The following is a 200,785-nucleotide window of genomic DNA, read 5'->3' as shown; positions in this document are numbered from 1 at the left end:
ACCTTAAAGCTTCAAAACCCTTTTAGCCTTCGGCGTGCTGTTCAGACGCTTTGCTCGCTGAGCTCTACGGCTCAAAACCTTAAAGCTTCAAAACCCTTTTAGCCTTCGGCGTGCTGTTCAGACGCTTTGCTCGCTGAGCTCTACGGCTCAAAACCTTAAAGCTTCAAAACCCTTTTAGCCTTCGGCGTGCTGTTCAGGCGCTTTGCTCCCTGAGCTCTACGGCTCAAAAACTCAAAGCTCCGAAACCTTTTTAGCCTTCGGCGTGCTGTTCAGGCGCTTTGCTCGCTGAACGTTGGGGAACCTTTAATTACCGGCGCTCTTCTGCTGTCCTAGGTCCGTTGTTAATTTTCCACTTGATTGTTAGCCTCTGCTTTTTGCACCGTTTCTCTTGGGGCTGCCTCTGTATCCAAGCGTTTCTCCAGTGCTGCCATATCTGGCGGCAGTGGGGCCCGGAACGTCATTCGTTCCCGAAGAATCGGATGTTCGAATATCAGTTCACACGCATGCAGCGCTTGGCGTTCAATCCACGTATCCCGTTCCTCTCGAATACCCATAGTCCGCTCCTCCACATGATGTACAGGCAACGTTTTGTACATTCGATCACCTATCAGCGGGCAACCAATGGACGTCATATGTACCCGGATCTGATGTGTTCGCCCACTTTCGAGTTTCAGGCTTACAGCACTGGCACTACCATCTGACCAACGTGAGAGCGTTGAGTAAAGCGTTCTGGCTGCATATCCGTCTGGTGTAACAATACGGCGATGCGGCTCTTCCGGGTCGCGGTCAATTGGGCCGTCGACTGCTCCATGTTCTGGAGCAGGGCTACCATGCACCAGCGCGATATATTTTTTATCCACAGTGCCCGCGATCATCTGCTCTGATACATGCTGATGCACATACGGATTTTTGGCGATTGCCAGCACACCGGATGTCTCCTGATCCAATCGGTGGATAGGCCGGAAACGGAATTTCTCGCCTTTTTGTTGCCAGTAATGCACCACACCATTAGCCAAAGTACCCGTGTAGTGCCCATGGGTCGGATGCACGATAATTCCGGCATCTTTGTTCACGATCAGCAGATGTTCATCTTCATATAGCACGGTAAACGGAATAGGCTCCGGCAGAATATCATCTGACTCCTCCTGCTCCATCCGAACCTCCACCAGATCACCCGCGCTCACCTTGACACTAATGTATACCCGTTCACCATTCAGCATAACACCTTGCTCGGTCAGCTTGATTTTGGATAAAAGCTTGCGTGAAACCTGCAGCCGCTTCTGAAGCACGGTCTTTAGCAGCCAGCCGTCCTCCACTTCGGTAACCCTGTAGGCAATCGGCGCATAATACAGGCTCATTCTTTGCGGCGGAATACTTTTTTGCTCCGCACATATTCAATATCCGCAACTTGTTGTCTTGCATTGGCTGTCCGTGCAACAACAAAGAAATAATCCGATAGACGGTTCAAATACCGGCGCACCGACGGATTAATATCCGTATGCTGTCCCAGCGTGACGGTACGGCGCTCTGCACGGCGGCATACCGTCCGGCATACATGCAGTGCAGATGAGAGTTGACTTCCACCAGGTATAATAAAACGTTCTACTTTAGGATTTTCGGCATCGTATTGATCGATCCACTGTTCCAGACGTGTAACCATTTCATCCCTTACCTTGTACTTTGTCTCACTTATACGCACAAAAGCCAAATCTGATCCACAGTCAAACAGCTCCTGCTGCACTTCGAGCAGATGTTCACGCAGATCCTCAAACTTCCCATTGGCAGAGTCAATCAGGCTAATCGCTTGACCCACAAAACAATTTAATTCATCAATCGTACCATAAGCTTCTACCCGGTCATCATCCTTGATAACTCGGCCTCCGATCACGGAAGTCTGGCCTTCGTCACCAGTTCGTGTATATATACCCATCATATTCCCTCCAATTGTGCATTTAAGCTATATAACAGATGTTGAAATATTTCACCCGATCATCTCATACTTGTCTTTTCTAATCTTCATAACGCAATTGTTGACCTTTCAGATCAATGGCGAGGCCGGATACCAGCATATAGATCTGCTCTGCATGGGTCTGTAGAATTCGGTTAACCGAAGCCATTCTCGCAGCAAAAATACGTTCCTCTTCCGACGGACGCAAGCTACCATGCATCTCGTTTGTAATGATGAGTATTTTGCCCTGATAGGACAGCAGTGCATCCAGTAATCGTTGTGTTTCCATCCGTTGTTGATGAAAATCAGTTGCTTCCCTGAAACTCGCCGCCATCCAGGATGTCAAACTGTCCACGATCAAAATGCGCTGATCGGCCAGAAACAGATTGGATTCCCGATTAATCTGGGTCACCACTTCTGCAAGTTTTAGGCCGTTTCCCACCTGAATGGCACGATAATGAGCGGATGGTAATTCGGGTATAACGGGATCATGATCACCAGTGGATAAATATACACCTTCCCGACTCATTTGAGCCGCATATTTCAACGCAAAGCGCGTTTTTCCGCTACCTATGCCACCTGTGACCGTAATCAGCAATCCGTTCCCTCCTTCCATACCTAATCTCTACAGCAATGTTTATTCTGTCAACGCTTTAAGTACTTTTTTTGACTCTTCTTTGTTAGCTGCTGATAATGGAATGGTGGCGAACATGTTGCTCGGTGCATAGTTTACATCCTTGAACATTTGCATATCCTCAAGCGGAATACCGTAAAGATGAGTTTCCTTTTTCATATCAGAACCATCGTCGCCCTTCCCTTTTTCGACCAATACGGATCCTTCAAATACGCCACGTTTATATTTTTTGGCATCAAAGGTATCGTCCAGCGGAACATTCGAGCCGTTCTGACCATACTGTTTCATATCATTTTCCGGCAGAATGAAGATGTCGTGGCTACCTGCAGCATATTCAACCAATACTTTTTGAACATCATACATCGCACTTGTAATAATTTCGACTTTCGGCTCTTCACCGAGCTTTTTCTGCAAATTCGTTTGCAACTGCTCTGAAATACCGGTTGGATTTCCTTGATTATCAATAATAAACACTGTAAACCCATCCTTGCCGCCACACCCAGCTAATACAAAGATTAATGAAATTATTGCGGCAAGTCCCCAAAATCTTTTCATTCCAGCTCCCCCTTTAGTCTCCTAAGTCCAATATATCACAATTGTTCCACGCAAAAAAATAACCTCTCTCATCTAAACGCAAATCGAGGCACACAGCAAAAAAGAGACCCTTTCGGATCTCCTTCTTCCCTATGTTAACCTATTTCTTTTCAAACGTATAATCGAAGTATATATCCTTCAAATCAATGGTTACTTCGGTTTGACCGGATTAGCCTTCATGTATTCGTTAATCTTCAAATCCAGCAGACTGCTGATCTCAATCACAACATCGGATGTAAATGATTTCTCTTCTAGGAAAATCTGTTCCATCTTACTCCGAAGCATACGGATCTCATCTTCCAAGGAAATGTTATGCAAGGATGCGTGATCAGGGTTCACCGACCATCGGTCGCCATGATCGCCTTCTGCCAGAACGTGTCCACGATTCGTCGGTAAATCATATTCAACACAAAACAAAGCTAACCCCTCCTCGGAAAATTATTTTCCAAATATATGAAATCTCATTTCAAATTGAAATTATATCATAATATTTTGTAAAAGAAAGTATTTTTTTGGAAAAGTTCCAAACACCTTGTTTATATTGTGTTTCTTTCGAACTATTAACCCTCTTTTTGAACTTTGTAAACAAAATTTCCGATACGTTCCAAAGCTTCATTCAACTGGGACACTGAAGTCGCATAAGAGCAACGTAAGAACCCTTCTCCTTGTGGGCCAAACACGTTACCTGGAACAGCAGCAACCTTATTCTCCGTCAACAATCGTTCAGCAAACAGATCAGAACTCAGACCTGTCTTTTGAATACTTGGAAAAGCATAGAATGCCCCTTGAGGTTCATGACATTCAAGTCCGATATCCCGGAATCCCTGTACAATCAAACGTCTACGCTGATTATAAGATTCTACCATTCGGTCTTTCTCACCGAGTCCATTCGTCAGTGCTTCGAGCGCAGCAACCTGCCCCATAGCCGGTGCACACATCACCGTGTACTGATGAATTTTGAGCATTGCTCCTATGAGTTCAGGATGTCCGCACATGTATCCGATTCGCCAGCCAGTCATCGCAAACGCCTTGGAAAAACCGCTCACCAGAATCGTGCGCTCTTTCATATCAGGAATCGCAGCAAAGCTGACATGTTTTTGATTATACGTCAATTCAGCGTAAATTTCGTCAGCAATCACGATCAGATCATGTTTTTTGATAACTTCCGCGATAGGAAGCCATTCTTCATAAGTCATGATAGCTCCTGTTGGATTACTTGGATAACATAGAATAACGACCTTTGATTTCGGTGTAATGCTAGCTTCCAGCGCTTCAGCGGTTACCTTGAACTGATCCTTCGCATACGTCTCCACACCAACAGGGATACCTCCGCCGATGGATGCAATGGGTGAGTAGGCTACATAGGAAGGCTCCGGGATCAGAATTTCATCTCCAGGTACAATTAATGCACGCAATGCAAGGTCAATCGCTTCACTTCCACCTACGGTGACAATAATCTCATCTTTTGGATCATACTTCGTGTCAAATTGTGTCTCCAAATAATCGCTAAGTGCTTCACGCAGCTTCGGCATACCTGCATTCGATGTATAACTAGTCATACCTCTTTCAAGTGAGTATACGCAAGCTTCACGCATATGCCATGGTGTTACGAAATCCGGCTCACCTACGCCTAATGTAATGATATCCTTGTTGTCACCCACCAGATCAAAAAACTTACGAATGCCGGATGGGGGAATTTGCTTAACCAGCGGAGCCAAATATGAGGACATCGTTTTGTTATTACCTGTTGTCTGTTCATTCACTATCATGACACATCTTCCTTTACGGCGAGATCATGAGACGGTTGTCTTCCTGATGGTCTTCAAAAATAATCCCGTCCTGCTTATATTTTTTAAGAATAAAATTCGTCTTGGTTGACAGTACTGAATCAATCGGAGACAACTTCTCCGATACAAAGTTAGCCACTTCACGCAGATTGCCGCCTTCTACTTCAACAAGTAGATCATAGGCTCCCGACATGAGGTAAACGGACTTCACTTGCGGATAAAGATAGATACGTTCAGCAATCCCTTCAAAGCCACGCCCACGCTCGGGTGTAATCTGAACTTCGATCAGGGCCGTCACTTTCTCATCATCAATTTTGCTCCAGTTCACTACCGTTGCATATTTAACGATGACGTGTTCTTCTTCAAGCTGAGCTACAGCAGCTTTGATTTTATCTTCCGACTCCCCCAGCAGCGTTGACAGCAGTGCGGGAGTCCTTCTCGCGTCTTCCTTCAACAGATCCAGAACTTTGAGTTGCAGATCGTTCAACTCTTTCATCGTTTTCCCTCCAGCGTCATCCAGGTTCCTAAAATGAATTAATACTTATATTACATGAATTTAACGTTGATGCATAGACAAAAGACCGCCTGCCTTCAATTCAGGCAAGCGGTGGTATGGTCTGTAGGGATATGCTTCAAACCCCTTATCTACAGGTTACATGTAATAAGGGTTGCCGTAATTCGGTTGACGCGGAGTTACATTGGGCACTTGACCATAAGGAGTGTTTTGCGCATTTTTCTCCTGCACAAATTGTTGACATTTCTGCTGTGCCTGGTGTGCAGATTGAATCTGCTTGTCCAGGTCCTGACGTGGTGCTTTGGCGGAAGCCGAATACATATTGTTCTGCTGCATCAGGTTAAACAGCTCGCCTTGCAGGCGAAGTGTATCATTCGTCAAATCATTGAACATACTTCGAACCATGGGACAGGAAGATTCTGTTGTGGCCGTCGTGTATTCGCGCGAAGTTCGTCTCAGGTCTGCAAGAATCGTTTTTAACAAATCTTGTTCTTGCATAAAAGTACCGGTTTGATTATACATGTATTTTCCTCCTATTTTGCTGATTTATTGTTGCAAACTACCTGTAAATGTGAAGTTATTGTGATTGGGAAGGTGCAAGAGATTGATGCTGATGCAAGGTTTGAATCAATGTGTTCATATGTTGCTCATGAGAGCGAACATATTGATTCAATGCCTGCTGAATCGCCGGATGTGTGGATATAGAAGCTGTGGCTGCACATTGCTTGATCAGCATCTCCTCGTTCGAGATGGAATCCGCGATGTAGTTCAATTCTTTTGGACTCAGGGCTTGCAATTGTGAATGCTGCATGTACGTCGTACCTCCTAGATCTAAAGTTTATGCGAATTTATTGTTACCTTGAATGACAAAACTATACCAATGTGAAGACAAAGGAGCTGGTTCTAATGGATCTCGTCTATGGTACGCCTTACTGGCCTTCTACCTATAAAACGCATATTGACTATCCCTCTTTAAATGATGACATCTCGTGTGACTGCCTGATTATAGGCGGCGGTATGGGAGGAGCACTTACTTCCAGATTGCTTGCACAGCGCGGCTTGGATACCGTTGTAATTGATAAGCGTAAAATTGCACATGGCAGCAGTTCTGCCAATACTGGACTGCTACAATATACCAATGACAAATCATTGACTTCGTGTATTAACACATTTGGAGAAGCGAAAGGTGTACGCTTTTATCAGCTATGCCGTGATGCGATGAAACAGCTTACCGAAATTGCTGGAAGTCTCAAGACCGATCCGTGGTTTATTCCGCGGAACAGCTTTTGCTTTGCTAGCTCTGAGGAAGATGTTGCAATGCTGGAGGAAGAGTATCAAACACTGCAAAAGTATGGATTTGATGCAGAGCTATGGAATACAGATCAGATCAAACATTATTTTCCATTTGAAAAACCGGCGGCTTTGTACACAAAAGGAGATGCGGAAGTAAATCCCTTTCGCTTTGTTCAAAGCTTGTTTGAATCAGCTGCCCAACATGGGGCACTAATTTACGAACAAACCGAAATGATTCACTGCGACTATGATGATGAAGGGGTATGGTGTCACACCTCACATGGCAAAATTCGAGCTAAACAGGTTGTGTATGCAGCTGGATATGAAACTCAGGAAATCAAAAAAGACAAGGGAGCCTATCTCAAAGCAACGTATGCAATTACGACCAAACCTCTGCCAGACCTGAGCCGTTGGCATGAGCAAGCCATGATTTGGGAAACAGCCCGCCCTTATCTTTATATGCGTACTACGCCAGACAATCGAATTATTGTGGGTGGGCTTGATGAGGAAATACCTGCGCAAGATCAGCGTGAGTTACGTGCGAGGAATCAAGGCGATGTGTTACTTGAAGAAGTCCAGTCCTATTTCCCGTCGGATGCGCTTGAAGTGGATTATGCCTGGGGCGCTGTGTTTGGTAATACGCATGATGGTCTCCCGCTTATCGGTACTCATCCGGATTATCCACATTCATATTTTGTTGAAGGATATGGGGGGAATGGAACGGTGTACAGTATGATCGCGGCATCCTTGATTGCAGATGCTATCATCGGTACTCCGAATGAAGATATGAAGTTATTCTCCCTGACAAGAACCAGCAAACCATCACCAATGTAAAAAAAAGGGTGAAAAACAAGAAAGAGAAATTCACTCATTAGTAACTCTTCGTGTCCAGATCCAAATTACAAAGGGTACAGCTAAGGGAAAATAACCCTTCCCTATGCTGTACCCTATTCATATGAATATCAAATCAAATTTACGAATCACGAGGAGCAGTCTCCACCAAAAGCCTACGCATAAACATCCAGCCAATAAGCGGAAAAGCACCCAAGATAATAATGAGCCAAACTAACATTGCAGTGGATGGCGAATTCACTACGGTGATCATAAATATAGTCAGCCCAAAAAGTCGACCAGTCATCAGGCACAGCTCTCTCAATACGACAAGTTCTACCCTTTTTTCCACATTTTCGCCGCTCGTGCCCATCATGTCGAAACCTGCGGAGATCATCGGCAAAATATATAGTGGCATTGCTATTGCGCTTCCGATCCCCATAAAAAGCAGCGTCCCGTAAGTTACTTTCCAGAGCAGAGGGAATAGCACCACAAGCAACAAAATAGAACCTGTCAGCATCCCTTTGGATCGATACTGCGGTTTAAACCATTTTCCTGCAGCCCAATAACTGGCTAGAGCTACGGCCGAAGTAATGAGTGAGAACTGCCCAAGTTTATACTCTTGTGTTGTCGCCAGATATACAAGTAAAGCAATCAGAAAAGCAAATACACCTTCCCGCGCTCCCTGGGCAATTAACCCCATAGCCAGTGGTCGCCATGGGCTTTTTGCTACCGATAGCTGACGGATTGGCTCTGACCAGCGGTATGTACCGCTGACTTTTCGTTTCTTTAGAAAAAAACTAAAGATCACGGCAATGATATAAATGACAAGGGATACGGTAAATATCAGCCGATAGCCAGTATTATCTACCATACGAGAAATGATAAGACCCGAAAACCATGGTCCTATAATGCCTGTCATGGAGCCCAACAGCCCAACCCAGCCATTAAACAAATCTCTATTTTTCCGATCCGTAATTTCAAAATACACCACATTAAAGGCAATCCAGAACAGCCCAAGTGCACAACCTAACAGCAACCCAAGCGGCCAGATCCAATCCACGGCACTTGCACCCGTCCATAGAACGAGCATATAGAAAATTCCGGATAACGCAATGCCCAGTCTGAGCGCACTCATTTTGTTATACTCTTTGACCCACTTTCCAGCTAGCCAAAACGTAATACCGATGGCGAGCTGCTGACTGATGGTAAACCAGCCGAGCATGGCGTAATCCGGGCGGCTTTTCCAGAGAAACACGTTCAAAAACGTACCGGACAACGCTCCGGCTAACGCAAACAATCCATTCACGCCCAAAAGCAGAATGGATTGTCTTCCCAAAGTAATCTTCATCTGCCCCTCCTTGATCACCTGAAGCAATAACATGAACAGGCTTTTCTTAGGCTTAACCTACCCCAAGCAGAAGGAAAACATGATGAAATTTTGGTTTATATAAAATTTAGCTTACTGATTGTATATGATTAATTACTGTGCACTCAAGTTCTGAATCAACCGTAGGCGGTCATCTTCAGACAAACTGTATTGAACCTGAAAACAACCGGAGCATACATAGGTCAGCACAGTAAATGGAGGTGACAATACGGAACCTTTGCCTGAAGCCGCATTAGTAATCGGTGTAAACGTATCTTGACTAGCTGCCTGTGTTCCAGCAAGGATCATAAATTCCCGGCAATTTGGACACTCAGGCACTTCCTCTTGCTGATCCAATTGCTTCTCCACACCTTGTTCATACTGAATCAGATCATTACCCTCGTCTGCATATTTGTTCAATGTTCTCAGTTCCGGCAATTTCAGCTCCACTTCATCTCCCCATAATGAAGTTAGATCCGACACTTGCTCTTTATCGTTTGTAATATCCTGAGCAGCAAAGTCTTCTTCGCTTTCTTCGACCTCTTCGTCACCGATGTTAATGTTCAGTGTACGATAACCCTTCAATTCATTGTGACAATACGGACATTCTTCTTCTGGCCCAAGTTCCTCATCCCACACAATTTCTGTTTGGCACCAAGGACATACTGTTGTTTCCATCATGTATCAACCTTTCTCTTTCAGATAATCACGTATTCAGCACATAGATTACACCGATGGCAAAAAATACAATCGATGCCGCAAACAAAATCCGTATCAATATTTTCATCATCGATCCCCCTAGATAATGCTTGCGCCAATAACAAAGGACAGTGAGACAGAAATGATCATCGATATCAATCCGACTGCACGATTATCCGCTTCAATCTCCCGGTCAATTGAAAACACTGGCGTCAGGAACTCAAACAAAAAGTATGCAATCAACAGCAAAACAAACCCGACAAAGGACCATGTCATCGCTTCATATACTGAAGATTTCGCCTGAATGCAAAAACGTAGCACATTGCAAATACCGAAGATTTTCCCCCCTGTAGCCATTGCAACAGCAACATTCCCTTTTTTGATTTCCGTCCAGCATTTATACTTGGTCACCAGTTCGAAGCACGCCAGAAAAACGAGCAACTCCATGATTGCAACCGAGAAGAAACCGAGGACCATCCCTAAGGGATGAGACAGTAGTCCGTCAATCGCTTCTTTCACTCCCCATTCTCCTTCCGAATCTACTGTCCAGTTTGTCTGAACAGCAGATATTTTTCATTCAAGTTCAGGCTATTCCAGTTCTGCGACGGTTACACCATTGCCGCCTTCTCCGTAATTGCCCAGACGATAGCTTTTAATATGTTTATGCTTCCGCAAGTAATCCTGAATACCCGTACGCAAAATTCCTGTACCTTTACCATGGATGATATACACTTGACCCAAGTTGGCAAGAAATGCTTCATCAATGAAACGATCCGCTTCCATCAGTGCCTCTTCCAAGTTAGCCCCCCGCAGATCCAGCTCGCTCTTCACATTATCATCCCGAGTACGTTTCACGCCTGTAACCGGTTTTTGTTTTGCCTGCTTCGTTGCTGGGGCTACCTGCTGCAGTTCCAAATCATCCAGCGATACCTTCATTTTCATAATACCGAGCTGCACAACAGCATCCTTACTGCCAGCCATCTCCACAACATGCCCCTTCTGATTGAGACTGTAGACAAGAACTTCATCCCCAGGGCCGATCGCGCGGGCTTTTGGTACCGCCGTTTTTTTGACGGTTTTTCTGCGTTTCTCCGGCTCTGCTTCATCCAACTGTTTCCGAGCAGCAATTAATTTATGCTCTTTGACAGATGCCCCCTCCTCCAAAGCGAGCTGGCGAAGATCAGCAATGATTTTCTCCGCTTCGGCACGAGCCTTGTCTACGATGCTGCGAGCATCATCCTCTGCTTTTTCGATTCGGCGGTCACGCTGTTGTTCCAGCTTTTCAAGTTCGGCTTGATGACGGCTGCGCAACTTCTCCATATCTTGGCGAAGAGCCTCTGCCTTTTCACGCTCTTGTTCAGCTGTAAGACGGTTCTCTTCGAGCGAAGCGATCATATGTTCAATCCGCTGATCTTCTTCCTTCACTTCACCGCGGGCGTAATCCAAAATGTAACCGGGAAGTCCTAGACGCTCTGCAATCGCAAATGCGTTACTGCGTCCTGGTACACCGACTAAGAGACGGTATGTCGGGCTCAGAGTATTGATATCAAATTCCATGCTGGCATTAATCACGCCTTTACGCTCATAGGCGTATGCTTTCAGCTCACTGTAGTGCGTCGTTGCCACCATCCGGCAGCCTGTCCGGTGCATATGCTCCAGCATGGAGATTGCAAGTGCTGAACCTTCCGCCGGGTCTGTCCCTGCTCCAAGCTCGTCCAGCAGCACAAGACTTTTTGGCGTCATATTTTTCAAAATACGAATGATATTGGTCATATGGCTAGAGAAAGTACTAAGACTCTGTTCGATACTCTGCTCGTCACCAATGTCGGCATAAATGGCATCAAATACACATAGCTGACTGCCGTCCTCTGCTGGAACAAACAACCCCGACATGGCCATCAAGCTCAATAGACCAATGGTTTTCAAGGTTACCGTTTTACCACCCGTGTTTGGTCCAGTCACGATAATAGAGGTATAATCGTTACCAAGCTCAATATCAATTGGAACAACATGATCAATCGAAATCAGCGGATGACGTCCTTTTTTCAGCTTGAGGAAACCCCTGTCGTTCATTCGAGGCAATGTTGCTTTCAGTTCACGGGCTAAACGTGCTTTGGCAAAAATAAAATCAAGCGATGCCAGCAAATCGACATCATATAACAACCACTCACCCTGCTCGCTGACAAAGGCCGTCAATTTCTGCAAAATAATTTCAATTTCGCGCTCTTCCCGAATCCGGGTTTCACGTAATTTATTGTTCATAGCCACGATGGATTCCGGCTCAATGAACAGTGTTGCCCCTGATCCTGACTGGTCATGGACAATGCCCCCGAAATAGGAGCGGTATTCCGCTTTGACAGGAATAACAAATCGATCTCCACGGATCGTAATGAGCTGATCTTGCAGCATTTTGGATACGGTGGACGAACGAATCATAGAATCCAGCTTTTCACGAATGCGAGCTTCTCCCCCGCGTAATTCACGGCGAATCTGTGCCAGCGTCACACTCGCACTATCAGAAACTTCCGCATTATCGTCGATACAGATACGAATCGCATCTTCAAGCTCCTTCTGCTCGGACAATTGGTCACTGATATAGAAGAGCGACTCAATCGGTTCATCCTCATGAAGGGCTGCAATCTGACGTTTCAAACGTCTGGCCGCATGTGTTGTATTGGAGATCCCCAGCAGTTCATGCGGATTAAGTGTACCTCCAATTTCAGCCCGTTTCACGGAAGCAGTAATGTCTACAATCCCGCCAAAAGACGGAGAACCTTTCAGACGCTCAAAGGTAAAAGCTTCATCCGTTTGTTGAAGTAAACGTTTTACTTCTTCCAGATCACTACTCGGCTCAAGTTGCTCCACTTTTTTCTTGCCCAATGATGTTTGAGCGAAGCTCATCAATGTATTTAGAATTTTGCGATATTCCAATGTGTGTAATATTTTCGTGTCCAAATGTACAACTCCTTCCAAACTATACCTGTTATTATAACGAAAGAAACTTTGTTGCGCTATTTAACGAATCCTTCCACACATAACTTGAGACATGTCGCCACAAACTACAGGTGTCAGGATTGTGCTATTCATTTTACTCACTTAGAGTTCCCATGTTTAAGCTCAATCCAATCTGAACAAAGGAGGTATCCCCATGAATTTTCTGGGCCATGTCGTACGTTTTATTATTGCAGCTATCGTCTTAATGGTTGTAAGCTGGATCGTTCCCGGTTTCGCCGTTGGTGGTTTCTGGAGCGCGTTGATGCTTGCCTTGGTCATTGCCTTGCTGGGCTGGATCGTTGAAGGCATCTTTGGCAAAAGAGTCAACCCTTTTGGTCGTGGAATCGTCGGCTTTATCGTGAGTGCACTGGTTATTTGGCTGGGTCAATATGTGGTTGATCACGTTGAGGTCAGCCTGCTCGGTGCCATTCTCGCCGCTCTGGTCATCGGGATTATCGATCTGTTTATTCCGGTATCCACACCGTTTGATGCCGGACGCAGCTCCAAAAGCTAATCAAAGTCTACTCGAACTGGCTACTTCTCACAAGAAATGAAACCTCGGATGGCCTTTGGCCTGAAGAGGTTTTTTCATATTTTACGTTTTTTACGTTGATGAGAATTCAAGCTTGATTAATTTTCAAAAAAACGTCATACCCGACATGGTCAGGCATCGTCAGATTGCGGTATGATGATTTGAGAAATCATTCAAATTTTATCCATCTCACATGTTGAAGGAGGCACTTAATGAAAAAAGGTATAACATGGCTTGCTGCCTGTATGTTCATCCTGATTCTTACTGCATGCGGAAGCGCCAAAGACTCTGAAGCATCCGAGCCAGAAATTACAGCCAGTGAACAACTCGTAATCAAAGCAAGCAACTACGAATTCGAGCAACCTGAATACCGACTTAAAAAAGACGTGCCTGTTAAAATTATTTATGAAAACGTCAACGGAAATCACGGTTTGCTTGTGCCTGAGTTCAAACTTCGGTTGGACACCCAAAAAAATTCCAAAGTCATTATCCCGGACAAAGTCGGAGAGTTCGAAATGTCATGTGCCATCGTTTGCGGTCCCGGTCACAGCAGTATGATCTCCAAAATTATTGTGGAAGAATAATTTATCAATACAAGAGCCCCCGCAGCGACGGGAGCTCTTTTTGTATTATAACAAATTATGCAAGAGTTCGCTTGTCAGCACATACACAGACGAAAGAGTCTATTCATTAGGTCTGATCCTGCTCAATCAATTCAATCCATTCGTTATATTCCGTCTGTAATTTCGTATATTCATCGTGCAGCTGACGATATTCCGTATTGAGCTGCTCCGCCTTTTCTTGTTCCATTTCCCGCTCGACCTGTAGTAACCGAAGTTGGTTGGCTGCCAGTTCATAACGTTCACCTATTTCACGGAGTTCATTCTCCAACATTTGTTTCTCTTCATCAGCCTCGGCTTGCTGTTGCTCCCGTTGCGATTGTTCCTTCAACAACTGATCTCGTTCCTGTGTTAATTCCTCCAGCTTCTCGGAACTTGCTGCACTCTCACGCTGCCATGCGGTCACTTCATCCTCCAGAGCTGTCCAGCGCTCCTGCCACGTTTGTTCCTGTGTCGCCCATTCGTCCGCACGAATCTGCCAAACCTGTTCGTTTTGTTCAATCGCCCGGGTTGCCTCTTCTAATTGCGAGCGAAGTTCTTCTTCGCGTGTCGTCAATTGCTGGATACGAGTAGACAACTCCGTTTGATGGGCAGACAGATCTTCATGTTTAATTTGCCATTCGAGTGCTTCCTCTTCTGTCTGCGCAAGCTGATTCGCCTGCTCCGTATAACGCTTGGCAAGCTGCTCAGCGGACTGCCTTGCTTCGTTTAGCGCAACCTCTAACTCTTGCTTCTCCGCTTCAAGTTCACTCATCCGGGAGCCAACATTCTCCTCCCGTTGAAGAGCATCACTATAATCGTTACGGATCTGCTTATATTGCTCTTGCAGACGGATTAATTCCTCTTGAGCACTATGCAATTCATCACGAGTATTATTTAAGTTCTGATGATTATCCTCTAATTCCTTACGATTATCCTCTAACTCCTTACGATTATCATTCAACTCATTACGAGTGTCATATAGTTCTTCATTTAATGATTTGAGTTTCGCTTGCAGAGTCTCGTTTTCTTTCTCATATCGAACGGCTTCTTCATTATAGAGCTTAGCCTCTTCCTTCACGACCGTGAGTTCATCATGCAAGGACTGGACACCAGACTCCAACGATTCGTTCTGCTCCGTTGCTTCTAAAATCTGATTCTCCAGATCGCCAATATCAGCCAGTCTCTGTTCGGCGAGATCTTTCCATGACCGTTCTTTCTCCGTAAGTGCAGTAATCTCATTTTGCAATGTACGCACAGCTGCATGTGCCTGCTCAAGCACCTTATGCAGTCTGCGTTGCTCCTCTTCAGACTTCGCTTCTGCTTCAAGCAGATGCTGCGCATCCTGTTCAAGCTGGGCATGCTGCTCCTGAAGCTTACGCAACTGAGCTGTAAGCGCCGATTCACGATCCACCGCTTCATTATATTGCTCTTGCCATTGTTGCTGAGACTCCTGTGTCTGTTTCAACGACTGCTCCGTCTCACGAAGTTTGTTTTGAAGATCAGTGCTATCACCTTTCAGCTGCTGCAATTGCTGCTGAAGCTCTGTAATTCGGCGTGCCTGAATCTCCTGCTCCTGCATGTAGATCTCATGTTCCTGACGCAGTGACTCCGTTTGGGTACGCTCCGCCTGAAGTAATTGTTCCTGCTCGGAAACCACTTCCTGTGCATGTTGAAGCTGACTCTGCACCTCTGCCAGCTGTTCCGTTATCTCAGTTATGCGAGCCTTGGCCTGCGTACGTTCTTCCTCAAGCTGACGTCCTAGCTTGGCCTGCTCTTGTTGAAGCAGTTCCTTAGATGCTGACTCCGCTTCCGCAGCACGGGTAGCCGCCGCTTCTTGCTCTTCTTTTAATTGCTCTTCATATACTGCCTCTTTCTCCATCCATTCCAGTTCGGACTGCTCGGAAAGAGCATTGAATTCAGCCTGCAATTGCTCAATGGCAACCTGACGTTTCTGCTCGGCATCAGCAAGCAGTGCTTCACGCTCCTGTTTTGCCTGCACTTCGAATGCATCTGCCTGCTTACGTGCATTCAGCTCAGCTTGCTCCAGACGCTGCTTCATTTGATTTTCAAGCTCGCCGTATTGAAGAGCTGACTCTTCCTGCACCTGCTTCAATTTCACCTCGGCCTGCTCCAACTCGGACAAAATAGCTGACTCGGCTTCTTCCTTGGCTGCTTGCACCTGCTGCGCCGCTTGAGCCTGCACTTTCTGGCGCTCTGCTAACGCACGGCTCTCCGCTTCCTTCAATTGTGCTGCAGTCCTGTCCTGTAGCTCTTTGTACTGAGTTGCCGCTTTGGCCTGCATCTGCTGCAGTTCGGCTACCGCACGGTTCTGCGCTTCTTTAAGCTGTGAGGCAAATTGTGCCTGCACTTGTTTGAGCTGATTAGCCGCTTTTTCCTCTGCCTCCTTCACACGTGAATTAGCTTTCGCTTCCGCCTCTTTGAGTTGCGCAGCGGCTTGTGCTTGCAGCTTCTGAATCTGATCCTTTGTCTGACTCCGCTCTTGTTCCAGCAAAGCATTCAGCTTGGATACCTCAGCCTGCTTATCTGCTGTCAATTTTTGCAAAGCCTGTTCAGCTTCAATCTTCTGTTGCTTCATTTCAGCAAGAGACTGATCTCGTAACTGCAGTTCTTTCTGGTGCTCACTCTGTATGGCGTTTAACCGATTCAATTCATTTCGAAGCTCTGTTCGTTCCCCTGTAAGCATTTTGAGCTCGTTTCGGATTTCTTGCGTCTGAAGAGACTGCTCAGCCATATGTACGGCCGCAAGTACAGCAATACGCGGCGTATCCAAACGGGAATGACTTTTGGAGATAGCGCTCATACGCTCATCTACCAGATTAGCTACTTGTTTCATATAGTCGGCACTGCTGCCAACCAGTTTATAGGAAGTCCCGTAGATCTCTACGGTGACGCGTGTACGATCAGGTGTTGTCACAGTTGTGCCCTCCTTCAAGTCTGTATGTTGATTCTAAGCTGTAATGACAAAAAAGTCACATCGATCCTCTAATGCTAAGGATTCGATGTGACTTCAAGCAATTCCTGCTAATCTTTGTTCAAAAAATTGACTTCTATCCTATTTGCGCAGTTCTGCGTCGAATTGCTCTTCCAGACGTGTTACCACACGCGCATGAACTTCGGTAACTTCCTCGTCTGTCAACGTGCGCTCACGATTCCGGTAGACCAGAGCCATGGCCACACTTTTCTTGTCTTCGCCAAGCTTGCTGCCTGTGAATACATCGAATACCTGTACCGTCTGCAACAATTCACCTGCAGATTCACGAATGGTACGAAGCATATCGCCAGCTTCAATATCCTTGCTTACGACCACCGCAATATCACGCTCAATTGCCGGGAAGCGCGGAAGCTCACGATAACGGATATCCGCATCTGCTTCCTTATAAATTGCTTCAAGGGCGATTTCAGCAACATAAACATCATTCAGATCATATTGTTGCTGCAGTTCTGGATGCAACTGACCGAGTGTACCAATCAATGTGCCTTCACTGCCATCTTTACCATCCAAATATACGGAAGCAGAACGTCCCGGGTGGAATCCTTCCGGACTGTTTGCCACCAGACGGATACGTTGCTCCAGTCCCATGTAAGCAAACAGGTTCTCAAGTGCACCTTTCAGGTCAAAGAAGTCCACCTTCTCTGCTCCAACATTCCATTGCTGAGCTGAACGGTTACCCGTAAGCAACATAGCCAAAACTGGAATTTCATGCGGTTGCTTGGTCAGCTTCTCTTCCTCCGTGAAGAAAACACTGCCTACTTCAAACACAGCGAGCGAATCCTGCTTCCGGTTCATGTTGTATACAGCAGCATCCAGCATCTGTGGCAAAATGCTCGTCCGCAGCACACTGCGATCCTCACTCATCGGCATAGCCAGCTTAACCGCTTTGCTTCCTTGAGTCAGTGCAGGGAACAGAACCGCTTTGTCCGGATGAACAAAGGAATAACTGATCATTTCCTGCCAGCCCGTTCCAGACATTACACCACGAATCGTACGACGAATGGCTTGAGGACGAGTGTAAGCCCCCGGTGTGGTTGGACCTTCGATCCATGTTGTTGGAATGTTGTCATATCCGTACAGGCGGGCAACCTCTTCAAACAGATCGACATCAAGCGTGATATCTCCTCTGCGTGTCGGCACTTCAACATCTAGAACGCCCTGCTCCGCATCTCCGCATGCAAAATGCAAACGAGCAAAGATCGTTTTCACCTCAAGCAGTGACAGATCTGTTCCCAGATAACGGTTGAGTCTGTCCAGGGACATTTGAATGACACGTTTCTCAGAAGCTTCAGCACCAGCTTGAACAATACCCTGATGTACTTGGCCTGATGCATAACGCTGAATGAGTTCAGCCGCACGGTCCAGAGCCGTAATGACAGCACCCGGGTCTACTTCTTTTTCAAAACGCAAGCTTGCTTCGGAACGCAGCCCCAGTTGGCGCGACGTCTTCCGAACCGTTCCGCCATCAAACTTGGCGGACTCCAGCAACAGATTAACGGTGCCCTCCGATACCTCGGAGTTTTCACCGCCCATTACCCCAGCGATAGCGACAGGTTTTACACCATCGGTAATGAGCAACATGTGCGGCTCCAGTTTGCGTTCCTGACCATCCAATGTCACAATCGTTTCGCCTTCATGTGCCATACGCACTTCAATGCGACCGTTATCCAGCTTATCCGCATCAAACGCGTGCAGTGGCTGACCGTATTCCAGCATGACATAATTCGTAATATCTACGATATTGTTGATCGGACGAACGCCCGCTGCCATGAGACGGTTTTGCATCCAAAGCGGGGAAGCTCCCAGCTTGATGCCAGTCACATAACGAGCTGCATAGTGACTGCATTGCTCCTGTGCTTTGATCTCTACAGAAATGTGATTAGCCGCTTCATCGCCAGCTTCAACCAACTGCTCTTTTGGATTCGGCAGTGTCACTTCACGTCCCAGAATGGCACCTACTTCATACGCTGCACCGCGCATACTCAAAGCGTCGGAACGGTTCGGCGTCAAGTCTAGTTCCAGCACATGATCGTCCAGACCGAGCACTTGGCTGATTGGCGTGCCAATCTCCGTGTTTTCCGGCAGCACAAGAATACCTTCCTGTTGATCCTTCGGCAGCAATTTGTCGTTCATGCCAAGCTCTTTCGCAGAACAGATCATACCGAGCGATACTACGCCGCGCAGCTTCGCTTTTTTGATATCCAGCCCGCCTGGAAGCTTTGCACCCACAAGGGCTACCGCTACCTTTTGACCCGCATCCACATTTTTTGCGCCACATACGATCTGCAACTCTTCCTCCTGGCCTGCATCAATGAGACATACATTCAGTTTGTCCGCATCCGGGTGTTTCTCTTTGCTCTTCACGTAACCGACAACAACCTTGTTTACGCCCTGGTTACGGTTTTCCACAACATCAATCTCAATCCCTGCACGGGTGATTTTCTCTGCCAGCTCCTGTGGCGTCACACCTTCAAGGGCAATATAATCAGACAGCCAATCTGTCGATACTCTCATGCACGTTCACTTCCTTAATCTATATATTAGTTTTGACGTTCATTGACGTTCAATAGGCTTACAGCCGTCCAAATTGTTTCAGGAAAGTCTGATCACTGTTATAGAAATGACGGATGTCATCAATGCCGTACTTCAGCATCGCAATCCGTTCTACACCCATACCAAAGGCGAAACCACTGTATTTCTCCGGGTCATATCCGCCCATCTCAAGCACTTTCGGATGAACCATGCCGCCCCCCAAGATTTCGAGCCAGCCTGTTTGTTTGCAAACCCGACAGCCGCTGCCAGCACATTGCACACAAGTTACATCCACTTCCGCACTTGGCTCGGTGAACGGGAAAAAGCTTGGACGCAGACGAATTTCGGTATGAGCCCCGAACATTTCGCGCACAAATTGCAGCAACGTTCCTTTCAGATCACTCATACGAATGTTTTCACTGATCACAAGGCCTTCGACCTGATGGAACTGGAAGGAGTGTGTCGCATCGTCATCATCACGGCGATATACTTTACCTGGGCAGATGACTTTGACAGGCACTTCACCTTTCATGCTCTGCATCGTACGAACCTGTACAGGAGATGTGTGCGTACGCATCAAAAGATCCTCTGTCACATAGAAGGAATCCTGCATATCACGCGCCGGGTGATTCTTAGGCAGGTTCAATGCTTCAAAGTTATAATAGTCCATCTCAACTTCCGGACCTTCTGCTACACGATATCCCATACCGATGAAAATATCTTCGATCTCCTGCACCACTTTCGTCAGCGGATGCAGTCCGCCTTGACGCCCGCGGCGCCCAGGCAAGGTCACATCAATCTTCTCGGATTGAAGACGCTTCGCAGTTTCTTCCTTCTGGAATTGTTCCTGTTTGCTGTCGATGACCTCTTCAATCGCTCCCCGAACCTCGTTACCTACTTGCCCAATGACTGGACGCTCTTCCGCACTAAGTGAACCCATGCCGCGCAGAATCTCAGTCAGTGCCCCTTTTTTGCCCAAATACTTTACACGCAGATCAGCCAGCGTCTGCGGATCGTTTACGCCAGACAACTGCTCCAGCGCTTCGATCTTTAATGCTTCTAAACGTTCTTTCATGTGTAATTGCCTCCTTTATATGCTGTAATTGCAACAAAAAAAGGCCTTTTCTCCCCAAAAGGGACGAAAAGACCGTGGTACCACCCTTGTTAGACTCCCGTTGTCACATCATATCGAGCTCTGCAACACGTTCTGTCTCACTTTGTACGGAATAACGACCGTTAACCGTTTACCCCTACTGTCGTCTCTGTGTTTGCACACATCATCAGGTTCAGGGAACCGCTCCGGAGTGAATTTCGGCAGCCTGGTTCTATAGAAACGCTCTCAATCTACGGCGCTTCCTCCCTGTCCAGAGGCACTGCTTACTTGTCTCCATCAATACGTTTGTTTAAATTAAACTAACCTTTATCGATACCAATGATCGATGATCGTTCATTATTATATGCAAAATACGGCGAAATAGCAAGCTTGCCCAGTTGCTAATTTGCAGAAACACCTCGATCTCTCAGCTCTTTCAATCGCTGCTGAATGGCACGAATCTCAGCCGCCTCCGCTTCCCTCTCGGCCTCATTCTCGGTTGCCGTCAATCGCTCTGCTCCAGCAGCGCTTACCGGAGAAAGTAATTCAGACAGCCGCATCTCCAGCCGCAGACGTTCGTCGTCTGAATCACGTGTGTCTAGTGCTGACTCACGTAGTTGCAACGTTTGTTCCCAATCGGCCACACCGCCTTCGAAGAGCGATGCTGTTCCATCCGGCTTTAAGTCGCACAGACGGTTCGCCAAAGATCGGGTTAACATCCGGTCATGAGATACGATAACCAGTGCGCCGGAGGCTTCTTTTAACACATTCTCCATCACTTCCTGGGTGTCAATGTCGAGATAATTCGTTGGCTCATCCAGTACAAGCAGATTAGCACCACCGAAATACAACCGTAGAAATGCTACACGGCATTTCTCTCCCATGCTTAAGTCCCCAATGCGTTTGAACACATCTTCTCTTGAAAATAAAAAACATCCCAGGATAGTTCTCGCAGCACTTTGCGTCATAGAAGGAAGAACCAGTAAGCTGTCCAGCAGTGTTGCCTTCTCAGGCAAACCCTCCAGCTCTTGTGAGAAATAACCGATGCTAAGCTGGGGATGACGGCTCACTTCACCCTCAGAAGGCTGTAGCTCTCCGACCATTAATTTCAGGAGTGTGCTCTTGCCCGTCCCGTTTGCTCCACGCACGGCAAGCCGATCCCCACGTTCCACTGCAATACGCAAATCATGAAGGAATGTCTTCTTGAGATCGTACGAAAAACTTACTCCCTCCAGTGCAAGAAGTTGACGTGCACCGAGTGAAGTCATCTGTAGCTCCATATTCAGTTTCGTCGCTTCCCGCGGTTTATCCACCCGCTCATTTTCGAGCCGTTCCAGCTGCTTCTGTTTGGCATGATAACGCGAAATATTTTTGTTGGCTCTGGCCTTGTAGAAGCTCTGGGTAATCTTCACCTCTTGGCCTCCTGCCGAGTTATGAGCTTTATGGAACCACAGCTGATAATTACGAATGGTCTCCTCCAGTGCTTTACGTTCCAACTGTTGCTTGCGATATATCGTCTCCTGTTCCTTCAGCTCTCGCTCTTTATGGCCTTTGTAATCGGTGTAACCACCTTTATATTTCGTCAGTTTTTCTGCACTAAATTCAATCACGCTGGTCGCTACCCGGTCAATAAATGTCCGGTCATGGGATACAAACAATACCGTCCCCTCGTAAGCGGATAACCACGTCTCCAGCCAGCGCATGCTCTCCTCATCCAGGTGGTTGGTCGGTTCATCCAGAATCAGAAACTTGGGATTGCTGACCAGCAGTCCTGCAAGCCGTGCCTTCGTTTTCTGACCACCGCTGAGCGAGTGATAGGGCCTGCTCCAGTGTTCTGTCGTCAAACCGAGACGGGTTAATACCTTTTCCACCTTTGTTTCCCACATGTACCCGTTCAATTGCTCATATTCCTCCATTGAACGAGCATATTCGTCAAGCAAGGAGGTATCTTCGGCAGCATCGGCAGCACTCAATCGACGCTCCAGTTCTTCCAGCTTCCGTTTAATCTCATCGATTCGTCCACTCTCCCGCCTTACTGCGTCCAATACATTTATTCCATTCGGTACCTCTGAACGCTGACGCATGAACCCCCACTCCGACAAAGGAAGTTGACGATCAATCCGTCCACCCCCCTCCTCTTCTCCGAGTATGATCCTTAAAAGTGTGGTTTTGCCGCATCCATTACGGCCCAGTATGGCAAGTCGTTCGCCTTCGTTAATTTCAAGATTTAATCCGGCAAACAATTCGTTTCCGTTCCATTCTTTTGATACTCCATGTAAGCGCACCAATGTCGTCATGAGTCCTCATCCTTTCCTGAACAAAAAAAATTAAAAAAACCGCTGGCATCAGCCGGCGGTTTAGCAATTTTTAATGGATTAACGCGTTTAGAATACAGATATGAGGACTGTCATAGCATGAACAAAGAAACCCTAATGAGGGTATACGTAAGCAGAAAAAGCTGCTTCTTCCATACTATTCCCTATAGCTGAATCTGGACACACGAATCCCGTCATTGCTCAGCCGCTCGGCTGACTGCGTCATAATCAATCTGCAGTTAACTGGGGTTCATTTCATGTGTCTTACTTCATGGGACGTATGGTTACCTCTCATTCATGTGTAGTATCAATACTCCGTTATTGTACCAGAACATAAAAAAAAAGAAAAGGTCAGGATATCGGGGCTCGTATTCAAAAAACCAAGAAAAAAAGAAAAACCCTTGATCATCAAGGGTTTTTCGGTACTACCTGTTAAGCGGGTGATGGGAATCGAACCCACGCTATTAGCTTGGAAGGCTAAAGTTCTACCATTGAACTACACCCGCATAATGAACAATCGGGACGACACGATTTGAACATGCGACCCCTGGTCCCAAACCAGGTGCTCTACCAAGCTGAGCTACGTCCCGTTAAATTCCGAAAGGAAGTTAACAGTAATTTTACAAAACTTAATATACCACGATCCTCACGAACGCGCAAGGTATATTCACGTTTTTTTCCATAAATCTGGATACCAGAAACGCAGGAACGCTCTCGCGGCCCTGCTGCTCCTTACCCCGCAGGTTTGTCTACATCTCTCAGAAACCTATTCTCAAAGTCTGCCGCTTCGATCGGTTTACCGAAAAAGTAGCCTTGTGCCTCATGACAATGCTGATTACGCAGAAACAACATCTGTTCCTCGTTTTCTACCCCTTCAGCCGTAACTTTTAATTGCAAATGGTGCGCCATTGAAGTAATAGTTGATACAATAGCAGCGTTATTGCTGTCTTCCATGATCTCATTGACAAATGAGCGGTCAATTTTGAGCCGGTCAATCGGCAAATCTTTGAGATAATGTAGCGAGCTATACCCCGTGCCAAAGTCATCAATACTGATATGTACACCAATCTCCTTGATTTTATGAAGCTGTTCAAAGGCTCGGTCCTTGTCAAATGTCATGCTCTCCGTAATCTCCAGTTCAAGCCATACCGGCTCGAGTCCCGTTTCTCTGAGAATACTGTTGATGCTATCGAGCAGGTGGGAATGTCTGAACTGTCTCATCGAAAGGTTAACGGACACACATAACTTGCGATAGCCAGCTTCCTGCCATAACTTATTCTGTGCACATGCCTCTCGCAGAACCCATTCTCCAAGCGGTACAATCAGGCCACTCTCCTCAGCCAGCGGGATAAACTCCGCTGGAGATACCGAACCCCGCTGCGGATGCTGCCAGCGCACAAGGGCTTCCATACCTACGATTAGCCCGCTTTGCAGGTTCACCTGAGGTTGATATACCAGATAAAACTGCCCCCGAGCCAGTGCTTTGCGCAGATCATTTTCAAGCTGCAAACGTTCCTGTGCTTTCATCTGCATGGCATGTGCATAACGGTTGAGCTCAATTCCCTGCTCCTTTGCACTATGTAGAGCTGTGTCAGCATTCTGAATAATCTCTTGTGGAGACTCTCCATCATAAGGATAAATCGCCATACCAATGCCCAGTGTAAGGTGATACTCACTCCCATCGACCATGACAGGTTTCTCAAAGAGTTGCAGAATGGATCGTGTTCGGCGTAAAGCTGTATCTGTACTGTAAAAATCCGTCATCGTCAGCGCAAATTCATCCCTACCCAGCCCAAACACCTCTTCTCCTGGGAGAGAGGAGTGATTCAGACGCTGTCCGACCTGTCGCAGAACCCGGTTAGCTGCTTGTTGTCCAAGGGAATCATTAATGGTTTTGAACCGATTAATATTGAGTACCAATACACTGACGAGTTTTCCCTCTACAACTGCATCGTCCAGCATAAGTTGAAGCCGCTGGCTTAGGCGACGACGATTCGGAAGGCCTGTAACGTCATCATGGTGCGCAATGTAGTTCATTTTGGCCTCGGCAGCCTGTTGTTGCAGGAATGGGGTGTCAACTACAGATGCATAGAGTCCTTTCTGAATGAAAAAGTATCCTAAACAATTGCTGAGCATACCAAACAGTAGATTAAGATCGTCCACTACACTTGCGGTGATAAAGTAACCCTGACCTAGCAAAAAACAGATTATACCGCATAGGATAGGAGGCAAATCGGCATTTTTTGTCTTTTTCCACTGTATATACAGAACGATAGCCCCGGTAAAATAGAGTAGCCCTGCAACCCAATGCATACGAGTGAACACTTTGCCCAGCAGAAGGCCATCAAGCATCTCAGACAGCAAACTCCACGGTTGAATAGAACAAATGTACAAAATCAGAAAGGCACCTAAGGTAGCGCCGAACAGAAGAAATTTGCGCGGTAATGCAACATGTTTCTCATGTATGGCGTATATAAAAAGTAGTCCTGCTGAACAAACCAGTGAGCCCATCGTTGATATCATTAATGAGAAATCAGATTCCATCATCGCTCTACCTGGAACTTCTTCTGCAAATGAAACGATGTGCACCAGTTCAAATAGACCTATCATTAAAAAGAGTGTTGTCAGCAACACTCTGCGCAGCGTCAATTTTTGGGTTTGAAATAGCCAGCTTTGATTATAAATCCCAATACAGGCGGCTGTTGCAGCGAATCCACCTAGAAGCGTTATCACCGGATAACCCGAAAAGACCAAATCAGAGCCTGAAGAAAAATGAAACCATTGACTTACGAGGAAAAACAATAAACCGCCGATGGCGACCCAACCTATTTGACTCTGACCTTGCATTTTAAACTTCATGCTATGTTTTCCTTCCCGGGATCTCTATCCTGAAATACGTGTAAAACTGAATTCTGTTGACCTGATTCACCAAGTATATTACACATTTCGACAAAAACATATATTGACCATTGTTTAATTTAATTTTTCTTATGTTCTATCTGGTACATAATAACATTTAAATCCGTATTCGTGAACTAAAAATTAGTTACAAGTAGGAATATCTATTCATAAAAATAAGTAAAAACAAGGCATAAAGAACTAAAAAAACATGGTTCTCCGGTTAGAGACCATGTTTTTCGAATTTACAACCGTATTTTAGACTATTTTTATTTATCGAAGTTCACTTCAGGTGTTGTCAACTTATCGTAGAAGTCAACGATCTGGTCTTTGTTCTCCGAGGATCGAAGCGCCATTGCTGAACGCGGATGTTCATCCAGTGTACCTGTAATCATGTAAGGCAGGATGTAACCCCACTCTTCTTTTTCTCTAAGTGGAACCATAAGCTGTTCCAATACTTCAAGCACTGGGCGCAGATTATACTTCGTTCCTTTTAAGTGAGCTACAAGTAGTTCTGTCGGGCAGTTTCCTGCTGCACGCCCCATGCCGTACACAGAAGCATCAAGCAATTCAACACCAAGTTCAGCGGCTACGAGCGTGTTGGAGAACGCGAGTTGCATATTGTTATGTGTGTGAACGCCAAGACGTTTGTTCGGGAGATGAGTCTTGAACTTCTCCACCAGATATTTCACATCGTTATGGTCCAAGCTGCCGTAGGAGTCTACGATGTATACCACATCAACCGAACTCTCTTTGATCAACTCAAAGGCTTCCAGCAATTCGTTTTCCATAACATTGGAGAGCGCCATAATATTTATTGTCGTTTCGTAACCACGATCATGGAACGTTTGCACCAGTGCAAGTGCCTTGTCCACATCTTTACTGTAACAAGCAACGCGAATCAGATCCAGCATGCTCTCGCTGCGCGGCAGAATATCATTCTCATCCACACGTCCTACATCAACAAGTGCAGACAGTTTGGTGTTACCTTTTTGCGGAATCACTTTGCGAAGAAAATCATCGTTCAGGAAACGCCATGGTCCGGCATCTTCAGAACCTTTAAGCAGCTTCGGCGAGTTTTTGTAGCCAATTTCCATATAATCAACGCCAGCTTCGTTCAGTCCTGCATACAGCTTTTGAACAAAGTCTACGCTAAAATCCCAATTATTTACCAATCCACCATCACGGATGGTACAATCTACAATTTTGCAATGATTTGTCTTCATTAATGTCTGCTCCTTTTCTGACCAACTTGTGTATTCCTCTCATGATACTTGAACGTGACAAGAAAAGTAAAGGGATTCCGTGCTTATTTACTGTAAGATTTCCAGATTCGGTCCATCTCAACCATATCAGGGTTATGTTCAGCTTTCTCACCGTAGCGCACAGCATTGTAGATCCCGGGAAGCTTATGTGCCATCTCTTCCTCCGTACCCTCTTTATGCTTCGAATGACTCTTCTTAATGCTTTCTGCCGCCTCAAGCGGCGTATGGGACTTTTCCACCTGGGCTCCACGTTCCATCGCATTCCCCACCCAAATTCGATAGTAATATCGAATACGGTCTACAGCGTGAACTGGAACAGGTTCCTTTTTACGGAACCATCGCTTACGGACTTTAGTGGGAACTTCTAGCGTCTCACTTATATCGACATACTCTGTTTTCGGTTCTTGCCTTTTCTGCACAGGCTGTAACATTCCATTGAAACGCTCCGCAAGTTTATTCATAAGCGTTCTGCCCAGCTTGACTAGGAGCCAAAGGATTACAGCCACTGCCACTCCAAAAACGATCCAGCCAAGTATTTCCCAGATTACAGAAGGTTCCGAAGGCGGGCCTCTTAATTCATCCGGCAGACTCATCGGCTCATTCGGCATCTCAGGTGTGAGTGGCGGTTCCTGTGAAGGAGAAGATCCCAATAAACCTCTGATCCATGCAAGCAAGCGATCCCTTAACGGCCCAAGCCATGCAGCAAGACTGGGAAAAGCACCGATACCCGCGATAACAATCAACATCCATGTGATCCGCAGGTGGTTTGCCCGTGTGAATTCCCGCAGTACTATTCTGCGCCTGCCATCGTTAAGTACCGCGCGATCCAGTTGTGCCCTGTATTGCCCCACAATCCAACATCCAAAGCTGATGACTCCAGCAGCATACATATGAAGCGTATACATCTGCATCGACAACAGGAATTCGATCTGAGTTGCTGCGATTGTAAGCACAACAGCACTGATTGTACCCATGACCTGCAGACGCCACAGACGGATGGAATGATAACCAGAATCGAAATCCAAGCTCGTGTAAGCCGCAATAAGTAACCCTGCTCCAAGTGTAATAACCTCTGGCAATGAAAGAGTCACAGCCATTCTCGTAACCATGGTGAGCAACGCGCCTGTTACAACGGCGGTTAGACCTCTAACAAATGTGCTTTTCTCCACAAAGTTTGTAAATCGATACCGAATCCATTGACCAAACCAACCTGTCATCACAAACAAACCGAATAACAGATATGGGAAATAAGTGTGGGTATACAGTGATGTAATTGTGAAAATTGGAAACAGGTAAATCCCTATTGAAAGAACTGCCATAATAGAAATGATGTGTGTTCGTTTCATTCCATCTTTTTCACTCATGCGCTCACCGCCCCTGCATCCCGCTTCAACTGCTCTACAGGCAGGATCGTTACCCGATGTCCCTGATCATGCAAACGTTCAATCTCATGTTGCATAGCTGCCGAGACATATGACGTAATCAACAAATAACTTCGAATTTGCTGCTCTTCTTCATTGAATCTTACCTCATCTTGCAAAAACTGCTCCATCGGCACCAAACACTTTAATTCTGTTTCAGCCATAGCTTCTAACAACAGTTCCAGATGAGGCGTACCGTAATCGGGTTCAATCCGAAGTACATCACGGCCTGCGCCTGCACGATAGCCATTATGAGCAAATCCAGCTGGCAGCCCTCTGCCAATCGCATCTACAGCTGCTGTGGCTGCGTAGCGAAGTGCTTTCTCAATCAATTCGGGCCGAGTCACGACACTCCACATCTCTGCTGAATCCTGAACATTCACGACAATCCATGACTGGGGATCTGCCGTCCAGCCTTGCTTGTACACCTGTAATTCTCCTGTTCGTGCACTCGCTTTCCAGTGAATACGATTCATCGGGTCCCCAGCACCATAAGGTCGTACTCCCAAGATTAGAAACGGGTCTTCCACAATCCATCTGGCAACCTCCACCTCTCCTTGCCACACCTGATAGATGGCCGGCATATCATCGATGCTAACGAGTGAAGGATACACAATCATTGACATCTGTACAGGAATGGGCTTCGTGGAGCGCCATACACCAAACAGGTCTCCCCCCGTCATGGTGGCTGTATCCATCGTATACACTCCACGCTTGGAGCAGACAAACGGATGTGTGCGCGTTATCCGATTATAAGGTTTTAATGTAAACACACTTTTATGGTTCTGATAAATATTACCTTGACTGATATCCATGCCCGAACCTGAACGAAAAATAAATGAAGCTGGCATTATTGCCTCAAGCCTCAGCCAGGGAACCGATATTCGTTTTTCATTGGATATTGTCTCAATCATCTCCAGTTCATCTCCAGCATAACAGCGTGTTCTACTGAACTGTCTGCTGTACCTAAGATTTCTTAACACCGGACGCCCAAACCATATGCCATGCAGCACTATGACCAAACTTCCAACGACAACGATCCATAGAAGTTCCATAAACTTAACGCCTTCCTGTAGTAAACGTCTCTGTTGGCACCTCGGTTTGGCTCAGAATCTGTTGAATGATTTGTTCCGCGAGTCCTTCCTGTTGTCTGATTCGATTGCGAAACACTAAACGATGAGCCAGCACGGGCTCTGCCAGCATTTTAATGTCATCCGGTACAACATAGTCTCTGCCGTGCAGTGCGGCCCAAGCCTGGCTGGCTTTTAGAAGCGCCTGTGCACCCCGTGGACTGACACCTAGTGACAATTCAGGATGTTGCCTGGTGGCTTCAGTAAGCTGCACAATATAACGCATGAGATCCTCGTTAACGGTAACCGTTTTATACGATTCCTGTGCTCTCAGGAGCTGCTCGCGAGAGATAATAGAAGACAAGTCATCTACCGAGCGGCTGGCTACGGTTCTTCTAAGGATCTCTACACTCTCTTCCCCGGTTGGATAACCCATACGAATCTTCATCATAAATCGATCCATCTGTGCTTCAGGTAACGGAAATGTCCCTTGATTGTCAATCGGGTTCTGAGTAGCGATGACGATAAAAGGACGTTCGAGCTGTCTCGTTGATCCATCGATACTGATCTGACGTTCTTCCATACATTCCAGCAAGCTGGACTGTGTACGCGGTGTTGCCCGATTAATCTCATCTGCCAGCACAAGGTTTGCAAACAACGGGCCAGGCCTGAATTCAAAATCTCCAGATTTTTGATTATAGAAATGAATACCTGTCAAATCGGATGGTAGCAAGTCAGGCGTAAACTGTATCCGTTGAAACGTGCAGTCAAGTGAAGACGCTATCGATTTGGCAAGCATTGTTTTGCCTGTGCCTGGAACATCCTCCAGAAGCACATGACCTGACGCAATGATCGCTGTCAGAATCAGTTTTGTCGTGTGCTCTTTACCTACGATCACTTTGCCAACATGTTCGATTAATTGAGCATTCATGTGCTCCATATCCTGAATATTCATAGCAATCCCTTCCTTCCGCGATGCATATGTATTCGCATTCATTTCTAACTATAACCCTAATTGCATAAACAAAAAACAAAGGAATCGGTGAGATACCGATCCCTTCTGATATCGCTCGTGTCAATTCACCAATGGAAGTTTGATCATAAAGCTAGTGCCTTCACCCTTTTGACTATCTACAGAGATGGTGCCTCCATGATTTTTAATGATACGGTAGCTCACGGAAAGTCCCAGACCGGTTCCGCTCTCTTTCGTTGTGAAGAAAGGATCGAACAGACGTACCAGCGTATTGTGATCCATACCACGACCATTATCAGCTATCGTGATTTGCACAAAGTTATTTTCCGTAGCTGTCGTAATCCGAATCATGCCCGTATACTCTTCCCCAACTTCTTCAATTGCGTCCATTGCATTTTTGACCATATTCAGAATGACTTGTTTGATCTGCTTTACATCGATGGATACATTAAGCGGAGTGTCTTCTACCTCCAGCAGAATCTCGCAGCCTTTCATCAGTCCTTCACTCTCGGTCAGCAGAACGACTTCTTTCAGCAAAGACTCTACGGTCATAACCGTCTTCTGCGGAGCCGAAGGTTTGGAGGAGTTCAGAAATTCATAAATGATATCGTTTGCTCTGTCGATCTCCGTTAATATAATTCGAGCATACTCGTCTTTACCTAGCTGCAGCAGATGGGGCCGAAGAAGTTGGATAAATCCGCGAATGGCTGTCAACGGATTACGAATCTCATGAGCAATCGATGCGGATATGCGCCCAAGCATCGCCAGTTTATCGTTTTGATATGCGGTCTGTTCAATCTGTTTGTAATCCGATACATCCTTGACACTAAACAGAAAATCGCCATCCATCTGATCACCATAAGTAACGGTAACCAGCCAGTGCCTCCCGTACTCATCCGTCAATTCATGATAGCGCTTACGATGAAAGATCGTCTCCCGATAAATCCGTAAAATTTTCTTTTTCTTGAAACGACTCATCTGTGGCAGTCGCAGCATCTGCATCAATGTGCAGCCATTTAACAGGTCTCTGGGCAGTTCCAGCAGTTTGGCCATCTGAACGTTAATAAACGTCAAGATACCTTGGTTGTCAAACAGCATGATGCCACTATCCATGTGTTCCAGCACGTTTTCATACTTATTGTAATCCAGATGCACTTGAGGAAGCACATCCGTTGGTTGAGGCACTGTATCCTGAAATTCACTGATCACTTCAGGTTCCTCCTTTTCACGTAAATGATAAACTTTGCCGTTCGGACATCATATCATCACAGAAACAGGAAGGGCCGATTTTGTTGTTGATTACCGGGTCCCTTTCATTAGGGGGGCTGAGCCGAAAATATGGATGGCATGTCCGGACGCAAGCTGGTCTAATCCGGTTAAATAACAGTAGTTCCGGAGAAATCATATACGTTTTGCTCCTTTCCAGCCTTCTCCAATTCACAAACGAAAACCTTTTATAACACTCCGCCTCTTTTGCAAGTCTGCTTTTATCATAGACAAGTTTAGGGAATAGAGTCAATCGGAGAAAGTGTCGAATGGGAAATTTTTTGCAAAAATTACAAAGGTTTATCTAAATAATACAAAAAACGAGGCCGCATCGCCCTTACGGGAAATCAGCCTCGTTTAATATCGTCTTTTAGAGCTATTCGTCTATCCATCTAACTACAATCTATAGCCCAGTCTTGTTATGCTGAATTTTAAGTTTACGTTGACTCATGACGGCGAGGCGACGTTTCAATTCGCTCTCCCATTTCTCATCTTTCATTTCCTTGGCGAGCCGCAGCAGATCCAGTGACATATCAATCTGACGCTGAACGATTACCATTGCATCTTCACTTTCACGGTTTACGCAGTTTTCGAAGATGGCATCCTCGTCTTCAGTCACGTAGTCTTGAAAATCAATTTCAGAAGCTCCATCGCCATGCGCATACTCAGCAAGAATCTCGTATTCGTTCTCGACTTTGTAATGAACCTCAACCCGGTGACATACCGGACAAAACAGCAGGGGAACATTATGAACCTGGGTGCGGTAATGCTTCAGCGTGCCCTTTGTTCCCACCATACTTGCCCCACAACAGTAACTCATTTTTGTTCACCCTCCTTATTAGGTGCCGGGATATTAGTAAATATACACCCGTACACTTCAAAAACTTCCGAAAGGGAATCGTTCAAACAGTGTATCACATTCATATACAAATTATAAATGCGGATTACCGGAATATTTACCGGGTTTCCATACCCTATTCGCCTTACAAGCCCTCAATTCCTCTTTCATATTAAAAAAAGAAGATATACTTCTATTACATTATTAACACGCCTGACAGCTTGTTCAAACACCTTAATTTAGTTAACGTTGTCCTGTGAAAAAAGGTTGCAAAAAGCCCTCAATCCCGAATGGGATGAGGGCTTGAACATTAACTGCTCAAGTGTATCTGGCTTACAGGTTGTTGTCGCCTGGTTTCCAGTTCATTGCACACAATCCACCGGATTGAAGTGCTTGCAGTACGCGAAGTGTTTCTTCAACACTACGGCCTACATCGTTGTGGTTAACTACTTGATATTTCAGTTCGCCTTCTGGATCGATGATGAACAGACCGCGCAATGCTACGCCTTCTTCTTCGATCAGAACGCCGTAATCTTTAGCTACTTGCTTCGTAATATCGGAAGCGAGCGGGAAGTTCAACTGACCAAGACCATTGCTGTCTTTAGGTGTGTTGATCCATGCTTTGTGGCTGTGTACGGAGTCTACGCTAACGCCAAGAATTTCTGTATCCAAAGCTTTGAATTGCTCGGAAGCATCGCTCAAAGCTGTAATTTCAGTTGGGCACACAAATGTGAAGTCCAAAGGATAAAAGAAGAATACGAGCCATTTGCCACGGTAATCGGACAGTTTAACGGAACCAAAATCTTGTCCGTCTCCTGATACTGTTTCCATTGCGAAATCTGGTGCTGGTCTACCTACCAAACGTTCTGCCATAACTAAAAATTCCTCCTTTGGGATTATGTAAGCATCCATATGGATTGCTCATCATCAGGATGCACGCAAGCGCTTGTCCTGTCATTAATCGATTTGATACTTGTTCTCAAGTACAAATAAAATGTTATCATCCGTACTTCTCAAAGTCAAGATTATAAACGTTATTTTTTTATAATAATTATAAATAAGGAATTTTCGTGCCGAATTTAAACCGAAAATGATAAAGAACAGCCCTCTGTATTTTCCATTATAGAAACCAATAGACCGGTCTACTCTGGGCAGCAAAGGGCTGTTTCTTATACATATCACAGGATTGATCCTGTGATATGTTCATGTGTGAACAGGCTAACAGGTTAAAACTTAAGCTTTTTTCTGAATAGCAGCTACAATCAGGTCGCCCATTTCGATTGTGCTGATCGCTTTGCTCTTATCAACAGCGATGTCACTTGTACGATGGCCCGCATTCAGCACGTTTGCTACCGCCTCTTCAATCGCATCTGCACCTTCTGCATAGCCAAACGTTGTACGGAACATCAACGCAAGAGACAAGATGGTAGCAATCGGGTTAGCCAAGCCTTGACCAGCAATATCCGGCGCGGAGCCGTGTACTGGTTCATATAGACCGAAACTTCCTTCACCCAGCGATGCCGAAGCGAGCATACCGATAGAGCCTGTGAGCATAGCTGCTTCATCACTCAGAATGTCACCAAACATGTTCTCTGTTACAATGACGTCAAAGCTTGATGGACGACGCAGCAACTGCATTGCGCAATTGTCTACAAGCACGTGCTCCAACTCAACATCCGGATAATCAGGAGCTACCCGGTTAACCACTTCACGCCACAGACGGGAAGTTTCGAGCACGTTAGCTTTATCAACGGAAGCAAGTTTTTTACGGCGTCCCTGAGCAATCTCAAACGCTTGACGCACGATACGCTCTACTTCCGAAACATTGTAAGCACAAGTATCCACTGCCTCTTCGCCATGTGCACTCTCACGTCTGAACTTTTCTCCAAAATAAATTCCACCCGTCAGTTCACGAACGACCATCAGGTCTGTACCCTCAAGCACTTCCGGTTTCAGCGTGGATGCGTCTTTCAGACAGTCAAACACGACAGCCGGACGCAAGTTGGAGAACAATCCAAGTGCTTTGCGAATGCCAAGCAGTCCTGTTTCAGGGCGCAATTCCTTGCTATTATTGTCCCATTTCGGACCACCTACTGCTCCAAGCAACACCGCATCTGCATTTTTACATACAGTCAATGTTTCTTCTGGAAGCGGGGTGCCTTTCTCATCAATCGCAATGCCACCAAAAAGCGCATGCTCTGTTTCAAAACGATAGCCGAAAACTTCCTCCGTACGTTTCAGAACTTTTTCTGCCTCGGCCACAACTTCAGGTCCAATTCCGTCACCAGCGATTACTGCAATTTTTTTCACGTCTGCCATAGGTTGTCCACTCCCTCATTTTCATTCAACATCGTCTCATTAATAACTCTCTTCTTTGTATCATATTCTGCGGTCATTTGACCAAGATATACAATCTATGACTTTAATAGCTTTTACCTATAAGAAGGAATTCATAGCATTAAAGCAAAGAGAAAGATCACAGGTGTCCAAGTTGTTCGGTAGATCAGGGTAAGGTAAAATATAACTGAAATCAAATTAGTTATGCTGGAGGGATGTTCACCATGCAATATTCGTATTTGGGTAAATCAGGTCTTAAAGTCAGCCGTATCTGTCTCGGTACAATGAATTTTGGACCGGCCACTGACGAAAAAGAAGCTTTCCGTATTATGGACGCAGCACTGGATGCCGGCGTAAACTTTTTTGATACCGCTAACATTTATGGCTGGGGTGAAAATTCCGGTCTGACCGAAGAGATCATTGGACGCTGGTTCAAGCAAGGCGGCGGCCGACGTGAAAAGGTTGTACTTGCCACGAAAGTCTACGGTTCCATGCATGATGAAACAGATGGACCCAATAACGAAGCCGGTCTCTCCGCATATAAAATCAGACGTCACCTTGAAGGATCGCTCCAACGACTGCAGACCAATCACATTGAACTTTACCAGATGCATCATGTCGACCCGGTCATCACGTGGGACGAGCTGTGGGGCGCATTTGAACATGCGGTATATCAAGGCAAAATCGGATATGTCGGCTCAAGCAATTTTGCCGCGTGGCAGATTGCCCTTGCCCAGAGCGAAGCGAAAAACCGTCACTTCCTCGGGCTTGTATCCGAACAGCATAAATACAGCCTGAATTGTCGTCTACCTGAGCTGGAAATATTACCAGCCGCTAAAGCACTCGGGCTTGGCGTCATTCCATGGAGCCCGCTGGATGGCGGTTTGCTTGGACGTAATGCATTACAAAAACTTGAAGGAACTCGTAGCGGCGGCATTGCAGAACGAATTGAGAAACACCAGACTCAGCTTGAAGATTTTGCTTCGCTTTGCCGTGATCTCGGTGAGCCGCAGGATACGGTTGCACTTGCCTGGGTAGCCGCCAATCCGGCTGTAACTGCACCAATCATCGGTCCGCGTACACTGGAGCAATTCGAAACCGCATTGAAATGTCTCGATCTGACACTCGACGAATCCACGCTCAAGCGTCTGGATGAGATCTTCCCCGGTCCTGGCGGACACGCTCCTAACGCATACGCTTGGTAAATGAATTAGAAAAAGTCTGACCCCTGCCGAACTATTCGTGAAGTATAGATCCGTTTAAGGGCCTATACTTCACGGGTATTTCGTTCCGTAGGATCAGACTTTTTTTAGATTGCACAACTTTTATAACTCCAGCCTTCTAGCTGTCTGTAGAATTGTGCACAATGAATGAAATCTCTTCTACAAATTGACATTAACACGGTTGGTGTACGTTTTGCGTTTCTCAATCAATTGGTTCAAGCCGTCAACATACGCACGAGCGCTAGCGCCGAGGATATCTGTGCTCACGCCGCGTCCTTGCACAGAAACCTGATTCTGGGTAAGGACAACATGTACTTCACCAAGCGCATCTTTACCGTGTGTTACCGATTTGATGGAATAGTCAGATAACGTCACTTCTTCTCCGCTCACCTGATCAATAGCGTTATAGATCGCATCCACCGAACCGTTACCTTCAGCCTGTTTCTCCACTGTTTCACCATTCAGCGTGGCAATACGAACCTTCGCCGTAGGCACGGATTCATCACCGTACGTAACAAAGATCGATTCCAGTTTGTACACCTCAGGTGCATCCTGTAATTTTTCTTCAATCACAGCAAGCAGGTCTTCATCGGTAACTTCTTTTTTCTTGTCTGCCAGATCCTTAAACTGTGCAAAAGCACGGTTCAACGCTTCATCGTCCAGCTCATACCCAAGGTCAATCAAGCGTTCACGGAACGCGTGACGTCCAGAGTGCTTGCCAAGAACCAGCTTGCTCTCTTTGAGACCAATCGTTTCTGGCGTCATGATCTCGTAGGTTGTTTTTTCCTTCAGCATGCCATCCTGGTGAATACCGGACTCATGAGCAAAAGCATTAGCACCAACGATTGCTTTGTTTCCAGGAACAACCATACCAGTCAAACGGCTGACTAAACGGCTAGTACGTGCGATTTCGGACAATTGCAGCGTTGTTTTCGCCTGGAAAAACTCATGACGCGTTTCCAGCGCCATTGCAATTTCTTCAATCGCCGTATTGCCTGCACGTTCTCCGATTCCGTTAATCGTACCTTCAATCTGATCGGCACCGTTCAAAATGGCGGCAAGTGTATTGGCAGTTGCCATACCCAGATCGTTGTGACAGTGGGCGCTCAGCTGAACTTTATCGATGTTATGAACATTTTCTTTCAGATGTTTGAAAATATTACCGTATTCGTATGGACTCAGGTAACCAACCGTATCCGGAATATTAACAACAGAAGCGCCCTCTTCCACTGCCATATTCACCATTTCCACGAGGAAATCATACTCGGTACGCCCTGCATCCTCCAGGGAAAATTCAATTTTCGAAAATGTCTTTTTCGCATAACGGATCGCAGAACGCGCTGTGTCAAGCACCTGCCCTTTGTCCATCCGCAGTTTGTGCTGGCGGTGGATTGGTGAGGTAGCCAGAAATACGTGAATGCAAGGGTCTTCTGCACCTTTAAGCGCTTCCTTGACCGCATCGATATCCTGCTCTCTGGAGCGGGACAAACCGATCACTGTAATATTTTTAACCGCTTTCGCTACGGCGTTAACTGCGGCCAAGTCACCCGGAGATGCTGCTGGGAAACCTGCTTCCATCCGGTCAATGCCAAGACGCTCCAGTTGATGGGCAATCTCCACCTTTTCGCGAGTGTTCAGATTGACTCCTGGAGATTGTTCTCCATCCCGCAGCGTTGTGTCAAATACATAGATTTTACGCACCTTCGCACCCCCTGCATATTATTAATTTCATAAACCAGAATAGCGGCTCACGCATAAGCACGGCCGCTATTTCCAGTTCACGCTGTAAGTTGCTTAAATCCCTTAAGATGCTTGTTCGAAAAGTGAACGAAATTGTTGCTTACTTTTTGATCCAGTGCATCATTTCACGCAATTGTCCGCCAACCACTTCGATTGGGTGTTCAGCTTCGTTACGACGTGTTGCTGTCAAGAATGCACGACCGGATTGGTTTTCCAAGATGAAGTCACGTGCGAATTTACCTTGTTGGATATCAGAAAGCACTTCTTTCATTGCTTTCTTCGTATCTTCAGTTACCACGCGAGGTCCAGTTACATAGTCACCGTACTCAGCTGTGTTACTGATGGAATCACGCATGCTTGCAAGTCCACCTTCATACATCATGTCAACGATCAGTTTCAATTCGTGCAGACACTCGAAGTATGCCATTTCTGGAGCATATCCAGCTTCTGTCAACGTTTCAAAACCAGCTTTAACGAGGGCACTTACACCGCCACACAGAACCGCTTGCTCACCGAACAAGTCTGTTTCTGTTTCTTCACGGAAGGAAGTTTCGATAACGCCAGCACGAGTACAACCGATACCTTTAGCGTAAGCCAAACCGATTTCTTTTGCTTTACCTGTTGCATCTTTTTCGATCGCAATCAGACCAGGAACACCGAAACCTTCTACATAGGTACGACGTACCATGTGACCAGGGGACTTAGGAGCTACCAGCAATACATCGCTGTCTTTTGGAGCAACGATTTGGCCGAAGTGAACGTTGAAACCGTGAGAGAAGAGCAATGCTGCGCCTTTTTTCAGGTTTGGTTCGATTTCGTTTTTGTATACAGAAGCTTGTGTTTCATCTGGCAGCAAGATTTGAACCACATCTGCACGGCTAGTTGCTTCAGCCGGAGACAACACTTCAAATCCATCATTTTTAGCAGCGTCGAAAGATTTACCTTCACGAAGTCCGATGACTACGTTCAATCCGCTGTCACGCAGGTTTTGTGCCTGAGCATGACCTTGGCTACCATATCCGATCACCGCGATCGTTTTTCCTTTCAATACACTAAGCTCTGCATCCTGTTCATAATAAGTAGTTACTGGCATGTTATAAGTCCTCCTTTGTTTTGTAAAGAACCCTTCATTAATGAGCGGGTGTCTCAATGGACCGGTAATTTTCATCTTGATAGAAAACTTTAGAAAACTGCCTGATCAATGCTGATCCCGTTGCTGCATATCATCCGATCCGTTCAGACACCCGCTCGTTAATGCGGGGGTGTGGCTATCTTTTCAAGCGTTACATCACTAAAATGTTACTTTACAGCAGTTACTGGACTGACACAACTGGATCAGATAGCATTTATTTTACGCTAACTGTGCATTTTCACAAGTAAATCATTGTGTTCGTGTATGGATCAGTCCATCTTGATTTCATTATACCTCTATACGTTACCTCGCACCAATGCTGTTACACCTGTACGAGACAATTCACGAATGCCATATGGCTTGAGCAATTCGATCATTGCATCAATTTTATCCGTATCACCAACGGCCTGTACCATCAGGCTTGCTGGACCTACATCAACAACCGATGCGCGGAATGTTTCCACCACTCCCAAAATTTCGGGACGTTCCGAAGGTTCTGCCTTCACTTTGATCAGCGCGAGTTCACGAGCAACCATCGGTTTCAAGCTAAAGTCAACGACTTTGATGACATCAATAATTTTATAAAGCTGTTTTTCAATCTGTTCAAGTGTTTTGTCGTCACCAATCGTAACAATGACCATCCGGGAAAGTCCAGGCTCTTCGGATTGACCCACTGTAATACTTTCGATGTTATACCCGCGTCGACCAAACAATCCGGATACACGCTGAAGGACGCCTGGCTGGTCATTAACCAATATCGAAATCGTATGTCTTATCATTCTTCAGCATCTCCCATCAGCATTTGATCGATTGTTGCTCCTTGCGGAACCATTGGATAAACATTCTCATCCTTGCGTACAACAAATTCTACAACGACTGGCCCTGGTGTATCCAAAGCTTCCTGCCATGCACGCTCGGCTTCTTCCTTGTTCGTCGCCCGCAGTCCCTTCACTCCGTAAGCTTCAGCCAACTTCACAAAATCGGGGCTTCCTGCCAGATCGATGTGACTGTAGCGATTTTCATAAATCAGTTCCTGCCACTGACGAACCATACCCAGTACTTGGTTGTTAATAATTACAATTTTAACTGGAATGTTATTGATCGCACAGATTGCAAGTTCCTGAGAACACATTTGCATCCCGCCATCTCCGTTAATGGAGATAACCAGGCGATCAGGATTAGCCATTTGTGCACCAATCGCAGATGGGAATCCAAAGCCCATTGTTCCAAGTCCGCCTGATGTAACCCAAGAGCGCGGTTGATTAAATTTGTAGTATTGAGCTGCCCACATCTGATGTTGTCCAACGTCCGTTGTAACGATTGCTTCACCTTTTGTGCTATCGTTCAACAATTCAACAACCCATTGTGGCTTTAACACTTCATCCGAATCCGTGTAGGTATACGGCTTTTCCTGTTTCCACTGTTTGATCTGATCTCTCCAGGCATCTGCACGTTCAGCACGTCCAACTTCCTTGTTTGCAATCTCCAGCACTGTTTTCACATCGCCTACAATCGGAATATCTGTCGCAATGTTTTTGCCGATCTCTGCAGGATCAATGTCGATATGAACAATTTTCGCGTGTGGTGCGAATCCATCCAGCTTACCCGTTACCCGGTCATCAAATCGTGCACCGATGTTGATGAGCAAGTCCGATTGCTGAATTGCCATGTTCGATGTGTAGGTTCCGTGCATTCCCGGCATTCCAGTCCAAAGCTCATGTCCGCTTGGAAAAGCACCAAGTCCGAGAAGTGTTGTTGTGATCGGGATACCCGTCTTCCCTACAAACTCGAAAAGCGCTTCGTGTCCACCAGAGTAAACTACACCGCCACCTGCAATGATCATTGGTCGCTCTGCTTCCTGAATGGCCTGCGCCAAGCGATCCACCTGCAGTTTATTCGGTACCGTGCGTGGATTGTACCCTCTCAATATAACAGGTTCAGTGCTCGGTTCAAACAACGTTTTGTTTGCCGATACATCTTTTGGAATATCGATCAGTACAGGTCCTTTACGTCCGGTATTAGCGATATGGAATGCTTCATGAATGATGCCCGCCAGGTCTTTTACATCTTTCACCAGATAACTGTGTTTGGTGATCGGCATTGTAATCCCGGTGATATCCGCTTCTTGGAAAGCATCCGAGCCGATTAAGCTGGAATTGACATTACCCGTAATGACAACCAATGGTACGGAATCCATATATGCCGTTGCAATTCCTGTAACGAGGTTCGTTGCACCTGGACCCGAGGTCGCAATACATACGCCTACTTTGCCACTAGCACGTGCATAACCGTCAGCTGCGTGAATGGCACCTTGCTCGTGACGAGTCAGAACGTGTTTGAAATCTTCAAAGCCATACATTGCATCGTAAATGTACAATACCGCACCGCCCGGATAACCGAAAACACAATCCACACCTTCAAGCAGCAAACTTCTTAGCAAAATCTCGGAACCGCTAATGACCTCCGGCTTCATCCATCTTTCACGTAATTCATCTGTTGATCGTACTTCTGGAATTTGAGCTCCCATCAGTCATCCTCCTCTCGAAATTTACACCATTCTGACATTAAAAGTGACAAAAAAAACCTTCCATCCCTGCAAACAAGTTCATGCTTGCGAGGGACGAAAGGTTATCGCTTCCGTGGTACCACCCAACTTTGTCCGAAATTTCGCAATAACGGACCTTACCAGGTATAACAAAACGATGTTCAAACGAACATAGTCGTCTCCCATACCTGTTGTCTGTAACGCAGACTTACGATTCTCCCTAATACGCATAGATTTGACGATCCAGTGCTTTTCAGGAAAACAGCTCCGAGGTGAGCTCGTATATAAGGGGTAATGGTGGTGGTTTCAGCAAATCCAGCCACTCTCTGAGCAAAAGAGCCCTTAAAACTTCGTCCTCTTCATAGCCGATGAAATATTCTCGTTAAATGTTAGGAACATTATATGATTCCTCCAACCGATAAGTCAATACCTGTTTTTGATAAAAATGTGTTAACCATATCCACATCTGCTCTCCACTCTATGTTTGCCGCAATGTTTGACCTTCATGCAGTCACCTTTTATCTCGCCCCAGGCATAAGATATACAGGCCGCACGACTGGCCTTGAAAGGAGGCTCCGCATGCTCATTCGTCAGCGTTCATCCAAACTGGATGACGGCGCAATTCTAAGGCTAATCGACACACAGCTTGTTCCGTTATCACATATGAGTGAGAAGGAAATCCATAAAATTCGTAAAGAAATACCCCTGCGAATGAACAGGGGCATGACCTTTGTAATCTCGCCGGAGCCGAATAAACCTGCTGTTGCATTCATTCATTTTCTCATGCATGGCGAACTGTTATACGTGGATATGATGGCCGTAAGTCCGAAAGAACAGCGTAAACGTTACGGACAGACGTTACTGCACAAAGCAGAGAGCTTCGCAGTATCACGCGGCTGCAGAAAATCCAAAGTCATGGTAGATGAAGGCAATACAAACGGAACTCATTTTTATCAAAAAAATGGATATCAGATGCTGAGATATATCATGATAAGCCGCTGTTACGAAATGGAAAAAAGACTCTAGTTTATACTAAAAAAATCCTGGCGGTCTCGGTCCAGGACCGTAAGGGCCATATCCTGGGCCAGGGCCGTACCCCGGACCAGGACCATAACCAGGTCCATATCCCGGGCAACAATCAGGTTTCGGACCTGGTCCCTGGCCATACCCGGGACCAAATCCAGGGCCAGAACCATAAGCGTAAGGTAACGTCGCAATGGCCAGAAGATCAAATAATACCAAAGGTAAAATAGCTTTGGTACGTACTTTTTTTCCACCTAAACGCTTGAGCACAAGTTTGTTCCCTGATACTTTTAACAGTTTACCCGTAACCCGAGTACCGTCTTTTTTGACCGCAACAATGTTTTTGCCTATAAGTTTCATCGCTTCAGTACGCGTGACATGTTTTCTCATACTTTCCCTCCTCCTCGGATCATTCAAAACAGTGTATTCGTCCAAGACCGGATTCGCCTGTTTCTTTGTCCCTACCGAGAAAGTTGGGTATTACAAATGGAGCAAGCAAAAAAAAGACCCGCTTAAAAGCGGATCTTTTCTTGAATAACGTTTTGGTTACCAAATGTTATCTCGTTTATGTTATTACCTTTTACCTGGGTCATATGGTTCTCCGAGTGCAGATGGCGCCGAAGAACGTCCTACAGCTGCTACAAGTACAATAAGCGTCAGCAAGTAAGGCAACATGTAGATAATTTCCTGGGGAATACTTTGAGTCCATTCAAAATTTTGCACATAGTTTCGAATAGCTTGAGAAAATCCGAAAAATGCCGCTGCTCCAAAAGCCCCAATCGGATTCCACTTACCGAAGATCATCGCTGCTATGGCAATAAAACCTTGTCCCGATACCGTGTTGTGCGAAAAAGTTCCTGTCGTCGTCAATGTAATGGCTGCGCCGCCAACGGCTGCAAGTGCTCCACTGATCATCACACCGATATAACGGTAACGACGCACTTTAATACCTACTGTATCAGCCGCACTTGGATGTTCACCCACTGCACGCAGACGAAGGCCAAAAGGCGTTTTGAACATAATGTAATAGGTCAAGAACACAAACAATATTGCCAAATACGTTGGTGGATAAACATTTTTGAAAAGCGCTTCTCCGAGCAAAGGAATATCCTCAAGAAAAGGCACATTGAATTTGTTAAAACCTTGAACCAGAGGTGAATCTCCAGAACCTTCAAACAGAAGTTTTACCATATACAGAGTACTTCCTGCTGCCAAAAAGTTAATTACGATACCACTGATAATTTGGTCAGCTTTAAATGTGATCGAGGCCACTGCATGAATAAGTGACACGAGTACACCAATGACTATAGCGAGCAGGACTCCCATCCATGCTGCTGTCGTTCCTCCCATACCCGCTTCCTGAGCATAGTGAGCCCCAATACCGGCCGCAAAAGCACCGAACACCATAAAACCTTCAAGCCCGAGGTTTGTTACTCCGGATTTTTCCGAGAAAATCCCGCCGAGGGAAGCAAAAATCAATGCCGTAGCAAAGACAAGCGTCGTATTAATAATTTGCCCGATTGTCAACAAGTCCATCTACAACACCTTCTCTTTCTTGCGCTTGGAATAGAACGGTTTAAGAATCCAGCGCACGATGCCTTGTGCTGCAATGAAAAAGATAATCGAACCGATGACAATCCGAATAATCTCCGGCGGTACATCCGCAGCAAAGCTCATTCCTGCTGAACCGTATGTGAGAGTTCCAAATAGAACCGCCCCCAGCAATACACCAAATGGATGATTCAAACCAATCAATGCTACGGCTATACCATCAAATCCTGTTCCAGGTGAACCGGTCATTAAGGATTGATAGTGGAATACACCCAAAATTTGAAAAGCGCCGCCCAAACCTGCAAGCATACCACTAATAAACATCGCTTTTACAATATTTCGGTTAACACTCATCCCTGCATATTCTGCTGCATTCGAGTTGAGACCTACAGCGCGAATTTCAAAACCCTGCTTCGTTTTCCACATATAAATATAGAAGACTACAGCCATCACAATCGCAATCAACGTTCCCATATGAACACGTGAGTCCCCCATTAATTCAGAAAGCCAAGTCAAACTAATGGATGCTGTGTCGCTGATATCTGCTGAACGATTATCGCCTGGAAGCAGTAAGAACTGCCTTACGATAAGGTTGGCCAGATACAATCCGATCCAGTTGAGCATAATACTGCTGATAACTTCATTAACCCCGCGAGCAGCCTTCAAATAACCTGCAATGGCAGCCCAAAGTCCACCAAACACCGCACCAGCAATCAACGCCAGAGGCGCGTGAATATAAATAGGCAGGCCTGCGAATTTCACACCTACGAAGGTAGCAGCAGTCATACCTACGAGAAACTGTCCTTCGCCCCCAATATTAAACAGTCCGGCGCGAGCGGCAAAAGCAAACGCAAGTCCCGTCATAATGAGTGGTGTCATCTCACGAACAGCTTCACCGAAGTTGTACATATCGCCAAACACCTTTTTAAACAATGCACCATACGCTTCAAATGGGTTATATCCACCAATCATCATAACAATTCCCCCGAGAATGAGTCCCATCAGAATCGCCACAACTGGCATAATAAATGAATCTCGGGTAAACCATTTTAATACTTTATTCATGCGCAGTACCTCTCTTTTGGGTGCTGCCCGCCATCATCAAGCCGAGCTCCCTGTCATTGGTTTCTTCCGGCAGCACCTCACCTACGATCTGTCCTTCGTAGATCACCGCAATGCGGTCCGAAACGTTCATGATCTCATCCAACTCGAACGAAATAAGCAGCACGGCCTTCCCCTGATCTCGTTGTGCGATCAATTGCTTCTGTACAAACTCGATAGCTCCTACGTCCAGTCCACGAGTTGGCTGAGCTGCAATCAGCAATTCGGGGTTTTTATCGACCTCACGGGCGATAATTGCCTTCTGCTGGTTTCCTCCGGACAGCGAACGCGCCTTTGTTTCGATGCTCGGTGTACGCACGTCAAATGCTTCAACAAGCCGCTTGGCCTGCTTTTTGATTGCCTCAAAGTTAAGGAAACCTTTGCGCGTATACGGTTCCTTGTAATATGACTCCAGAACGATATTTTCGCTCACCGAAAAATCCAGAACAAGCCCGTGCTTATGTCTGTCCTCTGGAATGTGTGCAACACCCGCCTCCGATATATGACGTGGAGAGTGGTTGGACAGTTCTTTCCCCTGCAGGCGGATTGATCCGCTGTCGACTTTACGCAGGCCAGTAAGAGCTTCAATTAATTCACTCTGGCCATTGCCGTCAACGCCGGCAATCCCGACAATTTCTCCGGCACGCACATTCAGATTGAATTCGTTCAGGACTGCGATTCCTTCTTTGTTTTTGGACATCAATTTGCTGACCTCAAGCACATTGGCTCCAGGCGTGGCAGGCTTCTTGTCCACTTTGAACGTAACGTTGCGGCCAACCATTTTCTCTGCCAGTTCATTCGGATTCGTTTCCGATGTTTTGACGGAATCAATGACCTTGCCGCGACGAATAATGGTTACTGTATCCGAAATCTCCATGATTTCTTTCAGCTTATGGGTAATGAGAATAATCGACTTGCCTTCTGCAACAAGTTTTTTCATGATAACCATCAGCTCTTTGATTTCCTGCGGTGTTAGTACCGCTGTAGGTTCATCGAAGATCAGAATGTCTGCACCGCGGTACAATGTTTTAACAATCTCAACACGCTGCTGCATACCGACAGAGATATCATGAATTTTGGCATGAGGATTAACCTTAAGCCCATACTGCTCAGACAAGCGCTGTACTTCTGCAGCAGCCTTTTTATAGTTAATATTGAGACCCTTCTTAGGCTCGGATCCCAAAATAATGTTCTCTGTTACCGTGAACGGCTGTACAAGCTTAAAATGCTGATGCACCATACCGATGCCAAGATCGATTGCCCGGTTGGGACTATCGATGATGACAGGTTTGCCATTCACTTCAATGGAACCTTCATCTGGCTGATAGAGACCAAAAACAATATTCATTAATGTTGACTTACCAGCGCCATTTTCGCCCAGTAGAGCATGAATCTCGCCTTTCTGAAGCTGAAGGCTGATGGCGTCGTTGGCAACAATGCCTGGGAAACGCTTCGTTATCTGTTTCAACTCAACGACGGGGGTTGCTGCACCCATGTAATCACCCTTATAACTGATATAGTGTGGTTCCGCAAACGTAAAAAAAACGTCTATCGACGTACTTTATGGAAGAAAGATCGCACTTTACTGAAATTTTTCTTGCGATAATACAGTTGTTCAGCTCCGCTGAAAATATCCTAAAAACTCTATTATCTTAAGAAAAGCTCCGATCCGGAGCAGTGTTACAAATGTCACCTTGTACAAATGTTATAATGGCTTGATCAAATGTTCCTGTCTTTACAATCACAAGGCCGGTCAAGACCGGCCCTGATAATTATATTACAGCAATATCAAACACCTGCATGATTACTCTTTAGGTACTTTGATTTCGCCGCTGATGATTTTTTCTTTGTATTCGTCAACTTTGGCCAAAACGTCAGGCTTCACATTTTTACTGGAAGTATCTGCAATGCCTACGCCGTTATCTTTCAAAGTCAACGTTTCTGCTCCACCTTTGAACGTTCCATCAATCACTTCTTTATTTACACGTTTAACTGCTTCATCCACTTTTTTAATCATGGAAGTCAGCGTTACTTCATCGCCGAACTCCAAGGATTGGTCCTTATCCACACCGATTACCCATACATCCTGACCTTGTTTCTTACGAGCATCTGCTTCTTTAAACACACCGTTACCAGTTGCACCGGAAGCGTGGAAAATGATATCTACGCCTTGGTTGTACAATGTAGCAGCTGCAGCTTTACCCAAGTCAGGCTTGTCAAAAGCACCTGTGTAGTTTGGAATAAATTGAGCGTCAGGGTTAACTGCTTTAACCCCTTCTCTGAAACCTACTTCAAACTTTTTAATCAGTGTGCTCTCTGCTCCACCTACAAAACCAATTTTATTTGTTTTTGTTGTCAAACCAGCAACAACACCTACCAGGAAAGAACCTTCTTCTTCAGCGAATGTTACGGATTTCACGTTAGGTGCATCCACTACGCTGTCGATGATTGCAAGTTTGGAATCCGGATTTTGATCAGCTACTGCTTTGATCGCTTTTTCCAACTGATAACCGATACCCCAAGTCAGATCATATTTGTTTTTAACAAATTCGTTCAAGTTAGGAATATATTCTTCATCGGATTTACTTTGCAGGTATTTTACTTTTGCACCTGTTTCAGTTTCGGTTGCTTGCAGTGCTTCCCAAGCGGATTGGTTAAAAGATTTGTCATTAACGCCACCTACGTCAGTAACCATACCGATTTGAACATCGGACTTAGCTTCAGTCGCAGCACCACCGTTGTTTTCTCCGGCATTTGACTCTTCTTTCGGTTTGCTTCCGCATCCTGCGAGCATAACCGATACTGCCAGCAACATCACCAGAGACAAGCTGAGCATTTTTTTCATTTCTCTTTTTCCCCCTTAATAATATGTCCCTTTCAAATCTTGTCTGCAATTGCACGGATCAACAGCTATGAAGAGCAGGTTAGAAGCGAGATGTTTCGTTAATGGCTCTTTAAAAGCGCATTCTTATGCATGCAACATCTGCTCATCTGTCGAAAAACCGAACATTATGACCCGAAAAGAAAAAATTAGGACTGACCTACTAGAGGTGATTATACAATCAACCAGTGTTAAAATCCAGATGTATAATCACCAAAGTTCACTTATTTTTGTACTTTTTTTATTGAAAGCGCTTAATAATTTAACGTTTTAACACACTAACGTTACAGCGATGTGATGTTACATAACAAAAATATTACACCACATTCCAGTTCCAAGCGAAGAATGTCTAATTCGTTTGCATTATTGCACCGTTCGTATTTTATGTAATGTCATGTTGCGTTATCCACCAACGGCGCTCGCGATCTGGATTTGCTTCCAGTTGTACGATAGGTTTAGGTTGTTCTTCCTAGGCCGTTTTTATTCTCTAGTCCGTAAAAAAAGCCGCCATACTACGGCGGCTTACTTCATACAAATTTAAGCGTTGATTTTACCTTTAGCTACAGTAGCCAAAGAGTTGAACGCATTTATGTCATTAACGGCCAGATCAGCCAACATTTTGCGGTTCATATCTACTCCAGCAAGTTTCAATCCGTGGATCAGTTTGTTGTAAGACAAACCATTCATACGTGCTGCAGCATTGATACGAACGATCCACAGTCTGCGGAAGTTACGTTTCGTGTTGCGACGGTCACGGTATGCGTATACCAGGGATTTCATTACTTGCTCATTAGCTGTTTTAAAGATACGGTGTTTGGAACCGAAATAACCTCTTGCCAGTTTCAAAACCTTTTTATGACGACGACGTACTACAAAACCGCCTTTTACTCTTGCCATATTAAAGAACCTCCCAAATAAATATAAATGTATCCGTGGTATGTGTATGGCCGAAGCCAATCCCCCGTACGGAATCTACTATTTTGAATTAACCTTTCAGGTTAGCCAAACCTTGTTTCAAACGTCTCACGTCACCAGCAGCCATTACAGGGTTGCCGTTCAGAACGCGCTTCGCACGTTTGGATTTGTGAGAAAGCAAGTGGTTTTTGTGAGCTTTGTAACGAAGGACTTTACCAGAACCGGTAATTTTGAAGCGTCCTTTCAAACTGCTGTGTGTTTTCATTTTAGGCATGTTGTGTTTCCTCCTCCAATGTTATCAGGCTTTAGGAGCCAAGATCATAATCATACTGCGGCCTTCCAGTTTCGGTTGACGTTCAACGGTACAAAGTTCTGCAACTTCCACCTTAACGCGTTCCAAAATCTTTTGACCAATAGACGCATGTGCAATCTCACGTCCGCGATAACGAACGGAGCATTTCACTTTGTCGCCTTCTTTCAAAAACTTAACTACATTACGAAGCTTCGTTTGATAATCGTGCTCCTCAATATTGGAACGGAACCATACTTCTTTAATGTCAACGATTTTCTGGTTCTTACGGGCTTCTTTTTCTTTCTTTTGTTGCTCATAGCGGAATTTGCCATAGTCCATGATGCGGCACACCGGCGGTTTAGCCTGCGGGGCCACATTAACCAGGTCCAAGTTCAGGTCAATTGCCATTTGAAGTGCTTCACGAATGGGAGTGATCCCGATTTGTTCTCCTTCAGCTCCGACAAGGCGTACTTCCTTCGCCCGAATCTCATCATTAATCATGTGATCTTTACTAATAACCGTCCACCTCCAGGTCATTTTGAATATCCAGTTACACAAAAATAAAAGGGATGCCGGTCAAGCTACCGACATCCCTGTAATCAACACAATTCTTCATGAGTATACACTTCATAAATTATTGGGATCGTTGACCAGCCAACGTATGTTGGTCAGGTGAGAAGTCGGACTTCTGCTTGTGATTCCATTTTGCTATTTGTTTAACGCACTTGAATACTATACCATCAGTCATACAGCATTGTCAACACACTCAGGTACATTTTTTCAGAACAGTGTGACCGTGCGCATAGCAACGTATCGTTTATCGGATTAATCTATCCAAAAGTTAGCCTTGTTTGCTCTGTACTTCATCCAGACGCACAACCCGAGTATGCTGCGTGTGGCTCCACTGTTTGTTGTTTTGTGTGAAGAACGCATAAAACGTAATTGGGTACCAGGACAACAGATAGATCGGGAACAGAATCAGATACAGATACACTTTAGCAAACTTAACTTTTTCGAGCGCCATGGACAACAGGAACGTTAACACGTTCATGCCGATCGCTATAAACCCAACCCACAATGGGAAATACCCATAAATATTAGCAATATGTGGGCCGTCCAATACGTAAATATCGACTGACATTACAGCCGTCAACAGGAAAGTGAGTAACACCACATACACATTGGCACCGTAAACAGCGAGGTCGAACTTCACTAGACTTCTTTCCTTGATTGACTGCCATAGCAAAGGGAAGAAATATCTTCTTGCTACCGTAAAGTGACCCTGCATCCAGCGAAGACGCTGTCTAGCAGAGGCTTTGAATGTTAATGGTTTCTCATCAAATACTTTGGCATCATAGTTAAACACCGGATACACATTGCGCTGTACACTACGCATTGTGAACTCCAGGTCTTCTACAAGGCTGGTAGCTCCCCAGCCAATTTCTTTCAGCAAATTGGTCTCGAAGCACATCCCCGTACCCCCGAGGAAATTAGCCATGTTCAGGTTGTGACGGGACAGTTGCCACAGACGGTTGATATACCAGTACGATACACCATAAGCTGCAGTAATCCATGAATCCTCAGGATTCTTCGTATCAATGTATCCCTGTATAACACGTGCTCCATTGCACAAGTCATTATTCATTTCGAGTAAGAAGTTTTTCTCCACCAGATTGTCAGCATCAAGCATAACTACCGCATCATACTGACGTGGTAAATCCCACAGGTACTTAAGCATCCACTCGATGGCATGCCCTTTACCTCTCAAGTCTGGATTCGTACGTACACATGCATTCCAGCCATGCTGACGAACGATTTCTGCCGTGCTATCTGAACAGTTGTCACATATGACAAATACGTCGTACAGATCTCTCGGATAATCCAGTTCCTTCAGGTTTTCCATTAATGCCCCGATAACTTGTTCCTCATTGTGCGCCGCAACAAGCACGGCAAATGATTTTGTTGCAGGATAATTTTTCTTTTTCTTTTTCTTATACAGACCGAACAGCGAAAACGTGAATTGGTACACGGCAAGCAGTGCCAAAATGACCTGCAGCGTGACAAATATAGCGTCCAACATCGTTCTCTGTTACCCCCTTTTATTAAAACCAAATTACTTAAGCATTTTCTCTTCCTGATTCTGCATTATATTTTTTTTGTAATTGCAGAATATGACCCTGTGCTTTTGAGTACTACGTCAATCATCCAGGCAATGTTTCAAAGCAATGGCTGCGGCCAGTTGGCTGCTTTATCGATTCTGTATTCTTTTCAGCAATTTGTCAAAACCCCAATTCTACTTTTTGAAGCAGAAATGTGAACTTTAAACGCTGAATAGCCACTCCGTGATGCCACAACCTCGCATTCATGCCTGTTATATCTTATTTTCAGCCGTTTTCTCGTTTTTTATTTCTAAAGTCCCTTCTTTTTTCTGTGGCCTACTGCAACTCAACCGTACCTCTACTACAAATAACGTAAATGGCCACCAAAAAGTTTAATCTAAAACTCACATTTTTTTACCTCATTTCAGCCATGTTGAATCATTGTATCTTCTTTTATGGAATGAAGTCAAAAAAATCCACTGGTTTTTCATCCACTCTTTTACATGAATTTTACGTTCTTTACATGTGTTCTTCTTGAAAAGGACAACATTTAAAAATATGATAAACGTATGCCTTAAATAACCTCAAGAACTTCAAAAACGGTTATATACTAAACAGGTGCATACCGACACGGGTAACATCCCGGAAATACTGCCGCCCTCGGGGCGGCCTGACTGGCAGGAGGCCAATATGAGCCGTTTTTTCTTAAAGTTTCAAAAGTATGACCGTAATGTGTTTATGTGGATTAACGGCCGTCTTCATAATCGATTTATGAATTTCTGGCTGTATTATTTCACTCACCTTGGTGGAGCGACTTCTTCAATCGCTGTATCTTTGTTGATCTGGCTTCTTGCCCCAGCACCATGGAGCACGACTGGATTTCAGGCATGCATCGCTTTAGCAGTCAGTCACATCCCTGTAGCGATAGCCAAAAAATTGTATCCTCGCATACGGCCCTATCTGGCCTTGCCTGATACAATAACGTTCCGCAACCCTTTGACGGATCATTCGTTCCCGTCAGGGCACACAACCGCTATTTTTTCGGTAACGGTACCCTTTATGGCTGCTGAGCCGTTTCTATTGCTAACCTTGCTGCCTGTCGCTCTTATTGTCGGATTCTCTCGAATCTATCTGGGGCTTCACTATCCGTCCGATGTTTTGGCAGGTGCCACAATCGGTACTTTAGTCGCACTTGCTACAGTTGCATTCTGGCCTTAAAGTCGATATGTTAGACTCAGGAAAACCTAGCAGGAACAGGTGAGGCAAGCGTGGAGAAAAAAAGAATTTTACTATTATCTGAAGGATTTGGTGCAGGGCATACTCAGGCTGCTTATGCTTTATCCAGCCACTTACGAAAGCTGTCGCCAAATATTCAGACTAAGGTGCTGGAACTCGGGAGCTTTCTTAACCCTAAAGTAGCACCACTTATTATTAATGCGTACAAAAGAACGGTGACCACTCAACCGAAACTCGTTGGATACGTATACAAGCAGCAATATAAGAAACCATTAAATCGACTGACTACCCTTGCATTGCACAAATTGTTCTACACCCATACCCGCAGTGTGGTTCGTCAGTTGCATCCGGATGCCATAGTCTGCACACATCCGATTCCAAGCGCCGTTATATCCAGGTTAAAGCGGTTAGGCACAAAGGTCCCCTTATGTAACGTTTTGACAGATTATGATGCACATGGTACATGGGTTAGTCCTGAGGTGGATTTGTATCTTGTCTCCTCAGACGAAGTTAAGTCCAAATTGATGCGCCGTGGCGTATCCGTAGACAAAATCAAAGTAACCGGCATCCCGGTGCACCCTAACTTCTGGGAGCATCCTGGACATGACGAGATACGTGCCAGATTCAATCTGAAGCATATGCCAACCGTGCTTGTGATGGGCGGCGGATGGGGTATGCTAAGTGATAAGGTTGTTCATCAGCTTTTGGCTCGCTGGCATGAGGATATCCAGATTATTTTCTGTCTTGGACGTAATGACAAAATACGCATCAGCATGGAACAGGATCCTCTGTTCCAGCAAGAAAATATCCATATCATTGGATATACAACGGAGATTGATAAATTAATGGAAGTCTCCGATCTGCTGATTACCAAGCCAGGCGGAATGACATGCAGTGAAGGCTTGGCCAAAGGCATTCCGATGTTGTTTCATAATCCGATCCCGGGTCAGGAAGAAGAGAATGTACATTATTTTACAAGCAGAGGATTGGGGGAACGAATTACATCCCTTGATGTGGTTATTAGCTGGATGAATAAACTACTTAAGCATTATCCGGACGTAGTGCAGAAGCGAAAACAGCATTTAGCTGAAATTGCCAAGGTACACCCAATGGAAAGCGCTCAGTCTATCATGAATCTTTTGCAGGATATGCAGCCCTTATCATCAGAGGAAACACATGTCTAACTTGAATAACTTAACATGAGCAATATCGTCTTCATAACCTCTTTTCACGAATGAAAAGGTGCCTTCGAAACCGAAGGCACCTTTTTTTATTTCTTGGATCTGCATTTTAATCCATTTACTTCACTTATTGAATACCCGCAGATTTCAGATACTCCTGCCATTGCTTGGTATACTCAGACTGAATTTTTTCCAGACCTGCTTGTTTTGCCTTTTCCATAAAGGTGTTCAGACCGCCTTCCACATCGGCAACAAGACCTACGTTAAGCGGATACAAGTATTGTTTTTCAACTTGCTCCAACGCTGCTTTTTCTGCTTGATAAGGAGTCCAATCCTCGGCAAAACCGGTGAAAATATCTGGTTTCTTAATTTTATCGAGGTCTTTAAACATAGCCAGAACATCATCAAAGCTCTTGTCATACAACATAAACTCCGGATTACGCCATGCCCAGCCATTCATACCTTCACGAGGGAAGCCATTGCTTTGCGCATCCCCGATCATATGGTAATACCCATCTTTCACTTCAAAGTTTTTGCCTTCCACACCATACTCGGTCAGCCAGTTATAGCGTTTGTCAGTCACAAGCTTCTCGTAGAATGCCAGCGCTCTTTCTGGATTTTTGCTGCTGCGGGGAATAGCAAAACCGTTATGGATGGGATGAACCGGTTGTGCAAACCCTTTCGCATTCGGATACGGGAAATATCCCAGCTTCCAGTCCGGGTGGGTGGACTGAACTTTGATGACATCGGAATTAAATTTGTTCGGATTCTCCCCGGCAAGAATGACAGCTGCTTTACCATTTTGCAGTAAGGAATTGGAAGTATCCTTCACGTTTAGTACGTTTTTCGGGAAAAAGCCTTTATCCATCCAGCGTTTGTATGTTTTCAGATCTTGCAGATGCTGTGGTGAACCCCAGTAAGACGTCACTGTGGATGGTGTGTCATACATGATATCCAGTCCATACGGAAGCTGGCCTGCAGTATTCACCAACTTTGAAGTCAACTGACGAACCCCATGTGTGTGGTTTGCATTGCTGTCTGCAATCGGAATCATGTTGGGCTCATTTGCTTTAATCCCTTCCAGGTAGGCTTCCAGCGTTTCCATTGATTCCGGCTTCGGCAGATTATACTTCTCGCGCAAGTCTTCGCGGTAAGCAATACCTTCCGTTACGTATTCAATCCACGTGGATGGAACCGTGTAGATTTTGTCATTGATTTTAACTGCATTCCACATATCATCCGGAACATGAGATTTAAGCTTTGGTGTCTTCGCCAAAAGCTCATCCAGTGGCAGGAAAGCACCTTTCTTCGCATAGGACTGGTAATTCGTCCAGTCAGCAGTAAAGATCAGGTCGATCGGCTGTCCAGAAGACAGCAACAGTTTATATTTTTGATCCCAGTCCGTCCAGGAAGTGAAGTTAAATTTTACAGTAGCGTTCAAATCCGCCTCGGCCAGCTTGTTAATTTCTGCTTCAATGACAGGCAGATCTTTGGGAGCATCTCCAAGCATGTAAAATTGCAAGGTTACTTTCTCGCCTTTATTATCAGATGAGCCTCCCTGATTACTGCCTTGCGCATTTCCTCCTGAACCGCCATTACAGGCAGCAAGTACTCCAGCAAACAACATCAGGGCCAGTACCATAGACAGATGACGAATCCTTTTATTACGCATATGCATCCTCCCTTTTTGTGTTAAACCTTATATATGTTAGCGCAGCCCCGCTATGCATCAGACCCTCGGGTAATTCATGACTGCCTGACGTCCCCAGCGTGTATACGTTCTAACCTTTCACCGCACCAATCGTGAGCCCTTTAACAAAATAACGCTGTACAAACGGATACAGGAACAAGATCGGGCCAGTAACGATAATGGCCATGGCCATCTTAGTTGACTCTGTTGGAACGTCCTGGCTGAGCGTAACGCCCGTACCAATCGCCATCTGGTCAATAAAAGTGATCGTATTCATCGTGTTGTACAGATAAAACTGCAGCTGGTACATATCCGGGTTATTGATAAACAAAGAGGATGTGAACCAGTCATTCCAGTACCCAAGAGCAAGAAACAGTCCAACGGTTGCAATGCCTGGCATCGCCAGTTTTAACACAATGCTGAAATAGATCCGGAAATCGTGGGCACCATCAATCTTCGCCGATTCAATTAATTCGTCCGGCACAGCCGAGCGAATAAAGTTTTTCATCAGAATGATCAGAAAAGGTGTCATAAGCCCCGGAAAGATCAGTACGGTGTACGTGTCCGTCAGGTTGAAATAGTTCGCCAGCATAATGTACCAAGGCACAAGTCCCCCGCCAAACAGCGTTGTGAAGTAGATAAAAAAGGAGAACGTGTTCCGGTATTTAAAATCTTTGCGCTGAAGTACAAATCCGGCCATCGTGATAAAAAACAAACCTAGTGTCGTGCCGACAACGGTTGTAAACACGGTTACCCCATATGCTTTAAGTACCTGGGTTGGGAATTTGAAAACCATTTTGTAGCCTTCCAGAGAGAAATGCGTTGGAAAGAGATGATAACCGTCCCGAACGATCGATTCATTACTGCTGAATGACCCAGACAGTATGAGCAGGAACGGCAACAGGCACATTAATGACAAAATAATGATGACACTATAGGCAATCAACTGAAACGCGAGATTAAATTCCGAATCTTTGGCACGAGTCTGGGTTCGTATCCGTCTTTGGGTATGCGTTTGTGTGCTCATGGTTATTCTCCCTTCTGCCTATGGGCGTGCATATTCTAGAACAAGGCGTAATCTTCGTTAATTTTGCGGATGATATAGTTAACCGTCATGATGAGGATGAAACCGAATAACGATTGGTACAAGCCAGCTGCTGTTGCCATACCGATATCGAAGGTCACCTTCAAGGAGCGGTAAACATACGTATCAATGATATCTGTAGCGTTGTAAAGAACACCGTTATTCCCGATTAATTGATAGAACAAATCGAATTGTCCTTTCATAATGCTACCAAGTGAAAATAACAGGAGAATCACAAATGTCGGTTTCAACATCGGCACTGTAATGTACCAGATTCGCTGGAAGATATTCGCCCCGTCAATGCGAGCCGCTTCATAATACTCGTCACTTATTCCCGTTATTGCAGCCAGATAGATGACCATGCTATAACCGAGGTTTTTCCATAAGTAAAAAATAATGATCAGAAACACCCAGATCCATGGTGTGTTGTAGATATCCACCGGCCCTGCCTCAAAACGTTTGAGCACGGTATTCACAAACCCAGACTCATAGTTAAACATGTTGTAAGCGATTACACTTAATAGAACAAAAGAAATGAAGTACGGCAGGAACATGACGGACTGGGTTATTTTTTTGAACAACTTGCCCCGGATTTCACTTAACATGATCGCACAAAAGATCGCGAGACCGTTCCCCAGTATAATGAAAGCCAGGTTATACCCTACGGTATTTGTTGTAAGTTTCAACAGCATTCCCGATTGCCAGAGAAACTTAAAGTTATCTAATCCGACAAACGGGCTTCCGAATAACCCTCCTGCAAAATCATAGCTGGTGAATGCATAGTAAATACCGACCATCGGAAAATACGAGTTAATGAGAAAAAAAATCAGCGTGGGCAGCAGCATCAGAAACATGATTTTGTTTTTGTTCAATTCTTTGAGCATGGCTCGATCCCTCCCGAATTGTCGCGGCGATACATAATAGAATGTTGCTGGTAAATGTTGATCATAAAGGCTTTTGGTGTTGGTGTTGCTGATGTTTGGTGATTAGTATTGAGGCTGCATGGTGATGATGCACCGGTGTAGCTCTGAATTTATTGTAGACTGTCCTATTGGTTTCTGGATACTGAAGCTTCCTGCCGATTCATGAACGATACTGCGAAATGAACTGTGAACAATCTGTAACAATCATGAAATGATCGCATGTATGGTCACAAAAGTAGATATCGTGCATAGCTTCAGTCAGGTGAACAATGCCGCGAAAATTGAACTTTATCTAGGGAAAACGAACTAAAATGGTTGTGTAGCATTGATGTAAACGCATACATAATATATAATTCAAGTTACCTTGCTCTCCTTGTTCTGCTTCATATGAAGTCCGGTTATGTCTTATGAAAAATACATAAGTTCACTCATATCAGGAGGTTCGAGGGGGAAAAAGAATGCGCAAACGTTCAGAAGACAGTCAAAAAGTATTCGCGCGAATTCTGATAGGCATTATTATCAGCACAGCAGCCACGCTACTCGTAGCATCGGCCATATTATACGTTAACTATAACCGGATTGCGCTGCGCCAAGTTTATCGTACAGATATGAACAGCCTCACCCAGACCAGCCGCGAAGTGGCCAAGATGACCGAAAGCGCCAAGTCACTCTCCTATCAGATTTATCAGGACTACACCATTTCTTCTCTGATGCTTTATTCTAAACCGAGTATCTATCAGATCACCTCCGCCATGGAGCAACTCGACAATTACCGCATGTCCCTTCCTTTCATTGAATCAATCTATGTATACAACTCCAAAAGCAATGAATTTTTCATCAGCTCCGACGGGGTCCGCAATGGACAACAGTCTGTCTCTGAGATTGATGACCAAGGGATCAAGCATATTCTCGATCGTTTCCATGACTATAAACCTTTTGTTCCTATCCCACGTACGTATAAGGTTGGATCGACCAAGGCCAGCGAAGTGAACAGTTACACGTACCTGTGCTATGACACCATTAATGACAACGCCAAACTGAATTATGCGGTTATCGTAAACATCAAGGATGACTGGCTTAGTCCCAACATGAACGCGGCGGATCAGCCAGGCAAAACGTTTATTGTGAATGAAGAAGGAGACTTGTTATCCGACCTAGGGGATCGACCGCTGCTTAACAATCTCTCTAACGAAACATTCATGCGTCCAATTATGCAAGATACAGACCATTCTGCTTATTTTACCGAGGAAGTGGACGGGGAGAACTCACTGATCACCTACACCGCTCCAGACAGCCTGGGATGGCGTTACGTACGAATTACGCCCTATGACGTGATTACAGCCGACATTCGCGGTATGCGCACGCATACACTTCTGTTCTGCCTTGGGCTGCTGGCTGCGGGTTTGATTCTCTCTTATCTTGTATCGCGCAAGCTTTATCATCCGATCAATAACGTGCTTGTCCGCATGCGTGTAATGGAAGCTGAACGCCGGGGTAGTCTGCATCTGCTCAGACAAGACTTTTTACGTGGTGCGCTGCAAGGACGGGAAAGCGTAACCTGCAATATGCTAGAAGAACGGATGAGGTTCTATGGTTCCCTCATTGATGTACATCAGCCGTCAAGACTGGTGCTTTTGCGCATCGACCATTATACAGAATTTTGCGAGACTTATCGGGACGATACCAAGCTTGTCAAATATGCGATGATGAACATTTGCACCGAAACAGCAGACCTTCACTATAATGCCGAAGCAATAGACATGGGTGGTGACCTGATCACGCTCTTGTTTAATGAAAAATCGGAGAATGACTCGCTCTCGGAGGCTGGAGATGCGCATCAGATTGAAGAATTGCTTCGCATGATGCAGGCCGCAGTCATGACACATTTGAAATGCTCTATCTCCTGTACACTAGGGCCAGAGGAAAACTCGCTGGAGGAATGCATTGAAGGTTACGGACGCTCTGCCGAAGCTTCGCTTCACCGCCTTTTCATGGGGCCGGGTTGCCTGATTCATACCTCGGATATCATGGCTTATCAGAGTAAGGAGTATACTTTCCCTGCAGGCAAAGAAAGGCAGCTTGTGGATTGCTTGATGACAGGCAAAACTGAGGATGCCAAGATGTTCTACGCAGATATCGTCAGTGAAACGGCAGCCTATCCATTCAACGTCTTTCAGCTCGCTCTGTCCCATCTGACGATGACCCTTAATCACGTTCGTAATACCCTCAAGAAAAACAATCAGCTTACACTGGATTCCGTCTCGGGCAGTTTGATGCTTCCGGTGAAAAATGCTGAGGATCTCAACGAGGTGCATGAACATTTTTATCGCATGTTTGATGAGCTCGGCTCCAAGGTTGAGGAGAAACGCACGCTTAAACACGAGGAACTCATTCGAAGAATTAATGATATTGTAGAGCGGGACTATGCTAACCCGAATCTGTGCCTTACCTCAATTGCAGAGGAACTGGGCATGTCACCCATTTACGTCAGCAGACTTTATAAACAACTCACGTTAAAAGGGCTTACAGACGTCATCAATGAGACACGTATCGCCAAAGCGCAGTATATGCTTGTAGAAACGGATAATTCCGTTGCGGATATTGCCGAGAGAACCGGCTTTACCAACAGTTCTTATTTTTATCGAATGTTTAAAAAATTCAACGGGGTGACTCCGAACGATTATCGCCGCAAAGAGCTTCATTCAGACCATCTCTAACTGATCTTGAAAAAAGAGCGGCATCCGAGAGCAAAATTTGCCCTCAGATGCCGCTCCTTCTTTATTAAGCTTCTTCTTGATCCTGATCGTCACCAGATTCATCCGTCGCTTCACGCACTTTATACTTATCTAGACGCATTTCATTATATTCTCGCAGCGCCTCTTCCCCGACAATAACCTCGACTCGATGAATGTTCATGCCTTTGCCCATGAATTTCTGTTCATACTCAGTCATAACATGCTCTTCATTCAAGCCGTCACGATGAAGGTTCAGAGACAAATTGGTCATCTGCAAGCCGAAGTCAGCGATAGCGTTCAGAGAGAACTCAAACAGCGTCTCTGAATCCGTTTTAAAATGAATCTGTCCTTTCGGATTCAGCAATCCGATATATTTTTTCAAGAAACGTGGATGTGTCAACCGGCGGCGTGCATGTTTCGCCTTTGGCCAGGGATCACTGAAATTCAAATAAATACGCTCCAGTTCCTGCGGTTCGAATACTTCTTCGATCTGTTCAATGTTGGCCAGCGCCAGCTTCAGATTCGGAGGTGTCTCCACCTCAGCCTGACTCCATGCATTACGCGCTTTCTCACTGGCACGACGGACGAGCTCATCATACATGTCAAATCCGATGAAATTGTACTCTGGATATTTATAACTCATTTGACTGATGAACTGTCCTTTGCCCATGCCAAATTCAACAAAGATCGGATGATCGTTGCCGAACAGTTCGGCCCATTTGCCTTTATATTGTTTTGGCTCCAGTACAACAAGATCCTCTTGCTGCTCCAGATTTTCTCTAATCCCTTTTCTACCACGTAAACGCATTTTATTCCTCCGTTTGTCTATACTTGTCTTAGACTTATTTTGCCGAAGAACTGACAAATTGTAAAGAGCAATGAAAAAGGAATCTCCGGACCTGCCACGTTGGGCAAATCCAAAGATTCCCTTTTCGATTTATTTGGAATTGGGGTCCAACTACTTTAGTAGTTCATAGTCTACCTTATCTTGGTGTGAAAAATCAAATGTCTTTTCGAAAGCATCACGGACTTTTTGTCTTGCAGCCGCTTTCACTTTCGGATTTCCATTAAAACGGACGCCTGTCAGAGCCAGCGCCTCTTCTGCAGTCAGTTCAACAGATACATGCTGAAATTCATTATTTTTAACTTGGGAATTCATTGTATCACCTCACGGTATAGTATGATCCATAATGTCAACATTCATTCAAATGCCACGATGAAAACTACTCACTGGATGGTGTCTGACGCTGGTTTAAATATAACATAAGGTGTAAACTATATCAAGTAAAAAACGTTGATTTGACAGCCTTTTTTTTCGTTTACATTCCCCTTTTTTTCGGATTTTTGATACAATAAGTGACGAAAACCGCACAGCGTATGAATCCCTGTTCCGATATGATATTACTGAACTCGAATTGAACCAAAAACCAGTCAAAAGACAACATTTAAAGGCATTAGACCTTAAAGGAGTACCTTGAACATGAATGCACCCGCTTTACAGCCTCCCTTGATGTGGGGGGATAAACGATTCCACACCTGGAATTACGAAATGCGTGATCAATTCAACAACAAAGTCTTTAAAGTAATGCTCGATGCAGGCTTCACCTGTCCCAATCGCGATGGTTCCATCGCCAAAGGGGGTTGCACCTTCTGTAGTGCAAGGGGTTCAGGTGATTTTGCAGGGAGCAGACGTGAAGACCTCGTGAGCCAGTTCAATACCATTAGAGACAGGCAACATCTGAAGTGGCCTTCGGCTCATTATATCGGTTATTTTCAGGCGTACACCAATACCTATGCACCAGTCGAAGAACTGCGCGAATATTTTGAAGAAATTTTGCAACAGCCCGGCGTTGTCGGTTTATCTATTGCCACTCGTCCGGACTGTTTACCAGATGATGTTGTAGAGTATTTGGCAGAGCTTAATCAGCGCACCTATTTATGGGTAGAGATGGGACTACAGACGATCCACGATTCCACTTCGATGTTGATCAACCGTGCACATGATACGGCGTGTTATGAAGAAGCAGTTGAAAAACTGCGCAAACACAACATTCGGGTCTGCACACACATCATCTATGGCTTGCCTCAAGAAACACATGAAATGATGCTGGATACCGGTCGTGCGGTGGCCAATATGGATGTACAGGGCATCAAGATTCATCTGCTTCATCTCATGCGCAAAACACCCATGGTCAAACAGTATGAGGCTGGTCTCCTTCGGTTTCTTGAGCAGGATGAGTACATCAAACTAATCGTGGATACCCTCGAGATGCTCCCGCCAGAAATGATTGTACATCGTCTTACAGGAGATGCGCCTCGTAACCTGCTTATTGGTCCCATGTGGTCTTTGAATAAATGGGAAGTTCTGAATTCCATTGACCGGGAGCTGCGTGAAAGGGATACGTGGCAGGGTAAGTATTGGAGGGAAGCATAAATGGGCTTTCTGTCGGTTCTAAGTTGTGCGCATCAATGGATTGGTTCTCGGCTCCAGCCAGGAGATTTCGCAATTGACGCTACTGTAGGTACAGGTGCTGATACACTGTTTCTCGCTCAACAGGTGGGCCATCGTGGGCAGGTAATCGGGTTTGATATCCAAAGCGAAGCACTGACACTGGCTCAGGCCCGGATACGAAAGCATTCCGATAGTGGCAAGCTCGGATCTATTTCCATGCTGGAATTAAGCCATGCACGAATGGCAGAAGTCATACCAAGCGGTTGGGTTGGCAAGGTAGGAGCTGTAATGTTTAATTTGGGATACCTGCCCACGGAAGGTGCGAATACTTCGATTATTACTGAGACAACGAGTACCATCGCAGCACTTGAGGCCGCTACGACTTTATTACGTCCACGCGGTATCATTACTGTCGTTCTTTATCCCGGTCATGACGGGGGCGCTCAGGAAGCTGAAGCTGTGTCAACGTGGGCTTCTGCTTTGCCTGTCGAACAAGCGCAAGTTGTGATGTACCGTCAGATGCAACGAGAAACTTCACCGTATTTAATCGGTATTGAGAAAAAATAACAAAACAATTCCCTTTGTTGACCAAATGAAATACACTGGACACATTGACTGGACAAGCCATTTGACTTTATCCATGTCCCCGTGTTCCACATACAGATGCAACCGCATTCACTTGTTCATCTTTATCTTGTATGTGCCAGTTGTTTAACGGCCCGGAACTGGTTAAAGCGATTCACCATTTCATATACTAGAGGAGAGATATCCATGTCTACGCCATACCCATTACAATTCCAACCTGAATTCAAAGAACGTGTATGGGGAGGTCGCGCGCTGGAGCAATTCGGCCTTACACCCCCTGAAGGACATATTGGTGAAGGCTGGATGATCGCAGATCATGCTAATGGTACGACCAAGGTTCTGAATGGCCCGCTTGCTGGCAAAGGACTTGACGAGGTACGTGAACAGCTCGGGACAGCCTGGCTTGGGTCCAAAGGGGTTTCGGAAAAAGGTGGACGTTTCCCTCTGCTGATTAAACTACTGGACTGTAACGATGACCTGTCCGTTCAGGTGCATCCTACAGATGATTACGAGGCTCTCCCTCCAGGAGAACTGGGTAAAACGGAAATGTGGTACGTTCTCGATGCCAAGCCAGGAGCTCATATCATCTATGGTCTGAATGAAGGGGTAGATCGTGAAGCGTTGAAACAGTCGCTGGAGAATGGCACCGTGATGGATACCCTGCGACAAGTGCCTGTTGAAGCCGGAGATACATTCTTTATCCCTGCCGGAACGGTGCATGCTCTTTGCGCAGGTGTTGTCGTGGCCGAGATACAGCAAAATTCGGATACAACGTATCGGATCTATGATTATAACCGCCCTGGCCTGGATGGCAAGCCTCGTGAATTGCATGTGGAAGATTCCTTAAATGTCACTGCATATGAAGGCGCTGGGGCCACAACGATGAAAACCAGCGATGCCGTAGCCGGTGAATGGCTACAACTGGCATCCTGCCCCTACTTTGTTGTAGAAAAAGGCATAGTGGCTGGTCGTTGGGAACTCTCGACTACGGCAGACAGCTTTACCATTCTTGTCGTATGTGAAGGTGAAGGTAGGCTTGAATGGACTGGCGCTGAAGGAGGCGAGCATCTGACATTGAAAGCAGGTCAATGTTATCTCTTGCCTGCGAATCTGGGTTCCTATACACTGAGCGGAAATACAACCGTGCTTCGCTCTTATCTTCCTTAAGCTTTAGTTACCGATGACCTGTGAAGGAGGAATTACACGAGATGCAGGAATCTACCTTTACATTGATGGGCAACGAAGGTACCCGTGTTCATGTGTACCGCTGGCTCCCCGATCCAGATGAACATGTTCAAGGCGTAGTGCAGATTGCGCATGGAATGGGTGAAACCGCAGCGCGTTATGCCGAATTTGCAAGTTATCTTACGGAACACGGCTTTGCCGTGTATGCCAATGATCATCGGGGTCATGGCAAAACCGTAGAGAACACTGAATTGCTGGGCGATGCAGGTGTAGACGCATTCCGCTGGATGGCCAGCGATATCGTCAACTTGGGAGAGGTGGTATCTGAGGAACATCCTGAAGTTCCGCTCTTTCTCATGGGACATAGCATGGGTTCCTTTTTGGTGCAGTACCTCATGTATGCCGATCATGAAAGGTATCACGCTTTTGTATTGTCCGGAACCAACGGCAAACGAGGACTGCTCCGGTTTGGAGAAAAGCTGGCACTGTTACAGTGCGGTATTCAAGGCGACAATCATCGGAGCCTGTTGCTGAATGCCATCGTATTTGGCGGATATAACCGTGCTTTCCGACCAGCAACAACACCCTTTGACTGGTTGTCCCGTGACCACCAGGAAGTGCAGCGATTCATTGATGACCCAATGTGCGGTGCGATATGTACAGCTGGTTTTTTTCGAGACTTCTTTAAGCTATTGCTCGAAATCCATCTTCCGCAGCATATGGAGCGTATCCCCAAACACAAACCGGTTCTTCTATTCTCTGGTGAACGGGACCCTGTCGGGCTTCGAGGCAAAGGCGTGCTTAATCTATACTCCCAGTATCAGAAGCTCGGACTGAAAGACGTGCAGTATCATCTTTATCCTGGAGGACGCCATGAGATGCTGCATGAGACGAATCGTGCTGAAGTGGCACAAGACGTCCTGAACTGGTTGAAGCGCCATATGCCAAATGCAGGACAACAGGAAGAACAAGTCCATGATCGAATAGATACAGCACAGTCCAGCTAGAGTGTGTCTGAAAACGCTAAAGGGAGCCAACTTTGCTGCTATCTTCTGATCCAAATACAAGAAAATAACCCCCTGATCGGGCACAGTACAAACTGCGCTTGACCAGGGGGTTTGTTCTATTGCGGAATCTTAAATCTCATAGGAAGAAATAAAGTCCGTTGCAGACATTAAAGCTATTAACCTTCAATCAGCAAGGATTCCGGATCTTCAAGCAATTCTTTTACAGTCACCAGGAATCGTACGGCTTCGCTTCCATCAATAATTCGGTGATCGTAGGACAAGGCAATATACATCATTGGACGGTTTTCCATCCGTTCAGCATCAATCGCCACTGGGCGAAGCTGAATTTTGTGCATTCCGAGAATACCTACTTGCGGAGTATTCAGAATTGGCGTAGACAACAGGGAACCAAATGTTCCACCATTGGTAATAGTGAATGTACCACCTTGCAGATCAGACAATGCGAGCGTATTGGAACGCGCTTTGGACGCCAGGTCTGCAATGCTTCTTTCGATTTCAGCAAAGCCCAGACGGTCAGCATCCCGTACAACCGGAACAACCAAACCTTCTTTTGCGGATACCGCAATACCGATATCGTAGAATTTCTTCAATACAACGTCTTCGCCATCAATCTCCGCGTTAATCGTCGGGAATTTTTTAAGTGCACCGACAACCGCCTTTGTGAAGAAAGACATGAAGCCCAGATTGATATCGTGTTTCTCTTTGAACTTGTCCTTGCGACGTTTACGAACGTCCATGATCGCTGTCATGTCAACCTCATTGAAAGTGGTCAACATCGCTGCAGTCTGCTGTGCTTCAACCAAACGCTTCGCAATGGTTGCCCGACGACGGGACATGCGCTGACGCTCTACCGGCTTGGCAAAAGTCGCACCTCCGGCTGCTGGAGCGCTAGGCGTAGAAGCAGGAGCTTTAGCAGCTGGTGGTGCTGCTGGAGTAGACGGCTGATTGCTATGGCTTTTCACATCATCCTGATACACGCGGCCAATCGGATCTTTGCTCTGCACTTGATCCAGTTCAATCCCACGCTCACGAGCAAGTTTGCGTGCAGAAGGAGAAGCTGTTTTGCTGCTATCCGAAGGCTCAGGCGGCGCAGCAACAGCAGCTGGCACTACTGGAGCCTCAGGTGCCGGTGCCGGTTTGGATTCAGACGTTGCTGGTTCGGAAGCAGCTGGAGCGTTTCCGCCCCCTGCTCCAGCTGACAACGTACCGATCGTTTCACCAATCTCAACGGTCTCGCCTTCCTGACGAATGATTTTCTCGAGTACACCGCTCTCTTCAGCACTGATCTCGATGTTGACCTTATCTGTCTCCAGTTCAAGCAAAACATCACCTTGGTTAACCGTGTCTCCTTCTTTAACCATCCATCTGGACACCGTTCCCTCAGTTATTGACTCACCCATTGCAGGTACTTTAATTTCACTCACAGCTGTTACCTCCCCAGTGGAATATTATTCTTCGCCGTTTGTTTCAATGCTGCTGTAACAATCAATTGCTGCTCCATGCTATGCACAAGCTGATAACCGCTGGAAGGACTCGCATGTTCCGGACGGCCTTCATATCTCACGGTAGTGCCCTCAGGCGCGATCTCGCGAAGACGAGGCTCCATATACGTCCAGGCACCCATGTTTTTGTTCTCTTCCTGCACCCATACCAGCTCTTTTAATTGGCTGAAACGTGCGAGTACACGTTTGATCTCTTCCGCTGGGAACGGATAGAGTTGCTCAACACGAATGATATGAAGCCAGGACAAGTCCCCTTTGTGCTTATCAATCGCATCTTCCAGATCAATGGCAACTTTACCACTGCACAAAATAATACGTTCTACCCGATCCGGTTTCGTACCAAGACCTGGTTGCTCCAGCACAAGTTCAAACTTGCCTTCGCTGAATTCGGCGGCTGGTGATGCAACACGCGGATTCCGGATCAAACTCTTAGGAGACATCATCACAAGTGGTCGTGCATCCTCAGTCTCTGTTAAGGAAGCTTGACGACGCAGCAGGTGGAAGTACTGTGACGCACTTGACAGATTAACTACCGTCATATTGTCTTCTGCACACAGTTGCAGGAAACGTTCCAAGCGTGCGCTTGTATGTTCCGGCCCTTGACCTTCGTTCGCATGTGGAAGCAACATGACCAGACTTGATTTTTGAGACCATTTTGCACGTCCGGCAGACACGAACTGGTCAAAAATAACCTGTGCACAGTTGGCAAAGTCACCAAATTGCGCTTCCCAGATCACGAGTGTGTCTGGTGAGTACACGTTGTATCCATATTCAAATCCAACGACAGATTCTTCAGATAGCGGGCTGTTATAGATGGCAAATGATGCTTTTGCCTGTGGCAAATGATGCAACGGACAGAATTTTTCACCATTCGTAGCATCATGCAACACAAGGTTACGGTGAGCGAAAGTTGCCCGCTCCGCATCTTGACCACTGATACGGATCGGTTTACCATCTGCCAATATCGTTGCAAATGCCAGTGTTTCTGCAAGACTCCAGTCTACTTTTTCCCCTTCATTCAGAGCTGTACTCCGGCGTTGCAAAATACGTTGCAATTTTGGATATACATTGAAGGTCTCTGGCCATTTCAGAAGATCCGCATTAATGCTCCGCAGTTGCTCCAGAGGCACTGCTGTTGGGGTGATTGTAACCGCCTCGGACTCACTGATGTTGCGCTGGTAGTATTCATGCACTTCATTTTTCTTCATCTGATCATAAGCTTCTTTTAAGCGCTCTGCTACACCATCACGAACACTCGCAATAAAAGCATCATCGATGACAGATTCATTCTTAAGCATATCCTGATACAGATGGCTAACTGTCGGGTGATTCTTCACCTTGTCATACACGAGCGGTTGCGTCGTTTCCGGATCATCTGTCTCGTTATGACCATAACGACGGTATCCGATCAGATCAATCAGGAAGTCCTTTTTGAAACGATTCCGATACTCCGCAGCCATACGAATCGCGGCAATACATGCCTCAGGGTTGTCTGCGTTGACATGCACGATCGGAATTTCATAACCTTTAGCAAGGTCACTTGCATAATAAGTTGAACGTGAGTCGCTGCTGTCCGTAGTGAAACCAAGACGGTTGTTCACAATGATATGAATCGTTCCGCCATTCTGATAACCTGGCAATGCTTTGAAGTTCAGCGTTTCAGCTACAATGCCTTCACCTGGGAAAGCCGCATCCCCGTGCATCAGAATCGTCGCTGCCTTCGTTACATCCTGCTTCGGATAACCTGGTTCACGGCGGTCATCCTGAGCTGCGCGTGCGAAACCTTGCACAACCGGATTGACATATTCCAAATGGCTCGGGTTGTTTGCAAGTGTCAGGCGAGCCTGCACAGTCTCCCCGTCTTTGACAAAACGGTTCGCGCCCATATGGTATTTGACATCCCCCGTCCATCCATAGTTGATTCCTGTTGAACCTTCCGAAGGAACCAAGTCTTTGTTCGGGGCATGATGGAATTCAGAGAAAATTTTGCTGTACGGCTTGCCCAGTACATGAGCGAGAACGTTCAAACGTCCACGGTGAGCCATACCCATCAGAATGTGACTGGACCCTGCTTCTGTCATAAGGCGGACTGCTTCATCCAGCATGGGTACAAGCACATCATTACCCTCGATGGAGAAACGCTTCTGTCCAACAAACGTTTTGTGCAGGAAATCTTCAAATTGTTCAGCTTCAACCAAACGTTCCAGCAAAGCTGTACGTTCACTTTGCGTAAGAGGAGCTGGAGATGTGCGGGATTCTGCACGACGATTCAACCATTCGCGCTCCTGCACTTCATGGACGTGACTAAATTCGTATGCGATTGGTCCAGTATAAATTTGACGAAGACGTTGGATAGCATCCCAGCCAGTCGTTGTTTGGCCGTCTGCACCTTCCCAGATCAGGGAAGCAGGCAGTGCCTTCAAATCTTCCTCATTTAATTGAAAGTGTTTTGGTTCCAGCAATGATGTATCTGTTGCTTCACTGATTCCAAGTGGATCAATATCCGCAGCCAGATGGCCGTACGTACGAATGTTCCATACGAGTTTGCCCGCTGTAACCGCTTTCTGTAATAGTTGAATATCTACACTTCCGGAAGCAGATTGGCCATTCCCGGAATTCGAAAGGGTCTCTGCACCCTTGCCGGACATCGGCGGCGCGCCCCATTGCTCAAACAATTCACGATAAGCCGGTGTCACTGCACCCGGATCTTGGGTGAATAATTCATATTGTTCTTGCACGTATCCCATATTGGGACCATAGTAACTCTCCCAGGGTTTCATGTTGCCTTTCTCGATCGTCATCAACGTTCCCTCCGTCTTGATTTTGTCATAGGGTTTGACGGAAATCATTGGATAAGCCGTAATTCGCGTTCGTTCAACATTTTAAGCGAAATTTTTCATGAAGTCCAATCATCATGCTGTTCGTGGTAATAACGTTGTTCCGACGCTCCCGTCAAAGGTTTGTCTGCGTTTTCAAAATCAAAGTAATACAATGATTAGTTCTACCATCGCACAGATGTCGAATAATGTCCTGATCCGTTCGAAGGTTATACGTTCTTCCCCGTTTTCAGAGAAGTTCGTGTTCTAACCTCTATTCTATAAACTTTTACGCTCAGGAGCATTTCCTATTTTTAGCTCAATTGATGCATAAATTAGATGAATCGAATAATCGGTGCAATTCTGGGCAAGCCACAAACACCGGATTCCGTCAAATCCAGATCTGATTTCCGTATAAACCTCCTTAATAAGAATTGTGGTCCATTCTGTCCAAAAACAAACCGTCCATTTAAACATTAACCAATTCACATGTTATTCAACAAGAAATTGGGTTTTCCGAAGTAACTCTAACAATATACCAATAGAATAAAGCCGCTCGAACGGAACTCCTCGCGGCCTTTTGACTGTCTGTCCTATCTTTATTCCTTGGAGAGATTCATCATATATTTTGCAAAAGGAGTCAATTGCATATCTTTCACTTGCTCTAACGTAAACCACGCTGCTCCCAGCGAGTCTTCCCCATCCGGACCTCTTCTGATATGCTCCAGCGGATTGCTCTGCCCGATAACAACATTGTATAGAATACCGATATGATGTACTTCCTCGGGCTCACCCTGGTATTCCCACTTCACAACAACGGATTGTGAAGAGCGAATGGAAAATTGCATAGGAATGATCCCTGTTTCCTCTTCGAATTCTCGTATCAGTGCATTTTCCGGCGTTTCCCCGAATTCCATTCTTCCACCGGGTAGATCCCATTTTCCGTAATATGGGCCACGAGCCTTCTGGATCAACAGATAGGATTGTTCCCATATAGCTAGCCCATATACACCCACATGCGTATGCGTGTTCACTTTGGGTACCCTTCCCTTCCCTCGATACTTTTAGCTTATTCACCTCTGCTCTACTTCTTCTCCTCATCTGTTACAGCATTTAGATCAATAGCAAGACGAATCATATCCACACAGCGAATACCATCCTCGATGATCTCTTCCTCATAATGCCTTACAAAAAAATCCCGTTCCACGCCGGTAATCCGAAAACCACAGCGCTGGTACAATTTCAATTGATGAAAACTGGAATTCCCCGTTCCGATCTCCAATATACGACAACCGAGTCTTCTCGCAGCCTCCATGGCTTCCTTAATCATGTGTTTGCCAACACCTTGTCCCTGCAATTCCTCCTGCACAGCAATGTTAACAATCTCTGCTGTCTCCGGGCGAGTTTTGAGTAATACAAACTCTCCTACCATTTCTCCCTCATACTCCGCTATAAAACAAACGCCTCTGCTCAGGTATTCATCTACAATTGTTTTTGAAGGGTCTGCCATCAGTAAAAGTTCATACGGTTTTTCTTCATCCCAGTCCAATATTCGGAACGACAAGTTCATGCCAATCCCCACCTTTTCACATCCAAATTATTCTTTCCATGCTTTTGCAGAAGCCTATGTATGGCAAATCTACAAATTACTCTTTCTGAAGCTTCACAAGTTGCCTAATGTACCTGTTAATCCTGATGTTTCTGCTGTTTTGCAATCTATGTTAGTCGTTCTGTTTGTTGCCTATGTGTCCTGCTTGATTGGAATAATGACGGACAGACATGCCCGTTGACCTCTGCATCGAATATTTTTCATAAAATGTCTGGATTTCCGGATCACACAGAAGATCAATCATATATAGTCCCTGGAGACGATGAAGCATGCGCTGTATAAGCGTACTACCAATCCCTTGACCCTTATACTCCGGCAGTACTTCCAGCAAAGGAATGTAAGCACTGAGTACGCCATCCGAGATGGCTTGAATGAAACCTACCACATTCCCCGTCTGCTCATCAACAGCTAGTTCAATTGCATACGACTGCTCTAACAATTTGAGAAACGTTGAAGTTGATGGCGGGTTCGGCCAACTGTCAAAGAAGCCTCCACTTAATTGGTCACAGTCAATTCCCGCTAACGTATCCCGAAATACAATTTCCATCACCTGCACCTCCAAAACAAAGTAAACTTCATTATATCACAATATCTGGAACTAAATATATAGATATGGATACGATGTGATCGTCCCTATTCACTCGGGCTCAAATGCTCATGAATCAATTTCCATGCTCCCTCATTATCTTTTACAAATACGTTTGTAGCTCTCCCTTGTCCTGAAGCATGATTCCCACGAACATATCCTTCCCAGTGATAGGAATAAGTGCATACCGCCTGGCGCTCATCTACTGCTATCCAATGTACATCCTCTGCACGATACACCTCTTCTTTCACCGTATCCCAGGCATTTTGGAAGTAGGCTTGAATCTCATCCAAAGATGTACATGAAGTATCTGTAAACCAATAGAGTGCATTTGGCGCCAGCAGCTTGCTTACTTCGTCAAACCGATGTGTATTCGTGGCGTCAATATATGCATTCAATGCCTGCTCATATCCCATAATGTTTATGCACACTCCTTCTCATCTGATTTCATAATTGGCGGGCCTCATATGATCACAGGTTGATCCCTGTATGTCTTGAAAGTCTCTTGCAAGGTTTGTCCACTCGACTTCTCCCAAACTACGCTCCGTTCAAACGTACCTGAGTTAAAAAAACGCGGGAACCGCTCTGCAAACCAGTCCTGCATCGGCAAATCCAGTGCCTGCTTCACGGGCACCCATTTTAACTCACCCTCTGGCGGATCGGTAAGAAGCTCTCCTTCATATGAAGTGACCAAGTAGTTAAATACCATGTATCTTAACCCCTGATTTGGATCACAGAACTCATCCAGTCCTTTGTAGGTAATTTCCTTCGCAACAAGCCCTGTCTCTTCAAATACTTCACGCATAGCTCCATCCACAATACTTTCAGGAAACTCTACTTTCCCTCCAGGTGCAATGTATCCGGGGAATCCTTTATGATTCGGCCGATTCATCAATAAGACCTGATCGCTAACCGGGTTCCACACCATACTCATCGTATAAATCTCAACCTGATAGTTCATGTTCAGCCTCCCAAGATGCACTTTTCTCTCGTTTCACTAAGATTTCTGGAGATCATCCGTTTATTCCTGCTAGATTTTTTTCCACATCAAAAACGGACGCCCGCAACACCAGATGCCCGTTTGAATGATTATGTTGTATGCCGCTTTTACCTGAGTAACCTAGGGGTGCGCTTAACTATAACTCAGGATAACCCTGTTATCCATATACTGCGTTTCTTCCAATTAGCCCGGCGATATGCCTGTAACATTCCAAACTTGCGGATGCTGGCCTTGGGCACCACTTTGTAAGACATCGTGACTTCAAATTCCTCATCAAATGGAAAAAAGGATAAAGCTACTTTTTCGCTTGTTGCCCACTCGATTTGAATGTTTGCACTTGGACAGGTGTCAAAGCCACAGCCGAGCCCTTCTGCAAAAAAATCATAACGTGCCGTAGGTGTACCTGGCTCCTCCATGCATAGAAAGAGACTGAGTTGATCACAGAACAGCATGATCTCTACATCGTTCTTCAGCCGCTGTTCCAGCTCTGCAGCATCGCCGCCCAGTTCTTGCTTCCAGTACTCCTGCTGTTTCTGCTCTTCAAGCAGATATTGCCGGATGTCATCATCATCTTCCGGACTTGCTCCAAGCGTTTTCTGAAACAGTTCTGTATACATCAGACTGCACAATAAACCTGCATATGGATTCTGTTGTCTAACTTCTTCAATCCCCTTGCGGTAGAACACAAAACGCGGACGCAACGGGAAATCACGAAAAGAGTAAGGAATCTGACTATAATCGTTCCATAACGGTGCCGCATCCAGTTCAATCCATCCCCGGTCGTGCTCCTTTGCCGCAAGCATCAAATCCTCTCGATGTGATCCTTGGGGAAGCCACTCCGTCCTCCAATGCGCAGCCATGTCTCCAGCGACAATTCCATGCTCATGTTGTGCAGTCAAAACAAAATCATGCTCTCTCTCATATACGATCATTTGCTGTCACCCTTCCGCATGGTATACGTTGACTTTAACATAAATTGGGTTAAACTTTCTTATAAGCCATTCTGCGTACCGTATTTAGCTACCTTACACCCTCTATACGTAACGCTCTCTCTGAAACAGAGCATGTAAAAGTGTTGTCAGTTCGCTGAAATTTGGTACACTATTGATTGTGTCTTCGATTACATTACATACAGAAAGCGGGATCTCATGAATTTATACTCACCTTACATCGAGTTTAACCGCAAAGAATGGGCTGGACTCAAAGAACATCAGATCACTCTTCCGCTGACGGAAGCTGAACTGGAACAGCTAAAGGGCTTGAACGAAGAAGTATCCATTCAGGAAGTTGAGGATGTTTATCTGCCCCTTACCCACTTCATTGACTTATATGCCAGAGCTTCACGGGAGCTTGACCAACTAACGGCCTCTTTTATGAAAAAGCAAGCACTTCACACCCCCTATATTATTGGAATCGGGGGCAGTGTTGCCGTGGGAAAAAGTACAGCAGCCCGTCTTCTTCAGGCTTTACTCGCCCGTGGCAAGAACAAACCCAAGGTCGATCTGGTCACCACGGATGGCTTTTTATATCCAAATGCGGTGCTACAAGAGAAAGGCATCATGAACCGCAAAGGTTTTCCCGAGAGCTATGATATCAAATCACTCATTAAATTCATGGGCGATGTGAAATCAGGCAAACCTGAAGTTAAAGCACCTGTTTATTCACATCTGGCTTACGATGTAATTAAAGGTGAAGAGAAAACAATCTGCCAGCCGGACATTCTGATTATTGAAGGCATCAACGTGCTGCAAGTAAAACGGGAAACCCCTTTACTGGTTAGTGATTTCTTCGATTTTTCCATCTACATTGATGCAGAGGAACAGCACATCCGGCACTGGTACATCGAACGTTTCAAGGTGCTTCGTCAGACTGCTTTTCAGAATAAAGATTCCTTCTTCCATCAGCGATTCGCCAATATTAACGAAGAAGAGACGATTGAAACGGCCAACCAGATCTGGCAAGACATTAACGCGAAAAATCTGCATGAAAACATTTTGCCAACCAAAGGACGTGCCCGCTTGATTTTGAAAAAAGAAGCCGATCACTCCATTCAGCAGATTCAATTACGCAAGTTATAAATGAGATACCCTAGCAGCCTCGATCGCCAAGCGATGGACATACTGCTTATTACCCGTTAAATAAACGGTTACACCCTTATAAAGGAGAGAAAACGACATGCAAACGCTGGTGGTTCTCGGCAGTATTATGATGTTTCTGGCCGTTGCACTGGGTGCCTTCGGGGCACACGCGCTCAAACGCAAGTTATCCGCTGACATGATCAAAATTTATGAAACAGGTGTGCAGTATCATATCGCTCACGGACTCGGCATCATCCTGCTTGGATTGTTCGCAGATCGGCTGACTTCCTCATCCCTTGTCATGACCGCAGGCTGGCTATTGTTTGCCGGAATTATTCTGTTCTCCGGAAGCCTCTATACACTGAGTGTTACAGGTGTCCGCAAGTGGGGAGCCGTGACACCCATAGGTGGTGTAGCCTTCCTCGCCGGCTGGATTACCTTGCTATTCGCAGCACTGTAAGAAGAAAGAGAGCCATTTTCATCGATCCTACAGAGTGTTCCAGCTGAACGAACGTGATGCTGGAGCGCTCTTTTCATTCACTCCATCCACAGTCTGGATATAGTAACCTTATGCCTCTCCTCTTGGTAACTTCCTTTTTCTAACGAGTCCTGCGTCCGTCTCAAAATATATACATCCGGATTGGAAAGCTTGGCCCACTCGGAATAACCAAAAGAAGAATCATAATGACGAATGATTAACGATAACAGATTACCATGTGTGACAACCGCTCCATGGGTTTCTGGTCTGCTCCAACATTCCCCCAGCAATGCCAAACCTCTGGCAGCCGCGGTTCGAGACGATTCTCCGCCCTCTGCGGCCCAATCTTCATCCTCATATGTACGTTTCAGCACATCCATCCAGTTCGGCAGATTCTGTGTACTCAGCACCCTTTCCTGCAAGCGTTCATCTGTATGAATGTGCTGCTGTATCGCCGCGCCTAAAGGCACGGCCGTTTGCACTGCCCTTTTCCATGGACTGGATACGATATAGGAAATCCCGTGACCGGACAGCATATCCGCCAATTTTCCAGCCTGTTTGTATCCCTCATCTGTCAGACTTGCGTAAGGCTCCTGTCCTTCGGCTTTTGCGTGACGAATCAGAACAATGGACTCCATTGCCGACACCTCCGGTGGTCTGGTCTACAGTTTGTTTTCATTAAGATACTGAAGTGCAATACGCATTTTGTCCTGATCTTCCATTCGCTCTGCTGAACTGAAAAAAGATACGTCCCATTCCCGCTCCGGTCCAGTGCTTTCAACTGGCTGCCGTATACCAAGTCCAAGTCGCTGTTTCAAATGATTAATCGTACCCGTGCTACCGTCAACGATCTGAATATGCTCTGGCATTACTTGGCGCAGGATGGATGTGTAGAACGGGTAATGCGTACAGCCCATTACCACCGTCCCATATTGTTCCAGATCCAGGTCGGCGAGCTTCGAGCGGAAGTATGCTTTTATTTTGACCGGATCAAACTCCAGTTGCTCACACCATTCCACCAGTTCAGGGAGCGCGAAGGAATCAACCCGATGCTCATCATCCACCCGTGATACCAATTCGTTATACTTCGTCTGACTCAAAGTCAAAGCCGTAGCAAACACAAGTACCCGCTTGCCGTTGTCCCGATTCATCTCGACGGCTGGTTTCACAGCTGGTTCCATACCAATGATCGGAATGTTATAAATGGAACGCAGATCATTAACAGCCAAACTGGTTGCGGTATTACACGCGATTACAATTGCCTCTGCTCCTTCTCGAACAATAGCATCCACGCAGGCAAAAATATAACGACGAACTTCATCCGCAGACTTGGTTCCATAAGGAACGTGCAATGTATCTGCATAATAGATATAGGATTCTTCCGGAAACTGCTGTAAAGCGGTATGCAGTACCGTTAATCCACCGATGCCTGAATCAAAAAAAGCAATTTTTTTGGTCAAAGATGTCACCTCTATAACGTATTCTTTCGGTTCGGGGAACCGCTCATTACTACTCATGATGACTGGAGGTGAAGCTTATAATCACAATAAGGCTAAAAGAATAGTCCAAGGAATAACCTAATCTGTGTTCGTCTTATATTGTCTCAACCAATCTTTACCACTGTTCCAGTTATGCACTGGATTGTCATGTCCCATCATATCGGCACTGGCCTGAGCCATAATCCACTCCTTCAGACCATTGTCCGGGCTGGATTCAAGCTGATCCAACAAAAGATTCAGACCCTCTGAGCCCGTTTGAAGAATAGCTTCATATACGGCCTGATTGCCTGCGATATAATCATTCGGATTGCTGCTGGCAGCCAGAACAGGTTCGCCGACTAATGTATCCAAGCTTTGTTTGATGGTTTTCGCCGCAGATTGATCGTCCGCTGTAACAGCACATGCTGATAAGCCTAACGCTGTGCATATGGACAGCAAGCTCGTCATGATCCATTTACGTTTCATTGCAGCACCTCGCTAAGAAAGTTAATCTTCAAATAAAGACTTGCCTGCTATCTTCCAGTATCGTTCATTCTCAGGAACCTTATCTAAAAAATCCATGTAACTCCCTGTCCAGCCATCCGGCATGTAATGCTCGAAGGAAGCAGGCTCCGGGAACATGGAGAAGAATAGCTGCCTGTCAAAATCGACAAGAAAGGACGGCACGTACTTAAGCCATTCATCACTCTCGTTATGACTCTCCCGAAATTGTTGAAGCACACTCTTCAGTTCAGCCGCGCTTACCTGCTCTTCCTGAATCGCCTGTAGGAAAACAGCCGCCGTCTCCTCATTCAACACACGGATACCAAACCGTTCTTCCATTTCAACGTTTAAAAACCAATATTCCCGTTCGGTGACATACCAATGCCACACGCCCATAAACCAAACGCCAACAATTGTATTTTCAGCATAAACAGGCTCTGTTTTCATCATTACATCTCCTGGCGCAGTTTTTGCTCCTTTACCAGATCGAGAGCAAGCTCCCATCGTTCTTCTGTCAGTTCCTGACCAGACAAAATCTGCTTCCGAATTTCTTTCACTTCAAAACCATAGGCTTCATATAACCTGCGGGCGCCAAATAAAGACTGATTAGTCCATAATGAAATGGAACGATATCCTTGTTGCTTTGCATACGAAATAACGTGCTCAATGAGCTTCCTTCCCCACCCTGCACCCCTGGCCTCAGGTTCAAGTAGAAACCATCGTAGCTGAGCCACCTTATCATTCACACGTGTCAGCCCAATCGAACCATGAGGCCTCTGATTCAGCTCTACAATCCACATCATTTCTCTTGTGAAATCTCCCGTATGAGCGAAAGTCTGCAACGCATCGATAATAAATGCCGCAAAGCTGTCATCATAATTATACTCTTCCCGATAAATACGGATATGCGCTTCTATGACATACTGCAAGTCTTTTTGTAAGAATGTACGAATCATGTTACTTATTCTCCTATTCCATCAAGCGATGAAGCAGTCTCTCTCCTTCACTTCTTCGTCCAGCAGCCTGTTGCTCCAGAAATTCGGGGACTTCACGCAGTTCGGCTGGACGATATCCTGCCCCACATCCACAGTTATGATAAGTAACACCATGACGATAAAGCGTCATCACTTTGGTCCATTGTTTGATGTCCTTTTGCTTTGGAGCTTGAAAATCATGCCCCATGCTTACCATAACCTCTGCACATTGCGGGCACTTATGTTCAAGAGTTGCCGCGGTCCCCGGGCTCAAATCATAAGGTGATACTTGTTTAAACGACTTGCGACAGTGAAAACAAGCATAGATCTCCTTATAAGGCCCCGACATCGCATATCGGCACATCGTCATCACCCCCTCATTATTTTCCATTATACGGGATTTTGTGCACGGTTACGAATATTCTATTGCATCATTGCGCATTCGCTTCTCTCCAGGCTGAACCAAATTCAGCGGCAGATGTGTACCTCCGGGAACGATGTGCTTTCACCGTCATTGGACATCTCCTCTTGCCTTTTAATTAGGATTCAATCCTGGTTTCTCGTTATAAAAATACGTCATATGCGCCTCATCATACCCTTGTCCGCCCACTTCCAGGGCATTACGTTCGATCCCGTAGGCTTCAAACCCATGTCCTTCATACAATCGTTTCGCAGAAGCGTTGGTAGTCACTACACTCAGATTAATCTGCTTGAGATTCTCCAGATGTTTGCCCCGTTCCAAAATCTCGGATAACAATCGGGATGCCACTCCGTTCCCTCGATGAGCAGGTGAGACATAGACACCCCAGATGAATCCCTTATGCCTGAGCTTCAGGCCGTATTCCCTTTTAAAACCCATCATGCCCGCAAGTTTGCCGTCAGGGGTATACGCACCCAGAATGTAATCATCAGGCTCGTTATGTATGCGCTCTTTCACTTCACTCATGGATAACTGACTGGACAACTCGTATGAAGCCCCGAAAGCTTCGGGGTGTGTCTGTAGCGCCTCAAGTCGCAAAGGCCAATACAGGTCAGATTCGTCCCGCTCGATATTACGAAGAATATACGAGTCTCGTACAGCATCTCTTCTCATCCTTCATCTCCTCCCAGCAGTTTAGTTCGTATTTTCGTTACCACGCCCATGACGATCCCTTTCCATCGCTTCCTGTACCCGGTCACGCGCCGGAAGTTTACTGTTGATATGTAGGAGCAAGCCTACAATGATAATCAGCAGTACAATAACAATGACTTCAAACATGAATTCCCCCCCTATAAAAAGGTTATGACTTTGCCTCGCGTATAAACACACCATCACGCACTCTTAAACTATTGAAGGCCACGAGCAATTAGCCACTCCAGCCATTTCCATGGCAGCAGTGCCTTTCCGATGATGAGTAACCGTGAGCCTTTGCCTAGTGCATATCGTAGCCGTGGTGCACGCATTCGCGCAATCCGTCCGATCAGATCAGCGACCTCTTGCGGATCAGGTGCAGTCTCACTCGCCTGTTTTGAATACCGCAGAACCGCATCCAGCTTATGTTTATAGGGGGAATTCTCCTTCTGGTGGATCTCTCCCAACCCTTTGTTCCAGATGGGTGTACGATATGCCCCGGGTTCAACCAGCACCACCCGGATACCAAATGAGGACATTTCATGGCGCAGACTTTCGCTGAAGCCTTCCACGGCAAATTTGGAAGCGGCGTACGGCGCATATCCCGGAAAACCGGACAAACCACTCACGCTCGAAAGGTTAACAATCAGCCCACGCTTCTGTTCACGCATGACAGGCAGAACGGTGCGTGTAACTGCAATAAGTCCAAACAGATTCGTTTCTATCTGCCGCCGCCAATCCTCCATCGACACTTCCTCAATAAATCCGCCTACAGCAAAGCCCGCATTATTCACCAACATATCAATTCGTCCATATTGCTGTAGCACCTTATCTACAGCGGTCTGCACTGATTCCGAATCCGTTACATCAAGCTGTACATAGTAGAGTCGATCGGTCACTCCTGCCTCCTCGGCACGATTCGAAAGTTCTCCCTTACGGCTCAGATCACGCATCGTGGCAATAACACGATAACCTTGCTTAGCAAGTGTGATGGCAGTCAGCATGCCGAAGCCACTGGATGTTCCTGTGATTAAAGCAACAGGGTGTTGATCCCCGAGACTGCCTGATCTTGATTGTTTTGCATCTGATGATTGTGATAATTCGGTTTGTCTGCTATCCCCTGTCGTACTTCTGCCATCCGCAGGGTTTGGTGAATCCTCTCCTATTTTGTACGCCCACACAGTCACTTCATCACCTCCGTTAAAGTGTAAAAGAATATTTCGATCTATATCGTTCATTGGGCAAGCAAGCCTCATTAATTCACACGTCTCTCCACCCGCCGCAACTTCGTTATCCCCGGTTCAAACGTATACGGCACAAAGTGTACCTCTGGAAGCACACATTGCAGCCTCTCTGCCAATTTTCCCAGTTCATGCAACACAGCTGCCTGTACCTGCTCCTGACCCGCTTCTTCCCTGATCCGCATGGATACTTCCAATACTCCACTGCCACCCTGCACCACGCGATAATGCTCAATGGCTGGCGAGGCCGCAATGACCGCACGACTGATGAAATCCGGAAAAACCGAAACAGCCTTACCCTCACGTTGATGTGAAAAATAAAGCGTATCATCACAGCGGCCCTCAATCCGCTCAATGGCAGTAAACAATGAACCACAGGCGCACGGCTCTGCCGCCTCGGTTAATATATCATTCAGCCGATACCGGATAATCGGCTGTGACGTTCTGGAAAAATCCGTGATCACAGGCACGAACCGCCGGGTGGCCGGATCAAGGTATTCTTTTTCAATATGCACAATGTCTTCATTCAGATGTAAGGTTCCGTATTCGCAGGTCGCTCCCAAGAAACCTTCTGTACACTGGTACACCTGATGAACGGTCTGCCGAAAAACACGCTCCAGCACGTTACGATCCAGCGGATCAAGCACCTCGGCTACAGAAATGATTTTGTCTGGCACATGGGTTAAACGTCCCTGTAGATAAGCATCAGCCAGCATACGAAGCATGGAGGGCGGAGCCACCCACACCGTCGGTTGGTATTCTTCCATGCGTTCAACGAGTACATCCACACGCTCCAGCAGGTCAAAATACTGAAATTGCAGTTTGCCACGCTTCACCGATTCATACAAATTGCTGTTCGCGCGTAAGAAAAATGCGATCTTTGCAGGTTTCCACAGCCCGCCTGGTAACAGTTTGGCAAGTACCGTACCCGTCCATGCGTCCTGCTCTTGATCACTGACCAGAAATATGCCCCGGTTACCGGATGTGCCGGAAGAGAGCCCCACCGTTACCCCCTTGATGGAGGACTGCTTGAAATCACGAGTATCTTCACTCTCACCAGCCAGGATCAACGCCTCTTCTTTCGAAATCCCAACGGTGTTCAGAGTATCAAAATGCTGCATCATTATGGATTTCTCAATCTGCGGAAACTGTCTCCAATCAGATGCGTTCAACCCCTCCCACCACTGTTGATAAAATGGAGACTGCGCCCGAACCCGCTCGACATGCCGCTTGATTCGGCGTTCCTGCCAGCGTTCAAGCTGCGTCCGTGTACGCCATCTGCGCAGGACACGCGCCAGTGCATAATGAGTTACAATTCGAATGGGATTACTCATCGCCCCGTTCCTCCTGTGCCCCATTCGCTCAGCACCTCTTGGCAGTGGCTCGGCACTATACGAAGCGCAGGGAACTGCTGATGAAGCTGTATCAACTTGTCGAAGTTCTGTCTGTACTGCTGCCGATCTGACATAATGATGCCCGCAAGTGCATGAGGTCTGCGTTTTTCACGAAAAGCCCGACTCGACCATACCGCATCCGCACATAAAAAATATTTATGCTGTTCTGTACGCAGCAACAATCCCATCATGCCTTCCGCATGACCCGAGACATCTACACCAAGCAGACTGCCATCTCCAAAAATATCGTATACCTCCTCCCACGGGAATCTTTCCGGAGCTGCTATGCCTCTACTCTCTGCCATTTCCGACCATTTCTTGGGCTGATCGTTAATGGGCATTGATCGCTGGATAAAATCATCCGGGAGCAGTCCAGCCAGGAAACCAGCCTTCACCGCCGCAATCGAACCAAGAGAGCGAACCGCATCATATGCTCTTGGCAAATAAATAAACCGGGCATCCGGGAAGTCCCTCACACCGGCGATATGATCCCCGTGAAAATGCGAAAGAATGACATAACGGATATCTGTTGCCTTAAGCCCGATCCGCTCCAGAAAATGAACAGCACTATCTTCTTCCCGATATACCACGGGTGTGATATGACGATACAAGGCGTTAGGCAGGCGAGCAGTCTCTTCAAAGAAACGAGAACTATATCCCGTGTCCAGCAAAATCGGGCCATGATCCGGATGAAGGATACAGGCAAAGCCTGCAGGAAAAGGAACCGCTCGTAAACTCCCTCCGCGCAGTGTTAGAAACTCGGGATGGGTACAATACCCCGCTGCGCCCAAATATAGCTTAACCGGCTTCGTTGTTAACATGATTCAGTCCTCCACCAATCTGCAAATTGCTGAAAACCCTCTTCAATGGAAACTCGCGGTGTATATCCCAACTGCTCTTCTGCATCCAATATACTTAATGTCTGCGGCACGCCCAACGACCCGACCGTGTATCTGGTGAGAGGTGGCTCACCCAGTACAGGAATGAATCGATGAACACTTTCCAGCACACTGGCCACTCCATAAGCCATCGTATAAGGAATATTTCGACGCCGCAGCGGCATGTCTAACTTGTCAAACAGAGTCTCGACCAGTTCTGCAAACGGTCTCGGATCTGCATTCGAAATATTGTAGGCTCTCCCAAGCGAATCAGCAGAAGCTTCACCGCAAAGCATCAGGGCATCCACCACATTATCCACGCACGTCAGGTCAATCAATGACTGTCCGCCATCGATCATCGGTACACCCTGTTTGGCATTCGCTGCAACGATACGCGGGAAAAGCGTCTGGTCATATGGGCCAAAAATAGCACGCGGACGAATCATGATGGACGGTAGTCCGTTACGATGTGCCTCCATCACGATATCTTCAGCGAGACGTTTGGTAGCCGCATAATGATTGGCGGGTTTGGCTGGCAGCGGATCATTCTCATGAACCTCATAACGGGGAATGTAATTAAAATATATACTTGGTGTGGAGACATGGACAAACCGCTGTACCTGACTGCGCAGAGAACTATCAACCAGATTCTGAGTTCCCTGCACATTACTACTGTAAAAATCCCGATATTTCCCCCATGGTGACGATAACGCCGCACAGTGGAACACCACATCCTGACTCTCACATGCTGCATTCACAGCCTGTTGATCCCGGATATCTCCTTTCAAGAATCGAACTCCAGCCGTTTCCAAAGTGACGCCGATCTCTTGTTGTCGGCCCATACCGGTAACATCCCATCCTTCGGATGCAAGCCTTATCGCCAAGTGTCTACCCAAACACCCCGTAGCCCCGGTCACTAATGCTCTCTTCATCGTTGTTCACCGTTCCATTCTATGTCGTGAGTCAATGCTTCCGTCAGCGAAATCTGCTGTGAACGCGCGAGACGCCAAGCAGCCAGTACTACCGCAAATTGTTCGAAGAACGGCCGCCAATCCTGCCGTATATACACGACATCCCTGGCATCAGTCCAAGCCGCCCTCCATGCTCCCAAGCTACCTTTACGGCGTCGGATCTGCCTGAGGCCGCTTCCCAGCATAGGAAGGGCAAGCATGGCTTTATCACTACCTGACTGCGGGATAACTTCTGTTCTTTGGTTTAACACCACCTCAGGTTCAAGCAATGCACGCACCAAACCATCACCAGGATGAAACAGATGAATACCACTGGTTGCCCTCGGGTTACACTCAATGGCGAACACCTGACCAGACACGTCTTCGATAAAATCAAAACCAATCTGCCCGCTAAAACCTACCGCCTGTACAAATTGCTGTACCCACGCTCGCACACCCTCATGCTGAACCTGTTCGAAAAAAATACTCGCGCCTACATTGCCCGTGCGATACCGACTGTCGTAGGTGGCATGGGCAATCAACTGGCCTTCATGCACTACACTGTAGGTGCAGAGTCCTCGTCCTTGAATGTAGCGCTGTGCCACCCAAGGGAAGACAGGTGATAACATCTCTTCCCCCGGCGGATCGTGACGCAATCCAGCTATTGGCATACGCACTTTGGCAGCAAAACGAGAATAGACCGGCTTCCAAACCCATTCCCCTGACCCGTTCAGGATATGCTGAGTCTGCATCCACTCCTGCGGACTTTGAATGAGATGTGTATCGGGAACCGGCAGTCCCATAGATTTGGCAAGCTGAATAAAATCGTATTTATGATGAAGGACATGTAACTGCTGCAGAGGAGAAGTCAGAACACGGCAATGTTGCCGTAACCGAGCCATTCCTTGAGCCACATAAAATACTTCCTCACACATCGGAATCAGCAGATCAATCTGCCATGTCCTGATCCATTGTTCCAATGCTGACAGGTAATCCTCTGTATGATGACGCGGCGATGGAACAAGCGCACAATGCTCCACCGCGCTGGACGTCCTGCACAGGTGCCTCTCCACACTCTCTGCAATAAATACAAGATGGCCTGACCGATGGAGCATGCGAGCCAAGTCCAGCGTCACCGGAGCCCGGCCTCCAGTAAGGAGTACCTTGTATGAATGACCAGCTTGTGCTTGAAGCCCACGTTGTCCGAATCTAGTAATCAAAGATGAGTCCTCCCAAGGATAAACCCGCCGCCGTTCCAATCATCAGTACACGGTCACCACGCTGTATTCGTTGCTGACGAATAGCTTCATGCAGTCCCATTGGAATGGAGGCCGCAATGGTATTGCCATGACCTCGTGTAATATCCATGAAGCGTTCCTCCGGAATACCCAGCTTCTTGCGAATCAAACGCATAGCCATTGCACTTCCCTGATGAGGAATGACAAGCCTGAAATCCTGCATCTCGTTCCCGGAAGCTTGAAGCATCTCATTCATGAAACCGGGTAGCAGCTTGGACGCCATCCGGAAAATGGCTTGTCCATCCATATGAAAGAGAAATGGATCTGGCTGAGCCACATTATATTGGGCTGCATGCTGCCTTGTGCCTCCGCCTGCAATCTCCGAAAACCTTGCTCCCCGGCTATAGGTACGCAGTGATGCGTGTATGATCTGTGAGCCTGACTCTTCAGATGTACGCTCAATGATGACTGCCGCCGCTCCGTCCCCAAACAAGGCGGCACTTTCAGGGTCTTTCCAGTTCAATCCGGCTGAGGCAATCTCGGTGGCTACAAGTAAAACACGCTGGTAACGTCCAGCATCCACCATATAAGAGATGACATCAAGACCGTTCAGAAAACTCAGACAGGTCGCATCCATATCAAAGGCAGGTACACCCGAATCTTCCTCTCCCATAGCCTGCTGAATAAAGACAGCTGTACTTGGCAGCGGCTGTTCCTTCGTGCCGCTTGTGCATACCAAACAATCGATCTCTCCAAAGGACAGACCCGCATCGGCAAGAGCCGCTTCAGCAGCTCTCGCACCCATGTAAGAAGAAGTCTCCTCGTCCGAGGCGTAATAACGAAAACCTACCCCCGTCGCTTTGCTGACCCAGCCTTTCGGAACATTCAAACGCTCATCCAATTCCTCATCCGTCACCTTCATCTGGGGGAGATATTTCCCTGTACCTGCGATTCTTACTCTTCTAAGCTGCATTTGCCCAACCTCTTCTCTTTCGTAGGTCTTATGTAAATGTTGTGCTAGTAATCATTAAACGCATATGCCTCCAACTGAATAATGGTGCAATCGACAGAAGGGCAGATTGCTCTGCCCTCCCATTACAGCACTAACGTTTTTCTGAACGGTACATTGTGTTCACGGTTCGGAACTAATTATATATACACGAATCCTGATTGTAACGAGTTACTTAGATTTCTTAAGGAGGTCTGCTAGTGCCGCATCCAGCGAAGCATAAGTAAACGTGAAGCCTGCCTTTTCCATGCGATCGGGAATTACCCAGCGACTCTTAAGTACCAATTCCGTTTCCGTACGGATGAGTATGGCTCCAAGTTCAAGCATCCAGCGTGGAGACGGGAGTCCAATACTTGTCCCCATCTGTTTCCGAAGACTTGCCATCAGTTCTCGATTGGTCACCGGATGAGGGGACGAAGCATTAAAGACACCTTCCAGCTCTGTATGCTCTTGCACAAACCTCACCATGCGGAACAGATCTTCAATATGAATCCAGCTGAACTGCTGGGTTCCGGCTCCCTGAGCTCCTCCCAGGCCAAATCGAACCAGATTCGTCAACGGTTCCATCACCCCGCCTTCACCAAGTACAATCGCAATGCGAAGCGCAATCTGCCGCGTAGAGGGCAGCTTGAAACCAAAAAATGCCTGCTCCCATGCTTTGGCTACTTCCACGGAAAAACCAGAACCGATCTCGCCATCTTTTTCTGTCATAGGGCGATCTTCCGCATGTCTGTAAATGGTCGCTGTACTGGAGTTAATCCACAATTCAGGCGGCTGTGTACATGCCAGTATTGCTTTTCCAAGAATATGTGTGGTTTCTGTCCTGGAATCGAAAATGATTCTGCGATTCTCTTCCGTGTAGCGGCAATTCACCGATTTTCCAGCCAGGTTGATCAGCAGCTCGGCACCTTCAAGTGCTTCAATGATAGCTGCTCGATCTTCCCAGGCGATGTGCCCGGACTGACGTGAGATCACGAGCACATCGTATCCCAGCTTTTTAAATCGGGGTGCAAAGTCCTGGCCAACAAATCCCGTTCCACCAGCAAGTACAACCTTTTTCACGGTATCCCCTCATTCCCCAGATGGTCAATGCCATATATGCAGTACATTCATATTAGAGTAAACAACATAAGTGGCCCTTTCGTTTGATATAACTCGCAGTTTGTGTGGAGCGGAAAGCTACACTTAGACTCTTCCTTGCACACCAATCGCTGTATATAATCGATTTCGCTCTTCGTTTGCCCAGACATTCGTAGCATCCTGTTCGAGTCGATACTGTAGTTCATCATGAAAATCATGAATCATATAACCTTCAGGTAAATCACCCAATATAGTCGCAAAATCATACACAGGTAGAGCTCGCCGCCCCTCGCCAATCTGCTTAAGCCACTCCATCCAATCACGGAGTGTTAGCACACCCTCCTGCCACAACTCTGCCTGTAGTCCAAGCACATCTTGCAGCTGCTCATAGGCCAGTACATCCGTGAAACGGCGACAAGCCTTGACACCCAGTTCGTACAATTCAATCGCTGCACGACGAATGTCATGTGTCAGCTCCAGTTCAAGTCCTTCAAGGTAATCCTGAACCTGAATGTGCTGACCATCATCGTATAATAAGGGCGCATGGGCAAGCATTCGTATAATATCTTGCAGTTCGATCATTGAAATGTTCTTTTGCTCCTCCAGAGCAGCTAATTGAAATGCTGTAATGATCATTCACTCCTGACTCGTTCATTTCATTCATCCATTGTTGACCTATAGTATAACACGCTTTTCTTTATTGCTCTTGAGATGCAAATAAGAAACAAGAGGCTTTCATATACTATACTTGACTATATACTACATGTTGTAGTAATTTAAACGTACTACGTAGTGTAGTAATTCATTTTCGTTATGGACGCATAACGTTGTAAAGGAGTGCTTTTGTGGTGCACCAAATTCAAAAATGGTCCGAAACCGAGCTGGAACTGATGGAGGTGATCTGGTCTTGTACTCCTCCGGTCACTTCTTCCGAGTTGTTAGACATGTTTAAGTTAAAAGGAAAAGAGTGGAAAGCACAGACCATCTCAACTTTTCTATCCAGACTCGTTGATAAAGGAGCGCTCACCGTAACCAGACAGGGGCGAACAAACTATTACGAACCTCTTCTGCTTCCCGAAGACTACAAACTCCAGAAAACAAAAACGGTACTCGATGGACTTTACCAAGGTTCTGTTAAAAATCTGGTTTCGGCCATGTACGACGGGGATAAGCTTTCAGAGGATGACATTGCAGAATTAAAAAAATGGCTGTCGGAAAAGTAGGTGCCTATCATGAATATCTTTCTGGAACTGCTCGTAGCATTGACGATGGCCGGAAGCATGGCTACAGCCTGCATCCTTGCAATGCGCTTTCTGAATGTTAACCTTTTCCCGGCTCACTGGCGTTACGGGCTGAGTAAAATGGCTGTCGTTTTTTATGTATTTCCCCTGTCGCTCGGAATTTCCTGGTTCGCCAGCTTATTTCAACACACATCAAGCACAACCGTTAAACCATCCGACAGCATGCGAAGCATGTTAGGGGGAATTTCTGCACCAGAGTGGACTATACCTTCTGCTGTGGCCTATGTTCTGCTCGGTGCTTGGGGAGTGGGCGTTCTCGTTTATTCAACGTGGCAGATCTACTATTATCGCAAATTCACCAATGCATTGAAACGTACACGAACGGATGTGCAAGAGAACAGCGAAGCAGCCCTTTTGCTTCCGATCATGAAGAAAGAACTGGGTATTCGGCGGCATGTTTTACTGGCCTATAGTCCGATTCTCCGAAGTCCTGTACTGGTCGGTTTGACTAAACCCACGATTTATTTACCTCTATCCGGTACAATCCACCTGGATATGAGACTGGTTTATCACCATGAATTAACTCATCTTAAACATAAGGATCTATGGGTCAAGGCTATCACTTTATTGGTCAGCGCCCTGCACTGGTTTAATCCACTGGTTCACCTCCTTCGTCAGGAGATTCATACGTGGAGTGAGTTTTCTTGTGATGAAAAGGTCGTGCAGGAGATGTCCTTCGAAGATCGCAAACGTTATGGAGAAACGATTTTAAAGGTGATGGCAGGCGCAAGAAGCGTACCTGTGCAATTTTGCTCCTCCCTTTCCGGGGAAGGAAAACAACTCAAAAGGAGATTAACGATGATGTTTGATGTAAAAAAAATGAATAAAAAGCATCGGATGATAACGATCGGAGCTTTATGTCTGATTGCCGTAGCAAGTACGTCCACAGCCGTATGGGCATCTAACCACACACCCAAAGTAGAATCAAAAGCAACTGAAGCTGTGCCTGTACCTGATACTTCCAAAAAAACTTCATCCCAAGCTGCTGAGGTGAGCGTTACTATGCCTAAGGATGAGGTCACTGAAGCTTCTCCTTCAGCTGGCTCTTCCAATGGTACTTCGGTACCCGTTGCTGAGATCAGAGCTACTGTCCCTAGGGATGAGGTTGCTGAAGTTGCCCCTTCCGTTAGCTCTTCCAGAGATAATTTGGTACCGGCTGCTGAGATCAGGGTTACCGTCCCTAAGGAGGAGGTCGCTGAAGTCGCCCCTTCTCCTAGTACCTCCAGATCTGTTACAACCCCTGCTACTGAAATTAGAGCTGTTAGTGCTCCTGCTGAAAAATAGGATGTGTCGCGCACACCCTGTAAGCATACGTCACATATTAAAACGAGAAACAGGACGAAGCATCTTCATTCCGCTTCGCCCTGTTTCTCGTCTTATTATAGAAATGCCTTGACTGCGCCAAAATATTCACGAATCATATTGATCGGTTTCAAATATCCGGGTGAAGGAGCGGATATACCATATTCTGCGGCGTAGCCGTTTTTGGCTGCGATGTATTTCGATCTGAACATATGGTAGTCGCTCGTGACAATCATAATTTTGGGATGTTCCAGCCCGGAGGCAAGGATGATATTTTTAGAAAAAGCTAAATTTTCCTGCGTGCTTGTAGAGCGATCCTCCATAATGATTTGATCGGGTGCAATGCCCTGATCCACCAGGTAATTTTTCATCGCAAGCGCTTCGGGAATGGATTCACCTGGCCCCTGCCCTCCAGATACGATGACTGGTGTCTCTGGGTGACTACGAATGTAATCCAGACTGGCATCCAGTCTTTGTTTCAAGGTCAGTGACAATTCCGTTCCCTTGATCCCTGATCCAAGAATGATGACATAATCCGCTCGGTCCGCATCCTTTGAACCAAGCTGGGTAAAAACCAGCGCTTCAATAATAACAAAGGAAACCGCACCGACCCCGAAAATAACCAACAGTACACGTTTCAACCAGATGTGTTTCTCATAATCAATTCGTCTTAATATGATAAAGGTCACCGTGAGGAGAGCAAAAAATTTCACCGCAAAGTTCCAGCCCCAGAAGATCAAAAAGAAAACCAGACAACCCAGAAGAATCAGATCAAGAATATATCCTTTCTCCCGTAAAAATTTCTGTATCAGTATAGCCACACTCCTTTCGCTACTTTAGACCTCACATTTTTTATCTCAAGCTCTTATAATCGTTAGCTTGGGCCAGTGCTCTTGCCAATTCTTTTTGCACACACGTTCGTTGTAGTAGGCTGTATCCATAAAGGCCGGGCTTTTGCGCACAACTAACGAATACAGATCCTCCAGCCCATAAGGCGCACATATCCTGATTTGATCGCCCTCATGTAATTGTACACCGATGGCTGTTACTTGCTCAGGCCAAAAGCGCAGTGCATCTTCAGTTGAGTGATACGGCATGTCTCCGTTGCGCAGGTGCATCCTGGCCTGATTTTTAACCGACCACTTCGTGTTACCTGTTGCAGTACATAGCTCCTGCTCAAGTTCGTAATCCCGTTCCTCTCGCAGATCAGTAGAATCGAAATAGACAACATCAATATCGCTATGTAATTCCCGTCTGGCAAATCCATGAAGATCATCCCATATGTAATTACGAATATAACCCGCACCTATGTAACAATCGGGTAGCTCTAGCGAACGCACAAGCCGCAAATCCTGCATGATCTGCTCATGTTGTCGCAACGTTCGGACAAACCGTTCTTCGTATTGCACAACAACCCCTCCTTAAACTAGATGGCAACGGATATCTTTAAATCCTGTTCATTAGTCAGTTCTTATGGTTTGTGACAACTATCTTTCAATATAACATGTTTTTAACCCTAGAATAAAATAAACAACTCCCCTCAAGCTGTCATTTTCAGCACATCCGAAATGAATGCACGCCTGAAAATCACGGTTCCTGAGCGGAGTTGTGATGTTATATTAATCGATGATCATTGGTGAAGATAACTAAAGCTTACGATCCAGATATTCAATACTTACTATCCGACTATTTAATAATTACTATCGGGCTATTTAATCGGTATCCAGATTTGGGGCGGCTGGTTCATGCCCCGGTAGACTTCCAATTCAGGCAGCCATGCGTGCTCGTACGAATTGGAAGGGAACCATTCACCTACAATACGTTTCCACAAACGTTGTATTCCCTGAGGCATCGGTTCCTCCACCTCGAAAACCACCCATTTGCTCGCGGGGAACGTTAACGTAGATAGCCCTTCCGGTTGCTCCCCTTCATACGTTGTTGCAATCCAGTACTCCATCTGTTTGTCCTTCATCTCGGCTTGATCCACACACACACCTAACAAACCTGGGATTACCCCATTATTCAATGCCAATATCCGATCTTCTGCTCCACTGCTGTAGGCTTCCTCCCACATGTTGCCGATCCCCTGCAAATGCTGCCCATCGACATACGAAAACCGTTGTCTAATGCCTGCAATGGAAAATGCCTCTTGTTCAACAATATGATGCTTCATTGGCTCTGCTCCTTGTAAACGGATTTGAATAACGAGTCGATTATATGACTGGACTGAAGCACCAGACTTGCGAGTCTCACGTGGCGTTATGCCATGTTGTCTCCGAAAAGCTTTGGAAAACGATTCAGGCGTATCATAGCCATACTTGAAGGCCAAATCCATAATTTTACGGTCGGCTTGCAATAGTTCATGCGCTGCCAATGTTAATCTTCTGCGTCTGATGTACTCTGCCACGGTAACATCGGTCATTAAATGAAAGATACGTTGAAAATGAAACGCCGACATGTGCGCTTGTGCTGCAATTTGATCCACTGTCATAGGCTCCAGTAAATTCTCTTCCATGTATTGAATAGACTTTTGTATCGCTTCCACCCATTTCATGTGGTTCATCACTCCTTGCTCCTATAATACAAGAAGATGCGCACGGAGGCCTGTCATTTTGTGCTTTCCTCTGTCCGGTGGGCAGTATGAGGTATACGATGTGCATTTCACGTCCCTACAGGACTAAACATCGCTCTGCCTCCTAAATCATCCCCACATGCCAATCAGCAAGATTCCACCAAAAATAACAATGGAACAGAGAATGCGTTTCATGCCTTGCTGTTCTTTTAATAACCAAATCCCGAGAAAAGCTGCGAATACCGTACCCACTTCCCGAAGCGGACCCAACCTGGCCATTGGTGCCTGTTCCAGTGCAAACAGAAAGAGCAAATATGACCCTGGGTTCAGCAAAGCTCCAAGCAGAATCGTCGAACGATTCACCCTCCACTCCTGACGCAAACCACCTGAAGCGAGCAGTGCTGGCGTTAATCCAGCCACAAATCCAATATTCGTAACCTCAAGCAACGCCAGGGGAGAAATATGCTGCAGATTTAATTTGTCCACAAACACATAACTCGTCGTACATAATCCAACGCACAGAGCCATCAGAACCGGCTTCGCCCCTTGCATCCCGGATCCTGCTCTTCCCTTCCTGCTCCCCACACCGCTAAGAGCAGTGAAACCAACAATCATGCAGGCAATACCTATCCATCCGTATCCCGACAACTTCTCTCCCAGAAACGCAACCCCGATCAAAGGCACCAGTAGCGTGCTTGTGCCTCGCATAATCGGATAAATTTGCGATAGATCACCAAGCTCGTACGTCTGAGATAATAGCCAGGAATATAATGCCTGCAGCCCCATCGATACGATCAACAGCGCATAGGCTGAGATCGGTAACGATTCACGAGACAACTCCATCACCAGCACAGGCAGCAGTAATACGGTCGGAATCATCATAATTGACCATAGAAAAACACTTTTGTTCAAACTTCGCTTCGTAAACATACTCCAGACGGCATGCGCCATCCCCGAAGCAAGTACCAGAATTAAAGGTAAAATCATGATGTTTATGTTCCTCTCTGTTTCTATTGCTCAGGTTGATGCTCCGGCTGTTCCTTCACTACCGATCCGTCCTCCAGACGAAGCCAGGTATCAAACGCTCGCTCACCTGCACGCATCTGAATAACGCGGCCTCCGCGCAACATACCTTCTCTTCCGTATGTACTGTGACCGCTGGAACGCCCATAACAGAGACGGATGCCGTGATAATCGCCGTGAAAATCATTCACATGATCGTGCCCGCAGAACGTGCCCATCACATCACCCATCTCCAGCAACGTAGCAAACATTCCCGAATTTACTGGTGCGCAGCAGACCGGTTCATGTTTGTTGCCATAACAAATTTGGCTGTCCCACATCAGTTGATACTCGGGAATAGGGATATGGAAAAACGCCAAGGCTGGTAGCTTATCCCCGCCGCTGCGTCCGGGATTAACGCGTGTGGATTCATCCATCAGCCACCGGAGCTGACTCTGTTGAATCCAGCCATAACCGCGGATCGATTCAACGGTCGAATAACTACCCGAATCGAGCAAATACAATACGGCTGCCGGAAGGCCATCCGCTCCGGCAATCTCCAGTGTGTAATTGCCTACCCCTGCAATATCATCCGGCCCAGCTTCCGTCACACTATGCACATGCTCCTGAACAACATGTATAAGCTCCCGTTGGGTAATCCGCTGCTCGGCATCATGATTGCCAAACACATAAGCCCACGGAATTCCACACGCCTCCACAACCGAGACTGCATCACGAAAAGCCTGCGCTGGATGCTCACATGCTTGATTCCCCGGTTCCACAGGCCCGGTATAAATGACATCGCCTGTAAACACAACAAGATCAGGCTGCTCCAGCTTGATGATGGTTTGCATCATCCGCTGGGTTCGGAGATCCTCAGGCCGCCCGTCTTTCCAATGTAAATCGGTAAACTGTACGATGGTAAAGGTCCCATTTTCACGAAAAGCAAGCTGTTGTTTCAATCTATTGTCCTCCCGAATACCACATGAATACGCATTGAAAGCAAGCAAGAACTTTCACTTGTTTCATGCAGTTTGATAGATTAGTTATATGTAATGCTGATTATGGCATTAATAGACTCAGTTACACCCTGTATCAAAATGTGGTTTCTTGTTGTTTTTGTTGTTTTATATGATACTATCCTCACAACAATGGTCTGTCAATACGTCCACTCACAACTGCCAAATGAAATTGACAAGTGATTTTCACAAACTTACACTATTAAAAACAACAATAATCCACACAAAAACTAATCGTCCAGAACGTAAGGAGGCACGATTTTAATGTCATTAACATACGAGGAACGAAAACACACCATCCTTACCCAGCTTGCCACCCAAGGCAAAGTTCAGGTACAGACGCTAGCTCAGCACTTTCAGGTATCCACAGAAACCATTCGGCGGGATCTCGATCGTCTGGAGAAAGAAGGCGAGTTGCGTAAAGTGTATGGAGGTGCTGTACGTGTGCGCTCTGGCATGATCGAAGCTCCCTTTCAAAAGCGTTCACAGCTGCAGCTCCAAGAAAAACAGGCCATTGCCGTCGCAGCAGCTTCCTTGATTGAGGACGGCGAGACTATCATGCTCGATAATGGCACAACCACACTCGAAATCATGCGTCAATTGCAGCACCGATCGCATATCACAGTCATCACGAATTCCGTACCGATTCTGGCTGTTGCTCTGGAATCTTTTGCTGGCAAAATCGTTTTTGCCGGAGGTGAGATCCATACCGCGGTTCAAGCCTCCACCGGACCTGCCGCACACGAAATGTTAAGTCAGTTCAAAGTCAACAAATCGTTCATCTCGGCAGGAGGTGTTTCCTTCACGGATGGCATCACGGATTATGTACTGGAGGAAGCTTTGATCTCGCGTAAAATGATGGAACGGGCGGAAGAAGCGATCCTCGTGGCGGATCATACCAAGTTTGGACGCTCCACGTTTGCCAAGATTGCGCCTGTTGAGCACATCTCCATGGTCATTACCGACTCAGCTTGCCCGGCTGAATGGATCGAAAACCTCCAACGGCTGGACATCGAAACCTGGATTGCGGATTGACAATAGAATCTGCTTTCTATATTTTGGATATAATGATCATTCTATTTTTACATAAAAATGGGTGAAGGGAGTGTGCCAGCGATCATGAGCAGCAAAAAAGAAATGCTCCTGAACGTGTCCGAGGACCTGTTCTATCTGCATGGCTTTCATGCCATTGGATTGAAACGCATCATTACCGATGCTGACGTAGCCATCATGACGTTATACAATCACTTTGCATCCAAGGATGACCTCATTGTCGAGGTACTTCTGCGCCGCGAGCAGCGTTATCTGGAGCAACTACGATTGTATGCAGGTAACATGGCCCAGTCCGTCTTTCTCAATCTGGCTGAAGGTCATGCCAAGTGGTTGATGGAGCATGAAGCCAGAGGATGTCTTTTTTTACGAGCGAAGGAAGAGTTCGGGGCTGATCCAAATCATGTCATCGTGCAAACGGTGAACGGGCACAAAAAACATATCATGACCCTGATAAAAAAATGTGATCCCGAAGCAAATGATCGGAGCATCATGCAATTTATGCTGTTGTTAGAGGGTTCGACGGCGCTGGCCGAAACAGAAAATGTAACAGATGTCTGCCGGGAACTGATTCACATGACGCAAATTAGTTTCAATTCATAACACAAAGGGTGAGTTCATATTTCAACTCACTTTTTTATTTCACAAGAAATATAATGATCGTTCTATCTAAAAAAGGCGGTGGAATCGTAAGGAAAAAGATAGTCCTGCCTGGCGTCGCCCTGATCGCTGTGTGTTATGCTTTTGGGCGTTTCAGTTACGGACTGTTTATGCCAGAAATCTCGGAGGCATTACAATTATCCGAATCGGCATCCGGGGCCATCAACTCGGCAACCTATATCGCTTATTGTCTTGCACTCCTGTCTGCACCACTCATTATCAATCGCAAGGGGCATCATTACGTCATTCAGCTTGCAGGAATCAGTGCTATTCTTGGCTTGATCGGTATTGGCTTGTCCCATGATGCCTGGCTGCTTGCGGTCAGCGTTTTTCTTGCCGGACTCAGCACAGGCTGGGCATCCCCAGCTCTCGGGAATGCTGTCAGTGCCGAACTTGCACCAGACCTTCACGCCAGAGGCAACAGCTGGATTAATACAGGAACCAGCTTTGGCATCACCGTCTCTGGCCCGCTATATTTACTGTTCACCGACTACTGGCGTTTAAGTTATATTCTATTTGCCATGATCGGAATAACTGTGTTGCTATGGAACAGACATGCAATTCCTGCAACCAAAACGCTTCCTTGCACCAAGTCCATCTGGTCTTGCATGAGACCGACCAGACCAGGTTCGGCTTTACTCATGGCTTGTTTGTTAACCGGTGCAAGCTCAGCGATTTATTGGACTTTTGCCCGGAACTTTCTTACGGATGACAAAGGGGCCTCCGATTCGGAAGCCGTCCTTTTCTGGATTGTCATGGGCGTGACAGGTATACTTGGCGGATGTGCAGGTCGGATTATAGAACGAATTGAGTTAAGCTGGTCTTATCGTATGGGCAACGAGACTGTTCCAACCGAATGTCTCCATCGGGATAAGTCTTGCCTTTCTTGCACTAGGCGTGGGGCAATTTCTAGGATCATTTATGGCGGGATACACCATTGAGGTGTTTTCCAGCACAGCAGCTTTTACGACTTTTGCTATGCTTGGTTTGCTGGGGTTGTTCCTTCGTGTAAAACCAGTCTGAGCCGGCTACGATGCCGTCTAGAAGATAGAAGGAAATTATACTTGTAGGATACTTCCGTTCAAGCCTGACTGTAATTGGACAGAGCTAAAGTTCACTTTGGTTCCTTGTCCGATCGGAGACTGAGCCACAATGCCAACCTGTATCTCTTGGGGACAATCCATACCAAAATAACGAACCAGCTTCCACTTCTCTCCGTTCTCGGAATAATGGAAGGCAAAACTTCGACCAGCCCTGGCCAAACGCAGATACGGCTTGGTTACGTGTACTGGAGAGGACACACAGTCATCCGAGTCACCGCGAGTAACAACGCTAAGAATGGATGGCTGTTCTTCAAAATATTCAAAGCATACTTTCGCCCAAGTTGTACCATTCGCTCTGACCATCAAACATCCCGAATCATATTGTTCCTTCATTTCAACGTCTACCTGAGCAACGATACTGAAATCACCTGTAATCTTTGTATGTAAAAATGGTGCAGATTCATTCACCGCCGCGCCCGCCGGATCAATGAAAAAGTCGCTGGCCGGCGGCACGGTAATGCTCACTTCTCCATTGTCGATGGACCATTCCTCAGGCTCATTCAACCACTCCAGATTGGCAGATAATCTCTTACCTTCACTATGTTCAAACAGATTCATCACGCAACACTCCTTGGACTGTAAAATTATTTTGGAAAGATTATATATGCAACTATTCGGTGCATCAAGCAGCAAATCCTGTTCAAGTATCGAACACTCTCACCCTTCACTTCATACATTGGACTTGCAGAACGGCTTGACAACACGTTCATCCCAGACCTGCACCCAATATACCGTTCAGGTCCCTGTTGCCCCGTCGGATTCCATTCCTGTGGCAAACCATAGATTTGAATCAGTTCAACGATTTCGTCTTTGGTATACACCTGCTTGCGATATGCTTTATCGTCTTCATAACGCATCGTTGGAAAGAGATCACCGTACGTGAAGCTCACAACTTCTGCAGGTAGCTCCTCCCATGGAATGATGACATGGTCCGGATCCCCATACCAGGATTCCAGCCAAGGGCATGCACCCAGGGTCAGATAATGAGGGTAGGATTGTAAAGGCTGTCCTCCCTTAGCTCCAAACCTTGCATATACGATCTGTTCGAGTTCTCTTCTTATTGTCATATATTCGGCTGACCGCTGACTGGCAAAAGTTCGGCCTTCCTGCCGAATCTGCTGCGAAACTGCCTCTGCCTCTATTACTGAAAGACTTGAGAGGTTACGAAAGGGGCCCTTCTCTCTCTCAAAGTAATGGTAAGCATTCAGGTACTTCATACAGTTCATCTCCTTTGCCGCAAGCATACCTTAAAATTATTTTTAAGTGGAGTACTATTAAAATCGCAATTCAACTTTTTATGAATTAGGAATTTTTATCCAAAAATGATAAACTGGAACTATCCTGCAATGACTACCATTTCATCATTTTGTTAGTTCAATCATTTTATTCGCACAGAATAAGGGGGTCATTTTATGTTTGGTCTAAGCGCAAAACAAGTAGAGGATCAGCTGGTCATCCGTTGGCAGTTTTTCAAAATTGAAATCCCTCTTGCACAGATCACATCTGTCATTCTGGATGATACTTATGGAGGCAGTGAACCTTCGGCTATTCGAATCGGACCTGTGAATGGAACAACCGAACGGATTGTAATCCGTGCCGCTCAGCAATCATACATTTTATTTACGAACAGTCTGAATTTGTATCCCACCATTAAAACTCTCCTTACTCACTCGGCTAGTTAATGGCCGTTTGCCGAGCTTCTCATATGTTTAAACGCCGTAGAGGAAGCTCTGCGGCGTTTTCTATTCCGTCTAAAAGATCTCTTATTCTATCCATGTCACAATATAATGATCAGTATTGTTACATAGGTATCCGGATAATCATATGACATAGGAGGAAGAGCATGAAAGATCAGATGAAGAAGAAGAATCTCTCATTAAGAAAAGTGGCTGTGGCTTGTTTTATGGCAGCGGCTGTAGCAACGACAGGAACAGGAGCATTGTGGAACTTTTCATCTACAGCAGAAGCAGCTCAAGCAAGTACGGCAAATGTCAAAAGTGTAAATTACGATGGGGTTAAGCTTACGTTGTCTGATGTAGCGTATGATGGTTTGTTGCTAAGTATAACGATAAAACGTGAAGGCAAGGGTATGCCTGAGGGAATGATGGCTTCCTATAATCAAAAGAATATCGTGAAAGGCCATCTGAAGACACCTGAAATTCTAATCAATGGTCAAAAAGACAGTAAAGCCATGATTGGATTACGCAGTCATTTAAAAGAAAAAAATAGTGCCATTTTGGAATATAAATCCGACTCTCTTCCAGACCAATTTGAATTGACCCTTCGAATGCCTGTAAGCAACATTAAGGAGAACTTCGAGTTTAAGATTCCTGTTAAGAAACAAAATGGACTCATTCAAATCAAACCAAATCAGACGAAGGAAAGCAAAGACTTCCGTTATACAGTACAAAAAATCAATATTACTTCTAGCCAGACCCAACTTGTGCTGGATAGCAAAGGAAAAGTCCCTGCATCCTCCAAGCAAACGGGTATATATGCACCAACCATGATGTATTACGACATTGTGGATGACCAAGGCAAGACGTTGAAGCAGAAACAATTAAGTTTCTATTCCAAAATGCCCGGCACCAAGTATCATTTTAACGAACTATATGATGCCGTCAGTCCGCAAACCAAGTCGATCACCATCAAACCTTACACCTTCACAGTAAAACCTTCGGATTGGAGCATTGTGGGAGAAAAAGTGGACAAAAAGGGGAAAATCATTAGCTCAGGAACCAAGACATACATCAAAGAATTAGAAATGAAAGTTAATATCACAAAATGACTTCAATTAACATCACAAAATAACTTTCAATCATGTCACATATGAATTTTTCAGATTGTTATATAAACATCAAGACAAGGAGGTGAGCCCATGCAGGCCGCCATCCCCGGGGACATGCAGGCTAAGAAAGAAAAAAATGAACGAATCGAACGAGCTGTACAGCGTGTGATCACTGGCGAAAAAGAAGCCTATGAGCTGATCATACAGGAATTCGAACGTCAGATGTATACCTATTGTTATTACATTCTTAAAGATCATCAAGAGACTGAGGATGCTGTGCAGGAAATTTTCATTCGGGCCTACGAGAATCTGAACAGTTATAAGAGAAAGGTCAGTTTTTCCTCTTGGCTATATAAAGTAGCCTACAATCATTTGATGAATATGAAGAAAAAACACAATCGCTGGTTGAAGCTGGTGGATGAGTATAAACACCACAAACCCGTCGTACAGGAATCTTCTTATACAACAGTCATTGAAGAGCTCATGGAGTATTTGACACCGGAAGAACGTCACATCCTGCTGTTGAAGGCTGTGGAGCAATACACCTTTGAGGAGATTGCCATCATTATGAATACCAGGTCTGCTACCCTGCGCAAGAAGTATGAACGTCTTCGCCGTAAACTGATCGAACAGACAATTAAAGGAGGACAACTGCATGGACAAACAGCCCAACCCTTTTCCTGACCAGCAGCTTGAAGAACTGGAGCAGCGGATTCGAAACACACCCATGCCGCGAAATAGTATGAGCAGAGAAGTTATGAATCAAATCGGAGGAACAAACATGAACAAACAACGGAATGGATCTACAATACTGAAACGGACTATAACGGCAGCTTCCATTGCTGCAGTTATGGGCGCGGGTGCTGTAGGCTCAGGATTTATATCACCAACAATGGCTAGTGCATTAAAACAAATTCCAGGAATCGGATCTATGTTCTACGGGCTGAACTCGGATGAAATCCAAAAGGCAGTTGATCAAGGTATCTTGACACAGCCGCTGAAACAGATTACTAAAGACGGAGTGACCTTAACACTGACAAACGTATTATATGATGGGACCCGTCTGAGTTACACCATTGAACGTGCCGGAGAGCATCTCCCACAGGCAGTCGTCAGCCCGTACATTCCTATGGACAGCGAGATTATTTCGGGAGATAAGGAATGGAAGAAATCTCGCCAGGTACCGGAACAACAGCAGGAGAAGGGATATGTCACATCACCTAAAGCTTTCATTAATAAAAAAGAGTTGAAAGCCTTTAGTAGTTTTGGAGATGATATCGGGAACTCAAACGCAGTTTTTGTTGAATATACGAGTCTAGGCTCACTGCCTAATGAATTCGAGCTTACCGTTCGCGCAAAAGTGACTCGGGTAGATGAACCTTTTGAATTCAAAGTACCCGTAAAAATCAGTGATAACAAACTTGTCATTCAACCGAATGAGACAAAAAGCTATGAAAATTTCAGTTACACATTGCAAAAAATAGAATCTACCGTAACCAATACACGCCTTATCCTTGAGAGTACCGGAGAAGTGCCCGCTACTTCTGAGCAAACAGGAAAATATGCTCCGACCATGATGTATTACGAGATCGTAGACGATCAAGGCAAAGTATTGAATCAACGGCAGCTTGGCTTCTTCCACCGGGCTCCAGATCTGGAGTATCAAGTGGATGAATTGTATGATGCGATCAGTCCGAATGCAAAATCAGTGAAGATCAAGCCATACACTTTCACAGTGAACACCGACAATTGGAGCATTGCAGGGGAAAAACTGGATGAAAAAGGAAGAGTTTTGAGCAGTGGCCATAAGACATATATCAAAGAGCTGGAAATAGACGTTCCCGTTAAAATCACTCCATAACATTCTATAGCACTCTATAACAACCTTTTTTAACATGAGCACCTCTAACGATAAAAGCCACGAAGCAGATCGAATAGATCCGTTCCGTGGCTTTTTGTTACGTATCCGTACGTACCTCGTCCCACGCCTGATCGAGATAACAGATGAGCCAGTTAAGTGCACGATGCCGTTCATAAGCTACACCAGGATTCAGTCCAGCAGGTGGTGTGCTCTCCTTGATCCGGCTGTCCACACATACCCAGTTGTACCGATAGATCAAATCGGCCTCGTCCAAGATTTCACCTTTGGTGCGGAGAGTAGCATCCGACAAAAATTCCTCGAAACTGTCCTTTTGCTGTAAATAACCAACATCCTTACTTACGTTACACAGCTCTGTAGGTGAACCCAATTCCTCCACGTACCCGAGTGCCCACAACATCACATGGTACGCCTCATATCCCCAAGAGAAACGAATGACCTCTTGCTGCTCTGCTCCCTGCTGATCCAGAAATGACTTTTCATCGGGAGAAAAGAAGGCGGATGCATCATATTTATCAATCACTTCCTGCACAAGCGCTGCGGTGTCATCGTCACTTTCACCTGATCCCAGACATTCCCCTTTGAGCGCGGCCAAGCAGAGAGCCACAGCACGCTGCGCGACCTCTTCCTTCGTTCGAATCTCCGTATCTTGCTCTCCCGCTCTTACCGGCAGATTAACATTATACGGAATCCCAAGTGCCGCTAGTTGCTGCTCGGAACGTGCCTTGCGCTCTACAGCATCCGCTGAGGGAGGGCGAGTGTCATCCAGATAACTGGTGTGCGCAGTTACCTTGTAATCCTCTACCTCGGATTCTCCGTTCACATCCAGAAGTAGCTGACCTTGAGCATTCAGCAAGGAGCCCCCTCCCCAGAAAATAACGGCGTCCAGCGCTTCAGCCAATTGTAATAGCTCGTTAAAGAACTCTTCCGAAATATCTTCCTCGGTCTCAATGCCAACCACCATGTTTAAGGTGGAGCACTTAATCAGTACCTTTTCCTGAAGCGCAGCATTACGTCCCTCAATCTGACTTAGAAACCCAAGCATGCCTTGAATCATTGTGGTGAACTCTTCCGGATGCGTCTGGCTCGTCATAATGTTGAAACCTTTTGTTTTTTTGCTGAACCATTTCTTTTGGGTCACCTGAATGTGTGTCTGGTCTTCTCTCCGCTGGATAGCGGCACCGGTATAGATGGATTGAATGATTTCATACAACTGATCCAGGTCAAACTGGGAGCTGTATATCGCACAATTTCTCATATTAACGTTTGCTCTCCTTCTGTGTCTGAATTCTAGTTAAAAAAGATGATAAGGTGTTTGATTAATCCTTGTAGGGGTCGAACTCATTGCCACCAGCCATCGCCACGCCTACCGGGCGCAGAACATGATTGATTTTCAGCGTATTCGCATGTGCATTCAGCACGTCTTGCAATTTTTTGTAAACAAACGGGCTTTCATCTGTACCTGCTCCGCGGAGCTCCACACCATAAGCACGAATCGCTGCTTGCATCTGCTCTTCACTGATTTCGCCGCCCATACGCGTGCGAAGTTTGTAATTCATTTTACCTGCCGCCTGTGTACGGCTCATGATCCGCCCTGCGCCGTGAACCGTGCTGCGGAAGGACTCGGTATTCTCCTGACTGTCGATCCCCTCTACAATCACCGAAATATCACCCATACTCCCGCCAACAAAACCAAGCTGGTCTGGCGCAAGCGGTGTCGCTCCTTTACGAACAACGACGACTTCTTCGCCCATATGCTGCTCTTTCCACGCAAAGTTATGATGATTATGTACGGCGTATTCAGCGCTCGCTCCGAGGATTCCCAGCACCTGCTCAATCACGTAATCCCTTCCGGCATAGGCATAACGTCCCGCCAGTGTCATACCTGCCCAATACATATCACCCATTTCACTGTTCAGGTCAAACAGAGTCGGCGGCTGATCCATCGACTCCCCCGGTGCTTTCCCGCTGAATTCCCGTCCGGCCGCCAGATTCAGAAATCCACTCGCCACCTTATGCCCAAAGCCACGGCTGCCAAAATGATTCGCAATCCACACCTTTCCCGTTTCCTCTTCCACAAAAACATCAACAAAATGATTGCCGCTGCCCACGGTTCCGAGTTGATTTCGTGCCAATGTTTTTAATTTCTGTTGCAATCCGCTTTCAATCGTATCAAAAAGCTTCCAGTTCGGATCGTCGAACAGCTCATGCTCCACCGGGGTTGGATTGTTCCGGCCTACGCCGAATGAGATCGTTGTATTAATATCATCCATAATGACCGCGATTCGGTCACGAATATCGTCCCACATCAGGTTAGTTCGTACTGCTTTGTTACCGCAGGCAATATCGTATCCAACTCCTGACGGACTGATCATGTTGCGGTAAGCAACCACGCCGCCAATCGGCTGCGAATATCCCTTGTGATGATCGGCCATTAAGGCGACGCCTAGCACATCTCCATATTTCGAACAAGTTACCGCCTGACTTACGGCATTCTCCAGCGGCTCCCCCCAAACTTTGATGTTATCCACGATACGCATATTTCGTTAACCTCCTATGTATTCTTTCCCTTAGTTTAACAAAAAGGAGAACGTCCGCTAAGGATTCGCTCTCTTTTTCCTGATCTACTTCTTTGTAATCTTAAACTTAAACTCCCACGTCGCCGTGTTACCCGAATATCGACCTCTGTTTTCCGTCACCACAACCGCCACTGTCTTAGTGGTTGATTTGGAGAACGAAGAAAGTTTCACAGTTGTGCTTTTACTTCCGTAATCCGGAATTTTGTCCTGCTCTTCCGCCAGAGCCTCCAGCTTCAACGAACCACTGGGCTTCATATTCAGCGTCACAGATGAACCCTCTTCCAGCTCTTTCCCGTTCACACTTGCGCCGATCGCCCACTCATTACCTACCGAGTTATTCTCGACCAGTTCCGCACTGACAAGCGTAACCGTGACTTTGACTGATTTGGCTGCAGCGTAAGACGTTGGAGAACACACCGCAAAGACCAGTGCCAGAATCATAAAGACATTAGCCCATTTTTTGAACACAAGAGTACCTCCCTCTTATTCTGTTCATTCAGTAAGACTATGCCCTATTCGCCATGCTTCTTAAGTAATCCTTCCGACCTTACTGCAACTTATAAATGTTTTCGGTATCCTTGAACCAACTCATCCCGAAAGCCCAGTTTCTCATAAAATTGATGCGCTTCCTTGCGCTGATCTCCAGACACCAGAATGATGTAAGCACACCCCAGATCTTTGGCAATATGTTCGATCTTAAGCATCAGTTTCTGCCCAACGCCTTGTCTGCGTACCCGTTCAGAGACAATGACATTCTCCACAACCATAAATGGCTCGCAAGAACCGAGCAGATCCATGCACTCAATCCCCATAACTGATCCAACAAGTTTATCCTGATCGTAGGCCCCTAGAACATAGTAGTGACCCTGTTTCTTCATTTGTTGTAACGTCTTTTGCATTTGGTGTGCATTCATCTGCTGTTCATCGGGAGGTGTGCCCATCAATTCATGATACAGCTGGTTTAACTCGGGCAAATCCTGCGGTTCAATCTGCTTAATTGTAATCATCGCGTTGCTTCTGCTCCTTCTAATGTGATGAGATCCTTCTTGAAATAGTAATGTTGGTGTCCTGTAGGTGCATTCTCGATCATCGTCATCAGCTTATACCCGTGTTTTTGGTAAAATTCAGGTGCCTGGTAGGAGAACGTGTTCAGCATAATGAAATCACACCCCTTCTCCCGGGCCAAACGTTCTATCTCCTGTAGTAGTTTCGTTCCATATCCTTTGTGTCTCTCTTCGGCATCAACCCACAAAATATCCAGCTCGACCCAGTTCCAGCATAAGGTGCTAAGTACCCCTGCCACAATCTGACCTGCCTCGTTTCGAATATGAAAATGAAGCTCCTCGTATCTGTTCTTTAAAGCCTCGCTCACATGTGTCGCATTGAAAGCAACCAATTGCTGGCGGACATACGCGGAATCTGCTTCGGTACTTGGTGTAATGTTGGTATGTGACATTTTGTGTTCTCCTTTTGGTCAGTACGACGTGTACTTTTATCTCAATAACTTCATATTGACGATGATATAATTCAAACCGGATAACAACGTAACACCTGTAGCAATCCATATCAAAATCATATCTATTCTGATATCTGTAAAAGTATTAAAAATCACATGATGAAGTAAAACGGTAAGGATAGCAGCGACTTGAAGAACCATTTTAATTTTTCCATACCGATCCGCAGCAAGTGCGATTCCCTGTTCTGCGGCTACCATACGCAAGGCTGTGATTACAATTTCACGTGCAATAATAATAACTGCAACCCACGAGCTAATCATATTCACCTGAACCATCATAATAAGTGCCACTGAAATGAGAAGCTTGTCTGCAAGTGGATCGAGTAATTTTCCCAACCTGGTTATCTGATTATACTTTCTGGCAATATACCCATCCAGTTTATCTGTACAAGCGGCTAGTGCAAAAATAATTACCGCAATCATTAAACCCGGCTCCTGCTCATCAAGAAAGCACAGCATAAACAGCGGAATTAATGCGATTCTTGCCAGAGTGATTCGGTTCGCCAGATTCACTGCTCCTTTGCCCCCTCCAGTAACTTCAAGATTTCCAATGCCACATCACGTGGGGATTTCAGTTGACCTAACTCATAAGCGTCTCGGAATGCTCCGGACAGCGCAAATTCCTCTGCACTCTTTCCTCTCGCCACGGCCTGCAATTCCGTATCCACCATGCCCGGGTCAAAAGCGACAACCTCTACCGGAGTAGAATGTGAAGCTTGTTCCATCGCTACACATTGTGTGAACATGTTGATTCCTGCCTTTGATGTACAATAGGCTGCCATCGAAGGAGCAGGATAACTGCCCGAAGCGGAACTGACATTGATGATTTTTCGAGGTACCGCCATATGACTGGTGTAACGAATAAACGATGATGTAAGAATCATAGGTGCAGCCAAGCTGATATTCAGATGAATGCTAATGTCAGTAGCTAGGCACTGATCTATGGGTTTTAACGGTTCAAGCATGGCTGCATTATTAATCAGTCCAATGCATTCCACAGAAACGAGCGGTATCTGCTCCAGTATACCCGAGATCAGCTCGTCAATATGATGAATGTCTTCAAGGTTGAACTGGACATGAGTGTACCGTTCGTACGTATTGCCCAAGTCTGATGCTCCGCGTGCTATGCCGTAGACAGCGTCACCTTTTTCCAAACAAAGTTCTGCAAGGTGTCTACCGATGCCTTTGGATGTACCTGTGATAATAAAGATTCTGTTACGCATATGTTTGCCGCCTTTCAATTCTCAATATCTGCTCTAATACCGTATGATTGATATGTATTTCATCCCGAAACGTGTCAGTCACGCTCTTCCGGTTTTCTCCACATTGTCACCCACAAAATAGGTAAACCAAAATACGGATCTTCCTGCCCCATCGCCTTCATTGGACGCAGTTCCACACACTCAAAGGGTTCCTCTAGTAAATACCGAAGTTTCTCCTCTGTAAAAGCAAGCCCGCCCCGCATCGTCTTCTCACGGTACACTTCCCAATCGTCCATCACATGTTCTGGTCCACCCTGACCGCCAAATCCCGGTGCAAAACAAGTCATACCAAATAGGCCTCCCGGCTTCAACGCACGATGAATCATCTCAATGTAAGGAATACGCTGATGCGGTAGCAGATGGTGCAGACAGCCCGAATCGTAGACTAAATCATATTCCTGCTCTGGCGCAAGTTCAAACACTGAGCGACATTCAAAGTGGACATCGAGCTGTTCTTCCGCCACCCGTTCCTTTGCCCAGACAATCGCAGTTTCTGACAGATCATAAGCATCGACCTGATAACCGTGCCCTGCCAGATACAGTGCATTCCGGCCGGGGCCACACCCGAGCTCCAGTGCTCTGCCCCCTCTTAACCGTCCAGCTTCTACATCAGCAACCAGATTCTCGTCTGGTTTGTTTGGAAAAAACGGAATGGGTCTATCCCGATTCTCGTAGAACGGCTCCCAAAATTGCTTGGCCGATCTGAAATCCGCATCCAGCATATCATAGAGATCCTGCACACTTTTTATCGTTTTCTCCAAAGTCCAAATCCCTCCTGTTTTACCGCTTAAAATGGGCACTTCTCCACTATTGTTACCCTGCTGTTTCACTAGCATTTTTGCATGAAATCCTACTCCATTCACTACACTTCATTATAACATTTTTAACCATTCATTCTCTATTTTTCATATAAAAATTCAGTAGAATATACATTGTTTTTTCCATACAAAAAGCGAACAACATCGCATGTTGTCCGCCTGAAATTACAGCTATAAGATTACCACTGTACAACTTAAATACGTCCCGTTTTAGACCTTGCGCTCCATCACAGCGAAGTAATTTTTTTCATTATCTGCAAAATTAAAGACACGGCCTGTCGGCATCTCTACAACTTCTCCAACCGTTACATGTTTAGCGGACAAATCGGCATATAACCGATCAAGGTCATCAGTGAAAAACATCAATGAGGGTGTCCCCAAATTAAGCTCGGCCGACATACGTGCCACGACCTCTTTATCATGCAAAATGATGCTTGTCTGTGAGTCTTTCGCAGGCGCGACTTCAATCCATCGCATACCTTCATCAAGGATGACCTCATCCACAATGTGGAATCCGGCTACCTCCGTCCAGAAAGCCAGTGATTCATCCTGGTTATTGACGTACAACATAATTTGGCCTACTCTGCTAAACATGCATTCACCACTCCTCTAAACAAGTCATCTCCGGTTACATCTATTCTAGATTGCCTCAGATTCCAGTTGAGTATAACACGCATGTCCTGTTTTAAGATAAACTTTTAGAGAAGTTGAAGCGCGACCTTCTGTCCCCACACTGTTATGTGACATTTAAGTAATTCTGCTCTTCTACACTCACACCAGCTTTTTGGTCAAATACAGCACCACATCATCGTCAATAATCGTCTCTTCCCCTGGCTGAAGGTAATGATCATCTCGGTGAAGTCCCCGCCCGTCTGGAATATATCCACGATGTACGTATAACACCTGGGCTTTTCCATAATCCGCATATACACCTACACCAATGCCCTGCCACGCCAGAGCGTTCCCTTACCACGTTCTCTGCGTGATCCATCAGCTTCGAACCGACCCCTTGCCGTTGGAACTTCATCAGCACATTAAAATCATTGATCTCCGGGATGCCTTGTTCCTGAAAAGAGGGATAACCCGAAGTCCAGATCACATTGACATAACCGGCAAATTCGCCGTTCAACTCGACGATCAGAGTCACGCGTTTCCCGTTCTGTTGTTCTTCCCAATACCGTTCATACAATTCTAGCGGTTTGTGCCACCCCTGTTCCTGAAATGCCTCGAAGATGACTTGCGCGTCCTGCTTCGTTAAATGGCGAATATGTACATTACTCATGATGTTCTCCCTTCTGATACAGCCTTTTGTATAAGTAAAACCTGTACGGCGAGAAAAGTTTATTATACTTTCTTTCTAAATTCCCAGTCGATCTCGAAGCGAAGTGATCTGGGCAACATGATGTTTGCCATGCCAGGCATACAGTCCCAAACAATAATCCAGTCTCATCGTTTCTTTCGATACAGGATGATAGAACTGTTTGGCATAGTCATCTTCCGAGAATGAGCTTAACAATGCCGCCCAGCGGCGATGCAATGCATCCAGAAGCTGCAGTGAAAACTCAATGTTCAGATCCCTTGAGTCACTCAGTTCTGCCCAGCGCTCTTCATAATAAGGGCGTATCGTGGGCGTATCCTCTGTCAAAGCGAGCTTGAAGCGAATCACACTGTTCATATGACTATCTGCCATGTGGTGAATGACTTGTCTCAGCATCCAGCCGCCCTCCCGATATGGAAGACTTAGCTGTTCTTCATTCAGTCCTTTTACAGCTTCTCTCGCACGTTCGGGCAAGTCTGCGATATCTTGAATCCATTGCTGCCTCTGAGCCGGCGTTATCTCACCTTCGTGTGTGAACCGCCCGATCGGATATCTGAAGTCCATCTTAATCCCCCATAATTCCTTTGGATTTGTTTAATAAAGATTAACACGATACAATTCACCGGGCTATTTTATGGAGCATACTCCATCAGCCAGCAATCTCTCATCTGTCCTTCATGCAGTTCATGCTGTGGCAGCTGTTTAACCTTTTTGAATCCACACTTCTCGTAACAAGACAGCGCACGTTCGTTCCGGGCTTGTGGGTCCATAACAATTTTCCGGGCGTGTTTCTCTCCAGTCAAATACGCTGTCATGGACTTCACCAGTCGTGTGCCAATGCCTATGTTCCAGCAATCCGTTTCCCCGATAAACTGATCGGTCCCGTAGATGATTTCACCATTGTCAGTGTAACCATACGCCGCACGTTCCTCTGACTCAAGTTTGTAGAACTGAATGTATCCGATTGGCCGACCGTCATATTCCACAATACAACGGGCAGCCTCATCATTCTGATTGTAAAAATGTGCTCTCACAAGCTCCAGATCATGCGGCTGATCACGACCTTCGTAATACTGCAGAACCTCCGGGTCAGACAACCACTTTACAAGAATAGGCCCATCCTTTATCTCTAGCAAACGAACGGTGATATCCCCCGTTTGATATAATTTGTTCACTTTGCCCCCTCCTTCAGGATATCCAGCTTGTAACCCGCAGCCCAACTCAAATTTTTGCCTAACAATCGTTCATTGTGAACATAATATACCTTCGGATCTTGAAGAGTCTGAGGTATTTCATCCAGTGCTTTCAACGTAAAACTCATGTTATATGTTCCAATCTCCTTGGGTAAAGAAAAACCCACCAGCTCTTGTGAGAATACCTGCTTCAATTGGTCTACATTATGCCACTCCTGCTGTTCAGCCTGTTCTAGAATAACTTGACTATCATATGAAGTTCCCACAGATGAAGGCCTGAACCAGCCATTCGCCTGTTCTCCAGTGAACGAAATCCCTCCCCAACCTGGGATGATAGGGAACGTCATATGCTGCTCATCTTCTTCTTTGGTCCGAATAACATGCAGTACAACTTCAACGGTTTTTGAATCCAATGAGAGTATGGTACCTGATACCGTTACATCCTGAGCATTGATACTTGGTGCCAGCTGACGGTATATCAATATACCCGCAAAGAGTAACACTAGAATTCCAAGCATGCCAAACACCATCGTTTTGCGCATTCCGATCCTCCGATCTACTCACGCTTTTACAGCTTTCCAGATATATTTATGTTCTCGAACTGCTATTTTTCCGTCGATCGCATGCTCCTTCAGCTTCACTTGCAATTGTTTACCGTATTCAGGCAGTGTGTAATCCGGGTTGCCCGGAACGTCCGCAAGGAAGAGAGCAAACTCATTTTCGTCAGGAAAAACCATAAGTGCCTCATGATATTCTTCGATCTCAATCTGCTCATATCGGTTACGCTCCAATCGTTCACGCACCTTGGTTACATCTGTATGTATTCCAAACAGCAAACCTCCCTGAGAGAGAATTCTTCCGTATTCGATAATCGATGTCGGGCCTCTACGATTATAGATCAAGCCGAATTGTTCATCTTGAAAGGGCAACTCTTCTTTTGTTGTAGCACAGATAAAATCCACATTCTGAATTGTACTGGATTCCAGCCCCTCTTGGGCGATTTTAATCATTTCTTGCGAGTTATCGAACCCAGTAATATGAGCAGCGTGTGCCGCCATTTTAAGTGTAAAATCACCATGACCACAGCCTGCATCAAGCACCGATGTATACGCAGGCAGCAACGTGATCAACCGTTCTTCAAAAATTTGTTCTGCGGACTTTCCCTCCCATAAGTACTGAGCTCGTCCTCTGTATCCTCCATTACGCCGTGCAATCATATCGTACCATTCCATGCTCATAGTCATCCTCCTCATCTAAGTTCAGATATCTCATCCAATATTCGACAAAACCATGTCAATTTCCTGTTCTTGTAAAAATTGAAACGCATCTATTCCAATGTCCGTATTATGCTCGTAGTTATTTTCCCCCATCATAACCCACCCGAATCTGGAGGTTGCTCACATGTCATTTTTCAAAAAAATGTTGGCCAGTGTTGGTGTAGGCGCAGCGAAAGTGAATACGGAATTACATACGACAGAAGTCACGCCCGGTGGAACTCTTGCAGGAAAGGTTTACATTGAAGGCGGAGATGTAGAACAGCAGGTCGATCAGATCTATCTATCGATCAAAACCCACTACATTCGGGAAAGCAATGATCGTAAAGTGAAGGAGACGGCTGTTGTTGCCAAATATCTGCTGACGGATGGATTCACCTTGCAGCCGGGTGCAACACTGGAGAAGGATTTTCAATTCGATTTACCGCAAAATCTACCGATTACCCTGCATCGTGCGGAAGTATGGGTGGAAACGGGGCTGGACATCTCTAGCGCAGTAGACCCCTCAGATCAGGATCTTTTACATGTCGTGCCTTCCAGAGAGATGGAAATCGTACTGGATGCCATTGATATGCTGGGGTTCAAGCTTCGTGAAGTAACCAATGACTATGCGCCAAGGCTCGGTGGCAACCTGCCGTTTGTTCAGGAATTTGAGTTTGTGCCAACCACCAAGTTCCGCGGATATTTGGATGAACTTGAAGTTCTTTTTTATCCATTGGGGGATTCACTGGAGCTGTTATTGCAGATCGACCGCCGTGCACGTGGACTTAGCGGGATGTTGTCCGAAGCGATGGGTACAGATGAGACTTATGTACGTCTGCAGCTGCATGAGAGACATTTGGAGCGTGGTGCACGTTCTGTCGCACAAGGCTTGGAAGAGGTTATTTCAGAGCATCTCTAAACTGCGAACACTAAACAATATAAAGAGAACAGCCCTTGTCTATCATCCATCTGATGCCAAAGGCTGCTCTCTTTATCTCTTGCTTTTTCCCACAACATAAGAACGAATGACATAATACGTCATAGCAATAAGGAATATACCACCAACGCTTAGGGCTATCATCAAACCGCTTCCACTTGCCACATGTCCAAAGTCAACTTGCGAAGACGCACCAGACGTTTGCAGTGCTGTTACTTGCGGAACATGCTCCAATGTAAGAACCATGCCTTGAACTACATTCCAAACCACCAACAAAAGGGTGAAAATACACGTAACGATCATCGTTTCAATCCCCACACGTTTGTTCAGACGCATTCATCTCTCCCCCTTATTCTTATCGAACGAGAAACTGCTCCAGTTGCTGCTTTAGTTCATCTTTATGATCGTCTACGTACTGGTATAGTAAGTCAAAACTTTCTTCATTATCCGCTTGAAAGCTTAAATGTTGACCTTCCTGCTCTACCTGCTGTAATAACTCATGGATCTGTGGACCATGTGTCTGCAGGCTTGTTGTGATGTCGTGTTCAGACAGACGTTCCACATTCTCACGTAGCTGCCCCGCTGTGATACTTTGTTCCGCAAAAAGCTGTTCCACCTTTTGCAATATCATCGCATCTGTCTCATTGCCATTTCTCATCAGAGCTTCGATGGTTTCTCTCAAATGCTGGCCGCTTGCATTTTCCAGATAACCAGTCAATCCGTTCATGGAAAGTTCCGTGTCGAGATCAACAATCAGCATAATATCTCTAAGCACGATCGGCAGTTCCGCAACATGCTCCCGAATCGTAGCAAATTCAGCCCTGTACATATCCATCGCAATGCTGCCCACGATTTCTTCACCTGACATTCCTTCAATGTGTTCAAGCGGCAGCAACTCCACCAGTTCTTCTTGTAACTTGTTCATCTCACTATATCCTCCCGCATCTCTCTGTATCCCGCTGTATCATTCTGTGCCGATACGTTCTTCCATCATACCAGAATATGCTTTATAAAAAAGAAATCGCGCCAAGTTAACATGCATTTGACTTATGGAAAATAATTCGCTGTTATGATCTCTTTTTATGATAGTGATAACCTGTGCACAGGCCTTTTTTAATGGATTTCGCAGAGCAATTGTGTCCACCCTTTTTATCCAATCGACCCGGATGTGCATACGCTGAGGAGGATACAACGATAAGCATAACCAGCGATAAAATGATAATAAAACCTTTTTTCATCTTAAAATTCACCTTTCTTTTCACGACCTATGCTTTAGGGGTTTTTCACTTCACTTCACTTCATTTTACATAAAAATCCACAATATGGACATCCCTTATTCCAACTAAAGTCCCTTTATATAAGCTTAAAGTGTCTCAGCGCATGAGTTATTCCATCCTCACTCGCTTTCAGCGTGACATAATCCGCAATTTGCTTAACACGCTCTCCACCGTTTCCCATGGCGACACCTACTCCTGCGTACTGTAACAGATCAATATCGTTCTCTCCGTCCCCAAAAGCCATGGTTTCCTCTCTGCGTACATTAAGGTAAGTAAGAAAAGTCTGGGCTGCTGCAGCTTTATTTACTTCATTTGCTTCAAGTACATTGCACACATACGGATGGAATCTTACAAATCGCAAGGACGGGAACTTCTCTCTATAGTATTTCGTTTCTGCCTCATTGGCGTATAAGCACATACAGTATGTATCCTCATCCAGCGTCATCATTTGTTGCGGATATTCCATTATTCCAAGTGTCTGCCGAAGGGCTTCTGTCACACGGCTATCTGTTCGGCAGGCTCCATTCATGCTGAATAACTCGGTAAAATAGGAAACTGCATGGCCTTGAGTAACAGCAAAATCACTAAATTCTCTAACCATTGATGGAGAAAGAATGGATCTATGTATCCTTTCATCACGGCAAGTAATCAAAGCACCGTTCGCTGAAATAATCGTTTCGATGCCTAGATGCTTGAATTCTTCGCATAGATGATGAGGCCTTCCAGTGACAAGTATGATATGAATGCCTTTTCGGATTAACGCACGGATCGACTCTTCGGTATGTTGGGATAAACTGCGATCCTTCTCACTGAGTAGCGTACCGTCCACATCAAAAAATACAGCTTTAATCACGAGTCTTCATCCTCTCTACTGCTGATCATCTATTGGCGCGAAATGTTTCAGGTCAGATTTCGTCTTGCCCCTCTTCTGAGCTTCCTCAGAAATACGGTGGTTAAACTGAATCACATCATTATGCGCAAAATAAATATATTCCACATCTGGCTCATCCTTAAATTTCACTAAGACAAGGAAGGGTGGCAGTTTTACGCTCCAGACGCCTTCTACGGATTCAATCTCATCAGGAGAATAATGTTTCTGCTCTGTTAAATAAGTTGTGACACGATGTGCATAGATCATTTTGTTGACTTTTACATAGATAAACGGCGTAAGAATCAATAAAATGAGCGTTATGCCAATCGTCCAGGATACAATCTTCTTCGTTTTACTCACCTTATCGCCCCTTACTAGAATGGAAAATTAGAACAAAAGCGAGCGAAAATAAACCTCATTCTATGCACGGGCTATCTCCACTCGCTTTCAAATTTCATCTTTCTTAGCTTGCCTACCGAGTCAACACCTCTTGGGAACGTGCCATGTACCACATCTGGAATGTGCTGGCCACGTCACCCGGTATATCGTTAACATGATGGTGCATAACAGGTTTGGCACGATTCACAGTATGGATAGAAGCCAGTCCGAGCTTCCGCTGCAAGGGATGACGTGTAATCTTGATTTCAATGACCTTCTCCCGCTTGGACAGAAACAGAGTTGACGTCAGCGCACCTGAGCGAAATTGAATAAAGTGATCGTCCAGTGCATACCGCGTATGATAAAAATTGAACACCCTGCACGCTTCAATCCACACAAGCAGTAGCAATGAAATCATCCACCATGCCTGTTCAATCCCGAATATAACCGGTTTGAAGTATGCCAACATACCCGTGACGATAATCCACAACCAGTTTGGTTTAAGTAAACGCAAACACAACGCTTTCCGAGGCAACTTTTGCATCTCCTGCGTCACATGGTAGGAAGGCAGAATTTCTTCAATGATGCGATAGGCCTCTCTCACAGGCAAAAAAGGATATAACGAATTCATCTCTTGTCCAGCTTCACCCAAACTACCTGCGGTTGTAAGTTCTACTTCAGCAAGGCGCAGTATTCTTTTCATCGGTGACTGTGTGATCTTGACGGCCTGCACACGATCTTTCTGGATCGAGAACGACGTCTTTTCCAGCATGCCCTTCGTAATATAAATCCGCTTGTCATCGGACGTAATCTGAAAATCTCCATATTTCACAAAGGTACGAACAATGCCTAGTCCAATAGACACGATGATCAACAGCAGGATGATCAGACTCATCACCCACCATGATTCAAGCCAGGATAATACGAGACTTTCGGTTACCGTTTCCTTCGGGAAGAAATCCTTCACCGTTGAATACAAAGAGAATAAGATCGGGATCAGCACCAGAAAACTGAACGAGGTAAATGAAGCTTTGAGCACGTCTTTGCGCGTTGAACGATAGTGAATGACGCGGTCGGGTGTCGATTTTTCAACAGATGTAGAGATGCTGCTTGCTTGTTCTTGATCACCTGTATGGCTCACTTCGTTTGAAGATGTACTTTCAGCTTCACTGGCGCTCCCGGCTACATCGTTGCCTTGTTGCACTTCCGTGCCGATAAGTTCCGTATAGGGTTCCTGCTCATCCCCTCCGGCCTGTTCGTTATGCATGTCTTCCCCAACCTGCATTTGAATCTCAGATAAATGTTGAGCCACCTGCTTTTCTAGCTGTTCTGCTTCAGTAACCGAAACGACCTTCAACTGAAATGTCGCATCATCACCCTTAATCCCCGTTTCGAAGCGTAAAGAGGTCACACTAAACAAACGATGAAAAAAGCTCGTATGCCGACTCACATTTTGCACTTTCGTATACGGGATGGTTCTGCGGGTCCGACTGAATGCCCCTGTGTAGATATGGAAGGCCTTCTCATCTGCGGAATAACGGGTTGTAAACCAATTCCAAAGAATGGACACCAGCGCGATGGAAATACCAATATAAAAAATGACTCTTGCATAGAAAACCCATGTCGAATCTGATCCTGCACGGAATACGAATAAAAACAGAACGAAGGCAAATGTCCTTTTGATCAGACTCCCCAGACTCCATAACAAGCTCAGTACATGATGTCGTTTCATCTCCGTCATTCATCCACCTCGTTGATCTGGGCATAATCCGCGATCTGGTTTCGCAGCGCAAAAGCCACTTCTTCCGGCAAAGCCGGTATGTGATGAGAAGAACCCATCGTTCCGATGGTTACCGAGTACAGTCCGTATTTTCGCATCAATGGCCCTTGGTTCGTCGAAACGGATTGTACCTTGGCCATCGGAATCACCTGATGTACTTTGTTCAACGCACCATGCTTGAGCTGTAGAAACTCAGCGGTAACACCATAGAACCAATACCGATACATCCAGAACGGCTGCAAAAATATATCCCACACGGCGTAACATACCGATAAAACTGTGACTCCCCATAAAATCCAGCCGATCCACGGTCTCCAATCATAGACCGAATCCAGGATAAGTAACGCGGCCAATACAACGAAACCAATCACATTATAGATGATGGCGCTGACTCTCCACAGACTTACGGCATGCGGGGAAAGTTTCTGTTGCGGTGTACTCCATACTTCTGTTCCCGATTCCCCTGTTGTTTCTATTGTTTCTGTCATCCTAAACGGTCTCTCCTTCCTTCTCTTCTCTTTTTGTCTGTATACTTTACGAATAAGGGTGTGTATCGATGCAACAAGATGTAATACATAAAAAAAGATGACTCCTGTTTACGTGCAAGGGTCATCTTTTGTTTTCGCTTATTTTCCAGTAAAGTCCTGTACTTCACACAACCATACCATATTCTCGCTACCTTCGCCCCAGTAGTCCTTCGTCACAACATAGGGCTCTCCAAACTTCCGCCGCCACTTCTGCTGTGCAATCCGATAACCGCTGTCCAGACAAAATTGGGTGATACCTCGAAGCTGAAGTTCGGTGACAAGTGCTGTTATAAGTGCAGAAGCAATCCCCTGACCCTGCATTTCAGGCAAAACATACAGGGAGCCCAGCGTTCCAACATGATCGAGACGATGGTTGGTGCACTCCTGAACGACTTTCCCGCAAGGCCCATATGAGATCGTACCCACGACCTTACCTTTTTTCCGAGCAACAAGGAAAAAGGGGCTCGTCGTCGTTGGTTCAAGATCAGATTCATGCTGTAAAACAGCTTGTACTACGGCCTTTTTATGTTCGATCTCTTCCTGAATTTCATCCAGGAGTGATCCAATTCCTTCCTGACGGTACGCTTCTGGAATCGTTGTCTCAAAAATATGATATGCTCCATCCACATCTGCTGTCGTCAGTGTTCCGATAGTTATCAACTTGCCTGCATCTCCATTCATGTATACGCCTGTATTCATGTTGTTTATTTGTCCGTTCAGATTAGTCTGTACGCCGCTGAATGATTTGTCTAAGTCGATTCGCGTCCTCCAAGGAGATGGAGTAGCCTGTTGACGTATCCTCCTGGTTTACAAGCAGCCCCTGCATCTTTGGGTCTGCACCCAGTGACAGATCATAACGAGTAACGGAGCCGTTTGCATATGTGATGTCCATTTTGTATTCAGCTGCATAATTAAGATCACCTTTCATACGTTCTGCACTGAATATGGCTTCGGTCACGATACGTATCTCGTCAGAGCGATCAAATTCAACATCCCGACATGGAGTCGAGGGAAGAGCTTGATGACAGGTTAGCATAATTAACGTAGGAGCCCCTTCACTCTTTTCTATTCTCTTGACCTCTTCGGAGCCCAACTCACTGGAATTATTACCCCCGCACGCTGCAATCAACATTACGATGAAGAATAGAAATAGCATTCCGATACGTTTCACCTAGCAGCCTCCCATTCAGCTAACAAATCGATTAAGCGCGGAACTGTTTTTTGAACAAAAGCTTGTACAACCTCTTCGGTAATATAACACGGAATAAGGCCCGGCTCTTCTCCTTGAAAGAAAGAAAACGTGTGATCCCGCCAGCATATGATCTCATCTGCTGTTAAACGATCTGCCATCTCATAACTTGACGATTCGTTTAATAGCGACCATACTTCATTGCTCCAGCTTGCCGTTCGATAGAGATTAAAATCAATCTGATCCGTCTCCCGATAATATAAACGGGAAAGTTCTTCCTTGGTTCGTTCGATCCCCTCACGCCGGTCAAGCTCTCGAACTCGTCCTTCGAATTCGGGATATACACTTCGAAACCAGTAATAATCCGTCATCACATGCATAAAGTAACCCGTGACAAAGGAAGTCCAGCCTTCATTCGTATGCTCGCTAATGTAATCACCATATAACTTTTGGAGCCGTCCGGTATAATTGTCTTCTTTTTCAGGATAAAAATGAGTGTGCTGCTTGTCGTCCCGAGTCGCTCCCTCACGCATATGAATGGAATCCGGCGCGATATTTCCGAGATAAAATGCTCTCAGGTCCAGCTGCTCAGGCAACTTATCAGCCAATCGATGGGCTACACTTAGATGCACCATAGGCAGAGGCATAGACAGATCTCCTTTTTCCATTGAAGGAATGGTTATATATTCAATCTCTCGTTAGCTCACCAAACCTGCCACTCTCTCGTCCTGCATACGCTCAAACAACTTCTCCAGATCCGTATGATATGCAGGCTGCTCCTTTACCAGCAAACGGATATATTCTGATCCACACTCGTAAAATACGAGGCGGTTAAATGGTGCTGTATCGCCATAATGATTAGGCTCTAATTCATACTTGGCTCGAATCAAATTTTCGATATACCTTGCTACTCCTTCATTCCATTCCAGCCAGCTCCAATATTCCGCTTGCTCTTCTGTAAGAGATTGGAACAACGCCGTTCGGGCCACCTGAATTTGCTGTAAATCCTCACTTTTCAACGCAGATAACAGAGATTCAATCCGTCCAGCAACAGTCTCATCTTCATACGGGAATTCATAATCGATTTCCCAGGTTACACGCTTCAACTGGGTCATTTTATGTTTAATCTGCAGACGGTCAACGATTCGTCCCTCGTATTTTCCATAGACCGAGCAATGAACATATTCATGGAACAGAAAAACTTTCTGCTCTAAATCTTTAAAAACAGAAGCCGTCACAATCGCGCACATGCGATTGTCCATATGGTGTACAGGCACCGCGGCGAGACATTCATCGGGAAAATACAGGTCGTCCGGTACGGTTTTGACCCATTCATATTGCCCGGATTTAGATGAATAATCATAGATATATAACAACGACTCATGCACTACAACAACCGGATGATGTTCTGCAAAAAAAGGATGCAGGCTGACCAGCTCGATCTGAAGCTCATTTAACTCGTTGATTTGCTGCAAAAATGTATCCATGTCTAACCCTCTCTCTTTGCAAAATGATACCTTCATCATACTAAATCGGCATCCGTAAATCACTGAGAGAAAAATGATAATGTTGTGCGGAGAGATTAATAACGCCCTCCGCGTTTCTCATATAAATAAATGTCCAGAGCGTGAATCCCTCGCTTGGCAAGTTTGATAAATAAAAATAATGCGTAGGCACCCAAGCCATATAACAATAGATTAAATAGAACAACTGCGATAGAGATTAACGGACCAATACCAAACCCGTAACCAATGCCCGAATCAAACATCATATCCATTTTTCTTCCTCCTAGTTTTTGATATAACCCGCTTTGGACAGCATATATTTGGTAAATGGATTGATATCGGGAATTGGCTGAGTCAAGTCAAAGTACCTGAGCTCTAACCCTTCATCATCCATAACCGTCGGACTGCCCGTTATGCCACCGGCTTCATAGATCGCCGTCACATTGTAGACCTCATCTCCGTGCGGATAACGGTAATACATATCCTGACCTGAAAATACGGTGATCAGCTTGTACGCCTCCGCGCGCAGCCCGGCTTCTTCGTAGAGTTCACGCGCAGCAGCCTCTTCCAACGATTCACCCGGTTCAAGCGATCCGCCAATGGTACCCCAATCCAGGCTATCTGTTCGTTTCTGGAGCAGCAGGTGACCTTGCTCGTTAAACACCAGTACACACGAACCTGCCATAATTAAGGGACGTGTACCCACCAGTTTCCGTAAATCCGTGATGTACCCCATGTTAGCCTCCTAAGTCAATATGTAGTCAAAACATCGGCAACTTCATTAGGTTCTGGATGGCTTCAATATCCCCTGATCTACCGAATGTTGTACGAGTTGTTGTGCATACTTCCACAGCGTTTCGGACCCGTTTGCAATTTCAGCATTACGATTTAATACCTGATCACTCGTAATGTTATATTTTTGCCAAGTATCACCTTCATTCTGATGATTATGAATGATTGGCTGTAACCGATCCATGGATGAAGCAAACCTAGCTTCCGGTGTCTCCTTGGTCTCAAACTCCATCCACAGACTTAACAGTTCCTGAGCTTGGTCTTCGGGCAACATACCAAACAATCGATGAGCAGCCTTAAGCTCTCGTTCATATTTATCTGTATTTCCTTGGGTATCATATGCAAAGGTATCACCGGCATCAATTTCGACAAGGTCATGCACCAGTACCATCTTGATCACTTTAAGAATATCGATCTCCTTGTTGGAATGACCATGCAATATTAAAGCCATCATTGCTAAATGCCATGAGTGTTCTGCATCATTTTCCAATCGTTCACCATGGATAATTCTCGTTCTTCGTTCAATCGTTTTTAGTTTGTCAATTTCAATTAAAAATTGGATCTGCGACTCTAGTGTCTCATCCACGCTCTTACCCCCTTCAATTGCTGAAATGTATGCATTATGAAATGCTGTACCAATACACCTGATAGTTAAAATCCAGAGATAAACCTGCACTTTGAGCTAAACGGATAGAGCCTGTGTTATCAGGAGTGCAATCCCAATAAGGACAGAGGCCTGCTTCGTTACATTCGCTCATATACGCTTGAGCCGCCAAGGCAGCATAATTTCGTTTACGGTGACCTTCCAACGTTTCAATATCAATGGCATGTGTGTTTCCCTCGACAAAAGCAGAAAGACATATGCTAACGATCTCTTCCTCACGAGTAACAACATAGCCCACACCATACTTCTGAAAAGCATCTACGTCTGTCCAGAAATGCTTTATTTTATCTGTGACAAATGAAAGGTTATGCAGTCTACGGTCATTCATTAGAGCTTCGTCTATTTTAAGTACCTGTGTTCCCTCGGCTGGTTGTGAAAAAACTCCTGAAGAAGCTGAGAGCTTGGCACTCTCTATTTTCTCTATTCTTTCGTCCAGTGACTTAGGCATGAATACATGCTGTGTATCATGGTGGAGTTCACTCGGGCCAGCCATATGCTCAAGCACCTCTTCCCAAGTATGATCAGCAACCCCAATCTCTACGTCAGAAATTTGTAATGTTGCCAATTCAGGATAGATATGATTCTCTATATACATTCGCAGTTCGCTTCGGAAAACTTTACTCTGTGCATTACCAATAAGCTGATAACCGAATTGCCCCTGAACCCATATGAGTGCTGCCTCAGGGTTAGCGGCATCGTCGACATAGACCCGTCCCGGATTCATGCCGGATGCTACCGCTTTGACCTCAATATTACGGTAGGCATCAGTTAAATGTTTTATTTTATGAAATTCAGATACATTTAGTTCAGTAATCATATAATCAGTCCTATTTTGCAAGATATGAATCTACCTTCTGCCTTGCTCTAATTTCATTTTCAAGATTTTCCACGTCCAGGCACCATACCAAATACCAGCGGCTGGGAACAAAACGAGTGCAGTCAGCAAGTTTACATAAAACTCACCATCTAGGGTTAAATTTTGTCCGCTCCATGACGTCATCACCAAGGTATACAGAAAAGCCAAAGGAAGACCCCAGCCGAGAACGCCGCGTACGAGAATATGATGCCTTTTTCCTTGCTTCAATTGTTTCTCCCATTTGATTCGTTGTGATTCTTTCATATGTCATGTTCTCCTTTAAGCTTGCATAGCTTGATGAATTTGTCTGAGCATATATTCGGCATAATCTCTTAGGCGTGCATGATCCATATTCACCGATTCACGTTCCCCGTTGTACTTAGCCAAACATTGCGAGACAAGTTCCTGATGTTCAGGTAATGCTTCTGACAGCGCCCGCTGACCTGCCTCTCGCTTGGAATAGATTACCGATTCCTGAATATACAACAGCACGCGCGACAAAGTTAAAACATTATAGACCGGATTGTCTCCGATTTCCTCCAGGGCTGAACTTGCATCGGATGCAATGGAGTGGATGACATGCTCGCGGTTCGCTGGCTGGAACAGTTCCTTGATCGGCTTGCCATACAGCACAATACCTCGATCATAGATAACCGCCATATGTGCAACAACATCCGGGTCTTCATCACCACCACAGAGATAAGCAGGATCATTTCTGTACTTCTCCCGGTGGTAAGCAGAATAATGAAACTCAAAAGGCGTAGGGTATTGACCGCTTGTTACAGCTGACTCTAGCACGATACTAATCTCAAACCCTTTCGCAAGATGCATTTCATCTTCTATTCGTATAAGTTGATCGGCGATTCTGCGATAAGTCTCAGAAGAGCGTTTCTCTCTACAAACAACTAAAATGTCGATATCACTCTGCTGCGGATGAAAACATCCCAAAGCCATAGAACCATGCAGATACACACCTGTTAACGCGTCGGTTAACTCTTCTTTTAATATATCAACGATCCTGCTCAACACTGCTTTTTCTTCCATTTTGGCTCTCTCTTTCTGTTGTTAATTCAACCGTCTATTTCCACTGTCATCTCTCGAACGTAAACAGCCGTGCCCTTGATTCGGACATTCATTCCTTCTTCCTCCCGACGTACGCTCACCTGAACCTTGCCATCTCTACCAATCTCATGCCCCTGCTCCACTGTAAAATCAACCTCATGAATCTCTGGATTCACATACGTCAAATAATAGGCCCCCATCACCCCTGATGCGGTGCCTGTGACAGGGTCTTCCGTTGTTCCTGAATATGGCGAAGAGAAATGCCTTGCATGCATCAGAGCATCTGCATCGCGGGTTGCGAAGCAGAATGGATGTAAGGATGACTTGGGATTTTCAGATAAAATGTCCGGAAACTGAGAAGAATCCGGTTTCATTTTAACAAATGCATCTAAACGACGAATCGGAATTAATAACGTCCACGTGCCTGTACTTCCGTATACAATAGGCATAGTCATGTCCAAATCATCGGTTGTCAGATGGATTGCCTTAGCCAGTTTCTCAACATCCCCTTGAAAGGGAACAAAACGTGGCTGATCCTGCTTCATCTCCATCAACCAACTGTCACCTTGTTGCTCAAACTGAATTGGTAGAATACCTACGTTCGTTTCAATCGTGATAGAGTCTTTTCCTTGTAGTAAATCACGTGTCTTAAGCCCATACATCGCCGCCATCGTCGCATGACCACACAGATTAATCTCGTGGCCCGGAGTGAAATAACGCAACCGAACATCGGCCGTTTCAGACTTCAATACAAATACCGTCTCATTAAAACCAACAGCATGAGCAATCTGCTGCATTGCAATTTCACTCAGATGATCTGCTTCAAAAACAACGCCCGCCGGGTTGCCCTTGCCTGGAGTGCTTGAAAAAGCTTCATAGTGGTACACTTGGATAGCACACATCTACTCTTCATCCTCTCTTTACAACGCAGGAATTGCCCCGTCGTATAATTCAAGTGATTCATTTTCAACAACAACCGCCCCACCATCCGGGCACGCATATACTTTGGTTTGATGATTTTGAGCGTATTCTCTGAATGATTGCATCATTTCTTCCGAACGATCCAGGTGAGGTGCAAACTCGAAATCTACAAGGGCAAGGGCTTGTAAATCGGTCAAACCGATCGAATTCTCGTCTGCATCCTCACCGTATCCAGCTATTCGAATCGTAGGTGTCATCAGAATACTGCCCGCGCTAACCCCAATCAAAGTCCCACCGTCACTGACATAGGAACGTAGCTGTTCAAACATATTTCGTTGCTGTAGCAAACTTAGAAAATAAAACGTATTCCCGCCAGATAAATGAATCGCATCACTTCGGAAAAGAGAGTCCAGCATGCTTTCCTCATACTCGGTATCGAGATCATAATACTGCACATCTTCAATCCCAAACTGGCGATAAAAACGCCGAGTGTGCTCGACATAAATTCGCTGCGGGTCGGAACAGGAAGGGATGTAACCGATTGAAGGCTTTTGTTGCTGGAACAAGCTTCGAATTCTCTCATTCAGTTCATCATTGGGCTCAAAATACAGATCGCTAAGCAAAACCAGTTTACGCCTGACCATTAGATTCTCCCCCTCTATTATTAAGGCGTGTCTTAGCTTGTTACTACCGAATTACGTGCATTTCCTACTTCTTAAACTCTCTGTCCAAAATGGAGAAAAAACACTGGTCCGTCCACTTATTCTGCCACCATAATTCTTCCTTGAAAATGGCTTCTCTTGTCATGCCTACATGCTGCATTAAAGCAGCTGACCTTATATTCTCGGCATTACACATGCCTACGACCTTATGTGCCTTTAATTCGTCAAAAGCGAATTGCAGCAATAACCGGGTCGCCTCGCTTCCGTACCCTTTGCCTGAATAATCAGGCAAAACCGCGAAACCAAGTTCCCAGCTTTTACGAAAATCAACGTAACTCCACATTTGAACGATACCCACTGGTGTATCACTGACATCATTCAAGCGACGGATAACAAAATCATACGCATACGGTGTCTCGCCCTCAACGGGGAAGTGACTCCGGTACTTCTCCTTCACATCCTCTTCCTTCGTTTCCACACTCTCCTCATAAGTCCACAAGCTTGCATCACATTCCAGTTTGCATATAAAATCCATATCCTGCTCGGTTATGGTCGTAATTTTAATCTCTTGTCCGATGATTTCCATGATCGTTTATAAAAGTTAAACTTAACTAGTTCTCCTTTTATATCTCCTCTCTAAAAATAATGATATGCAAGTATAATCAAAAGCTATTAATAGCGTTGCATATTGGAGCTATTGCAATTGCCCATTAATATATCTACGATGGTTGCTTGAAGCATCTTGTATCCACAAATCCAGTTCAACCCGGCTTACATAAAACTGATCTTGAATTTTGATAAAGGGAAACATTTTCCCCTCAAAGTGGTGAAAAGCATTCAAACTGCTCTGCTCGGTCTTAATAATGCTCATTACCTGATCTTCGTTCATGCCCAAATATGTGGCCGTCTCTTTCAATGTCAACAAAACCTTGTCAGACAAGAGCGCCTGCTGTTCCGCTATCTGATTCAGTGTTCCACTACTTTGATCTTTGTCCTGATTCAAGAGCAGTACAGAGCCGATAATAAATGAGATCCCCAAAATAAAACTGGCTAATAGTATCGAAAATGAAAGGGAAATGGTCTTCATGTGAACCCCCTATTGATTCAGAATGTACCGTTCGATTTCGAAAGATCAGTCACTAACGATAAACAGCCTATTTCCTATGTAATGTGTAATAAAAAAGACCGTCCTTCAATTCGTCCGACTTCACAAAATTTAATTTTTCCAGGAGTCGCTGTGATTGAATATTTTCCTGCTCCACAGTTGCTTCAATCCAATCCAATTTCATGACGTTCCATCCCATCCGGATCAAGGTCTTTAATGCTTGTTGCATCAGCCCCTGCCCCCAATAAGAAGGGGCTAGATCGAACCCGATCTCTGCGCTGGATGGTACGCCGTTCGGATTCCAACAGTGAAAACCTGCTGTGCCGATCAATTGATGGGCCAAAGTCAACTCTCTCATATACAGTCTTTGTGTCTCCATCGGTTGAAACAGCCTCATCAAACATGTCTCCTTCTCAAGCTAAACATCGCGGACTGTGTAGTACCCTGCTTCTCCCAGAAAATCATCTCTGGTTAGGTCATGCTCACCTAACAGCACTCTGTAATTCGTAATCGTACCATCATGTGACACGATGAACGTATGGCCCGTCTGTTTCCTGCACCATGCCAGAAATTGCTCTGCTAATCGTGTGAACTGTTGTGTATTCATTTGATTTATGCTTTCTTCCCAAGCTTCTACTCCAACATCTATGCATTGCTTATCTGGATATAATACGCTGAGTTCTGCCCTTGAATAGATTTGGTCACAGCCTAAAGGAGTAAACTTCGGATCTTGAGGAAACATTCTTGGACCAACCAAGGGGCTGATTACCACACTACCACGCTCTCTCGGCGTTACTAATGCTGCCGTTTCAAGGGTGCGTTTCGTTGGACTTACCACAATAGTATCGTGAGGAATTATGTTGATGTTTTTACGTAAGGCTACGATTTGTTTCTTTCCCTGTTCAGTTAGCCCCGGGTGTAATCGGTTAAGCTCCTTCGGATAATTCAACAAATGCTCCGCGTGACCATGACGAATAAATGTAATATCCACTCGCTACCCCTCTATTTCTGGATGAAGTGTCTGATGCCACTCGCCTCACGAAGATTAACAAGTTCTTTTCGCAAAAAAACAGGATAAATCTCCATCTGCTCTGTCTCTTGGATCGGAAACCAGCGAAACGTTAATTCGCCATCGCGCTCCAAACCATTAAACTGTGGTTCATTATAAAAGGAATGCCCTTCGGACAAAGAGATCACATAATAGAATCCCATCTCATGCATATCCTTGCCATCGTACTCATAAAAGTCTTCGCAAACAAATGCCAGCCTCTCTACCTGGATAGACACGCCAAGCTCCTCCATCATCTCGCGTCGAATCGCATCCTCTGTTGATTCATTCATCTCCACCCGCCCGCCAGGCAAGTTCCAGAAATCATCCTGCTTCGCCTGATGTAAAAGAACTCTGTCCGCATCCATCACGATACCGGCAACACGAAAGTTAAATCGGCTGTTGTCTTGCATATACGATATATTTCTGTTCAACGCAACAGTCATCGAGCCGCCCATCCCTCAACAAACCCATTTTGAAATCCGTTCACAAACGACGGAATAAACAACACGACTAGTAGAAGGAGGCTTGCGAACCCCCACCTGATGAATGATTTACGTTTACTAATCGCACCCAGGACGAACAACATTACCGTTACAACAATCAAACCTATCTCTACAAATTCCATCATCTTATATAACCTCCGTTATGTATCATTCTTAGTTGCCCATAGTTCTACCAATTACTCATAAATTTTGCCCATGTACATGATCTGAGCACATCGCTTCCAAGGGTTATCAGGCTTCTCATAATGCGTTAATCCGTTAACGGATTCATGTCCCCAATCTGCCGCAGCTTCCAAAAATGATTCGATTGAATTATGCTGCCATTCATCGGAACAGGCTTGCCGATCGTTGCTTAAAGCACTTAGGAAAGCAAGAAAAGTGGCTTCATCCTGCACCTCATTTACAAGTTCAAATAATGTCTTCTGCATCAGGTTCTGTACCTACTTTCATGTTGTACTTATCAATCGATGTCCGCAATGATCCATTTCGCATGCTCACCATCTGCTTTCCATTTCCTAAACACCATGGTAGAGCTAGACTCGATATCGTCATCTTGCAATTCCGTAATGATCACAACACCTTGATAGATCTTCTTTTGTTCCGTAATCGTAATGTCACCCATGGAAGTGATTTTGCTAAAAGTATAATTCGGCATGCCGGAGATCGGAGCTTCAGGCGCAAAGAGGCTCATATATCCCTTTTCATCCTGTTCATATACATAACGCATACGCGCATTCATTAGTTTGACCATTTCCAGCTCATCACCCGAATACTTGCTCTCGTCCACATACTCAGGCGGAACAACTTCCTCTTGTGGCGAAGTAACTTTTGATTCATCTTCATCCACGAATACTTCGTCATTCATACTTCCCGAGACATCCGGTTTCTGTGTATCCTCAGGTTCTGATTTACTCTGACAAGCCGTTACAAGCAACAACATAACACCAAGGATCAAAGCTAACCTACGGATCATTCCACTTCACCCCCAGTTCGTTTTCAACCGATAACTTCCTGTCGCTGTCAAATTTTCTCCCAGGTACATCATAACCCATAATGTGGGATTTGCGAACACTATGGAAACACATCAACTTCCAGACCACATCCCTCAATCATAAAAAAACACGCTGCCTGCATGGATATCCATGCTATATGCAAGCGCGCTAGCTCAATTATTTAATTTACAAAACTATTCAATATCCCTGTACCCCTAACTTGGAACTCCTTCCCCTCCTCATCTTTCAAAAGATATTGGTATGTTGATAAAATGCCCAACTTTCGTGAGTGTCCATTAACAAACAGAAGCTCCTCCTCACCATCAGAAGTCTGCTCTGTGAACCTTCTACCTTCATTCACATCATACGAAACATGAATTCCATATTCACTTTCAAGCCCATCTTTACTGGCCTCATTTCGTAAATCTTTACATCATGTTAAACTCAAATCTAATACCTTATTCTGATCTGTTAAGCAACCCTTCATCAAACCATACATCCTCATAATCCTCGGCAATCAGGAACCTCCATCCCTGAGCAAGTCCGAGATATCGACTAATCTTCGCATCCCATTCGTCGATATGTGTAACGTGCAGAGGGACAAAGAAATCATCGGCTTCCGAGTAATCCTCGGCCCAAATGTACCAACCTGTCGTATCGCCTTCAGGCTGGATTCGCATCCCATGGATGGGTTCACGCTTCTCCTTCACGTTCCAGGCAATCCCCACCTTCATATGGGGTTCACTCGGGACGTAATCTGCATTGTATTTTTCACACAGTTGCTTCTGTACGTGTATAGCGCTCTCCTGCTTCACCATATGCCTCCTTCTTTGGCATCAGATGCCGTAATAGGCTTTGTATCCTGATAACCATTCGTCTTTGGAAAAATCCACAAAATCGTACGGCTCGCACTTCTTGAGATAAAGCACCTGATCATGCGCTTGTTCGCCGCCCTTTTTTTCCAGATACACGACTGTCTCTTCAATACCTGCACCGCAAAGCAACTGCACATCAATATAACTGGCTGCGTCCTGATTTTTTCGTTTGGCTTGCCAGATCAGTTCGGTGTCCTCTACGTTCCCGATAGCAAACAACATGATGCACAGCAGTCTCAGCACTTCATGATCCTCTGCTTCCCGGTTTTCCATTTCTTGATGCAGCCACTTACGAATCGATTCCCGATGTTTCTTGTCAGGTTCCAGTCCGTATACTTGCAAAAGCTCATCTTCATTCATAGCTGTTCACCTTGCTTACTTCAGAATGTCGTTCAATTCTTCCGCTTTTTTCCTGCTATCCATTCTAGCATAAAAATAAAATGCAATAACATGCAACACGATAGATAGTAACCACATTCCCGGGAACCAAGGTGCAATCAACTCAAACATCTCTCTGGAAAACAACCATATGATGAGCATGCCTCCGGCAATATTACATGTAGAAGAGATGACGATATTCCAGATCGGCTTTAACGTAAAATGGTTCCAAAGCGCGCTATACATCACTCCGAACAGCAACGCTGCAATGAGCGAAATGCCTGCCACATTCCACAGAAACGACATTTGGATCGGCTGATCGCGATAGAACATTGTCAGCAGTAAAATTACCCATAGTGTAGTGACTGTAAATACTTGAAAAAATGATTGTTTAAGCTGTTGGATCATGATAATTTCCTCCTAAAGTTTTGGATATAAAACCGACTGACGGAGTAGCTGGAGCCATCGGTCAGATTAACCTGAATTCTGGCATGTTCGGCAGCCGAAAAGTTGCTAATCTGTGTGGTGTTGATCATCGTCTGATTATTGATTCGTACGAATGATGTATCTTGAAAATCTTTTTCCACATATTTTAGACGTTGGTTAAGCAAATATCTCTCTCCTGTGACGACACGCACCCCGCACATACGGTCTTCCGATTCAATGGCAATGACGCTGCTAAGTCTAATCCTTATCTGACGACTGTTTTTCGCCTGGATCACGACCAGTTCCGTCTCGGATTGACCAATCGCTTCTCGAATACGATCCCACTTTGGCTTCTCCGCAGGATTAGTTAGTATTTTGGCCTCGCCAGGCTGCATTTCCTGATCCTCTTCAAATATGACTTTCACACGTTGCCCTCCTCTCACCACTCATATTACATACCTGAAAAAACACTTCCCACTAATTTGCGTTTTGTTGCATGAACCCGTAGTTGTGTTGCATTAAATACAAAAAAACTACTCTTCAGAGTAGTTTTAGACCTTTAGCTCGTTTTTCTATGACTCTGCCTTAACCTCTACAACCAAGTCTTGATGTTGCCGAACCCACTCATTCATTGTTGTAATCGCTTGCTGTGAAGCCTTCCGATATGCCGCGTATAACCGCTCCGTCTGCTGAAGTAACTGAGGGTCATGTTCCAAATCGGTTGGCGATACTTCGTGCCACGATTCTCCGGATTTTTTTGCATCCGTTATAAGAGCTTCAATCTCGTCCAGTACATCAATCATTACCGTTAACTGAAAGAAGCGCATGCCTCGTCTGATGCCATCCCAGCTCCGCAGATCAATAATATTATACGCTGAGAACCAATAAAACTCTGCCAGACTTGTGGTGTGATTGTGATATGAGTAAAACAGGTATAATGCTTGTTGCCCTTCGTTTAACTGTAGGTATACCTCTCTTTTGGCATCCATACTCTGCCCGCGGACGGAGAGCAACATCGGTTCAATACACAGCCAGCTTAGTTTTTGCGAATCTAAATCCTCTTTTCTGATCTCGGCCTTCATTACAAGCTCCTCTCTATTCACTGTTTACTTGTATGTGGTTCGAGCTTCATCCTGATGTCCATCTATGTTGCCTCCCTACCTCATACTATAGTGCAAAATATGCTGAATACCGCGGTTGCCCATTCGGGTCAATCCAAGGTCAAGAAAACCAGATTTTACATACAACTGATATGCCGACTTATTTGCCTCATTCACAGCAAGAATGATTTCATCGACTTCTGGGTGAAACTCACGTACCCAATTAGGCAATTGCTTCATGGCATCCAATGCATAACCTTTCCCTTGATATTGCTCCGAGATCGACAGCGCACGAATGAGTATTTTGTGATCCGATTCCGCTGGCTCCACGTATTCTGACCCTTTATGTAAAATAAAGAACCCTACAGGCACAGCCTGCTGTAAAATAACAACCGGATTTTTGTCCGGATTCATCATAGCCTCTTCGATCACCTCGGCAGGCAATGCCGTGAAGTGAACTTGTTCATTTTTCAGCGTAAACCGGGTTAAATCCTGATAATATCGTTCTTCATAATGCACCAAACAAATACCTTGTCCCATCCTGTTTCCCCACTTCCTGTCTTGCTATGAGGTCTTGCTTTACATTAATCGTTGTTGCTACAGTTAGGCTATCCCCAAAATATAATCGTTACCAACCCCCCTTCATTATTGCATACCTCGTAGTCGAAGAATTACACTATCACTTGCAAGGGAACCGCTAGTAGGGGTTTGAAGTCTAACTACAAGATCACTACCTTTTTGGACAGTTCCAACCTTTGGAATGATGATGGTAGGAAGATCAAACCAAGTGTCTTGATAGACCAAAGCGCTCCCGTTAAGGGTGCGTTTGTTGTAGAATGCATCGAGATCGGGGCTGTCAAAACCATCCACACGGAAAGTTAGCCGTTTTCGATCCAGATATTTATTTGGTGCTTTGTTATAAACTTGTTCACCTTTGAAATATAGGATGTAGCTATTTTTCTGGTCTTTAACCATCAAATCAGTGATGCTCTGTCTGCTATTTGACCATTTCAATGTATTGATATTAGGTAACAGTGAACGGTTGGGATCGTTGGGATCAGCAAGGTCGATAGCAACAAGCGCGTCGAGTTTACCTTGATAGAGCCCATCCTTCGACGTAATCGTCATTTTACTCTCATCCCACATTTCCTCTACAGACGCCTTACCCGCACGTTTTACATCAGATTCTGGCGTTACCCACATCTCTGGCATCACCGTGAAGATGTTCGTACCATGCCAAGCGATCTCAGCCTTACCGACTGCATATTTATCAGTGTCCAAGTAAGTACCCGTGTTTTTAGCAAGAATACGCTCGATCAATACGACAGCTTGTGCACGAGTTGTTAAACCTTTAAGAGCTAGTTCACCTTTACCGACACCTTTAATCAGGCCCGCTTTCGTTGCCAAGTACATCCATTTGTCATCCTCTTTTGTCGTTTCACCAATCGCACGAGCTGCCATACGCGCCATTTCTTCACGCGTCATCACTTTGTTCCATCCAGCATCATTGTTTGAGAAATCTGCATTCGTATACAATCCAGCTTCGGTCGCAGAATTCACGTATGGAGCGTACCATTTGCCCGAATCGTTTTGTACATCAAGTTCCATAGCCGCAACGACCATTTTGGTGAATTCAGCGCGCGTTACGCTGACATCGGGTTTAAATGTTTCGTTCGCATAGCCATCGACGTATCCTTTCGATACAGCCTTTTGAACAGCATCGTAAGCCCAATGGCTTGATTTAAAATCAGTGAATTGTATCGATGCTGCTGAAGCTACCGTGACCGTTTGAACGTTTTGTAGAATGCTACTTAGCATTCCCAAAGTAAGTGCTACTGCCAGCGTAATTCCAGCTCTCTTAGTGAATTGTTTTCCCATAATAATCTCTCCATTTTATTTGATTCATTTGATTTAGTAGAATACTTATTCGAATTCATTAATCGGTTGCATCTAACTATAGGTGAAACTTGTTTTTCGGAACTTTACAGTGGGAGAAAAGCGCTCTATATTTTTCATCGTTTTCACTGGCTATTGCGTTTGCTCTGTCCTGTTTCGCCCACTTCCTGTCTCGCTAGGTTTCCAGATGCTCATATACGTCCCATTCTTTGAACATCGTACTCAAATCCGAAGCAGTCTTCTGGATAAAAGACGATATAGAGTCCATCGTTACGATATGTAAATCATCCTCAGGCTCGTTGTCCCGATTCATGAAAAAATCTAGCTTTTCTCCCCTATACTCGTACACCTCCTGTGCTGTCAGGCCACCAAACTCATATGCCTTTGCTGTCATCAGCTGATCTAACCATCCCGAAGCACCAACGTATTCACGCAGGATTCTGAACTCCAGCTTTTTCACATCATGGGTGTACACACTTCGTCCATTCGGGTCAGCTTCGTATGGTGGATAAATCTGATATGTCCACTCTCGATCCGTATAAATATGAGCAACGTAACCACATAAGTATTGCGAAAATTGAGGGTCCTGCTTCATCCGATGTCTGTTTGATTCAATAACTTGCTGATAAAACGCATCTGTAGGGAATTCATGTTCTACAGCCATCAGATGAGTTTTTGCCTTTTCACTGCGTATGTTCGTTCTCACATGAATGGAATCCGGTGCTAAACTCCCCAGCAATAGAGACGGAGATGGGTGCGAAATGATTTTGGCTGCAACTGCAAAATGAACCATTGGCCAAGGCAATTTAAGCCCTCCTTTTATCCAAAAAATGTTATGATTTCAATGACGAAGCAGCGTGGCTTCACCTTGCAGCAGGTCGATAAATACAGGCTGCTGAACCTTGTTGATGACTGACAAATCGATCTCATCCAGCTGATGAAACACAAGATGAAGCGATTCTCTTTGTTCATCTTCAAACAAAAGCGTTCTATGATCCTCAGCCATGCGTCCAGCCAACTCTGCAGTAACATTAAATAGAAACATGACAAATACGACTTCATTCCCGTCAGGATATGTATAGTTCATTCTTTCGCCCGTGTATATCGCGGCCAATTCGTAAGAGATCACCTCCAAGCCCGTTTCCTCTTTCACTTCCCTGATCATCGTCTCTTCGATCTGCTCACCGGCCTCCATACCGCCCCCAGGTAATCCCCAATCTCCGTAATCCGATCTTCGTTGAAGCAAAATTCTCCCCGCATGGTCTCGAATAATAGCGCCGCCTGTTACGATAATACGTCTAGTCATCGCTTTCCCCTCTTTCAACAGATCATTATACGCCAAAATGTATAATACAACGTCCGGTCTCGGCAGCATACTTTGTCATGACTGCAAGCTTGCTCAATTGATCTATTAAATCGGTTTTGTCATACACAAGCTTCTCATCGCGTCCCTTCCCCGTGGTTACATCGATGCAATAATTCCCTGTAAGAACAATAGGGTCAGGAGCAAGGCTAAGTAACTCAATCCATGATCGTATAATTTGCTGAAACTTCAACAGGATATCCTGTCCAACAATAACGGTTATCCCATGTACATTCAGTCCTGTATTTCTTGTGTCAGTACTCGGATTCCATGTGTCTAACCAACGAAGAGTATCATGGATGTAAGATATAAATTCATCCTCAAACACAACCTGCTCTACTACCCCAAGCCCACGTTTATATACCTTTCCATCAGAGTCCCAAGAGTACGCATCCATCAAATTTTCTTTGAGAACGGTTTGATCTTCAACAACAAATTGATGATTTGGCATTATGACTTCCTCCCAATAACGGGCTCACTCATGCTGTCTCTTCACATCTCTCCGTACACACCAAGAAACAACAAGCGCAACGGAACTTATAAGCGGTAACCAAGCCATCCAGCCCATAATAATGAGTATAGGTGCCAGCATCAGAATGACTCCGAAAAACACCATCAGACGTAGCTTTTTACTAATGCCTTTGGCCGTCCAGATCAGCCCCGTGCAAGAAAGTACGATCAATAAAGCAATGTAGTATCCATCCATCCTGCTTTTCCCCCTTTGAGAATAAAATTAGCATTTTGATGAACAGTAAACTCCGTTTATAACATTCGTTATCCGATCAAGTAATCGACCACCGGGTACGAGATCACATTGCGATCCCTGTATGTGGAGGATATGGCCTCGGAATGTGTGCTAAGAATGCCGTTTTGTAACATCACGGGTCTGAATCCACGCTCCATGGCACCATTGTATGTGAACAGGACACACTCTTCTGCGGCAAATCCGGACACGATGAGCAGTTCAACGTCCAGATCTTTAAGTGTCTGCTCGAGATCGGTTTGCCAGAATGCATTAGAACTCTCTTTGGTGATCGTAATATCTTCCCCATCCACATCAATCTCGGGAATAACCTGATACTGCTCAGGTTCTGCTCCCTCCATGCCTTCCACATCTTGAACATGGACGACCACATGGTCATTGGAGCGAAGGACGTTCGCGACATGATTAATATATTCGCAGGCATGGTCTATGGCCTTCTGATCCATCTTTTGACGCACAATGCTCTCTTGCATATCCACAATTAACAATCCTGTTTTCATCCGATCTCTCCTTCTAATATCCAATCGTTTAATTCGTAGTTCTGCCTGTCGTTATCCAGTTAATCATCCCTAAACAATTCATGCAGCATTCGATCCCGATTCTCCAAAAAGCTGCGAGTGATCTGATAATGATCTGTATCCTCATACAACATCTCGTGAATATGTCCGTCGTCAAAACTTAAAATATTGGCCCCCGGATACCCGAGCAGAATGGGCGAATGTGTCGCAATGATAAATTGCGAAGTACTCGACAAATCGTGAATAATTCTCAGCAACGAAAGCTGCCGGGCTGGAGACAAAGCAGCCTCTGGCTCGTCAAGCAGATAAATCCCCTTGGAACTGAAGCGGTTGATGAACAAGTTAAGAAAAGACTCCCCGTGCGATTGCTTATGCAACGAACGCCCTCCATAATATCGAAGCGATTCCGGCATCTGATCTACATGTGATGCAAATTGATAGAACGATTCCGATCGCAAGAAGAAACCGTTCGCCATTTTAGGCAACCAGGCCAGTCTTAGATAGTCCCCTAACGAGGACTCTGATGCATGTGTTTCAAACACATTATTACGCCCGCCTCCGGCGGTATTAAATTCACATTGATGAGCGATGCCTTCCAGCAATGTTGATTTTCCTGATCCATTTTCACCAACAAAAAACGTAACGTTATTGCTAAACGCCAGTCGCCCCATGGAATGAATCGACGGGATACTGAAGGGATATTCCCCAGGTTGCTCAATCTTGTCTGACATTAATTCAACACTTCGAAGATACATGATCTACCTCCTGCCATAGGTTCATTAACGTTCATCCCCTATCTCCATCGTACCCTATAATCCAATATTTTGGAAACCGCATCAACTGAAAAAGAGCGAGCCCGTAGGCTCACTCTTTAAGTTCCTTTTCCATGTAGCTGTACACACTTGTTCTCGAGCAAAGCACCGTAGTTGAGAGCTAAACGGATGCGCACAATCCTTAGGCTAATTAAAATACAAATCTTCGCTGTGCCCAGTAGCTGAAAACAAAAATTGAGATTTCCGTCAGAATTTTAGCTGCCATTAGCGGAATGATCAGTTGTTCATAATACAAATATAACAAACCGTAGTTTAGTAGTAGCACAAGCACCACAAGCGAGAAATATTTCGGTAACGACTGCCCGATCTTGGAGCCCCTACCTGCGGAAAATACATATTTGCGATTCATGGTGTAGTTGAACATGGAGCTACATAGCCTTGCTGTTACGACGGACAAGAATAGATGGTGTGTGAAATACTGCATGATAAATAATAATCCAAAATCAATCAGAGCAGATAAGACAGAAGAAGTACTGAACTTCAGAATGGGCATGTAGATACGAAACGAGTCTGCCAAAGGACGGAAATGGGAGGATTCATTGTGCTCCAGATAGACCGTATCAATGAATTCTTCTGTAATCTCATAACCTTCCTTATGTGCGGTTAGCAGCATGTTCATCTCATACTCAAACCGTTCTCCGGGAATTAGGCACAGCCAGTCCAGCATCGCATATGGAAAACCACGAAGTCCCGTCTGTGTATCATATACCTTACTGCCTGTTGTCAGCGAAAATACAGTACGTGTAACACGGTTACCGAAACGACTTCGGGCAGGCACCTTACCTGTAAAGCGACGGCTTCCTAATACGATGCCGGGGCTTGTCTGCGCAAGCAGTGTCTCAAAGATGCTGCGGATATCATGTGGCAGATGTTGCCCGTCACTATCTGCGCATACGACTCCGCCTTGCGGGCCGTGCTCTCTAATATACTGAAAACCGGTCTTCAGCGCCCGGCCTTTGCCCTGATTGACCTCATGTGTCAGCACTGTACAACCATACGCTTCAGCTGTCTCGAAAATTCCGCGGTATTCACCCCCGCTGCCATCATCCACGATAACAATAGGCCCAAGCTTAAATGTCTGCAACTGCATAACCAGATTCAATAAACGAACGTCAGGTTCATAGGATGGAATAAGGATCGTCATATTATTGTGCCTCCGTTAGATACAGAATGTCACTTACGCCACGCTCCTGATTACGTCCCAAAGGATTGTTCACGACCCTGCCCATAAAATACATGGTGGATGAACCGCCGCCGTCCAGGTTATACGCCTCTGTTGCACCCAGGTCTTTCATCGTCTGGGCAAGTTCAGCCAGCGTCATACCCCGGCTGTCATCTTGTCTTCCATCGACTACAACAAACACATAATGGTTCGGCGCAATCATGCCGATGGCTGTTCGGGGATTCGCATCCTGAATGGAGCGATTGCCAAAGTTATTGTCAATTTTCACACGACTGAAATCACTGGTAATTTCACCGTTCTGCACCAGAATCGGCCCAAAGGATAACGTATTGGTCACTCCTTCTGCCAGCAGTTCAGCAGAAGAAATATTATTTTCGTTATACGTTTGAATCGTCCCGTCATTGAACAGTGCTAACGCATCTCTGGTCGGGCTATCACGATATAACACGCCATTACGGATAATGACACCATCATCACGGAATCCGTAATAGTCACCGTTTATCGCAAAGATCGCGTTGTTTGTTTCAGCAATCTCTGATGTGTCCTCCGTGATATTGGTGCCAAAGCTATTGTCCGCCAGCGCAGTTCGTAGGTTGCTCGCGTCCTTCACCTGTACATCAGCCACATAATACGTAATCTGATCCGAGCCGGAGCCTGCCTGCACCTTATGAATCTGGATCTTTAGATCGTCACTGCTGTAATTCCAGTCATCCGATGTTGCATGCACATCCGCTGTAGTCGTAGTAGAGGTGGTATCTGCATTTCCATCAGATGCAGCATCCTCACTTGAACGAGTAGTTGCCGCGTTATCATCTGCCACAACCACCTGTACATGCCGAATCAAATATCGGTCAGCCAGACTGTACAGAATGCTTCCTATAACAATTACAGCTACAAGGGTAATCGTAAGCCACCTGCGTTTTTTTCGGGAAACAGGAATGCTATGTTGTTCTTTCCGGTTTGGCTTTTTTAAGAGTTTGATCATGTATCCTTCACCTCTCCAGATTCAGTTACGTTCTAATGCCATATTAGGACCGTTAACTTAAATGAATCTGAAACGAAAGAAGTAAGATGACCATCAGTTTATCTTTAAATTTAAAGAGGCCTCCCGTTTCCGTTAAAGGAAAGTAGAAGACCTCAAAGTTGAAATTGGATTTACCTATGCAAACAACGCATCGTACGCTGGACAAGGCCGGTTTTTGAGAAAATCTGTTAGGGCAGCGGGCTGCTGCGTATAGATATCCTTCAATGACGTACCACTATAAATGTTACCAATGACTACCGGATGGCACAGCTCACAGATCAGAATATCCCCGTTGCCATGCAAGTGTAATTGTTTCGTACCATCCACACAGTTCGAGAAGTACACTCCAGGTTGTTCACGCAGATTCAATTGTTCGGCAAACCGATCCATACATGTAAAATAGAGCGTTGTATCCGGCTTTTTATGTTCGATTAATGCTGTGACCGATTGAACCAGCGACTCCTTGGAGACAATCTGGCTCCAGTCGGTATGTGGCATCTTGATGCTGTTCTGAATCTCATGAATACGCACACCCAAGTCGTAAACTTTATCGCTGATCGCCTGCATATTCTCCTGATTCCCTTTAAATAGTAACGTTTCAAGCACTGTTTCCAAACCGAGCTCCGTGCACAGACGAATGTTTTGTTCCAATCTCTCATACATGCGCGGGTGCACACGATAGTAGGCGGCATACGACTCCGCGTCAGTGTAGTTAAAAGAAATATGGATGTTGGACAAGCCGGCATCCCGTAACGCCATGATTCTTTCCTCTGTCAACAGACTGGCATTGGTGTTCAGCTGTGTATCGATACCATGTTCCGCACAGTACGTTACAATGTCCCAGCAGTCCTGGTATTTCAGCGTCACCTCGCCGCCTGACAGCCGTACCCGCTTGAGATGTGGAAGCTCACGAATAATGCGGATAACCTCTGAACTGCTGATGCACTCCCCATCATCTCGATTGTATGCGCAACAGTAGTCGCATTTATAATTACAATTCGAAGTCACCCCAACCTCTAGCCCTTCGAGCCCATAGACGCCGGGAGTCTCCAGTTCAAGCGCTTTGTATTTGTTGCTGATCGTCATAACCCTTCCCCCTACTTATCTTTCAGCATTTCAGATCCACGTCCTGATAACCTGAAAATTATAGTGGAAGATATCCGTAAGGGCTATGACATTATGTACGTTCAAGAAGGATTAGGCCTAAGAAATTCTTCTTATAAGATGCCTCTATAAGCCTGTGGTATCAAGGCCACAGCCTATTCCTTTGCCAATGTCCTTCCTGCCATTTATATTGAACGCGTATATGTTTCCGATCAGTATCCCCCTGCCAAAACTCTACCTCCTGTGCATGAACAGCATATAACCGCCAATGAGACGCAGCAAAATCAGGGTTCTCCTGAAGTCGTTTCTTCTGAATTTCAATGGAACCATTCAACTCTTCCTCACTATCCAATAGCTGACTTTGGCGCTCCGTCATAGCTACTGCTTGGGCTCCAGGATTGCGTTTCCGGAAGTCCTTTGCCCCTGCTTCGTCTCCTTCATCTTGAGCAATTCCCCTGATTCGAATCTGTCTTCCTAATGAAGGCCAGTAGAAGGTAAGTGCCACCCGTGGATTATCCTTCAGCTGCTGGCCTTTTCGACTGTCCAAGCTGGATGCAAAATAGAAGGTATCCTGAATCATGTTTTTCAAAATTAAAACCCTCGCATCTGGATAACCATGTTGATCTACGGTAGAGAGCGTCATGGCATGGGGCTCTTTTACATTATTTTCGATAGCCAGTCTTAACCAATCCAGAAATAACTCTCCCGGCTGATCCGGCAGCTGTTCCATATTCCAAATGGGGAATGGTCCAGATAAAGATGTTAAATGATGCAACAGGTCTTCCGGTTTACTGCTCATCTGCCTGCCTCCTTACTTCTTCAGTTCTATATCGAGATACTGATAGCAACATGCAGAAGCTTAGCTGCTTTACGGTCTCCAATGAGGAATTGTATTTGTGTCTAGTATACTCCATCCATTCTTTGTTTTCTCAATCGTATGAATACTCGTGTTATCAATGGGATAAAAACTGGACGTATTGCTCCATTCCTTGTTAGCAAGCACATAGTGAAGGATATTAATCACCCCACCGTGGGTCACCAGCAAAACATTCGATTGGATTCGCTTCTCTTCGAGTTGAATACAAAGATTCTCGAATGCATTTCGTATTCTAGTATAAAAATGAATCGGACTTTCTCCGCCCGGAAAAGCAGTATCCATCTTGAGCGTATTAAAATAAACTCCAGGATACTTTTCTTCCGCTTCCGCATGGAGCATACCCGCCAATTCACCATTGTTCATCTCACGCCAGTCGGCTGTATAGATGCCTTGGATGCCCAATGACTCTTCAATCGAGTTGCTGGTCTGCATCGCTCGGGGGAGATCACTGCTTATCACCGTTTGAATATCATACTGCTCTGCATGTTTATACAGATACATTCCTAATGCTCTGGATTGAATAATACCTGCTTCAGTAAGTCCTCTTTGGCTCCAACCGCCCCGATAACCTTCTTCATCTGTACCATGCCGAACCAGAAAAATCTTCATTGTGTTCTGTCACCTCTCACTGTCTCATCATTTAGCGAACAAACGTGTTCTTCACACGTTCAGATTTCCTAAAATACGGAATCCAAATTGCACAAGCAATGACAGAACGTGCAATGTCCCGAATTGAACTTCCATCTTCGAGTTCTCTTGCTATCGGAATCTGATAGAGCAGCAGATAATCCACAATTCCAACTGCGAGGCTTAGACTGTAAAAAATAATCATCAGACGTGGAAGCATTGCTTTTTTCCGATAGAAAGAAACAATGACGTACACTGTAAATACCAGAAACATTAGGTTGAAAACAGTTTCAAAAATAATTACTGGAGCCCAAAGCGGGTGATACAAGCCTGAATCCTTAGCAGTAAGAACCTCCCATGTCTCTGTGTTTAATATGGTTAACATAGATTGGTTGATCTGTACCAGGAGCATAATTAGTGTGAACCACAACCCAATCTGGATAAGGATCAGCCAGCCTCCGAGCCCAGACACACCAAGTGGGCGGTGTTCTCTCATTGATTCTTGAAATGCTTCTTGTAGAGGTTCTTGCTGCATTTCTAACACTTCCTTCTCTCATGTTGTTTTAACCGCTGCTATTCGTTTCCATATGTATAAATACTTTGTAGGTTTCCTTCCTATTTCTTGCTCGAAAGCTAACTACCCCCCTATAAAAATTGACACAGCTTCCTTATTGTACTACAAGAGAGAAACGAGGCATACCCGTGACTTCCTCAGCTCCTTTTTCGGAATCGTTATACTTTCACCATGTTCCGTCCAGTCTGTACATGTCATAATTCAACATAACAACAGCAGTCGAAGATGCTGCTTATGATTGTTTACAATAATGAAGGAGGATTTATCCATGCCTGATCCAAAATTAACGTTACTGCCTTTTGCCGATATTTCCAGTTACACCGAGGGTTTCGAAATCGTCTCCGTGCAGTGGGGACACGATGGCCTTGCATATATATTACTTATTAATCAAGTCCCTGAACGAAAACAAGGCATGTTTGTGCAAACCAAACTAAAGAAGTCTTACACATACAAAGTGCTGATTGTATCGGATGAATATGTCCAGGAAGTCGTCATCGGGGGACAACAATATTACTATCATTACGTACAGCCCTTACAAGAACATCTGCTGCTCGTTGGTGCGCGCTGCACCTATTACGGAAACAATCAATATGATCTGAATGCCAAAGTGTGTGATATGGAAGGCACAACGATTCGTGAATTTTTGCTAGGAGACGGGATCCAGAGTGTACAGGTGACCAAACGCGGAACGATCTGGACCAGTTACTTTGATGAAGGTATTTTTGGCAACTATGGCTGGGATCAGCCCGTTGGAGAGAGTGGATTGCTAGCTTGGGACGCATATGGGAATGTACTCTATAAAAATAACAGCGCCGACATTGCCGACTGTTACGCACTCAATGTGGTGAACGAAGAAGAAGTCTGGTTCTACTATTATACTGACTTTAAACTCGGCTGTATTTCAGGAGCAATCCAACCGGAGTCTCCTCGAGTGAACTTCCTGAATCCGGAGATATCAGGTTCCTCCGGTTTCTGTACGGATGGATATCATTTCCTGTTTGATGCCGGGTACGAGAAGCACGGAACATTTATTTTCAAGAAAATGCAGAAGTCTGGTAGCCTAACCAAGGGAACGAAGTTCACATTGTTGAACGAAAAAAAGCGCCCCTTCCAACAAGCACGACAGGATTTCCGCCAGGATCACCTGCTGCTGAGTGAGGGAAACTTGCTGTATCAAGTAACGATGGAAGAACTGTTATCTGTTGTAGAGTAGCTTCTAATGAGCTGAGGAATGAGGTAATCGATTGGAAAAAAGCTTAAAATCATGACTTAAAAGACAATCCCTCTTCCTCCAGCGATTTACGCAATATGGGCATAGATGAGGGCCCGATACCATGCAGCTTTAGAATTTCATTCTCCGTATACTCGGCAAGTTTCGGTAAAGTCATTATTCCTTCTGCTTCAAGTGCTCGTCTTACGGGAGCAGAGAGTAGACTCATAACCCCCTCCTTTGGTTTCCCTTCCGTCTCACACTTGGGGCAAGTCGAACAATCACTTTTTTTAACAAAAGTATGTCCCTTCTCACATGTTCGCCGTGTTCCTTTATTGGTTGTCATTTGGACTTTCCTCCTCTGTAACCTCTATATCCGTGAACCGTTTTAATTTGGGGAGAGTTTTCTCCAAAAACCTTTCTTTATTCCTAATCTGGATATATAGCACCATGCCATCTGGAGCTTCCAGTTCAAAACCATGTTCTTCTATATAGGACAGATAACTATTGAACTGCTCGGGCGCAGTGCCTTTACTAACGATAGCACAACTAAACCAGAAATCCGTTAATTCTAGAGCATTAATGATCTCTTCTTTTGTCTGTAATGCATACCATATTACATTCTTCAAATGCTGAGGTATATCGACATGCTTCAGCCACAACTTATTTTGAAATTTCACTCGTGGATAGATGAAGTTCTGTACAGCTTCTGGATACTCTTTCAATTCAAGAAAGTCGTGAGCATATTCATATAACAACTCCTCAATTTCATGTATTAATCCAGCATCCATGTCGTTCAGTTCCTGCTTGCGAAACTCTTCTATCCATTGTTCATTGGTTAGGTTTGCTTCTTTATTGTAGGATTTACGCTTTAATAGATCAGCCACTCTTGCTGTCGTTTCGTAATCGGGACCCCAGAATACACCCGCATGGAAATATTCTACATTCATTTTCGAAATCATTGCTTTATACGGATCTTTTGTTTCGTCATACTCTATGAAATTAAATAATATCTCTTCATCGTCTTCCTTGAAGGCTAAGATGAGTTCAGCTATTTCGGCGTTCGGCCCGTAGCCTAATTCATAGCCGATCTCCAGTCTGATCGGGTTCGATTTTAGAAATAGTTTCAATGTTGCACATCCTTCTTTATCCGTTGAGATATGGGCTTTCTCCCGCAGAGATTGTATAATACCTTTGATAAACAAGTGTACTAGAATGAAATTTAATTTTCAGGAGTGTGTTTAATGGATTTAAAAGAAAAGCTGCTGTTGATACAAGAAAACGAATATCAAGCACCTGCAGACGCCTTCGAGTTGGTACAAGAAATGTTACATAACATTGGTACGTTGGACGCACAACTGCGTGATGAGTTGATCTATACAACCTTATCTCACTGGATTCCTGGCAGTACTCTAACTACATACGAATTAGAACATATTTTAACCACCGTTTTAGATCATAGGCATTTGCTTTATCAACTGGGGGAAGCCCAAGCTGATTCCGTATTCACACGTTCTTTTTCCATGCTGGTTATCCCTCTTCTTTTCATCAGACACACAGAATCGCCTTTCCTGTCAAGTGGGCGCATTCATCAGATCAAAGACGCTGTCTTTCACAATGTACGAGAAGAAAGGGATTATCGCGGATATGATGAAACCAAGGGTTGGGCACACGCTATAGCTCATGCTGCTGATGCTTTGGAGGATTTGGCCCAATCAAACGAATTGCATGAGGCTGATTTAACAACGATACTGGATCTGGTATATGAGAAAATAACGATTAGCGAACGGGTTTACTCCGATGGCGAAGACGAACGAATGGTGAAACCGGTCATCTGTATTCTAAATAGAAACATTCTTAGTCAGAAATATATTCAAGAATGGATTCAACGTTTTGGTACGGTGGAGAAGGACACCGAATTCCTGCCTGCATTCAGGCAAAAAAACAACATTAAAAACTTTCTAAAAAGTCTTTACTTCAGAATTAGACATAATGCCGTCCATGATGCTGCCTTATGTTCAACGATTGAGGAAACGTTATATAAAGTGGAACCAGTCTATTATTCATCCTGAAGGATATGTCAAAGCCCATATGTTGCAAAAATAGTTGCATACTTTTTCTCAAAGATCGCCCAGCGATTTTCGACTCCATATTTAGCGTGCAGTAGTTGTAGATATTTCTGAGCAGTCGTCGTATCACCATTCTGTAGCAGGAAGTGAAAGGTTTCTTCACTCAAATGCAGTGCTGTTCTTTTCATATAGTATTCCACAATATCCCTAGGGCTGGTTATGTTCCGCATATATTCCACAGCTTCTTCCAGATGGGAGAGAAGTTCTTTTGAAAAGGTGACTAGGTCGGTGTCAGGTGTCAACGAGTAGCGGTCTGGAGCAGATGGGACAATCTCTTCAATCCGGCAGGTGAAATGAGATTGCTCCTCCATCGTTTTACCGCCTGATATCGTAGACTGCAGCTCCGCCAACTCCTTGGAATGAATCATGCAGTTAATATAGAAGCGAACGTGATTGGCTGTATTGCCGTGGGACTTCTGAATGTTGAATCCGTAAATAAGACCGCCTTCGACTCTTTGAAAATTCAGAGCTTTTTTGGCATAACCGTGACGGGCAAATAGAGGTTTTACTTCGTTCTTGATGATCTCTTTAAATAGCTCCTGCAATAGAACTCCCTCCCTCTATGCCTCGATTTTATAAAAATAAGGGCCGCACATCGATTCATGTGTATGTACATACGTCCATGTGAACGCCTTGTCAAAGATATAGATATCCTGTTGCTCATCAAAATCGGCTGCGACGACAGCGCTGGCATTCTCGTAGATCTGGACAAATTCTGTGTTCTGATACATCACATACAAATCATTTTTCTCCTCCGCATCGAAGGCTGCTCGCGCTGCCTCCCCTTCCAAACACTCCTGCTGTTTGTAACTGAACATATGCCATTTGTACTGGCTGTAATGGATCGCTTCTTTTAAAACATCATCCAGGTTATGTGCAAACACCTCATCCCAGCGCCGAATAATTTCCTCAGACTCCTCACAGAACTCAGTCACTTGTACCCTCTTGTCTGCGATCATCTTCTCATACATATATTTGCGGTACACCATTTCAACTCGTGAGTATGCCATGTTGAGTTGCCTTTCAGGCATCACATCCAACATCCGATTAATCTCTTCCCGAACCATGGGTAAACCTCCCTTTATATAGATACGTTTGTGGATACTGTAAAAAAATATACTTCAAAACTGAAACAACGCGCTGCGTCTACATCAGCCTTTATCATCTTTTCGCAGCAAATAGGCTAGTTTGTACATCTCGGCAATATCCTGCCGATTCTGATCCCGGAAACGCCTCACGGCTTCATCGATCTCTACGATCTCAACCAACACCACCTGCTCCCCATCCTCGGGATTGAGCGGTTCACCAACCAATTCCACTTCACCGTAACCAATGACTCTAATGAAATGTGGATGCGGAATGTGAGGTCGATACGGCTCCATGGCACAGGAAGTGCAATGAAACTGTCCAAAGACTTGGTAGCTTCGCAGCTCTGCCCCTAATTCTTCCATCAGTTCACGTTTCAATCCATCCATATAAGACTCGCCTGCTTCCAACGTTCCTCCGGGCAGTTCCCACAGCCCGTTATCCAGTTGAAACACGACACACTGTTCCTCGACAAACGGAATAATGCTCACATTACTCACCAATGTCTCGTCTACTTGCTCGCCCAACCGGAACTCCGCCTCTACAATTCCCCAATGGATCGACGTGCTCAGTGCCGGAAATTGTCCTGCATTTATGCTGTTCATCCGCATCCGATCCTCTCCCTATGAAATTCATGATGTTATGTAATCCATTCGTACCTTTAAGGTACACTCCATTCCCTTCCAATTATAGTCGAAAACACAAAAAGAAGGCCACCTTCCCCGCAGGAGCCTGTGACCCTCACATTTACATTCCTCTAACGCGCTACGAGCTTTCCTTTTTCCAAAAAAAGTACCCGGCTACAGAGCGGCAAAATCCGCTCATCATGCGTAACCATCACCGCACTCTTGCCCTGCTCCTTCACGAGCCGAGCAATCGTGCCTACAATATCCAGCCCGCGCTCCGCATCCAGGCTGGCTGTCGGTTCATCCGCCAGCAGCACGGCCGGATCATTCATCAGTGCCCGCGCAATGGCAACGCGCTGGCGTTCCCCGCCAGACAGCTTGTCGGTGTATGCTTTGCGACGATGAGACAGGCCCACCGTCTCCAACAGTTCACCTGCACGGCGCTTGGCTTTACTTTTGTCCATACCCGCAAGCTTCGCAACCACGAATAGCTGTTCCTCCACCTTCAGGTACGGAATCAGATTCGCACTTTGAAAAATAAATCCGAGCTGGCGCAGCCTTACATCCGAGATGTCTGTTTTACTTTTGCCCATAATCGAAGTACCGTCTAGCAATACCTTCCCATCCGTGGGCTCGAGCAGTGCCCCTGCAATAGACAGAAATGTACTTTTCCCTGAACCCGAAGGGCCCATCACAGCGACAAGTTCCCCTTCTGCGACCTGCAGATCAAGCTGATCCAGAATCGTGCGCTGGCTGCCACCGTCATCAAATGTCTGTGTAACACCTTGTAACTCCAGTCGGTTTCTCATGCTGCCGTCCTCCCAATCGCATCAAGTGCATCAATTTTGGTAACCTTCCACACCGAGAACAACGAACCCGCCATCGACATCAGAATGAATAACACACAGGTTAATGCAAGGGTGGAAAATCCTAATTGAAAAGGCATCGATGCAGGCAAAATGGACTCAAACAGCCGCACGAGCAGCACGCTGATCACCAGACTGCCCGCAGATAGCAGCAGCACTTGCAGCGAAACACTGCCTGCCAGATAAGCATTTCGGGTACCAATTGCTTTTAAAATGCCGAATTGACTGGTCTTCTGAATCGTAATGACGTAGAAAAATACCGCAAGCACAAATGCCGAGATTACATATAGAAACGCAATCATCATCAAAAGTGAGCCCTGCTCCTCCTTGTAACCCGGAATGGCGGATACCGCATCCGATTTGGTGATCATCTCCGTCTTAGGCAATGTAGCGCTCAGCTTGCTCACTTGAGCATCCGTACCTTTGACCGCGATGGCATTGTATACTGGCGCGCTCAGTGAACCAAATGGAGTCGGTGTACCGATTGCCGTTGTATTGCTCGTTGCATTTTCATTACCAGTAGCACCCGTGTCCGCTTTAGTGCTCACGCTTGTTCCAGCGCTCGCTTCAATCGCACCTGCTCCCGATTTTTCATCTACTCCACCTGTTGTAGGGGACGCCTGTACAGTACGTGATCCAGCTTGCAACGCAAGCCATTCCTGCTCATTCAGAAACACCACCGGCGCGTGACTGAACGATTCATTTTGCACAAAACCACTAACGGTCCACTCCGTCCCAGAGGCTTGATCCACCAGAACCGTGCCAATCGTGACGCCGGATTTTGCCAGCTTCTGATCCACCACTACCTGCCCTGTGGACTGATCGTTGATCGCTTTGCCTTCGGTAACGGTTGGCGCCAGCCAGCTTTCGGGGTTCACCATAAATAAAGTGACATCAATCTTCTTGATATCATCCGCCGGGCTGACTGTAGTCATTCGGACCCCAAGCGGTTCTGCATTGTCCTGCCCAACGACAGCACGCGCCTCATCCAGCTCCTGCTGGCCCACCTGTGAACGAGTGAATCGATGATTCGAATCCTGTTCGAGAACAAAGTGGGTTGCTGCCATATTTTTAATCGAAGCCGCGTTATCATACGACAGCCCCTGCGCAAGTCCGGTTACAAACAACACCAGAAACGAAACGAGCACCATGATGGTGGCAATCAAGGCGTATCGTCCTTTTGCAAATCTCATTTCCCGTATAGCCAAGTACATATGCTCTGACCTCCCTCTTGATAACCCAAGTATAGGAGGTGAAAATGAACGGAAAATGAATAACTCATTACATCTGCGGAAGGGTTACCGTAAAGAGCGTACCTTCGGCTGAACTGGACACCTCAATCGTCCCGTGATGAATGCGGATAATCTTCTGCACAATCGCAAGGCCCAGGCCGGTTCGACCAGAAGAACGTTCACGCGCATGATCCACACGGTAGAAACGATCAAACAGGAACGGCAGATGCTCCGCTGCGATTCCGTCTCCGGTATCCTGAATATGAACAATACACTCTTTATCCGTCTGCTCTGCCCGAATCTCAATGCTACGGCCTTTCGGCAGATGCTGCACCGCATTACCCAGCAGATTCATCCACACCTGCATGAGCAACACTTCATTACCCTTAAGCTCTATGGATTCAGATATGGACATGCGAAGTAACAGCTCTTTCTCCTCCAACTGCCATTGCAACACCTGAACCGCCTGACGGAATTGACCTCTGAGGGAGAAGGTCGTTTGAGTTTGGGTTATATCTTCATTTCCCTGTTCAAGCGAAGACAGTAACAGTAACTGTTTGCTCAGCAACGAGAGATGACGACTCTCCTCCTCAATAATCGATGCATAATGCTCCCGTTCCTGCTCCGACAATTCCCGATCCGCCACCAATTGGGCAAACCCCTGAATCGAGGTTAACGGCGACTGTATCTCATGGGATACGTTGGACACAAACTGCTGCCGAGCCTGATCTACCCGTTCCAATTCACGGCTCATCGTCATAAAATGCTGAGCGAGCTGCCCGATCTCGTCACGTCTTGCGGTATTTAATTTCAGATTATAATTGCCTTGTGCAATTCGTTTCGTCGCTTCGGATAGTCTTTCAATCGGATTCACCAAGTAACGGGTGCTAAATAGAAAGATCAGTACACTGATGCCAACCGTTAATGTTCCAATGAGCGCAAAGAAAATTCGCAGTTCCCCAAATTGCAAAATGATATCAGGACGCATGAACATAGCATATGGAGTATCACCCACTTGTAGCGGAACACCAACCGTATTACTTAATTGATTGTCAAAAAATCCGGTAATAAACGGTTGGCTCGGAAACTCGGCCACACCATGATACACTTCACCGCCCAGCACCAGGCGAATAGCCTGTTGATCCAGATCCTTTTCACGGAATTCACGACCGTAAAATTGATCATGCCCCTCACCATCTGTGACATAAATTTCATATCCAAGTGAAGCCGCATTATTCAGATACCTCTCCACTGTATCCGGCTGCTCTTCGGCAAACATTTTCATATCCATGGCGATGCCCACCAGCTTCTCATCATTAAATTCCTTGAGCTTGGCGTGATAATAGATGTTGGAGAAAAAGAAACCCAGCACACTGCTGACGATAATCACCGCCACCGTAATGAGAAATATACGGACGTACAACGTTCTCAACGCGATTTCACCTCGATCTTATAACCAATCCCCCGCACCGTCTGAATCACAAAATCATCTGCATACTCCGCAAATCGGTCACGCAGCCGCTTGATATGTACATCCACCGTTCGGTCGTCTCCTTCATAATCTACACCCCACACGAGCCGAATCAGCTCATCCCGCGAGAAGAGACGCCCCGGAAACTGCGCAAGCTGAGACAGTAGTTCGAATTCCTTCATCGGCAAAAATAAAATCGACTTCCCGTCACTCACCTCTACATTGTTGCGGTCAATCACAATCCTGTTCATACGAATCATATCGCTGGAGGTCCGATGATATCGACGAAATAAAGCTTTGACCCGATACACCAGTTCCTCAGGCTCAAACGGCTTGGTCACATATTCATCCGTGCCCCGCAAGTACCCTTCCTTCTTGTCCGCAAGCTGATCGCGTGCGGTCAGCAACATAATAGGAATGTCGTAATGCTGACGAATGTAATCACACAGCTCGAGTCCGTTCATACCTGGCATCATGACATCGAGGATCGCGAGATCGATGGAGGTCTCCTGTATCATTTTGATCGCCTCCAAACCATCCTGTGCTTCATGTACCCGATATCCCTCCTTCGTCATCACATGGCGCAGCAGCGCGCGAATATTAGCATCATCGTCTGCCAGCAGCAGATGTTTCATCTCGTTGTCCGCCCTTCTATAGTGATCCTGCCCCGATGGTAGCACAAACGAGAAGGCATTAGCCAGTGCAGTTACCAGTATAGCTGTCTGTGTCGATGCATGTTTATATTTGCTCAAATCTGGTTGACACTACTATGAGATCGAATTATAATAAACCCATAACATATGAATGATTGCTCATATGTTCACATTTGATACAAATCGTATTACAGATATGTTCAGCAACATAACCAGATGTAGCACGTAACGCGATATGATCACGCAACTTACATAACGGAGCAAAGCTCCTAAGGAGAGGATTTATCATGTCAGGACACCAACATAGTCACAATCAGGGGCACGACCATGGCCACAATCACACGCACGGTACGAATAACAAAAAAGTACTACTCTTTTCCTTCATTATCATTACCTTGTATATGATCGTGGAAGCCTTCGGGGGATTCATCACCAATAGTTTGGCACTCATCTCCGATGCCGGTCACATGCTCTCGGACTCCATTGCACTCGGAATTGCTCTGCTGGCATTCACATATGGAGCAAAAGCCGTCAATACGGGGAAAACCTACGGTTACAGACGTTTTGAAATTCTGGCAGCCACACTTAACGGAGTTACGTTAATTGCCATTGCGCTTTATATTTTCTACGAGGCCATTGGCCGTTTTATCCACCCGCCTGAAGTCGCAACCATGGGTATGCTGATCATCAGTACAATCGGATTGCTCGTGAACATTCTCGTTGCCTGGATTATGATGCGTGGCAGCGATACCGAGGGCAACCTGAACATGCGCGGAGCATATCTGCACGTGATCAGTGACATGCTGGGGTCTATCGGTGCGATTGCTGCTGCTCTGCTGATGATGTTTTTCGGCTGGGGCTGGGCAGATCCACTCGCAAGTGTCATTGTTGCGGTGTTGGTATTACGCAGTGGATTTTATGTCACCAAATCTTCTTTGCACATTCTCATGGAAGGCACACCGCCCAACGTGAATGTTAACGATCTTGTGCAAACCATCCAGCAGGTCGATGGCGTCAAAGGTGTGCACGATGTGCACGTCTGGTCAATCACCAGCAACCTGAACGCACTGACCGCCCATATCGTAGTAGATGGTACGATGGATGTGTATGCATCCGAGGTGCTTGTACAGAAGATCGAGCATCTGCTGGAGCACAAAGAGATCAAACATGTCACCTTGCAGGTCGAGTCGGAAAAGCATCTTCACGACACCTCGGTGCTTTGCACTGTAAAAGGTGACGCACCCGACGCGCACGCGCATCACCATCATTAATTTTAGTGCAGATTAGTGGATACTTGCTTATATTTGGATAAGGCAAAACAGGACGATTCCCGTAAAGGGGACGCCCTGTTTTTTATTTATTCACGTTTGTCCTAAATTCACTTTTGCCTTAATTCCCTTTTATCTTATGTTCACACTTGTTTTATAGTTTGGCTTTGGGTTTGAATTTGCAGCCTTTGCAGGCTGTTTAAACCGAGATCCACTCCAGAAACTCCAACCGATTCCCGAAGGGATCATTCAGATAAAAACGTCGTACTCCCTCATCTGCTCTTGCTTCATCATCTACGACCTGGATTCCGTGCTTGTGCAGATGTTCGCGTAACTGCTCCAGCTTCTGTACATGAAAGGCCGGATGGGCTTTGGAAGCGGGTACAAAATCATGCTGCACACCGATATGAACCTGATGTTCGCCACATTGAAACCATACACCGCCGCGTTTCTGCAACAGTGCGGGCTTTGGGATTTCTGTCCAGCCCAGAATTTGATTAAAAAAATCTCTAGCTTCTTTCTCGCAGCCTTCAGGAGCAGCCAGCTGAACATGATCAATACCGATGAAATGAAAGTTCATGTTATTCCTCCCCCTACCAAGTTTCATTTAGTGAAACTGAGTTTCGTTTTATAGTTCCATTTTATAGATATAATTACAATAAGTCCAGGGTATTTTCGGCAAACCACATCGTTATGTATCCAATCCAAATGCCACCGCCTAAATATCTATCTCATCCCAATTCAGAATTACATATCCTAATTGACACAGCAGAATAACAATATAACTGATATTAATGATCGTACTTCTCTTCAGATTTCTACTCTGCTTCTCATATTCTTCTGGGTCAATTGCTCCACGTCCGGCCCTCCATCCTATCCTCTGTTTCTGTTTCCGCAACATCACAAATTCCAGCACCCCGAAGGCTCCCCAGACCAATGTAAATAGTAACGACATGGCATTGACCACCGACAGCAACATGAGTGAACCCATATCCCAACCTTGTTCTATCCCCCATTTAAAAATCAAATTCACCATGATTGTCAAAGCAATCAGTCCAAAACCAATGTAGCTTAAATAAGGTGTAACCCCCGTTTCACGCATGTCTCGCATTTCTCTTTCTCTCCTTAATTTTCAATGTAATTCACCTGTAGTACATCAGCTTTTGCGCTTCCATCGCCAGCCCGAATGAAATGAGCCGATCTTTCATCGCTCGATATACATCAGGATCATCGAACCCTTGTGCCTGACTGTCCCGGATTAAACTAAACAGACCCACCTGATCTGCGCTCGATATATAGGACTTCAACTGCTGCTCCTGATCGTATGGGATCTCTTTCTTATGCCAGGGATGAGGCACTGCTTTCTGATGATCACTTACTAAACCCTTCCCCAGCGCAACACCAAGACCATCAAGTGTATCGATAATGACTTTACTGCGTCTGATATGCCGTGCTTCCTGAATGTAAGAGTAACCGTCAGGGATGGGCTGCAGATCAAATCGCTGCATAGCCAAGTCCCGAACCTTATTTTTTTCAAGGTCCCAACGTTTCCCGTCAAAGTACTCACTTTGATTCACTTCCTCCGTCTGTTCTTTCACAAAGTTCAGGTACTGTTGTTTCGATTCAAATTCATTGAGAAGCAATCCCTCATAGCCTGAAAAGGCAAGAGTAAAAAAATCTCGGATATTGCTGGCGATGATTCTCGCATAGTTACCGAAATCCATAGGGTCTACTCGAATTACAGGCGCTAAGCTTAAATCAGAAGCTTGTCCAAAGTCCGTCAAAAATGAATAATGAATGCCACCCATGCCGGTATTGGCAAACACGATCGCATCCGCAGGGGAACTCAAATAACCCCCATGATCATAAGGATCGAATTGAAGAAAATAACCCGTGGGTGTCTCCAGATAAGATACTTCATGCTTGATTTCCTGCTCCCAATCTATTAAATCTTGCAACAGTTCAGGGATCTTATAAGTGCTCGTCATTACACTTCCTCCTCCGTGATGTATCATTGACAATGATTGTTGTTACATGGAACGATGTTCATTAAATCCTTGCTCAACTAAAACGTTAACGATCACCAGAAGCCTTATATGGCCTGTTTCGCCGCTTTTTATTTTCTAACGATCACCAGAGACGCTATTTAGCTGATTTTGATTCATTGTAGCGTATTTTTCAAGTTTTTGGATGAAATAAGCTTCCTGGGGATCGTTAGAATTCTGACCCCCTCATTTCAGAGCAAATAAGCTTCGTGGAGATCGTTAGAACTGAAGTTCCTACTTAAACCCTTGGCGATACCTGGTTTTAGGTGTCCGATTTTAGATTTCCGGTTTAGATGTATTGAATATTCTCTCCGTGAAGTATTGAATTGAATTGAAATATAAAAAAAATGACAAGGGCCCCGGCTTTAAGCTAGGGCCCTCTTCTTATAATCTTATAAACGTTTACACGATTCCTTTTATTCCGCCAGCACTCCAGCCGCCAAAATCCGATCATTAACCAGCGCTTTCAGGAAAAATAACTCATCGCCCACAGGTGCACGTCCCTGTTCTCGTTCAAACGAAATCATCGCGTCGTCCAAGGACGTAGAGCATACAGCTTGGCTGCATGCTGTCAATTGACCGAAAAACATATCCATTTCTTCCTGATCACAGATCGACTCATGCCCCAGCAGAAAATGGACTGCATCGTAACGCTGTATATCCTCAATCATAGGCAACAGCAGCCTCTGCTTATAATGGAACAATGAACTCGTCGTCGTAGAATAAGGGCTATCCCCAAGAAATAACGTCTTTTCGTCGGGAACATACACAATGGTTGAGTCGTCCGTATGTGTACTGCGGATTTGTTCCAACACACATATTTTGTTCCCCAGATCAAGCTGAAGCGAGCCTTCAAAGACCATGCCCGACTTGCCCAATATAAACGATTCCCTATCCGGTATTTCACGCTGAATAACTTCCATGCCATGCTTGCTAATCTTGTTGCTCTCTACATACTCAAGCAGCGCAGCATCATCAAAGGTATATTCTCGCCACTCATTCAAGCACTGTTCTGTTAGGCGATTCACGATCACTGTTGCATCTTCATATTCATTCAATCCCAGGAAATGATCCCAATGAGCATGAGTGATCACGACATATCGCACTGGTGGCACCTGCAATCGCCGAATTTCGGCCAGGAACTCTTTAGCATGCTGAACCGAATTGCCTGCATCGATGACAAGGCTATATTTTTCTCCGCATACCAGCCCAAGAACCGGTCTTTCTCGTGTATTATCGTTAACCATATAATAAATGGACTCGCTTAATGGTTTTAACATGTTAATTCTCCTCTTTGTATGAAGTTTGAGATCATAGCCGAGAAAAACCACATGTACCTTCACGTGCATATCATGGATTTTTCTCCGTTTATGCGTTTACCAATGGACTCACCTCTTTCCATGCACAATTTAGATGTATTCAACTATTATTACAATTCTGTTCAAACTCTGCATCAGAGCAGCATGCCAGTAACTACTCTTCCAAGCTTTGCAATGTAAAATAAAATCTTACGCCATTCGGCTTATTCGCTACACCATAGGACTGCTGATGCAGTTGGATAACTCCTTCACGATGGATAGCCCCAGCCCGGTTCCACCGGCCTGACGACTGCGAGCATCTTCCTCGCGGTAGAAACGATCCCATATCCGTGTCAGCTCATGCGCTGCAATGGAAGGCCCTTCATTTTCTACAGAAATATATACTTGTTCATGTTCACGATCATACCTGGTATCTATCCGAATCGTACTTCCTTCATTCCCGTTTCGAAGCGCATTGCTCACATAATTCAGCAGAACCTGCTGCATTTTCTCGGCATCGGCCCAGACATGTACCTCACGGTCACCTTGCACCTCGAATTTCATCTGCTTGGCCTTGGCGAGCTGTCTCATCTTCTCCACACACTCAGCTACAAGTTGATCCGCCGTAAACGATTCCATATGCAGCTTCACCGCGCCAGCTTCCAGCCGGGTCAGTTCCAGCATATCGAGCACCAGTTTTTCCATCCGATCGGCTTCTCGCAAAATGGTACGGATATAGCGTTCTCGTTTATTTTCGACAATCTGATCCAGAAGTCCTTCCGCATATCCCTTCACCACACTAATGGGTGTTTTTAATTCATGCGAAGCATCTGACACAAAACGTTTCTGCAACTCCTCCATCCGGCTTTTATATTCCATCTCCAGCACCAGTTTCTCATTCGTGAGCTGCAGCTCCTTCAGTGTACGATCCAGATTGGAAGAAAGACTGACGAGACTTTCGGACAGGCTACCCAGCTCATCCTTACTCTGGATCGGGGCCATGGCCGAGAAATCAAGCTTTGCCATACGAGCCGCATTGCGATTCAATTGCGTTATCTACGGGGCGAAGGCCGATCTGGATAAATGGATGAGCAACAGCAGTTTCCAATCCATCAAAGCGGTTAAAGATAAACATGTGCTGGTAGTTAATGATGAAATATGGGCATTAGGTAAAGGCCCGCTGTCGGGTGAAGAAATTCTGAAAGAGGCAATTCCTTTCTTTACAAAATAATATGGATTTCTTATCTGCAAAAGTAAAGCCAACCTTCCAAGCGAAGGTTGGCTTTATGTTATATGCCGTTTCCACAAATCCCACGCTTTAAGATAATCAGGCAAGTCCTGCGGATGATGTTTGTTGCTGAGTCCAATTCGGCAGTATAAATGCACCAGTGTTTCCTCCATCAATCTGGACTTATTCATAGTCACCTGTTCAAGATGCTCGAATACATCCCATAACATTACCGGGTCAAGGTCATCGGGTGAGGAACAAAAAGCATAGAGAAAGTCATAGAGAACCGGGCCGACCATCGGAGATGGGTCAATGACCCCAATCAGTTCCTTTTGCTTAAACACAATATTATGAACACCCGCATCCCCATGCAAAAGAAATCTCGCCGTCTCATCCTCATGAAACAGACGATTCACTATAGATTGAACCAGATTGTAGTCTTCCGCTGTAAGCACATCACCAAGATTCACTCTCGCCTCATCTATACTAATCTGATTGAATTCCTTCCATGTCTCGCGTGGATACTCCATTCTTCCCCATGGCTTTGTGTCTGGCAAACGCACATATGTATTAAACAGCTCTTTGACAAGCCGGGTTAACCAGGCTTTCTTCGCTCCCCCATGGTTATGAGTCTCACCTTCCATAAAGCTATATGCAAAATAAATGTGGTCCGAACTCGTAAAAAGAACCTTCGGCAGCAGTATCACTTCACTGTATGCATCCAGAAACTGGCATGTAGTATAAACTCGCTCAGGATCATCCCATTTCAGAATGTACTGTTCGCCTGAGCTCGCATGAAGCCTGAACACCCGACCAGCCGTCGTTCCCGACAACGGTTTTACTTCCACGATGTGTTCGTGAATACTGTTCTTTTGAAAAAGCTCGTTGATCTCCTTGGTGCTTGGGTTGATGTTTATCATATCTTTCTCCCTTTCCTTTTTCCCCTTCTCCTTTCTCCTGTGTTTCATCTAATTTTCGCAAGCAACTTCTCTTTCTTCTGGTCGAACTCATACTCTGAGATGATATTTTTGTCCCTTAAATCTCCTAATTGTAAAAGTTGTTCATGGACGTTAATCACTGGTTTCTTTAATTTATTTGCTTTTACCAGAACAAAAATCGAATAAGGTATGGCAAAAAACATCGATAAAAGTGCCATTACTGCAGCAGCACCTGGGTCTACTGGCCCCAAACTAAATATGATCAATAAAGTCATTGTGAATAAGACAATTGCAACGATGGATAATCCCTTCAAAATTCATTGCCCCCTAAAAGTTATGTAGTTCTCTTTCAAGCCTCGAACGGACTATCTGCACTCGTCACTTCCTGTATAATCACGATTGGATCAGAGATCAAACCAAGCTCCTCATCCTTCGGATACGTTACTGCAATGGTAGGCTCAGGACCCGCAAATGCCATCATTGACTCCATATCCTCCCACATGGTACACAGAAAAAAGTGGGCATAGGCTCCTTGCTCAACCACTTTCAGATATGCTCCGCGATTTCCCTTGACGGCAAGTGTATCTTTCACACCTGTTTCATACTCGTATTTCAAAAAAGCTTCCTTGTTCTCCAGTGGCACCGCTCCATGCCATGTTCTTGAAATCATACGCTCACTCCTTATAAATGAAATTTCCAATAATCCAATGCACTGCCTCCAAGATATCAGCTGCAATATAATCCGGCTCAGTCTGAGCCCACTTATCTCTGAATTTCGTTAACGAGGATTCCCCCCAGCCTGTTCTCACCATAATCTTCGTTGCTCCTACAGCATGCGCAGCAAGCATGTCTGTGTCGCCTACGTCTCCGATAACGATGCACATGGTCAAGTCTAAACCATGCTGTTCTGCAGCCTGATGTAACATGCCGGGTTTAGGCTTTCGGCAGCCACATTGTTCTTCATGTGGGCAGATGTAGGCCTGATCAAATCCGTATTCCTGAAACTGCTGTTCAAACTCCCGAACCGTTGCTTGTCCGCGTGAAATTCGGTGTTGATTGGTGAGTGCAAATACCTTCATTCCGTTTTGCTTTAAGAGCGTAATCGCTTCCTGCGCATTCGGATATAACTCAAAGTCTCTTGGATGAATAAAATGTCCTGTACCTCCGATCGTGCCATCTCTGTCGATAAAAACAGCCTGAACGTTTGGAATTGCAGTCATAAGGTTTGTTCACTCCCGATTTAAGTTATTGTTTTAACCACTATTCACTAACTTAAAGGTCTCACCGCTTCACACAGCTATTACACTTTTTCATCGATAATATGTTGACTGTCCTGGCCTTTCGTATGTTGAAACCTTCTGACTTCCGCGCGCAGTTCACGTACTTCCTTCATCAGTAGATCCAATCTTCTGGATGTTTTGGATGAATCCACAGCATAACGTACAACTGCTGCAATAATGAGCACGAAAATAATGAATACAAAAACGGCAATTAACGCTGTAAATAACTCCATAGTCGTGTACATCTCCTTGGTGTCTATGAACTTATGTGCCTGACAAAACATAATTCAATTCATATTATTAATAAATATTCAATTTAATTGTAACATTTTTCAACTCCACCCGTTGTCTTAAATGAAGGAGGATGAAATCTGAAATGAGGAGTGATTTATATGCCGAACTATTCAAACAGTACCAGTCCTCCCTGCATCTCTATCTCTACCGAATGTGTGGATCACAAGAAACGGCTGAGGAGTTAGTTCAAGAGACATTTTACAGAGCTATGGTATCGATGAAAGCGAAACATGCAGACTATGCCAGAGCCTGGTTATACAAAGTAGCCAGACATTTGTTTATCGATTGGTACCGGAAGAACCGCGGGGAAATGGAAATGAGCCGGGAATTGGAGAAACAAAGTGTAGAGAATACATATCGTACTCCTGAGGAAGTGCTTGCTGCTCGTGAACGGATAAAGCTCATTCAACAGGTCATGAAAAAACTGCCTGAACAGTACCGGACTGTGCTGCTACTTCGCGAGATGAATGAACTGTCTTACAAGGAACTGTGTGAGGTTCTGGATATGAATATGAGCCAAGTCAAAGTTACCCTGTTTCGTGCCAGAGCCCGATTTAAAGAAGAGATGTTACAGATGAAAGGAGAGAATGAATGATGTCCAAGTCAACGGAACCAGATGATCTGCATGTACTCCATGCAGATGATTTTGAACCTCAACGCCCGGAATGGAGTCATAAGCAATTTAGACGAATGGTATGGAAAACACGTTGGAAAATTTTCCTGAACGCAGGTGGCGTTCTATTTTTAATATTTATACTCTATCATGTCTATCTCACGGCTCTGCATATGTATTTCGATCAATCCAAGGTGCGGAACGAGTTCATGCGTTCCATTATTTCGGTGGTGGAGATGCATGGTGACGGATTGCGCGTCGAAAAAAGTCCCCATCAGACGTTTGAAGTCACTCCCTTTCTAACACAGAAGGCTAATCTGAAAGTATATCGCCTCGTCGGTTCATCGGAAGTGATCACTGGTGAGGTTCAAGCCGAACGAAGTATTACCGGTAAATTCAGTTACAAGATGAATAGCACAGGTGCTTATTTAAATGGGAACGAACCCGGTCCATTTTACCTTCCGTATGACTTGGTTGACGGCAAACCTTCCCATGAGGACACGGAGGAAAACAGCAGTTCCAAGCGACTTCGTAAAATAGATGACGGACATGTTGCCGAGATGTCGATCTCATTGAAAAATCTAAAATCGCCTGAGCAACTTATGCAGCTGCTCTCTAAATATGATGTCCGAGTAACAGCGATGCCGATCTATTCAGGAGAAATGCAAGAAAAAAATCTTTCCTATTCGAGAGCAGGAATGTTCGACTATAATGTTCCTCATCTGACTCTTAAACCGCTCTATGAAATGGAAGACGGCGGAGGGCGATGGTTTAATTATTTTCCTAGAGAATATGTAGATCAGAAGCTGGCACAGTCAGAAGGAACGATGCAGGAACAAATCCAAGCCATGATGTCTGATCTGGAATGGATGACCAGCAATCTCAGTTACAACGGTGTTGATTGGGATCAGCGACGACTTGCCTATCTGAAAAAGAATGGCATACAAGTGTATGGAGTTGTTGTAACAGGGCCCGTACGTGAATTGCAGAAGATTACCGAGAATCCGGAATTCCAGCACGTGCATCTGAACCGGGTAGAGATATGGAATTGGGATTAGAAATGCAGGGTTATAGTTAAAAAAAGAGATCATGCCTTTGTGCGAACAGGGATGATCTCTTTTTTTACATGCAAGAGTTACAAATAACGCAGCCGAAGCAAGAAAGATAAACACCATGCTGATTACATTTCGGATGGCCTACAGGAACGGTTGGTTCATATTCATCCTCTTCATCCGAAGAGATCCACTCCAGATATGACTGTTCGTCGATATCCTTTGCTGTAAACGTCTGAATTATCATTAGAAAATGTTGAAGTGTGGTATGGCACCACTCCTCACCAGGTTCATAATCCAAGAGATGCCACCCGCTTTTGTTCATCGCCCCATGAATTACATTGACCATAAACTGTTTCATAAGGGCCACATCCTTCTTTAACCATGGCATCTCATTTAATTCAAATCCGACCGTTCCTCGCCCCACTCTATTCTGATCTCTCTGTGCTAACCAAATCACAAACTCTTTTTCCCGGTTTGTCTTGGCGAGACGAGAGCCACTAAGAACCAATATTTCAATAAAAACCGAAGTAGCTGTGTTGGTCATTCGAAGAGATTCAATAGAATGTTCTGCTGATGACGGCAAAGATATCTCATTCATAATATCACTCCCTTTCAATCGGTCTCGGCGATGATATCGGTACAACGTACAATCAATTCAGGCATCGGTTCTCCGTCCATAAGAACATGCAATTCATACCCTTGATCGATTCGGTATAGCTCCTGGTATAGCCAGTGCCTGCTAATGATCTCACCTTCTTGCTTGAGAATTTCAGGTGCTGTCAGCGTAAGTTTATTGATTTCAGTGAAGCCACCCCGGTTATCAAAACGAATAACCAGATTATCCGTGTGCAATAGCTCTGTCACCTTGCAATCATGGAATTGTACCCGGCTTCGAATCTCATCCGAAATATCCTGGTTCAACATCTCTTCCCTGTAGGCTTGTCCAACACGTTCCATCTCTTGGGTATTCTCTGCACTCTTTTTCTTGAGTTGTTGCAAGACTTCGCTTGTGCAATACCCCAGTGCAAACATACGGATGTCCGCAATCTGGTTCAAGATGTCAGCGGGTAAATTCTCCGCATGATATTGGCAGTTCCACTCCATCAATTCCTTATACTTGTCTTTACATTGCTTCTCATCAAAAGCAGGACGGACATCATATTCAGCAATCAACTTCTCAATATGTGCTCGCTCTTCCGGCGGCATGTGATACACCATCTGATCTTCTGCCGTGATCTCTTTCCCGCTAAAAGCTTTGTCTACACGGGTCATCACTTGACCATCACTCTCCAGCATGAAACGTGGATCGAAATCATACATCTCATGCTCTTGCTTTACATACTCTTTTTCCTTGCGTTTGTACAGTCGCTGGAAAAGAGCCTCATCCAGCAACGCCGCGCCTTTATGTACTCTCATGCCAAAATGAAGCCCAGTCTGCTGGCACGTTTCGTACCACTCTTTGGTTAAATATTTCATAGGCATCTCTCCTGTTTGTAAAGCTTTTTAATCTGTGAAGCGAATTTGGCTGCGCCGGGAATACGTGTGCGTTTGAAAAAGGCGGTTAATTGTTTCGGATGATTCTTCACCAGATCATATTCAATGACCGTGTTTGCGATAACCGATCTCGTAAATCCCAACACCTCTACCACTTCCGACCGATCCCCTGCATCCAGTTCTTCGCCATCAGCAAATTCTCCGTCCGGATCATCATCCAACTGCTCACTAAAAGTTAACCTGGCTACCACATAAGACATAATCTCGTCCTTGTCCTCGGCAATCTGTTCCATAATCCACTGCACACAGTCTTCTTCAGTCGGAGCAGGGCCGTTAGAGCCCTCCAGAACATATTTGCGCTCTCTAAAAGAATCCATCAGCATAGATGCCTCATAACTAGCATGTTCCACAAATTTCACCTGAGGTTTAAGCTGAACAAGTTCAGACGTGACTTGTTTATACCAATCGCTGGTTAAAAATTGCTCTATTGATTTCATCGCTACTCCTCCAGATTCTCCAGCCTCAATGTCCCCTTACACTCACAAACGCGCTAGTCTACACCCAGGTTTGAAAAAATTTGCGTTTGATCTCTTTGTCGTTCCGCGCGGCCCATTCACGGACAGCTTCTACACCCACGGTCTCTTGATCTCTCTTAAAATAAAAGCATAAATCCATTGGTACAATCCGTTTGCCATAGCGTTTAAACCCGATTCGTCTGTAATTCATATAAATACACTCAATCTGAGAGGCATCGTATTTCTGTAGTTGGGTAGACATCACATGATCGCCCTCCAGCGTAATGCTAGGTTTAGTGAAGAATATACGCCATATTCCAAAAATAATGTGCCCGAGAATAAAGACGAATAAAAATATAGCGATGTATTTCATAACACCATTTTCACCGTAAAAAACATTTCTAGAAAACAAAACTACAATCATTACCATACAAATTAATTGCTGTATAGCTCTTGGATAAATCGTCTTAAACGTCATGCAATATTCCTCCTAATCATTTTCTATATTAATCTGCAACCACTTTGAAGGTATTTTTCTGGCAAAATGCTTTTCTACAAAATCCAGAATATCATCAATTCCGGGCAGTGCCGCGTTGTGTTTGGCTTCGTCAAACGTCATCCATCGGTAATCGCTATGCTCATGATTCAACTGGACAGACTGATCTTCGTGCACATAACCTACAAATACGGGAGCCATATAGATATAATCCTCTGCCTGTGAATAGAACTGTTCGAACTGATTAGACGTGTATAAACGAACATTCGTGATGCCCGTTTCCTCCCGAATCTCTCGGAGCGCGGCTTCCCATGCCTTTTCCCCTTGCTCAATACCGCCGCCGATATAACACCACTCACCATGCAGCATTCGACCAGCCCGTTTCAGCATCAGCACAAGAAATTCATTCAGATCTTTCTTCAAGAGTACCACCGCAACCCCTTCGCAGCGGATCGGCACGGTCTGTTTGGTTGTAATGGTTGTATGTTCCACCGATTCTCCCCCTGTCCTTCACGTTTTCCTGGAATTAAAAATCCTCCAACACCTTCGACTTATCGCCGTAAACCTTATCCAGATGTTCTTCTCCCCAGTAACACAGAAGATCCAGCGCGGGTTTAAGTCCCAATCCATAAGCTGTCAGTTCATACTCCACTCGCGGAGGAACCTCGGAGTACACTTTACGCTGTACGATCTCGTCCTTTTCCAACCCTCTGAGCTGTGTTGTCAGCATTTTCTGCGTAATGTCGGGGATTAACCGTTTCAGCTCCGACGTTCTTTTGCAACCTGTAAACAAATGATAAATAATGAGCGGCTTCCACTTGCCACCCATCACTTCAAGCGCTGCTTCAACACCAACTCTATATTTCTTGGAAGCCTCAGTATTTGCCTTGCCTTGTTCCATCTTGATCTTCCCTCCGATATCTTTCTGAACCTCATGTCATGGCCTTTATATCATGATTCTTTATTTCAGGGTTCTTAAATCATGATATTCCCATCAAGGTACATTTAAGTTTCACGTTCAAATTTCATGTTCCTAGGGTACTTTTATCTCCCTATAGAACATCAAAGTGCGTACTTCCAGATGTTTTCAACTCTGTTTATAATAGCATCAGCAGAGGAGCTATGGCTACCGAACCAAGCTCCAGAAAGGTTGTGATTGATCATGAAAGTATTAGTAGTAGTATCTCATTCACGCAAAAATTCCCTGACCTTTCAGGTCACCAATCGTTTCGTTCAAGGCCTGACAGAAGCAGGTCATCAAGCCGAAATCGTAGATTTGCACGAGATTGGTTTTGATCCGATCCTGCGAGCAGAGGATGAGCCAGATTATACGCAAGATGATCAGCGCTACTCCCCTCAGATTGAAACGGAGATGAAGCGACTCCAGAAACACGATGCGATTGCTTTTGTCTTCCCTCTGTGGTGGTGGCATCTGCCAGCGATGCTGAAAGGGTATATTGACCGTGTGATGAACAACAGTTTTGCCTATGGTTCGAATAAACTGCATCATGAGCAAATTCTATGGATCGCCCTTGCCGGTGTCACGGAAGAACAGGTGAATAAACGAAACTACGGTGAAGCCATCCAAAACCTGCTCAATGTCGGTATCGCAGATTACTGCGGTGTGTCTAATTCGAAGGTTGAATTCCTATACGAAACGGTGGATGCCCCACCGGAACACTATGAGGAACTGCTGAATCAGGCGTACGAGTTGGGCGTTAACTATGCCAGCACCTCTGCTGAACAGTCAGTAACATAAACGGTTAAATGGTTAATGTCCATCTGTGACTCTCACGATTGAAAAAATAAACACCTCACATGCCGCTCCACCTTTGGTAAAATAAATCACCCTTTGCCGCTTTTCATAAGCGGTTATGGTAAGTAAAGCCTCCACATCACACATCAAAAAAGGCCGCTCCACTGAGCGGCCCTTCCTGTGTTTTGTGCTACTTTACCATCTGTAATTATGCTGCGGTACGATGCTGCTTGTTTTGTAATATATGCTGCACACAACTTTCCGGCCTTATTTCATCGTTGCCAGCAAAAATCTCTCTAACATGCTAATGTCCGTGATGCTCTCGTTGCACGCCTTATCATCCATACACACATACTGACCCACGGACGCAAAGTTGTCCGCCGACTGTGCCTTGGTCTTCACGTTGTAGAATCCAAGCTCCTGATGGCGATGACAGAACATGCAGTATCCCTTCTTGTTCGTGGCGGAAAGGCGTCCCTCAATCCCGAGGAACTTGCCTTCATGCGGATACACGATGAACAAACGGCTAGTCGCAATGTCAATCCATCTCAGATACGTGGTGTGGGCATAATCGATGGATTCCAGATCAGGAAGTTTGAGCTTCTTCGCCCGCTCAGTATAGAACAGGACCAGAAGGGGTTATTGGTACAGCTTCGGATGGAGTATTAAGTCAATGAGGCAAACAATATATTGCACAAAATTACTCAGAATATGACTACTACACTATGCTAAGCTATTATTACTGTTTCTCTGATAAAAGTAGTAGATACATCCAAACAAGGAATTATTAATCATTTACATTCAGTTTAAAAACGTCAAACGTAAGGTTTGGCTTATTTTTGGAATTTCAGTTTATTTTTTCTATAATATAGATTATTCATTAAAAATTATAGAAAGAGGTGATAATTATGACAAAAAAAGCATTCTACCTGCTTCTTTTTTTCCTTCTTCTTCTCACTGCATGTACTTCAGAAGACTCTGGAAAAAATCTTGAGACTGAAAATGTTCAAAGAAAAGAGTCTGCTCCTATGATCACAAGTATTAAGACTAACTTTCCTGAAAAAGAAGGTTGGGTCGTAGTTCCTGCAAACAGTTCTGATTTGACGGTCACTGTAGAGGCAAATAACGCGGAAACACTTCTTTTCTGGTCCGTTCCAACTGGTACAGAGACGTGGAAAGAAAGAGAACTAATTGGGTACGATACCAGTGGGAGCGATGGTTGGAAAATAACATGGAATATTGCGGGTAAATCATTACACAATCGTCTAGTGGTTCAAGCATTAGGAAGTGATGGAAAAACGATCACTGATGAAACGATAAATATTACGAATGAGTAAGTTTGATCTAGATGCCCCTCCTGCGACCGGACTTTCACCGGCTAGAAGATGGGTGCTTGACTGGGCACGCCACATCAAAAAAGACCGCTCCACCGAGCGGCCCTTCCTGTGTTTTGTGCTATTTTACGATCTGTAATTATGCTGCGGTACGATACTGCTTGTTTTGTAATATATGCTGCACACAACTCTCCGGCCTTATTTCATCGTTGCCAGCAAGAATTTCTCCAACATGCTAATGTCCGTGATGCTCTCGTTGCACGCCTTATCATCCATACACACATACTGACCAACGGACGCAAAGTTGTCCGCCGACTGTGCCTTGGTCTTCACGTTGTAGAATCCAAGCTCCTGATGGCGATGACAGAACATGCAGTATCCCTTCTTGTTCGTGGCAGCAAGGCGTCCCTCAATCCCGAGGAACTTGCCTTCATGCGGATACACGATGAACAAACGGCTAGTCGCAATGTCGATCCATCTCAGGTACGTGGTGTGTGCATAATCGATGGATTCCAGATCAGGAAGTTTGAGCTTCTTGGCCTTCGGAAACAGCTTCTGAATCTGCTTAGCTGTGACCTGAGGGTATGGAATCAGGTATGCCTTAAGCTGATTCAAATATTGCTGCACGTCATGCGGCGTATTATACGTGGATAGCTGCTCCAGCAGCTGTTTCTGTTCCGGCGTCAGATCCTCGAAGATGCCTACGGCATTCGTACTGACGGTGTAACGGACCGTATCCAATACTTTGGGGTCCACGACCGAGCGCAGCGTTTTTAATAGAAATTCGGCTTGTTTAACAATGTAGTTATATTGATGATTATGAATAAATGGTGTTTGCATGGCCTTCAGCCCCTTATTTATAGTGGTCGAGCAAATAAGGTGCAAAGCCTGCGGGTTGAACCATGATATTGATGTTGATTTCAGGGCACACGATCTCATTTTGTCGCGCCCTACACAAAGTCCGCCCCTATTCAGGCTTTGCGTAAGGCTTTCTAGCGAACGAGCAATCCGGCATCATCCCTATTGCCACGTCATAACCCCCAATGCATTTAATATACGGGCATTATAGCAGGAATGGAGAGAGAGAGGCAATGCGGTTTACCGTCCAATTAACATCTACCTCATCTATAACATGTGTGAACCCGCATGACGCCTGTCATGCATGATACCAATACATCGAATGTTCTCCTATCTTTTCAAAACCTAATTTCTGAGCCAGTTCGTTCGATGCACCATTATCGGTATGACAGCTCCAGTTAGGAATGAGGTTTTGTGATAGACAGTCCTGGATAAAAAGCACCCCCAACTTACTCGCTAGCCCTTGTCGCTGGAACTCTTCAACCGTAATAATGTCAATCTCTGCATAGCCTCCTCCCACATACGGGGAAGTACAGACACTAATCAATTCGCCATCTTTCATGATAAAATGTCCGATTCCATGGGCACAGAACTTCTCTGCTGATGACCATACGAGCTTATAATAAGGGTAAAAATGTTCCCTGTATTTTGTAGCGATATCGAGATCTAAAGGGTAATACTCAAAGGGCTTTTGCGGAGTTATAGCTGAATTGCCATAAGACTGAACAAATTCCTCATACGACTTTATAAAACGGCCTTGATTAAAGCGATAATATGTACGCGAGATTTTCTGGGAATGCTGAATAGAATACGCATCCATCCGGTTCTCCCAAGCCTGGGTATAGACACCCAAAGCAAAAAAATCAGGATGATTCGACTCATCATTCATATACTGAATGACATCCTGAACAAAAGCATCGTTCGTTTCGTCTCCAGCCACACCATAGAAACCACCACTACTTGTAATAAATGCCGAGGTGATTCGGTTTCCTTCATTTACAAATACACTGCCCTGCTGTGTGCCGTCAATCACTGAAAGTGCATATACGGCTTGATTCCGAATCGTCCCTAGCAAGGGGAGCACAGTTGAATACTCATCCGGTACAAGTTTTCTCATGTCTATTCCTCTTTCCTGCTTAGATGTCTATTTTCTGTATGACCTTATACCTTATTGATCTTCTACGCAGGAGAAGAAATACGAATATCAACAAACTTATGAGACCACATCCGGCATTAAGCCAGACCTGCCACATAGGTGCATAAAACCATTTGTACACAGTACCTGATATAAAAGCCACAAATACAACGAACCAAAACCATAATTTATAACTCTGATATATCCATGAGAACATTTCACTCATATCCTTCTTATATAATGGAACCTCTTCAACTCAATCTTGCTATAGCGTTAACACCGCCTGCAATTCACCACAAGCCAATACATCACCCGTAAGTTGAAAACCAAGAGAGTCATAGATTCTCTTAGCAGGCACATTTGTCGGTTTATATGTTAGCTCTACCACTTTAGCTTCCCCACGCGGGGCTGAACGTGAATACGCAATCGCTTTCTCTACCATTTCTCTGCCGTATCCCTGGCCTTGGTATCGATGATCGATCATCATTTTGAAAATGCCATAGCTGCTGTATTCGAAATTTCCATCACCATCGTCATAATACATCGAAATAAATCCGACCATTCGTTCTTCCTTGTATACTGCAAATGTGATAATGATCTGCCCTTCATCCGAGGCTATGTACGCTTCTGCAAGTGCATGCTGATTCGAAGAGATGAATTGTTGCTGATCCGGAGAAACCTTGAGTTCAATACATTCAATAAAATTATCCCAAGTGATTTTTCTGAATTCCATTTCTTTTCCCCCTGCTCGTAGAGTGAATTGTAGATGCTACCCCATACATGCGCTTATATATGCTCATCTTGTCTTAGTACTTCATCTTAATACTTCTCTCTAAATCGTTCGGCCCACCAGTCCTTCTTCATTAGATATTCCGTTCTGATCGGCATAATCAAGTAGTCATCTGCGACTTCAATCGGCTCATGAGGACCGTTATAGATTAATTCCACATTCATATGAAAGGGGTGAATAGTCCTGCCCGTTTCCATCTCAAACTCCCGAACATACCTTATAACATCCGGTTTACCTTCCCAGTAATACATCGCAGCCTTTCCGCCTGCGGGCATGTTCCACCACTGGATGAAGGAGGGCCATTGTGCGATCAAAGCATCCCTCAGTCCCTGATGTTCGATGGCTTCAAATTGGGGTGGGTTAAACACAAAAGGAGATACATAGTTGTGGTTAAGGTGTTTAAACTTTACTTGGGCCTGTGATGGAAAATTGGATACGGCTGTTTGCCGGATCTTTGCTTCCGCTTTTTGTTGAATGCTGCCTTTCCAGAAATCTTGCCACTTTGTCTCAAACTCCCGATGTAACTCATCTGCTAAAACAACCTGCCTGTCAGGCCATGTACTGTGATCATGGAAATACGTATTACATATGCCATACGCTCTGGCGACATAGACCAGAAAGTTCAACTCAACATCGCTTGATATACACACAGACCAGGAATTCGAATCCGTCATCATAATGAGCTTTTCCCCCTCTCACATGTCATTTTTTATTTTTCCTATCGTACCATTTTATTCAAATAAAGGTAACCAGAGAGATTTTAGTTAAGCATGAGAGAATCTACTTACATATAACTGGTAGCACTGGTAAAATAAAAAACGGGTACAGTGCCATTAGCATCAATTGAGTTTCTATAGTCGAAGTAAATATAGTCCACGCCAAACAAGGATGTGATCATTTGAAAAATAAAAAGATAATCATTAGCATGTTTACACTGTGTATTCTACTCCTATTCGGTTTTATTAGATGGGACTATCTTGAATCTGAATCCAGCGGAGATTTCAAATATAAGTATGATCGCTGGACAGGTCAGAAATGGGTCGAATTCTATCCACCACTAGCTTTCTCCCCCAATAGCATGGAGTTCCCACTCATTTACATCGATGAAATTCATCCGAACGATATTAATAAATATTTAGCGAAGCAAGCTCTTTCTGGAGAACTGGTGAACAAGTGGATTGAGAGAACAAAGTTTACGGATGGATACTTAGGTCTGTTATTGTTGAACATCATAGTAACCATATATAGTTCCTTAAAGTTATGGGTTAAGAGACTTAATAAAAATCAAAGCTAGCAAAGATCGTAGCGTAGAATTCACGATGATTGCTGCTCCTGCGTGATTACACCATATGGATCTTATCTGTTAGAGTCTACAAAAAAGAAGCCGCCTCCCTGGCCTTCCCCAGTTTGACAGCTTTCTTTTTCACAATTGTATACCGGTTGAACTAAAAAGATTTACACCGGGCACTCCGATGATACATTCCTACTCCTTCACAGCCCCGACCACAATCCCGCTTACGAAATACCGCTGCAGGAACGGATACACCAGCAGAATCGGCAGTGCGCTGATGAAAATTTGCGATGCCCGGATGGTCCGTTGGGACAGGTTCGCTATCGCTTGCGGGTCAAGCTTCGTCATGTCGCCCTGTACGATGATCGTCTGCATGAATGTCGCCAAGGGCAACTTCTCCGAATCACGAATGTAGATGATCCCGTCAAAGTACGCATTCCAGTGTCCCACCATCATGAACAAGGACACGGTAGCAATAACCGGAACGGACACGGGCAGATAGATTTTCACAAATGACTGGAAATGACCTGCGCCATCGATAAATGCGGCCTCCTCCAGATCCTTCGGCACCGTGCGGAAGAAATTCAGCAGCAGAATGATGTTGAACACCGCCACCAGACCTGGCAGAATCAGCGCCCACAGCGTGTTCATCAGACCAAGCTTCAGAATGAGGATGTATCCCGGAATCAGGCCCCCACTGAAAAGCATTGTAATAACAAAATACCATAGGTAGACATTACGTGCGCGGAACACACGCGTCTCCTTCGACAGAGCATACGCCGCAAGCGTATTGACGATGAGTGCAAGCCCGGTGCCCAGCACCGTCCGCTCCACCGATACCCAGAGCGAAGACAAGAAGTTGGAGTTATCAAACGTCTTGGCGTACGCTTCGAACGTAAATCCAATCGGCCAGAATGTCACGAGCCCCGCATTCGCAGGGGCGGACGAACTGAGTGATACCATCAGCAAGTGATACAGCGGCAGCAAGCAGAGCACCGAAAGGATGGTCAGAAACACATTGTTGAAGATGCTGAAAATGCGATAAGGTAACGTTTTATGATACATGGTTCATCATCATCCTTTCTTAGAAAATTCGGTATCCGGCAAAACGGTACGCCAGTCGGTACGAGATCACGATGAGGATCAGACTGATGACCGATTTGAACAGATTGACCGCCGTTGCAAAGCTGAACTGTCCACTGAGCAGACCTTCGCGATACACAAACGTATCGATGATATCCGCTTGCTGATAGATTAATGGGCTGTACAGATTGAAGATTTGGTCAAAGTTCGCGTTCAGCACGTTGCCCAGCGCCAGCGTGGCAATAACGATCCCGATGGGAATAAGTGCCGGAATAGTGATATACATCGTCTGTTTCCAGCGCCCCGCCCCATCCACTTCAGCTGCCTCATATAGAGACGGGTTGATGCCCGCCAGTGCTGCAAGGAAGATAATTGTGTTAAAACCAAACTCTTTCCAGACATCACTGAGAATGACGGTGAACCGGAACCAATTGCCGTCCCCGAGGAAGAAAATCGGTTTGATGCCAAACACCGACACTAGAAACTGATTTAATATGCCCGTCTGTGCCAGAATGTCGATCAGAATACCGGACAGCGTCACCCAGGACAAGAAGTGTGGCAGATATACCAATGTCTGGATCGTACGTTTCAATGCCATCTTCCGTACCTCGTTGAGCAATAGCGCAAAGATAAACGGAATGATTAAGTTCATGATGATCTTTGAGCAGGCAAAGAATAGTGTGTTCCACGTAATTTGCAAGAAATAATCATTGGTCCACATATACTCGAAATGCTTTAGCCCCACCCACTCCGAACCACTGAAGCCCAACGCGGGCTTGTAATCCTGAAAGGCCATTAGAATACCTGACATCGGAATATATGAAAAAATAAAGACCATAATGGCCGCTGGCAGCACCATGAAGTGCAATATCCACGGCTGTTTGTAGCGTTTTTTCTTCTTTTTTTCCAGCTTGTTGCCGACATTCGCCTGCGGGAGCCGTTGACCCTCCATTTTAGCCTCCATATGAACCTTCTCCTGTTCCCAAAAAAAGTTTTTGTGTGTCTTGGGCTTCTCTGATATAAATAGTATCAAGCCATTCCGAGGTCTGACTATATAACATTGTTAGGGTCGATAGGGTTTTGTTAGTTTGATCTATATTGGTGCACTAATCGTGTTATTTTCACGAGCCACTCCGAGGACAGAATAACCTTTCAATCGCTGTTATCCCCAGATTTTTTTGATTACCTTCTTAGAGGGAAAATCCGGTGATAAAGGCGAGCGCTTCGCTTTTCCAGGTTTTTTCTGTCCTCTTCGTTACAGGTGTAAATAAAAACGTTCAACAATATAGTTAGATGTGAATGTAGAGGAGACTTTTTATGTATATATGGGAGCGCTTTAACATTTTTCAAAAAGGAATCCGATCCCGATTCAGCCTTTTCGCCAAAATCAATCTGTTAATCGTCATTCTGTTCATCCCGATTCTGATCATGTACACCTATTCGAACAACGTTACGTACGATGTCGTCAGCAAAGAACTGCAAGTGTCCAACACCAAGCAGCTCACATTCCTGTCCAGTCAGATCGATTCCCGCATTAATCAGATGATGGATTTCAGCCTTATTCTCTCGCGTGATCCGAATGTGCGTGCCTTCAACGGTCTGAACCTATGGCAGGATAAGTATGACCAGATGCAGACGAGGTACATCATTCAGGAGAAAATGACGCTCCAGACCGGCGTAACCGATCTCTGGCCTACCCGCTACGCGGTATACTCCCAGCAGAACAAAGAGGTCATTGCGAACTACACCCGCGATACGGGTTATGATGAGGCGTATTTGAAAAAAAATATGAGCGGACAATGGACCTACGGGGATCATTCCACCGACTCGAAAGACGCCATGCAATCCTTTTACTGGTTCTATACGGATTCATTAGCTCAGCCTGGCATGCTCACGGGCAGCAATCTGGTCATTGAAGCCAGCTTCAGCTACGAGAACATTCAAAATATGCTCGACACGTACAAAGCAGGCGGACAAGGCGATCCGATCTTGTATCACAAAGGCAACGCCCCGATCCTGAACCGGACCGCGGACAAGCAGTTATCCGGCGAACTGATCCGTTATCTGAATAATCACTCACTCGAAGATACAACACAGGATGTCGTGGAGCTTGGCGGCAAAAACTATCTTGTCAGCACCGTCAAATCCACGTATCTGGACTGGCATCTGGTGGATGTCGTGCCGCTATATCAGATTTTGCAGCCGATCTCGCTGAGCCAGAATCTGTTTTATGTCTGCATGATTTTGCTGCTCGTTGTGGGCATCTCCGCGTCCATCTTGCTCTATCGCAATGTGCAGTATCCGATTCAGAAGCTGATCAAAGGTCTACGCCGCGTGCAGCAAGGTGATTACTCCGTGCGTTTGCACAGCAACAACCAAAATGAGTTTTCATTCTTGTTCCACCGCTTCAACGACATGTCTCACCAGATTCAGGATCTGATTGAAAATGTGTTTCAGGAAAAAATCCGGGCCAGAGAAGCGACGTTGAAGCAGCTCCAGGCACAGATTAACCCGCATTTTCTATATAACTGTCTCGGTTATATCATCAACATGGCGCAGATGAAGGACGAGCAAGCTGTGGTATCTATGGCGCATAATCTGAGTGCATACTATCGCTACACCACCCGGATGGAACGGGAAACCTCTTCGCTCCAGGAAGAGATCAAGTTACTCATTAACTATCTGGATATTCAGAAGCTGCGCAATGGCCGTATCGAATATCACATCGATATTCCGGAGCACATGCTTGCTCAATCGGTACCACGACTAATGCTGCAGCCGATGGTTGAGAACTCGGTGATTCATGGGATTGGGAAATCGTATACATCCGGGGAGATTCGAATAACCGGGGAGAGTGTGAATGGCTTTGGCAAAATCTATATCGACGACGATGGGCCCGGCCTTACGCCGGAGCAATACGAAGCGTTGAACCAGGAAATGCTGGAGCCTTTGCAAGAGGAAGTCGGCTGCGGTCTCTGGAATACGTACCAGCGGATGATTCACACCTTTGGCAACCATTCTTATCTCTTGTTCGGCCCATCTCCCCTCGGCGGCTTCCGCACCGAAATCGTCTGGGAAATCCCGAGCGAAGATGCTGATAAGGAACGTGGGAACGACTCAACGGATGGATAAAGACAGATTAACCTGATCATCTCTTAAGGGCCCGCATAACGATTGTATGTACTAAAAAACGCCTTCCAACCGCTCATTATGGCGATGGTTAAGGCGTTTTTGCTATCTTCTTAGTATCTTCTTAGTATCTTCTTCGTATCCTTTTTGCTATCCTCTTTGCTACACTTTTTGCTATCTTCTTGCTTTCTTTTTTCTATCTGTGACTACGTCTACACTTTCATGCTCATCCGCCCATCCGCTCATCCAGCCAATTCACAATATCCGCGGTGACCTCGTCCCGATTGGTTTCATTGAGCATCTCATGCCGCCCGTCCGGATACAGCTTGTAGGTCACGTTGTCGATGCCCTGCTGTTTATAGGCGTTGTACAGCCGGATAATACCTTTCCCAAAACTGCCTACCGGGTCCTTGTCTCCAGCGAAGATATGAATTGGCAGGTCTTTGCGCACCAGATTCAGATTGTTTTTGATCCCAAGCTTCTTGAGTCCGCTGAAAAAGTCTGCGAAAAATCCTGTCGTAAATACCGTTCCACAGAACGGATCACGAATATACTTATCGACCTCTTCCGCATCCCGGCTAAGCCAGTCAAACTCGGTGCGGACAGGCTTGAACGCATCATTGTAGCTGCCGAAGGACAGCTTATTCATCCGATCGCTCGGTACACGTCTGCCACGGCGCCGAATCTCTTCTTGAGTTAACAGCGCAGCCGCATGAAGAATAAAGCGCACATGCAACGTAGAACCCGACAAGATAACCCCGTCTAATTCTTCGCCATAGAGCATCAGATACCGCTGTGTAACGAAGGAACCCATGCTATGCCCCATCAGAAATAAAGGGAGTTCAGGATACTTCTTCTTAATGATGCCCGTCAGTTTATACAGATCATGCACCATCCAGTCGAATCCGTCGCTATCTGCCAAATGCCCAACGTTCTCCACAACCTCTGCCGTCTTGCCATGCCCGCGCTGGTCGTGGATGTACACGATGTATCCATTCCGATTCAGTTCCAGCGCAAAACGCTCATACCGGGCCGCCGTCTCCGCCATCCCGTGACAGATCTGCACCACTCCTTTGACCTGAGTATCACTCGCAGGTAGCCAGTTATACACATGGATTCGAGTTCCTTCGTCCGATTTATACTTAAAATGATTTGCCGTACTCACAAAATCCCCCCGTAATGATACGTTTTCTCTTTTTTTTGCTTCTTTTGCTTCTTTTGCTTCTTTTGCTTCTTTTGCTTCTTCTTCGTCGTTGTCATCTTTTTCTTTATGTATTTCTGTAGTTCCTCATCGGCTTCAAGATTGCCACTTGCTGAGTGACCGTTCATACATATTCATCCTACTTCTCTAAGGAGGAGTTTAGCAATTGCAATTTCATCCTATATATCGGAATACTATTCATAAATATTCAATATTCATTCCTTTTTTTCAAGCGCAGATGTGCACCGAAGGGTTTCCATAGAGAAGCGGATTGTGGTGTGATATACTGCTTGCAACACATGTCAGATTTTGAATCGTGTAAACCTTCAAGCAAGGAGCCAAAGCAACATGCAAATGATCATCGTAGACGACGAAGCACACTGGGTCGACAACCTGTTCATGACCAAACCCTGGCATACGCTCGGGATCGAACAGGTTCACCGGGCATACTCCGCTCGTGAAGCACTGCAACTCATTGAAACCCATCCTATTGATATCGTAATCTCGGACATTCAGATGCCGGAAATGACAGGCATAGAACTTATCGAACGCATCCGCATCCGGGACAAAAAAATAAAATGCATTCTCTTATCCGGTTATTCCGAATTTGATTATGCCAAGAAAGCCATCCAGTACGAAGCCGTGGACTACCTGCTCAAACCGCCAACCGATGACGAACTGATCGGCGCGGTGCAGAAAGCCATCGACCAGTTGAACAATGAATGGGCGCTTGTCAGCTCCCTATCACGGACACGGTTTACCCTGCGCGAGAATTTACCGCATTTGCGTGGACGCCTTTTGTTGGAGACATTACAAGGACGTCGGTTCTCCGCCAGCGAATGGGAGCGTAAGCTCGACAACTACGACCTGCCCTTCCACACCGGAGATGCCGCGCTGATGCTGGTTCGTATGGAGGAGTTCGGCCACTACGACAGCCACGATCAGACTCTGATCGAATATGCCATTATCAACATGGCGGAGGAGATCATGGGTGAGTTTATGCACGTGTGGGGCGTGAAGGAAGAGCACGGGTATGTTGTTTTTTTGCTGCAATTGAAAGAGGCGAACGGCGATATTGGAAAAGAAACCATTCTGGAGAAGCTCTCCATTCAGCTTCAATCCAAAGTAAAACAGTTTCTGAAAGGCTCCCTCTCCATTGTTATGACCGAATGGTTCACCTTCCCGGAACAGATCTACGATCGCTTCCGTCAGGCTTCCGCCTATTTCCGCCAGATCGTCGGGGACGAGCGTGAATTCGTCATGCGGGTGACCGATGTCGAAGCACCAGCGGCACAAGGTCCGCTGGACGTGCTGTACACACCGCCTACCTTCATTCAACTGCTGGAAAGCGGCCAATGGGATGCCGCCGAAGATAAAATCCGTGCCGTCTGCGCCGAGTTGGACGAGAAATGGACCGAATCCTGGGAACACTGTATGGAGGCGGGTTTTCTCATCACCGCTGCGTTCACGAACCTAGCTCATCGGAACAAGCTCACCTTGGCAGGTCTCATGGGCAGTGAAATCGAGCAGCTACAGAGCGGCGAAGTCTTCTCCACCATCGGCAAGCTGCGCAAATGGTCGCTCGGCGTACTCGCCAAACTCAAGGAAGGCACCTCCAACGAGGTCAAAGATACCCGGTCGGAATACGTGAAAAAGATTCAAGAGTTTACCGATAAAAACCTGCATCTCGACGTGTCTTTGCGTGTGCTTGCAGATCATGTGAATCTGCATCCAACCCATCTGTCCAAGATTTATAAGATCGAGACTGGCGAAGGCATCAGTGAATATATCGCGCGTTTGCGAATGGATCGAGCCTGCCACAAGCTGGTCACGACCACCAAGAAAGTATATGAGATCAGCCTAGAGATCGGCTATATGGACCCGGCGTATTTTATCAAAGTGTTCAAACGGCAATTCGGCGTGACACCCCAAGAGTACCGTGACCAGCATTAAACCAAACTTTTTCAACTTTCACTAAGAGAGTCCTATCGAAACTAACAAACTCATATAGATGCCCTCCTGTTCTACTTGGTACAGTTACAGTGTAAAGATCATACATCGTAGGGGGATTGAACAATGATCAAATTCAAAACATGGTGGTCCTTGCTCATGGTTATCGCACTCATCACCATCACTGCATGCGGCAGTGGCGAGTCAGCCAGCGAGAAAGGCACGAATGATACACAAGAGGCTGTCGGCTCTGCGGAAGCGGAAGCAGCGTTTGCCAAAGGAAAATACGATCCACCCATCGAATTCAGCTCCGTGCTGATGCCGAAAAAATACGCTCATGGCGATACCAAAGAGAACAACGTACATGACCGTTGGATGCTCGAAACGCTGGGCATGAAGCACAAAGATACGTGGTATCCGGCCACTGACGATCAATACAGACAGAAGCTGCAGCTGGCAATTGCGTCTGGCGAGAAACTGCCTGATTTCGTAACCGTGCCAACGAACGCGGTACTGACGAATCAACTGATCGACTCCGGTCAATTCATCGCAATTGATGAGCTGTTCGAGAAGTACGCAAGCCCGATTCTGAAAGAGCACGCGGCAGCACATCCTGAGCTGTGGTATCCGTTCACGAAGGACGGCAAAAAGTACAACATGCCAATCATGGAGTATACAGATAACGACGATACCCTGCTCTGGCTCCGCGAAGACTGGATGGAGAAGCTGAACCTGAAAGCGCCAAAAACCATCGCAGACCTTGAGAACATCATGGACAAATTCAAAAACGAAAACCCGGACGGCCTGTCTCCAGACAAAGTATTCCCGCTGGCGATCTCGCTCAAAAACAATACCAACACCTGGATGGGTGGACTCGACTGGTTGTTCGGTGCATACGGCACAATCGAGGAGCAATGGAACAAAGACGCTAACGGCAATCTGGAGTACGGCTCCGTTAATCCGGGGGCGAAACAAGCCCTTGCCAAGCTGGCTGAATGGATGGACAAAGGGTATATCCACGCCGACTCCGCGCTGTGGGACGAAGGCAAAACTGCTGAGAGTTGGACTGCTGGCAAAGCCGGCATTCTTCCCGGCGCAAACTGGGTACCGGATTGGCCTGCTCCAGACCTGCTGAAGAACGTACCTGGCGCAAAATACAAAGCCTACCCTGTTCCGGCTGGCCCAGACGGCAAGATCGGTACGAAGTGGCAGAACTCTGGCGTCAACGCAAGTATCATGATCAACAAAGACGCGAAGCACCCGGAAGCAATTTTCCTATATTACAACTATCTGCTGGATAACCTGGCGAACCCGAAAGCGGGCAGTCCGTACGAGTACGGCTTTGCGAAAGGGTACGACTGGGATGTCGTAGACGGTAAACCGACCAGTGACAAAGAGAAGATCAAAGACTTCTCCAACGAATTCCCGTTCCTGACCGGCCCGGCGCGTATTCCAGATCTGTACATGAAAACACTCGTGAAACTCGCGAGCGGCGAGAAGCCTGAAACACCTTACGAGAAACAAATCGCCGAATTCCGTAAACCGGAAAACTGGTATGCTGGTAAAGTCGTGATGTCCCAGATCGACATCCGCAAACAAAACTATTTCACAGGCGCAGCCACACCAACCATGGTATCCAAGTGGAACCTGCTCCGTCAGTCCGAACTCGAAACCTTCAACAAAATCATCTACGGCAAACTGCCAATCGATGCATTCGATCAATTCGTAGCCAACTGGAAATCCAACGGCGGCGACCAGATCACCCAAGAGGTGAATGATTGGTTCAAGTCTGTGAGTGGTAAGTAAGGATTTGTTTTTGGGAAAAGTAAAGCAGTAAAACCCGAGCCGAAGCAAGTTATTCACGCTTCGGCTCGGGTTTTTCAGTGTAGATCGGGGGCGCTCCCCCATGACTTATGGGTTCGCTTTAGTGGATCAAGCCCGTGCATGCTTACCAAGTTAATCTATGTAAGCATGCACGGGCTTTTCACACTGCTAAGTTCGTAAATCAATCTAGCGTTAGTCGGATTTATGTCTTTTCTCCACCAACATCAATTGACCTAACAAGGAAGCCGTTAGCTGAATGCCGTCTCGCAGCCCCTGCATGTATAACCGTTCATTTTCTATGCCTTTGCTGACAATGTAACGATTCTCCCATTCAGCATAATCGAGTGTCTGCTCAACATCTTGGCTAGCAAACAAAGCTTCAAACGCTTCGTCGGTTTCCCCACGTACACGACTCAGTTCAGGATCATGCTCGATCCGGGCAGTCACCTCATCCAGCCTTGCCTGAATCGCTCGCTGCATCCACGGCGGAAAATCCATAGCTTCTCCTCCCCTACGCATTATGTACTTCACTCATTGCCGTGCCACTCGACTATGTTTCGCCTTCGTTTCACTAACTCGTGCCACCAGTTCATCCACCCTTCGGCTCTGTTCCTGAACCGCAGAATTTTCCCACAACGGAATCGCTTGCTTCAAGGATGCCTCACCAAGCTGATTAAGCTTGCGCCGTTCCTCTTCCAATAAGTCAAGCAACCGGCTCATACATGCACCTCTCTGATGGGTCTAAATTGCACCATGTCTTGTTAATGCTAAACATGAGCATCATTTTAATGCGATTATCGGTTTATTTTATTTTAATTCGATATCCGCATTAAAACAACCATTATTTCTCATACAATTTGGTTGAAATGAGAGGTGTACATAATGAAGCATAGACAAGAACCACCTGGCGACAAAAATATTATCGGTTCCAGAGTGGTAGCTATCCGTAAAAGCAAAGGAATCAAACAACGTGAATTCCTAGCCAGACTCCAAACCTTGGGTTTGGATATCAGTCAAACCAGTCTCTCACGTCTAGAGGGTCAATATCGACTTGTTCAGGATTATGAAGTGGTGGTAATTGCAAAGGCTTTGGAGGTTTCTGTGGGGTATTTGCTTGGGGAAGTTTAGAATTCTATAAAAAACTGATAAATTTAGGTAGATAAGTCCACTTCTCAGTGAGAAAAGAAACAACTAAGTGTGAAATATTTAGAAACTGCGAGTTGGGTATAATGGTATCTAATCGTGATTTTCTAAAGATTTTTTCAGACTATTCTATGTAGTTTGACAGCCTATTCGATACGATTTACCCTAGACATAGAGTATTTACAGTATCTTTAGATTATAGAAGAACCTCCATAGATTGACATGCATTTTCCGACTCCTCCTTCTCCTAAAACGAGGTTTTGTGGGGAGTGCGAGCACTCCCCAAGGTTTTTCGGAGATAGAAGATGAAGTCTTCAGTCGTTCACTTATCACTTTGACAATATAACCACATATGCTAGAGTGAGTAATTACTCATTAGACTTTTCGAGAGGTCTGTCGTTTCTAGCTTGATGACGTTATATTAAATCTCCATAGACTAATTATAAATCTAACTTTTTATTCCGCTGTAGTTGCAACTTCAGTAGCTTCGTCATCTCCATTTTCTATAAACTCCAAAACTTCATCATTAACACCATTCTCTCTAAGTTCATCAGCAGTTCTTATATAAAAATTATTAGAATCAAGTAACTTTCCATAGGTACTATCAAAATCATTTGATATACCTAAGTTATCATTAGCAACAACAGTTATTCTGTAAATAATCGCTAGTTTTTCCTCGTCCTCTTCATCAAATGCTTTGTTGATATATTTTGATAAATTAACCCCACTTTTATCACCATATTTTTCTTTGAGGAATATTTCTAAATAGACTTTAGTTAATGAAACCATGCAAAGAATTAAACTTCTTCTGGGCTTTATAAGTCCCTTTTTTCGTGTTTCATCATCGAAATTTTTATAGCCGTGCTGGATTAAAAAATAGATACGAAAAGAAGCCAACATATCTTCATATTTTGTATTATCGTTGAAAATTTTCTCATATAATCCATCAGTATTATTTAATTGGGATACAAAAAATAAATTTCTGTTTTCAATAGCATCATGAGGATTCTGCAAATGAAATGCAACATATGCAGTTGCTATATTAAAATTTGATATTATTGAGATATTTTCAGGAATATCTTCTTGAATAAATTCTCCTCTTCTTCTTTGATACCAAAAGTTTGTACTGAATGATTCGTTTTGGATTCTAATCTGCTGCTCATCGTTTGACATAAAGTCAAATGCCCTTACTTCATTTTGTGAATTAGTGTACTTTGTAATAGAGAAATTAAAATTCTCATCACTAGATCTTATTAGTCTCATAGTAATACGTGCATCGGTATCCATTATTTCTCGTTGAATATTGTTTGCTTCTTTGTATGCCAAGTAAATTGAATAAACAGTCTGTGCACCATTAATAATCTGCAAACCAGTTATCTCAACCTGTTTAGCACCAATTCCAATTTCAGGTATTAATTTTGTAATTGCTGTTATTCCATTATTGAAATACCAAAATGATCCTGGTCTTTTTTCAAGTGTTTCTTTTATTTCCTTGTTATAACTAGATGAGATCAGAGGATTTCTAACATTTTTATAAAAAAGACCAAGTTTATATTGTTCAAACAACTCATAAATAGTTTTGGGCTTGATTATAAAAATATATGCTCTATTTAAACCGTTAAAATCAATCAGATCCCTGTCATGCTTATTTCCAAACCTTTCAATTTGAAGAGTGATCTTACTTTCTTCTGGATTATACTTATACTCTAAAGGATTTGTTGAGGAAAGTCCTTTAAATTTATATTCTATATAATCTCTCTTAATTTTATTAATATCAATTACATTTAATGAAATATTAGGTCCGTATGTCTTAATAAAACTTTGAATGTTATCTTCACAACTCGGATTAGATTTACATAATGACAGAAATATAAATTTCACTTCACCGTTAGATTCTAAATGCTTCTTTAATTCCTGATATTTTAGATTAAATTTATCATTTGTGGTACTTTTCTTATCACCTCTCAAAATCGTTTCAAAATCATTTAATGTATATTTTAACTCTGTAGCACTGAACATACTTTCACAGTTATTCTTATTATTCCATTTTGATTGAACTATATAAAATATTTTCTTATTATATGTATCTGTTTTAGAAAAAATAATATCACAAGAAGAATCGCCGTCTCCATCAGTAATAAATTCTTTAACTGAGATTGTCTGACCATAAAATTTTAAAAACCAGATTAATAGCGCATAGCTTTTCTTTTGTTGATCCTGTTTATATCTTTTAAATATTGGATCCTCACTATTTACTATTTCAGTTTCCAGTTCACTATTTAACAGTTCATAAAAATCCTTTACAATCATTTAAATCCTCCTATTTTAAAAATATCTCTTCAAAGTCCTCAACCATGTACTTTCTTAAGCATACTAAATCAAATCGATACAATTCACATAATACCTCATATTGTAAAATTTGAGAATAAAAATCTGGAATTTCCCTTTCTACACTCCATTCTTTTTATTATTCCTAGCAATTGTATGTAATACTAAGTTATCTTACGCCCAAATACCCCAGCCAGATTCCGACATCAAGCTAATAACAGCTTTACTCCCCCCCCTCACCCCAACAACGCCTGCTCGATTTGATCGACAATCCCATTGATCCCCATCGGCCCCTAGCAACCAATCCAAGTCGCTGCATCTACCGAGATATGATAGGCTGTGTCCGAGGTGTCTGCAACAAATAACTGTCAACCATATGTAGAAAAATACAACTCTTTCATCACTTGATCAAAGTTGTAGTTCCTGATCCCGATACACTTTCCTCGTTATCATGCCTGTATATTTCAATCTCGTGATTTCGATCCGTTGATCTGGCTGCATCATACTTAGGATATGACTATCTTTTATTAATATTTTTCGATGACCTCGCCCCAGCCCTTTAACGATGATGATATTTGTATCCTTCTTCACATCCACGATTTGTCCAATCGTTACGAATTGTTCTTGCTTCTTGAGATCAAGGTAGGTTAGCAGTCCAAGTATACAAAATATAATAAAACAAGAAATGTATAATCCAGTTGTCCATGCAGGGGGATGATTCACGAAGTAGTTTTTGACAATTAATTGCACGCCAATGATAAAAATAAATATTATGATGAAGCCAAATTGCATTTTCAATTTCTTTTTAGCTCTTTCGCTCATAGGCTCTCCTTCTAAATCTTTTGCTCCATATCCGTTCAATGTCCCACTCTCATTAATGGATCTTTGCGGAGATCAATCACAACGTCTGGATTTGAAGTATGATATACTACGTTACCAGGCTCTACTCGAAAAAACTCTTTATTCGCATCTTGTTCGGATACGGTACGAATTGGTGCAACTTCATCTACGATTTTTTTGTTATCTTCCTCATGATATTGAATAATGGAAACCAGGACAAATTGGTCAGGGAACAGTTCTCTTACTTCCTGCCATTTCATGTGTTATACCTCCTATTTTTCTTAATGGATCAACTTTCTATCATTTTAACATATACCCCTTACTTCATATATCGTCATGTATCATAACCTCCGATTTAGTCCAATGTATTCTCACTCGAGTATGTAAAATGTACAAAGAAACCGTCTCCTTTGTTATATGGTCGCTCTCGCTTCCATTTACTACGAAACGGTTTCTTTTGTTTTTCCCTCATGAAAAACTGCCTCTCAAGTCTAGGTCCGTCCTAACACGCCTTGGTTCCGCATCGCTGGAGCTTCAGTCACACCCATGATGTTCAACCTTTTATACCGCTAAATGTAATGCCGCTAATAAACGTCTTTTGAAGAAAAAAGAACAAAACAATGATAGGTAATGTCATCAAGGTGGATACGGCCATTAATAGACCCCATTCGGATCCCTTTTGACTCTGGAATTGCTGCAATCCGAGCGAAACCGTGTAGGATGGTTCATTGGTTAAATAGAGCAAGGGGCCCATGAATCAGTCCAGCTCCCCATAAATTGAAACAATGCCACGGCTAAAACGGCGGATTTGGCTAGTGGAAACATGATCTGTAAATATATGCGGAACTCACTAGCACCGTCTAAGCGGGCCGCTTCGCGCAGGGCATCAGGCAGTCCCATGAAAAACTGCCGCAATAGAAAAATGTAAATGGGCACTCCAAAAAATTGGGGTACAATCAGTGGAAGAGCGGTTCCTACCCAACCTAATTTAGTAAACAACAGGAATAGCGGAATCATCGTCACCTGTCCGGGAATCATCATCACAGCGAGGGTTACAAAGAAAAGCAAACCTCTCCCGCGGTACTCTAACTTGGCAAAACTATATGCAACCAAGGGACAGGATATGATCACACCAAGCGTACTCGCGATGGTTATAATCGCCGTGTTTTTCAGATACGTCCAAAAAGGGATATACTCCACGGCACGGGAATAATTACTCCACAGAATGGGATGCGGAATCCACTCTGGTGGGAATGTAAAGATTTGTGTGAGTGGTTTAAGAGAAGTCGAAAGCAGCCAAATGAACGGAGTAATGAAAAATGCAGAAGCAACAATTAGACATAAATAAGCTAACGCACGATTGATTCTTTTGATCGCGATAGGATTCATCCCTTACTTCCCCCTCCTTATTTCCCTTGATAATGAACCCAGCGTTTAGACGTAATAAAAATAATTCCGGTTAATGCCATAACGATAATAAATAAGATCCAGGCCATGGCGGAGGCATAACCCATTTTGAAATACCTGAATCCGTTCTCATATAAATACATGACGTAAAAAGTCATGGAATTCGCGGGAGTACCTTGCCCTTTGGTCAACGTATAGGGAAGAGTAAACTGTTGGAATGCACCGATCATCCCCATGACAAGGTTGTAGAAAATAACGGGAGTAAGCAAAGGCAGAGTTACCTTTCTCGTTTTCTGAAACCAGTTAGCTCCATCGATTTGTGCCGCTTCATAGTACTCATCAGGGATGTCTCCTAGTCCAGCAAGGTAGATAACGACCGCTTGTCCAATACCCCAGAGCGACATCAGAATGAGTGAGGGTTTGGACCATGACTCACCACCAAGCCAAGCGGGCCCATCGATACCGATATTCGCTAACATCGCGTTCACCAATCCGAAGTTTGGATGTAACAGCCACATCCACAGAACAGCCAGAGCTACTTGTGGCACGAGCGTAGGTAAGAAAAAGATCGTTCTGAATACAGCCATACCCTTGACCTTCATATTCAACATCATAGCGAGTGCCACACCGAAAAATATACTTAATGGAACAAAAAATACCGTAAAATAAATCGTGTTGTATATGGATTTCCAAAACAGAGGATCATGGAAAAGATCTCGATAATTATTCATTCCGACAAATTCACCAGGCTGTAGAATGCTGTAAGTCGTGAAGCTGAAGTAGATGGACATGAGCATGGGAATTGCATAAAAGCATAGCAGCCCTATAGCCCAAGGTGAAGCAAACAGCCACCCAATCACGTTAGTTCTGTGGAGCGCTCGTTTCCTTGCCGATGGAATTGCTTTTACTTGAACTGGATCGGCCAGTTTCGCCATGTACATTCTCCTTCCAATTGTCATTCATGAAATAGGCAAGGAGAAAGCTCGCTCCCTGCCTACCGAGCACTCTATTTGTCGTATTTTTCTAAAGCCTTATTAACAGTCTCTGTTACTCGATCCAGGTTCTCTTTCGGAGTACCGTTACCGCGGGTAGCCTTTTCCGTAGCGGAAGCTAACTCATTCCACAACAGCTGTCCTTCAGGAATAACCGGGCGGTTGTGTGAATTGGGCAAAATATTAATAAATTCCTTCATGATCGGATCGTCCTTGTAACCGTATTTGTCGTTAACCGAATCGATAACGGAAATTTGAGAGTCGGCGTTTAATAACGTTTGCCCCTCTTCTTTCCCTAAGAATTCGAGGAATTTCCAAGCAGCAGCGACGTTCTTGGCCCCTTTAGGAATAATAGCGGAGCCGCCTCCTGACCATGTCGTAAAATCCGCTCCCGTTGGAGTCGGTATCGGTGCAACGCCGTAATTTAGATCCGGCTTAAACTTTTCGATCCCCTTAACCGTAAAGTTTCCACTGATCTTCAAGCTGACTTGACCGGAAATGAAGGGATCCATTTCCTCCGTGCCAGCTGCGCTTGTGAATCCGGCAATATCCTCGACATTGTATTTTTTGCCGAAGTCGGTCATCCATTGCAGCGCTTCAACGACTTTAGGATCATTTGCAGTAATTTTGCCGGTGGCAGCGTCCTGGAATTCTCCTCCAAATGCCCACCCCCAAGTATAAAGCCAGCCTTGCGAATACCATGGGATGAACCCAATCCGTTTGAAACGTTTACCTTCCTTGATGGTTAACTTATCGGCGGCCGCTTCAAGTTCGGCGATCGTTTGCGGTGGTTTGTTGGGATCCAGCCCTACTTCTTTGAAATGATCCTTATTGTAAAATAGCAGGCGAGAATCCGTATCCATCGGCATTGCATAAAGCTTTCCTTGATAACTGGATTCCTCCCAAGCAAATGGATAATACATTTCCTTACGAATTCCGGATTCTGCTGCCATCGAGGATAAGTCAGTCAGCGAACCTTGCGCAGCCCAAGTACCGACCTTAAATCGGTCGAAAAGTGCAACATCAGGCGGATTGCCGCCTGCGACTGCAGTCAGCAGCTTCTGATCGGATCCCTCGCTGGATTCCGTATAAACCAATTTCATTTTGATGGTAGGGTTCTTCTCCTCAAATGCCTTCACGACTTTATTCATATTATCTAAATCAATGGAGGTAAGACCATGCCACATCGTAACCGTTGTATTCCCCTCTCCGGCCGGATCGCCGGAGCCTGCCTTCGTTGAGCAAGCAGTTAGAAGTAGTAACATAGCCAGAAAGTAAACAAGAATTGGAAATGCGATTTTTTTGGATCTCCTCATTCAAAGTCCCCCTTAAGTTAAATGAATTCGTTTAACTTGAATTCCTATAGAATCCACTTCCTTTTCTGATCAATCCACAATTTATGTAAGCGCTAACAAGATTGGTGATATGAACGATTTGAAATCAGAAAATGATGAACGAAGTGAATTGGTTATAAGAATCCTCCTAGTTACACTAGATATACTAAGTATATTAATATGACATCACAAATCATGTCAATTGCAATATTACGACATGAATATGTATGACGTATGACTATAATTAGATATGTGAATCGATGTTTCGAGGTTCGTTAATCTCTGGTCTCCCAACCCATTCCCTGATGTGAAACATGCTTTACCATAAGAAAAACGGCTATCGACATACTTCACAGAAGACAGACGACATTCTAGAAGAAGTTTTTCCTGCGATATCAGGTCCGGAAGGTCCAAGCTTTGAAGTTGTTCATATTTCTGATATCAAAAAAAAGTGCCGATAAGCCACTGGGGACTTCTCGACACATTGAAAAATATCCTTGATTTTGTTGAGTTGCACTGAGCTTGTATTAACCCTATGTGTTATTTTTCACGACCATACGATGTTCAATAATGTTCAGCTCGGGAACTGCTGCTCCATTCAGCTGAGAGATTAGCATATCCACTGCCAATTCACCCATCTGCTTCTCATCCTGCTTAATATGAGTGAAGATGGGTTGACCCAAGTAATCATTCAGGGAGTCGAAACAAACAATCTCGAATTCCTCCAGAGATTTCCCCATCGAGTGGATGACTTGAGCCAGCATGGTAGCTATTAGAAATTCCGACGCGACAAACGCCTTTACATCAGGGTGTTGTTTCAAAAAATGCTTTATTGTTTCCTTATCGCTTTCAATCGCTGTTCCATCTATGTTCATAGGAAGGGTGCCCTTCAAGTTCGTCAATACATAATCTTTGTTCAAATTCATCCCTTCCTGGGTGAAGGCAAACGTATATCCGAGCAGCCTTTCCTCCAATGTTGAAGTATTCTCTTCCGGCGGAGATAAAAAGGCAATTTTTTTATGGCCTTTGCTAATCAGATGTCGCGTAAGATCCATGGCTGCTTTCTTATTGTCTGTGTATACCGAACAAACCGGAATTCCTTTGAGATATCTATCGGCCAAAACAATCGGAAACCGATCTAATACAAGCCGAAGCAGTTCCGAATTATAGTGTTGACCATGAATGGGAGTCACGATTAATCCCTTGATGCCTAAACCAATAAACAAGTCGATCGCACGTTTTTCCTCATCCCGATCCCCGCAAGTTCGCTTGATAATGAGTTGATAATTGTGCTCAGCGCTCCGCTTTTCCATCGATCTAAGAAGCTGCAGGCCAAACTCGTCAGAAAAATCCGGTATAATAAAACCGATCAATCGCTTATCATCCTCCGGAACCAAGGTCGTTTTTACCTCTGAATAATGCTTCGGTTCTTGTCCTCCAATTATACTATCGGCCACAAATGAACCTTTTCCTTGTATTCGTTTGATAACGCCGGAATCGGCCAATTTCTCCAGAGCCTTTTTAGATGTAATACGACTGACGCCAAATTGTTCAGCCAACTCTTTCTCAGAAGAGACTCGGTCTCCTTCTTTTAATCGACCTTCTTTGATCTCTTGTACAATATAGACATATATCTGCTCGTATAAGTGCAATTCCACAAGACCACCCTGACATCATAATATTAATATACTAAGTATATTACACAAGAAGTCATTCGCAAAGTTAATCAGATTACCGCCGAACTTCTGTGGGCATGCAACATCTTAGTGGATGCCATGGTGTCCCTGAAATGTTTAAGAGATCCGAACGAGCTGACATTGAGGCAAGGCTGATCTACGAGCGAGGATAATGACGTCCATATGAAGGCATGACTTGGACAGGATCATCGGACTGGATGTGTTGAGATTGTTCCAATTTCCTAGCACGAAGCTGTGGGCAATATGCCAGTAACCCACATTCTCATTCAACGGAATGGAGATAATCTCTCCGAACTTTCGTGTATCTCTTTATGAATTATCAGTTAAATGTAATATAGTTGTAAATTTTTATAAAATTTACCTTTATCGATTTCGTATAGTGACATTTGTATGTAATGCATATACGTCAAACAATCTCGATTTTATATAATTTCTAGCATTGCATTACATAGCGTGAATAAGGCCTACTCCGCCTTCCTGCTAATTGTTGGTATTTTAATAGCAGGGGCTAGTCGATTTAGCACCACTACTAGTTCTACTAATGAATCGGGTACATACGTTATCCCTACTGAGGACGACAGTACATTGGAAGTTTCAATTGAAGAAACAGACAAAGAATACATTGTAACTTCTTATGTAAATGGCGAAAAAGAATCTCAAACATTTAAAAATAAAGAAACAAGAGATATGAAGACAATTGATAATGATGGGAAAGTAGAATATTCTAATGAGAGTGACTATATTGAAAAAGTTGCTCCAGATCCGATGATTAGTAACCAAGACTCTTTACTACTAGTGCTGCTAGTAATTGGACGTTTGTAGATTCAGCATACCATTCTAATCCAAATGTGAAGCAATGGGGTTATTTATATAATGTTGCTGATAAGATCACCAAAGCTATTACTGGTCAAGTTTATGGAAGATTTGCTGCACAAGACTTGGAAGTAAGATCTAACGGGAAGATTGGCCTTCGCAGTAAGCGAACGATCGTAGATGCTAAAGTGATTAATACAAAGAACGGAAAAGTTGAATGGGTACCAATTAGAGTTGAAGGCGAAGGAAGAAGTAATACTGATCTTTGCATAATCGGAGCATACAATGCTTGGCTTCTTAACTAAGAATATGTCGAAACAATCCACAAAATAAATATTTAAGATAAGTTGATGTCATTAATGCTTGGCTTCAACTACTTATTCAAAGGAGATATGATGTATAGAAGACTAATAATTATTGCTTGTCTGATAGAAGTGGCTTTTTTAATTTTTTTACAATATCGTTACAATAATATTTTAGATCTTTTTCCTTTCATTGGAGTGTTAGTTTTTTTCATGGTGCTGAGTTATTTCTTAAAAGTTCAACTAAGTAAAAAACGTAAAGAAATAGTACTTTTTTTACAAACACTCTTCTTAATATTTATTCCAATTTATACGATAACTACACTTCCTCAATATACGTATGAAAGTGCGGTAGATAAGGTCACTCAGAACCTAGAAGAACCTTATGTGGTTAATAAACAGAAGAATACGTTAATTGAAGATGAATTTAATGAGTTTAAAAAAGGTTATATGTTCTCAGTTGAAAAAAATTCAGAAGTATCTTCATACGTTTTTGATCCATGGACTGGTAATTATCATGAAGTACAAGATTGAGATAAGACCGGCTAATCGGTTAAATTGATGTAGAGCTTTCTATCATGTAAAAATTGTTTTTAAGGCCTTAAGAATGATGAAAATTACTTTTAAGCATCGGTTCGCCGATTCTTTTTTTCTTGCACATTCTTAGGCTTCCTATCATGCATACCTGCAAATACAAGACCGCGCAACATGAATATGATGTTAAGTGATGTTCCTCCAAATACTCAGGAAACTTAATCTCCCAAGTCCATACATCCAGTGGGTTTTTAATTCTGAATATACGCAGTGCTACACATAATGAAAGCAAACCAACCATCGTTTAGAATAAAAAGGGTCTTCTTCATCCCACAAGGAATCCTACGGTCTTCCACTGCAATTGAAATGTGTAGCATGATCCACTCACCACATGACAGGCAAAAGAAGCTCTAATGTGGCAATCCTCGCCATCCATTGCAAGCTCCCCTTCCCCTCCATATACCAGCAACAGCACATTTGAAGCTAAATCCGTTTCGTGTAACACACTACCTGTCTGCAAGGTACTATCATATTTTCAAGAATTAGGATTCAGGCTCTTTCCTTCCCCCATGTGCTGATCCGTGTTACAGTGGCATCCACATACCGCTCTTCTAAAATCTCATCTCAGCATACTGTGTTCCCTGTGATCTCTACGATCCTTCCGGTCAGCTTCCTCCATTCTATGGATGTACCGTTGCAGTGCTTCTTTATGCGTCTCCAATTCATTTATTCTTGTGGATGTTCCGCTTAGGAAAGATTGCATTTTAAATCCTAGCGTGGCTGCAGAATTTCCAGCCCAATCTTGCTCTAGTCTGCTATGTATTGAACGCATCTTCTGCTCCTGCTGCATTAAGCGCTCCTGCAATTGCTCACATTGCTGAACGGCTCTTCTAAGATCGGATAAAGATACCGATATTCTTCCCATGTTACTTACCTCCTGTTAAGAATTGATCTGCTTGAACGAAATCTTCATGCTTACGTTCAATGTATTCTGCAATCTCGCTGATCGATTCCTGATACCAACGGTTAATTCGTTCTAGTGTCGCTGTAGCTTCGTAAGCAATCGGGGTAAAGGAATGGCTTTCACTTGTGGAAGTATACGCCTCGAACATCCGGATGGAAGCTTGTGCATCATTGGAGAATCCGTCCAGACTAAGGCGCATTTCCCTAGCTGCTTGCGCCAGCTCCTCCGGTGTCAATCGGATTGTACCGCCACCTTGACCTGACTTCCCATAGGCGGCAACTGCTATTAAGGGCGCCAACGCTCCGCCAAAGAGATTTGACAAGGCCACCTGTGATTCCTGATAAGTATTCCAGCGTGGTGAGATATCAATTTGTTGCCCCGTGGCACGATCAATAAGTGGACCGACCAAGTTCCCCTGTTGATCAAACTGATATTGGTTCATGGAGTGATAGCCTTTACCTTCTTTTTTAGAAAATGAGTCCATCAATCGAATAATATTGCCGACCTGAAACTTGTCCAGATCAATATCGATTGGGAAATTGTATGTAACTAGTGGGCCGCTGGGTCCCATCGGGCGAATAGGCAGCATAAGCTGGAATTGCAGTCTCCAGTTTTGGTACATCGCATTGGCTGAGTCAAAATCCTGGCCTTTGTAGTACGTGCTGCCAACATGCCTGTCATATTCAGAAATCCCTCCTGCACCTACTGAATCGTTAGGATGAACGATGTTTACCACTTTTTTATCATAGTAACCTTCATTTACCTTCGCCAAGCTTGCATCGTCCAGCAAATTAGTTACACTCGGAGCACTGTATGTCATGGCTGGCAAATCCTGTCGTGCTGCCACATATTGCGCTAAACCACCTCCAAGCGAATGTCCTGTAAGAGAAATACTTGCGTCAGGATATTTTGATTTAATCTGTTCATAAAGTACTTCCGCCTGATGGAATTGGTTATTCTGCCAATCGATATCATCCTTAATCGATTGAATAAAACTTTTCTTAAAAATGTTATGATGATTCGGGTCAGTTACGGCATCCTCCAGTTCTCTGGTACGTCCACCTAAGACATCAAACACGTCTGTTTCGTAATCAGCCGCTATCCCCAGCCAGTTCCCATCCGGCTCCGTTCCACGGTAACCGATGACAATCTGATTCGTTTGATTGTTTTGGAAGACAACGGAATCGAAACCCGACACTTTATTGTGGAGCTCAGCACCTTCAGGTTCAATGACTTTCCATTGTGCATATTCCCCCTCCTCTGTAAGCGGTGTGCCGGCAGAAATGTCCCTCTGATAAGCAAAGTTAGATATTTTCTGGTATAACTCGTCGCTAATGTAACCGTTTTGCATAAATACCTCCTGAATTGAACATTTCAATATGATTATGTAAACTAGTGATAAATCAATCTTTATAGTATATTAATACCAGTCTAAGAAAGTAGAGGTGTCCCTTTTGAGAAAACCTTTCTTCCTGTTTGTAATCTTAATTATCTCATCTCTCTTGCTTGGAGCATGTGCCTCCAAAGAGGAGAAGGAGATTGTATCCTCCGCCGAGAAGTTCGCTGCAAATTATGTTCTCGAAAAATACGGTGTAACCGTTCATTTTACGGAGTATAGATTCTCTCCTCCCGATCTAAGCAAGTCGCTAGGCCTTCACGGCTATATTGAAGGCGATAAGAAAAAGAAGGTATTCGTTATGGTAAATTACGATCCATTAAGTGTGGAGACACTATCGCTTCCTGATGGAATATCCAAGAAAACAGATTCCAAATAGAGCGGTGAAGTATATTTTTCAAACTACCAATCTAAATAAATGTTTTGAAAATATAGGGAATATATGGATTGTATCTTTCGTCAATTACATCTGTCAACGTTCACGGCAACAATAAAATGAAGAAATAAATGCAATCTACATAATAGAATTACTGTTTTCGCAAATTATGATATATCTCTGTTTGAAGAAGTTATCTACTAACCCAATACATTTTGATCTACATAAATAGGGGAGCCATAATATAGCTCCCCTTCAACCCAACAACGCCTGCTCAATCTGATCCACAATACCATTGATCCCCATCGGTCCATAACACCCAATCCATGTCGCTGCATCCACCGAATGCACACGCTGCTCTTCTCCCCCACTAAGCATTCCCAAAACCCTCTCCTCTGTCGCCGATATCCCATCCTGCATAAGCTCATTACTCAGCAGAAAGTAGTGACTCGCCTGCACTGCAGGTAATCTCTCAACCGAGATATGATAGGCTGTGTCGGAGGTATCTGCCACAAATAGCGGAACGGGCAGACCTAGATCGCGGTACAGCACAGCCCCTGTGCGATGAGCAGCGGAATGGACGCGAACGAGAGAGTCCAGCGGACGGATCAGTGCCACACTTTTGCCTGCCAATACTGTAGCTAATCCCTCAGACAGCAAAGCCGTTCTGCGAAGATAGCCCGCAATAATCTGCTTGGCCTCTGCTCGTTTGCCTGTCAGTTCACCGAACAGACTCAGGATCGTCTGCCAGTTTTCGTTACGTTTGAACATGAGCACTGGAGCCCCCCCACTTAATCGTTCAAGATACTGTTCATGCACCTCGGTGCAGATAATCAGATCCGGTGCAAGTCTTTCTACCGCTGGCAGATCGGGATATTCATATGTACCTAGTAATTCGGTGTGCTGGAGTCCTGCCCGAAGGGACTGGGGGAAAGATAACACGCTGCTTCCCAGTCCAACACTTCCTACCGGGGCCAAGCCAAGCGCAAGCAAATGATCGGCATACTGCACATCGAGAACAGCGATACGCTGGGGTGTTTCAGTTACGGTGTACTCCCCTTGCATATGACAGATGACCGGGCCTTGGGCTGATTCATAGGATGAAGCTGTGCGGTTTTGCAATAAGGCATTCGCATAGTCTGCATCCGTTCTCGAAGCGGCGGCATGCCGATAATGTAGCGGTGGGACGCCAACATATTTTTTAAACGCTCTGCTGAAATAATACATATCCCGATAGCCCAGCTTGTCCGCAATTTCTCCTATGGAAGCATCCGTATGACGCAGCATGCGTGTGGCACTTTCCATACGTAGCTGAATGACGTACTCCATCGGTCCGAGCTGCTTTTCTTGTTTGAAACGGCGCTGCAATTGTCTTACACTACAACCCGCAAGGGCAGCCAGCTCTTTCAGCTCCAGGTTCTGACGATAGTGCGACGCAATATAGGAAGCGACCACATCCACCATATCGGACTCCGCTCCCCCCTGACCGCGTTCATATGCCATGATCAGTTCGTAGATCATACCCTGAAGCAAGGCGTTCGCATAGAATCGTTCCAGTCCTTCGCCGCGGCGCCATTTGACCACGGTTTTCTCGGCATTTTCGATCCATTCGGCATGGGCTGCCGAGTTCTGCACGAATGATCTGCGCAGCGGATGTTTACGATACGAGGGCACAACAATAGAGGCTCCCTCCATGGAAGAAGCCTTGTACTTGATCACTATATAATGAATGTCCTCTGATCTGGCCGTCAACGTGTAGGATGATCCCTTCACCGCATGACAGGCAAAAGAAGCTCCAATGTGGCAACCCTCGCCATCCATTGCAAGCTCCCCTTCCCCTCCGTATGCCAGCAGCAGCATATTAGAAGTTACATTTGTTTCGTGCAAAACGCTGCCTGTCTGCAAAGTACCGCTATATCCGTCCAGCATCTTGATTGCTGTATCGCTCCAACCACTTGTCTGTTCTTGCAGCGGCATTTCTCTCATCTCCTGACAATCGCATAGGTATAATCATTGCTGTTGTCATTGTAGTTGAGATTCTTTCTCATTGTCAATTTTCGGACTCGGCACGGCTCTTCGTCATGCAACTCACCCAGAGCAACGGTACGGACATTATGTAGGAAACGAATATTCAGTTGTTAGGAGAAGCTTCATCAATATTGATCAAACTCTCGTTAATCACAATCCCTATCCAAACCCTTAATAGTTTTAACATATTTTTAACTTGTATGTATAACAATTACATGTATAATAGTGGTAATTGAGAGGAGGTGAATACAAATGAAAAAATTAGAGATTAAAGAATTGATTCTTAAATCAGAAAAACTGGCTAAAGTTAATGACTTGTGGTACTTTGTCCGATCTGGAGAAGGTGCTTGGATCATAGGTTCAGGAGGCGGAGCCAAGTAAAATGGCTTTATTGAATCTATGATTCTTAAAAGCTAAAACTCAAATTAGTGGTTGAGTCAATTAAAGCTCCAAGCTTCTTCATCCATTTTGGTACATAACATACGGGAATTACTCATGTGAGCTCTGGCACAATTTGCGCCTGAAGACTGCCAACCACTAATGATGAGGTCTGGCTATTTTACTGGAAATTATTTTAGTAGGAGTTTCGAGATACTGTGTATGAAATAGTGCTTTTACATCTCACTTCATTTAAGAACGGTAGAAAGGAAATGTTCATGTATAACAATGCGGTAATAAACCTGGGAGCGAAATGTAATGCAGCCTGCGCCCATTGCTGCTTTTCTTGTTCTCCAGCCTCCACTCAATCTATGGATCCAAATTACATAAGACAGCTTGCCCATGAATTGGCTGAAAATAAAAAAGTAAATTTGATTTCATTTACAGGTGGAGAGATTTTTTTGAACTATCCATTTTTACAAGAGTTATTAGAGATCATTAAACCTCATCAGAAGAGAATCACCCTTATTAGTAACGGCTTTTGGGGCATCAGTAGAAAAAAAACAGAACAGTATTTTAACGACATGGAGTATTACAATGTGACTAATCTAACCATAAGTTATGATGAATTTCATGAACCATACGTTAAAGCTGATGCCATTAAAAATATACTGGAATGTAGCAGAGACTTCTCTAGTACGAGCGTGGCGCTAAATATGGCTGTAACAAAAAGTAAAATGTCTAATCGTATATTAGAATATATGGGAGAATCTTTGCTTGGGATCAGAGTGACAAAGTTTCCACTCATGCCAGTTGGAGAAGCAAAGCATGAAGACCCGGACAGCTTTCAACATATTTATAAACTCAGTAACGAAAGGAGTTTGTATTGTCCTGGATTTGAAGTCGTGTATCATTTTGACGGTCAAATATATCCTTGTTGCTCGCCAGCAGTATTTGATACCAAATTGCATTTGAGAGAAAGCATGGACCAAACGTTTGACAGAACCATTGAAAAATTAAACTCCAATCTTTTATTTTACATTATGCGAAAGGAAGGATTTAAATGGTTCATTGATACAGTTCAGAGCAACCCTGAATTTAATCACATTGAGATCCCAGAACAATTTTCATCCATATGTAACATCTGCAACATTCTATTTAAAACAGAAGAGAATATTGATTTGTTAACACCATATATGATGAATTATTACGAGAGCATGGTATGAAGCAGTGTTTTACGTTTGAAAACGAAGAGTATGAAATTTTTGTAGAAAACGAAGTGTTTGTTAAAGATAAGTGCAAAAAAGAATTTTATAAGACAAGCATTATCAATTTGGATGAAACTTTGAAAGAGCAGTTGAGCGTATATAAGAGTAAAATTAATTCTGTAAATTTCACCATTTACATCACACTCTTTTTAGTACTGCTTGTGTCTAATCTTTATTTTATTCATTTTTTCGGTTATACATTTCCTAGATTTGAACATAACTTAAAGAATTATTCTATTTTTGTTTCTTACATGATTTTCAATGTCTTTATTCATGAGCTAGGCCATATAAAATCCATGAATTTTTTCGGAAGAAAACATAACAAAGTTGGATTCAAAATGAACTTTTATGTTTTTCCTTCTTTTTATGTTCAACTAAACGATATTTATATGTTATCCAAAAAAGAAAAGCTCATTGTTCATTCAGCAGGAATTTATATCAATTTATTCATTATTTTAACGATCCAGATCATCAATACGTTATTCTTGAAAATGAATATGTTGTCGGTATCCTATATTTTCTTCTCTTTAGCTTTATTATGGAATGTAATCCCGGTGCTGAACTCTGATGGATACAAGATTTTACTTACAATCCTAAATAAAGATGAATTTGAAAACTCCAAGAAAAATCATTTCATTATTAAAATCATTCAGATTATTGGGGTATTACTCGCCATACGTTCAGTATTATTGTGGTTTTAAGAGAGGAGCAATTCATGCCATGGTTTTAGATATAAGTGGCTATACGTTAAAAATCAAAAATAATCTCTTGCTTGATCACGCACATTTACATTTTCAACCAGGGGGTGTCAATCATATTGTAGGGAAGAACGGTGTGGGGAAATCCAGACTGGCGAAAGATTTTATTCTAAATAAGAGCGGTTTTTTCCCAAAACACTTGTCCTCAAATCTGACCGTAATCTCAAGTTATTCTAATATACCTGAAGATATTTCCGCCAAATTGCTTTTTAAGATATTAATTAAAAGATATGATCGGATGATGTTGGATCAGCTTAGTGATTTATTGAATATTGAAAATATCCCATCCAACATTCTCATTAAAAATCTAAGTGATGGACAGAAACAGAAGCTTAAGCTGGTATCATTTCTTTTAGAAAATAAGGAAATGATCATACTCGACGAGATCACTAATTCTCTAGATAAAACAACAGTCAATGAGATTCACCAATTTCTTAACATTTATAGCAGACAGCATCCAAACAAAATCATATTGAACATCACTCACAATTTATCAGATCTCAAAAACATCGAGGGAAGATACTTCCTCTTTCAAGACAAGAAGCTAGTGCAATACGAGAACAAAGATCAACTAATAAAAATATATATTGAGGAATAATGACTATGATTGAATTTGCAAAAAGCCTATTTAATAAAGTATTTATGTTTCTGGCACTTATTTTTTTGTTGTCGTTCTTGATCGGTTGGTTCCTTCCTATTGGTCTTGATAAAGTTACATTCCTAAGTTATCGAGAGTATCTCTTCAGTACCTATACTGTCTTTACTCAATTTGGATTTTTAATGTTCTCGTTCATCATTGCTTTCTTCGTGAATAAGGAATATTCGAATAAAACCATTCTGTTTTATAGGCTGTTATCCTATGACAGTCTTAAATTCTTCTTGAATAAATTTGCCGTACTTTTTATTGAATCACTTATTTTAATCACCATATTCCTTTCCGTTGTATCTATGGTGTACCAGGATTTTAGTCTGTTTTTGCTCATGGTATTTTTGTTGACGTCTGTAGTCACACAATACATTCTTATCATTGGAACGATCAGTTTGCTTTCATCTAATATCTTGATGAGTATTGGTTTAAGTATTTTATACTGGATATTGAGTGTCGTTTTAGTAGCCAGTTCGGATAAATTAACATATGTTGCCGTTTTCGACGCTTCGAATTACCTTTATAGACACATCAACCAAGTGTTTGCACAAGGAAACAGTTTCATTTCTTTAAGCAATGTATTGACGGTTATTGTGTATAATCTTATCTTATTTTTAGTGAGTGTTCTGATCGGTAAACTGATGAACAAACGTTGGTTGAAGCTTGGAATCGACTAAAAAGTTGATGTACAAGTTGGAATTTGGGGCAATCTGATATGAACTTTTTTTACACAATTATGTGGATTGTCCCCTCTATAACAGGCAAAAGAAGCTCCAATGTGGCAACCCTCGCCATCCATTGCAAGCTCCCCTTCCCCTCCGTATGCCATCAACAGTACACTAGAAGTTACATTTGTT

General features: G+C 44.9%; 225 protein-coding genes and 2 tRNA genes. 44 read left to right on the top strand and 183 right to left on the bottom strand.

Annotation, left to right across the window (positions count from 1 at the left end; translation table 11 throughout):
* Positions 1–341: 341 nt before the first annotated feature.
* The 9 genes from AB4Z30_RS16260 to AB4Z30_RS16220 all read right to left on the bottom strand — a co-directional run bounded on the left by AB4Z30_RS16260 (position 342) and on the right by AB4Z30_RS16220 (position 6,288).
* A complete protein-coding gene (locus tag AB4Z30_RS16260; protein ID WP_441928154.1) occupies positions 342–1,358 on the bottom strand; it encodes an RluA family pseudouridine synthase in 1,017 nt (338 codons plus the stop codon).
* The gene (locus AB4Z30_RS16255; RefSeq protein ID WP_441928169.1) at positions 1,355–1,930 is read right to left on the bottom strand and encodes a cob(I)yrinic acid a,c-diamide adenosyltransferase; all 576 of its coding nucleotides are present in this window, start codon (positions 1,928–1,930) and stop codon (positions 1,355–1,357) included. Before AB4Z30_RS16255 ends, AB4Z30_RS16260 begins: the two co-directional genes overlap by 4 nt.
* Before the next feature lie 79 nt (positions 1,931–2,009).
* Entirely contained in the window at positions 2,010–2,546 is a 537-nt protein-coding gene (locus AB4Z30_RS16250) for a bifunctional adenosylcobinamide kinase/adenosylcobinamide-phosphate guanylyltransferase (RefSeq protein WP_441928152.1), read from the bottom strand.
* 39 nt (positions 2,547–2,585) lie between these two features.
* On the bottom strand, positions 2,586–3,137 hold the full coding sequence (locus tag AB4Z30_RS16245; RefSeq protein WP_441928150.1) for a hypothetical protein: 552 nt from the start codon (positions 3,135–3,137) through the stop codon (positions 2,586–2,588).
* A 189-nt stretch (positions 3,138–3,326) separates the two neighbouring features.
* A complete protein-coding gene (locus tag AB4Z30_RS16240) occupies positions 3,327–3,593 on the bottom strand; it encodes an aspartyl-phosphate phosphatase Spo0E family protein (protein WP_441928148.1) in 267 nt (88 codons plus the stop codon).
* 143 nt (positions 3,594–3,736) lie between these two features.
* Entirely contained in the window at positions 3,737–4,945 is a 1,209-nt protein-coding gene (locus tag AB4Z30_RS16235; RefSeq protein WP_441928146.1) for an aminotransferase class I/II-fold pyridoxal phosphate-dependent enzyme, read from the bottom strand.
* A 13-nt stretch (positions 4,946–4,958) separates the two neighbouring features.
* Positions 4,959–5,459 (bottom strand): Lrp/AsnC family transcriptional regulator, encoded by a 501-nt coding sequence (locus AB4Z30_RS16230; protein ID WP_123065064.1) that lies wholly within the window; start codon positions 5,457–5,459, stop codon positions 4,959–4,961.
* 156 nt (positions 5,460–5,615) lie between these two features.
* On the bottom strand, positions 5,616–5,999 hold the full coding sequence (locus tag AB4Z30_RS16225) for a spore coat protein (RefSeq protein WP_441928144.1): 384 nt from the start codon (positions 5,997–5,999) through the stop codon (positions 5,616–5,618).
* 55 nt (positions 6,000–6,054) lie between these two features.
* Positions 6,055–6,288, bottom strand: a complete 234-nt coding sequence (locus tag AB4Z30_RS16220; protein ID WP_441928142.1) for a hypothetical protein — start codon at positions 6,286–6,288, stop codon at positions 6,055–6,057.
* Positions 6,289–6,383: 95 nt separating this feature from the next.
* Between AB4Z30_RS16220 and AB4Z30_RS16215 the strand changes: the two genes are divergently transcribed.
* Positions 6,384–7,604 (top strand): NAD(P)/FAD-dependent oxidoreductase, encoded by a 1,221-nt coding sequence (locus AB4Z30_RS16215; RefSeq protein WP_441928140.1) that lies wholly within the window; start codon positions 6,384–6,386, stop codon positions 7,602–7,604.
* 139 nt (positions 7,605–7,743) lie between these two features.
* Here the strand turns inward: AB4Z30_RS16215 and AB4Z30_RS16210 are convergent, their stop codons facing one another.
* The 4 genes from AB4Z30_RS16210 to AB4Z30_RS16195 all read right to left on the bottom strand — a co-directional run bounded on the left by AB4Z30_RS16210 (position 7,744) and on the right by AB4Z30_RS16195 (position 12,624).
* Positions 7,744–8,952 (bottom strand): MFS transporter, encoded by a 1,209-nt coding sequence (locus tag AB4Z30_RS16210; RefSeq protein WP_441928138.1) that lies wholly within the window; start codon positions 8,950–8,952, stop codon positions 7,744–7,746.
* A gap of 132 nt (positions 8,953–9,084) precedes the next feature.
* Positions 9,085–9,651, bottom strand: a complete 567-nt coding sequence (locus AB4Z30_RS16205; protein WP_441928136.1) for a hypothetical protein — start codon at positions 9,649–9,651, stop codon at positions 9,085–9,087.
* 117 nt (positions 9,652–9,768) lie between these two features.
* A complete protein-coding gene (locus AB4Z30_RS16200) occupies positions 9,769–10,146 on the bottom strand; it encodes a DUF350 domain-containing protein (protein ID WP_441928167.1) in 378 nt (125 codons plus the stop codon).
* Between the two features lie 111 nt (positions 10,147–10,257).
* Positions 10,258–12,624, bottom strand: coding sequence for an endonuclease MutS2 (locus AB4Z30_RS16195; protein ID WP_441928134.1), 2,367 nt, complete (start codon positions 12,622–12,624; stop codon positions 10,258–10,260).
* Positions 12,625–12,817: 193 nt separating this feature from the next.
* Here AB4Z30_RS16195 and AB4Z30_RS16190 point away from each other — a divergent pair, with 193 nt between their 5' ends.
* Both AB4Z30_RS16190 and AB4Z30_RS16185 read left to right on the top strand, forming a co-directional pair.
* Entirely contained in the window at positions 12,818–13,177 is a 360-nt protein-coding gene (locus AB4Z30_RS16190) for a phage holin family protein (RefSeq protein ID WP_090922244.1), read from the top strand.
* Positions 13,178–13,407: 230 nt separating this feature from the next.
* Complete coding sequence (locus tag AB4Z30_RS16185) at positions 13,408–13,779, top strand: cytochrome C oxidase subunit II (RefSeq protein WP_441928132.1); 372 nt, start codon at positions 13,408–13,410, stop codon at positions 13,777–13,779.
* A 106-nt stretch (positions 13,780–13,885) separates the two neighbouring features.
* On the opposite strand, the gene AB4Z30_RS16180 is transcribed toward AB4Z30_RS16185, so the two are convergent.
* From AB4Z30_RS16180 to leuB, 15 genes are all read right to left on the bottom strand, one after another.
* Entirely contained in the window at positions 13,886–16,732 is a 2,847-nt protein-coding gene (locus AB4Z30_RS16180; RefSeq protein ID WP_441928130.1) for a hypothetical protein, read from the bottom strand.
* Positions 16,733–16,870: 138 nt separating this feature from the next.
* The gene (gene pheT / locus AB4Z30_RS16175) at positions 16,871–19,324 is read right to left on the bottom strand and encodes a phenylalanine--tRNA ligase subunit beta (RefSeq protein ID WP_441928128.1); all 2,454 of its coding nucleotides are present in this window, start codon (positions 19,322–19,324) and stop codon (positions 16,871–16,873) included.
* Positions 19,325–19,382: 58 nt separating this feature from the next.
* Positions 19,383–20,417, bottom strand: coding sequence for a phenylalanine--tRNA ligase subunit alpha (gene pheS / locus AB4Z30_RS16170; RefSeq protein WP_441928126.1), 1,035 nt, complete (start codon positions 20,415–20,417; stop codon positions 19,383–19,385).
* Positions 20,418–20,836: 419 nt separating this feature from the next.
* Entirely contained in the window at positions 20,837–22,732 is a 1,896-nt protein-coding gene (abc-f, locus tag AB4Z30_RS16165) for a ribosomal protection-like ABC-F family protein (protein ID WP_441928124.1), read from the bottom strand.
* Between the two features lie 453 nt (positions 22,733–23,185).
* A tRNA-Gly gene (locus AB4Z30_RS16160) sits at positions 23,186–23,256 on the bottom strand.
* Between the two features lie 11 nt (positions 23,257–23,267).
* A tRNA-Pro gene (locus AB4Z30_RS16155) sits at positions 23,268–23,340 on the bottom strand.
* 142 nt (positions 23,341–23,482) lie between these two features.
* Positions 23,483–25,609, bottom strand: coding sequence for a bifunctional diguanylate cyclase/phosphodiesterase (locus tag AB4Z30_RS16150; protein ID WP_441928122.1), 2,127 nt, complete (start codon positions 25,607–25,609; stop codon positions 23,483–23,485).
* Between the two features lie 308 nt (positions 25,610–25,917).
* Positions 25,918–26,874 carry an aldolase catalytic domain-containing protein gene (locus AB4Z30_RS16145; protein ID WP_441928120.1) on the bottom strand — a complete coding sequence of 319 codons (957 nt, stop codon included), beginning with the start codon at positions 26,872–26,874 and terminating at the stop codon, positions 25,918–25,920.
* An 83-nt stretch (positions 26,875–26,957) separates the two neighbouring features.
* Positions 26,958–28,277 carry a hypothetical protein gene (locus AB4Z30_RS16140; RefSeq protein ID WP_441928118.1) on the bottom strand — a complete coding sequence of 440 codons (1,320 nt, stop codon included), beginning with the start codon at positions 28,275–28,277 and terminating at the stop codon, positions 26,958–26,960.
* Positions 28,274–29,389 (bottom strand): DUF58 domain-containing protein, encoded by a 1,116-nt coding sequence (locus AB4Z30_RS16135; protein WP_441928116.1) that lies wholly within the window; start codon positions 29,387–29,389, stop codon positions 28,274–28,276. The genes AB4Z30_RS16140 and AB4Z30_RS16135 overlap by 4 nt, the downstream gene beginning before the upstream one ends.
* Before the next feature lie 4 nt (positions 29,390–29,393).
* Positions 29,394–30,359, bottom strand: a complete 966-nt coding sequence (locus tag AB4Z30_RS16130; protein ID WP_441928114.1) for an AAA family ATPase — start codon at positions 30,357–30,359, stop codon at positions 29,394–29,396.
* 120 nt (positions 30,360–30,479) lie between these two features.
* Positions 30,480–31,586, bottom strand: a complete 1,107-nt coding sequence (locus tag AB4Z30_RS16125; protein WP_441928112.1) for an ATP-binding protein — start codon at positions 31,584–31,586, stop codon at positions 30,480–30,482.
* Positions 31,587–32,046: 460 nt separating this feature from the next.
* Entirely contained in the window at positions 32,047–32,463 is a 417-nt protein-coding gene (locus tag AB4Z30_RS16120; protein WP_090922221.1) for a hypothetical protein, read from the bottom strand.
* A gap of 351 nt (positions 32,464–32,814) precedes the next feature.
* Positions 32,815–33,354, bottom strand: coding sequence for a peroxiredoxin (locus AB4Z30_RS16115; RefSeq protein ID WP_183521295.1), 540 nt, complete (start codon positions 33,352–33,354; stop codon positions 32,815–32,817).
* A 360-nt stretch (positions 33,355–33,714) separates the two neighbouring features.
* Positions 33,715–34,800, bottom strand: a complete 1,086-nt coding sequence (leuB, locus tag AB4Z30_RS16110; protein WP_441928109.1) for a 3-isopropylmalate dehydrogenase — start codon at positions 34,798–34,800, stop codon at positions 33,715–33,717.
* Positions 34,801–35,042: 242 nt separating this feature from the next.
* On the opposite strand from leuB, the gene AB4Z30_RS16105 reads away from it, so the two are divergent.
* Positions 35,043–36,023 carry an aldo/keto reductase gene (locus tag AB4Z30_RS16105; RefSeq protein WP_441928107.1) on the top strand — a complete coding sequence of 327 codons (981 nt, stop codon included), beginning with the start codon at positions 35,043–35,045 and terminating at the stop codon, positions 36,021–36,023.
* Between the two features lie 177 nt (positions 36,024–36,200).
* On the opposite strand, the gene AB4Z30_RS16100 is transcribed toward AB4Z30_RS16105, so the two are convergent.
* The 4 genes from AB4Z30_RS16100 to ilvB form a co-directional block, all read right to left on the bottom strand.
* Positions 36,201–37,742, bottom strand: coding sequence for a 2-isopropylmalate synthase (locus AB4Z30_RS16100; RefSeq protein WP_441928105.1), 1,542 nt, complete (start codon positions 37,740–37,742; stop codon positions 36,201–36,203).
* Positions 37,743–37,881: 139 nt separating this feature from the next.
* Positions 37,882–38,874 carry a ketol-acid reductoisomerase gene (ilvC, locus tag AB4Z30_RS16095; RefSeq protein ID WP_441928103.1) on the bottom strand — a complete coding sequence of 331 codons (993 nt, stop codon included), beginning with the start codon at positions 38,872–38,874 and terminating at the stop codon, positions 37,882–37,884.
* A gap of 335 nt (positions 38,875–39,209) precedes the next feature.
* Entirely contained in the window at positions 39,210–39,692 is a 483-nt protein-coding gene (ilvN, locus tag AB4Z30_RS16090) for an acetolactate synthase small subunit (RefSeq protein ID WP_090922209.1), read from the bottom strand.
* On the bottom strand, positions 39,689–41,440 hold the full coding sequence (ilvB, locus tag AB4Z30_RS16085; protein WP_441928100.1) for a biosynthetic-type acetolactate synthase large subunit: 1,752 nt from the start codon (positions 41,438–41,440) through the stop codon (positions 39,689–39,691). The genes ilvN and ilvB overlap by 4 nt, the downstream gene beginning before the upstream one ends.
* Before the next feature lie 597 nt (positions 41,441–42,037).
* On the opposite strand from ilvB, the gene AB4Z30_RS16080 reads away from it, so the two are divergent.
* Positions 42,038–42,484, top strand: coding sequence for a GNAT family N-acetyltransferase (locus tag AB4Z30_RS16080; protein ID WP_441928098.1), 447 nt, complete (start codon positions 42,038–42,040; stop codon positions 42,482–42,484).
* Between the two features lie 6 nt (positions 42,485–42,490).
* Here AB4Z30_RS16080 and AB4Z30_RS16075 read toward each other — a convergent pair whose 3' ends face one another.
* The 9 genes from AB4Z30_RS16075 to AB4Z30_RS16035 form a co-directional block, all read right to left on the bottom strand.
* Positions 42,491–42,871 carry a hypothetical protein gene (locus AB4Z30_RS16075; RefSeq protein WP_441928096.1) on the bottom strand — a complete coding sequence of 127 codons (381 nt, stop codon included), beginning with the start codon at positions 42,869–42,871 and terminating at the stop codon, positions 42,491–42,493.
* A gap of 183 nt (positions 42,872–43,054) precedes the next feature.
* A complete protein-coding gene (locus AB4Z30_RS16070) occupies positions 43,055–44,017 on the bottom strand; it encodes an ABC transporter permease (RefSeq protein WP_342555048.1) in 963 nt (320 codons plus the stop codon).
* Positions 44,018–45,097 carry an ABC transporter permease gene (locus AB4Z30_RS16065; RefSeq protein ID WP_342555047.1) on the bottom strand — a complete coding sequence of 360 codons (1,080 nt, stop codon included), beginning with the start codon at positions 45,095–45,097 and terminating at the stop codon, positions 44,018–44,020.
* Complete coding sequence (locus AB4Z30_RS16060; RefSeq protein WP_441928093.1) at positions 45,090–46,628, bottom strand: ABC transporter ATP-binding protein; 1,539 nt, start codon at positions 46,626–46,628, stop codon at positions 45,090–45,092. Before AB4Z30_RS16060 ends, AB4Z30_RS16065 begins: the two co-directional genes overlap by 8 nt.
* A gap of 309 nt (positions 46,629–46,937) precedes the next feature.
* Positions 46,938–47,978: a BMP family lipoprotein gene (locus AB4Z30_RS16055; protein WP_441928091.1), complete on the bottom strand. Its 1,041-nt coding sequence runs from the start codon at positions 47,976–47,978 to the stop codon at positions 46,938–46,940.
* Positions 47,979–48,551: 573 nt separating this feature from the next.
* Positions 48,552–48,911: a 50S ribosomal protein L20 gene (rplT, locus tag AB4Z30_RS16050; RefSeq protein WP_017689664.1), complete on the bottom strand. Its 360-nt coding sequence runs from the start codon at positions 48,909–48,911 to the stop codon at positions 48,552–48,554.
* Between the two features lie 88 nt (positions 48,912–48,999).
* Positions 49,000–49,203 (bottom strand): 50S ribosomal protein L35, encoded by a 204-nt coding sequence (rpmI, locus tag AB4Z30_RS16045; RefSeq protein ID WP_017689665.1) that lies wholly within the window; start codon positions 49,201–49,203, stop codon positions 49,000–49,002.
* Between the two features lie 24 nt (positions 49,204–49,227).
* Positions 49,228–49,722: a translation initiation factor IF-3 gene (infC, locus tag AB4Z30_RS16040; RefSeq protein WP_145332711.1), complete on the bottom strand. Its 495-nt coding sequence runs from the start codon at positions 49,720–49,722 to the stop codon at positions 49,228–49,230.
* Between the two features lie 340 nt (positions 49,723–50,062).
* Complete coding sequence (locus tag AB4Z30_RS16035; protein ID WP_441928087.1) at positions 50,063–51,301, bottom strand: glycosyltransferase family 2 protein; 1,239 nt, start codon at positions 51,299–51,301, stop codon at positions 50,063–50,065.
* A 709-nt stretch (positions 51,302–52,010) separates the two neighbouring features.
* Here AB4Z30_RS16035 and AB4Z30_RS16030 point away from each other — a divergent pair.
* Positions 52,011–52,538: a phosphatase PAP2 family protein gene (locus tag AB4Z30_RS16030; protein WP_441928085.1), complete on the top strand. Its 528-nt coding sequence runs from the start codon at positions 52,011–52,013 to the stop codon at positions 52,536–52,538.
* 50 nt (positions 52,539–52,588) lie between these two features.
* Positions 52,589–53,740: an MGDG synthase family glycosyltransferase gene (locus AB4Z30_RS16025; RefSeq protein ID WP_441928083.1), complete on the top strand. Its 1,152-nt coding sequence runs from the start codon at positions 52,589–52,591 to the stop codon at positions 53,738–53,740.
* A gap of 124 nt (positions 53,741–53,864) precedes the next feature.
* Here the strand turns inward: AB4Z30_RS16025 and AB4Z30_RS16020 are convergent, their stop codons facing one another.
* From AB4Z30_RS16020 to AB4Z30_RS16010, 3 genes are all read right to left on the bottom strand, one after another.
* A complete protein-coding gene (locus AB4Z30_RS16020; protein ID WP_441928081.1) occupies positions 53,865–55,415 on the bottom strand; it encodes an ABC transporter substrate-binding protein in 1,551 nt (516 codons plus the stop codon).
* Positions 55,416–55,518: 103 nt separating this feature from the next.
* The gene (locus AB4Z30_RS16015) at positions 55,519–56,454 is read right to left on the bottom strand and encodes a carbohydrate ABC transporter permease (protein ID WP_441928079.1); all 936 of its coding nucleotides are present in this window, start codon (positions 56,452–56,454) and stop codon (positions 55,519–55,521) included.
* Positions 56,455–56,489: 35 nt separating this feature from the next.
* Positions 56,490–57,395 carry an ABC transporter permease gene (locus tag AB4Z30_RS16010; RefSeq protein ID WP_090922181.1) on the bottom strand — a complete coding sequence of 302 codons (906 nt, stop codon included), beginning with the start codon at positions 57,393–57,395 and terminating at the stop codon, positions 56,490–56,492.
* Between the two features lie 497 nt (positions 57,396–57,892).
* Between AB4Z30_RS16010 and AB4Z30_RS16005 the strand changes: the two genes are divergently transcribed.
* On the top strand, positions 57,893–60,151 hold the full coding sequence (locus AB4Z30_RS16005; RefSeq protein ID WP_441928076.1) for an AraC family transcriptional regulator: 2,259 nt from the start codon (positions 57,893–57,895) through the stop codon (positions 60,149–60,151).
* A 64-nt stretch (positions 60,152–60,215) separates the two neighbouring features.
* Here AB4Z30_RS16005 and trmB read toward each other — a convergent pair whose 3' ends face one another.
* Positions 60,216–60,977: a tRNA (guanosine(46)-N7)-methyltransferase TrmB gene (trmB, locus tag AB4Z30_RS16000; protein ID WP_441928074.1), complete on the bottom strand. Its 762-nt coding sequence runs from the start codon at positions 60,975–60,977 to the stop codon at positions 60,216–60,218.
* A gap of 150 nt (positions 60,978–61,127) precedes the next feature.
* Positions 61,128–61,328, bottom strand: coding sequence for a hypothetical protein (locus AB4Z30_RS15995; protein ID WP_090922175.1), 201 nt, complete (start codon positions 61,326–61,328; stop codon positions 61,128–61,130).
* Between the two features lie 321 nt (positions 61,329–61,649).
* Here AB4Z30_RS15995 and AB4Z30_RS15990 point away from each other — a divergent pair, with 321 nt between their 5' ends.
* The 4 genes from AB4Z30_RS15990 (at position 61,650) to AB4Z30_RS15975 (ending at position 65,398) form a co-directional block, all read left to right on the top strand.
* The gene (locus AB4Z30_RS15990; RefSeq protein WP_441928072.1) at positions 61,650–62,603 is read left to right on the top strand and encodes a TIGR01212 family radical SAM protein; all 954 of its coding nucleotides are present in this window, start codon (positions 61,650–61,652) and stop codon (positions 62,601–62,603) included.
* Positions 62,604–63,188: a class I SAM-dependent methyltransferase gene (locus tag AB4Z30_RS15985; protein ID WP_441928070.1), complete on the top strand. Its 585-nt coding sequence runs from the start codon at positions 62,604–62,606 to the stop codon at positions 63,186–63,188.
* Between the two features lie 204 nt (positions 63,189–63,392).
* Positions 63,393–64,373 carry a type I phosphomannose isomerase catalytic subunit gene (locus AB4Z30_RS15980; protein WP_441928068.1) on the top strand — a complete coding sequence of 327 codons (981 nt, stop codon included), beginning with the start codon at positions 63,393–63,395 and terminating at the stop codon, positions 64,371–64,373.
* A 41-nt stretch (positions 64,374–64,414) separates the two neighbouring features.
* Positions 64,415–65,398 (top strand): alpha/beta fold hydrolase, encoded by a 984-nt coding sequence (locus AB4Z30_RS15975; protein ID WP_441928066.1) that lies wholly within the window; start codon positions 64,415–64,417, stop codon positions 65,396–65,398.
* A 176-nt stretch (positions 65,399–65,574) separates the two neighbouring features.
* Here AB4Z30_RS15975 and odhB read toward each other — a convergent pair whose 3' ends face one another.
* The 8 genes from odhB to AB4Z30_RS15935 all read right to left on the bottom strand — a co-directional run bounded on the left by odhB (position 65,575) and on the right by AB4Z30_RS15935 (position 73,864).
* Positions 65,575–66,843: a 2-oxoglutarate dehydrogenase complex dihydrolipoyllysine-residue succinyltransferase gene (gene odhB, locus AB4Z30_RS15970; protein ID WP_441928064.1), complete on the bottom strand. Its 1,269-nt coding sequence runs from the start codon at positions 66,841–66,843 to the stop codon at positions 65,575–65,577.
* Positions 66,844–66,848: 5 nt separating this feature from the next.
* Positions 66,849–69,722 (bottom strand): 2-oxoglutarate dehydrogenase E1 component, encoded by a 2,874-nt coding sequence (locus AB4Z30_RS15965; protein WP_441928062.1) that lies wholly within the window; start codon positions 69,720–69,722, stop codon positions 66,849–66,851.
* A gap of 614 nt (positions 69,723–70,336) precedes the next feature.
* Positions 70,337–70,771, bottom strand: coding sequence for an NUDIX domain-containing protein (locus tag AB4Z30_RS15960; RefSeq protein WP_441928060.1), 435 nt, complete (start codon positions 70,769–70,771; stop codon positions 70,337–70,339).
* A gap of 50 nt (positions 70,772–70,821) precedes the next feature.
* Positions 70,822–71,307 (bottom strand): GNAT family N-acetyltransferase, encoded by a 486-nt coding sequence (locus tag AB4Z30_RS15955; protein ID WP_441928058.1) that lies wholly within the window; start codon positions 71,305–71,307, stop codon positions 70,822–70,824.
* 151 nt (positions 71,308–71,458) lie between these two features.
* Entirely contained in the window at positions 71,459–71,893 is a 435-nt protein-coding gene (locus AB4Z30_RS15950) for a GNAT family N-acetyltransferase (protein WP_441928056.1), read from the bottom strand.
* Between the two features lie 86 nt (positions 71,894–71,979).
* Positions 71,980–72,348, bottom strand: a complete 369-nt coding sequence (locus AB4Z30_RS15945; RefSeq protein ID WP_441928054.1) for a YybH family protein — start codon at positions 72,346–72,348, stop codon at positions 71,980–71,982.
* A 47-nt stretch (positions 72,349–72,395) separates the two neighbouring features.
* Positions 72,396–72,893 carry an 8-oxo-dGTP diphosphatase gene (locus tag AB4Z30_RS15940; RefSeq protein WP_441928052.1) on the bottom strand — a complete coding sequence of 166 codons (498 nt, stop codon included), beginning with the start codon at positions 72,891–72,893 and terminating at the stop codon, positions 72,396–72,398.
* 182 nt (positions 72,894–73,075) lie between these two features.
* Positions 73,076–73,864 carry a DUF3891 family protein gene (locus AB4Z30_RS15935; protein WP_441928050.1) on the bottom strand — a complete coding sequence of 263 codons (789 nt, stop codon included), beginning with the start codon at positions 73,862–73,864 and terminating at the stop codon, positions 73,076–73,078.
* Between the two features lie 216 nt (positions 73,865–74,080).
* Between AB4Z30_RS15935 and coaA the strand changes: the two genes are divergently transcribed.
* Together coaA and AB4Z30_RS15925 are read left to right on the top strand one after the other, a co-directional pair.
* Positions 74,081–75,010, top strand: a complete 930-nt coding sequence (gene coaA / locus AB4Z30_RS15930; RefSeq protein ID WP_441928048.1) for a type I pantothenate kinase — start codon at positions 74,081–74,083, stop codon at positions 75,008–75,010.
* A gap of 97 nt (positions 75,011–75,107) precedes the next feature.
* The gene (locus AB4Z30_RS15925; RefSeq protein WP_441928046.1) at positions 75,108–75,470 is read left to right on the top strand and encodes a DUF423 domain-containing protein; all 363 of its coding nucleotides are present in this window, start codon (positions 75,108–75,110) and stop codon (positions 75,468–75,470) included.
* A gap of 77 nt (positions 75,471–75,547) precedes the next feature.
* Here the strand turns inward: AB4Z30_RS15925 and AB4Z30_RS15920 are convergent, their stop codons facing one another.
* From AB4Z30_RS15920 to AB4Z30_RS15845, 16 genes are all read right to left on the bottom strand, one after another.
* Positions 75,548–76,126 (bottom strand): histidine phosphatase family protein, encoded by a 579-nt coding sequence (locus AB4Z30_RS15920; protein ID WP_441928044.1) that lies wholly within the window; start codon positions 76,124–76,126, stop codon positions 75,548–75,550.
* A 24-nt stretch (positions 76,127–76,150) separates the two neighbouring features.
* Complete coding sequence (gene murI, locus AB4Z30_RS15915) at positions 76,151–76,948, bottom strand: glutamate racemase (RefSeq protein WP_441928042.1); 798 nt, start codon at positions 76,946–76,948, stop codon at positions 76,151–76,153.
* 117 nt (positions 76,949–77,065) lie between these two features.
* Positions 77,066–77,452, bottom strand: a complete 387-nt coding sequence (locus AB4Z30_RS15910) for a hypothetical protein (RefSeq protein ID WP_441928040.1) — start codon at positions 77,450–77,452, stop codon at positions 77,066–77,068.
* 21 nt (positions 77,453–77,473) lie between these two features.
* Positions 77,474–77,920, bottom strand: coding sequence for a hypothetical protein (locus tag AB4Z30_RS15905; RefSeq protein ID WP_441928038.1), 447 nt, complete (start codon positions 77,918–77,920; stop codon positions 77,474–77,476).
* Positions 77,920–78,426: a GNAT family N-acetyltransferase gene (locus AB4Z30_RS15900; protein WP_441928036.1), complete on the bottom strand. Its 507-nt coding sequence runs from the start codon at positions 78,424–78,426 to the stop codon at positions 77,920–77,922. Before AB4Z30_RS15900 ends, AB4Z30_RS15905 begins: the two co-directional genes overlap by 1 nt.
* Before the next feature lie 13 nt (positions 78,427–78,439).
* Entirely contained in the window at positions 78,440–78,808 is a 369-nt protein-coding gene (locus tag AB4Z30_RS15895) for a hypothetical protein (protein WP_441928034.1), read from the bottom strand.
* A gap of 171 nt (positions 78,809–78,979) precedes the next feature.
* Positions 78,980–79,537: a GNAT family N-acetyltransferase gene (locus tag AB4Z30_RS15890; protein ID WP_441928032.1), complete on the bottom strand. Its 558-nt coding sequence runs from the start codon at positions 79,535–79,537 to the stop codon at positions 78,980–78,982.
* 21 nt (positions 79,538–79,558) lie between these two features.
* Positions 79,559–79,702 (bottom strand): hypothetical protein, encoded by a 144-nt coding sequence (locus tag AB4Z30_RS15885; RefSeq protein ID WP_441928030.1) that lies wholly within the window; start codon positions 79,700–79,702, stop codon positions 79,559–79,561.
* Between the two features lie 68 nt (positions 79,703–79,770).
* A complete protein-coding gene (locus AB4Z30_RS15880) occupies positions 79,771–80,742 on the bottom strand; it encodes an SDR family oxidoreductase (RefSeq protein WP_441928028.1) in 972 nt (323 codons plus the stop codon).
* Positions 80,743–80,810: 68 nt separating this feature from the next.
* Entirely contained in the window at positions 80,811–82,130 is a 1,320-nt protein-coding gene (locus tag AB4Z30_RS15875; RefSeq protein ID WP_441928026.1) for a F390 synthetase-related protein, read from the bottom strand.
* Positions 82,127–83,011 (bottom strand): MBL fold metallo-hydrolase, encoded by an 885-nt coding sequence (locus AB4Z30_RS15870; protein WP_441928024.1) that lies wholly within the window; start codon positions 83,009–83,011, stop codon positions 82,127–82,129. The genes AB4Z30_RS15875 and AB4Z30_RS15870 overlap by 4 nt, the downstream gene beginning before the upstream one ends.
* The gene (locus AB4Z30_RS15865; protein WP_441928022.1) at positions 83,005–84,000 is read right to left on the bottom strand and encodes an NAD-dependent epimerase/dehydratase family protein; all 996 of its coding nucleotides are present in this window, start codon (positions 83,998–84,000) and stop codon (positions 83,005–83,007) included. The genes AB4Z30_RS15870 and AB4Z30_RS15865 overlap by 7 nt, the downstream gene beginning before the upstream one ends.
* Positions 83,997–85,238, bottom strand: coding sequence for an ATP-grasp domain-containing protein (locus AB4Z30_RS15860; RefSeq protein WP_441928020.1), 1,242 nt, complete (start codon positions 85,236–85,238; stop codon positions 83,997–83,999). The genes AB4Z30_RS15865 and AB4Z30_RS15860 overlap by 4 nt, the downstream gene beginning before the upstream one ends.
* Positions 85,228–86,229 (bottom strand): beta-ketoacyl-ACP synthase III, encoded by a 1,002-nt coding sequence (locus AB4Z30_RS15855; protein ID WP_441928018.1) that lies wholly within the window; start codon positions 86,227–86,229, stop codon positions 85,228–85,230. The genes AB4Z30_RS15860 and AB4Z30_RS15855 overlap by 11 nt, the downstream gene beginning before the upstream one ends.
* Before the next feature lie 207 nt (positions 86,230–86,436).
* Positions 86,437–87,327 (bottom strand): TIGR01777 family oxidoreductase, encoded by an 891-nt coding sequence (locus AB4Z30_RS15850; RefSeq protein WP_441928015.1) that lies wholly within the window; start codon positions 87,325–87,327, stop codon positions 86,437–86,439.
* 123 nt (positions 87,328–87,450) lie between these two features.
* Positions 87,451–87,981, bottom strand: a complete 531-nt coding sequence (locus tag AB4Z30_RS15845; protein WP_441928013.1) for a hypothetical protein — start codon at positions 87,979–87,981, stop codon at positions 87,451–87,453.
* A 212-nt stretch (positions 87,982–88,193) separates the two neighbouring features.
* Here AB4Z30_RS15845 and AB4Z30_RS15840 point away from each other — a divergent pair, with 212 nt between their 5' ends.
* On the top strand, positions 88,194–88,568 hold the full coding sequence (locus AB4Z30_RS15840; RefSeq protein WP_441928011.1) for a BlaI/MecI/CopY family transcriptional regulator: 375 nt from the start codon (positions 88,194–88,196) through the stop codon (positions 88,566–88,568).
* 9 nt (positions 88,569–88,577) lie between these two features.
* Positions 88,578–89,930, top strand: coding sequence for a M56 family metallopeptidase (locus AB4Z30_RS15835; protein ID WP_441928009.1), 1,353 nt, complete (start codon positions 88,578–88,580; stop codon positions 89,928–89,930).
* 95 nt (positions 89,931–90,025) lie between these two features.
* Here AB4Z30_RS15835 and AB4Z30_RS15830 read toward each other — a convergent pair whose 3' ends face one another.
* The 5 genes from AB4Z30_RS15830 to AB4Z30_RS15810 all read right to left on the bottom strand — a co-directional run bounded on the left by AB4Z30_RS15830 (position 90,026) and on the right by AB4Z30_RS15810 (position 94,484).
* Complete coding sequence (locus AB4Z30_RS15830) at positions 90,026–90,769, bottom strand: YdcF family protein (RefSeq protein WP_441928007.1); 744 nt, start codon at positions 90,767–90,769, stop codon at positions 90,026–90,028.
* Between the two features lie 36 nt (positions 90,770–90,805).
* A complete protein-coding gene (locus AB4Z30_RS15825; RefSeq protein WP_441928005.1) occupies positions 90,806–91,357 on the bottom strand; it encodes a nucleotidyltransferase family protein in 552 nt (183 codons plus the stop codon).
* A 299-nt stretch (positions 91,358–91,656) separates the two neighbouring features.
* Positions 91,657–92,511 (bottom strand): effector binding domain-containing protein, encoded by an 855-nt coding sequence (locus AB4Z30_RS15820; protein ID WP_441928003.1) that lies wholly within the window; start codon positions 92,509–92,511, stop codon positions 91,657–91,659.
* 138 nt (positions 92,512–92,649) lie between these two features.
* A complete protein-coding gene (locus AB4Z30_RS15815) occupies positions 92,650–93,507 on the bottom strand; it encodes an EamA family transporter (protein ID WP_441928001.1) in 858 nt (285 codons plus the stop codon).
* A 23-nt stretch (positions 93,508–93,530) separates the two neighbouring features.
* Positions 93,531–94,484, bottom strand: a complete 954-nt coding sequence (locus AB4Z30_RS15810; protein WP_441927999.1) for a metallophosphoesterase family protein — start codon at positions 94,482–94,484, stop codon at positions 93,531–93,533.
* A gap of 321 nt (positions 94,485–94,805) precedes the next feature.
* On the opposite strand from AB4Z30_RS15810, the gene AB4Z30_RS15805 reads away from it, so the two are divergent.
* The 3 genes from AB4Z30_RS15805 to AB4Z30_RS15795 all read left to right on the top strand — a co-directional run bounded on the left by AB4Z30_RS15805 (position 94,806) and on the right by AB4Z30_RS15795 (position 97,192).
* A complete protein-coding gene (locus AB4Z30_RS15805) occupies positions 94,806–95,576 on the top strand; it encodes a DeoR/GlpR family DNA-binding transcription regulator (protein ID WP_441927998.1) in 771 nt (256 codons plus the stop codon).
* Between the two features lie 84 nt (positions 95,577–95,660).
* Positions 95,661–96,194, top strand: coding sequence for a TetR/AcrR family transcriptional regulator (locus AB4Z30_RS15800; protein ID WP_441927997.1), 534 nt, complete (start codon positions 95,661–95,663; stop codon positions 96,192–96,194).
* A gap of 53 nt (positions 96,195–96,247) precedes the next feature.
* Positions 96,248–97,192, top strand: a complete 945-nt coding sequence (locus AB4Z30_RS15795) for an MFS transporter (protein ID WP_441927995.1) — start codon at positions 96,248–96,250, stop codon at positions 97,190–97,192.
* A gap of 117 nt (positions 97,193–97,309) precedes the next feature.
* Here AB4Z30_RS15795 and AB4Z30_RS15790 read toward each other — a convergent pair whose 3' ends face one another.
* Together AB4Z30_RS15790 and AB4Z30_RS15785 are read right to left on the bottom strand one after the other, a co-directional pair.
* Entirely contained in the window at positions 97,310–97,912 is a 603-nt protein-coding gene (locus AB4Z30_RS15790; RefSeq protein WP_441927993.1) for a DUF1349 domain-containing protein, read from the bottom strand.
* A gap of 26 nt (positions 97,913–97,938) precedes the next feature.
* Entirely contained in the window at positions 97,939–98,571 is a 633-nt protein-coding gene (locus tag AB4Z30_RS15785) for a hypothetical protein (protein ID WP_441927991.1), read from the bottom strand.
* A gap of 195 nt (positions 98,572–98,766) precedes the next feature.
* On the opposite strand from AB4Z30_RS15785, the gene AB4Z30_RS15780 reads away from it, so the two are divergent.
* The 4 genes from AB4Z30_RS15780 (at position 98,767) to AB4Z30_RS15765 (ending at position 102,003) form a co-directional block, all read left to right on the top strand.
* Positions 98,767–99,036, top strand: coding sequence for a SunI/YnzG family protein (locus AB4Z30_RS15780; protein ID WP_441927989.1), 270 nt, complete (start codon positions 98,767–98,769; stop codon positions 99,034–99,036).
* A gap of 161 nt (positions 99,037–99,197) precedes the next feature.
* Positions 99,198–100,142: a DUF5643 domain-containing protein gene (locus AB4Z30_RS15775; RefSeq protein ID WP_441927987.1), complete on the top strand. Its 945-nt coding sequence runs from the start codon at positions 99,198–99,200 to the stop codon at positions 100,140–100,142.
* Positions 100,143–100,232: 90 nt separating this feature from the next.
* A complete protein-coding gene (locus AB4Z30_RS15770; RefSeq protein ID WP_441927985.1) occupies positions 100,233–100,826 on the top strand; it encodes an RNA polymerase sigma factor in 594 nt (197 codons plus the stop codon).
* Positions 100,798–102,003: a DUF4179 domain-containing protein gene (locus AB4Z30_RS15765; RefSeq protein WP_441927983.1), complete on the top strand. Its 1,206-nt coding sequence runs from the start codon at positions 100,798–100,800 to the stop codon at positions 102,001–102,003. Before AB4Z30_RS15770 ends, AB4Z30_RS15765 begins: the two co-directional genes overlap by 29 nt.
* 97 nt (positions 102,004–102,100) lie before the next feature.
* On the opposite strand, the gene AB4Z30_RS15760 is transcribed toward AB4Z30_RS15765, so the two are convergent.
* From AB4Z30_RS15760 to AB4Z30_RS15695, 14 genes are all read right to left on the bottom strand, one after another.
* Entirely contained in the window at positions 102,101–103,279 is a 1,179-nt protein-coding gene (locus AB4Z30_RS15760; protein ID WP_441927981.1) for a DUF4272 domain-containing protein, read from the bottom strand.
* 61 nt (positions 103,280–103,340) lie between these two features.
* On the bottom strand, positions 103,341–104,561 hold the full coding sequence (locus AB4Z30_RS15755; protein ID WP_441927979.1) for an RtcB family protein: 1,221 nt from the start codon (positions 104,559–104,561) through the stop codon (positions 103,341–103,343).
* Between the two features lie 84 nt (positions 104,562–104,645).
* A complete protein-coding gene (locus AB4Z30_RS15750) occupies positions 104,646–105,068 on the bottom strand; it encodes a hypothetical protein (RefSeq protein WP_441927977.1) in 423 nt (140 codons plus the stop codon).
* Positions 105,069–105,157: 89 nt separating this feature from the next.
* Positions 105,158–105,607, bottom strand: a complete 450-nt coding sequence (locus AB4Z30_RS15745; RefSeq protein WP_441927975.1) for a GNAT family N-acetyltransferase — start codon at positions 105,605–105,607, stop codon at positions 105,158–105,160.
* Entirely contained in the window at positions 105,604–106,056 is a 453-nt protein-coding gene (locus AB4Z30_RS15740) for a GNAT family N-acetyltransferase (RefSeq protein ID WP_441927973.1), read from the bottom strand. The genes AB4Z30_RS15745 and AB4Z30_RS15740 overlap by 4 nt, the downstream gene beginning before the upstream one ends.
* A 36-nt stretch (positions 106,057–106,092) precedes the next feature.
* A complete protein-coding gene (gene pgsA / locus AB4Z30_RS15735; protein WP_441927971.1) occupies positions 106,093–106,629 on the bottom strand; it encodes a CDP-diacylglycerol--glycerol-3-phosphate 3-phosphatidyltransferase in 537 nt (178 codons plus the stop codon).
* Positions 106,626–107,339 (bottom strand): SDR family NAD(P)-dependent oxidoreductase, encoded by a 714-nt coding sequence (locus tag AB4Z30_RS15730; protein ID WP_441927969.1) that lies wholly within the window; start codon positions 107,337–107,339, stop codon positions 106,626–106,628. The genes pgsA and AB4Z30_RS15730 overlap by 4 nt, the downstream gene beginning before the upstream one ends.
* Positions 107,340–107,413: 74 nt before the next feature.
* Complete coding sequence (locus AB4Z30_RS15725; RefSeq protein ID WP_441927967.1) at positions 107,414–108,139, bottom strand: class I SAM-dependent methyltransferase; 726 nt, start codon at positions 108,137–108,139, stop codon at positions 107,414–107,416.
* A 267-nt stretch (positions 108,140–108,406) separates the two neighbouring features.
* Complete coding sequence (locus AB4Z30_RS15720; protein WP_441927965.1) at positions 108,407–108,790, bottom strand: VOC family protein; 384 nt, start codon at positions 108,788–108,790, stop codon at positions 108,407–108,409.
* A gap of 253 nt (positions 108,791–109,043) precedes the next feature.
* Positions 109,044–109,478, bottom strand: coding sequence for a GNAT family N-acetyltransferase (locus tag AB4Z30_RS15715; RefSeq protein ID WP_441927963.1), 435 nt, complete (start codon positions 109,476–109,478; stop codon positions 109,044–109,046).
* A gap of 75 nt (positions 109,479–109,553) precedes the next feature.
* Positions 109,554–110,078, bottom strand: coding sequence for a YfiT family bacillithiol transferase (locus tag AB4Z30_RS15710; RefSeq protein ID WP_441927961.1), 525 nt, complete (start codon positions 110,076–110,078; stop codon positions 109,554–109,556).
* A 68-nt stretch (positions 110,079–110,146) separates the two neighbouring features.
* The gene (locus AB4Z30_RS15705) at positions 110,147–110,689 is read right to left on the bottom strand and encodes a GNAT family N-acetyltransferase (RefSeq protein ID WP_441927959.1); all 543 of its coding nucleotides are present in this window, start codon (positions 110,687–110,689) and stop codon (positions 110,147–110,149) included.
* Positions 110,686–111,249: a hypothetical protein gene (locus AB4Z30_RS15700; protein WP_441927957.1), complete on the bottom strand. Its 564-nt coding sequence runs from the start codon at positions 111,247–111,249 to the stop codon at positions 110,686–110,688. The genes AB4Z30_RS15705 and AB4Z30_RS15700 overlap by 4 nt, the downstream gene beginning before the upstream one ends.
* 18 nt (positions 111,250–111,267) lie before the next feature.
* Positions 111,268–111,945: a class I SAM-dependent methyltransferase gene (locus tag AB4Z30_RS15695; RefSeq protein ID WP_441927955.1), complete on the bottom strand. Its 678-nt coding sequence runs from the start codon at positions 111,943–111,945 to the stop codon at positions 111,268–111,270.
* Positions 111,946–112,108: 163 nt separating this feature from the next.
* Between AB4Z30_RS15695 and AB4Z30_RS15690 the strand changes: the two genes are divergently transcribed.
* Entirely contained in the window at positions 112,109–112,882 is a 774-nt protein-coding gene (locus tag AB4Z30_RS15690) for a sporulation protein (protein ID WP_441927953.1), read from the top strand.
* A gap of 72 nt (positions 112,883–112,954) precedes the next feature.
* Here AB4Z30_RS15690 and AB4Z30_RS15685 read toward each other — a convergent pair whose 3' ends face one another.
* The 46 genes from AB4Z30_RS15685 to AB4Z30_RS15460 form a co-directional block, all read right to left on the bottom strand.
* Positions 112,955–113,236 (bottom strand): hypothetical protein, encoded by a 282-nt coding sequence (locus AB4Z30_RS15685; RefSeq protein WP_441927951.1) that lies wholly within the window; start codon positions 113,234–113,236, stop codon positions 112,955–112,957.
* A 19-nt stretch (positions 113,237–113,255) separates the two neighbouring features.
* Positions 113,256–113,825, bottom strand: a complete 570-nt coding sequence (locus tag AB4Z30_RS15680) for a DMP19 family protein (protein WP_441927949.1) — start codon at positions 113,823–113,825, stop codon at positions 113,256–113,258.
* Between the two features lie 142 nt (positions 113,826–113,967).
* Positions 113,968–114,102 carry a YHYH domain-containing protein gene (locus AB4Z30_RS15675; RefSeq protein WP_441928164.1) on the bottom strand — a complete coding sequence of 45 codons (135 nt, stop codon included), beginning with the start codon at positions 114,100–114,102 and terminating at the stop codon, positions 113,968–113,970.
* A gap of 151 nt (positions 114,103–114,253) precedes the next feature.
* Positions 114,254–115,030, bottom strand: a complete 777-nt coding sequence (locus AB4Z30_RS15670) for a Cof-type HAD-IIB family hydrolase (RefSeq protein WP_441927947.1) — start codon at positions 115,028–115,030, stop codon at positions 114,254–114,256.
* A 15-nt stretch (positions 115,031–115,045) separates the two neighbouring features.
* The gene (locus AB4Z30_RS15665; protein ID WP_441927945.1) at positions 115,046–115,408 is read right to left on the bottom strand and encodes a DUF3139 domain-containing protein; all 363 of its coding nucleotides are present in this window, start codon (positions 115,406–115,408) and stop codon (positions 115,046–115,048) included.
* A 112-nt stretch (positions 115,409–115,520) separates the two neighbouring features.
* Entirely contained in the window at positions 115,521–117,167 is a 1,647-nt protein-coding gene (locus AB4Z30_RS15660) for a PH domain-containing protein (RefSeq protein WP_441927943.1), read from the bottom strand.
* The gene (locus AB4Z30_RS15655; protein WP_441927940.1) at positions 117,164–117,694 is read right to left on the bottom strand and encodes a PH domain-containing protein; all 531 of its coding nucleotides are present in this window, start codon (positions 117,692–117,694) and stop codon (positions 117,164–117,166) included. The genes AB4Z30_RS15660 and AB4Z30_RS15655 overlap by 4 nt, the downstream gene beginning before the upstream one ends.
* 138 nt (positions 117,695–117,832) lie before the next feature.
* The gene (locus tag AB4Z30_RS15650) at positions 117,833–118,432 is read right to left on the bottom strand and encodes a GNAT family N-acetyltransferase (RefSeq protein ID WP_441927938.1); all 600 of its coding nucleotides are present in this window, start codon (positions 118,430–118,432) and stop codon (positions 117,833–117,835) included.
* A 22-nt stretch (positions 118,433–118,454) separates the two neighbouring features.
* Positions 118,455–118,904 carry a hypothetical protein gene (locus tag AB4Z30_RS15645; protein ID WP_434752204.1) on the bottom strand — a complete coding sequence of 150 codons (450 nt, stop codon included), beginning with the start codon at positions 118,902–118,904 and terminating at the stop codon, positions 118,455–118,457.
* A complete protein-coding gene (locus AB4Z30_RS15640; protein ID WP_441927936.1) occupies positions 118,901–119,569 on the bottom strand; it encodes a zinc dependent phospholipase C family protein in 669 nt (222 codons plus the stop codon). Before AB4Z30_RS15640 ends, AB4Z30_RS15645 begins: the two co-directional genes overlap by 4 nt.
* A gap of 51 nt (positions 119,570–119,620) precedes the next feature.
* The gene (locus AB4Z30_RS15635) at positions 119,621–120,409 is read right to left on the bottom strand and encodes a hypothetical protein (protein WP_441927934.1); all 789 of its coding nucleotides are present in this window, start codon (positions 120,407–120,409) and stop codon (positions 119,621–119,623) included.
* Positions 120,410–120,504: 95 nt separating this feature from the next.
* A complete protein-coding gene (locus AB4Z30_RS15630; RefSeq protein ID WP_434752207.1) occupies positions 120,505–120,699 on the bottom strand; it encodes a hypothetical protein in 195 nt (64 codons plus the stop codon).
* 11 nt (positions 120,700–120,710) lie between these two features.
* Positions 120,711–121,163 carry an NUDIX hydrolase gene (locus AB4Z30_RS15625; protein WP_434752208.1) on the bottom strand — a complete coding sequence of 151 codons (453 nt, stop codon included), beginning with the start codon at positions 121,161–121,163 and terminating at the stop codon, positions 120,711–120,713.
* 45 nt (positions 121,164–121,208) lie between these two features.
* The gene (locus AB4Z30_RS15620; protein ID WP_441927931.1) at positions 121,209–121,805 is read right to left on the bottom strand and encodes an HD domain-containing protein; all 597 of its coding nucleotides are present in this window, start codon (positions 121,803–121,805) and stop codon (positions 121,209–121,211) included.
* 34 nt (positions 121,806–121,839) lie between these two features.
* On the bottom strand, positions 121,840–122,700 hold the full coding sequence (locus AB4Z30_RS15615; protein ID WP_441927929.1) for a GNAT family N-acetyltransferase: 861 nt from the start codon (positions 122,698–122,700) through the stop codon (positions 121,840–121,842).
* 30 nt (positions 122,701–122,730) lie between these two features.
* Positions 122,731–123,003, bottom strand: coding sequence for a hypothetical protein (locus AB4Z30_RS15610; RefSeq protein WP_434752211.1), 273 nt, complete (start codon positions 123,001–123,003; stop codon positions 122,731–122,733).
* Positions 123,004–123,018: 15 nt separating this feature from the next.
* Positions 123,019–123,783: an aminoglycoside adenylyltransferase domain-containing protein gene (locus AB4Z30_RS15605; protein WP_441927927.1), complete on the bottom strand. Its 765-nt coding sequence runs from the start codon at positions 123,781–123,783 to the stop codon at positions 123,019–123,021.
* A 26-nt stretch (positions 123,784–123,809) separates the two neighbouring features.
* On the bottom strand, positions 123,810–124,703 hold the full coding sequence (locus tag AB4Z30_RS15600) for a PhzF family phenazine biosynthesis isomerase (protein WP_441927925.1): 894 nt from the start codon (positions 124,701–124,703) through the stop codon (positions 123,810–123,812).
* An 18-nt stretch (positions 124,704–124,721) separates the two neighbouring features.
* A complete protein-coding gene (locus AB4Z30_RS15595) occupies positions 124,722–125,366 on the bottom strand; it encodes a Type 1 glutamine amidotransferase-like domain-containing protein (protein ID WP_441927923.1) in 645 nt (214 codons plus the stop codon).
* Between the two features lie 64 nt (positions 125,367–125,430).
* Entirely contained in the window at positions 125,431–125,970 is a 540-nt protein-coding gene (locus tag AB4Z30_RS15590) for a GNAT family N-acetyltransferase (RefSeq protein ID WP_441927921.1), read from the bottom strand.
* 108 nt (positions 125,971–126,078) lie between these two features.
* A complete protein-coding gene (locus AB4Z30_RS15585) occupies positions 126,079–126,471 on the bottom strand; it encodes a hypothetical protein (RefSeq protein WP_434752216.1) in 393 nt (130 codons plus the stop codon).
* A gap of 67 nt (positions 126,472–126,538) precedes the next feature.
* Positions 126,539–126,886 (bottom strand): GNAT family N-acetyltransferase, encoded by a 348-nt coding sequence (locus AB4Z30_RS15580; RefSeq protein WP_441927919.1) that lies wholly within the window; start codon positions 126,884–126,886, stop codon positions 126,539–126,541.
* A gap of 21 nt (positions 126,887–126,907) precedes the next feature.
* A complete protein-coding gene (locus AB4Z30_RS15575) occupies positions 126,908–127,480 on the bottom strand; it encodes a histidine phosphatase family protein (protein ID WP_441927917.1) in 573 nt (190 codons plus the stop codon).
* Between the two features lie 11 nt (positions 127,481–127,491).
* Positions 127,492–127,983, bottom strand: coding sequence for an NUDIX hydrolase (locus AB4Z30_RS15570; protein WP_441927915.1), 492 nt, complete (start codon positions 127,981–127,983; stop codon positions 127,492–127,494).
* Positions 127,980–128,168: a hypothetical protein gene (locus AB4Z30_RS15565; RefSeq protein ID WP_441927913.1), complete on the bottom strand. Its 189-nt coding sequence runs from the start codon at positions 128,166–128,168 to the stop codon at positions 127,980–127,982. The genes AB4Z30_RS15570 and AB4Z30_RS15565 overlap by 4 nt, the downstream gene beginning before the upstream one ends.
* Before the next feature lie 51 nt (positions 128,169–128,219).
* Positions 128,220–128,471, bottom strand: a complete 252-nt coding sequence (locus AB4Z30_RS15560) for a DUF7660 family protein (RefSeq protein WP_441927911.1) — start codon at positions 128,469–128,471, stop codon at positions 128,220–128,222.
* A gap of 32 nt (positions 128,472–128,503) precedes the next feature.
* Entirely contained in the window at positions 128,504–129,016 is a 513-nt protein-coding gene (locus AB4Z30_RS15555; RefSeq protein WP_441927909.1) for a hypothetical protein, read from the bottom strand.
* 477 nt (positions 129,017–129,493) lie between these two features.
* Entirely contained in the window at positions 129,494–129,853 is a 360-nt protein-coding gene (locus tag AB4Z30_RS15550) for an immunity protein Imm33 domain-containing protein (RefSeq protein WP_441927907.1), read from the bottom strand.
* Positions 129,854–129,871: 18 nt separating this feature from the next.
* On the bottom strand, positions 129,872–130,270 hold the full coding sequence (locus AB4Z30_RS15545) for a hypothetical protein (protein ID WP_441927905.1): 399 nt from the start codon (positions 130,268–130,270) through the stop codon (positions 129,872–129,874).
* 15 nt (positions 130,271–130,285) lie between these two features.
* A complete protein-coding gene (locus AB4Z30_RS15540; RefSeq protein ID WP_441927903.1) occupies positions 130,286–130,696 on the bottom strand; it encodes a hypothetical protein in 411 nt (136 codons plus the stop codon).
* Positions 130,693–131,139: a LytTR family DNA-binding domain-containing protein gene (locus AB4Z30_RS15535; RefSeq protein ID WP_441927901.1), complete on the bottom strand. Its 447-nt coding sequence runs from the start codon at positions 131,137–131,139 to the stop codon at positions 130,693–130,695. The genes AB4Z30_RS15540 and AB4Z30_RS15535 overlap by 4 nt, the downstream gene beginning before the upstream one ends.
* A gap of 147 nt (positions 131,140–131,286) precedes the next feature.
* Complete coding sequence (locus AB4Z30_RS15530) at positions 131,287–131,796, bottom strand: hypothetical protein (protein WP_441927899.1); 510 nt, start codon at positions 131,794–131,796, stop codon at positions 131,287–131,289.
* Between the two features lie 75 nt (positions 131,797–131,871).
* Positions 131,872–132,354 carry a GNAT family N-acetyltransferase gene (locus AB4Z30_RS15525; protein WP_441927897.1) on the bottom strand — a complete coding sequence of 161 codons (483 nt, stop codon included), beginning with the start codon at positions 132,352–132,354 and terminating at the stop codon, positions 131,872–131,874.
* 105 nt (positions 132,355–132,459) lie between these two features.
* Entirely contained in the window at positions 132,460–133,692 is a 1,233-nt protein-coding gene (locus AB4Z30_RS15520; protein WP_441927895.1) for an S-layer homology domain-containing protein, read from the bottom strand.
* A gap of 193 nt (positions 133,693–133,885) precedes the next feature.
* On the bottom strand, positions 133,886–134,515 hold the full coding sequence (locus AB4Z30_RS15515) for a hypothetical protein (protein WP_441927893.1): 630 nt from the start codon (positions 134,513–134,515) through the stop codon (positions 133,886–133,888).
* A gap of 36 nt (positions 134,516–134,551) precedes the next feature.
* A complete protein-coding gene (locus AB4Z30_RS15510) occupies positions 134,552–135,016 on the bottom strand; it encodes an NUDIX domain-containing protein (RefSeq protein WP_441927891.1) in 465 nt (154 codons plus the stop codon).
* A 25-nt stretch (positions 135,017–135,041) separates the two neighbouring features.
* On the bottom strand, positions 135,042–135,524 hold the full coding sequence (locus AB4Z30_RS15505; protein ID WP_441927889.1) for a hypothetical protein: 483 nt from the start codon (positions 135,522–135,524) through the stop codon (positions 135,042–135,044).
* Positions 135,525–135,548: 24 nt separating this feature from the next.
* The gene (locus AB4Z30_RS15500; protein ID WP_441927887.1) at positions 135,549–135,779 is read right to left on the bottom strand and encodes a hypothetical protein; all 231 of its coding nucleotides are present in this window, start codon (positions 135,777–135,779) and stop codon (positions 135,549–135,551) included.
* Between the two features lie 68 nt (positions 135,780–135,847).
* The gene (locus tag AB4Z30_RS15495; RefSeq protein ID WP_441927885.1) at positions 135,848–136,336 is read right to left on the bottom strand and encodes a cysteine hydrolase family protein; all 489 of its coding nucleotides are present in this window, start codon (positions 136,334–136,336) and stop codon (positions 135,848–135,850) included.
* Between the two features lie 59 nt (positions 136,337–136,395).
* Positions 136,396–137,109 (bottom strand): AAA family ATPase, encoded by a 714-nt coding sequence (locus AB4Z30_RS15490; RefSeq protein WP_441927883.1) that lies wholly within the window; start codon positions 137,107–137,109, stop codon positions 136,396–136,398.
* 208 nt (positions 137,110–137,317) lie between these two features.
* On the bottom strand, positions 137,318–138,331 hold the full coding sequence (locus AB4Z30_RS15485) for a GtrA family protein (protein ID WP_441927881.1): 1,014 nt from the start codon (positions 138,329–138,331) through the stop codon (positions 137,318–137,320).
* 1 nt (position 138,332) lies between these two features.
* Entirely contained in the window at positions 138,333–139,355 is a 1,023-nt protein-coding gene (locus AB4Z30_RS15480) for a phosphodiester glycosidase family protein (RefSeq protein WP_441927879.1), read from the bottom strand.
* 174 nt (positions 139,356–139,529) lie between these two features.
* Positions 139,530–140,480 carry a radical SAM protein gene (locus AB4Z30_RS15475; protein ID WP_441927877.1) on the bottom strand — a complete coding sequence of 317 codons (951 nt, stop codon included), beginning with the start codon at positions 140,478–140,480 and terminating at the stop codon, positions 139,530–139,532.
* A gap of 160 nt (positions 140,481–140,640) precedes the next feature.
* A complete protein-coding gene (locus AB4Z30_RS15470) occupies positions 140,641–141,297 on the bottom strand; it encodes a pyridoxine/pyridoxamine 5'-phosphate oxidase (protein WP_441927875.1) in 657 nt (218 codons plus the stop codon).
* Between the two features lie 69 nt (positions 141,298–141,366).
* The gene (locus AB4Z30_RS15465; RefSeq protein ID WP_441927873.1) at positions 141,367–141,984 is read right to left on the bottom strand and encodes a histidine phosphatase family protein; all 618 of its coding nucleotides are present in this window, start codon (positions 141,982–141,984) and stop codon (positions 141,367–141,369) included.
* 31 nt (positions 141,985–142,015) lie between these two features.
* Entirely contained in the window at positions 142,016–142,537 is a 522-nt protein-coding gene (locus AB4Z30_RS15460; RefSeq protein WP_441927871.1) for a DUF2569 domain-containing protein, read from the bottom strand.
* A 307-nt stretch (positions 142,538–142,844) separates the two neighbouring features.
* Between AB4Z30_RS15460 and AB4Z30_RS15455 the strand changes: the two genes are divergently transcribed.
* A complete protein-coding gene (locus AB4Z30_RS15455; protein ID WP_441927869.1) occupies positions 142,845–143,789 on the top strand; it encodes a hypothetical protein in 945 nt (314 codons plus the stop codon).
* Positions 143,790–143,838: 49 nt separating this feature from the next.
* Here the strand turns inward: AB4Z30_RS15455 and AB4Z30_RS15450 are convergent, their stop codons facing one another.
* Together AB4Z30_RS15450 and AB4Z30_RS15445 are read right to left on the bottom strand one after the other, a co-directional pair.
* Positions 143,839–144,132 (bottom strand): RNA polymerase alpha subunit C-terminal domain-containing protein, encoded by a 294-nt coding sequence (locus AB4Z30_RS15450; RefSeq protein WP_441927867.1) that lies wholly within the window; start codon positions 144,130–144,132, stop codon positions 143,839–143,841.
* Positions 144,119–144,916, bottom strand: a complete 798-nt coding sequence (locus AB4Z30_RS15445) for a hypothetical protein (protein ID WP_441927865.1) — start codon at positions 144,914–144,916, stop codon at positions 144,119–144,121. The genes AB4Z30_RS15450 and AB4Z30_RS15445 overlap by 14 nt, the downstream gene beginning before the upstream one ends.
* A 114-nt stretch (positions 144,917–145,030) precedes the next feature.
* Here AB4Z30_RS15445 and AB4Z30_RS15440 point away from each other — a divergent pair, with 114 nt between their 5' ends.
* Positions 145,031–145,858, top strand: a complete 828-nt coding sequence (locus AB4Z30_RS15440; protein ID WP_441927863.1) for a DUF2785 domain-containing protein — start codon at positions 145,031–145,033, stop codon at positions 145,856–145,858.
* 8 nt (positions 145,859–145,866) lie between these two features.
* On the opposite strand, the gene AB4Z30_RS15435 is transcribed toward AB4Z30_RS15440, so the two are convergent.
* The 7 genes from AB4Z30_RS15435 to AB4Z30_RS15405 form a co-directional block, all read right to left on the bottom strand.
* Positions 145,867–146,460 carry a DUF4304 domain-containing protein gene (locus tag AB4Z30_RS15435; protein WP_441927861.1) on the bottom strand — a complete coding sequence of 198 codons (594 nt, stop codon included), beginning with the start codon at positions 146,458–146,460 and terminating at the stop codon, positions 145,867–145,869.
* 15 nt (positions 146,461–146,475) lie between these two features.
* Positions 146,476–146,982, bottom strand: a complete 507-nt coding sequence (locus AB4Z30_RS15430; protein WP_441927859.1) for a DUF4275 family protein — start codon at positions 146,980–146,982, stop codon at positions 146,476–146,478.
* Between the two features lie 84 nt (positions 146,983–147,066).
* The gene (locus AB4Z30_RS15425) at positions 147,067–147,606 is read right to left on the bottom strand and encodes an NUDIX hydrolase (RefSeq protein WP_441927857.1); all 540 of its coding nucleotides are present in this window, start codon (positions 147,604–147,606) and stop codon (positions 147,067–147,069) included.
* Positions 147,607–147,758: 152 nt separating this feature from the next.
* Positions 147,759–148,436, bottom strand: a complete 678-nt coding sequence (locus AB4Z30_RS15420) for an ABC transporter ATP-binding protein (protein WP_441927855.1) — start codon at positions 148,434–148,436, stop codon at positions 147,759–147,761.
* Positions 148,433–149,707 (bottom strand): ABC transporter permease, encoded by a 1,275-nt coding sequence (locus AB4Z30_RS15415; RefSeq protein ID WP_441927853.1) that lies wholly within the window; start codon positions 149,705–149,707, stop codon positions 148,433–148,435. Before AB4Z30_RS15415 ends, AB4Z30_RS15420 begins: the two co-directional genes overlap by 4 nt.
* Positions 149,708–149,774: 67 nt before the next feature.
* Positions 149,775–151,157 carry a sensor histidine kinase gene (locus AB4Z30_RS15410; protein ID WP_441927850.1) on the bottom strand — a complete coding sequence of 461 codons (1,383 nt, stop codon included), beginning with the start codon at positions 151,155–151,157 and terminating at the stop codon, positions 149,775–149,777.
* Positions 151,154–151,831: a response regulator transcription factor gene (locus tag AB4Z30_RS15405; protein WP_441928162.1), complete on the bottom strand. Its 678-nt coding sequence runs from the start codon at positions 151,829–151,831 to the stop codon at positions 151,154–151,156. Before AB4Z30_RS15405 ends, AB4Z30_RS15410 begins: the two co-directional genes overlap by 4 nt.
* A gap of 305 nt (positions 151,832–152,136) precedes the next feature.
* Between AB4Z30_RS15405 and AB4Z30_RS15400 the strand changes: the two genes are divergently transcribed.
* Positions 152,137–153,120 carry a cation diffusion facilitator family transporter gene (locus AB4Z30_RS15400; protein WP_441927848.1) on the top strand — a complete coding sequence of 328 codons (984 nt, stop codon included), beginning with the start codon at positions 152,137–152,139 and terminating at the stop codon, positions 153,118–153,120.
* Positions 153,121–153,316: 196 nt separating this feature from the next.
* Here the strand turns inward: AB4Z30_RS15400 and AB4Z30_RS15395 are convergent, their stop codons facing one another.
* From AB4Z30_RS15395 to AB4Z30_RS15375, 5 genes are all read right to left on the bottom strand, one after another.
* Positions 153,317–153,697 (bottom strand): VOC family protein, encoded by a 381-nt coding sequence (locus AB4Z30_RS15395; protein WP_441927846.1) that lies wholly within the window; start codon positions 153,695–153,697, stop codon positions 153,317–153,319.
* 138 nt (positions 153,698–153,835) lie between these two features.
* Positions 153,836–154,228 carry a hypothetical protein gene (locus tag AB4Z30_RS15390; RefSeq protein WP_441927844.1) on the bottom strand — a complete coding sequence of 131 codons (393 nt, stop codon included), beginning with the start codon at positions 154,226–154,228 and terminating at the stop codon, positions 153,836–153,838.
* Positions 154,229–154,259: 31 nt separating this feature from the next.
* A complete protein-coding gene (locus AB4Z30_RS15385; protein WP_441927842.1) occupies positions 154,260–155,105 on the bottom strand; it encodes a hypothetical protein in 846 nt (281 codons plus the stop codon).
* A gap of 473 nt (positions 155,106–155,578) precedes the next feature.
* Complete coding sequence (locus AB4Z30_RS15380; RefSeq protein WP_441927840.1) at positions 155,579–156,442, bottom strand: MBL fold metallo-hydrolase; 864 nt, start codon at positions 156,440–156,442, stop codon at positions 155,579–155,581.
* A 249-nt stretch (positions 156,443–156,691) separates the two neighbouring features.
* Positions 156,692–157,486: a sensor histidine kinase gene (locus tag AB4Z30_RS15375; protein WP_441927838.1), complete on the bottom strand. Its 795-nt coding sequence runs from the start codon at positions 157,484–157,486 to the stop codon at positions 156,692–156,694.
* Here AB4Z30_RS15375 and AB4Z30_RS15370 point away from each other — a divergent pair.
* Positions 157,461–157,691: a hypothetical protein gene (locus AB4Z30_RS15370; protein WP_441927836.1), complete on the top strand. Its 231-nt coding sequence runs from the start codon at positions 157,461–157,463 to the stop codon at positions 157,689–157,691. The genes AB4Z30_RS15375 and AB4Z30_RS15370 overlap by 26 nt on opposite strands.
* 53 nt (positions 157,692–157,744) lie before the next feature.
* On the opposite strand, the gene AB4Z30_RS15365 is transcribed toward AB4Z30_RS15370, so the two are convergent.
* The 5 genes from AB4Z30_RS15365 to AB4Z30_RS15345 form a co-directional block, all read right to left on the bottom strand.
* Entirely contained in the window at positions 157,745–158,608 is an 864-nt protein-coding gene (locus AB4Z30_RS15365; protein ID WP_441927834.1) for a phosphotransferase, read from the bottom strand.
* Positions 158,609–158,652: 44 nt separating this feature from the next.
* Positions 158,653–158,940, bottom strand: a complete 288-nt coding sequence (locus tag AB4Z30_RS15360) for an SHOCT domain-containing protein (protein WP_441927832.1) — start codon at positions 158,938–158,940, stop codon at positions 158,653–158,655.
* Between the two features lie 35 nt (positions 158,941–158,975).
* The gene (locus tag AB4Z30_RS15355; protein ID WP_441927830.1) at positions 158,976–159,296 is read right to left on the bottom strand and encodes a hypothetical protein; all 321 of its coding nucleotides are present in this window, start codon (positions 159,294–159,296) and stop codon (positions 158,976–158,978) included.
* A gap of 4 nt (positions 159,297–159,300) precedes the next feature.
* Positions 159,301–159,846, bottom strand: coding sequence for an HAD-IIIA family hydrolase (locus AB4Z30_RS15350; RefSeq protein ID WP_441927828.1), 546 nt, complete (start codon positions 159,844–159,846; stop codon positions 159,301–159,303).
* Positions 159,847–159,926: 80 nt separating this feature from the next.
* Positions 159,927–160,139: a hypothetical protein gene (locus AB4Z30_RS15345; protein ID WP_441927826.1), complete on the bottom strand. Its 213-nt coding sequence runs from the start codon at positions 160,137–160,139 to the stop codon at positions 159,927–159,929.
* Between the two features lie 143 nt (positions 160,140–160,282).
* Between AB4Z30_RS15345 and AB4Z30_RS15340 the strand changes: the two genes are divergently transcribed.
* A complete protein-coding gene (locus AB4Z30_RS15340; RefSeq protein WP_434752254.1) occupies positions 160,283–160,795 on the top strand; it encodes an RNA polymerase sigma factor in 513 nt (170 codons plus the stop codon).
* Positions 160,792–161,871: an anti sigma factor C-terminal domain-containing protein gene (locus AB4Z30_RS15335; RefSeq protein ID WP_441927824.1), complete on the top strand. Its 1,080-nt coding sequence runs from the start codon at positions 160,792–160,794 to the stop codon at positions 161,869–161,871. The genes AB4Z30_RS15340 and AB4Z30_RS15335 overlap by 4 nt, the downstream gene beginning before the upstream one ends.
* A gap of 64 nt (positions 161,872–161,935) precedes the next feature.
* Here the strand turns inward: AB4Z30_RS15335 and AB4Z30_RS15330 are convergent, their stop codons facing one another.
* The 6 genes from AB4Z30_RS15330 to AB4Z30_RS15305 are packed head-to-tail and all read right to left on the bottom strand — an operon-like array spanning position 161,936 to position 165,274.
* Entirely contained in the window at positions 161,936–162,466 is a 531-nt protein-coding gene (locus tag AB4Z30_RS15330; RefSeq protein WP_441927822.1) for a hypothetical protein, read from the bottom strand.
* A gap of 14 nt (positions 162,467–162,480) precedes the next feature.
* Complete coding sequence (locus tag AB4Z30_RS15325; RefSeq protein WP_441927820.1) at positions 162,481–163,344, bottom strand: DUF4085 family protein; 864 nt, start codon at positions 163,342–163,344, stop codon at positions 162,481–162,483.
* On the bottom strand, positions 163,341–163,859 hold the full coding sequence (locus AB4Z30_RS15320) for a hypothetical protein (protein WP_441927818.1): 519 nt from the start codon (positions 163,857–163,859) through the stop codon (positions 163,341–163,343). Before AB4Z30_RS15320 ends, AB4Z30_RS15325 begins: the two co-directional genes overlap by 4 nt.
* Positions 163,860–163,917: 58 nt before the next feature.
* Positions 163,918–164,355 carry a hypothetical protein gene (locus tag AB4Z30_RS15315; RefSeq protein WP_441927816.1) on the bottom strand — a complete coding sequence of 146 codons (438 nt, stop codon included), beginning with the start codon at positions 164,353–164,355 and terminating at the stop codon, positions 163,918–163,920.
* Between the two features lie 12 nt (positions 164,356–164,367).
* The gene (locus AB4Z30_RS15310; RefSeq protein ID WP_441927814.1) at positions 164,368–164,865 is read right to left on the bottom strand and encodes an NUDIX hydrolase; all 498 of its coding nucleotides are present in this window, start codon (positions 164,863–164,865) and stop codon (positions 164,368–164,370) included.
* Between the two features lie 34 nt (positions 164,866–164,899).
* On the bottom strand, positions 164,900–165,274 hold the full coding sequence (locus AB4Z30_RS15305; protein ID WP_441927812.1) for a winged helix-turn-helix transcriptional regulator: 375 nt from the start codon (positions 165,272–165,274) through the stop codon (positions 164,900–164,902).
* Positions 165,275–165,535: 261 nt separating this feature from the next.
* Here AB4Z30_RS15305 and AB4Z30_RS15300 point away from each other — a divergent pair, with 261 nt between their 5' ends.
* Positions 165,536–166,132 (top strand): NAD(P)H oxidoreductase, encoded by a 597-nt coding sequence (locus AB4Z30_RS15300; RefSeq protein ID WP_441927810.1) that lies wholly within the window; start codon positions 165,536–165,538, stop codon positions 166,130–166,132.
* A 264-nt stretch (positions 166,133–166,396) separates the two neighbouring features.
* Here AB4Z30_RS15300 and AB4Z30_RS15295 read toward each other — a convergent pair whose 3' ends face one another.
* On the bottom strand, positions 166,397–166,681 hold the full coding sequence (locus AB4Z30_RS15295) for a hypothetical protein (RefSeq protein WP_441928160.1): 285 nt from the start codon (positions 166,679–166,681) through the stop codon (positions 166,397–166,399).
* Here AB4Z30_RS15295 and AB4Z30_RS15290 point away from each other — a divergent pair.
* Complete coding sequence (locus tag AB4Z30_RS15290; protein ID WP_441927808.1) at positions 166,631–166,798, top strand: hypothetical protein; 168 nt, start codon at positions 166,631–166,633, stop codon at positions 166,796–166,798. The genes AB4Z30_RS15295 and AB4Z30_RS15290 overlap by 51 nt on opposite strands.
* A gap of 239 nt (positions 166,799–167,037) precedes the next feature.
* Complete coding sequence (locus tag AB4Z30_RS15285) at positions 167,038–167,466, top strand: hypothetical protein (protein WP_441927806.1); 429 nt, start codon at positions 167,038–167,040, stop codon at positions 167,464–167,466.
* Between the two features lie 195 nt (positions 167,467–167,661).
* Here AB4Z30_RS15285 and AB4Z30_RS15280 read toward each other — a convergent pair whose 3' ends face one another.
* The 6 genes from AB4Z30_RS15280 to AB4Z30_RS15255 form a co-directional block, all read right to left on the bottom strand.
* Positions 167,662–168,303, bottom strand: coding sequence for a FusB/FusC family EF-G-binding protein (locus tag AB4Z30_RS15280; RefSeq protein ID WP_441927804.1), 642 nt, complete (start codon positions 168,301–168,303; stop codon positions 167,662–167,664).
* Between the two features lie 316 nt (positions 168,304–168,619).
* Positions 168,620–169,438, bottom strand: coding sequence for a GNAT family N-acetyltransferase (locus tag AB4Z30_RS15275; protein ID WP_441927802.1), 819 nt, complete (start codon positions 169,436–169,438; stop codon positions 168,620–168,622).
* 283 nt (positions 169,439–169,721) lie between these two features.
* Positions 169,722–170,189 (bottom strand): GNAT family N-acetyltransferase, encoded by a 468-nt coding sequence (locus tag AB4Z30_RS15270; protein WP_441927800.1) that lies wholly within the window; start codon positions 170,187–170,189, stop codon positions 169,722–169,724.
* A gap of 86 nt (positions 170,190–170,275) precedes the next feature.
* Positions 170,276–170,923: a hypothetical protein gene (locus AB4Z30_RS15265; RefSeq protein ID WP_441927798.1), complete on the bottom strand. Its 648-nt coding sequence runs from the start codon at positions 170,921–170,923 to the stop codon at positions 170,276–170,278.
* An 806-nt stretch (positions 170,924–171,729) separates the two neighbouring features.
* Complete coding sequence (locus AB4Z30_RS15260; protein ID WP_441927796.1) at positions 171,730–172,602, bottom strand: carbohydrate ABC transporter permease; 873 nt, start codon at positions 172,600–172,602, stop codon at positions 171,730–171,732.
* A 19-nt stretch (positions 172,603–172,621) separates the two neighbouring features.
* Complete coding sequence (locus tag AB4Z30_RS15255; RefSeq protein WP_441928158.1) at positions 172,622–173,572, bottom strand: ABC transporter permease; 951 nt, start codon at positions 173,570–173,572, stop codon at positions 172,622–172,624.
* A 365-nt stretch (positions 173,573–173,937) separates the two neighbouring features.
* Between AB4Z30_RS15255 and AB4Z30_RS15250 the strand changes: the two genes are divergently transcribed.
* Positions 173,938–175,752: a sensor histidine kinase gene (locus tag AB4Z30_RS15250; RefSeq protein ID WP_441927794.1), complete on the top strand. Its 1,815-nt coding sequence runs from the start codon at positions 173,938–173,940 to the stop codon at positions 175,750–175,752.
* 223 nt (positions 175,753–175,975) lie between these two features.
* Here AB4Z30_RS15250 and AB4Z30_RS15245 read toward each other — a convergent pair whose 3' ends face one another.
* Together AB4Z30_RS15245 and AB4Z30_RS15240 are read right to left on the bottom strand one after the other, a co-directional pair.
* The gene (locus tag AB4Z30_RS15245) at positions 175,976–176,914 is read right to left on the bottom strand and encodes an alpha/beta hydrolase (RefSeq protein WP_441927792.1); all 939 of its coding nucleotides are present in this window, start codon (positions 176,912–176,914) and stop codon (positions 175,976–175,978) included.
* Positions 176,911–177,078 carry a hypothetical protein gene (locus tag AB4Z30_RS15240; RefSeq protein ID WP_441927790.1) on the bottom strand — a complete coding sequence of 56 codons (168 nt, stop codon included), beginning with the start codon at positions 177,076–177,078 and terminating at the stop codon, positions 176,911–176,913. The genes AB4Z30_RS15245 and AB4Z30_RS15240 overlap by 4 nt, the downstream gene beginning before the upstream one ends.
* A gap of 220 nt (positions 177,079–177,298) precedes the next feature.
* On the opposite strand from AB4Z30_RS15240, the gene AB4Z30_RS15235 reads away from it, so the two are divergent.
* Positions 177,299–178,903, top strand: coding sequence for a response regulator transcription factor (locus tag AB4Z30_RS15235; RefSeq protein ID WP_441927788.1), 1,605 nt, complete (start codon positions 177,299–177,301; stop codon positions 178,901–178,903).
* A 123-nt stretch (positions 178,904–179,026) separates the two neighbouring features.
* The gene (locus tag AB4Z30_RS15230; protein WP_441927786.1) at positions 179,027–180,706 is read left to right on the top strand and encodes an ABC transporter substrate-binding protein; all 1,680 of its coding nucleotides are present in this window, start codon (positions 179,027–179,029) and stop codon (positions 180,704–180,706) included.
* A gap of 210 nt (positions 180,707–180,916) precedes the next feature.
* Here the strand turns inward: AB4Z30_RS15230 and AB4Z30_RS15225 are convergent, their stop codons facing one another.
* The gene (locus AB4Z30_RS15225) at positions 180,917–181,222 is read right to left on the bottom strand and encodes a hypothetical protein (protein ID WP_441927784.1); all 306 of its coding nucleotides are present in this window, start codon (positions 181,220–181,222) and stop codon (positions 180,917–180,919) included.
* Between the two features lie 33 nt (positions 181,223–181,255).
* Entirely contained in the window at positions 181,256–181,444 is a 189-nt protein-coding gene (locus tag AB4Z30_RS15220; protein WP_441927782.1) for an aspartyl-phosphate phosphatase Spo0E family protein, read from the bottom strand.
* A 162-nt stretch (positions 181,445–181,606) separates the two neighbouring features.
* Between AB4Z30_RS15220 and AB4Z30_RS15215 the strand changes: the two genes are divergently transcribed.
* Positions 181,607–181,852, top strand: coding sequence for a helix-turn-helix domain-containing protein (locus tag AB4Z30_RS15215; RefSeq protein WP_441927780.1), 246 nt, complete (start codon positions 181,607–181,609; stop codon positions 181,850–181,852).
* Positions 181,853–182,323: 471 nt separating this feature from the next.
* On the opposite strand, the gene AB4Z30_RS15210 is transcribed toward AB4Z30_RS15215, so the two are convergent.
* The 7 genes from AB4Z30_RS15210 to AB4Z30_RS15180 form a co-directional block, all read right to left on the bottom strand.
* Positions 182,324–184,177 (bottom strand): AIPR family protein, encoded by a 1,854-nt coding sequence (locus AB4Z30_RS15210; protein WP_441927778.1) that lies wholly within the window; start codon positions 184,175–184,177, stop codon positions 182,324–182,326.
* Between the two features lie 426 nt (positions 184,178–184,603).
* Positions 184,604–185,017: a hypothetical protein gene (locus tag AB4Z30_RS15205; RefSeq protein WP_441927776.1), complete on the bottom strand. Its 414-nt coding sequence runs from the start codon at positions 185,015–185,017 to the stop codon at positions 184,604–184,606.
* A gap of 35 nt (positions 185,018–185,052) precedes the next feature.
* The gene (locus tag AB4Z30_RS15200) at positions 185,053–185,295 is read right to left on the bottom strand and encodes a hypothetical protein (RefSeq protein ID WP_441927774.1); all 243 of its coding nucleotides are present in this window, start codon (positions 185,293–185,295) and stop codon (positions 185,053–185,055) included.
* 472 nt (positions 185,296–185,767) lie between these two features.
* The gene (locus tag AB4Z30_RS15195) at positions 185,768–186,424 is read right to left on the bottom strand and encodes a carbohydrate ABC transporter permease (RefSeq protein WP_441927772.1); all 657 of its coding nucleotides are present in this window, start codon (positions 186,422–186,424) and stop codon (positions 185,768–185,770) included.
* A gap of 17 nt (positions 186,425–186,441) precedes the next feature.
* Positions 186,442–187,377: a carbohydrate ABC transporter permease gene (locus tag AB4Z30_RS15190; protein WP_441927770.1), complete on the bottom strand. Its 936-nt coding sequence runs from the start codon at positions 187,375–187,377 to the stop codon at positions 186,442–186,444.
* A gap of 71 nt (positions 187,378–187,448) precedes the next feature.
* On the bottom strand, positions 187,449–188,750 hold the full coding sequence (locus AB4Z30_RS15185) for an ABC transporter substrate-binding protein (RefSeq protein WP_441927768.1): 1,302 nt from the start codon (positions 188,748–188,750) through the stop codon (positions 187,449–187,451).
* Positions 188,751–189,301: 551 nt separating this feature from the next.
* The gene (locus AB4Z30_RS15180; protein ID WP_441927766.1) at positions 189,302–190,426 is read right to left on the bottom strand and encodes a GntR family transcriptional regulator; all 1,125 of its coding nucleotides are present in this window, start codon (positions 190,424–190,426) and stop codon (positions 189,302–189,304) included.
* Between the two features lie 624 nt (positions 190,427–191,050).
* Between AB4Z30_RS15180 and AB4Z30_RS15175 the strand changes: the two genes are divergently transcribed.
* Together AB4Z30_RS15175 and AB4Z30_RS15170 are read left to right on the top strand one after the other, a co-directional pair.
* Positions 191,051–191,287, top strand: coding sequence for a hypothetical protein (locus AB4Z30_RS15175; RefSeq protein WP_441927764.1), 237 nt, complete (start codon positions 191,051–191,053; stop codon positions 191,285–191,287).
* A 383-nt stretch (positions 191,288–191,670) separates the two neighbouring features.
* The gene (locus AB4Z30_RS15170) at positions 191,671–192,114 is read left to right on the top strand and encodes a hypothetical protein (protein WP_441927762.1); all 444 of its coding nucleotides are present in this window, start codon (positions 191,671–191,673) and stop codon (positions 192,112–192,114) included.
* 619 nt (positions 192,115–192,733) lie between these two features.
* Here the strand turns inward: AB4Z30_RS15170 and AB4Z30_RS15165 are convergent.
* Both AB4Z30_RS15165 and AB4Z30_RS15160 read right to left on the bottom strand, forming a co-directional pair.
* Positions 192,734–193,039, bottom strand: coding sequence for a WXG100 family type VII secretion target (locus AB4Z30_RS15165; RefSeq protein WP_441927760.1), 306 nt, complete (start codon positions 193,037–193,039; stop codon positions 192,734–192,736).
* A gap of 1 nt (position 193,040) precedes the next feature.
* Complete coding sequence (locus tag AB4Z30_RS15160; RefSeq protein WP_441927758.1) at positions 193,041–194,429, bottom strand: lipase family protein; 1,389 nt, start codon at positions 194,427–194,429, stop codon at positions 193,041–193,043.
* A gap of 103 nt (positions 194,430–194,532) precedes the next feature.
* Here AB4Z30_RS15160 and AB4Z30_RS15155 point away from each other — a divergent pair, with 103 nt between their 5' ends.
* Positions 194,533–194,853 carry a DUF1433 domain-containing protein gene (locus AB4Z30_RS15155; RefSeq protein WP_441927756.1) on the top strand — a complete coding sequence of 107 codons (321 nt, stop codon included), beginning with the start codon at positions 194,533–194,535 and terminating at the stop codon, positions 194,851–194,853.
* A 252-nt stretch (positions 194,854–195,105) separates the two neighbouring features.
* Here the strand turns inward: AB4Z30_RS15155 and AB4Z30_RS15150 are convergent, their stop codons facing one another.
* The gene (locus tag AB4Z30_RS15150) at positions 195,106–196,827 is read right to left on the bottom strand and encodes a helix-turn-helix domain-containing protein (RefSeq protein ID WP_441927754.1); all 1,722 of its coding nucleotides are present in this window, start codon (positions 196,825–196,827) and stop codon (positions 195,106–195,108) included.
* 303 nt (positions 196,828–197,130) lie between these two features.
* Between AB4Z30_RS15150 and AB4Z30_RS15145 the strand changes: the two genes are divergently transcribed.
* The 4 genes from AB4Z30_RS15145 to AB4Z30_RS15130 all read left to right on the top strand — a co-directional run bounded on the left by AB4Z30_RS15145 (position 197,131) and on the right by AB4Z30_RS15130 (position 199,880).
* Complete coding sequence (locus tag AB4Z30_RS15145; protein WP_090921902.1) at positions 197,131–197,259, top strand: epipeptide YydF family RiPP; 129 nt, start codon at positions 197,131–197,133, stop codon at positions 197,257–197,259.
* A gap of 275 nt (positions 197,260–197,534) precedes the next feature.
* Positions 197,535–198,482, top strand: coding sequence for a YydG family radical SAM peptide epimerase (locus AB4Z30_RS15140; RefSeq protein ID WP_090921900.1), 948 nt, complete (start codon positions 197,535–197,537; stop codon positions 198,480–198,482).
* The gene (locus AB4Z30_RS15135) at positions 198,479–199,225 is read left to right on the top strand and encodes a peptidase (protein WP_441927751.1); all 747 of its coding nucleotides are present in this window, start codon (positions 198,479–198,481) and stop codon (positions 199,223–199,225) included. The genes AB4Z30_RS15140 and AB4Z30_RS15135 overlap by 4 nt, the downstream gene beginning before the upstream one ends.
* A gap of 19 nt (positions 199,226–199,244) precedes the next feature.
* On the top strand, positions 199,245–199,880 hold the full coding sequence (locus AB4Z30_RS15130; RefSeq protein ID WP_441927749.1) for an ATP-binding cassette domain-containing protein: 636 nt from the start codon (positions 199,245–199,247) through the stop codon (positions 199,878–199,880).
* Positions 199,881–200,785: the final 905 nt, after the last annotated feature.

This window comes from Paenibacillus sp. 2TAF8 (assembly GCF_052114825.1).
Taxonomy (GTDB): domain Bacteria; phylum Bacillota; class Bacilli; order Paenibacillales; family Paenibacillaceae; genus Paenibacillus.
This window is presented reverse-complemented; position numbering and strand designations above follow the sequence as displayed.

Bases quoted from the DNA above. Each gene is read 5' to 3' on its own strand.
- AB4Z30_RS15765 (WP_441927983.1), top strand. From the start codon at position 100,798: ATGGACAAACAGCCCAACCCTTTTCCTGACCAGCAGCTTGAAGAACTG.
- AB4Z30_RS15165 (WP_441927760.1), bottom strand. From the start codon at position 193,039: ATGGGAAGAATATCGGTATCTTTATCCGATCTTAGAAGAGCCGTTCAG.
- AB4Z30_RS15590 (WP_441927921.1), bottom strand. From the start codon at position 125,970: ATGGAAATCATCGGACAAGAGATTAAAATTACGACCATAACCGAGCAG.
- AB4Z30_RS15285 (WP_441927806.1), top strand. From the start codon at position 167,038: ATGACAAAAAAAGCATTCTACCTGCTTCTTTTTTTCCTTCTTCTTCTC.
- coaA (WP_441928048.1), top strand. From the start codon at position 74,081: ATGAATTTATACTCACCTTACATCGAGTTTAACCGCAAAGAATGGGCT.
- AB4Z30_RS15540 (WP_441927903.1), bottom strand. From the start codon at position 130,696: ATGATCCAACAGCTTAAACAATCATTTTTTCAAGTATTTACAGTCACT.
- AB4Z30_RS15415 (WP_441927853.1), bottom strand. From the start codon at position 149,707: ATGTACTTGGCTATACGGGAAATGAGATTTGCAAAAGGACGATACGCC.
- AB4Z30_RS15975 (WP_441928066.1), top strand. From the start codon at position 64,415: ATGCAGGAATCTACCTTTACATTGATGGGCAACGAAGGTACCCGTGTT.
- AB4Z30_RS15380 (WP_441927840.1), bottom strand. From the start codon at position 156,442: ATGTTAAAACCATTAAGCGAGTCCATTTATTATATGGTTAACGATAAT.
- AB4Z30_RS15475 (WP_441927877.1), bottom strand. From the start codon at position 140,480: ATGACGATCAGCAACAAATACAAAGCGCTTGAACTGGAGACTCCCGGC.
- AB4Z30_RS15675 (WP_441928164.1), bottom strand. From the start codon at position 114,102: ATGCTTATCGTTGTATCCTCCTCAGCGTATGCACATCCGGGTCGATTG.
- AB4Z30_RS15440 (WP_441927863.1), top strand. From the start codon at position 145,031: ATGGATTTAAAAGAAAAGCTGCTGTTGATACAAGAAAACGAATATCAA.
- AB4Z30_RS15195 (WP_441927772.1), bottom strand. From the start codon at position 186,424: ATGAATCCTATCGCGATCAAAAGAATCAATCGTGCGTTAGCTTATTTA.
- AB4Z30_RS15305 (WP_441927812.1), bottom strand. From the start codon at position 165,274: ATGGAACAAGGCAAGGCAAATACTGAGGCTTCCAAGAAATATAGAGTT.
- AB4Z30_RS15150 (WP_441927754.1), bottom strand. From the start codon at position 196,827: ATGCCGCTGCAAGAACAGACAAGTGGTTGGAGCGATACAGCAATCAAG.
- AB4Z30_RS16190 (WP_090922244.1), top strand. From the start codon at position 12,818: ATGAATTTTCTGGGCCATGTCGTACGTTTTATTATTGCAGCTATCGTC.
- AB4Z30_RS15815 (WP_441928001.1), bottom strand. From the start codon at position 93,507: ATGATTTTACCTTTAATTCTGGTACTTGCTTCGGGGATGGCGCATGCC.
- AB4Z30_RS15430 (WP_441927859.1), bottom strand. From the start codon at position 146,982: ATGGTTCGGGAAGAGATTAATCGGATGTTGGATGTGATGCCTGAAAGG.
- AB4Z30_RS15995 (WP_090922175.1), bottom strand. From the start codon at position 61,328: ATGAATTCCCAAGTTAAAAATAATGAATTTCAGCATGTATCTGTTGAA.
- infC (WP_145332711.1), bottom strand. From the start codon at position 49,722: ATGATTAATGATGAGATTCGGGCGAAGGAAGTACGCCTTGTCGGAGCT.
- AB4Z30_RS15990 (WP_441928072.1), top strand. From the start codon at position 61,650: ATGAATGCACCCGCTTTACAGCCTCCCTTGATGTGGGGGGATAAACGA.
- AB4Z30_RS15680 (WP_441927949.1), bottom strand. From the start codon at position 113,825: ATGAACAAGTTACAAGAAGAACTGGTGGAGTTGCTGCCGCTTGAACAC.
- AB4Z30_RS15980 (WP_441928068.1), top strand. From the start codon at position 63,393: ATGTCTACGCCATACCCATTACAATTCCAACCTGAATTCAAAGAACGT.
- AB4Z30_RS15450 (WP_441927867.1), bottom strand. From the start codon at position 144,132: ATGACAACCAATAAAGGAACACGGCGAACATGTGAGAAGGGACATACT.
- AB4Z30_RS15835 (WP_441928009.1), top strand. From the start codon at position 88,578: ATGAATATCTTTCTGGAACTGCTCGTAGCATTGACGATGGCCGGAAGC.
- AB4Z30_RS15505 (WP_441927889.1), bottom strand. From the start codon at position 135,524: ATGCCAAATCATCAATTTGTTGTTGAAGATCAAACCGTTCTCAAAGAA.
- AB4Z30_RS15580 (WP_441927919.1), bottom strand. From the start codon at position 126,886: ATGAGGCTGTTTCAACCGATGGAGACACAAAGACTGTATATGAGAGAG.
- AB4Z30_RS15555 (WP_441927909.1), bottom strand. From the start codon at position 129,016: ATGATCCGTAGGTTAGCTTTGATCCTTGGTGTTATGTTGTTGCTTGTA.
- abc-f (WP_441928124.1), bottom strand. From the start codon at position 22,732: ATGACGACATTGGTGCGCTTACATGGAGTATCAAAAGAATGGAACGGA.
- AB4Z30_RS15570 (WP_441927915.1), bottom strand. From the start codon at position 127,983: ATGACTGTTGCGTTGAACAGAAATATATCGTATATGCAAGACAACAGC.
- AB4Z30_RS16205 (WP_441928136.1), bottom strand. From the start codon at position 9,651: ATGATGGAAACAACAGTATGTCCTTGGTGCCAAACAGAAATTGTGTGG.
- AB4Z30_RS16065 (WP_342555047.1), bottom strand. From the start codon at position 45,097: ATGAATAAAGTATTAAAATGGTTTACCCGAGATTCATTTATTATGCCA.
- AB4Z30_RS16260 (WP_441928154.1), bottom strand. From the start codon at position 1,358: ATGAGCCTGTATTATGCGCCGATTGCCTACAGGGTTACCGAAGTGGAG.
- AB4Z30_RS15755 (WP_441927979.1), bottom strand. From the start codon at position 104,561: ATGCGTATCGTGGATAACATCAAAGTTTGGGGGGAGCCGCTGGAGAAT.
- leuB (WP_441928109.1), bottom strand. From the start codon at position 34,800: ATGGCAGACGTGAAAAAAATTGCAGTAATCGCTGGTGACGGAATTGGA.
- AB4Z30_RS15630 (WP_434752207.1), bottom strand. From the start codon at position 120,699: ATGGATATGATGTTTGATTCGGGCATTGGTTACGGGTTTGGTATTGGT.
- AB4Z30_RS15870 (WP_441928024.1), bottom strand. From the start codon at position 83,011: ATGTTAACAACGAAGCCGGTTAAGCTATATTTGGGCGCAGCGGGGTAT.
- AB4Z30_RS16020 (WP_441928081.1), bottom strand. From the start codon at position 55,415: ATGCATATGCGTAATAAAAGGATTCGTCATCTGTCTATGGTACTGGCC.
- AB4Z30_RS15925 (WP_441928046.1), top strand. From the start codon at position 75,108: ATGCAAACGCTGGTGGTTCTCGGCAGTATTATGATGTTTCTGGCCGTT.
- AB4Z30_RS16035 (WP_441928087.1), bottom strand. From the start codon at position 51,301: ATGTTGGACGCTATATTTGTCACGCTGCAGGTCATTTTGGCACTGCTT.
- AB4Z30_RS15265 (WP_441927798.1), bottom strand. From the start codon at position 170,923: ATGATGACGGATTCGAATTCCTGGTCTGTGTGTATATCAAGCGATGTT.
- AB4Z30_RS15600 (WP_441927925.1), bottom strand. From the start codon at position 124,703: ATGTGTGCTATCCAAGTGTACCACTATGAAGCTTTTTCAAGCACTCCA.
- AB4Z30_RS15615 (WP_441927929.1), bottom strand. From the start codon at position 122,700: ATGATTACTGAACTAAATGTATCTGAATTTCATAAAATAAAACATTTA.
- AB4Z30_RS15625 (WP_434752208.1), bottom strand. From the start codon at position 121,163: ATGGGGTACATCACGGATTTACGGAAACTGGTGGGTACACGTCCCTTA.
- AB4Z30_RS15940 (WP_441928052.1), bottom strand. From the start codon at position 72,893: ATGAACTATCAGGTTGAGATTTATACGATGAGTATGGTGTGGAACCCG.
- AB4Z30_RS16120 (WP_090922221.1), bottom strand. From the start codon at position 32,463: ATGAGTTACTGTTGTGGGGCAAGTATGGTGGGAACAAAGGGCACGCTG.
- AB4Z30_RS15565 (WP_441927913.1), bottom strand. From the start codon at position 128,168: ATGATGGAATTTGTAGAGATAGGTTTGATTGTTGTAACGGTAATGTTG.
- AB4Z30_RS15375 (WP_441927838.1), bottom strand. From the start codon at position 157,486: ATGGCAAAGCTTGATTTCTCGGCCATGGCCCCGATCCAGAGTAAGGAT.
- AB4Z30_RS15730 (WP_441927969.1), bottom strand. From the start codon at position 107,339: ATGCGTAACAGAATCTTTATTATCACAGGTACATCCAAAGGCATCGGT.
- AB4Z30_RS15935 (WP_441928050.1), bottom strand. From the start codon at position 73,864: ATGATCGTATATGAGAGAGAGCATGATTTTGTTTTGACTGCACAACAT.
- AB4Z30_RS15855 (WP_441928018.1), bottom strand. From the start codon at position 86,229: ATGCAGCTTAGAAGAGTAAGAATCGCAGGTACAGGGAAATATCTCCCC.
- AB4Z30_RS15770 (WP_441927985.1), top strand. From the start codon at position 100,233: ATGCAGGCCGCCATCCCCGGGGACATGCAGGCTAAGAAAGAAAAAAAT.
- AB4Z30_RS15460 (WP_441927871.1), bottom strand. From the start codon at position 142,537: ATGCAGCAAGAACCTCTACAAGAAGCATTTCAAGAATCAATGAGAGAA.
- AB4Z30_RS15945 (WP_441928054.1), bottom strand. From the start codon at position 72,348: ATGGGATATGAGCAGGCATTGAATGCATATATTGACGCCACGAATACA.
- AB4Z30_RS15905 (WP_441928038.1), bottom strand. From the start codon at position 77,920: ATGATGAAAACAGAGCCTGTTTATGCTGAAAATACAATTGTTGGCGTT.
- AB4Z30_RS16135 (WP_441928116.1), bottom strand. From the start codon at position 29,389: ATGGAACTTCTATGGATCGTTGTCGTTGGAAGTTTGGTCATAGTGCTG.
- AB4Z30_RS15900 (WP_441928036.1), bottom strand. From the start codon at position 78,426: ATGATTCGTACATTCTTACAAAAAGACTTGCAGTATGTCATAGAAGCG.
- AB4Z30_RS15170 (WP_441927762.1), top strand. From the start codon at position 191,671: ATGATGTATAGAAGACTAATAATTATTGCTTGTCTGATAGAAGTGGCT.
- AB4Z30_RS15480 (WP_441927879.1), bottom strand. From the start codon at position 139,355: ATGATCAAACTCTTAAAAAAGCCAAACCGGAAAGAACAACATAGCATT.
- rplT (WP_017689664.1), bottom strand. From the start codon at position 48,911: ATGGCAAGAGTAAAAGGCGGTTTTGTAGTACGTCGTCGTCATAAAAAG.
- AB4Z30_RS16230 (WP_123065064.1), bottom strand. From the start codon at position 5,459: ATGAAAGAGTTGAACGATCTGCAACTCAAAGTTCTGGATCTGTTGAAG.
- AB4Z30_RS15760 (WP_441927981.1), bottom strand. From the start codon at position 103,279: ATGAGAAATTGTGCGATATACAGCTCCCAGTTTGACCTGGATCAGTTG.
- AB4Z30_RS15805 (WP_441927998.1), top strand. From the start codon at position 94,806: ATGTCATTAACATACGAGGAACGAAAACACACCATCCTTACCCAGCTT.
- AB4Z30_RS15135 (WP_441927751.1), top strand. From the start codon at position 198,479: ATGAAGCAGTGTTTTACGTTTGAAAACGAAGAGTATGAAATTTTTGTA.
- AB4Z30_RS15985 (WP_441928070.1), top strand. From the start codon at position 62,604: ATGGGCTTTCTGTCGGTTCTAAGTTGTGCGCATCAATGGATTGGTTCT.
- AB4Z30_RS15780 (WP_441927989.1), top strand. From the start codon at position 98,767: ATGTTTGGTCTAAGCGCAAAACAAGTAGAGGATCAGCTGGTCATCCGT.
- AB4Z30_RS15185 (WP_441927768.1), bottom strand. From the start codon at position 188,750: ATGAGGAGATCCAAAAAAATCGCATTTCCAATTCTTGTTTACTTTCTG.
- AB4Z30_RS15890 (WP_441928032.1), bottom strand. From the start codon at position 79,537: ATGAGAAGAGATGCTGTACGAGACTCGTATATTCTTCGTAATATCGAG.
- AB4Z30_RS15290 (WP_441927808.1), top strand. From the start codon at position 166,631: ATGCGGATACACGATGAACAAACGGCTAGTCGCAATGTCAATCCATCT.
- AB4Z30_RS15530 (WP_441927899.1), bottom strand. From the start codon at position 131,796: ATGAAGGCCGAGATCAGAAAAGAGGATTTAGATTCGCAAAAACTAAGC.
- AB4Z30_RS15350 (WP_441927828.1), bottom strand. From the start codon at position 159,846: ATGACTGCAATTCCAAACGTTCAGGCTGTTTTTATCGACAGAGATGGC.
- AB4Z30_RS15795 (WP_441927995.1), top strand. From the start codon at position 96,248: ATGATCGTTCTATCTAAAAAAGGCGGTGGAATCGTAAGGAAAAAGATA.
- AB4Z30_RS15920 (WP_441928044.1), bottom strand. From the start codon at position 76,126: ATGGAGTCCATTGTTCTGATTCGTCACGCAAAAGCCGAAGGACAGGAG.
- AB4Z30_RS15885 (WP_441928030.1), bottom strand. From the start codon at position 79,702: ATGTTTGAAGTCATTGTTATTGTACTGCTGATTATCATTGTAGGCTTG.
- AB4Z30_RS15525 (WP_441927897.1), bottom strand. From the start codon at position 132,354: ATGGGACAAGGTATTTGTTTGGTGCATTATGAAGAACGATATTATCAG.
- AB4Z30_RS16235 (WP_441928146.1), bottom strand. From the start codon at position 4,945: ATGATAGTGAATGAACAGACAACAGGTAATAACAAAACGATGTCCTCA.
- AB4Z30_RS15745 (WP_441927975.1), bottom strand. From the start codon at position 105,607: ATGATTACAATTAAGCAGATTGAACCGCAGGATTTGCCCGAGTTAAAC.
- AB4Z30_RS15775 (WP_441927987.1), top strand. From the start codon at position 99,198: ATGAAAGATCAGATGAAGAAGAAGAATCTCTCATTAAGAAAAGTGGCT.
- AB4Z30_RS15275 (WP_441927802.1), bottom strand. From the start codon at position 169,438: ATGAGAAAACTTGTACCGGATGAGTATTCAACTGTGCTCCCCTTGCTA.
- AB4Z30_RS15465 (WP_441927873.1), bottom strand. From the start codon at position 141,984: ATGAAGATTTTTCTGGTTCGGCATGGTACAGATGAAGAAGGTTATCGG.
- AB4Z30_RS16220 (WP_441928142.1), bottom strand. From the start codon at position 6,288: ATGCAGCATTCACAATTGCAAGCCCTGAGTCCAAAAGAATTGAACTAC.
- AB4Z30_RS15895 (WP_441928034.1), bottom strand. From the start codon at position 78,808: ATGTGCCGATATGCGATGTCGGGGCCTTATAAGGAGATCTATGCTTGT.
- AB4Z30_RS15700 (WP_441927957.1), bottom strand. From the start codon at position 111,249: ATGCGCAAAACGATGGTGTTTGGCATGCTTGGAATTCTAGTGTTACTC.
- AB4Z30_RS15190 (WP_441927770.1), bottom strand. From the start codon at position 187,377: ATGGCGAAACTGGCCGATCCAGTTCAAGTAAAAGCAATTCCATCGGCA.
- pheT (WP_441928128.1), bottom strand. From the start codon at position 19,324: ATGAGAGTATCGACAGATTGGCTGTCTGATTATATTGCCCTTGAAGGT.
- AB4Z30_RS15215 (WP_441927780.1), top strand. From the start codon at position 181,607: ATGAAGCATAGACAAGAACCACCTGGCGACAAAAATATTATCGGTTCC.
- rpmI (WP_017689665.1), bottom strand. From the start codon at position 49,203: ATGCCTAAAATGAAAACACACAGCAGTTTGAAAGGACGCTTCAAAATT.
- AB4Z30_RS15655 (WP_441927940.1), bottom strand. From the start codon at position 117,694: ATGACAGAAACAATAGAAACAACAGGGGAATCGGGAACAGAAGTATGG.
- trmB (WP_441928074.1), bottom strand. From the start codon at position 60,977: ATGCGTTTACGTGGTAGAAAAGGGATTAGAGAAAATCTGGAGCAGCAA.
- ilvN (WP_090922209.1), bottom strand. From the start codon at position 39,692: ATGATAAGACATACGATTTCGATATTGGTTAATGACCAGCCAGGCGTC.
- AB4Z30_RS15650 (WP_441927938.1), bottom strand. From the start codon at position 118,432: ATGAATACAGGCGTATACATGAATGGAGATGCAGGCAAGTTGATAACT.
- AB4Z30_RS16105 (WP_441928107.1), top strand. From the start codon at position 35,043: ATGCAATATTCGTATTTGGGTAAATCAGGTCTTAAAGTCAGCCGTATC.
- AB4Z30_RS15520 (WP_441927895.1), bottom strand. From the start codon at position 133,692: ATGGGAAAACAATTCACTAAGAGAGCTGGAATTACGCTGGCAGTAGCA.
- AB4Z30_RS15485 (WP_441927881.1), bottom strand. From the start codon at position 138,331: ATGACGATCCTTATTCCATCCTATGAACCTGACGTTCGTTTATTGAAT.
- AB4Z30_RS16055 (WP_441928091.1), bottom strand. From the start codon at position 47,978: ATGAAAAAAATGCTCAGCTTGTCTCTGGTGATGTTGCTGGCAGTATCG.
- ilvC (WP_441928103.1), bottom strand. From the start codon at position 38,874: ATGCCAGTAACTACTTATTATGAACAGGATGCAGAGCTTAGTGTATTG.
- AB4Z30_RS15820 (WP_441928003.1), bottom strand. From the start codon at position 92,511: ATGAACCACATGAAATGGGTGGAAGCGATACAAAAGTCTATTCAATAC.
- AB4Z30_RS15370 (WP_441927836.1), top strand. From the start codon at position 157,461: ATGGCCGAGAAATCAAGCTTTGCCATACGAGCCGCATTGCGATTCAAT.
- AB4Z30_RS15225 (WP_441927784.1), bottom strand. From the start codon at position 181,222: ATGGATTTTCCGCCGTGGATGCAGCGAGCGATTCAGGCAAGGCTGGAT.
- AB4Z30_RS16185 (WP_441928132.1), top strand. From the start codon at position 13,408: ATGAAAAAAGGTATAACATGGCTTGCTGCCTGTATGTTCATCCTGATT.
- AB4Z30_RS16030 (WP_441928085.1), top strand. From the start codon at position 52,011: ATGAGCCGTTTTTTCTTAAAGTTTCAAAAGTATGACCGTAATGTGTTT.
- AB4Z30_RS15490 (WP_441927883.1), bottom strand. From the start codon at position 137,109: ATGTATCTTCGAAGTGTTGAATTAATGTCAGACAAGATTGAGCAACCT.
- AB4Z30_RS15950 (WP_441928056.1), bottom strand. From the start codon at position 71,893: ATGGAAATTGTATTTCGGGATACGTTAGCGGGAATTGACTGTGACCAA.
- AB4Z30_RS15715 (WP_441927963.1), bottom strand. From the start codon at position 109,478: ATGAGTAATGTACATATTCGCCATTTAACGAAGCAGGACGCGCAAGTC.
- AB4Z30_RS15400 (WP_441927848.1), top strand. From the start codon at position 152,137: ATGTCAGGACACCAACATAGTCACAATCAGGGGCACGACCATGGCCAC.
- AB4Z30_RS15585 (WP_434752216.1), bottom strand. From the start codon at position 126,471: ATGAAGACCATTTCCCTTTCATTTTCGATACTATTAGCCAGTTTTATT.
- AB4Z30_RS15710 (WP_441927961.1), bottom strand. From the start codon at position 110,078: ATGGACTTCAGATATCCGATCGGGCGGTTCACACACGAAGGTGAGATA.
- AB4Z30_RS16150 (WP_441928122.1), bottom strand. From the start codon at position 25,609: ATGAAGTTTAAAATGCAAGGTCAGAGTCAAATAGGTTGGGTCGCCATC.
- AB4Z30_RS15255 (WP_441928158.1), bottom strand. From the start codon at position 173,572: ATGGAGGGTCAACGGCTCCCGCAGGCGAATGTCGGCAACAAGCTGGAA.
- AB4Z30_RS15390 (WP_441927844.1), bottom strand. From the start codon at position 154,228: ATGCGAGACATGCGTGAAACGGGGGTTACACCTTATTTAAGCTACATT.
- AB4Z30_RS15595 (WP_441927923.1), bottom strand. From the start codon at position 125,366: ATGGTCAGGCGTAAACTGGTTTTGCTTAGCGATCTGTATTTTGAGCCC.
- AB4Z30_RS16010 (WP_090922181.1), bottom strand. From the start codon at position 57,395: ATGCTCAAAGAATTGAACAAAAACAAAATCATGTTTCTGATGCTGCTG.
- AB4Z30_RS15200 (WP_441927774.1), bottom strand. From the start codon at position 185,295: ATGAAATGGCAGGAAGTAAGAGAACTGTTCCCTGACCAATTTGTCCTG.
- AB4Z30_RS15510 (WP_441927891.1), bottom strand. From the start codon at position 135,016: ATGACTAGACGTATTATCGTAACAGGCGGCGCTATTATTCGAGACCAT.
- AB4Z30_RS15470 (WP_441927875.1), bottom strand. From the start codon at position 141,297: ATGAGCAGTAAACCGGAAGACCTGTTGCATCATTTAACATCTTTATCT.
- AB4Z30_RS15280 (WP_441927804.1), bottom strand. From the start codon at position 168,303: ATGCAAACACCATTTATTCATAATCATCAATATAACTACATTGTTAAA.
- AB4Z30_RS15330 (WP_441927822.1), bottom strand. From the start codon at position 162,466: ATGAATGAGATATCTTTGCCGTCATCAGCAGAACATTCTATTGAATCT.
- AB4Z30_RS15395 (WP_441927846.1), bottom strand. From the start codon at position 153,697: ATGAACTTTCATTTCATCGGTATTGATCATGTTCAGCTGGCTGCTCCT.
- AB4Z30_RS15250 (WP_441927794.1), top strand. From the start codon at position 173,938: ATGTATATATGGGAGCGCTTTAACATTTTTCAAAAAGGAATCCGATCC.
- AB4Z30_RS15220 (WP_441927782.1), bottom strand. From the start codon at position 181,444: ATGAGCCGGTTGCTTGACTTATTGGAAGAGGAACGGCGCAAGCTTAAT.
- AB4Z30_RS15130 (WP_441927749.1), top strand. From the start codon at position 199,245: ATGGTTTTAGATATAAGTGGCTATACGTTAAAAATCAAAAATAATCTC.
- AB4Z30_RS15695 (WP_441927955.1), bottom strand. From the start codon at position 111,945: ATGAGCATGGAATGGTACGATATGATTGCACGGCGTAATGGAGGATAC.
- AB4Z30_RS16200 (WP_441928167.1), bottom strand. From the start codon at position 10,146: ATGGTCCTCGGTTTCTTCTCGGTTGCAATCATGGAGTTGCTCGTTTTT.
- AB4Z30_RS15320 (WP_441927818.1), bottom strand. From the start codon at position 163,859: ATGAAATCAATAGAGCAATTTTTAACCAGCGATTGGTATAAACAAGTC.
- AB4Z30_RS15605 (WP_441927927.1), bottom strand. From the start codon at position 123,783: ATGGAAGAAAAAGCAGTGTTGAGCAGGATCGTTGATATATTAAAAGAA.
- ilvB (WP_441928100.1), bottom strand. From the start codon at position 41,440: ATGGGAGCTCAAATTCCAGAAGTACGATCAACAGATGAATTACGTGAA.
- AB4Z30_RS15635 (WP_441927934.1), bottom strand. From the start codon at position 120,409: ATGGATACATTTTTGCAGCAAATCAACGAGTTAAATGAGCTTCAGATC.
- AB4Z30_RS15500 (WP_441927887.1), bottom strand. From the start codon at position 135,779: ATGGATGGATACTACATTGCTTTATTGATCGTACTTTCTTGCACGGGG.
- AB4Z30_RS15240 (WP_441927790.1), bottom strand. From the start codon at position 177,078: ATGAACGGTCACTCAGCAAGTGGCAATCTTGAAGCCGATGAGGAACTA.
- AB4Z30_RS16215 (WP_441928140.1), top strand. From the start codon at position 6,384: ATGGATCTCGTCTATGGTACGCCTTACTGGCCTTCTACCTATAAAACG.
- AB4Z30_RS15610 (WP_434752211.1), bottom strand. From the start codon at position 123,003: ATGAAAGAATCACAACGAATCAAATGGGAGAAACAATTGAAGCAAGGA.
- AB4Z30_RS15230 (WP_441927786.1), top strand. From the start codon at position 179,027: ATGATCAAATTCAAAACATGGTGGTCCTTGCTCATGGTTATCGCACTC.
- pheS (WP_441928126.1), bottom strand. From the start codon at position 20,417: ATGAAAGAACGTTTAGAAGCATTAAAGATCGAAGCGCTGGAGCAGTTG.
- AB4Z30_RS15365 (WP_441927834.1), bottom strand. From the start codon at position 158,608: ATGATAAACATCAACCCAAGCACCAAGGAGATCAACGAGCTTTTTCAA.
- AB4Z30_RS15685 (WP_441927951.1), bottom strand. From the start codon at position 113,236: ATGCGTCTGAACAAACGTGTGGGGATTGAAACGATGATCGTTACGTGT.
- AB4Z30_RS15425 (WP_441927857.1), bottom strand. From the start codon at position 147,606: ATGAACAGCATAAATGCAGGACAATTTCCGGCACTGAGCACGTCGATC.
- AB4Z30_RS15690 (WP_441927953.1), top strand. From the start codon at position 112,109: ATGTCATTTTTCAAAAAAATGTTGGCCAGTGTTGGTGTAGGCGCAGCG.
- AB4Z30_RS15720 (WP_441927965.1), bottom strand. From the start codon at position 108,790: ATGTTTAGCAGAGTAGGCCAAATTATGTTGTACGTCAATAACCAGGAT.
- AB4Z30_RS16255 (WP_441928169.1), bottom strand. From the start codon at position 1,930: ATGGGTATATATACACGAACTGGTGACGAAGGCCAGACTTCCGTGATC.
- AB4Z30_RS15270 (WP_441927800.1), bottom strand. From the start codon at position 170,189: ATGGAATTCAGAAAAATCACTTGGGATAATTTTATTGAATGTATTGAA.
- AB4Z30_RS15325 (WP_441927820.1), bottom strand. From the start codon at position 163,344: ATGAAATATTTAACCAAAGAGTGGTACGAAACGTGCCAGCAGACTGGG.
- AB4Z30_RS15845 (WP_441928013.1), bottom strand. From the start codon at position 87,981: ATGATCATTACAGCATTTCAATTAGCTGCTCTGGAGGAGCAAAAGAAC.
- AB4Z30_RS15910 (WP_441928040.1), bottom strand. From the start codon at position 77,452: ATGAAACGTAAATGGATCATGACGAGCTTGCTGTCCATATGCACAGCG.
- AB4Z30_RS15405 (WP_441928162.1), bottom strand. From the start codon at position 151,831: ATGAAACATCTGCTGCTGGCAGACGATGATGCTAATATTCGCGCGCTG.
- AB4Z30_RS15345 (WP_441927826.1), bottom strand. From the start codon at position 160,139: ATGGAGTTATTTACAGCGTTAATTGCCGTTTTTGTATTCATTATTTTC.
- AB4Z30_RS16145 (WP_441928120.1), bottom strand. From the start codon at position 26,874: ATGAAGACAAATCATTGCAAAATTGTAGATTGTACCATCCGTGATGGT.
- AB4Z30_RS15640 (WP_441927936.1), bottom strand. From the start codon at position 119,569: ATGCCTCTGCCTATGGTGCATCTAAGTGTAGCCCATCGATTGGCTGAT.
- AB4Z30_RS15495 (WP_441927885.1), bottom strand. From the start codon at position 136,336: ATGAAAACAGGATTGTTAATTGTGGATATGCAAGAGAGCATTGTGCGT.
- AB4Z30_RS15205 (WP_441927776.1), bottom strand. From the start codon at position 185,017: ATGAGCGAAAGAGCTAAAAAGAAATTGAAAATGCAATTTGGCTTCATC.
- AB4Z30_RS15785 (WP_441927991.1), bottom strand. From the start codon at position 98,571: ATGAAGTACCTGAATGCTTACCATTACTTTGAGAGAGAGAAGGGCCCC.
- AB4Z30_RS15660 (WP_441927943.1), bottom strand. From the start codon at position 117,167: ATGACGGAGATGAAACGACATCATGTACTGAGCTTGTTATGGAGTCTG.
- AB4Z30_RS15140 (WP_090921900.1), top strand. From the start codon at position 197,535: ATGTATAACAATGCGGTAATAAACCTGGGAGCGAAATGTAATGCAGCC.
- AB4Z30_RS15300 (WP_441927810.1), top strand. From the start codon at position 165,536: ATGAAAGTATTAGTAGTAGTATCTCATTCACGCAAAAATTCCCTGACC.
- AB4Z30_RS15335 (WP_441927824.1), top strand. From the start codon at position 160,792: ATGATGTCCAAGTCAACGGAACCAGATGATCTGCATGTACTCCATGCA.
- AB4Z30_RS15550 (WP_441927907.1), bottom strand. From the start codon at position 129,853: ATGGTGAAGCAGGAGAGCGCTATACACGTACAGAAGCAACTGTGTGAA.
- AB4Z30_RS16075 (WP_441928096.1), bottom strand. From the start codon at position 42,871: ATGAGAAAACATGTCACGCGTACTGAAGCGATGAAACTTATAGGCAAA.
- AB4Z30_RS16245 (WP_441928150.1), bottom strand. From the start codon at position 3,137: ATGAAAAGATTTTGGGGACTTGCCGCAATAATTTCATTAATCTTTGTA.
- AB4Z30_RS15740 (WP_441927973.1), bottom strand. From the start codon at position 106,056: ATGTCACATACCAACATTACACCAAGTACCGAAGCAGATTCCGCGTAT.
- AB4Z30_RS15355 (WP_441927830.1), bottom strand. From the start codon at position 159,296: ATGATTTCAAGAACATGGCATGGAGCGGTGCCACTGGAGAACAAGGAA.
- AB4Z30_RS16130 (WP_441928114.1), bottom strand. From the start codon at position 30,359: ATGAATATTCAGGATATGGAGCACATGAATGCTCAATTAATCGAACAT.
- AB4Z30_RS15545 (WP_441927905.1), bottom strand. From the start codon at position 130,270: ATGAATGAAGATGAGCTTTTGCAAGTATACGGACTGGAACCTGACAAG.
- AB4Z30_RS15455 (WP_441927869.1), top strand. From the start codon at position 142,845: ATGCCTGATCCAAAATTAACGTTACTGCCTTTTGCCGATATTTCCAGT.
- AB4Z30_RS16080 (WP_441928098.1), top strand. From the start codon at position 42,038: ATGCTCATTCGTCAGCGTTCATCCAAACTGGATGACGGCGCAATTCTA.
- AB4Z30_RS16005 (WP_441928076.1), top strand. From the start codon at position 57,893: ATGCGCAAACGTTCAGAAGACAGTCAAAAAGTATTCGCGCGAATTCTG.
- AB4Z30_RS15145 (WP_090921902.1), top strand. From the start codon at position 197,131: ATGAAAAAATTAGAGATTAAAGAATTGATTCTTAAATCAGAAAAACTG.
- AB4Z30_RS15420 (WP_441927855.1), bottom strand. From the start codon at position 148,436: ATGAGAAACCGACTGGAGTTACAAGGTGTTACACAGACATTTGATGAC.
- AB4Z30_RS16015 (WP_441928079.1), bottom strand. From the start codon at position 56,454: ATGAGCACACAAACGCATACCCAAAGACGGATACGAACCCAGACTCGT.
- AB4Z30_RS15955 (WP_441928058.1), bottom strand. From the start codon at position 71,307: ATGAACTTGTCGTTCCGAATATTGGACTGGGATGAAGAAAAACCGTAT.
- AB4Z30_RS15260 (WP_441927796.1), bottom strand. From the start codon at position 172,602: ATGTATCATAAAACGTTACCTTATCGCATTTTCAGCATCTTCAACAAT.
- AB4Z30_RS15560 (WP_441927911.1), bottom strand. From the start codon at position 128,471: ATGCAGAAGACATTATTTGAACTTGTAAATGAGGTGCAGGATGAAGCC.
- AB4Z30_RS15340 (WP_434752254.1), top strand. From the start codon at position 160,283: ATGAGGAGTGATTTATATGCCGAACTATTCAAACAGTACCAGTCCTCC.
- AB4Z30_RS15235 (WP_441927788.1), top strand. From the start codon at position 177,299: ATGCAAATGATCATCGTAGACGACGAAGCACACTGGGTCGACAACCTG.
- AB4Z30_RS15800 (WP_441927997.1), top strand. From the start codon at position 95,661: ATGAGCAGCAAAAAAGAAATGCTCCTGAACGTGTCCGAGGACCTGTTC.
- AB4Z30_RS16140 (WP_441928118.1), bottom strand. From the start codon at position 28,277: ATGAGTGAAAAAGATGGAATGAAACGAACACACATCATTTCTATTATG.
- AB4Z30_RS16060 (WP_441928093.1), bottom strand. From the start codon at position 46,628: ATGGGTGCAGCAACCCCCGTCGTTGAGTTGAAACAGATAACGAAGCGT.
- AB4Z30_RS15160 (WP_441927758.1), bottom strand. From the start codon at position 194,429: ATGCAAAACGGTTACATTAGCGACGAGTTATACCAGAAAATATCTAAC.
- AB4Z30_RS15385 (WP_441927842.1), bottom strand. From the start codon at position 155,105: ATGACGAGCACTTATAAGATCCCTGAACTGTTGCAAGATTTAATAGAT.
- AB4Z30_RS15865 (WP_441928022.1), bottom strand. From the start codon at position 84,000: ATGAAGAGAGCATTAGTGACCGGGGCTACGGGGTGTTTGGGTAGACAC.
- AB4Z30_RS16210 (WP_441928138.1), bottom strand. From the start codon at position 8,952: ATGAAGATTACTTTGGGAAGACAATCCATTCTGCTTTTGGGCGTGAAT.
- AB4Z30_RS16115 (WP_183521295.1), bottom strand. From the start codon at position 33,354: ATGGCAGAACGTTTGGTAGGTAGACCAGCACCAGATTTCGCAATGGAA.
- AB4Z30_RS15210 (WP_441927778.1), bottom strand. From the start codon at position 184,177: ATGATTGTAAAGGATTTTTATGAACTGTTAAATAGTGAACTGGAAACT.
- AB4Z30_RS16225 (WP_441928144.1), bottom strand. From the start codon at position 5,999: ATGTATAATCAAACCGGTACTTTTATGCAAGAACAAGATTTGTTAAAA.
- AB4Z30_RS15965 (WP_441928062.1), bottom strand. From the start codon at position 69,722: ATGACGATCGAGAAAGGCAACATGAAACCCTGGGAGAGTTACTATGGT.
- AB4Z30_RS15790 (WP_441927993.1), bottom strand. From the start codon at position 97,912: ATGAATCTGTTTGAACATAGTGAAGGTAAGAGATTATCTGCCAATCTG.
- AB4Z30_RS15875 (WP_441928026.1), bottom strand. From the start codon at position 82,130: ATGAGTAATCCCATTCGAATTGTAACTCATTATGCACTGGCGCGTGTC.
- AB4Z30_RS15315 (WP_441927816.1), bottom strand. From the start codon at position 164,355: ATGACGTTTAAGACGATTTATCCAAGAGCTATACAGCAATTAATTTGT.
- AB4Z30_RS16070 (WP_342555048.1), bottom strand. From the start codon at position 44,017: ATGGACTTGTTGACAATCGGGCAAATTATTAATACGACGCTTGTCTTT.